Annotated in this window: 183 protein-coding genes and 1 pseudogene (2 of these 184 running past the window's edge); 97 read left to right on the top strand and 87 right to left on the bottom strand. The window is 63.8% G+C overall.

The window, feature by feature from the left end; genetic code table 11:
• Window positions 1-1,941: the 3' portion of a TonB-dependent receptor gene (locus tag HV765_RS07215; protein ID WP_254600486.1), read on the top strand. Its footprint begins 528 nt before the window's first position; 1,941 of the gene's 2,469 nt are visible here — the last part of the coding sequence; the start codon falls outside the window, past its left edge; the stop codon is at window positions 1,939-1,941.
• Window positions 1,942-1,963: 22 nt separating this feature from the next.
• On the opposite strand, the gene HV765_RS07210 is transcribed toward HV765_RS07215, so the two are convergent.
• The 3 genes from HV765_RS07210 to HV765_RS07200 are packed head-to-tail and all read right to left on the bottom strand — an operon-like array spanning window position 1,964 to window position 4,290.
• On the bottom strand, window positions 1,964-2,521 hold the full coding sequence (locus HV765_RS07210) for a low affinity iron permease family protein (RefSeq protein ID WP_175169243.1): 558 nt from the start codon (window positions 2,519-2,521) through the stop codon (window positions 1,964-1,966).
• Between the two features lie 9 nt (window positions 2,522-2,530).
• On the bottom strand, window positions 2,531-3,613 hold the full coding sequence (locus tag HV765_RS07205; RefSeq protein WP_054425253.1) for a flavodoxin family protein: 1,083 nt from the start codon (window positions 3,611-3,613) through the stop codon (window positions 2,531-2,533).
• Between the two features lie 56 nt (window positions 3,614-3,669).
• Window positions 3,670-4,290, bottom strand: coding sequence for a helix-turn-helix domain-containing protein (locus HV765_RS07200; protein WP_054425254.1), 621 nt, complete (start codon window positions 4,288-4,290; stop codon window positions 3,670-3,672).
• A gap of 111 nt (window positions 4,291-4,401) precedes the next feature.
• On the opposite strand from HV765_RS07200, the gene HV765_RS07195 reads away from it, so the two are divergent.
• The 3 genes from HV765_RS07195 to HV765_RS07185 all read left to right on the top strand — a co-directional run bounded on the left by HV765_RS07195 (window position 4,402) and on the right by HV765_RS07185 (window position 8,324).
• On the top strand, window positions 4,402-5,595 hold the full coding sequence (locus tag HV765_RS07195) for an NAD(P)/FAD-dependent oxidoreductase (protein WP_420840111.1): 1,194 nt from the start codon (window positions 4,402-4,404) through the stop codon (window positions 5,593-5,595).
• A 71-nt stretch (window positions 5,596-5,666) separates the two neighbouring features.
• Complete coding sequence (locus tag HV765_RS07190) at window positions 5,667-6,647, top strand: Bug family tripartite tricarboxylate transporter substrate binding protein (RefSeq protein WP_175169241.1); 981 nt, start codon at window positions 5,667-5,669, stop codon at window positions 6,645-6,647.
• A gap of 114 nt (window positions 6,648-6,761) precedes the next feature.
• A complete protein-coding gene (locus HV765_RS07185) occupies window positions 6,762-8,324 on the top strand; it encodes an amidase (protein ID WP_175169240.1) in 1,563 nt (520 codons plus the stop codon).
• A gap of 115 nt (window positions 8,325-8,439) precedes the next feature.
• On the opposite strand, the gene HV765_RS07180 is transcribed toward HV765_RS07185, so the two are convergent.
• Window positions 8,440-9,324, bottom strand: a complete 885-nt coding sequence (locus HV765_RS07180; protein WP_175169239.1) for a LysR family transcriptional regulator — start codon at window positions 9,322-9,324, stop codon at window positions 8,440-8,442.
• 21 nt (window positions 9,325-9,345) lie between these two features.
• Between HV765_RS07180 and HV765_RS07175 the strand changes: the two genes are divergently transcribed.
• Window positions 9,346-9,492, top strand: a complete 147-nt coding sequence (locus tag HV765_RS07175) for a hypothetical protein (protein ID WP_175169238.1) — start codon at window positions 9,346-9,348, stop codon at window positions 9,490-9,492.
• Between the two features lie 33 nt (window positions 9,493-9,525).
• Window positions 9,526-11,145, top strand: coding sequence for a GMC family oxidoreductase (locus HV765_RS07170; protein WP_175169237.1), 1,620 nt, complete (start codon window positions 9,526-9,528; stop codon window positions 11,143-11,145).
• Window positions 11,146-11,150: 5 nt separating this feature from the next.
• Here the strand turns inward: HV765_RS07170 and cfa are convergent, their stop codons facing one another.
• Complete coding sequence (cfa, locus tag HV765_RS07165) at window positions 11,151-12,341, bottom strand: cyclopropane fatty acyl phospholipid synthase (RefSeq protein WP_156336737.1); 1,191 nt, start codon at window positions 12,339-12,341, stop codon at window positions 11,151-11,153.
• Between the two features lie 322 nt (window positions 12,342-12,663).
• On the opposite strand from cfa, the gene HV765_RS07160 reads away from it, so the two are divergent.
• The 3 genes from HV765_RS07160 (at window position 12,664) to greB (ending at window position 15,225) form a co-directional block, all read left to right on the top strand.
• Window positions 12,664-13,599, top strand: a complete 936-nt coding sequence (locus HV765_RS07160) for an alpha/beta fold hydrolase (RefSeq protein ID WP_175169236.1) — start codon at window positions 12,664-12,666, stop codon at window positions 13,597-13,599.
• A gap of 161 nt (window positions 13,600-13,760) precedes the next feature.
• A complete protein-coding gene (locus tag HV765_RS07155; protein ID WP_054425266.1) occupies window positions 13,761-14,606 on the top strand; it encodes a 3',5'-nucleoside bisphosphate phosphatase in 846 nt (281 codons plus the stop codon).
• Window positions 14,607-14,673: 67 nt separating this feature from the next.
• Entirely contained in the window at window positions 14,674-15,225 is a 552-nt protein-coding gene (gene greB / locus HV765_RS07150) for a transcription elongation factor GreB (RefSeq protein WP_054425267.1), read from the top strand.
• A gap of 191 nt (window positions 15,226-15,416) precedes the next feature.
• Here greB and HV765_RS07145 read toward each other — a convergent pair whose 3' ends face one another.
• Genes HV765_RS07145 through HV765_RS07135 form a run of 3 tightly spaced genes read right to left on the bottom strand, consistent with a single transcriptional unit; the run spans window position 15,417 to window position 18,328 of the window.
• Window positions 15,417-16,445 carry a DctP family TRAP transporter solute-binding subunit gene (locus HV765_RS07145; protein ID WP_054425269.1) on the bottom strand — a complete coding sequence of 343 codons (1,029 nt, stop codon included), beginning with the start codon at window positions 16,443-16,445 and terminating at the stop codon, window positions 15,417-15,419.
• A 54-nt stretch (window positions 16,446-16,499) separates the two neighbouring features.
• Complete coding sequence (locus HV765_RS07140; protein ID WP_054425271.1) at window positions 16,500-17,798, bottom strand: TRAP transporter large permease; 1,299 nt, start codon at window positions 17,796-17,798, stop codon at window positions 16,500-16,502.
• On the bottom strand, window positions 17,795-18,328 hold the full coding sequence (locus tag HV765_RS07135) for a TRAP transporter small permease (protein ID WP_054425273.1): 534 nt from the start codon (window positions 18,326-18,328) through the stop codon (window positions 17,795-17,797). Before HV765_RS07135 ends, HV765_RS07140 begins: the two co-directional genes overlap by 4 nt.
• A gap of 373 nt (window positions 18,329-18,701) precedes the next feature.
• On the opposite strand from HV765_RS07135, the gene purL reads away from it, so the two are divergent.
• Both purL and HV765_RS07125 read left to right on the top strand, forming a co-directional pair.
• Window positions 18,702-22,751 (top strand): phosphoribosylformylglycinamidine synthase, encoded by a 4,050-nt coding sequence (purL, locus tag HV765_RS07130; protein WP_175169235.1) that lies wholly within the window; start codon window positions 18,702-18,704, stop codon window positions 22,749-22,751.
• A 255-nt stretch (window positions 22,752-23,006) separates the two neighbouring features.
• Window positions 23,007-23,405 carry a hypothetical protein gene (locus HV765_RS07125; RefSeq protein WP_054425275.1) on the top strand — a complete coding sequence of 133 codons (399 nt, stop codon included), beginning with the start codon at window positions 23,007-23,009 and terminating at the stop codon, window positions 23,403-23,405.
• A gap of 113 nt (window positions 23,406-23,518) precedes the next feature.
• Here HV765_RS07125 and HV765_RS07120 read toward each other — a convergent pair whose 3' ends face one another.
• The gene (locus tag HV765_RS07120; protein ID WP_054425277.1) at window positions 23,519-24,427 is read right to left on the bottom strand and encodes a LysR substrate-binding domain-containing protein; all 909 of its coding nucleotides are present in this window, start codon (window positions 24,425-24,427) and stop codon (window positions 23,519-23,521) included.
• A gap of 107 nt (window positions 24,428-24,534) precedes the next feature.
• On the opposite strand from HV765_RS07120, the gene HV765_RS07115 reads away from it, so the two are divergent.
• Window positions 24,535-25,866 carry a sulfatase family protein gene (locus HV765_RS07115; protein ID WP_175169234.1) on the top strand — a complete coding sequence of 444 codons (1,332 nt, stop codon included), beginning with the start codon at window positions 24,535-24,537 and terminating at the stop codon, window positions 25,864-25,866.
• A 175-nt stretch (window positions 25,867-26,041) separates the two neighbouring features.
• The gene (locus HV765_RS07110; protein WP_175169233.1) at window positions 26,042-27,670 is read left to right on the top strand and encodes a methyl-accepting chemotaxis protein; all 1,629 of its coding nucleotides are present in this window, start codon (window positions 26,042-26,044) and stop codon (window positions 27,668-27,670) included.
• 151 nt (window positions 27,671-27,821) lie between these two features.
• On the opposite strand, the gene HV765_RS07105 is transcribed toward HV765_RS07110, so the two are convergent.
• Window positions 27,822-28,811, bottom strand: coding sequence for a Bug family tripartite tricarboxylate transporter substrate binding protein (locus tag HV765_RS07105; protein ID WP_175169232.1), 990 nt, complete (start codon window positions 28,809-28,811; stop codon window positions 27,822-27,824).
• Window positions 28,812-28,830: 19 nt separating this feature from the next.
• Window positions 28,831-29,787 (bottom strand): alpha/beta hydrolase, encoded by a 957-nt coding sequence (locus HV765_RS07100; protein ID WP_175169231.1) that lies wholly within the window; start codon window positions 29,785-29,787, stop codon window positions 28,831-28,833.
• A gap of 143 nt (window positions 29,788-29,930) precedes the next feature.
• Between HV765_RS07100 and HV765_RS07095 the strand changes: the two genes are divergently transcribed.
• The 12 genes from HV765_RS07095 (at window position 29,931) to HV765_RS07040 (ending at window position 41,882) form a co-directional block, all read left to right on the top strand.
• Window positions 29,931-30,848, top strand: coding sequence for a LysR substrate-binding domain-containing protein (locus HV765_RS07095; RefSeq protein ID WP_054425287.1), 918 nt, complete (start codon window positions 29,931-29,933; stop codon window positions 30,846-30,848).
• A gap of 83 nt (window positions 30,849-30,931) precedes the next feature.
• Window positions 30,932-32,401 carry a M20 family metallopeptidase gene (locus HV765_RS07090; RefSeq protein ID WP_054425289.1) on the top strand — a complete coding sequence of 490 codons (1,470 nt, stop codon included), beginning with the start codon at window positions 30,932-30,934 and terminating at the stop codon, window positions 32,399-32,401.
• The gene (locus HV765_RS07085; protein ID WP_175169230.1) at window positions 32,398-32,955 is read left to right on the top strand and encodes a DUF1415 domain-containing protein; all 558 of its coding nucleotides are present in this window, start codon (window positions 32,398-32,400) and stop codon (window positions 32,953-32,955) included. Before HV765_RS07090 ends, HV765_RS07085 begins: the two co-directional genes overlap by 4 nt.
• A gap of 146 nt (window positions 32,956-33,101) precedes the next feature.
• On the top strand, window positions 33,102-34,073 hold the full coding sequence (locus HV765_RS07080) for an alpha/beta hydrolase (RefSeq protein ID WP_175169229.1): 972 nt from the start codon (window positions 33,102-33,104) through the stop codon (window positions 34,071-34,073).
• Between the two features lie 108 nt (window positions 34,074-34,181).
• Window positions 34,182-34,883: a 4'-phosphopantetheinyl transferase family protein gene (locus HV765_RS07075; RefSeq protein ID WP_175169228.1), complete on the top strand. Its 702-nt coding sequence runs from the start codon at window positions 34,182-34,184 to the stop codon at window positions 34,881-34,883.
• Window positions 34,884-34,967: 84 nt separating this feature from the next.
• Window positions 34,968-36,272, top strand: coding sequence for an SAM-dependent methyltransferase (locus HV765_RS07070; protein WP_175169227.1), 1,305 nt, complete (start codon window positions 34,968-34,970; stop codon window positions 36,270-36,272).
• 14 nt (window positions 36,273-36,286) lie between these two features.
• Window positions 36,287-36,847: a DUF2878 domain-containing protein gene (locus HV765_RS07065; protein ID WP_054425299.1), complete on the top strand. Its 561-nt coding sequence runs from the start codon at window positions 36,287-36,289 to the stop codon at window positions 36,845-36,847.
• Entirely contained in the window at window positions 36,844-37,665 is an 822-nt protein-coding gene (locus tag HV765_RS07060) for a DUF1295 domain-containing protein (RefSeq protein WP_175169226.1), read from the top strand. The genes HV765_RS07065 and HV765_RS07060 overlap by 4 nt, the downstream gene beginning before the upstream one ends.
• On the top strand, window positions 37,662-38,744 hold the full coding sequence (locus HV765_RS07055) for an SAM-dependent methyltransferase (protein ID WP_175169225.1): 1,083 nt from the start codon (window positions 37,662-37,664) through the stop codon (window positions 38,742-38,744). The genes HV765_RS07060 and HV765_RS07055 overlap by 4 nt, the downstream gene beginning before the upstream one ends.
• Window positions 38,745-38,759: 15 nt before the next feature.
• On the top strand, window positions 38,760-39,308 hold the full coding sequence (locus HV765_RS07050; RefSeq protein ID WP_175169224.1) for a lipocalin family protein: 549 nt from the start codon (window positions 38,760-38,762) through the stop codon (window positions 39,306-39,308).
• A gap of 249 nt (window positions 39,309-39,557) precedes the next feature.
• The gene (locus HV765_RS07045) at window positions 39,558-40,553 is read left to right on the top strand and encodes a Bug family tripartite tricarboxylate transporter substrate binding protein (RefSeq protein ID WP_175169223.1); all 996 of its coding nucleotides are present in this window, start codon (window positions 39,558-39,560) and stop codon (window positions 40,551-40,553) included.
• A gap of 33 nt (window positions 40,554-40,586) precedes the next feature.
• Complete coding sequence (locus HV765_RS07040; RefSeq protein WP_054425309.1) at window positions 40,587-41,882, top strand: acyl-CoA thioester hydrolase/BAAT C-terminal domain-containing protein; 1,296 nt, start codon at window positions 40,587-40,589, stop codon at window positions 41,880-41,882.
• Between the two features lie 84 nt (window positions 41,883-41,966).
• Here HV765_RS07040 and HV765_RS07035 read toward each other — a convergent pair whose 3' ends face one another.
• Both HV765_RS07035 and HV765_RS07030 read right to left on the bottom strand, forming a co-directional pair.
• The gene (locus HV765_RS07035) at window positions 41,967-43,268 is read right to left on the bottom strand and encodes a UDP-N-acetylglucosamine 1-carboxyvinyltransferase (RefSeq protein WP_054425311.1); all 1,302 of its coding nucleotides are present in this window, start codon (window positions 43,266-43,268) and stop codon (window positions 41,967-41,969) included.
• 171 nt (window positions 43,269-43,439) lie between these two features.
• Window positions 43,440-44,585: an MFS transporter gene (locus HV765_RS07030; protein ID WP_175169544.1), complete on the bottom strand. Its 1,146-nt coding sequence runs from the start codon at window positions 44,583-44,585 to the stop codon at window positions 43,440-43,442.
• A gap of 328 nt (window positions 44,586-44,913) precedes the next feature.
• Here HV765_RS07030 and HV765_RS07025 point away from each other — a divergent pair, with 328 nt between their 5' ends.
• The gene (locus HV765_RS07025) at window positions 44,914-45,492 is read left to right on the top strand and encodes a TetR/AcrR family transcriptional regulator (RefSeq protein WP_338060068.1); all 579 of its coding nucleotides are present in this window, start codon (window positions 44,914-44,916) and stop codon (window positions 45,490-45,492) included.
• A 44-nt stretch (window positions 45,493-45,536) separates the two neighbouring features.
• Here HV765_RS07025 and HV765_RS07020 read toward each other — a convergent pair whose 3' ends face one another.
• From HV765_RS07020 to HV765_RS07005, 4 genes are all read right to left on the bottom strand, one after another.
• The gene (locus tag HV765_RS07020) at window positions 45,537-47,621 is read right to left on the bottom strand and encodes a DUF4034 domain-containing protein (protein WP_175169222.1); all 2,085 of its coding nucleotides are present in this window, start codon (window positions 47,619-47,621) and stop codon (window positions 45,537-45,539) included.
• Between the two features lie 96 nt (window positions 47,622-47,717).
• Window positions 47,718-48,188 (bottom strand): hypothetical protein, encoded by a 471-nt coding sequence (locus tag HV765_RS07015; RefSeq protein WP_175169221.1) that lies wholly within the window; start codon window positions 48,186-48,188, stop codon window positions 47,718-47,720.
• Between the two features lie 111 nt (window positions 48,189-48,299).
• On the bottom strand, window positions 48,300-48,782 hold the full coding sequence (locus tag HV765_RS07010; protein WP_175169220.1) for a nucleoside deaminase: 483 nt from the start codon (window positions 48,780-48,782) through the stop codon (window positions 48,300-48,302).
• Window positions 48,779-49,756 carry a GlxA family transcriptional regulator gene (locus tag HV765_RS07005; RefSeq protein WP_175169219.1) on the bottom strand — a complete coding sequence of 326 codons (978 nt, stop codon included), beginning with the start codon at window positions 49,754-49,756 and terminating at the stop codon, window positions 48,779-48,781. The genes HV765_RS07010 and HV765_RS07005 overlap by 4 nt, the downstream gene beginning before the upstream one ends.
• A 252-nt stretch (window positions 49,757-50,008) precedes the next feature.
• Here HV765_RS07005 and HV765_RS07000 point away from each other — a divergent pair, with 252 nt between their 5' ends.
• Both HV765_RS07000 and HV765_RS06995 read left to right on the top strand, forming a co-directional pair.
• The gene (locus tag HV765_RS07000; RefSeq protein WP_175169218.1) at window positions 50,009-50,620 is read left to right on the top strand and encodes a cysteine hydrolase family protein; all 612 of its coding nucleotides are present in this window, start codon (window positions 50,009-50,011) and stop codon (window positions 50,618-50,620) included.
• A 31-nt stretch (window positions 50,621-50,651) separates the two neighbouring features.
• Window positions 50,652-51,026 (top strand): hypothetical protein, encoded by a 375-nt coding sequence (locus tag HV765_RS06995; RefSeq protein WP_175169217.1) that lies wholly within the window; start codon window positions 50,652-50,654, stop codon window positions 51,024-51,026.
• A gap of 43 nt (window positions 51,027-51,069) precedes the next feature.
• Here HV765_RS06995 and HV765_RS06990 read toward each other — a convergent pair whose 3' ends face one another.
• Window positions 51,070-51,654 (bottom strand): hypothetical protein, encoded by a 585-nt coding sequence (locus HV765_RS06990; RefSeq protein ID WP_254600485.1) that lies wholly within the window; start codon window positions 51,652-51,654, stop codon window positions 51,070-51,072.
• 134 nt (window positions 51,655-51,788) lie between these two features.
• Here HV765_RS06990 and HV765_RS06985 point away from each other — a divergent pair, with 134 nt between their 5' ends.
• Complete coding sequence (locus HV765_RS06985) at window positions 51,789-52,430, top strand: glutathione S-transferase family protein (protein ID WP_175169216.1); 642 nt, start codon at window positions 51,789-51,791, stop codon at window positions 52,428-52,430.
• 12 nt (window positions 52,431-52,442) lie between these two features.
• Here the strand turns inward: HV765_RS06985 and HV765_RS06980 are convergent, their stop codons facing one another.
• Window positions 52,443-53,036: a BPSL1445 family SYLF domain-containing lipoprotein gene (locus HV765_RS06980; protein ID WP_175169215.1), complete on the bottom strand. Its 594-nt coding sequence runs from the start codon at window positions 53,034-53,036 to the stop codon at window positions 52,443-52,445.
• A gap of 106 nt (window positions 53,037-53,142) precedes the next feature.
• On the opposite strand from HV765_RS06980, the gene HV765_RS06975 reads away from it, so the two are divergent.
• On the top strand, window positions 53,143-53,463 hold the full coding sequence (locus tag HV765_RS06975; protein WP_175169214.1) for a hypothetical protein: 321 nt from the start codon (window positions 53,143-53,145) through the stop codon (window positions 53,461-53,463).
• A 60-nt stretch (window positions 53,464-53,523) separates the two neighbouring features.
• Here the strand turns inward: HV765_RS06975 and HV765_RS06970 are convergent, their stop codons facing one another.
• Window positions 53,524-54,177 (bottom strand): DUF6708 domain-containing protein, encoded by a 654-nt coding sequence (locus tag HV765_RS06970; RefSeq protein WP_175169213.1) that lies wholly within the window; start codon window positions 54,175-54,177, stop codon window positions 53,524-53,526.
• 729 nt (window positions 54,178-54,906) lie between these two features.
• Between HV765_RS06970 and HV765_RS06965 the strand changes: the two genes are divergently transcribed.
• Window positions 54,907-55,677, top strand: coding sequence for a hypothetical protein (locus HV765_RS06965; protein WP_175169212.1), 771 nt, complete (start codon window positions 54,907-54,909; stop codon window positions 55,675-55,677).
• Here HV765_RS06965 and HV765_RS06960 read toward each other — a convergent pair.
• The gene (locus tag HV765_RS06960) at window positions 55,674-56,096 is read right to left on the bottom strand and encodes a hypothetical protein (RefSeq protein WP_175169211.1); all 423 of its coding nucleotides are present in this window, start codon (window positions 56,094-56,096) and stop codon (window positions 55,674-55,676) included. The genes HV765_RS06965 and HV765_RS06960 overlap by 4 nt on opposite strands.
• Window positions 56,097-56,206: 110 nt before the next feature.
• Here HV765_RS06960 and HV765_RS06955 point away from each other — a divergent pair, with 110 nt between their 5' ends.
• From HV765_RS06955 to HV765_RS06945, 3 genes are all read left to right on the top strand, one after another.
• On the top strand, window positions 56,207-57,007 hold the full coding sequence (locus tag HV765_RS06955) for a hypothetical protein (protein WP_175169210.1): 801 nt from the start codon (window positions 56,207-56,209) through the stop codon (window positions 57,005-57,007).
• A gap of 88 nt (window positions 57,008-57,095) precedes the next feature.
• Complete coding sequence (locus tag HV765_RS06950; protein WP_175169209.1) at window positions 57,096-59,009, top strand: B12-binding domain-containing radical SAM protein; 1,914 nt, start codon at window positions 57,096-57,098, stop codon at window positions 59,007-59,009.
• A 203-nt stretch (window positions 59,010-59,212) separates the two neighbouring features.
• On the top strand, window positions 59,213-59,458 hold the full coding sequence (locus HV765_RS06945) for a hypothetical protein (protein ID WP_254600484.1): 246 nt from the start codon (window positions 59,213-59,215) through the stop codon (window positions 59,456-59,458).
• 36 nt (window positions 59,459-59,494) lie between these two features.
• Here the strand turns inward: HV765_RS06945 and HV765_RS06940 are convergent, their stop codons facing one another.
• Window positions 59,495-60,067: a cysteine hydrolase family protein gene (locus HV765_RS06940; RefSeq protein WP_175169207.1), complete on the bottom strand. Its 573-nt coding sequence runs from the start codon at window positions 60,065-60,067 to the stop codon at window positions 59,495-59,497.
• Between the two features lie 263 nt (window positions 60,068-60,330).
• On the opposite strand from HV765_RS06940, the gene HV765_RS06935 reads away from it, so the two are divergent.
• The gene (locus tag HV765_RS06935) at window positions 60,331-61,476 is read left to right on the top strand and encodes an alpha-hydroxy acid oxidase (protein WP_054425382.1); all 1,146 of its coding nucleotides are present in this window, start codon (window positions 60,331-60,333) and stop codon (window positions 61,474-61,476) included.
• A 283-nt stretch (window positions 61,477-61,759) separates the two neighbouring features.
• On the opposite strand, the gene HV765_RS06930 is transcribed toward HV765_RS06935, so the two are convergent.
• Both HV765_RS06930 and HV765_RS06925 read right to left on the bottom strand, forming a co-directional pair.
• Window positions 61,760-62,545 carry a DUF899 domain-containing protein gene (locus HV765_RS06930; protein WP_254600483.1) on the bottom strand — a complete coding sequence of 262 codons (786 nt, stop codon included), beginning with the start codon at window positions 62,543-62,545 and terminating at the stop codon, window positions 61,760-61,762.
• A gap of 144 nt (window positions 62,546-62,689) precedes the next feature.
• Window positions 62,690-63,532 carry a DUF7822 domain-containing protein gene (locus tag HV765_RS06925; RefSeq protein ID WP_175169206.1) on the bottom strand — a complete coding sequence of 281 codons (843 nt, stop codon included), beginning with the start codon at window positions 63,530-63,532 and terminating at the stop codon, window positions 62,690-62,692.
• Between the two features lie 156 nt (window positions 63,533-63,688).
• Between HV765_RS06925 and HV765_RS06920 the strand changes: the two genes are divergently transcribed.
• Window positions 63,689-64,366, top strand: a complete 678-nt coding sequence (locus tag HV765_RS06920; RefSeq protein WP_175169205.1) for a hypothetical protein — start codon at window positions 63,689-63,691, stop codon at window positions 64,364-64,366.
• Between the two features lie 21 nt (window positions 64,367-64,387).
• On the opposite strand, the gene HV765_RS06915 is transcribed toward HV765_RS06920, so the two are convergent.
• The 6 genes from HV765_RS06915 to HV765_RS06890 all read right to left on the bottom strand — a co-directional run bounded on the left by HV765_RS06915 (window position 64,388) and on the right by HV765_RS06890 (window position 69,300).
• Window positions 64,388-65,155: an aldolase/citrate lyase family protein gene (locus tag HV765_RS06915; RefSeq protein WP_175169204.1), complete on the bottom strand. Its 768-nt coding sequence runs from the start codon at window positions 65,153-65,155 to the stop codon at window positions 64,388-64,390.
• Window positions 65,156-65,165: 10 nt separating this feature from the next.
• Window positions 65,166-65,948, bottom strand: a complete 783-nt coding sequence (gene hpaH, locus HV765_RS06910; protein WP_175169203.1) for a 2-oxo-hept-4-ene-1,7-dioate hydratase — start codon at window positions 65,946-65,948, stop codon at window positions 65,166-65,168.
• A 13-nt stretch (window positions 65,949-65,961) separates the two neighbouring features.
• Window positions 65,962-66,843, bottom strand: coding sequence for a fumarylacetoacetate hydrolase family protein (locus HV765_RS06905; protein ID WP_175169202.1), 882 nt, complete (start codon window positions 66,841-66,843; stop codon window positions 65,962-65,964).
• Entirely contained in the window at window positions 66,840-67,787 is a 948-nt protein-coding gene (locus tag HV765_RS06900; protein ID WP_420840110.1) for an amidohydrolase family protein, read from the bottom strand. Before HV765_RS06900 ends, HV765_RS06905 begins: the two co-directional genes overlap by 4 nt.
• A 27-nt stretch (window positions 67,788-67,814) precedes the next feature.
• The gene (locus tag HV765_RS06895; RefSeq protein ID WP_127184872.1) at window positions 67,815-68,195 is read right to left on the bottom strand and encodes a RidA family protein; all 381 of its coding nucleotides are present in this window, start codon (window positions 68,193-68,195) and stop codon (window positions 67,815-67,817) included.
• A gap of 136 nt (window positions 68,196-68,331) precedes the next feature.
• Entirely contained in the window at window positions 68,332-69,300 is a 969-nt protein-coding gene (locus HV765_RS06890) for a Bug family tripartite tricarboxylate transporter substrate binding protein (RefSeq protein WP_175169201.1), read from the bottom strand.
• Window positions 69,301-69,548: 248 nt separating this feature from the next.
• Between HV765_RS06890 and HV765_RS06885 the strand changes: the two genes are divergently transcribed.
• The 7 genes from HV765_RS06885 to HV765_RS06855 all read left to right on the top strand — a co-directional run bounded on the left by HV765_RS06885 (window position 69,549) and on the right by HV765_RS06855 (window position 77,172).
• Entirely contained in the window at window positions 69,549-70,181 is a 633-nt protein-coding gene (locus HV765_RS06885) for a flavin reductase family protein (protein ID WP_175169200.1), read from the top strand.
• Window positions 70,178-70,975, top strand: coding sequence for an IclR family transcriptional regulator (locus HV765_RS06880; protein WP_175169199.1), 798 nt, complete (start codon window positions 70,178-70,180; stop codon window positions 70,973-70,975). Before HV765_RS06885 ends, HV765_RS06880 begins: the two co-directional genes overlap by 4 nt.
• Before the next feature lie 303 nt (window positions 70,976-71,278).
• A complete protein-coding gene (locus HV765_RS06875) occupies window positions 71,279-72,970 on the top strand; it encodes an RNA-directed DNA polymerase (protein WP_175169198.1) in 1,692 nt (563 codons plus the stop codon).
• Window positions 72,960-73,685, top strand: coding sequence for a hypothetical protein (locus tag HV765_RS06870; RefSeq protein WP_254600482.1), 726 nt, complete (start codon window positions 72,960-72,962; stop codon window positions 73,683-73,685). Before HV765_RS06875 ends, HV765_RS06870 begins: the two co-directional genes overlap by 11 nt.
• Window positions 73,686-73,759: 74 nt before the next feature.
• On the top strand, window positions 73,760-74,467 hold the full coding sequence (locus tag HV765_RS06865) for a hypothetical protein (protein ID WP_175169197.1): 708 nt from the start codon (window positions 73,760-73,762) through the stop codon (window positions 74,465-74,467).
• A gap of 462 nt (window positions 74,468-74,929) precedes the next feature.
• Window positions 74,930-76,126 (top strand): GmrSD restriction endonuclease domain-containing protein, encoded by a 1,197-nt coding sequence (locus tag HV765_RS06860; RefSeq protein WP_217483342.1) that lies wholly within the window; start codon window positions 74,930-74,932, stop codon window positions 76,124-76,126.
• 5 nt (window positions 76,127-76,131) lie between these two features.
• Complete coding sequence (locus HV765_RS06855; RefSeq protein ID WP_175169196.1) at window positions 76,132-77,172, top strand: MAE_28990/MAE_18760 family HEPN-like nuclease; 1,041 nt, start codon at window positions 76,132-76,134, stop codon at window positions 77,170-77,172.
• A 207-nt stretch (window positions 77,173-77,379) separates the two neighbouring features.
• On the opposite strand, the gene HV765_RS06850 is transcribed toward HV765_RS06855, so the two are convergent.
• The 11 genes from HV765_RS06850 to HV765_RS06800 form a co-directional block, all read right to left on the bottom strand.
• Entirely contained in the window at window positions 77,380-77,730 is a 351-nt protein-coding gene (locus tag HV765_RS06850) for a hypothetical protein (RefSeq protein ID WP_254600481.1), read from the bottom strand.
• Window positions 77,731-78,002: 272 nt separating this feature from the next.
• The gene (locus HV765_RS06845) at window positions 78,003-78,866 is read right to left on the bottom strand and encodes a class I SAM-dependent methyltransferase (RefSeq protein ID WP_175169195.1); all 864 of its coding nucleotides are present in this window, start codon (window positions 78,864-78,866) and stop codon (window positions 78,003-78,005) included.
• A 105-nt stretch (window positions 78,867-78,971) separates the two neighbouring features.
• The gene (locus HV765_RS06840) at window positions 78,972-80,147 is read right to left on the bottom strand and encodes a CMD domain protein (RefSeq protein ID WP_175169194.1); all 1,176 of its coding nucleotides are present in this window, start codon (window positions 80,145-80,147) and stop codon (window positions 78,972-78,974) included.
• Between the two features lie 24 nt (window positions 80,148-80,171).
• Entirely contained in the window at window positions 80,172-81,581 is a 1,410-nt protein-coding gene (locus tag HV765_RS06835; RefSeq protein WP_254600480.1) for an acyl-CoA thioesterase/bile acid-CoA:amino acid N-acyltransferase family protein, read from the bottom strand.
• Window positions 81,582-81,584: 3 nt separating this feature from the next.
• Window positions 81,585-83,159 carry an ABC transporter substrate-binding protein gene (locus tag HV765_RS06830; protein WP_175169193.1) on the bottom strand — a complete coding sequence of 525 codons (1,575 nt, stop codon included), beginning with the start codon at window positions 83,157-83,159 and terminating at the stop codon, window positions 81,585-81,587.
• 100 nt (window positions 83,160-83,259) lie between these two features.
• The gene (locus tag HV765_RS06825) at window positions 83,260-84,276 is read right to left on the bottom strand and encodes an ABC transporter ATP-binding protein (protein WP_175169192.1); all 1,017 of its coding nucleotides are present in this window, start codon (window positions 84,274-84,276) and stop codon (window positions 83,260-83,262) included.
• The gene (locus HV765_RS06820; RefSeq protein WP_054425426.1) at window positions 84,273-85,283 is read right to left on the bottom strand and encodes an ABC transporter ATP-binding protein; all 1,011 of its coding nucleotides are present in this window, start codon (window positions 85,281-85,283) and stop codon (window positions 84,273-84,275) included. The genes HV765_RS06825 and HV765_RS06820 overlap by 4 nt, the downstream gene beginning before the upstream one ends.
• Window positions 85,280-86,197, bottom strand: coding sequence for an ABC transporter permease (locus HV765_RS06815; protein ID WP_175169191.1), 918 nt, complete (start codon window positions 86,195-86,197; stop codon window positions 85,280-85,282). Before HV765_RS06815 ends, HV765_RS06820 begins: the two co-directional genes overlap by 4 nt.
• On the bottom strand, window positions 86,194-87,168 hold the full coding sequence (locus HV765_RS06810) for an ABC transporter permease (RefSeq protein WP_175169190.1): 975 nt from the start codon (window positions 87,166-87,168) through the stop codon (window positions 86,194-86,196). Before HV765_RS06810 ends, HV765_RS06815 begins: the two co-directional genes overlap by 4 nt.
• Window positions 87,165-88,646: a SidA/IucD/PvdA family monooxygenase gene (locus HV765_RS06805; protein ID WP_175169189.1), complete on the bottom strand. Its 1,482-nt coding sequence runs from the start codon at window positions 88,644-88,646 to the stop codon at window positions 87,165-87,167. The genes HV765_RS06810 and HV765_RS06805 overlap by 4 nt, the downstream gene beginning before the upstream one ends.
• On the bottom strand, window positions 88,643-89,620 hold the full coding sequence (locus HV765_RS06800; RefSeq protein WP_054425435.1) for a LysR family transcriptional regulator: 978 nt from the start codon (window positions 89,618-89,620) through the stop codon (window positions 88,643-88,645). The genes HV765_RS06805 and HV765_RS06800 overlap by 4 nt, the downstream gene beginning before the upstream one ends.
• Before the next feature lie 206 nt (window positions 89,621-89,826).
• Between HV765_RS06800 and HV765_RS06795 the strand changes: the two genes are divergently transcribed.
• Entirely contained in the window at window positions 89,827-90,015 is a 189-nt protein-coding gene (locus tag HV765_RS06795; RefSeq protein WP_175169188.1) for a hypothetical protein, read from the top strand.
• 105 nt (window positions 90,016-90,120) lie between these two features.
• Window positions 90,121-90,732, top strand: coding sequence for a ferritin-like domain-containing protein (locus HV765_RS06790; protein WP_175169187.1), 612 nt, complete (start codon window positions 90,121-90,123; stop codon window positions 90,730-90,732).
• Between the two features lie 440 nt (window positions 90,733-91,172).
• Here HV765_RS06790 and HV765_RS06785 read toward each other — a convergent pair whose 3' ends face one another.
• Complete coding sequence (locus HV765_RS06785) at window positions 91,173-91,343, bottom strand: hypothetical protein (protein WP_156336765.1); 171 nt, start codon at window positions 91,341-91,343, stop codon at window positions 91,173-91,175.
• A gap of 217 nt (window positions 91,344-91,560) precedes the next feature.
• Here HV765_RS06785 and HV765_RS06780 point away from each other — a divergent pair, with 217 nt between their 5' ends.
• Both HV765_RS06780 and HV765_RS06775 read left to right on the top strand, forming a co-directional pair.
• Complete coding sequence (locus HV765_RS06780) at window positions 91,561-91,983, top strand: hypothetical protein (protein ID WP_054425649.1); 423 nt, start codon at window positions 91,561-91,563, stop codon at window positions 91,981-91,983.
• A gap of 28 nt (window positions 91,984-92,011) precedes the next feature.
• Window positions 92,012-93,184: an extracellular catalytic domain type 1 short-chain-length polyhydroxyalkanoate depolymerase gene (locus HV765_RS06775; RefSeq protein ID WP_175169186.1), complete on the top strand. Its 1,173-nt coding sequence runs from the start codon at window positions 92,012-92,014 to the stop codon at window positions 93,182-93,184.
• Window positions 93,185-93,214: 30 nt separating this feature from the next.
• Here the strand turns inward: HV765_RS06775 and HV765_RS06770 are convergent, their stop codons facing one another.
• Complete coding sequence (locus tag HV765_RS06770; RefSeq protein ID WP_175169185.1) at window positions 93,215-93,943, bottom strand: carbonic anhydrase; 729 nt, start codon at window positions 93,941-93,943, stop codon at window positions 93,215-93,217.
• A gap of 198 nt (window positions 93,944-94,141) precedes the next feature.
• Here HV765_RS06770 and fdx point away from each other — a divergent pair, with 198 nt between their 5' ends.
• The 4 genes from fdx (at window position 94,142) to HV765_RS06750 (ending at window position 96,071) form a co-directional block, all read left to right on the top strand.
• A complete protein-coding gene (fdx, locus tag HV765_RS06765; protein WP_175169184.1) occupies window positions 94,142-94,480 on the top strand; it encodes an ISC system 2Fe-2S type ferredoxin in 339 nt (112 codons plus the stop codon).
• Between the two features lie 551 nt (window positions 94,481-95,031).
• A complete protein-coding gene (locus HV765_RS06760) occupies window positions 95,032-95,211 on the top strand; it encodes a hypothetical protein (RefSeq protein ID WP_175169183.1) in 180 nt (59 codons plus the stop codon).
• A complete protein-coding gene (locus HV765_RS06755; protein ID WP_254600479.1) occupies window positions 95,212-95,535 on the top strand; it encodes a Fic family protein in 324 nt (107 codons plus the stop codon).
• Window positions 95,536-95,843: 308 nt separating this feature from the next.
• A complete protein-coding gene (locus HV765_RS06750; protein ID WP_054425445.1) occupies window positions 95,844-96,071 on the top strand; it encodes a hypothetical protein in 228 nt (75 codons plus the stop codon).
• A gap of 203 nt (window positions 96,072-96,274) precedes the next feature.
• Here HV765_RS06750 and HV765_RS06745 read toward each other — a convergent pair whose 3' ends face one another.
• Both HV765_RS06745 and HV765_RS06740 read right to left on the bottom strand, forming a co-directional pair.
• Complete coding sequence (locus HV765_RS06745; RefSeq protein WP_175169182.1) at window positions 96,275-96,811, bottom strand: hypothetical protein; 537 nt, start codon at window positions 96,809-96,811, stop codon at window positions 96,275-96,277.
• 42 nt (window positions 96,812-96,853) lie between these two features.
• Window positions 96,854-97,585: a response regulator gene (locus tag HV765_RS06740; protein ID WP_254600478.1), complete on the bottom strand. Its 732-nt coding sequence runs from the start codon at window positions 97,583-97,585 to the stop codon at window positions 96,854-96,856.
• A gap of 618 nt (window positions 97,586-98,203) precedes the next feature.
• On the opposite strand from HV765_RS06740, the gene HV765_RS06735 reads away from it, so the two are divergent.
• The 8 genes from HV765_RS06735 (at window position 98,204) to HV765_RS06700 (ending at window position 140,713) form a co-directional block, all read left to right on the top strand.
• Window positions 98,204-99,010 carry a SapC family protein gene (locus tag HV765_RS06735; RefSeq protein ID WP_175169181.1) on the top strand — a complete coding sequence of 269 codons (807 nt, stop codon included), beginning with the start codon at window positions 98,204-98,206 and terminating at the stop codon, window positions 99,008-99,010.
• A gap of 16 nt (window positions 99,011-99,026) precedes the next feature.
• Window positions 99,027-99,896, top strand: coding sequence for a hypothetical protein (locus HV765_RS06730; protein WP_175169180.1), 870 nt, complete (start codon window positions 99,027-99,029; stop codon window positions 99,894-99,896).
• The gene (locus HV765_RS06725; protein WP_175169179.1) at window positions 99,889-101,595 is read left to right on the top strand and encodes a TolC family outer membrane protein; all 1,707 of its coding nucleotides are present in this window, start codon (window positions 99,889-99,891) and stop codon (window positions 101,593-101,595) included. Before HV765_RS06730 ends, HV765_RS06725 begins: the two co-directional genes overlap by 8 nt.
• A gap of 106 nt (window positions 101,596-101,701) precedes the next feature.
• Window positions 101,702-133,936, top strand: coding sequence for a DUF4347 domain-containing protein (locus HV765_RS06720; protein ID WP_175169178.1), 32,235 nt, complete (start codon window positions 101,702-101,704; stop codon window positions 133,934-133,936).
• Window positions 133,929-135,752 (top strand): GAF domain-containing protein, encoded by a 1,824-nt coding sequence (locus HV765_RS06715; RefSeq protein WP_175169177.1) that lies wholly within the window; start codon window positions 133,929-133,931, stop codon window positions 135,750-135,752. Before HV765_RS06720 ends, HV765_RS06715 begins: the two co-directional genes overlap by 8 nt.
• Before the next feature lie 7 nt (window positions 135,753-135,759).
• Window positions 135,760-137,913 (top strand): efflux RND transporter periplasmic adaptor subunit, encoded by a 2,154-nt coding sequence (locus tag HV765_RS06710; RefSeq protein WP_175169176.1) that lies wholly within the window; start codon window positions 135,760-135,762, stop codon window positions 137,911-137,913.
• Window positions 137,914-137,928: 15 nt separating this feature from the next.
• On the top strand, window positions 137,929-139,902 hold the full coding sequence (locus HV765_RS06705) for a preprotein translocase subunit SecA (protein WP_054425462.1): 1,974 nt from the start codon (window positions 137,929-137,931) through the stop codon (window positions 139,900-139,902).
• 13 nt (window positions 139,903-139,915) lie between these two features.
• On the top strand, window positions 139,916-140,713 hold the full coding sequence (locus HV765_RS06700) for an efflux RND transporter periplasmic adaptor subunit (protein ID WP_175169175.1): 798 nt from the start codon (window positions 139,916-139,918) through the stop codon (window positions 140,711-140,713).
• Between the two features lie 47 nt (window positions 140,714-140,760).
• On the opposite strand, the gene HV765_RS06695 is transcribed toward HV765_RS06700, so the two are convergent.
• A complete protein-coding gene (locus HV765_RS06695; RefSeq protein ID WP_054425465.1) occupies window positions 140,761-140,961 on the bottom strand; it encodes a hypothetical protein in 201 nt (66 codons plus the stop codon).
• Window positions 140,962-141,190: 229 nt separating this feature from the next.
• Here HV765_RS06695 and HV765_RS06690 point away from each other — a divergent pair, with 229 nt between their 5' ends.
• Window positions 141,191-141,592 carry a hypothetical protein gene (locus HV765_RS06690; RefSeq protein ID WP_054425468.1) on the top strand — a complete coding sequence of 134 codons (402 nt, stop codon included), beginning with the start codon at window positions 141,191-141,193 and terminating at the stop codon, window positions 141,590-141,592.
• Window positions 141,593-141,647: 55 nt separating this feature from the next.
• Here HV765_RS06690 and HV765_RS06685 read toward each other — a convergent pair whose 3' ends face one another.
• Together HV765_RS06685 and HV765_RS06680 are read right to left on the bottom strand one after the other, a co-directional pair.
• Window positions 141,648-142,613, bottom strand: a complete 966-nt coding sequence (locus HV765_RS06685) for a 2-hydroxyacid dehydrogenase (RefSeq protein ID WP_175169174.1) — start codon at window positions 142,611-142,613, stop codon at window positions 141,648-141,650.
• 159 nt (window positions 142,614-142,772) lie between these two features.
• A complete protein-coding gene (locus HV765_RS06680; protein WP_054425489.1) occupies window positions 142,773-143,768 on the bottom strand; it encodes a Bug family tripartite tricarboxylate transporter substrate binding protein in 996 nt (331 codons plus the stop codon).
• A 246-nt stretch (window positions 143,769-144,014) separates the two neighbouring features.
• Here HV765_RS06680 and HV765_RS06675 point away from each other — a divergent pair, with 246 nt between their 5' ends.
• On the top strand, window positions 144,015-144,938 hold the full coding sequence (locus HV765_RS06675; protein ID WP_175169173.1) for a LysR family transcriptional regulator: 924 nt from the start codon (window positions 144,015-144,017) through the stop codon (window positions 144,936-144,938).
• Between the two features lie 36 nt (window positions 144,939-144,974).
• Here HV765_RS06675 and HV765_RS06670 read toward each other — a convergent pair whose 3' ends face one another.
• The 4 genes from HV765_RS06670 to HV765_RS06655 all read right to left on the bottom strand — a co-directional run bounded on the left by HV765_RS06670 (window position 144,975) and on the right by HV765_RS06655 (window position 148,515).
• Window positions 144,975-145,355, bottom strand: a complete 381-nt coding sequence (locus HV765_RS06670; RefSeq protein WP_054425492.1) for a DCC1-like thiol-disulfide oxidoreductase family protein — start codon at window positions 145,353-145,355, stop codon at window positions 144,975-144,977.
• A 60-nt stretch (window positions 145,356-145,415) separates the two neighbouring features.
• The gene (locus tag HV765_RS06665) at window positions 145,416-146,171 is read right to left on the bottom strand and encodes a sulfite exporter TauE/SafE family protein (RefSeq protein ID WP_175169172.1); all 756 of its coding nucleotides are present in this window, start codon (window positions 146,169-146,171) and stop codon (window positions 145,416-145,418) included.
• A 209-nt stretch (window positions 146,172-146,380) separates the two neighbouring features.
• On the bottom strand, window positions 146,381-147,751 hold the full coding sequence (locus HV765_RS06660) for an HdeD family acid-resistance protein (RefSeq protein ID WP_054425499.1): 1,371 nt from the start codon (window positions 147,749-147,751) through the stop codon (window positions 146,381-146,383).
• Between the two features lie 122 nt (window positions 147,752-147,873).
• Window positions 147,874-148,515: a DUF2239 family protein gene (locus HV765_RS06655; protein ID WP_175169171.1), complete on the bottom strand. Its 642-nt coding sequence runs from the start codon at window positions 148,513-148,515 to the stop codon at window positions 147,874-147,876.
• A 262-nt stretch (window positions 148,516-148,777) separates the two neighbouring features.
• Between HV765_RS06655 and guaB the strand changes: the two genes are divergently transcribed.
• Window positions 148,778-150,238, top strand: coding sequence for an IMP dehydrogenase (gene guaB, locus HV765_RS06650; protein ID WP_054425503.1), 1,461 nt, complete (start codon window positions 148,778-148,780; stop codon window positions 150,236-150,238).
• Between the two features lie 99 nt (window positions 150,239-150,337).
• Entirely contained in the window at window positions 150,338-151,930 is a 1,593-nt protein-coding gene (gene guaA, locus HV765_RS06645; protein ID WP_046805861.1) for a glutamine-hydrolyzing GMP synthase, read from the top strand.
• Window positions 151,931-152,013: 83 nt separating this feature from the next.
• Here guaA and HV765_RS06640 read toward each other — a convergent pair whose 3' ends face one another.
• Window positions 152,014-152,895 (bottom strand): LysR family transcriptional regulator, encoded by an 882-nt coding sequence (locus tag HV765_RS06640; RefSeq protein ID WP_175169170.1) that lies wholly within the window; start codon window positions 152,893-152,895, stop codon window positions 152,014-152,016.
• A 103-nt stretch (window positions 152,896-152,998) separates the two neighbouring features.
• On the opposite strand from HV765_RS06640, the gene HV765_RS06635 reads away from it, so the two are divergent.
• Together HV765_RS06635 and HV765_RS31815 are read left to right on the top strand one after the other, a co-directional pair.
• Complete coding sequence (locus tag HV765_RS06635) at window positions 152,999-153,868, top strand: SDR family oxidoreductase (protein WP_175169169.1); 870 nt, start codon at window positions 152,999-153,001, stop codon at window positions 153,866-153,868.
• 52 nt (window positions 153,869-153,920) lie between these two features.
• The gene (locus tag HV765_RS31815) at window positions 153,921-154,748 is read left to right on the top strand and encodes a tripartite tricarboxylate transporter substrate-binding protein (RefSeq protein ID WP_254600477.1); all 828 of its coding nucleotides are present in this window, start codon (window positions 153,921-153,923) and stop codon (window positions 154,746-154,748) included.
• Here HV765_RS31815 and HV765_RS06620 read toward each other — a convergent pair.
• Window positions 154,745-155,713 (bottom strand): LysR family transcriptional regulator, encoded by a 969-nt coding sequence (locus tag HV765_RS06620; RefSeq protein ID WP_054428190.1) that lies wholly within the window; start codon window positions 155,711-155,713, stop codon window positions 154,745-154,747. The genes HV765_RS31815 and HV765_RS06620 overlap by 4 nt on opposite strands.
• Window positions 155,714-155,925: 212 nt before the next feature.
• On the opposite strand from HV765_RS06620, the gene HV765_RS06615 reads away from it, so the two are divergent.
• The 3 genes from HV765_RS06615 (at window position 155,926) to HV765_RS06605 (ending at window position 158,614) form a co-directional block, all read left to right on the top strand.
• Window positions 155,926-156,825 carry an MBL fold metallo-hydrolase gene (locus HV765_RS06615; RefSeq protein ID WP_054428189.1) on the top strand — a complete coding sequence of 300 codons (900 nt, stop codon included), beginning with the start codon at window positions 155,926-155,928 and terminating at the stop codon, window positions 156,823-156,825.
• A 4-nt stretch (window positions 156,826-156,829) separates the two neighbouring features.
• On the top strand, window positions 156,830-157,222 hold the full coding sequence (locus tag HV765_RS06610; protein ID WP_054428188.1) for a nuclear transport factor 2 family protein: 393 nt from the start codon (window positions 156,830-156,832) through the stop codon (window positions 157,220-157,222).
• Between the two features lie 408 nt (window positions 157,223-157,630).
• A complete protein-coding gene (locus HV765_RS06605; RefSeq protein WP_175169168.1) occupies window positions 157,631-158,614 on the top strand; it encodes a Bug family tripartite tricarboxylate transporter substrate binding protein in 984 nt (327 codons plus the stop codon).
• A 152-nt stretch (window positions 158,615-158,766) separates the two neighbouring features.
• On the opposite strand, the gene HV765_RS06600 is transcribed toward HV765_RS06605, so the two are convergent.
• The 3 genes from HV765_RS06600 to msuE all read right to left on the bottom strand — a co-directional run bounded on the left by HV765_RS06600 (window position 158,767) and on the right by msuE (window position 161,496).
• On the bottom strand, window positions 158,767-159,795 hold the full coding sequence (locus tag HV765_RS06600; RefSeq protein WP_054425507.1) for a methionine synthase: 1,029 nt from the start codon (window positions 159,793-159,795) through the stop codon (window positions 158,767-158,769).
• Between the two features lie 32 nt (window positions 159,796-159,827).
• Entirely contained in the window at window positions 159,828-160,811 is a 984-nt protein-coding gene (locus tag HV765_RS06595) for a DUF1852 domain-containing protein (RefSeq protein ID WP_175169167.1), read from the bottom strand.
• Between the two features lie 103 nt (window positions 160,812-160,914).
• Complete coding sequence (msuE, locus tag HV765_RS06590; protein WP_054425514.1) at window positions 160,915-161,496, bottom strand: FMN reductase; 582 nt, start codon at window positions 161,494-161,496, stop codon at window positions 160,915-160,917.
• Between the two features lie 143 nt (window positions 161,497-161,639).
• Between msuE and HV765_RS06585 the strand changes: the two genes are divergently transcribed.
• Window positions 161,640-162,563, top strand: a complete 924-nt coding sequence (locus HV765_RS06585) for a LysR family transcriptional regulator (protein ID WP_175169166.1) — start codon at window positions 161,640-161,642, stop codon at window positions 162,561-162,563.
• 54 nt (window positions 162,564-162,617) lie between these two features.
• Window positions 162,618-163,505, top strand: a complete 888-nt coding sequence (locus HV765_RS06580; protein WP_175169165.1) for a methylenetetrahydrofolate reductase — start codon at window positions 162,618-162,620, stop codon at window positions 163,503-163,505.
• Here the strand turns inward: HV765_RS06580 and HV765_RS06575 are convergent.
• The 4 genes and pseudogenes from HV765_RS06575 to HV765_RS06560 form a co-directional block, all read right to left on the bottom strand.
• Window positions 163,502-164,568 (bottom strand): annotated as a pseudogene (locus HV765_RS06575) (porin). The gene HV765_RS06580 and the pseudogene HV765_RS06575 sit on opposite strands and share 4 nt — an antisense overlap.
• A gap of 59 nt (window positions 164,569-164,627) precedes the next feature.
• Window positions 164,628-165,596: a PDR/VanB family oxidoreductase gene (locus tag HV765_RS06570; protein ID WP_276529716.1), complete on the bottom strand. Its 969-nt coding sequence runs from the start codon at window positions 165,594-165,596 to the stop codon at window positions 164,628-164,630.
• A complete protein-coding gene (locus tag HV765_RS06565; protein ID WP_175169164.1) occupies window positions 165,593-166,774 on the bottom strand; it encodes an aromatic ring-hydroxylating oxygenase subunit alpha in 1,182 nt (393 codons plus the stop codon). The genes HV765_RS06570 and HV765_RS06565 overlap by 4 nt, the downstream gene beginning before the upstream one ends.
• A gap of 85 nt (window positions 166,775-166,859) precedes the next feature.
• The gene (locus HV765_RS06560; RefSeq protein WP_276529715.1) at window positions 166,860-168,473 is read right to left on the bottom strand and encodes a BCCT family transporter; all 1,614 of its coding nucleotides are present in this window, start codon (window positions 168,471-168,473) and stop codon (window positions 166,860-166,862) included.
• A gap of 273 nt (window positions 168,474-168,746) precedes the next feature.
• On the opposite strand from HV765_RS06560, the gene HV765_RS06555 reads away from it, so the two are divergent.
• Window positions 168,747-169,736, top strand: coding sequence for a PAS domain-containing protein (locus HV765_RS06555; RefSeq protein WP_175169162.1), 990 nt, complete (start codon window positions 168,747-168,749; stop codon window positions 169,734-169,736).
• A gap of 218 nt (window positions 169,737-169,954) precedes the next feature.
• On the opposite strand, the gene HV765_RS06550 is transcribed toward HV765_RS06555, so the two are convergent.
• Complete coding sequence (locus tag HV765_RS06550) at window positions 169,955-170,407, bottom strand: MaoC family dehydratase (RefSeq protein WP_054421420.1); 453 nt, start codon at window positions 170,405-170,407, stop codon at window positions 169,955-169,957.
• Between the two features lie 48 nt (window positions 170,408-170,455).
• Entirely contained in the window at window positions 170,456-171,061 is a 606-nt protein-coding gene (locus HV765_RS06545; protein ID WP_175169161.1) for a TetR family transcriptional regulator, read from the bottom strand.
• Between the two features lie 318 nt (window positions 171,062-171,379).
• On the opposite strand from HV765_RS06545, the gene HV765_RS06540 reads away from it, so the two are divergent.
• Together HV765_RS06540 and HV765_RS06535 are read left to right on the top strand one after the other, a co-directional pair.
• Entirely contained in the window at window positions 171,380-172,474 is a 1,095-nt protein-coding gene (locus HV765_RS06540) for an alkene reductase (RefSeq protein ID WP_175169160.1), read from the top strand.
• Between the two features lie 52 nt (window positions 172,475-172,526).
• Window positions 172,527-173,309: an SDR family NAD(P)-dependent oxidoreductase gene (locus HV765_RS06535; protein WP_175169159.1), complete on the top strand. Its 783-nt coding sequence runs from the start codon at window positions 172,527-172,529 to the stop codon at window positions 173,307-173,309.
• Window positions 173,310-173,404: 95 nt separating this feature from the next.
• Here the strand turns inward: HV765_RS06535 and HV765_RS06530 are convergent, their stop codons facing one another.
• The 3 genes from HV765_RS06530 to HV765_RS06520 form a co-directional block, all read right to left on the bottom strand.
• Entirely contained in the window at window positions 173,405-173,809 is a 405-nt protein-coding gene (locus HV765_RS06530) for an Hsp20/alpha crystallin family protein (RefSeq protein ID WP_054421423.1), read from the bottom strand.
• A 29-nt stretch (window positions 173,810-173,838) separates the two neighbouring features.
• Complete coding sequence (locus tag HV765_RS06525; RefSeq protein ID WP_054421424.1) at window positions 173,839-174,279, bottom strand: Hsp20/alpha crystallin family protein; 441 nt, start codon at window positions 174,277-174,279, stop codon at window positions 173,839-173,841.
• A 134-nt stretch (window positions 174,280-174,413) separates the two neighbouring features.
• On the bottom strand, window positions 174,414-175,301 hold the full coding sequence (locus HV765_RS06520) for a LysR family transcriptional regulator (protein WP_054421425.1): 888 nt from the start codon (window positions 175,299-175,301) through the stop codon (window positions 174,414-174,416).
• A gap of 81 nt (window positions 175,302-175,382) precedes the next feature.
• Here HV765_RS06520 and HV765_RS06515 point away from each other — a divergent pair, with 81 nt between their 5' ends.
• Entirely contained in the window at window positions 175,383-176,093 is a 711-nt protein-coding gene (locus tag HV765_RS06515; RefSeq protein WP_175169158.1) for an SDR family NAD(P)-dependent oxidoreductase, read from the top strand.
• A 59-nt stretch (window positions 176,094-176,152) separates the two neighbouring features.
• Window positions 176,153-176,392 (top strand): tautomerase family protein, encoded by a 240-nt coding sequence (locus HV765_RS06510; RefSeq protein ID WP_054421427.1) that lies wholly within the window; start codon window positions 176,153-176,155, stop codon window positions 176,390-176,392.
• Window positions 176,393-176,408: 16 nt separating this feature from the next.
• Here the strand turns inward: HV765_RS06510 and HV765_RS06505 are convergent, their stop codons facing one another.
• Window positions 176,409-178,022, bottom strand: a complete 1,614-nt coding sequence (locus tag HV765_RS06505; protein ID WP_175169157.1) for an NAD(P)/FAD-dependent oxidoreductase — start codon at window positions 178,020-178,022, stop codon at window positions 176,409-176,411.
• A 60-nt stretch (window positions 178,023-178,082) separates the two neighbouring features.
• Complete coding sequence (locus tag HV765_RS06500) at window positions 178,083-179,132, bottom strand: MBL fold metallo-hydrolase (protein ID WP_054421428.1); 1,050 nt, start codon at window positions 179,130-179,132, stop codon at window positions 178,083-178,085.
• Window positions 179,133-179,237: 105 nt separating this feature from the next.
• On the opposite strand from HV765_RS06500, the gene HV765_RS06495 reads away from it, so the two are divergent.
• Window positions 179,238-179,855: a TetR/AcrR family transcriptional regulator gene (locus tag HV765_RS06495; protein ID WP_175169156.1), complete on the top strand. Its 618-nt coding sequence runs from the start codon at window positions 179,238-179,240 to the stop codon at window positions 179,853-179,855.
• A gap of 62 nt (window positions 179,856-179,917) precedes the next feature.
• On the opposite strand, the gene HV765_RS06490 is transcribed toward HV765_RS06495, so the two are convergent.
• The 5 genes from HV765_RS06490 to HV765_RS06470 all read right to left on the bottom strand — a co-directional run bounded on the left by HV765_RS06490 (window position 179,918) and on the right by HV765_RS06470 (window position 185,477).
• On the bottom strand, window positions 179,918-180,784 hold the full coding sequence (locus tag HV765_RS06490) for a class I fructose-bisphosphate aldolase (protein WP_175169155.1): 867 nt from the start codon (window positions 180,782-180,784) through the stop codon (window positions 179,918-179,920).
• A gap of 106 nt (window positions 180,785-180,890) precedes the next feature.
• Complete coding sequence (locus HV765_RS06485; protein WP_175169154.1) at window positions 180,891-181,871, bottom strand: aldo/keto reductase; 981 nt, start codon at window positions 181,869-181,871, stop codon at window positions 180,891-180,893.
• Entirely contained in the window at window positions 181,868-182,866 is a 999-nt protein-coding gene (locus tag HV765_RS06480) for an ABC transporter permease (protein ID WP_175169536.1), read from the bottom strand. The genes HV765_RS06485 and HV765_RS06480 overlap by 4 nt, the downstream gene beginning before the upstream one ends.
• A 41-nt stretch (window positions 182,867-182,907) precedes the next feature.
• Window positions 182,908-184,440, bottom strand: coding sequence for a sugar ABC transporter ATP-binding protein (locus tag HV765_RS06475; protein ID WP_175169153.1), 1,533 nt, complete (start codon window positions 184,438-184,440; stop codon window positions 182,908-182,910).
• Window positions 184,437-185,477 (bottom strand): substrate-binding domain-containing protein, encoded by a 1,041-nt coding sequence (locus tag HV765_RS06470; RefSeq protein ID WP_054421433.1) that lies wholly within the window; start codon window positions 185,475-185,477, stop codon window positions 184,437-184,439. The genes HV765_RS06475 and HV765_RS06470 overlap by 4 nt, the downstream gene beginning before the upstream one ends.
• Window positions 185,478-185,657: 180 nt before the next feature.
• Between HV765_RS06470 and HV765_RS06465 the strand changes: the two genes are divergently transcribed.
• From HV765_RS06465 to HV765_RS06455, 3 genes are read left to right on the top strand one after another with little or no spacing between them, the layout of a single operon-like run.
• Window positions 185,658-187,235, top strand: coding sequence for an FGGY family carbohydrate kinase (locus tag HV765_RS06465; RefSeq protein WP_175169152.1), 1,578 nt, complete (start codon window positions 185,658-185,660; stop codon window positions 187,233-187,235).
• A gap of 20 nt (window positions 187,236-187,255) precedes the next feature.
• Window positions 187,256-189,025, top strand: a complete 1,770-nt coding sequence (locus HV765_RS06460; RefSeq protein ID WP_175169535.1) for a glycerol-3-phosphate dehydrogenase/oxidase — start codon at window positions 187,256-187,258, stop codon at window positions 189,023-189,025.
• Window positions 189,022-189,777 (top strand): GntR family transcriptional regulator, encoded by a 756-nt coding sequence (locus HV765_RS06455; protein WP_054421435.1) that lies wholly within the window; start codon window positions 189,022-189,024, stop codon window positions 189,775-189,777. The genes HV765_RS06460 and HV765_RS06455 overlap by 4 nt, the downstream gene beginning before the upstream one ends.
• Before the next feature lie 87 nt (window positions 189,778-189,864).
• Here HV765_RS06455 and HV765_RS06450 read toward each other — a convergent pair whose 3' ends face one another.
• Window positions 189,865-190,464, bottom strand: a complete 600-nt coding sequence (locus HV765_RS06450) for a hypothetical protein (RefSeq protein ID WP_175169151.1) — start codon at window positions 190,462-190,464, stop codon at window positions 189,865-189,867.
• A gap of 327 nt (window positions 190,465-190,791) precedes the next feature.
• Between HV765_RS06450 and HV765_RS06445 the strand changes: the two genes are divergently transcribed.
• Genes HV765_RS06445 through HV765_RS06435 form a run of 3 tightly spaced genes read left to right on the top strand, consistent with a single transcriptional unit; the run spans window position 190,792 to window position 194,606 of the window.
• Entirely contained in the window at window positions 190,792-191,502 is a 711-nt protein-coding gene (locus tag HV765_RS06445) for a gluconate 2-dehydrogenase subunit 3 family protein (RefSeq protein WP_054421437.1), read from the top strand.
• A 2-nt stretch (window positions 191,503-191,504) separates the two neighbouring features.
• The gene (locus HV765_RS06440) at window positions 191,505-193,280 is read left to right on the top strand and encodes a GMC family oxidoreductase (protein WP_054421438.1); all 1,776 of its coding nucleotides are present in this window, start codon (window positions 191,505-191,507) and stop codon (window positions 193,278-193,280) included.
• A gap of 12 nt (window positions 193,281-193,292) precedes the next feature.
• Entirely contained in the window at window positions 193,293-194,606 is a 1,314-nt protein-coding gene (locus HV765_RS06435; RefSeq protein WP_054421439.1) for a c-type cytochrome, read from the top strand.
• Here the strand turns inward: HV765_RS06435 and HV765_RS31805 are convergent.
• Window positions 194,542-195,126, bottom strand: coding sequence for a hypothetical protein (locus HV765_RS31805; protein ID WP_254600472.1), 585 nt, complete (start codon window positions 195,124-195,126; stop codon window positions 194,542-194,544). The genes HV765_RS06435 and HV765_RS31805 overlap by 65 nt on opposite strands.
• Between HV765_RS31805 and HV765_RS06430 the strand changes: the two genes are divergently transcribed.
• The 3 genes from HV765_RS06430 (at window position 195,107) to HV765_RS06420 (ending at window position 199,595) form a co-directional block, all read left to right on the top strand.
• Entirely contained in the window at window positions 195,107-195,580 is a 474-nt protein-coding gene (locus HV765_RS06430) for a P-loop nucleotide/nucleoside kinase family protein (RefSeq protein WP_254600471.1), read from the top strand. The genes HV765_RS31805 and HV765_RS06430 overlap by 20 nt on opposite strands.
• 104 nt (window positions 195,581-195,684) lie before the next feature.
• The gene (locus HV765_RS06425; RefSeq protein ID WP_175169149.1) at window positions 195,685-197,328 is read left to right on the top strand and encodes a VRR-NUC domain-containing protein; all 1,644 of its coding nucleotides are present in this window, start codon (window positions 195,685-195,687) and stop codon (window positions 197,326-197,328) included.
• Window positions 197,325-199,595, top strand: a complete 2,271-nt coding sequence (locus HV765_RS06420) for an ATP-dependent DNA helicase (RefSeq protein ID WP_175169148.1) — start codon at window positions 197,325-197,327, stop codon at window positions 199,593-199,595. Before HV765_RS06425 ends, HV765_RS06420 begins: the two co-directional genes overlap by 4 nt.
• Here the strand turns inward: HV765_RS06420 and HV765_RS06415 are convergent.
• Window positions 199,592-201,235 (bottom strand): MFS transporter, encoded by a 1,644-nt coding sequence (locus HV765_RS06415; protein ID WP_276529723.1) that lies wholly within the window; start codon window positions 201,233-201,235, stop codon window positions 199,592-199,594. The genes HV765_RS06420 and HV765_RS06415 overlap by 4 nt on opposite strands.
• Window positions 201,236-201,526: 291 nt before the next feature.
• Between HV765_RS06415 and HV765_RS06410 the strand changes: the two genes are divergently transcribed.
• From HV765_RS06410 to HV765_RS06370, 9 genes are all read left to right on the top strand, one after another.
• Complete coding sequence (locus HV765_RS06410) at window positions 201,527-202,411, top strand: LysR family transcriptional regulator (protein WP_054421444.1); 885 nt, start codon at window positions 201,527-201,529, stop codon at window positions 202,409-202,411.
• 134 nt (window positions 202,412-202,545) lie between these two features.
• Entirely contained in the window at window positions 202,546-204,039 is a 1,494-nt protein-coding gene (locus tag HV765_RS06405; protein WP_175169146.1) for an amidase, read from the top strand.
• A 257-nt stretch (window positions 204,040-204,296) separates the two neighbouring features.
• Window positions 204,297-205,916: a methyl-accepting chemotaxis protein gene (locus HV765_RS06400; protein WP_175169145.1), complete on the top strand. Its 1,620-nt coding sequence runs from the start codon at window positions 204,297-204,299 to the stop codon at window positions 205,914-205,916.
• Between the two features lie 8 nt (window positions 205,917-205,924).
• On the top strand, window positions 205,925-206,608 hold the full coding sequence (locus HV765_RS06395) for a chemotaxis protein CheW (protein ID WP_175169144.1): 684 nt from the start codon (window positions 205,925-205,927) through the stop codon (window positions 206,606-206,608).
• The gene (locus HV765_RS06390) at window positions 206,605-207,891 is read left to right on the top strand and encodes a CheR family methyltransferase (protein ID WP_175169143.1); all 1,287 of its coding nucleotides are present in this window, start codon (window positions 206,605-206,607) and stop codon (window positions 207,889-207,891) included. The genes HV765_RS06395 and HV765_RS06390 overlap by 4 nt, the downstream gene beginning before the upstream one ends.
• 13 nt (window positions 207,892-207,904) lie before the next feature.
• The gene (locus HV765_RS06385; RefSeq protein WP_420840109.1) at window positions 207,905-208,546 is read left to right on the top strand and encodes a chemotaxis protein CheW; all 642 of its coding nucleotides are present in this window, start codon (window positions 207,905-207,907) and stop codon (window positions 208,544-208,546) included.
• Complete coding sequence (locus HV765_RS06380; RefSeq protein WP_175169141.1) at window positions 208,543-210,924, top strand: hybrid sensor histidine kinase/response regulator; 2,382 nt, start codon at window positions 208,543-208,545, stop codon at window positions 210,922-210,924. Before HV765_RS06385 ends, HV765_RS06380 begins: the two co-directional genes overlap by 4 nt.
• On the top strand, window positions 210,921-211,931 hold the full coding sequence (gene cheB, locus HV765_RS06375; RefSeq protein ID WP_054421449.1) for a chemotaxis response regulator protein-glutamate methylesterase: 1,011 nt from the start codon (window positions 210,921-210,923) through the stop codon (window positions 211,929-211,931). The genes HV765_RS06380 and cheB overlap by 4 nt, the downstream gene beginning before the upstream one ends.
• 34 nt (window positions 211,932-211,965) lie before the next feature.
• Window positions 211,966-212,994: a response regulator gene (locus HV765_RS06370; protein WP_175169140.1), complete on the top strand. Its 1,029-nt coding sequence runs from the start codon at window positions 211,966-211,968 to the stop codon at window positions 212,992-212,994.
• Window positions 212,995-213,058: 64 nt separating this feature from the next.
• Here the strand turns inward: HV765_RS06370 and HV765_RS06365 are convergent, their stop codons facing one another.
• Window positions 213,059-213,538 carry an Lrp/AsnC family transcriptional regulator gene (locus HV765_RS06365; protein WP_082386936.1) on the bottom strand — a complete coding sequence of 160 codons (480 nt, stop codon included), beginning with the start codon at window positions 213,536-213,538 and terminating at the stop codon, window positions 213,059-213,061.
• A 179-nt stretch (window positions 213,539-213,717) separates the two neighbouring features.
• Here HV765_RS06365 and HV765_RS06360 point away from each other — a divergent pair, with 179 nt between their 5' ends.
• Window positions 213,718-215,001 carry a cystathionine gamma-synthase family protein gene (locus tag HV765_RS06360; RefSeq protein ID WP_054421452.1) on the top strand — a complete coding sequence of 428 codons (1,284 nt, stop codon included), beginning with the start codon at window positions 213,718-213,720 and terminating at the stop codon, window positions 214,999-215,001.
• A gap of 33 nt (window positions 215,002-215,034) precedes the next feature.
• Here the strand turns inward: HV765_RS06360 and HV765_RS06355 are convergent, their stop codons facing one another.
• The gene (locus HV765_RS06355; protein ID WP_276529714.1) at window positions 215,035-216,711 is read right to left on the bottom strand and encodes an MFS transporter; all 1,677 of its coding nucleotides are present in this window, start codon (window positions 216,709-216,711) and stop codon (window positions 215,035-215,037) included.
• Window positions 216,712-216,860: 149 nt separating this feature from the next.
• On the opposite strand from HV765_RS06355, the gene HV765_RS06350 reads away from it, so the two are divergent.
• A complete protein-coding gene (locus HV765_RS06350) occupies window positions 216,861-217,730 on the top strand; it encodes a LysR family transcriptional regulator (RefSeq protein ID WP_175169139.1) in 870 nt (289 codons plus the stop codon).
• A gap of 110 nt (window positions 217,731-217,840) precedes the next feature.
• Here HV765_RS06350 and HV765_RS06345 read toward each other — a convergent pair whose 3' ends face one another.
• The 3 genes from HV765_RS06345 to HV765_RS06335 all read right to left on the bottom strand — a co-directional run bounded on the left by HV765_RS06345 (window position 217,841) and on the right by HV765_RS06335 (window position 221,170).
• Complete coding sequence (locus HV765_RS06345; RefSeq protein WP_054421454.1) at window positions 217,841-218,527, bottom strand: GntR family transcriptional regulator; 687 nt, start codon at window positions 218,525-218,527, stop codon at window positions 217,841-217,843.
• Between the two features lie 129 nt (window positions 218,528-218,656).
• The gene (locus HV765_RS06340; RefSeq protein WP_175169138.1) at window positions 218,657-220,060 is read right to left on the bottom strand and encodes a M20/M25/M40 family metallo-hydrolase; all 1,404 of its coding nucleotides are present in this window, start codon (window positions 220,058-220,060) and stop codon (window positions 218,657-218,659) included.
• A 129-nt stretch (window positions 220,061-220,189) separates the two neighbouring features.
• Window positions 220,190-221,170, bottom strand: a complete 981-nt coding sequence (locus tag HV765_RS06335; RefSeq protein WP_175169137.1) for a Bug family tripartite tricarboxylate transporter substrate binding protein — start codon at window positions 221,168-221,170, stop codon at window positions 220,190-220,192.
• Window positions 221,171-221,355: 185 nt separating this feature from the next.
• Here HV765_RS06335 and HV765_RS06330 point away from each other — a divergent pair, with 185 nt between their 5' ends.
• Entirely contained in the window at window positions 221,356-222,267 is a 912-nt protein-coding gene (locus HV765_RS06330; protein ID WP_175169136.1) for a LysR family transcriptional regulator, read from the top strand.
• Window positions 222,268-222,357: 90 nt separating this feature from the next.
• Here HV765_RS06330 and HV765_RS06325 read toward each other — a convergent pair whose 3' ends face one another.
• The 6 genes in view from HV765_RS06325 to HV765_RS06300 are tightly spaced (at most 42 nt apart) and all read right to left on the bottom strand, a layout consistent with a single transcriptional unit that may run on beyond the window.
• Entirely contained in the window at window positions 222,358-223,344 is a 987-nt protein-coding gene (locus HV765_RS06325) for a tripartite tricarboxylate transporter substrate binding protein (protein WP_054421458.1), read from the bottom strand.
• 42 nt (window positions 223,345-223,386) lie between these two features.
• The gene (locus HV765_RS06320; protein ID WP_175169135.1) at window positions 223,387-225,333 is read right to left on the bottom strand and encodes an acyl-CoA synthetase; all 1,947 of its coding nucleotides are present in this window, start codon (window positions 225,331-225,333) and stop codon (window positions 223,387-223,389) included.
• 16 nt (window positions 225,334-225,349) lie between these two features.
• Window positions 225,350-226,483, bottom strand: a complete 1,134-nt coding sequence (locus tag HV765_RS06315; RefSeq protein ID WP_175169134.1) for an acyl-CoA dehydrogenase family protein — start codon at window positions 226,481-226,483, stop codon at window positions 225,350-225,352.
• A 9-nt stretch (window positions 226,484-226,492) separates the two neighbouring features.
• Window positions 226,493-227,689 (bottom strand): acyl-CoA dehydrogenase family protein, encoded by a 1,197-nt coding sequence (locus HV765_RS06310; protein ID WP_175169133.1) that lies wholly within the window; start codon window positions 227,687-227,689, stop codon window positions 226,493-226,495.
• Window positions 227,690-227,697: 8 nt separating this feature from the next.
• Window positions 227,698-228,879, bottom strand: a complete 1,182-nt coding sequence (locus tag HV765_RS06305; protein WP_175169132.1) for an acetyl-CoA C-acyltransferase — start codon at window positions 228,877-228,879, stop codon at window positions 227,698-227,700.
• A gap of 42 nt (window positions 228,880-228,921) precedes the next feature.
• Window positions 228,922-230,686, bottom strand: partial view of a 3-hydroxyacyl-CoA dehydrogenase NAD-binding domain-containing protein gene (locus HV765_RS06300; RefSeq protein ID WP_175169131.1) — the 3' portion only. The gene runs 383 nt beyond the window's last position; only the last 1,765 of its 2,148 coding nucleotides appear in the window; the start codon falls outside the window, past its right edge; the stop codon is at window positions 228,922-228,924.

The following is a 230,686-nucleotide window of genomic DNA, read 5'->3' as shown; positions in this document are numbered from 1 at the left end:
GGCAATATGGACGACATGAGCACGCCGTTCAGCGTGACGCAGTACACGTCCAAGCTGATCGAAGATCAGCAGGCCCAGAACATTGGCGATGTGCTGGTCAATGATCCGTCGGTGCGCAACACCTATTCGCGCGGGGCGGGCCGCGACGAGTTCAACATTCGCGGCTTCACGCTGTTCAATTACGACGTGTCGTTCAACGGCCTGTACGGCGTGTCGCCGCGCAATTCCAGTTCTTTGATTGGCGTTGAACGCGTGGAAGTGCTGCGCGGCCCGAACGCCTTGCTCAACGGGATGGCGCCCTATGGGTCCGTGGGCGGCTCGATCAACCTGGTGCCCAAACGCGCGGGGGCCGAACCGCTGAACCGCTACACCCTGTCCTACATTGGCGACAGCCAGTTTGGTGTGCATGCCGATCTGGCCCGCCGCTATGGTGATACCCAGGAATGGGGCGTGCGGCTGAACGTGGCGGGCAGCGGTGGCGACCTGCCCATGGATGGCTCGAAAGAAAGCCTGGGCGCGGTTGCGCTCGGCCTGGATTACCAGGCCGAGCGTTTCCGACTGGAAGGCGACATCAACTATCAGAACCGGAATACCGACGCGCGCAGCGGCTTGTTGTTTCCGCCGGAGCCGGGCGTGCCCATTGGCCGGGCGCCCGATGCGCGGGGCAACTTCTTCCCGTCGTGGACGTATTGGAAAACCAAGGAATGGTCGGGCGCGCTGCGCGCTGAATATGACTTGTCGCCGGACTGGACCGTGTACGGCGCGGTGGGTGCGCGCAAGCACGACTTCGAAAGCCTGCAAACCAGCTGGCTGATGCTGGATGGCAATGGCGATATTGGCGCCGTGCCGGCGCGCTTGAACGAGTCGTTGCTGAGCAAGACGGCAGAGGTCGGCGTGCGCGGCCGCTTCCATACCGGCGCGATCAAGCACGAGCCCGCGCTGAGCGCCAGCGCGCTGGACATCGACTATTCGTCCGCCCGCATCCGTTCGCGCACGGTGTTCTCGAATATTTATGATCCGGTTGATCTGCCCAAGCCGAATATTGCCCGCCCCGGCGACCTGCCCCGCACGAGCGAGTCGCGCCTGTACAGCGTGGCCTTGGCGGACACGCTGTCGATGTTTGACGACCGGGTGCAGTTCATTGCCGGCGTGCGGCATCAACAGGTGAAGTCGACCAACTTCGACGCGGCTACGGGGCGGCACACGTCCGAGTACGACAAGTCGGCCGTCACCCCCGCCTTTGCATTGACGGTTCGGCCGATTGAGCCCCTTTCGCTGTACGCCAACTACATCGAAGGCCTGAGCCAGGGCGGCACCGCGCCCGAAGGCGCCGTCAACGCGGGCGAAATGTTTGCGCCTGCCATCTCCAAACAAGTCGAGGTGGGGGCGAAGGTCGACTTCGGCCAGTTCGCCACGTCGCTCAGCGCGTTCCAGATCGAAAACCCCAGCAGTTTCCTGGACCCGGCCACCCGCCGCTACGTGTCCAATGGCCAGCAACGCAACCGTGGCCTGGAATTCCTGGTGCAAGGCGACGCCGCGAAAGGCGTGCGCCTGCTGGGGGGCGTGGCTTATACCGACGGGCGTCTGACTCGCACGGAAGGCGGTGTGAACGACGGCAACCGCGCGCCGGCCGTGCCGCAGTTCCAGTTCAATGCGGCGGCGGAATGGGATACGCCCTTTCTGCCAGGCCTGACCTTGACGGCCCGCATGCTGCGCACGAGTCGCCAATACGTGGACGTAGGCAATACGCAGGAAATTCCCGGCTGGACTCGTTTCGATGTGGGCGCGCGCTACGGGTTCAAGGCCAACGGCACGCCGATGGTGGTGCGGGCCACGGTGGAAAACGTGTTCAACAAGAATTACTGGCAGTCGGCCGCGCGTGAAGGCCTGACCGTCGGCGCACCGTTGACCGTGCTGTTGTCGGTGACGGCGGAATTCTGATTGATGGGGCGGGGGCGGGCGGCTAGGGCGTGGCCGTCTTGCCCACGCGCATCACTCGCCGGCGCACCCGCAGGCTGCCGCGCACGGTTTTCTTTGCGCCTTTTATTGACGTCGACCGGCGCCCTTTACTGCGGTCGACGCGGGCCTGCGCGCGCGCTCGCGCCGTGCAGGCCGCAGCCAGCGCCAGCAGCTTGTCTTCGTCCAGTTGCTCGGCGTCAACCAATCCTTCGTCGGCGCCTTTCAGCGCGATCAACAATTCGTCCAGCTTCAGGTGCAGGGCGCGGGCGTCCTTGTTCTGGTTCTGCTGGATCAGGAACACCATCAGGAACGTCACGATGGTGGTGCCGGTATTGATGACCAGTTGCCAGGTTTCTGAATAAGCAAAGGCGGGGCCGGTGCAGGCCCATATCAACACCGCGATGAGTGCGGCGCCGAACGCGGTTGGCGACCCCGCCCATTTGGTGACGTGCGCGGCAAAGTGGTCGAAGAAGCGCGTGATCGCGTGCGACTTTGCAGGCGGTGGTTGTTCCCGTTTTGCGTGCTGTTCGTTGTCGTCGGTCTTCACGTTCGGCTTCTGCATGGACCTCACCTATTTCGGCCGGGGACTGCGCAGGCCTTCATCCGCCGGGGCCAGCTCGCCCGAGCGCAAACGGGGCAGGCAATTGACCATGGCGCGCGCCACATTGCGCACCTCTTCCTGCACCGCCTGATCGTGGTCCAGGTCGGCGTGGCTGGTGGCGTAGGGTTCGTAATAGCCGATGTAGCGATCCAGCCGTGCCATGGCCCCGGCATCGATCAGCCCCATCCAGTCCAGCCAGTCGCACAGCGCGCGCCGCTGCACTTCGATGCCGGCGACATCCCCGTGCACCACCACGCCATAAGCGCGGCCGGCAAGGTGCTTGGGGTAGGGCCAGCCGGCCAGTTCAAGCTGCTTTGCCTTTTCCACATCTTTGCCGGACGTGGTTGTGGGATCTGGGTTGCCGCCATCCGCGCACACCAGGCGGTCAATCATCAGCTTTAACGGGCTGGGCGATTGGTACCAATACGTGGGCGCCACCAGAATCACGCCGTGCGCCGCGACCCACTGTTCATAGATATCGTTCATGGCATCGTTGTCTTGCCCCAGCGAATGGTTGGGGTAACAGCTGCACGGCCAATGGCACAGCGGCATAGCCGACGACACGCAGCCTTTACAGGCATGGATCTGATACTGGTATTCCGACGTAAGTCGGCTCAGGTCGAGCATGTCGGCTTGCAGGCCCGCGCTTTCCACTTCGGCTTGCATCAACCCCGCCAGCCGCCAGCTTTTTGAGACTTCGCCCGGACAGGTGCCGTCGTTGCGGGCGGACCCGATGACGATCAGCACACGCGAACGGGTGCCGGGGTCGCGCTGGACGTTTGCGGCTTGCTCCAGGCGATCGTGCGCGTCTTTCCATTCCACGGACAGGTCGTAGTCCGGGTCGGCATAACCCGCACCGGCTTTCTCGGTGATGGGCGCTTTGCGGCCGTCTTGGTACGCATCCCACGCGATGGCTTCCAACCGTGCCAGCGCCTCTTTTTCAGCCTTGAACGCGGGGTCGTAAAAGCGGCGCATGAAGCGCAGCGTGAAGGTGTCGCGCGAAAGCGGGCCGGAATATTGCCCCTTGCGGATATCGGGCTTGGATGCGGTCATCGGGGTCTGCCTGCAGGGGATGATCCGCAGGGTCAGCAAACCCCGTGCCTGCCGCGTTAACTGTCGTGTCCGCCCGTCATCACCACCATGATTTCGGCAGGGGCGGCGCTACAGGACAAATAGATATGCCCGACGCCGCTGTCGAAGTAGGCCGTGTCGTGTTTGGCCAGCCGCATCGATTCGCCGTTCTCGAAGCGCAGCTCGATTTCGCCTTCCAGCACCACCAGGAATTCCTGGCCGGCGTGGCGCATGTAGTCCTCGAACTCGGAGGCATCGCGGGCCAGGATGCGGCCGTACATGGGCGTCATGCTGCGGCGCGGGTATTGGCCGGCCAGCAGTTTGTAGTCGTAGGTGCCGGTCAGGTAACCGGGGGCGTCGGCCAGCGTGCAGCGCAAGGCGCTGGGCGCGGCGTCAGCGGGGTCGGCGTGTTCGACGGGGCCGAACAATTCCGCGATATCCACGTCCAGCGCGCGGGCCACGGCGGCGAACTTGGCGTAGCTGATCGATACCTGGCCCAGTTCCATCTTCGACAGGGTGGACAGCGCCACGCCGGTCAGCGCCGACAACGCCTTCAACGTCATCGAGCGCGATTTGCGCAGCGCGCGCAGGCGCACGCCCAGGCTGCTGCGGTCGGCCAGGATGTCGGCGGCGGGCGAGGGCGGGCGAACGGGGGCCATATCGGTGCTTTCCCTTAGCGGCACGGGCTAGCGTGTTTTTCGCCAGCCTTTTTTGGTTGACGAGTATTTTGTCATATCCGAGAATTCTCATATACGAGAATTCCGAAGGGCATCATGAGCACGCAGCAGTTTGATGTTGTCATCGTGGGAGCCGGCATTGCCGGCGCGTCGCTGGCCTACCGGCTGGCTGCGGAAACCGAGCCGCCGCCGCGTGTTCCGCTCCGTGTTCCGCTCCGTGTACTGCTGCTGGAACGTGAGTCGCAGCCGGGCTATCACTCCACGGGCCGCTCCGCCGCGATGTTCATGGAAACCTATGGCACGCCGCAGATCCAGGCGCTGACGCGCGCCAGCCGCGCGTTCTACGAACAGCCGCCGGCGGGCTTTTCCGAGCACCCGATTCTTCAGGATCGCGGTTGCCTGTATATCGCCAGCCAAGCGCAGCGCGACATGCTCATCCACAGTTTCGAGGCCGCGCGGGCGCTGGCCGGCAATGTGGAATTGCTGGATGGCGATGACGCGTTGGCGCGTGTGCCGTGCCTGCGGCCCGAGGCCGTGGCGGGCGGCGCGATGTTCGAACCCGACGCGCGCGACTTGGACGTGCATGCGCTGCACCAGGGTTTTCTGGCGGGCGCGCGCCGCCATGGCGCGGTGCTGCATTGCCACGCCGAAGTCGCGTCGGGCGCGCAGCAGGGCGATGGCCGGTGGGCGTTGACCTTGACGGACGGCACGCATCTTGACGCCGGCATCGTCGTCAACGCCGCGGGCGCCTGGGCCGATGAAGTGGCCAAGCGTTGCGGCGTGGCCCCGGTAGGCTTGCAGCCGTGCCGCCGCAGCGCCTTCACGTTTGCCGCGCCCGAAGGCGTGGACTGCACGGCGTGGCCGGCGGTGGTTGGCATCGACGAGAGTTTCTATTTCAAGCCGGATGCGGGCCAGTTACTGGGCTCGCCCGCCAACGCCGACCCGGTGGACGCGCACGATGTCGTGGCCGAAGAACTGGATGTGGCCACCGGCATCTATCACATCGAGGAAGCCACCACGCTGACGATCCGCCGGCCCGCCCATGTGTGGGCCGGGCTGCGCTCGTTCGTGCCGGACGGCGATCTGGTGGTGGGTTTTGACGCGGCCCAGCCGGGCTTTTTCTGGCTGGCAGCGCAGGGCGGCTATGGCATTCAGTCGGCGGCGGGCGTGTCGGCGATGGCGGCGGCGCTCTTGACCGGGCAGCCGCTGCCGGACGCGCTGATCGACGAGGGCGTGGCCCCGTCGTTGCTGTCGCCCATGCGGCTGCGCAAAGCACCCGGGGGCTAGGCCCAGGCTTTCAACGCATTATTTGCTGTGACTTCTGCTCAGACCAATTGAACAACAAGGGGAAAATAACCATGTTCATGCAACGCAGGAAGTTTGCCGTGGCGTGCGCCGTCATCGCTTTGGCCGCAAGCGCCGGGGCCGTGCAGGCCGCCGGGTATCCGCAACGGCCGATCCAGCTGATCGTGCCCTTTCCGCCGGGCGGCGCGGGCGACGTGCTGGGCCGGATCATCGCCAAGCGCATGGGGCAGGAGCTGGGGCAGTCGATCATCGTCGAGAACAAGGCGGGCGCAGGCACGATTCTGGGCGCGCAGACGGTGGCTAAAGCTGAGCCCGACGGCTACACGCTGCTGCTGAGTTCAGGCACGACGTTCACGGTGAACCCGGCCGTGTACGACAAGCTGCCGTACAGCCCGTCGCAAGACTTCCAGCCGGTGGGCATGGTGGGACGCGCGGCGTTGATCATCGTCGCCAATCCGCAGACGCCGTATTCAGACGTGAAGGGTTTGGTGGACGCCGCGCGCAAGCAGGGCGACAAGTTTTCGTATGGCTCGTTCGGTATTGGCACGGTGTCGCACTTTGCGGGCGAGATGTTCCAGGAAGCCGCCGGCACGCACATGACGCACATTCCGTACAAGGGCAGTTCGCCGGCCATGACGGACTTGATCGGCGGCCAGATTCCGGTCTTGTTCGATACGGTGGTGTCAGCCATGCCGCAGATCAAATCGGGCAAGGTCAAGGCCATTGCCGTGACCACGCCGCAGCGTTCCGGCTTCCTGCCAGACGTGCCGACGGTGGCCGAGGCCGGCTACCCGGACGTCAGCATGGACACCTGGATAGCCGTGTTCGCGCCCAAGCGCGTGCCAGCGGATGTGGTCGCGACGTTGAACGCCGCCATCACCAAGACCTTGCAAGACCCCGACACCCAGAACCAGTTGCGCGCCAGCGGTTTTGAACCCACGCCGATGGACGGCGCGGGGGTCGCGCGCATCATCGCTGAAGAAACGCCGCGCTTCGCGCAGATTGCCAAACGCGCCGGGATCAAGGCACAGTAAGCCTGCTCCCACGCTTCGCAAAACATGCCCGCCGCGCCGGGCATGCCACGCAACACCCGGGGGGCGGTCATGGCCGTCCCCGCGCTGTTTTCAAGACTGACAAGGATTTTTTGCATGAGCCATTCCAACGATCTGCTGTCGCTGTCCGCGGTTGAACTGCGCCGGCGCATCGGCGCCCGCAGCCTGTCGCCAGTGGAGCTGCTGGATGCCTGCATCGCCCGCATCCAGGCGGTGAACCCGGCCATCAATGCCGTGACGGCCACCTGCTTTGACCGCGCCCGCGACGAAGCGCGGCGCGCCGAAGCGGCCGTGATGCGCGGCGATGCGCTGGGTGCGCTGCATGGCTTGCCCCTGGGCGTGAAAGACCTGGAAGACACGGGCGGCCTGCTCAGCACTTACGGGTCGCCCAACTTCCGCGAAAACGTGCCGGTGGCCGACAACATTCTGGTGGCGCGCTTGCGGGCGGCCGGCGCCATTGTGGTGGGCAAGACCAACGTGCCGGAAATGGGCGCGGGCGCCAATTCCCGCAACCCCGTCTGGGGCGCCACCGGCAACCCCTTCAACCCCATGTTGAACGCGGGCGGCTCATCAGGCGGTTCGGCTGCGGCGCTGGCCACCGATATGCTGCCCTTGTGCACCGGGTCGGATACCGGCGGGTCGCTGCGCATCCCCGCCGCCAAGTGCGGCGTGGTGGGCTTTCGGCCATCACCGGGCTTGATTCCCGTTGACCGCCGCCAGTTGGGCTGGACGCCGATTTCTGTCGTCGGCCCCATGGGCCGCAGCGTCGAAGATGCCTGCCTGCAAATGGCGCCCACCGTCGCCATTGATCCCTTGGACCCCTTGTCGTATTCCGATGACGGCGCGTTGTACGCGGTGCCTGGCCGGGTGGACTTGGGGTCATTGCGCGTGGCTTACACCGAAGACTTCGGCGTGTGCCCGGTGGACGATGACATCCGCCGCACCTTCCGCGCCAAGATCGAAGCCATGCGGCATTTGTTCCGCAGCTGCGATCCGGTGTCGGTGGACATGGGCGAGGCCGACCGCTGCTTTGACGTGGTGCGCGCCGAAAGCTTTGTCGCCGCGTTTCGCGACACGTACGAAAAAGATCCCGGTTTGCTCGGCCCCAACGTGCGCGCCAATTACGAGATCGGCGCCAACATGACGCTGGCCGACCGCGCCTGGAGCCATCTGGAGCAGACGCGCCTGTTCCGCCGTTTCCAAGCGCTGTACCGCGATTACGATCTGGTGCTGTCGCCGGTGACGCCGGTGTCGCCGTTTCCGTGGTCGGAGCTGTATGCGCAGACCATCGAAGGCAAGCCCGCGCGCAATTACTACCACTGGCTGGGGCTGACTTACGTGGTGACGCTGGTGGCCAACCCGGCGCTGTCTTTGCCGTGCGGCGTGGACGAACGCGGCATGCCATTCGGCCTGCAAGTCATCGGCCCGCATCGCGGCGATGCGCGCGTGCTGGCGTGCGGCCATGCGATGGAGCAGGCGTTTGCGGCCAGCGACGCCTTGCGCCGTCCGCGTCCGGATTTGACCAAGCTCGCCCAACCCGTCCCGGCGCTGCGTGAGCTGGCGACGCATCCCGCGCCCGAAGCCTTGGCGACGCGCGCGTTCACGGCTGAGGAGGCCGCGTCATTGCGCGCGGGCGGTTCGGCGTCGGCGGCGGTGTAAAAGCGGGGGGGGGGCTGGGGACGTGGGTTCAAGCCGGCATTCTGGGCTGAGAATCGTGCGGCTCGGGGCTGAGAATCGTGCTGCCCGGGGCTGAGAGTCGTGCTGCCCGGGGCGGCTATCCAAACGCCGCCTTGACCGCCGCAAACGCGGCCGCCACCAGCGGGTCGGCACGGCGCGGCGCCTGCGTGATGAATGACAGCTCGGCCTGAATCGACAGCCCCTTGATCAGCAGCAAGCCGTTGGCCTGCGACTCACGCAGCGCGATGGAGTCCCGCACCAGCGACAGCCCCACACCCGAGCGCACCAGGTCCAGCATCGACGCTTCCTGATCCACTTCTGCCACCGCGTTGGGCGCGATGCCCAGTGCGTCGAACTTGTCCGCCAGCAGGCGATGGTGCACGGAATCTGGCGGGGTCCAGATCCACGGCAGCGCGGCAATTTCCGCCCAGCCGCGTCCGGCCACCTGCGCGCCCCAGCCCTTGGGCGCCACCACGTAATAGGCAAACGACGCCAGCGGCAGCGCGTCCAGCCCCGGTCCGCCTTGGGACCCCGCAGGCCCCAGAAAGAAGCCCACATCCAATTCCCCCGCCCGCACCTGCCGGCCCACCGAGCCGGACATGCCGTGGCGCAGCGTGGGGCGGATCTTCGGGTAGTGCTCGACCAGGTATTGCAGGGTTGCGCCCAGCCGTAAAAATTCCGGGTCCAGGATGGTGCCGATGCGCAACTCGCCTTGCACCGTGTCGCGCAAGGCGCCGATGGCGCGCTGGAAATCGTCCAGCGCGTCCAGGATGCGCTGCGCCGACGGCAGCAGCGCGCGGCCATCGGCGTTGGGCGCCAGGCCTTGCGCGGTGCGCGCGAACAGCGTCAGGTCCAGCGATTCCTGAAAGTTCTTCAGTTGCAAGCTGAGCGCCGGCTGGGTCAGGTGCAGGTGCTCGGCCGCGCGCGTCAGATTGCCTTCGCGCGCCACGGCGGCAAAGGTGCGGATGTGCTTCAGGTCCATGGCGATGTCCGGAATCGGGGGATGAGCATTATTAAAGATGCTTATAAACCGGTTTTCAACATTTCATTGGACAGTTGCGAGCCGCTGCGCCAGAGTCTTGCCAGATGCCCGGCGCGCGCGCACGCGACGCAGCCGGGTCGGCTCATCGTGACGGCTGCCTTCGATTAGGGGGCGCCGGATAAAACCAGATAAGAAGAGCTTATGGAGACATACGACATCATCATCGTCGGCGCAGGCTCGGCCGGCTGCGTGCTGGCCAATCGGCTGAGCCAGGACCCGAACACGCGGGTGCTGCTGCTGGAAGCGGGCGGGCGCGACAACTACCACTGGATTCACATTCCGGTGGGCTATCTGTACTGCATTGGCAACCCGCGCACCGACTGGATGTACCGCACGGTGAAGGAACCGGGGCTGGGCGGGCGTTCACTGATCTATCCGCGCGGCCGCGTGCTGGGCGGCTGCTCGTCCATCAACGGCATGATCTACATGCGCGGCCAGCGTGAAGACTATGAAGACTGGGCGGCGCTGTCCGGCGACCCCGCCTGGAGCTGGGACCAGGTGCTGCCGGTGTTCAAGCGCAGCGAGGACTATCACCGTGGCGCCGACGAATTCCATGGGGCGGGCGGCGAATGGCGGGTGGAAGCGCAGCGCTTGCGCTGGGACATCCTGGAAGCCTTTGCCAGCGCGGCCGAACAGGAAGGCATTCCGCGCGTGCAGGACTTCAACCGGGGCGACAACTTCGGCAGCGGTTACTTCGAAGTGAACCAGCGGCGCGGCTGGCGTTGGAACACGTCGAAGGCGTTTCTGCGCCCCGTACAAAAGCGCCCGAACCTGCATGTGATGACGGGCGCGCATGTGGAACAGCTGATGCTGGAAGGCAAGCGCTGCGTGGGCGTGCAGTTGCGGCGCGATGGCAAAAGCCTGACCGTGCGCGCGCGGCGCGAAGTGGTGCTGGCGGCGGGGGCGGTGAACACGCCGCATCTGCTGGAACTGTCGGGCATCGGCGAACCCGCGCGGCTGCGCGAAAGCGGTATCGCGCTGCGCCATGCCTTGCCTGGCGTGGGCGAAAACCTGCAAGACCATCTGCAACTGCGCGTCATCATCAAGGTCAATGGCGTGAAGACGCTGAACCGCATCACAGCGTCGTGGTGGGGCAAGGCGGGCATCGGCCTGGAATACCTGATGAAGCGCAGCGGGCCGATGAGCATGGCGCCGTCGCAGCTGGGGGCGTTTGCGAAGTCGGACCCGGGGCAAGCGCGCGCCAACGTGGAATTCCATGTGCAGCCGCTGTCGCTGGGCGCGTTTGGTGAACCGCTGCATGGCTTCGATGCGTTCACGGCCAGCGTCTGCAACCTGCGGCCGACCTCGCGCGGCAGCGTGCATGCGCAGGGGCCGGTGCAGGCGGGCGAGGCCAGTGCGCCCGTCATCGCGGCGAATTACCTGAGCACGGAAGCCGACATTCAAGTGGCGGCCGATTCCATAAAGCTGGTGCGCCGCATTACCGCTGCGCCTGCGTTGCAGCGCTATCAGCCGCAGGAATGGCTGCCGGGGCCGGACTATCAAACGGATGCGCAGCTGCGCGAAGCCGCTGGCAAGATCGGCACGACCATCTTCCACCCGGTAGGCACGTGCGCGATGGGCAAGAGCGCCGACAGCGGTGCGGTGGTGGATTCGCGCTTGCGGGTGTTCGGGCTGGAAGGCCTGCGTATTGCGGACGCGTCGGTGATGCCACTGATCACGTCCGGCAATACGAATTCACCCACCATCATGATTGCGGAGCGCGCGGCCGACATGATCCGCCAGGATGCAATGCCGGCCTGACGCGTTCAGCGCAACGAGCGGTACGTGTCCTGACGTTGCGGGTGGGTCAGCATCACTTGCCAGAGCTGACCCTCGCGCGACCGGAAGAAGCCCGCGCAACACATCAGATAGTATTTCCACATGCGGTAAAAGCGCACGCCATAACGCGCTTGAAGCGTGGGCCAGGCGCGTTCGAAGTTGTCCCACCAGGCCATCAGCGTGCGGTCGTAGTCAGCGCCGAAGTTGTGCCAGTCTTCGATGATGAAGCGGTGTTCAACGGCGGTGGCGATTTCACGCGCGGACGGCAGCTTGCCGTTCGGGAACACGTAGCGGTCGATCCACGGGTCGGTGCTTTGGCTGGTGGCCGCGATGCCGATGGTGTGCAGCAGGAACACGCCGTCTGTCGACATCAGGCGCTGCACGTTGCTGAAGTAGGTGTCGTAGTTTTTGGGGCCGACGTGTTCGAACATGCCCACGGACACGACCTTGTCGAAGCTGCCTTGCAGGTCGCGGTAGTCTTGCAGCAGCAGCGTCACGGGCAGGCCTTTGACCCGTTCCTGCGCCAGCGCCAATTGCTCTTTCGATACCGTCACGCCCGTGACCGTGGCGCCATAGTTTTCGGCGGCGAACTTGGCTAGCCCGCCCCAGCCGCAGCCGATATCCAGCAGCGTTTCGCCGGGTTTCAATTGCAGCTTGCGGCAGATCATGTCCAGCTTGGCCAGTTGCGCCTCTTCCAGCGTCTTGGCGTTTTCCCAGTAGGCGCAGGAATAGATCATGCGGCTGTCGAGCATGGCTTCGAACACGTCGTTGCCCGCGTCGTAATGCTGTTCGCCCACTTCAAAGGCGCGGCCCTTGGATTGCAAATTGAAGAGCTTGTGGCGCAGGTGTTCGGCAATCAGCTTGATGCGCGCCACGCCCAGCGCGGCGGAACCCATGTCGGCGCGCAGCAGCCGCGTGAACAACTCGTCCAGCCGCTCGCAATCCCATTCCCCATCCATATACGATTCGCCCAGCCCCAGCGACCAGCTGGCGAACACGCGTTCGTACATGTGCTTGTCATGCACCTGGATGTCCCACGGGCGCGAGCCATTGATCTGCACGTCGGCGCGCGACAGCACATCCTGGAGCACTTTGGGAGGTTCGGGGGGAGGGGGGCTGACCGCGGGGGGGGAATGGTCGGGGGTGGTCAGCGGAGAGGCAGGACTGCTTTGCTGCATACGGACTCCATATCAATTTTGGGATGACTGATCTGGCAATGCCTGAAGCTCATAACTCTCGCCCTAAGCGGCGGCCGATTCCAATTTAATGAATGGATCGGCGCGATAGAAAAATGCAATTTCCTGCCGGGGGCGCCGAAGAGAATGGGGAGATCGTAGCGAGGCGCGGGCGCAGTGTCCAGCACGGGGAAGGGGTGCGGCGCGTGGCCGACATCGTCGTGGCTGCCGCGCCCCATTCATGTGCATGTTCGAGTAGCGCGATTACACTAGTCCGCCCTGTTGTGCCGCCGTCCTGGCGCGCGCCGGTTTGTGGAGTGTGTAGATGGTGGACGCTACCCAGCAGCCCCGATTGGACTTCGTCACTTGCGCCAGCCCGGCCGGTTTGCACCGGATGGCCTACTGGGAATGGGGCGACCCCGCCAACGACCGGGTGCTGCTTTGCGTGCATGGCCTGACCCGCAGCGGCCGTGATTTCGATGTGCTGGCCCGCCGGCTGGCCGGCCAGTACCGGGTGGTTTGCCCCGATGTGGTGGGGCGCGGCCGGTCGGATTGGCTCGTCAACCCGGCGTTCTACACGGTGCCGCAGTACGTGTCCGACATGGTCACGTTGATTGCGCGGTTGCAGCCCGGCCGGCTGGCATGGGTGGGCACCTCGATGGGCGGGCTGATCGGGCTGGCGCTGTCGGGCGCGTCCGTCTTCGCAACCGCGATGCAGGCCATGCGCCCGCACGCGGGCATGCTGCCGCCCGGCCAGGGCATTCAATTGGACAAGCTGGTGCTGAACGATGTCGGCCCGCGCCTGGAAACGGGCGCCTTGTCGCGCATTGGCCAGTACGTGGGCGAGCCGGGCGAATTCGCCACGTTTGAGGAAGCGGTGGCCACCATGCGCGCCAATTCCGAGACCTTTGGGCCGCATACCGACGCGCAATGGGCAGACTTGGCGCAGTACCTGTACCCGGAAAACGGCGGTAAGTGGGTCAAGCACTATGATCTGGCGCTGGCCCAGGCGCTGGCCGCGCAAACCCCTGACGAACTGGCGGCAGGCGAACAGATTCTGTGGCGGTCCTATGATGCGACGCCTTGCCCGGTGCTGATCGTGCGCGGCGAAAAGTCTGACTTGCTGACGCGCACCACGGTTGACGAGATGCTGAAACGCAATCCGCGCGCCCAAGCCATGGAAGTGCCGGGCGTGGGCCATGCCCCCACGCTGATCGCTGACGCGCAGGTGGAGCCGGTGGCGGCGTTTTTGCTGGGCTGAATGGGTCGGCTGAATTGCTCGGCTGAATTGCTCGGCTGAGCTGCTGACCTGAGTTTGTTGCCCGGACCTGACCTAACCAGACCAGGCCGAACCGTCCGCCCCGCGATTATGGGGACAGCCCGGCGCTATCCACCGCGCCGGGCCTTCTCTACAATAGCCCGATGACATCGCGCACCTTGAACATCGACCTCCATTGCCATTCCACCGTTTCGGACGGCGCGCTTGCGCCCCGCGACGTGGCGCAGCGCGCGCACGGCAATGGCGTGGACGTCTGGGCGCTGACGGATCACGACGAAGTGGGCGGCCTGGCCGAAGCCGCGCGTGCGGCCGAAGACCTAGGCATGCGCTTTGCCACGGGCGTGGAAATCTCGGTGACGTGGGCAGGGCTGACGGTGCACATCGTGGGCCTGCGCTTTGACCCGAACAACACCGCGCTGGTGGAAGGGCTGCGCCAGACGCGCTCGGGCCGCGCCGAACGCGCCAAGCGCATCGGCGACCGGCTGGCTGAAATGGGCATGCCCGGCGCCTACGAAGGCGCGCTGCCTTTTGCCGGCAACCCCGAACTGATCAGCCGCACGCACTTTGCGCGCTATCTGGTTGAAGCCGGCTACTGCCCCGACGTGCAAACCGTATTCACCAAGCACCTGGGCGACGACCGCCCCGGCCATGTGCCCATGCAATGGGCCACCTTGGCCGAAGCGGTGGGCTGGATTCGTGGCGCGGGCGGCCGCGCCGTCATCGCCCACCCGGGCCGCTACAAATACACCCCTTTGCAATTCGCCGCGCTGTTCGACGAATTCCTGCAACTGGGCGGCGAAGGCATCGAAGTCACGACGGGCAGCCACACCGTCGAAGAAGCCCGCCAATACGCCGACGTTGCACGCCGCTACGGCTTTCTGGCCTCGCGCGGTTCGGACTTTCACAGTCCCAAGGAAAGCCGGATCGACCTGGGCCGTCTGCCCTCGCTGCCGTCCGACTTGAAACCAGTCTGGCACGACTGGTTCTGACGCGGGCGGCGCCGCCGCCCATCCTGCAAGCCATTGACTGGGATCGCGCCATTGCGGCGCAGCCGCTATGAACAAAGCCTTTGTGAAAGAGTCGGACAACGACGACGACGATGATCTGCCGCAAACCCAAGCGCTGCCGGCAGGCACCAAAAACTACATGACGCCCGAAGGCTACGAACGCCTGCGCGCCGAGCTCACGCATCTGATGAACGTCGAGCGCCCGTCGGTGGTGCAAGTGGTGTCCTGGGCCGCCTCCAACGGCGACCGCTCTGAAAACGGCGACTATCTGTACGGTAAAAAGCGCCTGCGCGAAATCGACCGCCGCATGCGCTTTTTGACCAAGCGCCTGGACATCGCCGAAGTCGTGGACCCGGCCATCCAGCCCAACCGCGACCAAGTGTTCTTCGGTGCCACCGTGCTGTATTCGGACAAGGCCGGCGAAGACCACAAAGTCACCATCGTGGGCGTGGACGAAGCCGAACCCTTGGCCGGGAAAATCAGCTGGATTTCCCCCGTGGCGCGCGCGCTGATCAAGGCGAAGGAAGGCGATACGGTGGTGCTGCGCACGCCGGGCGGCATTGAAGAGCTGGATATTCTGGAAGTCAGCTATCCGGCGTAATGGACGCCCATTGAGACCGATGACCCGATCCCGCGATCGCATCCTATCGGCGAATCACCCCTGAAAAGGAAACAGGCGCCAGCTTGTGGCTGGCGCCTGTTTGGTTGGGAGGGATCTGACGTCCCTGCCTCGGTGTGGCGGCTTGCGCCGCCGTTCCCCTGGGGCTTGCTGCTAAGTCGGTACGGTGCGGCTCACTTCTTGCGTGCGGCGATGGACTTCTCGGCCATGTTGACCAGGTCTTCGCCGATCTGCTTCTTCCACTTGTCGTAAACGGGCTGCGTCACCTTGGCGAACGCGTCGTGCTCGGCCGGCGACAAGGACGTGACCGTCACGCCGTGGCCTTCAATTTCCTTCAGCAGCGACGGGTCTTCCGGCGTGACGCCCTTGCGCGCGATCACGATCTGCTGCTTACCGGCGTCAAGCGCGGCCTGGCGCACGATGTCGCGATCTTTTTCCGACCACGAATTCCACACTTCGCGGTTCACCACGAAGATCAGCGGGTCGGCCACGTAGTTCCACAGGGTCAGATACTTCTGGCCCACGGTGTACAGCTTGGAACCGGTGTAGATGGACAGGGGGTTTTCCTGGCCGTCAACCGCGCCGCTGGCCAATGCCGGCTGCGCATCGGCCCAGCTCATCTGCGTGGGGTTGGCGCCCAGCGCGGTGAACGTGTCGATGTACAGCGGCGAACCCACCACGCGCAGCTTCATGCCCTTCATGTCTTCGGGCTTCTTGATTTCGCGCTTGGAATTGCTGACCTGGCGGTAGCCGTTTTCGCCCCATGCCAGCGGCACGACGCCCGCCTTTTCGATCAGCTTGAACATCTCTTTCCCCACATCGCCTTGCACCAGCGCGTCGATGGCGGCGTAGTCGGGCATCAGGAAGGGCAGCGAGAACAGGTTCAACTGCTTGACCTGCGGCGACCAGTTGATGGTTGAGCCCACGGCCATGTCGATCACGCCTTGGCGGATGGCGGTGAATTCGCGCGTCTGGTCACCTTGCACCAGCGACGTGCCCGGATAGACCTTGATGTTGATGCGGCCATCGGTGCGTTCGCGCACCAGCTTGGACCAGATTTCGGCGCCCTGGCCCCACGGGAAGGTGGTGCCCACGACGATCGACAGCTTGTATTCGGGCTTGTAGTTTTGCGCGTGCACCGGCGTCATGCCGACGGCAGCCGCCGCGCACAACGCGGCGCCGATCAGGTTGCGGAAGTTCATGCGATGTCTCCTCTCTTTGCGAGTGTGTCTGTTGTTGTGTTGAGAACCTGCACTTCAATAGCCCAGCTTTTTCGGCAACCACAGCGCCAGCTGCGGGAACACCAGCACCGCCACCAGCACCAGGAACATCGCGCCCAGCAGCCACACCACCCAGCGCACCGTGGACTCCATCGGCACGCGCGCAATGCGGCACGACACCATCAGGTTCACGGCCAGCGGCGGGGTGAATTGGCCAAGCGCCACCTTCAAGGTCAGGATCACGCCGAACCACACCGGGTCCCAGCCGTAGGCGTTGGCAATCGGCATCAGCAGCGGCACGAAAATCAGGAAGATCGAAATGCCGTCCAGGAACATGCCGACCGTCATCAGCAGCAGAATCAGCAGCGACAGCACGCCCCATTCGCCCAGGCCGGAATTGACGATGGCGTTCGTGATCGGGTCAATCACGCTCAGCGTGGACAGCGCCCACGCGAAGATGCCGGCCAGCGTCACCACCAGCATGATCACGGCGGACAGCTCGGCGGCTTCGCGCAAAATCTTGTACAAGTCTCGGAACTTGATGGTGCGGTGAATGAAACCGCCCACGAACAAGCCGTAGAACACGGCGACGACGGCAGCTTCGGTGGGCGTGAACCAGCCCATGCGCATGCCGCCCAGAATCAGCACAGGCGCCGCCAGCCCCCACGACGCTTCGCGCAGGCTGGCCCAGAAGGGCGGGCGGGGCAGGTGGGCTTCCAGCGCGCCCATCTTGTATTTGCGCGACAGCCATACCGCCGGAATGATCAGCGCGAAACCGGCCAGAATGCCGGGGATCATGCCCGCAGCGAACAATGCCGGCACGGACGCGCCCGGCACCAGCACCGAGTAAATGATGAAGGCCACCGACGGCGGGATCAGGATGTCGGTGGCGGCGCCTGCGGCCACCACCGCCGCCGAGAACGAACCCGGATAGCCCGCGCGCGACATCGCCGTGATCATCACCGCGCCCACCGCCGCCGCGCAGGCCGGGCCGGAACCCGAGATGCCGCCCAGGAACATGGCCACCGCAATCGACACCAGCGGCAGCATGCCCGGGCCGCGGCCGACGATGGCAATCGCAAAGTCCACCAGCCGTTTGGCCACGCCCGAGCGGTCGAAGATGGACCCCACCAGCACGAACATCGGAATCGCCAGCAGCGGGTACTTGGCCAGCCCCGCGTAGAAATTCTGCGGCACGGTCAACAGGCCATACCAGGGCGTGTCCAGGTTGGACAGCACGATGGCAACCGTGCCGCCAATACCCAGCGCCACGCCAACCGGCACGCCGATCAGCATCAGCACGATGAAGACAACGAACAAGAGGGTGGCGATCATTTCGTGTCGGCGCCCCGGGCGATGCGGCGGATCGTGCCGATGGTGCGCAGCGAAATCGCCGCGGCCATCACGGGCAGCCAGATCGAATACCACCAGGTCGGCACGCCAATCGCGGGCGAGGTTTCTTCGTAGATATATTCGTCGGACACCAGCTTCACCGACAGCACGGTCAGCAGCAGGAAGAACGCCAGCACGCAGCCGTTGGAAATCAGCGCCATGATGCGCTGGCGGCGGGGTGAACCGTTGTCGGCCAGGATTTCGATGCGGATGTGGTGGTTGCGCACGAACGCCACGCTGCCGCCCGCCATGGTCAGCACGATCAGCAGGAACACCGAAATTTCTTCGGTCCACGCAAACGACTGGTCGGTGAAGTAGCGCACCAGCACGTTGGCGAACGTGATCAGCGCCAGCGTCGCCAGCAGGATCACGGCCAGCCAGTCTTCGATGGCCAGCGGCACGCGGACGGGGGGATCTGCTTCAACGGGGATGATCGGTTCGACAGGCTCGGCGGGGGCTTCGGAACGGGACATGGGTGAGGCGACGGCAGGGCGCTAGGCGCGCTTTCTATTGAGAGTCGCTGCATCCTACCGTTGCCCCGAGGGCGCGATAGCTCGTGTTTTCCCGTGGTGCGGGGCGACAACAACATGTTGCATTGCGTCAGACGGGGCCTGGCCAGAGCCGCGGGGCGGCGAATAAACCGCGATGCCCTCAGGGCTTTACCGAAATATTGCTACGCACCATGCGGGTGCAAGGTCGGCGGAATTCTTTTGTAACAATAGGGAAAACCGGGGGTTGGCAAGATTCTTGAACGGTTCTTGAACGCTTCTTGAATATCGGCTCCGGGAAAACCCCCTAAACAGGTAAAATCACTTTTTGCACCCATCCTTATACGGCGCCCGCATCGTGTCCCTAGTTCAGCATCTGCCTGGTTCCTCCGTCCTGTCCTCCTTTCGTCGCGATCGCCTACTGGCGCAATTGAAGGAAGCCGGCCTGCCGGTGGCCGACATCTCCGCTCGTTACGAGCACTTCGTCAGCACCGACGCCGCGTTGACGGCCGAACAGCAGCAACACCTGACCCAACTGCTGGACTACGGCACGCCCAGCACGGCCGACGCCCCGGCCAAGAGCCTGTCCCTGCTGGTCATTCCCCGCCTGGGCACCATTTCCCCGTGGGCCAGCAAGGCCACCGACATCGCCCACAACTGTGGCCTGTCGTCGGTGCACCGCATCGAGCGCGGCGTGCGTTACGTGATCACCCCCGAACGCGGCCTGCTCGGCACCAAATCGTTTGACGACGCCATGCTGGCGCGCGCGGCCGATTGCCTGCACGACCGCATGACCGAAACCGTGGTTGACGCCAGCTTCGACGGCCAGGCGCTTTTCCAGACGCTGGCCGGCAAGCCCATGCGCACGGTGGGCGTGCAGGCCAGCGGCGTCCAAGCACTGGCCGAAGCCAATATTTCGCTGGGCCTGGCCCTGTCGGAAGACGAAATCGAATACCTGGCCAAGTCGTTCACCGACTTGGGCCGCGACCCCACCGATGTGGAATTGATGATGTTCGCGCAAGCCAATAGCGAACATTGCCGCCACAAGATCTTCAACGCCGAATGGGTGATCGACGGCCAGTCGCAGCCCAACACGCTGTTTGGCATGATCCGCGCCACGCACAAGGCGCAGCCGGAAGGCACCGTCGTGGCGTACTCGGACAACGCCGCCATCATGGAAGGCGGCCCCGCGCAGCGCTTCCAGGCCGGCGTGCCCGGCGTCACGGGCGAGGGCGCTGACGGCGCCAAGTACATCCGCCGCGACACCACCGTGCACACCTTGATGAAGGTGGAAACGCACAACCACCCGACCGCCATCGCCCCGTTCCCGGGCGCGTCCACGGGCGCGGGCGGCGAAATCCGCGACGAAGGCGCAACCGGCCGCGGCTCCAAGCCCAAGGCAGGCCTGACCGGCTTCACCGTGTCGCACCTGCGTTTCGACGACGCGCTGCAACCCTGGGAAGCCGACCACCACGGCCTGCCCGAGCGCATCGCCTCGCCGCTGTCCATCATGATCGACGGCCCCATCGGCGGCGCGGCGTTCAACAACGAATTCGGCCGGCCCAACCTCTTGGGCTACTTCCGCTCGTTCGAGCAGACCGCTGGCGGCACGCGCTGGGGCTATCACAAGCCCATCATGATCGCGGGCGGCCTGGGCAGCATCGACGCGGGCCTGACCCACAAAGACGTGATCCCCCCTGGCGCGCTGCTGATTCAGCTGGGCGGCCCGGGCTTCCGTATCGGCATGGGCGGCGGCGCCGCCTCCAGCATCAGCATGGGCAGCAACTCGGCCGAACTGGACTTTGATTCCGTCCAGCGCGGCAATCCGGAAATCGAACGCCGTGCCCAGGAAGTTATCGACCGCTGCTGGCAGCAGGCCGAGAACAACCCCATCATCGCCATCCACGACGTGGGTGCGGGCGGTTTGTCCAATGCCTTCCCGGAATTGGTCAACGACGCCGGCCGTGGCGCCATCTTTGATCTGAAGCGTGTGCCGCTGGAAGAGTCGGGCCTGTCGCCCGCCGAAATCTGGAGCAACGAATCGCAGGAACGCTATGTTCTGTCGATTCTGCCGAAAGACTTGGAACGCTTTGACGCCATCGCCCGCCGCGAACGCTGCCCGTACGCGGTGGTGGGCGTGGCCACTGAAGAACGCCAGCTGCGCGTGGTGGACGGCGAGGGCTTGCCCGGCCTGGACACCATTCGCCCGCAAGGCGACGCCGAAGTGCGCCCCGTGGACGTGCCGATCGACGTCATCCTGGGCAAGCCGCCGCGCATGACGCGCGACGTGCGCCGCCTGCCTGGCGTGTCCGCGCCGCTGGACCTTGCCGGCATCGACCTGACCGAAGCCGCTTACCGCGTGCTGCGTCACCCGACGGTCGCCAACAAGTCGTTCCTGATCACCATCGGTGACCGCACCGTGGGCGGGCTGTCCAGCCGTGACCAGATGGTGGGCCCGTGGCAAGTGCCGGTGGCTGACTGCGCGGTTACCTTGGCCGACTACGAAGGCTTCCGCGGCGAAGCGATGTCGATGGGTGAACGCACCCCCATCGCCATGCTCGACGCTCCGGCGTCCGGCCGCATGGCCGTGGCCGAAGCGCTGACCAACCTGGCCGCCGCCGACGTGGCGCGCCTGGAAGACATCAAGCTGTCCGCCAACTGGATGGCCGCTTGCGGCGTCGACGGCCAGGACGCCGCGCTGTATGACACCGTGTCCGCCGTCAGCGAACTGTGCCAGGCCACCGGCCTGTCCATTCCCGTGGGCAAGGATTCGCTGTCCATGAAGACGTCCTGGGAACAGGACGGCGAACAGCGCCAGGTGGTGGCGCCGGTGTCGCTGGTGGTCACGGCGTTTGCACCCGTTGCCGACGTGCGCGCCAGCCTCACGCCGCAGTTGCGCACCGACGCCGGTGACAGCGTGCTGATCCTGATCGATCTGGGCCGTGGCCGTCACCGCATGGGTGGCTCGATTCTGGCGCAGACCTACAACCAGGTCGGCGAAACCGTGCCCGACATCGACGCGCCGCAAGAGCTGCGCGCGTTCTTCATCACGATCCGCACGCTGGCCGAAGCCGGCACCATCCTGGCCTACCACGACCGTTCCGACGGCGGCCTGTTCGCCACGCTGACCGAAATGGCCTTCGCCGGCCGCACCGGTATCTCGGTGAATCTGGACATGCTGACGTTCGATCCGCAATCGGCGGATTGGGGCGACTACAAGATCCGCCCGGATCAAGTGAAGGTGCAGCGCGAAGAACTGACGCTCAAGGCGCTGTTCTCGGAAGAAGCGGGCGCCGTCATTCAAGTGCCGGCATCGCAACGCGACGCCGTCATGCAAGTGCTGCGTGGCGCTGGCCTGTCGGCTCACTCGCACGTGATCGGCGGCCTGAATGGCGCCGATGAAGTCGAGTTCTATCGCGATGGCAAGAAGGTCTGGGGCCAGCCGCGCGCTGAACTCGGCCGCGCCTGGAGCGAAGTGTCTTACCGCATCATGTCGCGCCGCGACAACCCGGCGTGCGCGCAAGCGGAACTTGACGTCTGGAACGATACGACCGACCCGGGCATGAGCCCGAACGTGTCCTTCGACCCGCAAGAGAACATCGCCGCGCCCTTCATCAACACCGGCAAGCGTCCGCGCGTGGCCATCCTGCGCGAGCAGGGTTGCAACAGCCAGGTCGAAATGGCCTGGGCGTTTGATACCTCGGGCTTTGAAGCCATCGACGTCCACATGACCGACCTCTTGGCCGGCCGCGTGGACCTGGCGCAGATGCAAGGCCTGGTGGCCGTGGGCGGCTTCAGCTACGGCGACGTGCTGGGCGCAGGCGAAGGCTGGGCGCGCACCATCCGCTTCAACAGCAAGCTGTCGGATCAGTTCGCCGCGTACTTCGCGCGTCCCGATACGTTCGCGCTGGGCGTGTGCAACGGCTGCCAGATGATGGCTGCGTTGGCCCCGATGATTCCGGGCGCCGAGCACTGGCCGCGCTTCACGCGCAACCAGTCGGAAAAGTACGAAGCCCGTCTGTCGATGGTGGAATTGGCGAAGTCGCCGTCCATCTTCTTCGCCGGCATGGAAGGCGCTCGTATTCCCGTCGCCGTGGCGCACGGTGAAGGCTTTGCCGACTTCTCGCAGCAGGGCGACGCCAGCCGCGTGCTCACCGCCGCGCGCTACATCGACAACCGTGGCCAAGCCACCGAGGCCTACCCGTTCAACCCGAACGGCAGCCCGGGCGGCCTGACGTCCGTCACCACCGCCGATGGCCGCTTCACGGTCATGATGCCGCACCCGGAACGCGTGACCCGCAACGTCATGATGTCGTGGGCGCCCGAGACGTGGGGCAATGCCGACACGGGTGGCGCGTACAGCCCGTGGATGCGCATCTTCCGCAACGCGCGCGCCTGGTTGAAGTAAAGCTACAGCGATAACACGCTTGCGTTCTGGTTGCCGCTTGCGCGGTGAGCGGGGAGCATAAAGAACGGGCCTTGCGCCCGTTCTTTTTTTTGCGCGCCCGGATGGGCCGGGCCACGAGAGGCCGCGCCACGATTGGCCATGCTCCGATTGATCATGCTCCTATTGAGCGGGCCTCGATTGGCCACGCGCCGGTTCCGCAAGTAGGATGAGGGCAGCCCGCATTGGCGGAATCCTGCATTCATAGGGGGAATCGTCATGAAGCTGAATAAGCTGCACGATGTCATCGGAACCGTTTTGCTTATCCTGGTTCCACTGATCTACGCGTTTTATGTGGCCGTGATGGCACTCTCTTTCGGAAAAATCCAAGGCGGGTTTATTGCTGCTGGCGATAGCCACGGCGTGGCGCTTGCCCGAGGCATGTTGCACATGGCGTTGTCGCCCGGCGCATTTGCTGCCGCGGCTGCGTGGATGTTGCTGCGGCGCTCGCCCGCGCACCGTATCCGCTGGGCATGGGGCGTGTTCGCCTGGCTGTGGTTCAGCATTGCGATGTCGGTGGTGCTGGCGCCGGTGTTTTATGCGTGGGCAGCGTTGCAGGCGGTGTGGGCAGCGGCGTTGGCCTGGACCTGCCGGGCGGCTCGCCATTCTGCGGCCTGAGGCAACTTGCCTGAAGCAACAAGCCAGAAGCAACAAGCCAGAAGCAACAATGCCTGCCGAAGCGGCAGGCATTGTCACGCGAGAGCAAGCGAAAAACGCGCTAGGCCTTGCGGTTATGAGGCGCCGTTGCGAAAGTACGTGGCTTCGCGCTCGAACTGCGTCGCCAGTTCTTCGGCGGCCGGCGTCAGCGGATGTGCGCTGCGTTGGAACAAGCCGATGGCATAGCTGGGCAAGGGTTCGGACACGGGCACAATTTCAAGCTGTTCGCGCAGCATGCCGGTTGTGATCAGCGCGGTGGGCAACAGCGCCATGCGATCACTGTTGGCCACCAACGCTGCCGCGTCGATCAGGCCATCCGTGTACATGTCCACGCGCGGCGCGCCGAGCCCGGCGTCGTCAAATACCTTGTAGACCGCTGCACCTGGCTGGCCGGGCGGCCCTGCAACGGTGAACACCACGTCTTGCAATTCATACATCGTGCGCGCTTGCCGCAAAGGGTGATCGCGGCGCGCCGCCACCACCAGCGGACTGTCGATCAGCGAGCGCACCTTCAACTGTGAGTCCGCATTCTCTGCATTCACGGGGCAGATGGCGAAGTCGAGTTGGCCGTCGCGCAGCAACGGCGTCAGCGTGTGGTAAAGCCCGCTGCGGCAACTGAGCTCCACTTCGGGGTAGACCTGCCGAAAGCGCTGAATGGCGGACGGCGCCAGCAACACCGATGCCGCCGCCGAGATGCCATATTGCACCGTGCCCATGCGCTCGCCGCGCATTTGCGACATGGTGTCGCGCGCGCGTTTGGTCTCGTGAACCAAATGCTGCGCATGAGGAAGAAAACGTTTGCCGTAGTCGTTGGGCCGCATGCCTTTGGCGTGCCTGTCGAACAACGGTAATCCCAGTGTGCGTTCCAGCCGTCGCAGGGATTTGGTCATTGCCGGTTGAGTTTGCCCGGTCGCGCGGGCTGCCGCGTGCACGCTGCCATGTTGCGTGACCGCCAGAAAGTCGAACACTTGCTGCAACTTCATGTTGATGCCTCCCCGTTATTACTCGGTCGATCTTGCTATTAGCGTCCCCGCTTGCTCGCATCTAGAGTGCTCAGTGACCGTAGTTCATTCACACGAAGGAGGCAAGCATGCGCACTGAGAACGTGGCGGAACGGCCAAACGTAGTCTTCATCGTGGCGGACGATTTAGGCTCCGCAGACCTGGGTTGCTATGGCGGCCGGCCCGCGGATTTTGGCGATGTGTCGCCTGAACTGGATGCCTTGGCTGCAAGCGGCATTCGCTTCACGCAGGGCTATGCCAATGCGCCCGTGGGATCGCCCACGCGCTTTGCATTGATGACGGGGCGCTACCAATACCGGCTGCGTGGCGCGGCCGAAGAACCCTTGAACGGCAGCGCACGCGGCAGTGACATGTTGGGCCTGCCGCCGGCGCATCCTACGCTGGCGTCGTTGTTGCGCGCGGCGGGCTACGCGACGTCGCTGGTCGGAAAATGGCACTTGGGTTACCCGCCACATTTCGGCCCGTTGCGATCGGGGTATCAAGACTTCTACGGATCGCTGTCTGGCAACGTGGACTACTTCAGCCATCGCGACCAGCATGGCCAGTACGACTTGTGGCAGAACCTGCGTGCGGCCAATGCCACCGGCTACCTGACCGATCTGCTGACCGAGCGCGCGGTGCAAACCATCGACCACGCGGCCCAAGCGCGCACGCCGCTCTTTCTTAGCCTGCACTACACGGCGCCGCAATCGCCGTGGGAAGCGCGCGGCGATGAAGCGCGCGCCTATCAGGTGGCGCCCAATCTGCTCGACTTGAATGGCGGCAGCGTGCATACCTATCGCAGCATGATTCATCACATGGATGAAGGCGTGGGACGCGTGCGCCAGGCGCTGGCGCGCAACGGGCTGCTGGATAACACTCTGATTATCTTCACTAGCGGCAACGGCGGCGACCGCTTTGCCGATAGCTGGCCCTTGATGGGCGGCAAGATGGACCTGACCGAAGGCGGCATCCGCGTGCCGTGGATTGCGCACTGGCCCGCCGTGATCGCGCCCGGCCGCATCAGCCGTCAACAGTGCATGACCATGGATTGGACCGCCACCGTGCTGGACGCGGCGGGCGTGGCGCCGCACGAGGACTTTCCGCTGGACGGCGTGTCGATGTTGGGCGTGTTGCATGGCAAGCCGGAGTTCGAACGCAAGCTGTATTGGCGCACCAAGCACCGCGGCCAGCGCGCCAGCCGGCAGGGCGACTGGAAGTATTTGCAGGTGGATGGCTACTCGTACTTGTTCGACTTGTCGCGCGATGAGCGCGAACGCGCCAATCAGGCCACGCATGATCCCGGCAGGCTGGCGGACATGCGGCGCGACTGGCTGCAATGGAATGCGGCGATGCCCGTGATTCCGCACGACGCCGCCACCGGGCTGGGGTATACGCAGCGCCACATGCCGCTGCGCTGACTGGGCAAAGGGCGGTCAGGGGCTGTCAGGGGCGGACAGAGGCGGTCAGAGGTGGTCAGAGGCTGTCAGGGGCTGCCAGCGGCTGTCAGCGCGCTGTAACCCAATGAGATATTTAACTTTTCATTGCAGCCTGTCGTTAACCCGGGGAGCGTTATGCAAACCGGAGTGACCCTATATGTTCAAGAATTTAAGTATCCGCGCCATTTTGACGACCGCCCTGGCTGTCTTTTTTGGGCTTTTCCTGGTCACCGGCGTGGCCGTCTATCAGCAACTCACGTCCAACCGCACGTCCATTGAAGTCTTGCTGGACACGAACCTGGTGCGCGCCAATGCCGTGGACGGCGCGGCTGCCGAACTGCTGCGCGCACGTCTCGTCTTGCTGGCCGCCCAGAGCGCGCTGATCGAAGGCAAGAGCATCGACAGCCTGCCGAGCATGCAGCGCCTGGACGGCTACACGAAAAAAGCGTCTGACTTGATTGACATGGCGCGCAAGCAACCCGAAGTGTCGGAAGTAGGTAAGCCCTTGTTCGACGCCGCGTTGGCCGCCTATGACGTCTACCAGCGCGACGCCATCGCGCCGATGGTGGCGGCCATTCGCGCCGGCAAGCCCCAAGACGCCAGCCGCCTGAACCTGGAGAAGGTCACGCCGCTGGGCATCGCCTTCACGCAAGCCATCCAGAAGTATGTGGACTACGCGGACGAAATCGGCCAACGCGTGGCGCGCGAGGCATCCACGCGCATCAACGGCGCGATTGTGCTGCTGGTCTGTTTGCTGGTGGTGGTGGCGGTGCTGGTGGTGAGCCTGTACGCGATCTTCGCCCGCTCCGTTTTCCGCCCCTTGCATGACGCGGGCCGTTTGTTTGACCGCATCGCGGGTGGCGACTTGAGTAACCGCATCGAACAACGCGGCGACAACGAAATCGGCGTGCTGTACGCCGCCGTCAAGCGCATGCAGGACAGCCTGGCGCGCACCGTGTCGGCCGTTCGCCTGGGCGTGGAAGAAATCCACACCGGTTCGCGCGAGATCGCGGCTGGCAACATCGACTTGTCTTCGCGTACCGAGCAGCAAGCGGCGTCGCTTGAGGAAACGGCCGCCAGCATGGACGAGCTGTCGTCCACCGTGAAGAACAATGCCGACAGTTCGCGCAGCGCCTCGCAATTGGCGACGGTGGCGTCCGAAGTGGCCACGCGCGGCGGCAAGGCCGTGGGCGACGTGGTGGGCACGATGCGCGGCATTGCCGACAGCTCCAAGCGCATCGCCGATATCGTGGGCGTGATCGACGGCATCGCGTTCCAGACCAACATCCTGGCATTGAACGCCGCAGTAGAAGCCGCGCGTGCAGGCGAGCAGGGCAAGGGCTTTGCGGTGGTGGCCAGCGAAGTTCGCGCCCTGGCGCAGCGCAGCGGCCAGGCGGCCAAGGAAATCAAGGGCTTGATCGACGATTCCGTGCAGAAGGTGTCGATCGGGTCAGATCAGGTGGAAGCCGCGGGCGCGACGATGGAAGAGATCGTGACGTCGGTGCGCCGCGTGACGGACATCATCAACGAGATTTCGAGCGCGTCCGAAGAGCAGTCGCAAGGGATTCAGCAGGTGAATCAGGCGGTGTCGCAGATGGACAGCGTGACGCAGCAAAACGCCGCGCTGGTTGAACAGGCCGCGGCAAGCGCCGCGTCGCTGGAATCCCAAGCGCAACGTTTGCGCGAAGCGGTGGCCGTGTTCAAGTTGCAGGCGGGCGGGCAGGTGATTGACGCCGATGCGCCGGCGCTGGGACGGGGCGCGCAGGCGGCGCTGATCGGCGCTTGATGCTTAAGTCGATGGCCGTATCGGCCTGAAGCAATAGCCGAATTCAGCATCGGCTGACGCAAGCATCGGCTGACGCAAGCCACAGCCGTATCTGGCAACAGCCATCGTCATCGCCCCGGGGAAGCCGTGCTTGCCCGGGGCGTTTTGCTGCTTACTGATCCAGCTGGATCTTGGCGTCGGCCGCCACGTTCTTCCACTTCTTCACGTCGCTTGCGATCACTTGCTGGAATTCATCCGACGTGCCGGCGACCACGGTGCCGCCCAGGCTGGCCATCTTGGCCTTCACTTCGGGCGTGTTCAGCGCCTTCACGGAAGCGTCGTGCAGCTTCTTCTTCACGTCTTCCGGCAGGCCCTTGGGCGCCAGCAGGCCGTTCCAGGCGTTGGCTTCGTAGCGCGGCAGGCCGGCTTCCTTGAAGGTCGGCGTGTCGGGCAGTTCCGGCGAACGCGTGTCGGCGGCGATGGCGATGGGACGAATCTGGCCGCCCTTGATGTAGGGCAGCGAGGCCGGCACCGGTTCCCAGATCATCGACACCTGGCCGCTGATCACGTCGGTGAAGGCCGGGCCCGCGCCACGGTAGGCGATGTGCATGAGCTTGGAACCCGTCATCGACTTCATCAGTTCCATGGCCAGGTTGCCCAGGCCGCCCGCGCCCGACGAGGCGTAGGTGTACTTGTCCGGGTTGACCTTGGACGCCGCGATCAGCGCGTTCAGGTCGCTGGCCGGGAAGTCTTTGGTGACGCTCAGCACGCCCGGCACGGTGACCAGTTGCGTGATGGCGGTGAAGTCTTGCACGGCGTCATACGTCAACGTCTTGTACACGGCCGGGTTGGTGCCGTGGGTGCTGGAGGACGCCAGCAGCAGGATGTAGCCGTCGGGTGCGGCATCGGCCACGTAGCGCGTGCCGATCGAGCCGCCTGCGCCCGCCTTGTTTTCCACGACGACGGTGGCGCCCAGCTCGGTACCCAGTTGGGCGGCGAACACGCGGCCGATGATGTCGGCCGTGCCACCCGGGGCGAACGGCACGATCAGGCGCAGGGGCTTGGCGGGGTAGCCGGCGGCTTGCTGCGCCGAGGCGGCGCCGGCGGCCAGCGTAGCGCCGGTCAGCAGCGCCAGGGCAATGGTGGATTTCTTGAAATTCATCTGTGTCTCCAGGCGAAGGTTAGTCGAGGCTGCGGTTCAGCCAATCGACGATCAATCCGGCTATCTGGTCGCTGTTGCGGTCCAGCATGCAGAAATGGGAATTGCCGGCGATGCCGGCGGCGGGCAGGTCCAGCACATCGGCGCGTTGGCCGGCCGTGCGCAGGGCGTTCCAGTAGGCGTCCGTCTGGGCGCGGTAGCGCTGCCAGGTGTCGTCCGCGCCAAAGTGATCGCCCCAGACCAGCAGTTGCGGGGGCAACTGACAGCAAGCCGTGGCGGGCGTGCCCGTCGGTTCGACGGCGACCACCGCGCGCACGGTGGCCGCGTATTCCTGGGCGAGCAGGGTGGCGAAGCCGCCGCCCTGGCTGTGTCCGATGACAATGCAGGGGCCAGCCAAGTCCAGCAATTGACGGTAGGCGTCCAGCGCCATGTCGCCGTGAGTCAGCCAGCGCGGCACGAACTGCTTGGAGAACGTATCGAAGGCGTCGGTGGGAAATTGCTGCGCGGGGTAGGCGTGGCGGGGCTGGCCCGCGGGCGCATAGCCGTCGGCCGGGCCGATGCGAAACAGCCGCCACGCTTCTTCCTTGGACCGGAAGATGGGCGCGCTGTCATAGACCTGCGGATACATCGCCCACGACGCGCGGCCCCGTTCGGGCGCGTCGGACACAAACACGTCATAGCCCGCTTGCAGCAAGCGCCACAGCCAGCCCTCGCGGCCATCGGGCGTGCTTTCCCATTGCGCGCCCGTCATGCCGCCGCCGTGCCAAAGCAGGATGGGGTAGGGGTGGCGCGGCTGGGCCAGCCGGTATTCCTGCACGTACAACTGGCCGACGCTGTAGCCGCCGTTCATGTCGACCAGGCGGGCCGACGCGTTGTCCACCACTTGCTGTTGCTGCATCGGCACACCGCCAGCGACAGCCTCGGCGCCGCCCAGAAAGTGGCTGCGGATGGATTTGAGCAAAACAGGGGCGTCGGGCATCAGGGTTTTCCAGAAGTCGATGCCGGGATGTTAGTTGCCAATTGTTTCTAGGTTGTGCAAAATGAGCACCCGCTGTGCCGAATCGGCACAGCCCATGAATACCGATCCCGCCCCGGACAAGCGGGCAGGGGTGAGAGAGACAGATGGACACCAAATGGCTGGAAGACTTCGTCGCGCTATCGAAGTCGCGCAACATGTTCCAGGCGGCCGAGGCGCGCAGCGTGACGCACCCGGCGTTCGGCCGCCGCATCAAGGCGCTTGAGGAATGGGCGGGCGTGGCGCTGGTGGAACGCGGCCATCAGGCCACCACGCTGAACGCGGCCGGGCGCAGCATGCTGGCCGCCGCCATCGACGTGCTGGACATCCTGCGCGACACCCGGCTGGCGCTGCAAAAGCCCGAGCAGGAACGCAACCGCAAGATCATCATCGCGTCGGGCAAGACGCTGGCGCATTCGGTGCTGCCGGGGTTGATGGCCAGCGTGCAGCAGGGCATGCCGGCGTTCCAGCTGAAGGTCATCACCACCACGCTGAACTACGGCGTGGACATGCTGGCGGATGGCGAGGTCGACTTCCTGCTGTGCCATGCGCACGAGCCGCTGTACGCCAAGATTGATAACCCCGGCTACCGCTGCCGGCGCGTGGGCGCCGACAAACTGGTTGCGGTCAGTGCGCCCGTGTCGGAGGGCGGCCGCCACCCCCGCTATGCCGTGCCCAAGCTGGCGTCGGACCCGGCCGTGCCGTTCCTGGCCTATGCCGACAGCATGTCGCTAGGCCGCATCCTGCACGACCGCCTGCGCGGGCTTTGCGTGGTGCCGCAATTGCAGACGTTGTATGAATCAGACCTGGCCGACGCGCTGCACGCCATGGCGCGCCAGGGCTTTGGCCTGGCCTGGCTGCCGCACACATTGATCGAGGCCGACTTGCGCGCAGGCAAGCTGGTGCGGGCCGACAGCGCGCGTAACGACATCCATATGGAGATTCGGCTGTATCAGTCGGTGGACAACGCCAAATTGCTGGCCCGCCAGGTCTGGACCCGGATCGAAGCCTACGCGGCCCGATAGCGGCGCCGTTCAGCCATAACCATTCAGGCATAAAATAGCGAATTACCCCATACCCGCACACCCGCACACAGGATTCCAGCGCCATGAACGCACGTATCCCCGAAGACGCACTGCCGCCCACCCTGGACCCGAAAGCGCTCCAGGAATTTGTCGACGACAAATGGGACAACGAGATCATCCCCGCACTGACCGACTACATCGCCATTCCCGCCAAGAGCCCGGCCTTTGACGCCGACTGGGAAAAGAACGCGTTCATTGAACGCGTGGTGCGTGATGCGGCGCAGTGGGTGGAAGCGCAGAAAGTATCGGGCCTGAAACTGGAAGTGGTGCGCCTGCCGGGCCGCACGCCCGTCATCTTCTTTGACGCGCCCGCCACCCGCAGCGACAACGGCGACACCGTGCTGCTGTACGGTCACCTGGACAAGCAGCCGGAATTCTCGGGCTGGCGCGCGGGCCTGGGCCCGTGGACCCCGAAGTACGAAGACGGCAAGCTCTATGGCCGCGGCGGCGCAGACGACGGCTACGCCGTGTATGCGTCCTTGACCGCCATCATGGCGCTGGACAAGCAAGGCATTCCGCGCCCGCGTTGCGTGGGCATCGTCGAAACCTGTGAAGAGTCCGGCAGCTACGACTTGCTGCCTTACGTAGACGCGCTGCGCGACCGCCTGGGCAACGTCGCCCTGGTCGTGTGCCTGGATTCGGGCGCCGGCAACTACGACCAGCTCTGGATGACCACGTCGCTGCGCGGCATGGTGTCCGGCACGCTGGAAGTGCAGGTGCTGGACGAAGGCGTGCACTCGGGCGACTCCAGCGGCGTCGTGCCGTCGTCGTTCCGCATCTTGCGCCATCTGCTGGACCGCCTGGAAGACAGCGGCACCGGCCGCCTGCTGCCGCAAAGCCTGCATTGCGAAATTCCCGCTGACCGCGTGGAACAGGTGTCCGCCACCGCCCGCATCCTGGGCGACGAAGTGTGGCGCCGTTTCCCCTGGAGCTGCGGCGCCGAAGGCGGCTTTGTGCTGCCAATGACGACCGAGCCCGAACAAGCCCTGTTGAACCGCACCTGGCGCCCGACCTTGTCGGTGACCGGCGCCGAAGGCCTGCCGCCGCTGTCCAGCGCCGGCAACGTGCTGCGCCCGCGGACCGCGTTCAAGCTGTCGCTGCGCCTGCCGCCGCTGGTGGACGCCGTGGCCGCGTCGCAAGAGATCAAGGCGCTGCTGGAAGCCGATGCGCCCTACAACGCCAAGGTGATCTTCAAGGCCAACGAAGGCGCCGCCACCGGCTGGAACGCACCGGCCGCCGTGCCGTGGCTGACCCAGGCGCTGGACGCCGCCTCGCAGCAGTACTACGGCCAGCCTTGCGGCTATATCGGGCAGGGCGGCACGATTCCGCTGATGAGCATTCTGCAAAAGGGCTTCCCCAAGGCGCAGTTCATGGTGTGCGGCGTGTTGGGCCCCAAGTCCAACGCCCACGGCCCCAATGAATTCCTGCACGTGCCGTATGGCAAGAAGCTGACGGCTGCCGTCGCCCAGACCATGGCGGCCATGCCGGCATGATTTCGACTTCTGACGCTTACGCCAATGTGGTGGCTGAAACCCGCCACTGGCTGACTCAGGCCGTCATCGGCCTGAACCTTTGCCCGTTCGCCAAAGCGGTTCAGGTCAAGGACCAGATCCGCTTTGCGGTCAGCGACGCCACCGACGCCGAGGGCGTCCTGACCGACTTGCAGGACGAGCTTGCCTTGCTGGCCGAAGCCGACCCGGAACAGATCGACACCACCTTGTTGATCCTGCCCGACGCGCTGGAAGACTTCCTGGATTTCAACGATTTCGAAGAGCTGTCCGACCGCCTGCTCAAGCGCATGCGGCTGGTGGGCGAGCTGCAAGTGGCCACCTTCCACCCGCAGTTCCAGTTTGCGGACACGCAGCCGGACGACATCGAGAACTACACGAACCGTTCGCCGTACCCGATTCTGCATCTGCTGCGCGAAGACAGCATCGACCGGGCAGTGGAATCGTTCCCGGACGCGGCGGACATCTATGAAAAGAACATCGACACGATGAAGAAACTGGGTCTGGAAGGCTGGAAGAGGCTGATGACCAAGGCGTAGCCGGTGTAGCCGGCCGCCTGCCCGCATCCAAATCCTTGCCGTCTTCGTATATGGGGCATGGGGCCACAGACCACTGGCCCCATGCCCCATGTTCTTCACAAGGAGACGACCTTGCCGCCACGTGATTCCTTCGTTCAGGCACGCCGATGCGTAGCGCGCTGATGCTTGCCGTGCTGGCCTCGGTTCTGGTGCTGGGGCTGGCGGCGTGTTCGCCGCTGGCCGTGCTGAATGGCGCGGTGCCTGATGACGCCAGCCGCGTCGTGTCAGGCGTGGCCTACGGTGATAGCCCCCGCCAGCAGTTGGACATCTACGCGCCGCCGGGCGCTGATCGCCCGCCCGTGGTGGTGTTCTTTTACGGCGGCAGCTGGCGCAGCGGTTCGCGTGCCGACTACAAGTTCGTGGGCGACGCGCTGGCCTCGCGCGGCATCATGGCCGTTATCGCCGACTACCGGCTTTACCCCGACGTGTCATACCCGGACTTTGTGGACGATTCCGCGCGCGCCGTCGCCTGGACCTTGCATCACATCGCACGCTACGGTGGCGACCCGGCCGAAGTCTTCGTAGCCGGGCATAGCGCGGGCGGCTACAACGCGGCCATGGTGGCGCTGGATGCGCGCTGGCTGGCGCGCTTTGACGCGTCACCCGCCATGCTGCGCGGCTGGATCGGCATGGCCGGCCCCTACAACTTTCTGCCCATCGTGGCGCGCAGCCTGAAACCCGTCTTCCATTTCCCCGGCACGCCAGCGGATTCCCAACCGATTGCGCACGTCAGCGCCGCCGCGCCGCCCGCCTTGCTGATGGTGGGCATGGCCGACACCACGGTCGACCCCGCGCTCAACACGGAAAGCCTGGCGGCGGCGCTGCAGGCGGCGCACGCGCCGGTCAGTGTTGTGCGTTATGACCGGCTGGGCCATGCGCTGCTGGCGGGCGCCTTGGCGCGCCCGCTGCGCTGGCGCGCGCCGGTGCTGGACGACCTGGCGGCCTTTGTCTGGCAGACGGCCCGGGCGGGCCAGCCCCCCGCGCAGGCCGCGGCCGGTCATTCCCAGCCTCCCGCGCAGGCCGCGGCCGGTCATTCCCAGCCCCCCGCGCAGGCCGCGGCCGCCCAATCCCAGCCCTGATCTTGGGCGTTCCATTCCGCCCACTTCCCCGGGGCTGATGCAAGGCTCGCCGCAATCGGGCATTATTTGCGGCCACGGGTCGTGTTGACCAGCATAGAGGGGTAAGTCGTGCCGCAAGACATGCGCTTGGCGTTGGATGCGCCGGACTGGATCTCGATGGCGCTGATGCCGATTGCACAAGCACAGGCAAGCGATATTGCGCGTACCGATGCCGACGCCCGGCGTCTGGAAGCCGACATGCAGCCCATGGGCGCCAAACGGCGCGGCGAATTCCTGGCGGGCAGAGTGTGCGCGGCGCGCGCCCTGGAAGCCGCTGGCGCCGGGCGCATCGGCTACGTGCCGCGCGGCGAAGACAAGCTGCCCGTGTGGCCGGCAGGCTGGCACGGCAGCATCAGCCACAGCACGGCATGGGCGGCTGCGGCGGTGGCGGCGTCCCGCCATTGCGTGGCGCTGGGATTCGATATCCAGGAACGGGTCAGCCCGCGCGTCATGACCGAGGTCATGCCCTTGATCGCGAACACCGCCGAATTGGCCCGCGCCAGCCCTTACTTCGAACGCCGCAGCGCGCTAACGCTGTTGTTCTCCGCCAAGGAATCGCTCTACAAGGCGCTGCATCCGCTGGTGCGCACATTTCAGGATTTTGATGGCGCGGAACTGACGTCGATCACGCCCACCCGTTTGCAGCTGACCCTGACGCGCAGCTGGGGGCCGGGCGGCTGGGAGGCAGGAACGGCGGTGTGGATGCATTACACGTGGCAAGACGACCTGGTCGCCACCTTGTGTTGGCTGACTGGCAATCGCACGGTTTGATCTAGGGTTTTCCCTAGGCATCTGACGGGCATCGGGGTTCGTATATGGCAGTGTCCCTGCCAGATTCGCCGAGAGAAGCCCACTATGACGCCGCACTCTGCCTCTACGTCTTCCGAGCCCTATGCGCCCGAGCCCGCCGCGCCGCCGATGTCGTTTGCCGACCGTCTGCTGCGTCAGCACTTGCTGAGCCGCTTAGGCGGTTTGCGAGGCGGATCGCTGACCATCGAAGACGCCATGGGCCAGATGCAGGCAGGCGTCAGCGGCTCAGCGCAGACCCACACCCACACCCGCCCCGTGCACTTGCGCGTGCGCGACCCGGCCTTTTACCGGGCGCTGGCGAGCAACGGCAGCGTGGGCGGCGGCGAGGCGTATGGCGACGGCCATTGGGAATGCGATGATCTGGTCGGCCTGATCCGCCTGCTGGTGCGCAACCGCGATTGGCTGGACAGCATGGAAACCGGCAGTGCGCGCCTGGGCGGCCTGGCCATGCGCGCGCTGCATGCGCTGCGCCGCAACACCCGCGCCGGCAGCCGCCGCAACATCGCCGCGCACTACGACCTGGGCAATGCGTTCTTCCAGCTGTTCCTGTCAGACGACATGATGTATTCGTCGGCCATGTGGGAAGGGGAGGACGACACGCTGGAGCAAGCGTCCACGCGCAAGCTGGATGTGATTTGCCGCAAGCTGGACTTGCAACCGGGTGATCACGTGGTCGAAATCGGTACCGGCTGGGGCGGCTTTGCGCTGCATGCCGCGCGCCATTACGGGTGCCGCGTCACCACCACCACGATTTCGCGCGAGCAGCATGCGCTGGCTTCTGAGCGCATCCGCCGCGCCGGGTTGCAGTTCCGGGTGGACGTGTTGCTACAGGACTATCGCGACCTGCATGGCCAGTTCGACAAGCTCGTCTCGATTGAGATGATCGAGGCCATCGGCGCGGCTTATCTGCCCACGTACTTCGCCAAAGTGGGTGAACTGCTCAAGCCGGCGGGCGTGGCGCTTATCCAGGCCATCACCATTGAAGACCACCGCTACGCGCAGGCGTTGAAAGCCGTGGACTTCATCAAGCGCCATATCTTCCCGGGCAGCTTCATGCCGTCGATCCAGGCGATGCTTAACGCCAAAACGCGCGCCAGCGACCTGAGTCTGGTGCATCTGGAAGATTTCGGCCTGTCTTACGCACGCACGCTGCAAGCGTGGCGCCAGCGCTTCATGGCGCGGCTTGACGCGGTGCGGGCGCGGGGGTTTGATGAACGCTTCATCCGCCTGTGGGAGTTCTACCTGGCCTACTGCGAAGGCGGATTCCGCGAACGCGCCATTGGCGTATCGCATCTGCTGCTGGCGCGCCCCGCAGCCATGCCCGGCGCGGCGCGCTGGACCGCCGGGTAGGCGAGGGAGTCCACATGACATTCTGGGCCAACCTCATCGGCTACCAGATCGTCTGGTTTGGCGCGGTGATCGGCGCCAGCCGGGGCAACCCGTGGTGGGGCGTCGCGCTGTCGGCGGGCTTCGTGCTGATCCAGGCCTGGGTGTCCGACAGCCGCCGCGCCGACTTGCGGCTGGTTGCCGTGGCGCTGTACTTGGGCATGGTGCTGGACGGTGTGCTGGCCGCCAGCGGCTGGGCGCTGTACGTCACGCCACGGCCCGCCTTGCCGATGGGGGGCGCACCCATCTGGATCTTGGCGCTTTGGGCTGCCTTCGCCATGACCTTCAACCATTCGCTGGCATATCTGCGAGACCGTCCCGCGCTGGGCGCAGCGTTGGGGCTTGTTGGCGGGCCGCTGGCGTATTGGGGCGCCGCGCGTGGGTGGGGCGCGATGGTGTTTGTGCCGCCCGTCTGGCGCAGCCTGACGTGGCTGGCCATCGGCTGGGCGCTGGCGATGTGGGGGCTCTGCCGGCTGGCCCGGCGTTGGGAACGCAATTTGCGGAGGCCATCCGCTTCGATCACAGGGGGCGCAACATGAGCCCGGGTATGCAGATTCTGATGGTGGCGGTGATGGGGGTGGTGCTGATGGCTGCCGGGTGGCAGTGGCAGCGCCGCCATCGCAATGCCGGCATTGTCGATGTGATGTGGACGGCGGGTGTCGGGCTGGGCGCGGTGCTGACTGCGCTGACGGGGCCGGGCGCCGTCATGCCAAGGCTGCTGCTGGCGGTGTTGGGCGGCGTGTGGGCGGGCCGGCTGGCGCTGCATATCTGGCGCCGAGTGCGGGACGGCGAAGAAGACGGCCGCTACCGCGCGCTGCGCGCCCACTGGAACGGCAGCCAAACCAAATTCGCGCTGTTTTTTCTGGCGCAGGCCGGCTTGATCGTGCTGTTCACCTTGCCCTTCATCGCGGTTGCCGCCAACCCGGTCCCCGGCATGACGCCGTGGTTGTGGCTGGGGCTGCTGATCTGGATCGTGGCGGTTGCTGGCGAATCGCTGGCTGACCGGCAACTGGCCGCCTTTCGCGCGGACGCGGCCAACGCCGGGCGCGTGTGCCAAGGGGGCTTGTGGCGCGTGTCCCGCCATCCCAACTACTTCTTCGAATGGCTCCACTGGTTCACCTACGTGGCGCTGGCCGTGGGCGCCAGCTTCGCGTGGCTGGCGTGGGTGGGGCCCGTCGTGATGTTCATCTTTCTGCGCTGGATCAGCGGCATCCCCTACACCGAGGCGCAATCGCTGCGCACGCGCGGCGACGCTTACCGCGAGTATCAGCGCACGACGCCGATGCTGTTTCCCTGGTTTCCGAAACCGGCCTCCGCCGCCGGCTCCCCGCCACGCCATGCAAAGGGCAAATCATGAACACCGCCATTCTTAGCGACGTCCAACTTCCCTCGGATCGTCCTGCCCCGGGCTTGCTGGGCTGGGCCGAACGCGGATGGGTGCCCGATGCGCTGGTGCGCCAGGGCATCCGGCGCCTGTGCGCTGACCGGCTGCGCGACGAAAGGGCGGGCGGCCCGGCGGCGCAGGCAAGGCGCTATCAGCATTTGATGAACGAGCTGCAGGATAGCCCGCTGGCCATCCACACCGACGACGCCAACGCGCAGCACTACGAATTGCCTGCCGACTTTTTCAAGCTGTGCCTGGGCGGGCGCTTGAAGTATTCAGGCTGCTACTACGCCACCGGCCGCGAAACCCTGGACCAGGCCGAAGCCGCCATGCTGGAGCTGACCGGCATGCGCGCCGAACTGGCCGACGGCCAGCGCATTCTGGAGCTGGGCTGCGGCTGGGGGTCGCTCACGCTGTGGATGGCCGAACGCTATCCGAATGCGCGCATCACCGCCGTGTCCAATTCCGCGTCTCAGCGCCAGCACATCCAGCAGCAATGCCAGCTGCGCGGCCTGGGCAATGTTGACGTCATTACCTGCGACGTCAACACGCTGCAACTGCCGCCCGCGGAATTCGACCGCTGCGTGTCCGTCGAAATGTTCGAGCACATGCGCAACTATCAGGACCTGCTGGCGCGTATCGGCACGTGGCTGCGGCCCGCGGGCAAACTGTTCGTACACATCTTTGCGCACCGCAGTCTGATGTACCCGTTCGAAACCGAGGGCGCCGACAACTGGCTGGGCCGCCACTTCTTCACGGGCGGCATCATGCCCGCGGCCGACACCTTGCTGTGGTTCCAGCGCGATCTGCACATCGAAGGGCGCTGGCTGATTGATGGCAGCCATTACGAACGCACGGCGAATCATTGGCTGGCGAATCAGGATGCCAACCGCGCCGCCGCCATGCAGGTGCTGGAGCACGCCTATGGCCCGGCGCTTGCGGCGTTGTGGTTCCAGCGCTGGCGTATGTTCTGGATGGCCTGCGCCGAATTGTTCGGCTATGAACACGGGCGGCAATGGATGGTCGCCCATTACCGCTTTACGCGGCCTTGATAAGAGAGGAATGCCATGCGCCACATCTTCCGAAGTTCTGCGTTGGCGTTGGCGGCCGTGCTGGCCGGTTGCAGCAGCCCGCCGCCGATGCCGCCCGTGGCGCAGGTCGACATCCCGCGCTTCATGGGCGACTGGTATGTGATTGCCGGCATTCCCAGCTGGCCCGAACGCAAGTCGTTCAATGCGGTGGAGTCATACGCGTTGATGCCCGACGGCCGCATCCAGACCACCTTCCGCTACCGCCACGGCAGCTTTGACGCTGATGTGGAAACCATGCACCCGGTAGGCACCGTGCAGCCGGGCACGGGCAACGCCATCTGGGGCATGCAGTTCATCTGGCCGATTCAGGCGGAATACGTCATCGCTTATGTGGACGACGCCTATCAGCAAACCATCATCGGCCGCTCCAAGCGTGACTACGTGTGGATCATGGCGCGCACGCCCACGCTGCCTGAAGCCGATTACGCGCGTCTGGTCGCCAAGGTTGGCGAGCTGGGTTATGACACCAGCCAGCTGCGCGTGGTGCCGCAACAATGGCCGGAACCTGCGGCCCGCCCGCGCTAGTGATCGCATACCAAATACCACCCGGCGGAATTAACCCCGCCCCACGCGCATCACACGCCTCGGGCTCCCCCGGCGCACCGGGATATCCCTAGATAGCCCATCGGCGGTATTGCATACAACATACGGCCATTGTGACCGCTGCTGTTCGGCTGGCGGCCTGTGCGTCCTTCCCCGTTTCCTCGTCTTGCCACGCGGCGCTTGCCTGGGCGCGCGCGGGGCTGGTGCCTTTGCCCTTGCTCGGAGAGCCGTATGCGATTGTCCCGCCGTCACGCCCTGGGTGCGCTTGCCGCGCTGCCCCTGATGTCCCTGAGCTCGCGCCCGGTCTGGGCGCAGAACACCTTTCCGACGCGCCCCGTGCGCTTGCTGGTGGGCTTTGCCCCCGGCGGCCTGACCGACATCGCCGCGCGCGCCTTGGCCGAACGCATGGGCAAGACGCTCAAGCAGAACGTGGTTGTGGAAAACCGCCCGGGCGGGCAGGCCATCATCGCCACCGTGGCGGTGGCGCGTGCAGAGCCCGATGGCTATACGCTGGGTTTTGCCGGCACCAACGGCATGATCCTGAACCCCTTGCTCTACAACAATCTGCCGTACCAGCAGTCTGACTTCAAACAGCTGGGGTCGATGGGCAAGTCGCCCATGCTGCTGATCGTGCACCCGGACCTGGGCGTGAAGAACGTGCAGGAATTCATTGCGCTGGCCAAGAAGAAGCCGGGCGACATCACCTGCGCCCACGCGGGGCGCGGCGTCATCAATCACCTGGCGCTGCTGCACTTTCAATCCAAGACGGGCACGCAATTTCAGGACGTGCCCTACAAAGGCAGCGGCCCCGCGCTGCTGGACCTGATGGCCGGCACGGTGCAAAGCACGTTCGACTTTCCGACTTCCGCGCTGCCCAACATCAAGTCGGGCAAGTTGCAGGTGCTGGCCGTGACGGCCGACAAACGCCTGTCCAGCCTGCCCGACGTGCCCACCATGAAGGAAGCGGGCGTCGACGGCTTCGAGCTGTACACGCGCATGATGATCTCTGGCCCCGCCGCCATGCCCGCGAACGTGGTGGCCGTGCTGGAAAACGCCGTGCGCGAAGGCACGAGCGACCCCGGCCTGATCCAGCAATTCGCAGAGCAGGGCGTGGCCGTGGAATTCACGTCGTCGGCCGATCTGGACAAAGTCATCGCCGATGAGTCCGCCATGTGGGCGCAGGTCATCAAGGCCAATGGCGTGCCCAAGACCGATCTGAAAGCCTAACGCCACCGTCAAGGACACCTTCAAGGACACCCCGTGACTGAACAAGCCCGCATCACCGTCACCCCCGAATTCGCCCTGATCGACGTCGCACGCGAGATCCGCATCGACGGCTTTCCGGCCTATGCCTTCATCACCGTTACCGCCAGCATGCAGATGTGCGGCGCGCCGTGGCGCTCGCAGGCCGTGTTCGTGGCCGGCTTCGATGGCAGCCTGGACTTGGGGCGCGACAGCCCCGTGTCGGGCAGCTACGCCGAGCCCTCGGCCATGGGCATCGTGTGGTCCATGGTCTGCGAAGACATGAGCCGCGTGGTGTTCCCGCCCGACCGCACCGAGCCGCTGGTGATCCAGATCGAAGCCACCGATGGCGTGCGCCACGCGTCGGCGCGGCTGGTGCAAGACTTTCTGGAAGACGGCGTCACGCACCGCGCAGTCCGCGAAACGGTGGGGGGCATGACGGTGTCGGGCGAGCTCTATACGCCCGCCGGCCCCGGCCCGCATCCGCTCGTGATCTACATGAACGGCTCGTCGGGCGGCGTCAACGCGCCGCGCGCCGCGCTCTTTGCCGCGCGCGGCTTCCAGTGCCTGGCGCTGGCCATCTTCAATTACGAAGGCCGGCCCAAGTACTTGAACGACATGCCGCTGGAATATTTCGAGCACGCGCTGCGCTGGGCGCACGACACGCTGGCGCCGCGCGATGGCTTTGTGGCGCTGTCGGGCATCAGCCGTGGCGGCGAGACCTCGCTGCTGGTGGCCTCGCACTATCCCGATCTGGTCAGCGCGGTGGTGGCTTATGTGCCGTCACCCGTGACGCACGGCGTTGTCAGCGCCGGTTCACCCGGCACCGGCCGCAACGCCCAGGTTTGGACCAAGGGCGGCGAACCCTTGCCGCATCTGTGGGAAAACAACGCCAGCGCTGATTGGGAAGCCGCCTATGCCTCCGAGCCGCCGTATCGGCAGACGCACGCGTTCTTAAGCGCCACGCGCGATAGCGCTGCGTTCGAGCGCGCGCGGATTCCGGTGGAAAACTATCCGGGCCCGGTCATGCTGGTCAGTGCGTCAGACGATGGCTTCTGGCCCAGCACCGCGTACTCGGAAATCGTGATGCGCCAACGCCAGGCGCACGGTCTGCCCACGTTTCATCACGTCTGCATGGGGGCGGGGCACCACGTGCATTACCCCTACCTGCCGGCCACGCTGATCAGCAAACCGCATGCAATGTCGGGCTTGCTGCTGGATGCGGGCGGCACGCCGGCCGCGAATGCGGCGGGCAATGAAGGCTCGTATGTGGCTGTGCTGGAATTTTTGGGGCGGGCGGCAGGCAAGGCGTAAGCCGTTGGGTTCCCGCCGCAGCCGCGGCCAAGCGCGCCTATCCGGTGGCAGGCCCGCCACCGGTTGCCGCGCGCTATCGCACGCTTATTCTTCGCTGGTCCATTCCACCTGCACGCCCAGGCTGCGCAGGTTTTCCACAAACTGGGGATGGGCGCGGCGAATCGGCGTGGCGTTGCGGATTTCCGAGCGGCCCTTGATGCTGCTGGCCACCATGAACAGCGCGATCGCCACGCGGATGATGTAGGGGCTTTCGACCACGGCGGGCGTGAGCGGCATGCCGCCAAACGTCACCACGCGGTGCGGGTCGGACGAGAACACGTGCGCGCCGAACTTCGACAGTTCGCCCGTCCAGCCCAGCGCGCCGTCATAGACCTTGTTCCAGAACATCGCGTTGCCCTCGGCGCACACGCCCAGCGCAATGAAAATCGGCAGCAGGTCCACGGGGAAGTACGGCCACGGCGCGGCTTCGACCTTGGTCAGCACATTGCTGGTGAAGGGCGTTTGCACCTTCAGCGGGCCGGAACGCAGCGCGCGCGACCAGCCGTCCTTGTGCTCGATCTGCACGCCGAACTTGGCGAACGTGCGGTCGATCAGCGGGAAGTTGCCCGGCGTGCGGTTGCGCACCACGACGTCGCCGCCCGTGATGGCGCCCAACGCCAGAAAGGTCGTGATCTCGTGGAAGTCTTCTTCAAAAGTGAAATCGCCGCCGGTCAACGTGGCGCCGCCGCGCACCGTCAGGCGCGACGTGCCGATGCCGTCGATATCTGCGCCCATCATCACCATGAAGCGGCAGAACTCCTGCACGTGCGGCTCGGACGCAGCGTTGGTCAACGAAGATTCGCCAACGGCTGCCGCCGCGCACAGCACGAAGTTCTCGGTGGTGGTGACCGACGCGTAGTCCAGCCAGTGGTGCGTCGCTTTCAGCGGGCCGCTGCTGCGCACCAGCAGGGAACCGCTGGCGCGTTCCACTTCGCCGCCGAACGAGCGGAAGATGTCCACGTGCGGATCAATCTCGCGCACGCCCAGCGTGCAACCCTTCACGTTGTCTTCCAGCCGCGCCACGCCAAAGCGCGCCAGCAGCGGCGGCACCAGCATGATCGACGAACGCATCTCTTCCGGCAGCCGGTGCGAGGTGGCGTCGAACGTGGTGTGGCGGTGATGCAGGTTCAGCGTGCGCGTGGTTTCGTCCAGCTTCACGTCGCTGCCCAGCGTGCGGAAGATGTCGAGAATCTTGCGGACATCGGTAATGTCCGGCACGCCGTGCAGCGTCAGGGGCTGGTCGGTCAGCAGCGTGGCGCACAAGATCGGCAGCACGGCGTTCTTGTTGGCCGAAGGAATGACGCGGCCACGCAAAGGCGTGCCACCGTGGACGATGAGGTTGGACATGGGTGAGGCGGCGGGGAAGGGAGTTTTGTAGCGAGGAGTGGGGGAATTGTACTGTTGCCGGCATAGGGCGGCCGGCCGGCCCGGTGATGAAACGTTTCAAACTGCAAATTGGCGTGGCCGCCCCGGGTGCAATAGCCCTCGGGCGTACCCCCTACGCCCTGTAGCGCGGCGTCAATGCCCCACCACGGCCAACCCCGAGCTCCGTAATCCGGGCCGGAACGCATGCGCGTGCGCCGACCACGCCATGACGAACGCCAGGGCGACCAGCACGACCAGCGCCCACGGAAAGGCCCCAACGCCCCAGGCCTCAAGCAGCATGCCGCCCGCCACCCCGGCGCCGGCGATTGCGCCATTCCACGCCACCACGTTCATGGACAGCGCCACATCTGCGCCGCTGCCGGCCGCATCGGCCAACGCGGTTTGCAGCAAGGTGGCGGCCCCGCCGAAGCTCACGCCCCAGACCGCCACGCCCAGATAGATCACGGTGGGGTTGGCAGGCGCCAGGGCGAAGACCAGCGCCGTGACGGCGAAGGCGGCCAGGCTCGCCAGCACCGTCACGCGCAAATGGCGGTCGACCAATCTGCCGGTGATCCAGATGCCAGCAAGCGCCGCCGTGCCAAACACCAGCAACACCAGGTCCACCCGTTCAGACAAGCCGGCAGGGGCGACAAAGGGCGCGATATACGTGTACAGAATGTTGTGCGCCAGCATCCATGCCACCACCACCGCCAGCACGGGCCGCACGCCCGGCGTCGTGAACACCCGGCGCAGCGGCATGCGTTCATGGGCGGACTGCCCCGGGTAATCAGGCACCTTGGCCAGCACCCAGACGATCAGCGCGAGCGTCAGCGCCGACATGATCCAGAACGCGACGCGCCATCCCACCGTAGCGCCCAGCAAGGTGCCTAGCGGCACACCCAGAGACAGCGCGATCGGCGTGCCGACCATCGCCAACGCCATCGCCCGCCCTTGTTGCCAGGGGGCGACCATGCGCCGCGCGTAGCCCGCCAGCAGGCTCCAGGCCAGCCCCGCCGCCATGCCCGCGAAGAAGCGCGCTACCAGGGTCAGCCCATAGTTCGTCGACAGCGCCGTGGCGGAATTGAAGAGTAGAAAGCCGATGATCGTCATCAGCAACACGTTGCGGCGGCGCCAGCCGCGGGTGGCGATCGTGAGCGGAATGGCCGCCAGTAAAGAGCCCAGCGCATAAGCGGTGACGGTCTGCCCGGCCAGCGCCTGGCTGACGTCCAGCCCGGCGCTGATCTGGGGCAACAGCCCCGCGGGCAGGGTTTCGGTGACGATGCAAAGAAAGCCGGTCATGGCCAGCGCCAGCAGCCCGGAGACAGGCAGGCGGTCAGACGCGGGCTGCCCGGTTGAAGTCGTTGAGTGATTCACGCAAAAGTCCTTTTGTAGAGAGTGCCGGATCGATATCCGCGGCGGGCCGGGCGCGAGGGAAGGGCGCCATGGGGGCCACGATTGAGGGCCGCTAGTTATATACCGATCGGTATAAATGTAGGCGCGCAGCTTTCGCGTTGTCAACGACTTTTGTATCGATTAGTATTGATGTCGCGTTCGAAAAAGGAAGACTGCTATGGCGCAAATGGGCAGGCCGCGCGCGTTTGACCGCGATCAAGCGGTCGAACAGGCGATGCATTTATTTTGGGAACAGGGCTATGAATCAACGTCGCTCAGCCAGTTGAAGGCCGGCATTGGCGGCGGCATTTCAGCGCCCAGTTTTTATGCGGCGTTCGGGTCGAAAGAGGCGCTGTATGCCGAAGCCGTTCAACGCTATCTGGACACCTACGCCCGCGTGAACGACAGCCTGTGGGACGACAACACCCCGCCCAAAGCCGGCATAGAACTGGCGCTGCGCCGGTCGGCGAAGATGCAGTGCGAACGCACGCATCCTAAAGGCTGCATGGTGGCGCTGGGCGTCATGAGCGCGCCCACCCCAGAACATGCCGACGTCGCCAAGCCCTTGGCGGCATCGCGCCAGCGCACGCATTCGGGCTTCATCCGCTGCGTGGAGCGCGGCATCGCCAGCGGCGAGCTTGCCGCAACCACAGACGCCAAAGTGCTGGGCACCTTGTTCAACAGCTTTCTGTTGGGCGTGTCGCTCGCGGCGCGGGACGGCGTGCGTTACCCGGTGTTCGACGCCGCGATCACGCAGCTGATGCTGCAATGGGACGCGGCGAGCGTGGGCAATCAAACTAAGACCGCCAGCTAAGACAGCAAGCTAAGACAGCCAGCTAAGACAACCCCGGCAGTGTCTCAGACGTCCGTTTCGCCGCGGCCAAACGTCAGCTCGCGTCCGCGCCCATCCACTCGCAGGCGGGCCTGTTCCATGCGCCGCCGCAAGCGCCAGCCGCCGAACCAGCCGCTGTCGTTATTGATTTCGCCGCTTAGGCGCTGCAAGTAGTCGTCTTCGGGCGATAGCGCGCAGGCGCGCGCAATCCACACCTTGGCCAGATACGCATTGGGCTCGCAACCGCGCCCTTCCATGAACGCGATGGCGTAGCTGCGTGCGGCGGTTTCGCGGTCGCCGTCATCGCTTTGGTCCCACATCCAGGGCAGCACGCGGTCGAGCGCCGCGCGCTGGTCTTCGTCCGACCCGCTGTGCATCAGCATCAGCCAGCTCAGGTTGCGGGCGGCCATGGCTTCCATGCGGGAACCGCGATCGGCCACGCGCCAGTTGTTTTCCAGCCAGAGCCGGTAGGTCTGGTATTCGCCTTGGGCAAGGTCGCGGCCTTCGTCGATGGCGGCACAGGCCAAATTGTTGCGGGCCACCAGATGGCCGGCTTCGGCGGCACGTGTGAGCCAATCGCGCGCGGCGGTCTTGTCGATACCCGCGTAGTCGGCGTCGATCTTGCCCGCATACAGCTCGCTTAGCGACATCAGCGCATCCGACCGTTCGCGCGCGGCGCCTTCCTGCCACAGGAACATCGCGGCATCTGGCGACACGTCGCCCCACAGGTTGCGGCCCAGCTGGGGCAGGTTGAACGAGCGGTCCTTGCCGTCCAGCGCGAAGCCGCGTTCCAGCAGCGCTTGCGTATCAAGCTCGCCGGCCTGCAAACCGAACAGGCCGAACTGGCTGCCCACCGCCGCCAGCAGCACGGCTTCCACATCGTCGCCCCAGCGCGCGCCGCGCAGCAGAATCTGCCGGAACAGGCCGTGCGTGTCGGGCATGCCCTTGAACCACAGGCACGCTTGCAAGGTGAACACCGTGCCGGGGTAGGCCTCGTCCGTCAGGTCGATATCCGCAGGCGCCACGGCGCAGGCCTGCGCCAGCAGGTCGTAAGCGTGTTGCAGCAGCGCGGCGTCCCAATGCACGTCACCGTCATCATCGACATGGCGGGCGCGCATGGTTTCGAAGTTGGCGTAATGGCACAGGGCAACGGCGCGCTGCTCGGCGGAAAGCTGCAAAGTCAGCCATTGCTCGAACGCGTCGCGAAACGCGGCGTTCTGCGCGTCGTCGTCCACGTCCGGATAGAAGGCGGAGCAGCCCAGGTAATCGAATTCTTTGTGGAACCGCAGTTCATCGCGCTCGGCGTCGGTCAAGCCGGCGCATACGGGGCCGTTGATGAACGCGTCCATCTCGTCGTGGCTGCCGCCCCAGCGCGGATACAGGAAGTACAGGTACGTGGTGAGCACGCCCACATCATTGGGGCGCAAGGCTAACGAGGTCCGCAGCCAATAGGTTTTGGGATCGTCGCTGTCGCCCGTCTGGCGCGCGGGCAGGCCGGCGGGCAAGGACGCGGGCAGCTCGGCCAGGCCCATGCCGCTGTGTTCGGCGAGCAGGCTCAAGCCTTGTTCCCAGACCTCGGCGGGCCAGCGTGCCTGCAACGCATCGTGCGAAGCCGGCGCGCCGGCGGCCAGCGCCGCCAGCCATTCCGGTTCGCCCAGGTAGGCGCAGACGCGCATGGTTCTCTGCACGGCCACCACGGGCCGCTCATGCAGTGCCATCGCTTGCAGGAAGGCACCGACGGCATGGTCGCGCGCCATCATTGCGCCGGCCCATTGCTCATCGTCCACGTAGTCCGCAGTGTTGCTGCTGCGGATGTTGCCGGCAATGGTCTCCCACTGGTTGCCGTAGGCAAGATGCGCGTGGTATGACGCAGGCCGCGCCTCGCGCCACGCGCGCAGGCGGGCAAGATTTTCCGCCGCTGACAGTTGCGGGTCGCTGATCTGGTCCAACAACCACCGATATCCGAACGACTCGCCTTTGCTATCCAGCCACCGCAGCGCGGCGGGTTCCAGGATGGCGTCCAGTTCATCAAACTGGCCGCTTTGCAGCCGCTGCCGAAGTTCCGCGCGGCGCGCAAGATGGGTATCGATCGTGTCGGGGGATGAAGTCATTCGCTACGCAGGTGGGTTCAGGAAAAGGCGAACCCACGCCGGCAGCGCATGGCGCATGCGGGGGCCGCATTCTTATTACAACGGCAGATTGGCGGATTAGTTAAGGACGGGGTCTTTTGCGGCCGGGTGCTTACGCACCAGCACCGTGCCCAAAATCGCCAGCACCAGCCCGCCGCCGACATAGGGCAGGCCAAAAATCAGCGCCCAGAAGAAGAGGGCGGTGTTGGCGTCGCGGGTGTCTGCGGCGCTGGTGGCGTGTGCGCCAACGTCCATCGTCAGCAGCGTGGCGGGAATCGTCAGCACCATGGCGGCGCCCAGCGCCACACAACCCCAGCCGATCAGGCGGCGCAGGTTGGCAATGCGCGCCAGCAGGACGCTGGCGATGACGGTGACGACGAGCCAGATGACGAGTCCGGCAACGATCATCGTGTCCGGGTCGCCTGACGTGGCGGCTTGCTCGCGGGGGCTCAAGGCCAGGATCACCGGCAGCAGCACGCCGTAGCTGACTCTGCCGATGAGCAATCCCAAGACGATGCTGACAATCCATTTGACGGTGTTTGAGGGCATGCCGAAGGTCCTGGCCGTTAGGCGGTTTGTCCATCAGGCGATTGAGCCGTTTGGACGCTTAGCCATTAATCAAGTAGTGATCTTGCACCGGGAAAAATAACACGGCATTGCCTACGCCCGGCGGCGCACGTTCTCCTGGTGCAGCAGCTTGATCTGTTCCGCAAACTCCGGCACCGGGCCGTCTACGGTTGCGCCATCAATCACGTCCTGAATCGCCAACGGTTTTACGCGCGATGGCGCGACGCCCCATTCGCGCATCCACTGCGCATACTGCTTTGACGACGCCGCATACACGATGCGGCCCAAGCCCACCCAGCCATGCGCCGCCGAACACATCGCGCAGTGCTCGCCCGAGGTGTACACGGTGCACGATGCGCGCTCGGCTGGCGGCACATTGTTGGCCGCCCAACGGGCGATTTCGAATTCCGGATGCTGCGTGTGGTCTCCACCCGAGACGTGGTTGTGGTCTTCGAACAGGACCTCGCCAGTCGCGGACACCAGCACGGAACCGAAGGGCTGGTCGCCCAGCTCCAACGCGCGCTTGGCCAGGTCCACGCAACGGGCCAGGTGTTTCTTGTCCAGGTCATTGATCATGCGGTGTCTCCTTGTAGGGTTGTGGCGCTTGCGCAGAATTGCTTGCGGTAGGCCGACGGTGAAATCGCAAAGGCATGGGTGAAGTGTTGGCGAAACGATACCGAAGATCCGAACCCCACGTCTTCGGCGATGCGGTCGACGGCAAGCCGACCGGTTTCCAGCAGGCGTTGCGCGGCGGCCAGCCGGTGGTTCAACAGCCATTCGGACACGGTGGCGCCTGTCTTCGCCTTGAAGTGGCGGGTGAATGTGCGCCGGCTCATGCCGGTTTTCTCCGCCAACAGGTCCAGCGACAGCGGCTGCCGCAGGTTTTCGATGGCCCAGTCCAGCGTGGCGCTGAGCTTGTCCGAGCCGCTGCGTTCGGGCAGCGGTTGCTCGATGTATTGCGCCTGTCCGCCGTGCCGGTGCGGCGCAACCACCATGCGGCGGGCGATGCGGTTGGCCACTTCCGCGCCATGATCGCGGCGCAGCAGATGCAGGCAGCAATCGATGGCGGCGGCGGTGCCGGCTGAGGTCAGGATGTCGCCGTCGTCGATGTACAACGATTTGCGGTCCAGCTTGACCTTGGGATAGCGGCGTTCGAAGTCGTCGCCCCAGACCCAATGCGTGGCGGCCGTGCGCCCGTCCAGCAAGCCGGCTTCAGCCAACACAAAGGTGCCCAGGCACAGCCCCGCGATGCGCGCGCCCCGGGCATGCGCGGCGCGCAAGGCCCGCAACAGGGCAGGGGAGGCGGCGGCTTCGGGGGCGCTCCAGGCGGGCATGATGACGGTGTCGGCCTGAGCTAGCACCGACAGATCATGTTCGACTTCGATCTTGAAGCCTGACAGGGTGGCAATCAGCCCGGCCTTTTCTGCGCAGATCAGCAAGCGATAGCGCGGCACGCCCAGCCGCGCCAAGTCGTCGCCAAACACCATGCAAGGCACGGACAGGTGAAACGGGCTGATGTCTTCGAAGGCGATGACGGCGACGGTGTGCATGGCGGGCGTGCGGATTGGGCTATGGATGGCCAGGGCGTATGGACCAGAGCGAATGGCCCGGAGCGAAAGGTCCAGAACAAACGGGCCAAAAAAAGGGCCAAAAAAAGGGCCAACAAACGGGCCAACAAACGGGCCAACAAACGGGTCATAGGTTGGCCCGATTCTAGCAATAGTTGTCCATCGGGCCACTATCAAGAAACCCGCATCGGCGTGACACTGGGTGTTCTTTCACCTACCGACAAGAGACAAGCCATGAGCCATCCCACCATCCGCACCCTGGCCGGCGCCACCGCCCCGGCATCGCTCAATGCGTCCAGCACCGCCTTGCTGGTTATCGATTTCCAGAACGAATACTTCAGCGGCAAGCTGCCCATCCCCGCCGGCAAGACGGCATTGGGCAACGCGCAACGCCTGATCGCGCACGCCGACGCGGCCAAGATCCCGGTTTTCCACGTGCAGCACGTCACGCCCGCCGGCGCGCCGGTGTTCGCCGATCAAAGCCAGACCGGCGAGTTTCATCCCGAATTGCAACCGGCCGCGCACCACAACGTGGTTCGCAAAACATCAGTCAGCGTGTTCCCCACGACCGACCTGGACCAGCAATTGAAAGCCGCCGGCGTCAAAACGCTGGTCATCACCGGCCTGATGACGCACGCCTGCGTCGCCGGCGCCGCCCGCGACGCCGTGCCGCTGGGCTATGACGTGATCGTGGCCGAAGACGCCTGCGCCACCCGCGACCTGGACCGCGCCGACGGCAGCGTCGTCAGCCACGACAACCTGCACCGCGCAGCACTCGTCAGCATCGAAGACACGTTCGGCGATGTGATGACGACCGAGCAGGTGTTGAAGCTGCGGGTGGTGTAAATGGGCAAGGCAAGAGTTGTCCGGCGAAGTCATGCGCGGTTCGCCGGACGCTCGTTGCCTGGTCGGAACTTCGTCTGATTTCGAGCCTGGAAGCGATTTTGATATAGCACTGGGTGCTATGTTTGCAGCGCATGGCACAAGCGGCGTTTTACGCCAGATCTGCCAATCGAATGTCCTGGAGAGTCTTGAATTGACCAACGATGCCGCCGTCCGTCCGTTTCATTCCTCGTCGTTTGCGGCATCTGAGACGGCGAAACGGAATGTCAATAAGCCACGGGGTGAAGCGACGGCTAACGATTTGCCTGCCCTGGCGGCCATCCACCGCATTGCCCGGGCTTTGTGCGAGGTTGGCGGGATCGGTCAGAAAACGATGCGTGAATACGACGATCTGTGTACACGTGCTTAAGGCCCCGCCATGCGGGGCCTTAACGTATGCAACCCATCACGGATCAATAAAAAATATCCACGTAATCCGTCAGACGATCGCAGCTTTCCATCTGCTGCAAGCGCCAGTATTTTCGTTTGCCGGTGGCGCGGAATTCGTAGTCGCCGGTGCGTTCGCAGCGGCGGCCTTTGTCCGGGGCGTCCAGAATCAGGATGGTGCCGCGGAAGATGAAGCGGTCGCCGTCGATCGACACGATTTCACCGTTGATCTTCAGCGTGCCTTCGAAGTTGGCCTGCTCGCCATCGATGCGAACGACGTCATTCACGTCCTTGGCGTTCAGCTTGCCGCGCTGGGCGGACCACAGCCATTGCACGGTGACGCCGCTGTTGTTCAGCAGGCGTTCGTAGGCGGCCTGGTTCTTGATTTCGGTTTTTTGCACCGGGACCAGCGCCGTGGCGCTGTTTTGCTGGACGGGGGAATGCGCCCGCAGCGAGCCGTCCGTCTGCGCGGCGATGATCGGCGAGGCCGAGGCAAGGGCAAGGCCGAACATCAGCGGAACCAGCCGGGAAATGCGCGGTGTTCTCTTGGGCGTAGTCGTATCGCGATCAGGCGTCATGTGCAGGGTCATGAATGAAGTGGCTAAGGACATCGCCGCCGTCGTACGAGGGCAGCTACGGGCGCATAAAATAGCACGCAGCTTGCATCCAATTAATGCCGGTTTTCGGTGTTATGTATCCATCGGTTAACCGATGGCGTCGCCGGGCCGCTAAACCAGGAGTCCGAATGTTGATCGTCCATCATCTGGGAAAATCACAATCCGAGCGCATCGTCTGGCTGTGCGAAGAACTCGCCATTCCCTACGAGCTGAAGGTCTATGACCGGGACCCGGTCACGCGCTTGGCGCCGGTTGAATACAAGGCGCTGCATCCGCTAGGCACCGCGCCGATCATCACCGATGGCGATATCGTGCTGGCGGAGTCCACCGCTATCGTTGAGTACATTCTGGCGAAGTACGGCAACGGCAGTCTGACGGTGCCCGCCACCGACCCGGCGTTTGCCGACTATCTTTACTGGTTCCATTTCGCCAACGGCTCGCTGCAACCGAGCCTGATGCGCTGCATGGTGCTGTCGCGCGCCGAGGTGGCTGACGACAAGCCGACCATGCAGTTCGCCCAGGCGCGGCGCAAGCAGGCGTTGAGCCTGATCGACACGCAGTTGGGTAAAACGGATTATCTGGCCGGCAACGCGCTGACCGCCGCCGACATCATCGCGGTGTTCTCGCTGACGACGATGCGGATGTTCTATTCGTTCGATCTGTCGCCTTACCCGAATATCCTGGCGTATCTTCAGCGCATCGGCGCCCGTGATGCGTATCGCCGGGCCATGAAGAAAGGCGACCCGGACATGACGCCGATGCTGACCTGAAGCGAGGGGGGGCTACAGCACCAGCGGCGAGATCTTGTTGCCGTCGATCGACACACCCGCCATCAACCCACTGTTGTTCATGACGAAGCTCACGATGGGTTGTTGAACGGAGTTGGAATCGATGGCGCCGTTGGCGCCGATCGTTGCAACGGCCACGGTGGCGTCGGCGCCGATCGTCCAGCCGCTGCTGGCGCGGAACTTGGCCAATGCTTCATCCGTCATGAACAACAACACCATGGCCTTGGACTGGGCGCCCGCCTGAAAGCCGATGGAGCCCCCCGAGATGCTGTAGTAGCTGGTGTCTTGGCCATTCACCCGCAGTACGCCAGACCCGGATTGGCCACCCACGATGAAGCTGGCGCTGAGCACTGACGGAAACACCAGCACGCCGCGCGCGCGTTGAACCAACTGCTTGGACTGGGGAGAGGCTTCGTAAAGCCGGGTCAAGGTGGCGTTGGTGGCGGCGTTAATTTCCTGGCGCTTTTCAGCTTGAGTGGCCGTCGATTTGGACCCACTCGTCGTGCAACCGGCGAACAGCACGCTCGACACGCCCAACGCTACTGCCGCCAGAGTGGTCCTACGCCATGTTGAAGGGATCTTGTTCATAAGCGTTTCCTTTTGGATGCAGACGGATCTTTTGGATGGGTCATGCCCGGGCGGCACGCCCTGCAAAGCAGATTACTCTCGTTGGCGCGCATTGGCGCAACCTTCTTTGCGCATCTGGGTAAAAATCTGGTGGCGTGAGGCGGTTTACTATCGCGCCATGTTCTTGTTCATCTTGTTCTGGATCGTGCTGGCCCTGGTGGTGGGCGTATTGGCAGTCGGCCGGGGGCGCAAGGGATTTGGCTGGACGATACTGGCCTGCCTGATCAGCCCGCCGCTTGCCGCTGCGTTTTTGTTCGCCATTGCCGACCGGTCGCCCCACGCCCGTGAGCCGGTTCCCCCGACGCATCTGGTCTGCCTGCACTGCGACGGGCGCATCTTGCGCGATGCTCGCGTGTGCCGGCATTGCGGAGCCGATGTCGCCGCCTGAAGCGCAGGCGGCTGAACCGCCGAATCACAGGCGGCTGTGCATGGCTTGTGCGTGTGGACGCTAGCTTGCACTGCGTGATTCAGCGTCTATTTCCGCTGGCCATTGCACCTCGGGTGCTAAACGACGTGCCAAATCCCAGCGCGACGCTTCGTTGGGATCACTGAATTGCGAGACGGGCGGCAGCGCTTGTGGGCCCTGTTGCATGAACGTGCAGACGTAAGCCCACGATTCCCCTTTGTCTTCGCAGAAGCTTAAGGGAAATCGCGTAGCGACCTTGTTCGTGCCGGGTTGGATTACGGCGATTGATACGCCCTCGGAAGTGTATTTACCTTGGAGTTGCCACACCTCGGCCCGCAGGTCGTTCCAGTCGTATTGCTCGGTGGTCAGGTGCCACTTGAAAAATGGATTCCACCAGCTTGTGTGAAATTCATAAACGTAAACTTGGCGCCGCACGCGATTGAAGCGAATGGGCTCGTCCCGGGGCGGGGCGATTTCGTGCCCGATCATGGCTACGGTTGCCCAAATGATGAGGTAAGTACTGCCGACGGCAAGAAGAAAGAACTCGCCTGTCAGGGCGATTCCTTCATCAAATAACATCGTCACGAACGTAAAAATCTGGGATAACGACACCGCAATTAACAGGGGTAACAGGAAAACCCCGAAGCCTCGCCTTCTTGTGGATCTTCGGGAAACCTCCAGCACGACGTCGGTCATCAGGTTTGGCGGGCGATCCAGCCGCGGAGTTAGCGACGGTTGTTCATAGGGAGCCGGCAGATCCGCTTGCCAGCCGGGATGTGGCCTGTGGAACTTCGGCCTCTTAATCCGAGACATCGGTTCCCTCCCTGGGCGTTGTTTGCAAGGTCTCAGCCTTTACTTCGGGGCCGCTACGCGACTCCAGATCCATTTGCGCCGGCCATGAGTCGGTGCCGGGATGGCTTAAATCGTGAGCCCATCCTCGATATGGGGGAAAAAGACCAGGTCTGGGTGCGAGGGTGATTTTGTTGTTGGACGACAATTTTTGCCTTTAGGAAATAGATTGAATGCGTTCTGGAATGATCGGCGCGCGTTTAACGGGATGCGACGGGGGTGATATCCGCATACCCCGCTATGTCGTGAATCTTCGGCCAGGACTTGATGCGTGATGCCGCAGACTCGATAGAGGCGCTAGCACGGCCCACGCAATATCCGTGCCATGTGTGGGGGAAGAAAAATTATCGTCGTGCTATCAATGGCTTAGCGCACTTTGCATGCGCCACCACGACAGCCCCCAGTCGCGAAACACCTGAAAGCAGCGAGTTTCAGCGAAAAATCGAGCCAGATTTGACCCGATAAAAAATAAGTGCCGCGATATCAACGGCTTAGAGCGAGTCAATTTTGGCCCACTCGGGTCAAATCTGGCCCGCCCTCGCTATACTGCCCGCCGACTTCACTTCATACAGGCTCATGCCGACATCGCCGCATTCCCCCGCATCCCCCATGGAAGGCTATTGGTTCCACCTTCCCGACGCGTCCGACACGCTGATCAGAAACGGCAATCACGTCAGGTTGGCGACCGCCGCGCCGCCGTGGATGGTGGTCGATCAAGCGCTTGCCTCTATCACCATCGGCAGCCGCTGGCCCGGGCAACTGTGGCGGGTGCGCGTGCAGGAATTGGGTGACATGTCGGGGCTGGTGGCGCGGCCCGGCTACTGGCGCGCCGCAGCGATCGAGCTGCTTGAAGCCTTGCCGCTGTCGACGTTGTTCGGCGCGCATGGGGATGCCGTGCTCAATATCCTGACGCGCATCAACGGTCTGACCCGCGCGCAAGCCGAAGCGCTGGCTCAAAACGTTGACCCGAATGCAGCCGCTGCCTACGGTCAGGCGTGGATACGATGGGCGCAAGCGGGCGGAGACACCCGGTCTACCGACCCCGACGAATGGCACGGCACGCTAGCCGCGTCCCGTGGGCGCGACAAGGAGCGGTCGCCGCTTCATTCCGGTTTTGTGCTGATTCACACCCAGCTGCGGCAACGCGCCCAAGCCATTGATGGCGACGACGCGTTCGTGCTGATAGAAGAAGACGGCGAAACAGAACAAGTGTTGTCGCCGCTATGGCAGCAAGCCTGCGACGCGCTGTTGTTCGCCGCCATGGCGCAGGGCGCGCCGCAGTATGTCTTGGCCGATGAGGCGCGGGTGTTGAATCGGGCTTGGGATGCAATAACTGAATCGGATTAATCTGCTGATCGCCAAGACGTCCGGCGCGATGCCTTCGGCTTGGGCGCCACGCCCATCCGCGGATCGCGCGCCAGCGCCAGCGTCACCAGCTTTTCCGCCGACGCTTCAAACGCCTCATCGGTTTGCGGCAAGTACAACCACTTAGGCAATTCGGGATGCGGCTGCAAGCTGGGCATGTCATCCATCAACGCCGCTTGCCGCTCGTGCGAAGTGCACACCATCACGCCATCCCATGGCGCTTCACGATCCGCCACGACCAGATACAGCAGGCCGTCCAGATAGGCGGCGTCGCACCCGAACATCTTGCGGCGGGTATAACCGGCGTCACGTTCCAAGGGTTCAAGAATCCATAGCAGCGAGTTCAGGCGGGCAGGGCGCTGCTTGTTGGGCGGGGCGAAAGGATCTGACGGATTGCGCATGAAGGGCATTTTAGGCGGATGGCGACGCGTCGTTCATGCCAAGATTTTCATTTAGACTCTTCGAGCCGTTTCCGATTGTCTCTTGGCCGTCCTGACCACACCCACCCCCCATGTCCGAACACCACCAATTCATCTGCCCACGCGATTTTCATCTGGCGCCGCCCGATTGGCCCGCACTAGAAGCTCGCCTGTTGGACGGCGGCTTTGTGCTGCCCCCGCGCGGCAATCAAATTCCGTATCGCGCGTTGCGGAATCTGAGTTTTGGCTTGGCCGCGCTGAACGAAGGCTCATATCAATATGCAGATTCGATCGCCACGGCGGGCGACGTCATTGCGCAATATGTGCAGGCGGGTTATCTGCCCGCCGATTTGCCGATCCAGCATGACGCGTCCATCGACGAGACGCTGGCCCTGTTGGCCAGCCACGGGATCACCCCCGACGCGCTGTACAACGATGATGAATCCAGTGATTGGCGCAGCCCCCAATACTGCCTGGGTCCGGCAGCCAGGTCTTGCCTTAGCGCCGCGTCGCGCGCGGATTATGATGCGGACCCCAGGCACTTCGCGCTGATGCTGCTGGCCTATCACGGGCCAAATCCGCACGTCGCGGTGGGCGAGAATCTGTCGGAACCCTGTTTGCCGGGTACGGACGAGCCCTTGGAATCCATGCCTCCCTTTGACTCGCACGTGGATTTTATTGTCGAAGCCTATGAGAACCCCGCCGCCCAATGGCATTGCGCGCAGAATGGACGCAGCTATCGGATTCTGGAATTGGATTGGGGTTTCAGTCTGGCGATGGGGTTTCGCACCCTCCGCGCCGAGGGGCTGGACCGGGAAAGCGCCGAAGGGCTGGCGACGCTGATTGGCGACCTGACCGGGCAGCCAATGGTGTGCAGCCACCGCCATACTTGAGGGCGCGGCAGGGGCCTGCCGCCACACTGCCTATAATTCCCCCGTATTTCCCCCAATCTTCGCTTTGACGGCAACCCTGCCGTGCCTCATGTCTACCTCGCCCCTACGCGTGCTGTCGGTCATCCCGCCGATGACGCAGCTGAATACTCCTTACCCGTCCACCGCTTATCTGACGGGCTTCTTGCGCTCGCGCGAGGTGACGTCCTTTCAGGAGGATCTGGCGCTGGCGCTGGTGCTGCGTCTGCTGTCTGCCGATGGCCTGCGCGCCGTGGCGGACAAAATCGCCACGCTGCCGCTTGAAAAGCACACCCCCGCCATCCAGGCCTTCGTGGCGATGGGGCCGCGGTATTTGTCCACCATCGGACCCGCCATCGCCTTCCTGCAAGGCCGCGATTCGACGCTGGCGCACCGCATCGTCGGCCGCCACTTCCTGCCCGAAGGTCCGCGTTTCAGCTCGCTGGACGTCTATATGGACGAAGACGGCGGCGATCCCTTGGGGTGGGCGTTCGGCGCGTTGGGCTTGCACGACCGCGCCAAGCATCTGGCCACGCTGTACCTGAATGACCTGGCCGACGTGCTGCGCGACGCCATCGACTCGCGCTTTGAATTCGTTCGCTACGCGGAATCGTTGGCGGGCAGCCAGCCCACGTTCGATCCCTTGGCCGCGTCTCTTGCCGCGCCGCTGAACCTGATCGACGAGACGCTGCGCGAGCTGACGATGGACGCGCTGGCGCGTCACACGCCCACCATGGTGCTGCTGTCGGTGCCATTTCCCGGCGCCGTCTACGCCGCCTTCCGCATCGCTCAGGCCATCAAGGCACACGACCCCAGCATCATCACCGTGCTGGGTGGCGGCTTCGTCAACACCGAACTGCGCGAACTGAAAGACCCGCGGGTCTTCGACTACTTTGACTTCGTCACGCTAGACGCTGGCGAGCGCCCCTTGCTGGCCCTGCTGGATCACGTGCAAGGCAAGCGCTCGCGCCAACGCCTGGTGCGCACTTTCCTGCGCGACAAGGACACGGGCGCCGTCCAGTACGTCAACCTGGTCGAACCCGACGTCGCCTTCGCGGAAGTGGGCACGCCCACGTGGGACGGCCTGCCGCTGGACCGCTATCTGTCGCTGCTGGACATGCTGAACCCCATGCACCGCCTTTGGAGCGACGGCCGCTGGAACAAGCTCACCGTGGCCCACGGCTGCTATTGGAAGAAGTGCAGCTTCTGCGACGTCAGCCTGGACTACATCGGCCGCTACGAAGGCGCATCGGCGACCGTGCTGGCCGACCGCATCGAAGCCATCGTGCGCGAGACCGGGCAAACCGGTTTCCACTTTGTCGACGAAGCCGCGCCGCCTAAATCGTTGAAGGCGCTGGCCACAGAGCTCATCGACCGCAACGCAGGCATTTCCTGGTGGGGCAACATCCGCTTTGAAAAAACCTTCACGCCGGAGTTGTGCGAACTGCTGGCCGATAGCGGCTGCATCGCCGTATCGGGCGGCCTGGAAGTGGCGTCGGACCGCTTGCTGAGCTTGATGAAAAAAGGCGTGTCGGTGGATCAAGTGGCCCGCGTCACGCGCGCCTTCACCGACGCCGGCATTCTGGTGCACGCGTATCTGATGTACGGCTTTCCCACGCAGACCGTGCAAGACACCGTCGACGCGCTGGAGTACGTGCGGCAACTGTTCGAGAACGGCTGTATTCAAAGCGGGTTCTTTCACCGCTTTGCTTGTACGGTGCATTCGCCGGTGGGAAAGAACCCGGAAGAATACGGCGTGACCTTGCAGCCGCTGCCGGAAGTGACGTTTGCCAAGAACGACATCGGCTTTCATGACCCGACGGGCGTGGACCACGACGCGCTGGGCCGCGCCTTGAAAAAGGCCATCTACAACTACATGCACGGCATCGGGCTGGAAGAAGACGTGCGGACGTGGTTCCCGTTCAAGGTGCCAAAGACGACGGTATCCAGAAACCGCATCAGCCGGGCGTTGAGTCAACAGGGTTAATTGCAGTCTGAGTCCTTGGATAAGTGTTCACAGTCCGACTGCCGGGGCAGTCACAAGGTGGCTTGATGATAAGAAATACTGCACTTCTGGCACTGACGACCGCACTCTTGACGGGATGCGGCCCAAACAAAATCATTGTGGATCTGCCTTCGCCCCAAGGCCAATACCACGTCGAAGTCCGCAAATGCCCTCAGCCGGGCTCCATGTCATCGACCGCGCAAACCCAGGTCTCAGTCCTGAAGTCCGGCATGTCAGAAAACTGCCAGTCTGCGGTGAATGCGTTGGCGCAGTTCCAGTCGTATTCGCCCGACGACCAGCTGCAACTGGAATGGCTCTCGGAGGCGGAGCTGCGGGCTTGGCACCCCGGATTTGATCCGAAGTCCGGGCCTCGTTCGGCTTCGTACAAGGCGGATAACCCAGTCAAGGTGATATTTGCGCCAGCGAAGTGATCGGCGCGTCGTGGGTTCGGCGAGTGCGGCTGCGCGCTACGCCAGCAATGCCAACGCATCGGCAAGCGACAGCACGGTGGTGCGGGACGCAAACGCCGTCGCAAAAAGGTGCTCGTGCACAATCGCATCCGGGTCGTAGCAGCAGTCTTTGACGGTAAACAATCGGTAGTCCGCATCGCTTGCATGCGCAATTGACGACAGCATGACGCCGGTGGACGCAATGCCCACCATCAGCAGCGTATCGATGCCTTGCGCGGACAGCCGCAGTTCAAGGTCCGTACCAAAAAACACGCTGGCGCGATGGGCGGTGATGATCGGCTCATCAGACTGCCGGCCCAATTCCGGCGAGATCTGATCGTCGATGAATAATCCCAGTTGTTTGATGCCTTGCCCGTTTTTATTGAACGGGCTGACTTCGGGATAGCCCGGGCTGAACCGAATCTGCGCGAAATAAATCTTGATCCCTTGACGCCGTGCCGCGTCGCAGAGCGTGCGCGTATTCGCCAGCAAAGTGGGCGCGGCCGAGGGGAATAGGTTGATGATGTCGGTCTGATAATGCATGACCAACAACGCGCAGCGGGCCGGCTCAAGGGTGGGGGCCGAGCTCATGTTCTCCGGCTCCTCACGTGAGTCAGCCTAACCGCACCACACCGTTTCGATATTGTTGTCATCGGCATCCTAGTTTGGAATCAGACTGCATTTTTTTAGCACGAGCCGATGGAAATATTGCAGTCAGACTGCATAAAAAGTGTCAGACTGCGTCTTTTCTCGGGTAAGGGCAGGCGGTCGCCCTTTGGCCATTGCGTTGGGTCATTCAACGACTCAGCTATCGGTATCCAGTGTGTACGTATGACGTTGATAGAGGTCTTCCGATGCGTCTGAACCAGTGCCAGAATTTCCACGACTTTCGCCGCATGGCGCAACAGCGCCTGCCTGGCCCCATCTTCAATTACATCGACGGCGCCGCCGACGATGAAACTACCTACCGCCGCAATACCGACGCCTTCGAGTCCTGCGACCTGGTGCCCGACGTGCTGCGCGGCGTCGAAAACGTGGACATGTCCGTCACCGTCATGGGCCAAAAATTGGCGCTGCCCGTGTACTGCTCGCCCACCGCCTTGCAGCGCCTGTTCCACCACGACGGCGAACGAGCCGTGGCGGCTGCCGCCGGCAAGTTCGGCACGATGTTTGGCGTGTCGTCGCTAGGCACCGTCAGCCTGGAAGAAGCCCGCCAGATCAGCGGCGGCCCCCAGGTTTACCAGTTCTATTTCCACAAAGACCGCGGCCTGAACCGCGAGATGATGGCCCGCGCCAAGACGGCCGGTGTCCAGGTCATGATGCTGACAGTCGACAGCATTACCGGCGGCAACCGCGAGCGCGACAAACGCACCGGCTTCGCCATCCCGTTCAGGCTGAACCTGGCCGGCATCGCCCAATTCGCCGCGAAACCCGCCTGGGCCATCAACTACCTGACGCACGAACGCTTCCGGCTGCCGCAGCTGGACACCCACGTCGACATGGGCGGCGGCGCAATGTCTATCAGCCGCTACTTCACCGACATGCTCGACCCAGCCATGACCTGGGACGACGTCGCCGCCATGGTGCAGGAATGGGGCGGCCAGTTCTGCCTGAAAGGCATCATGTCAGTCGACGACGCCAAGCGAGCGGTGGATATCGGCTGCACCGGCATCGTGCTGTCGAACCACGGCGGGCGCCAACTGGATGGCTCGCGCAGCGCGTTTGATCAGCTGGCGGAGATCGTTGATGCAGTCGGGGACCGCATCGACGTGATGATGGACGGCGGCGTACAGCGCGGCACGCATGTGCTGAAGGCGTTGGCGCTGGGGGCGAAAGCGGTGGGGTTAGGGCGGTATTACTTGTTTCCGTTGGCTGCGGCGGGGCGGCCGGGGGTGGAAAGGGCGCTTGAACAGATGCGCGTGGAAATTGAGCGGGCGATGAAGTTGATGGGGTGTAGGACGGTGGGGGAGTTGGGGAGACGGCAGTTAAGGTTTCGGTGAGGCGGCAGCGGGGATATTTCCAGCTCAATGAAATTGCAGTCTGACAGCCCCCCTAGGTACGAAATTGCAGTCTGATACCGGGCAATCCCGAACTCGCGAACGTTTGAGTTTCAGACCGTAGATGGGCTGATCAAAGGCCGGATAGGGTCTTCGATTGAAGATCCTGACGTGATTCTCAGAGACGGGCTCAAGCGGAACGTACTCATTACGCTAGCCGTCGTTCAAGTGGGACAAGGGCGCCCTCGGTTTACGCTGAACGCCCTTCCCGAGTGACTGTGTACGGCTACGCCGACGGTTTCGCCCCGTCGCAATGCTCCCTGAATGCCTTCTCCCCGGCGTCAGACACTTCAACCCATTTCTGATCCGGCGGCGCGTCTGCGACATAGCTGTCGTGCCAGTTCCACCACTTATACGTCGGCGTTTGCGGATACCCCTCGGGGGAATCCTCCCAGGCTTCCTGCCTGCCCAGCGGCGTGATGTCCAGGTAGTTCCACGTGCCACCCATCTGCTCGTCGCCACGATTATTCAGAAAGTACGTGCGGAAGATACGGTCGCCATCGCGACAGAACACGTTTGTTCCGTGCCATTCATCCACGCCAAAGTCCGCATCGAAGCTGTCGGTGAGCGTGAACCACGGCATCGTCCAACCCATGCTGGTTTTCAAGCGGGCGATGTCGGCTTGCGGCGCGCGCGAGACAAACACCAGCGTGGTGTCTCGGGCGTTCAAGTGCGCCAGATGCGCGACCTGATCGGCCACCATCGAACAGCCCCGGCACGCGTGCTCGGGCCAGCCGTATACGCCGGGTTCGAAGAAGGCGCGATAGACGATGAGCTGGCGGCGGTTGTCGAAAAGGTCGCGGAGCGTTCGCTTGCCGTTCGGGCCGTCGAGCGTGTAGTCCTTATCGACGGGCGTCCAAGGCATGCGGCGGCGCTCGGCGGCCAGGGCGTCTCGGGCGCGGGTTTGCGCTTTTTCTTTCAGCAAGAGCTGCTGGCGGGCAGCTTCCCATTCGTCGGCGGTGACGACGGGCGGCGTGTGCATGCGGCCGGTGGGTGGGGTGGGGGTGGTCATGGTGTGATGCCTCCGGTGGTGATTCCTTCTCGGCTGGGATGAACGGCGGGTTGCGTGGCAGCCCGCTGTAAATGTGCTGAGGGATAGTGTTGCACCGGGGGCCGGGAACCGGGAGTAACAAATGTGGCGCTATTTCAGCTGCGCCTAGTTCTGCTGCGCGTCAAACTCGCTTCTATTCATCACGTCAAAGTACAGCGTGTCGTACCACACCAGGCCCAATGGATACTCCGTGTCCCCGGTTCGCGTGCTGTCGCAATCGTTGTCCAGCCGCAGCCCGAAAAACGCGTCCATGGGCGCAGCGCTGGATCGCTGCGTCGCCAATCGAAGCGCTTTGCCTGCCTGTTCCAAGTCAGCCGATAACGCATCAACCGCAGCGCCCGCCTGCACGCATCGCGCAATTTCTTGTTCTACGCACGCCTTCAATTCGGCCTCTTCGGATTCGGACATCGTGTCTAGCTCAATCGTTTCCAGCAACAGATACGTATCGCGATGCGCTTCAAGAAACTCGATGGTTTCGTCCAGATTGGCGAGCAGTTCGTCGGCGGATGCGCGAGCGGATAGCGATGGGGCTTGCGCGTCGGCGCCTGAAGACACGGCGCTTGAAGATGCATCTTGCCGAGGCGCGAATAGGTGCTTCAGCCGATTGATGAGGGAAGCAGATTGCGGCGCAGCGGCAGCAGCAGGTTCAACGGCGGAAGGCAAATCCGCCGTCGCCGCCCGGATGATTTCCGTGAATCGTTTGACGCGCGCAAAACCCGTATCGAAGTGACTGCTGATCGCGTATAGCGCTGTCTTGCTCTCGGGTTCGTCGCTGTCAAAACCGTCGGCGATTAACGACGCGCACAGCTGCGGATCACCTGACATCAACAGCCGGTACATGAACGGCACGTCGTACGGCCATTCAGAAAGTCCGGAGACGGTGTCCGGACGGTCTGCGTAGGAGCTGGGGCGGTTGCTTAAGCTGTAGAGATACGAACGGTTGGCCATGGGGGTAGTTGCTGCACAATGAGGAGCAATGAGAATACAGGGATAGCAAGGACTCATAAACACGGAAGATCCAAAATCACGGCACCTGTCTTATCGGTTCTGAGCCTGCGAACAGTCGTGTAGTATTCAACCCCATTCAGCGGATAGCTATGCCCTTTGTGGTTAAGCCGTTGTCTGCTGCCAGATCACTTCCCTTATTTCGATACCCACTCCAAGGACGAAGAATTGCATTGCCAACAATGTGGGGCTGAGCACAATGGCAATCAGCGGCTGTGTCTTGAATGCCAGCGCGTGTTGCGGGGTGCGTCGACCCCCAGCCTATTCAACGCCGGTGAAAGTGGATTTGGTATTGCCAAAGGCGGCGTGGCACCGCTGGATCAGCCGCTTGGAGCCAAGGGCGGGCTGTATGCGGGTGGGATCGAGAGGACACACGTTTACGCCGCCACATTCCGCGGAAGGCCAGCCAGGATTTCAGAGTTTCGCGAGTATGGTGTCGCGATAACGGTTTTCTCGGTAGTTGGTTTCGTGTTCGCCCCTTCGGCTTGGTGGCTCGTTCTGCTTTTACCCAGCCTTTTTTCGATCAACGTGGGCACGGGGTTGAGAGACAAACGAGTCCATCGCGTTGCGTCAGTGTTGACTGTGGAAGCGAATAAGTCTGGTCATGTGTTTCTTACCCAAATTGGCGGCGAATGTCCGATTTGCTGTGGTTCGCTAGGACTCAGAGAGATCAAAGACGGCAAACAGACGAAAGCCATTATCCAATGCAAGGAGAATTCTCTTCATCGTTGGGATTACGACCCGAAGGTGCTGGAGGAGTTATCGGGATCTGTGTGAGTTTGGACTGTCAATGCAGCGTCAAACCCCCGCGAACCGCGCCGCCAACTGATCGCAATATCGCACCAGAATCGCCGCATCCACGCCCACTGCCGTAAACAAACTCCCCGCCTCGATATACCGGCGCGCCAGCGTCTCATCCGTCGTCAACACCCCCGGCGCCTTGCCCGCCGCGCGTATGCGCTGGATGGCGCGTTCGACCTCGGCAACCACCTTCGGATGCTGCGGCTCGCCCGGATAACCCAGGCTGGCGGCAAGATCCGCGGGACCAATGAACACACCATCGACGCCATCCACCGCAATCATGGCGTCCAGATTCTCCAGCGCTTCGCCAGTCTCGGCCTGCACCAGCAAACACAGTTCCTCTTCGCAGCGCCGCATGTAATCCGGCACGCGTCCATACCGCGTCGCGCGCATCGTTCCGCTGACGCCCCTTATCCCACGCGGCGCATAACGCATGCCTGCCAGTGCGCTTTGCGCTTCATCCGCGTTCTGCACATAAGGTAGCAGCAACGTCTGCGCGCCAATATCCAAATACTGCTTGATCTGTACCTTGTCATTCCACGATGGCCGCACCACCGGATGGCTCTTATACGCGCTTGCCGCCTGCAACTGCGCCATCACGGTTGGCAGCACCACGGGCGTGTGCTCGGTATCCAGCAGCAGCCAATCAAAGCCGCTGGCCGCCACCAGTTCGGTGCTGTTCGCAGCCCCAAGCGTGACCCACAGCCCAGTCTGATGGCGCTGTTCACGCAGCGCGCGTTTAAACGTATTGATGGGGAGTTCCATGCGCGCCGCCTTATGAAAAATGCACCGAGATGCTGCCCAGCTTGCCGTAATCGGCATGCAGGGTATCGCCGCGCTTCACCGCAACAGTGCGCGTGAAAGATCCCGCCAGCACGATGTGCCCGGCTTCCAGCCCGGCGTCGTGCTGGGCAAGCTTGTTCGCCAGCCAGGAGATGCCCAGCGCGGGATGCCCTAGCACCGCGGCCGACACGCCAGACTCTTCAATCACGCCATTCTTCAGAAGCAGGGCGGCAACCCAGCGCAGATCAATATCCATCGGCCGAACCGGACGACCGCCCAGCACGATGCCCGCGCACGCAGCGTTATCGGCAATGTTGTCGACGATGCGGCGCGGGTACTTGCTGCGGCCGTCAATCAGCTCCAGCGCTGGCACCACGTAATCCGTGGCATCCAGCACGTCGAACAGGCTCACATCCGGGCCGCGCAAGGGCTTGCCCAGCACAAAGGCCAGCTCGACTTCCACGCGCGGCACGATCAGCTTGTCGGTGGGGATGGTCTGCCCGTCTTGATAGAACATCGTGTCCAGCAAATGGCCGTAGTCGGGTTCGTCGATACCGACGGTGCTTTGCATGGCCTTGGATGTCAGGCCGATCTTGTGGCCGCGCAGCTTCGCGCCGTCGGCAATCTTCTGGTCGATATTGCGTTGCTGGATGGCATACGCATCGGCAATCTCAATGCCGGGAAACGCCTGGTCCAACTGCGTGGTGGGCACGCCGCTGCGCTCGGCTTCAAGCAGCAGGCTGGCCGCGCGGGCGCGGTCTTCATCGTTAAGCATGGAAGGCTCCTGATCAGTGCGCGGCGACTTCGTCGGCCACGGGGTTGGACAACACGCCGATGCCGGCCACTTCCACCTCGACCACGTCGCCCGGCTTCAAGAAGCGCGGCGGCGTGAAGCGCACACCTGCGCCAATCGGCGTGCCGGTCGAAATCACGTCGCCGGGCTTCAGCGTGGTCCAGATGGAGATGTAGCGGATCAGTTCCGCGAACGGGAACATCAGGTTGTCGGTGGCGTCTTGCTGCCGCAGTTCGCCGTTCACGCGCGTGGTCACCGTTAGTGGCGCGGCGGGATCGAATTCGTCCGCCGTCACCATCCACGGCCCCATCGAACCGCTGGCGTCAAAGTTCTTGCCCTGTGTCACGTTGAACTTGCCGTGCTTGATCCAGTCGCGCACCGTGCCTTCGTTCAGGCAGGTCAGGCCCGCGATATGGCTCCAGGCGTCTTCGGCCGCAATGCGGCGGCCGGCCTTGCCGATGATGATGGCGATCTCGCCTTCGTAATCCAGCTGCTCGGATTCCGGCGGGCGCAGCAAGGGTTCGCCATGTCCCACGAACGAACCGGGAAAGCGCGGGAACACGCTGGGGTAGGCGGGCGGCGCGCTGCCGTCCTGGTATTCCTCGTTGCGCTTGCCGTAGTTCACGCCGACGCAGATGATTTTTTCAGGCGAGGGTATGGGCGGCAACAGCCGCACCTCGTTCAGCTTGTGCGTGGGGGCAAGCGTGTCGGCCAATTTGGCCAGCGCGGGCAAGGCGTGGGCTTCCAGCGCGTCGCGCAGGCTGGCAAAGCCCTGGCCGTGGCCAAGGCTCTGGCCATCCAGCGCCACGATTTGGTCCTGGCCGCGCAGTGCGCCAAAGTGCGTGCGGCCTTGATGCGTATAGCTAAGAAGTTTCATTCGTCGAATCCAAACAAGCGAGCGGGGTTGTCCACCAGGATTTTCTTAAGCGTTGCGGCGTCGCCCGCATAGCGCGCCAATTGGTCCACCAACTGGCCCTCGTCGGGCGTGGGTTTGGTGGAGACGGGGTGTGGCCAGTCGCTGCCCCACACCACGCGGTCGGGGTTGGCGGCGATCAGCGCTTGCGCAAGCGGCGTCACGTCGTCCCAAGGCGGGCCGGTGCGAGAGATCTTTTCCGTCAGCGACAACATCACCCAGAAGTTGCCGCGACTTAGCAACGACTCCACCAGTTGGCGAGTCGGATCTGCCGCGCCCGCAGTGGGATCGGCACGCCCCATGTGATCCAGCAGCACCGGAATATCCAGCCGTTCAAACTGCGCCGCCTGCGCCATCATGCCGTCGGGCTCTGGCTGAAACTTGGCGTACCAGCCCAGTTCACGAATGCGCGCAATGGCGCGGTCAAACACAGCCGGCGCCATGCTGATGCCCAAGCCCTGACGCGTGAACCGCGCCCCGCGCACGCCCGCATCGTGCAGCTTCTGAATGTAGGCGTCGTCGCGCTCGGCCAGCACCACCGCGTTCGCGCAACCGCGATACGACGGGCCGGCGGCGGCCAGACCGTCCAGCACTACTTGATGATCCGCGCCATAGGTGGTGGCCTGCACGATCACGCCACGCTCGATGCCCAGCAGGCGATGCAGGCCCAGCGCGGTCTCGATGGTGGCGCTGGGCATCTCATACGCCGCGCCGGGGCGCACGGGGTAGCGGTCTGCGGAGCCGAACACGTGAAACTGGCTATCGCAGGCCTTAGCCGGCAGTCGGGTAGCGGGCGCAGTGGGGCGGGGATTGAAGGGTTGGTACTGCGAGGGTGGGTATTGCGGCGCTTGGTTCTGCGACGCTGGATTCTGCGCGGGTTGATTCTGCGAGCTTTGGCTCCGAGTCATTTGGCTTTGAGTCATCGTCTGTCTCCCTTAACCGATCACGGCCACAAAATCGCATTCGATCAGCTTGTCGCCATCCAGATCGGCCTGCATCGTGTGGCGCGCCGGACGGTTCTCCGCATCCGGAAACGCTTGCAGCCACACCGCATTCAACGCCGCGCGCTGGCTGCGGTCGCGCATCCACACCGTCATCTTGGCGATGTGATCCAGCGTGCCGCCGCCCGCTTCCACAATGCGACGCACGTGGTCGAACATCAGTTCGCACTGGCGTTCCAGCGACGCGCCGTACGCGCCCGTGGCGGGGTCGGTGCCCTGGATGCTGCCCGAATACAGCATGGGTCCAATCCGGCACGCGGCCGGAATGGGGTTCTTGTGGCTGAAGCCTTCGGCGTAAATGCTGCGTCTGCTCATGGCGGGTTCCGTTTGCAAAGAAGAGGGTGGGGCGGCATCGCGGCCATCACCAGGCAAGGCCGCGATGCGTTAGGTATTCAGAGCGTGGCTGCTGGCGGGTCAGACCAGGCTGTGGTCCGGCGGCGGTGGTCTGGCCTTAGTTCGCCGTGATGCCCGCCCGCTTGATGATCGGCGTCCAGCGTGCGTCTTCCGCAGCCAGATAGCGCGTGAATTCCTCGGGCGAGCTGCCGCGCGCCTCGGCGCCCAGCTCATCAAAACGCTGAATGATCGTCGGCTGCGCCAGGATCTTGGTCAGCGCCTCGCTCAAGCGTTTCTGCACATCCGGCGGCGTGCCCTTGGGCGCAAGCAGGCCCGTAAACGTGGCCGCCTCCATGCCCTGCACGCCCGCTTCCGCAAACGTCGGCACGTCCGGCATCGACGGCACGCGCTTGGCCGTCGTCACCGCCAACGCGCGCAACCGGCCTTCCTTCACATACGGCAGCGCCACCGAAATCTGATCAAAGTTGAAATCCACCTGGCCGCCCAACAGATCGGTTGTGGCCGGCGCGTTGCCCTTGTATTGCGCCGTCGTCCAACGCGCGCCCGTCAACGACTGCAACAGCTCGCTGACCAGATGATTCGTGGTCCCCGCACCCGGAGACGCCATGTTCAGCTTGCCCGGCTCCTTCTTCGCCAACGCCAGCAATTCAGCCAGCGTCTGCGCCGGCAAGCTCGGCTTCACCTGCAACACCAGCGGCGTGTACGACACCGAACTGATCGGCGCAAAGTCCCGATCCCACTTGTACGCATCCCGCTTGAAAATCAGCGGCGAGAACAGCAGCGGCCCGTTCGCCGCCATGAACAAGGTGTAGCCATCGGGCTCGGACCGCGCCACCTGCTCACCGGCAATCATGCCGCCCGCACCCGGCTTGTTCTCGACAATAAACGGCTGCCCAAACGCCGCCTGCAAACCCGGCGCAATCAGCCGCGCCGCCACATCCACATTGCCGCCCGGCGGATAGGGCACCACGATCTTCACGGGCTTCTCGGGCCACGCGGCGTGCGCCATGGAAGTCAGAACGGTCAGCGCCACCGTGGCGCAGGCGCGAAGCGCATTGCGATGCATGGTTTGTCTCCTGGTCGTGTCATCACGTTTTGTTTGTTGTGTTTGACGACACTCTAGAAATTCCCGCGCCGCTGAACAATCCGAATTTCAAGCAAAGTTCCGGATGTTGGACTCTTTTGGCAGGTTGCTTTGCGGGCGGCTTCTGGCATGACCGGATTTCGCCGCAGAATTACCCTGGGCGCCTATTGCGCACGCGGTTTTATTCATTGTTGAATGTTCAATATCCGGACTACGGAGCCAGACCCACCATGCACTTTCCCGCCAGCGACCTGAACCCCGAACAAACCTACCGCCTGATGAGCGGCATCGTCGTGCCACGGCCCATCGCCTGGATCAGCAGCGTCAACGCCCACGGCGGCGTCAACCTGGCGCCGTTCAGCTGCTACACCTTCGTCTCAAACAAACCCCCCATGATCGGCGTCAACATCGGCCGCAAAGCCGGCAAACGCAAAGACACCGCCGAGAACATCCTGGCCAACCGCCACTTCGTCGTCAACGTCGGCGACGAAACCTTGCTTGATCCCCTGCACGACAGCGCCCAAGAACACCCGCCCGAAATCAGCGAAGTCGACGTGCTGGGTTTAAGCGTGCTTCCCGGCGCCGTTATCGACACTCCCCGACTTGCCGCCGCACCCATCACCCTGGAATGCCGCTTTCACAGCGTTACCCCGTTTGGCGACACCGGCGCGGAGTTCTTCGTGGGCGAAGTGGTGATGTTCCATATACGCGATGGCCTGCTGCAAGACGGCAAGATCGATACGGCATTACTACGCCCCATCTGCCGCATTGGCGGGCCGAACTATGCGTCGCTAGGCCCCATCGTCACCAAGCGCGGTATTCAGCAAACGCCCAAATCCATTATCAAACCGGAGGCCACGTGAGCGAATCAGAAGATAAAAGCGCATCCGGCGCGCAGACGGTACGCAGGGCCTTGGCGCTGCTGCGGCTGATTGCCTGCGGACAAGAGCGCGGCGTGCGGCTGGTGGATCTGGAACGCATGTCCGGCTTGAATCGGCCCACCGTGCATCGCTTGCTGAAGACGCTGGTGCAAGAGGGCGCGGTTGAACAGGATTCAGAAACGAGACGGTATTTGATCGGGCAAGAGATCAGTTTGCTGGGGCTTGCAAGGACAAGGCGCTTTCCGCTGCTAACGCTGGCGGACCCGTATATGAGCGAGCTGGCCGATCAGGTGGGGGATACGGTGTTTTTGAGTATTCGACATGGGCACGATTCGATATGTATTGGGCGGCGGACGGGCAGGCATCCGATACAGGTGCTGTCGATTGAAGTGGGGGTTAGACGGCCGTTGGGAGTCGGCGTGTCGGGGGTGGCGTTGTTGGCGAGTTTGGGAAGGGAGGAAAGTGTGGAGTTGGTGCGGGGGAATGCGGCCAGGCTGGAGGTGATGGGGGAGCGGGTGGAGGATGTGATTGCGCGGGTTGAGGTGGCGCGAAGGGAGGGGATTGCGCATGCGCCGGCCGGGCTGATGCCGGGGACTAGTGCGGTGGCGGTGCCGGTGTTGACGGAGGGTGGGGTGGCCTTGGGGGCGATTACGGTGACGGCGATGGCGGAGAGGTTGGGGGTGGAGAGGGTGGGGATGGTGGTGGAGAGGATGAAGGCGGCGGCGGGGGGGATTGCGGGGAGGTGGGGAAGGGTGGAGGGGCGGGCCGGACAGTAAAGGGCTGTCCTGTTACTTGTACGAGCCCGTGAGTTCGAAGAGCCCCCTCCGACACCGGCGCGTCATGGCATGCAGAAATGCCGCGGTGCTCCTTCTATAGCTGCTTCGATAGTGGAGTTGCAAAAATGCCATTCGCGTGCAGTGTGCTGTAGCTACTTTCAGCACCTCGCTTAACTCAGGGCTGCGGCGGAGTGCGTGACTTAACCTCAACCCTTGGTGTAAAAGCTTCGTTACAAGCTGAATTCAATGCTCACTCTCTTGGCGCATCAGAGATCTCGCCACGATCCAATTGGAGAAACCTAGTTGCTTAACCCTTCACTGCAACACTTTAAACGCGCCGCCCTTGAAATTGCCAAGCATGGTGACAATGACACTCTTCCGTTCGACCTGGATGTGCGATTCTGTGGGGATAAGGCGGACTCATTTGCTGCAATTGCTAGTGGTTTTTTTTGCGAACTGAGTGCAGGGCCTATAAAGAAAAATCATGAACGCATAGCGGAGTTGACGATCTGGAACGAGCGTCTCATCGCACCCTCTGGCCCTGCGGGGTTTAGAGTGGTCACAAAAATGCACCCATTCTGGAACGTGTATCTAAACGGGATCGCCATCTCGATAGCCGAAGCGTTGGAACCATTGCGTGAATCGACGGCATATTCGTATCGTTTTTTACCAGATGGAGGCGAGCGAATCTTCGACGAGTCTCGTTCTTGGCGAGCCTTCAAAGAGGCTACCGTCGCCGCTGCAGTTGCGGCAGGACCGGATGCAGTTGTAATACAAACCGACATTTCTAGCTTCTACGAGCACGTATCCCATCACTATATAGAGAACTGCATTTCCGATCTTGATAGTGGTCGACCGCAAATAGCCAGCCAAGTAAACGCAATTTTGAATCGATTGTTTGCTGGTCGTTCGTTTGGGCTGCCAGTGGGAGGCCAAGGAGCCCGAATTCTGGCAGAGCTTTTTTTGCACCAAATCGATATGGCGCTTTCAGATAAGCGAGTGAGTTGGCATCGCTACGTTGATGACTATATTCTGGTGGCTGCTAATACGGAAGAGGCATATCGCATCCTTGGAATTTTAGCGCACTCGCTGATGGACTACGGGCTTACGCTAAACAAATCCAAGACCGTTTTTCTAACATCGAAACACTATCAAGATTACGTGAAGGCGCAGTTGGGAGCGGGTGACGGCGAGGCTACCAAGCTGCGTGACATTGACCTAAAATTTGACCCATATTCTGATTCTCCTCGTGATGATTACGAATCTCTGAAAGCAACGGTAGAAACGCTGGAGGTCCGTCGTCTATTGGCCAGGGAATTAGAAAAGTCGTTACCTGATAATTTTCTGGTTGCTCAGATAAGCCGAACGATGCCATTGCATGAGCCCAGTGCTGCACTGGAAATTGCGATAACATTGCTCAGTAAGGAAAATCTCCATGCTTTCCGCTCATCATTTTCAACGATAATGCGCGGTTTTGCCAATTTAAGATCCAATCCAGATTTCAGCCAGATTTATAAGACGTTGGATATGTTGTTGGATGAGGTTCCCGCGCATTCGGCGCATCTGCTAAAAGTAGATGCCAATCTTCTCCACTATCTTCGGTGTCTAAGGTTTACCAGTTCAATAAAGCGTAGTCAATTTGTACGGTTAACTTTCGACGAGACGCAGTTGGATACCGTGCGAAGAGCTTGTATAGATTGCTGGCGAGGGTGGAAGGATAGAAGAGTTTTTAACTACCTGAGAAATCGATGGGCGCAAATGACAGTCGAGTGCCAAAGATTATTTTGGTTGTTCTCTCATTGTTTCGGCGACGAGGGCGACAAGGCAAGGCAACAATTTAAAAGAGCTGCTGCAGCAAATTGGGAACTTGGCGTCGAGCTACCGTTTGATGAGGTCGCTGATAGAGCAAAAATAAGCAAACATCCACGAGGAACCGAACCTCGTTTCCCTGCGGTTTTTACGGAGTGGGCGAAGGAGCTATCAGATGCAACTTGACCCGAGGACCGTAGCTAGAGACATTCCGGGGATCGTGGACGAGACCTTTCCACAATTAACGGCAGGTACGGTTGCACATTTGAATACACAGATAGATTCAATGGAAATTTCGCCCGTGCCCGCCAATTTGCTGTCGCGTTCGAAACTTCAGAAAGCAATGCTATTTGAACTCGCTTACACCGTAGGAGAGCATTTACTACAAGGCGAGAAGAATCTAGATTGGGATAAATGCTTCAAGGAGACCATAAAGCGTCAACGTGTCTACTTTGATGCCAAACTTCCGGATGTACTTGAGGCTCATGATGCGGAAATTGCAGTAATAGTGGGCAGTAATTTAGCCAAAGGTCTTAATGAAATTAGTCATATGCGAGGCGAGAAAATTATTTCCCGTCCAGTCGTTCCGGGGCTGGAGTGGGTTTCAAGCGGAGTAGGTGATTTTTCGGTGGGGCACACTTTAATTGAAGTGAAGTGCACGATTAAGCGCTTTTCCTCCGCCGACTATCGTCAAGTTGCGATATATTGGTTGTTGAGTTACGCGGCCTCTGTCGAAGGACGCGGTGAGGAATGGCGTGATTTTATTTTGCTTAATCCCAGAAATGGCGAAAAATTGACTATGAAATTTGACGATCTTCTGTCCATGGTAGGCGGGGGGCGTACGAAAATTGACGCATTGCAATTGTTCCAATCGTTAATTGGTTCGCGTCTCAGATCGTAAATGAGGACCCAAGCTCGCAACACCTGGATCTACACTTTTGAATTGGATGGCAAACTGCAATTTCGCAGTGGGAAGTGCGTAAATTTCGCTATGACGTGTCTGCCTGCTATTCCAAAATCACGGAGCTTCGATTTATGGCTATTGAGTGGGATGTTGCGCTAAAGGCTGGCGCCGTTCTGGCGGGACTGATTGGCGCGACAAAGGTTATCTATGAGCTGATCGTAGGGTCTCATGGCCGCCGAAGAGACGAATATAAGTTTGCAAGGGATTTTTTTCGCGACCTTAAAGATGAGGCCGGAATGCATCCTTTTCTCAAGGAAAAGGGTTGTCAGGCCGTGGCAGGCGATGCTCACGTTTCCGCAGCTGAGATTGAGTACGTACTCTCTTTGGAGCGGCCGGATCGGGCTTTGAGAGATTTTGTGCTTGGACGACCTTATCTGCAATTTTCAAAAGTAGACGGCTTTGGGCGGCTGGGCTTTCGTCCAGAGTACGAAAAATCTTGGTCGCGCCTGTGGAGAAAAATCTATTTCACCATTTGCTATGGGTGCTTATTTTTTCTCGCAATTTCGCCATTCGTGCTATCTAGTTGGCTCGGAAGAGGAGTCCTGGAGACCGTTTGGGATTTGGGAGTGCTGTTCGTACTGTGCGGCCCGCTTACCTGGATGGCACTGGTGTCGCTAACCCGCGTTTGTCGAGCGGAGAAACTGGTCAGAGATCAGAGCGCACACACCCAGACTCTGTTAGTTTGTAAAAAAGGGGCCGCTCCCGTAGGTCGCTGTTAGAGAGGCAATCGCGATAGTCGCTTCTTCATAAGTTTTCCTAAAATGAAAGGTAAAACATGACGTGGCAGACGGCAATCTTGCATGAGGTGACTAAGAATGCGCCGTCTGACACCTATATATTTGCGGTTTGATGCATCCGGTCGGCGAGCGGTCGCTTGCTCGCTGGGAGCAGTCAGAAGAGATGGCGAGAAACGGTCCCGCAACGTTTGAAACGGCGGATTTCCCCGAACGGTGATGCAGTACAGCGAATATGGAAGCGCAGCTTGTCAGTGACGTTACAGTCGATCAATCAGCAGCTCAAAGTACATAACGCAGCTATCGTCAAACAAACTGCGGGGGCGTCGGATTTCGCTTGTTGGCGAATGGCACACACAGATTTATGAAAGCGTGCCAGCCACTCGTCAGTTGGGCATCGATATGCTACCGTCTCGGCTGCCTTTTCTTCTTGGATACTACATAATCATGCAACAGTTATCACCTACAGAGCGCAAGATGTGGCGCGAAGTGCCGACGGAGTCCCGGCAAGAGTCATCCGCAGAAGAAATCAATCAAAAGTATGCCAAGCGCGAGCTTCGAATTGTCACAGAAACCAATCGTGAGCAACTGCCGAATTTTGTTCAGGCAATGCAAAGAGAAGGATGGCTCAAGCTGCAACCGTTTTATCAACGTCGGCAACGATGGGACGACAAACGAAAGTCGAAGCTGATCGAGTCTTTTATAATGAACGTTCCAGTGCCGCCGTGTTTTCTTTACGAATCAGATTTGGCTCGATTTGAAGTTATGGATGGCCAGCAAAGGATTTCATCCATCGCGGATTTCTATGAAAATAGGTTCAAATTAAAAGGCTTGGAGCAATGGCCAGAGCTGAATGGATTAATCTATGATCGCCTGCCATCTGAAATCCGACGCGGGCTTGATCGGCGGTCCATTTCATACATTGTCCTACTGAAAGAATCAGCTAACACTCGCGACGAGGAGCTACTGCTTCGCCAACAGGTATTTGAACGCCTCAACACCGGTGGTGTTGAGCTTGAGAATCAAGAAGTAAGGCATTGCATTTATCATAACGAATTCGATGGCTTGCTGATCGAGTTGTCCCGCCATCCTGCGATGCGCGATGCTTGGGGTCTTCCTAGATATGAGACAGAGGAAGATGAAAACCCCCCTATAAAACTACTTACGAACCCTCATTTCAGCAAAATGCGCGATGTCGAGTTCGTACTGCGCTGCCTTGCACTGCGGCATGCAGAGCATTATCGTGGGGGCATGCAGCGCTTTCTTGACCAATACATGGTCCGGAGTCGACATTTTTCATCAGATGATATTCAGTTTTTGCGTGACCTGTTTACCAATACAATTGAACTAGCGCGCGTCATTTTCGGCGATAACTTGTTCAGACCATGGAGTGTCAAAGCCGGGAACTGGACTCCAAAACCACAGATAGCCTATGCGGACGCATTAATGGTCGCGTTAAGCGAACGCATTGACGAAAAGGCGATGCTGATCAATGCGCGCGATCGCATTATTGCGGGCGCGAAGGGGCTTATTGAGGAAGAGCCAACTGGTACGTTCACGGGACAGGGCAACACTCGCGAAGCGGTCGAGGCCCGCATTGCGGCCTTCCGCAGACTGCTTACCTCAATCCTAGAAGGAAATTGACTGCAATGTTCGAGTCGGTTCTTTCGCGTCTACACAATACGTTAGACGACTTGTCTGCTGTTGTTAAGTGGCACGATCGCCTGCGGCAATCTATATTTGCAGCCGCTGTCGGCGTACAACCCATTGTGATCGATGAAGCTGCGTTGAATATATTGAGAACGGAGGCGCCGGACAATATAACGTGGAGACTTTTCGATCATTGCGCGGCGATAACCCGCATTTATGCAGTATTTGAACAATGCATCATTGAACTTGTGGAGGAGTATGCGGGCTTTTTGCCCAAAGTTTTTCCGAACTACGCAAAGCTCGATGAGGATGTAAGAAATAGCCATAGAGTTGGAGTCGGGCACGTACTCATGAAATGGAGTGCGACGAAACCAATTTACGGAAAAATTGCTGAGACTTCAATTGCTGGCGGCTTGGTGGATGGCTTGCGTGGCACGTCCTACACTCTGCTTGCGGATGCCTTCTTGACGGATTCAGATAATTATCGGCCGGACACACTGAATCGAGTTTTCAAGAAGATTGGCTTTGATGACGCTTATTCATTCGTCAGAAATTCACCGGAGGTGATTGACTTTTGCTCAAGTAAATTATTGGGTGAGCACACGGCCGACTCCTACCTAAATAAGTTTGTTCGGGATCGAAACGATGCAGCTCATGGTGAAGTTTCGGAAATAGCCAATGTTGATTCTCTTAAGAATTATGTGCTATTCGCAATATTGGTTGCGGAAGCACTGGCTAGTTTGTTGCGCAGCACCCTAATAAAAAATGGAGTCTCCTCTGGCGCCACATTGGAAATCGGCGACGTGGCTCAACGCTTCTCGAACAATGTAGTCGGCGTTCGCGCAACGAGCACCACGAAGATCTTTATTGGGCAACAGCTATACGTGGGGAGAAAAACCATTGAGCTGGTGACCGTCGAGAGCTTGCGCGTGGGACAAACTGACTCGACTGAGATCCAACTGGCGCCTGGAACGGAGTTCGGTGCTCGTTTAAGCAAAAAGGTAAGTGAAGCAGCGAAGCTCTATGTTACGACCCTATGACTCGAGACGACACCTGATTCAGTCCCAAACTGCAAGCCTCAACCTATCTCACTGTTATCGCAAACTTATAGCGGCGGCAAAGTTCACATTAATATCAATTAGCCTTGCAGCACGCGACTAGCTCGAGGGGGCAGCGGCCGTGGCACCGCTTGGAAGCGGTCTGTGCGGTGATGCGGCCCGAACGGCGGTTCAGCGTCGGAAGCGGGCTCACGTACCGTGGTCCCTGCGCTTGTGCACATGGCTGCGCTTATGCGTCGGAGCCGCTGCTTTCGCGAACACGGAATTCAACGGCACCTTATCCATTGTGCCCGCCGATCTATCAGCAATCTGATCGCATAGACTCTCCACACCCCCCATCAGATTCGACACCACCCAACCATCCAACGGCCCCGCCCCCGTCGCCCCCGGCTCATTCGCACCATTCCCCACAATCCTCGCAATAGCCCAAATCCCCAAGCAAGCCCGCTCGATCTTCCTCAAATCATCAACTCGAACAACACCAAACTCCGGATCATCCGGCGTGGCCCAGCGGTCATAGGTAAAAGGGTGGTCGCTCATCTCGACGCTCCGGTGTAATTGACGCGATGAAAGAAAGGAGGCCGCCATTGCGGCGGCCACTTGTTCTGTCTTTCCGGCTGTCAACCCGGGCGATCCTTTGGACCACGGGGCGAGTATGCCCCGATAGGCGACGGACGCGATGCGGTTCCGTGCCAAATTGATCACGCTTTCTCTAAGGAAAGCGCAATCGCGGACTACTGATTAGAGAAGGATCAGTAGCCCACCACCAGCTAAAGCTATCTCTGGTTCATGCCAACCAGCCAAGCAAATACCTACTCAGCTACAGCCGCCGAAGCCACAGGCACAAAAAACCGCTCCTTCAACTCCTGCAACCCAATCCGCTCCAACATCTCAGTCAGCCTCTCCGCAGGCTTCCTGGTCGGCAGATTCTTATACTGCGCCACGATCAGCTCATTCTTCATCGAATGCTCCCACCCCACCAGCTCCGTCACGCTAACCTGATACCCATGCGCTTCCAGCTGCAAGCACCGCAGCACATTCGTAATCTGGCTTCCAAACTCCCGCGTATGCAATGGATGCCGCCAAATTTCCGCCAACGGATCAGCCAGCGCCTTGCCCTTATTCTTCCTTAGCACCGAAGCCACTTCAGCCTGGCAGCAAGGCACAACCACGATGTACTTGGCCTTCTTTTCCAACGCAAAGTGAATCGCGTCATCGGTGGCGGTATTGCAAGCGTGCAACGCAGTCACCACATCAATCGTCGCCGGCAACTTATCCGACGTAATCGACTCCGCCACAGAGAGATTCAAGAACGACATCCCGCCAAACCCCAGCCGCTTCGCCAGTTCTTCTGACGACTTCACCAGTTCTTCGCGAGTCTCGATCCCATAAATATGGGACCCATTCCCGACGGCATCCTTCTGTTCCTTGAAAAACAAGTCATACAGAATGAACCCCAGATACGACTTACCAGCCCCGTGATCCGCGAGCGTGACCGCGCCGCGTTCTTGTTGGACGTCTTTCAGCAGCGGCTCGATGAACTGAAACAGGTGATAGACCTGTTTCAGCTTACGGCGGCTGTCCTGGTTCATCTTGCCGTCGCGGGTCAGGATGTGCAGGGCTTTTAGCAGTTCGACGGACTGGCCGGGGCGGATGTCGTGGGTTTTTTCTGACATGGGGGAAGGCAAAGCGCCCCGCTAGTGGCGGGGCGCGTAGTGGCGCGGAAAGCGTCAGTTTAACGAAAACGCTGACGTGGCCGCAGGGCGGCGGAAAAGCGGGTCTTAGCCTACGGTGGCAAAAACCGGTTCGCCCAGGTTCAGCATCAAACGATTTGCCCAGGCGAAGATGGCGTCCGAGTGCAGCAGGTCCAGCACTTCGCCTTCGCTTAAGCCCGCATCCTTCAATGCCTGGATGCTGTTGGCGTTGACGTCGGCCTGGGCTTCGGTGATCTGGATCGAGAACTGGGCAATCGCCAGTTCACGCGCCGTGGTGCCGGCGGTGTAGGGGTCTTCGAACACTTGCGCGATCACTTCATTGCGCTTGGCCAGTTGTTCGAAGCGCTGCGCGTGGACGGATGCGCAGTACACGCAGCCGTTTACGCGGGACACCACCGTCGAACCCAGCTCGCGTTCTGCGCGCGACAGGCCGCCTGGGGCGTACATGATGGCGTTGAAGGCGGTGGAGCGCTGGCGCAGGATTTCCGGTTGGTGGACCAGGAACAGGTAGTAGTCCGAGACCTTGGCCTTGGGGTGGCTTTCTTCCAGGACGGCGACTTGTTCCGGGGTGGCGGTATCGACGTTGACGACGTCGAGCCATGCCTTCCACTCCAGCACTTCGTTGGTGAAGCCGTGGGCCTTGATGACGGCGCCGGGTTCGGTGGCGGCGGTGTTGGGTTCGAAGGGCGCGGGCGGGACGGCGGCGGCGCGGGGGTCTTGGCCTTCCAGGTCTTTCATCGCGGCCAGGCCGGCGACCAGACGGGTCTGGTACGACAGGAAGGCGATCAGTTGCGACAGGGTGACCACCGCAGGCGTGGAGACGCCGGCTGCGGGCAGGGTCTTCAGTGCGGCTTCGTCGCCTTCGACGGGGTTTTCGATCAGCTTGCGCGTGAATTCCAACACGGCAGCCAGGCGCGGGGTGGAGGCGTCTGACGGCTTGCCGGATTCTGCGACGGCGATGTCGGCGGGGGCTGCATCGGTTTCTGCCAAGCGTGCGCGGTAGTGCGAGGCCAGCAGCGGCGACGGGCTGATGCGGGTGGCGTACAGCGCGACCAGCAGGCGTTCGGCCAGCGACAAGCCGGGCAGTGCCGGGTCGAACAGGGCGTCGTAGCTGCCTTGCGTGGCGGTGGCGACTTTTTCGCGTTGGTGGCGGACTTCGAAAGTTTTACTGCCGGGCGTCAGGCCGACGAGCTTGTCGACCTGATCATTGACGGCGTCATAGACGATGGGTTGTTGTGCCATGGGGATGTTCTCCTTGGTGTCTGATCAGCCGGCGTCGCCGGAAGTGCTTGCTGAATGGGCAGGAGCCGACTGCGAGCTTGCGGAATCCGCGCCAGTCGAACTAGCCGCTGGCCCAGCCGAAGCCGAAGCCGCAGCCGATGCCGCCCGCGCTTTCACCGCCGCGTCCAAAAACTTCTTCACGCCTTCCCACGATTCCTGGTCGGCGCGTGCGTTGTCTTTTGGATTCCCGCCGCTGGTGCTGATCTTGCCCGACACGGGGTGGGCGTAGACGAGCTGGGTGGTGGGCACGTACGGGAATAGGATCGAGTGGCCGCCGTTTTCGTAGTCGAGCCATTCGACGGGGTAGGGGTGTTTCACGTCGACCAGCTTGTCCTGCACCATCTTCGAGTACAGGCTCGACGGCCACGAACCATCGTCGGTGGCCGACAGCAGCATGACCGGGCCTTCGATGTCTTCCACGCGAATGCGGGCGCGCGCGACGGCGTCGGGGTCTTGCAGCGCGGTCAGGATGGCTTTTTCGTGGCGATGCGGCGATGGGCCTTCATCAAACGGCGCCCAGGTGGCGGTGCGGTTGTTTTCCCAGACGTGGGGGATGGGCTTGCCGCCCAGCAGCCAGGTCGGGCCTTCGCGGCCGATCTTGGGGTCGCAGGCGTTCTGGCCGCTGTGGACGACGGCGCCGGGTACGTAGGCGACGACGGCAGACACTTCCTTGGGGAAGGTTGCGCCCAGCAGCAGCACCAGTTCACCGCCGCGCGATTGGCCGCTGATGGCGACGAAGTCGTGCTTGGGTTGAACCTTTTTGCGCAGCCAGCGCAGGCCGGTCTGGAAGTATTCCAGCGGGGTGTTCGAGATGTAGTCGGACAGGCCCGGCGCTTTGAAGTACGCCAGCGCAAAGGCGGCGTAGCCGCGCGATGCGTAAAGCGCCGCGCGCGGTTCGTTGATGCCGCCGCCCGAGCCGTTCAGGATCATGACGGCGGGGTGCGAGCCCGGCTTGCTGCCTGCCGGCAGGTACAGCGTGCCGACCAGACCTTCTTCGCGGACGTCGTGGCGCGTGACGCCGTCCAGCGCCAAGCGTTGCGTGAACGTGGCTTGCGCCTGCGCACCGGCCACGCGGGCAACCACGTCGGTGACCAAGGCATCGGTGACCGGATGGTTGAAGTGTTCGCGGCTGGGTGAATCCACGGGCGCTTGCGACCAGACGAGGCCCATCGGGGCCACGCCGGTGTAGTCGCCCGAGATAGGCGCGTCGCGGGTCAGGTCGACCACGCCGTCTTCGCCTGCCGTGTACGCAGCTTGAGCCTGCCAGAGCACGCCGTTGCGGCGGGTCAGCGCGGTGATTTCCACCGTCTGGCCCGGCTCGACGTGCTCGACCCGGATCTGGCGCGGCACGTCGATCAGGGCGTCCGCGGGGGTGATGGTTAGGGTCGGCACCATGGCTTATTTACCGGCCGGTTCTTTGGTGACCATCATGGCGGCCGTACGGTCGCTGGTCATCGGGGTGACCTTCAGGCCCTTCTTGGTGGCCCAGATGTTCTTGTAGTGGAACAGCGGGAAGATGGCGACGTCGTCAGCCACCAGCTTGACCGAGTCGCGCAAGATGGCTTCACGCTTGGCCACATCGAATTCCGACGTGGACTGTTCCAGCGCGGCGTCTACCTTGGGGTTGGAGTAGTGGCCCCAGTTGGACGCGCCCAGGCCCTTCTTGGCGTCGACGGTGGCCAGGATGTTGACCAGCGCGTAGCTGGCTTCACCCGTGCCGTTGCCCCACGCCAGCATGCTGACGGCGAATTCGTTCTTGTTGGCGCGGCCCGAGTACACGGCCCATGGCACCACTTCCACTTGGGTCTTCACGCCCACGCGGGTCCAGAACTGCGCCACGGCTTGGGCCGTTTCCGGGCCTTGCGGGTAGCGGTCGTTCGGCACGTGCATGGTCAGCTTGAAGCCGTCGGGAAAGCCCGCTTCGGCCAGCAGCTTCTTGGCTTGCGCGACATCGTTGGGGATGTCTTTCACGTCGGGGTTGTAGCCGAAGGTGCCCTTGGGCATCCACTGGTTGGCTTCGGTGGCCGCGCCTTGCAGGATGCGGTCGGAAATGGCCTTGCGGTTGATGGCCAGGTTCAGCGCCTGACGCACGCGCAGGTCCAGCAGCGGGTTCTTGTCCAGCGGCTTGCCGTTGTTGTCGGTGATGTACTGGTTGGGCGCGGGGTTGAAGCTGGGTTGCAGGATCATGACGCGCAGGCCGTCGTACGGGTACACCGCGATGTTCGGGGCCTTTTGCAGCTTGGCCAGGTCCGACACCGAGACCTTGTCGATCACGTCCACGTCGCCAGCCAACAGGGCAGCGGTGCGCGAGGCGGCGTTGTTGATGTAGCGGTAGTTGACCTTGTCCCAGGTCGCTTTGTCGCCCCAGTAGCCGTCGTTGCGTTCCATGATGACGCGGTCGCCCGGCGTGTAGGACACGAACTTGTACGGGCCGGTGCCAACCATGGCCTTGCCCGAGTTGTAGTCTTCGGTGGTCGACTTTTCACCAACGTGCTTGCTGACGACGTGTACGGATGCCAGGTTCAGCGGCAGGTCGGGGTTGGGCGCCTTGGTCTTGACGATAAGGGTCAACGGGTCCTTCGCGGTCATCGTGTCGATGGTGCGCAGGTAGCCGGCGTACGTTGCCACGCTGCCCGGCACGCCGCGCGCGCGGGTGTAGGAATAGATCAGGTCGTCGGCGGTGAACGGCGTGCCGTCTTGCCACTTGACGCCTTCACGCAGCTTGAATTCCCAGGTGGTGGAGTCCAGCGGCTTCCAGCTGACGGCCAGGCCCGGCTGGAGCTTGTTCCACTTGTTTTCGATCAGCAAGTCCCAGAAGTGCAGGGCCACCGAGCGGTCGCCGGCGTGGTTGTTCAGCTGCGGGTCCAGGGACGACAGCGGGTCGGCAAAACCGATCGACAGGTTGTCGGCAGAGGCCGCGGCAGAGGCGCCGAGAATGGCGGCGGTCAGGGTCGAAAGAATCAAGCGTTTCATGTTCGGGGTCCTTGGTAGGGGGGGAACGAGTTAAGTGTTCCGAAGGCTGCGTTGTCATTCAGGCCACTACAGGCATTCAGGACAACGCGGCCAATTAGGTTCAGGCCATGTCGTTCAAATGACAGGCGCTTAAATGGTTGATGGCGATTCCCTTCAACGTGGGAACTTCGGTCTTGCAGCGCGGCATCGCATGCGGACATCGCGGATGAAAATGGCAGCCGCCGGGCGGGTTCAGCGGGCTGGGAATCTCGCCTTTGATCGCGGTAAAGATCTTGTGGCGCGACTTCAGGCTGGGAATTTCCGCCAGCAGCGCTTGCGTGTACGGGTGGTTGGGGCGCTGGAATACTTCGTCCACGGTGGCCGTTTCCACGACGCGGCCCAGGTACATGATGACGACGCGGTCAGACAGGTGTTCCACCACGCCCAGGTCATGGCTGATGAACAGGTACGTCAGGTTCAGTTCTTCACGCAGGTCCATGAACAGGTTCAGGATTTGCGCTTGAATGGACACGTCCAGCGCGGCCACGGCTTCGTCACACACCAGCATGGACGGCTGCACGGCTAGCGCGCGGGCAATGCCGATGCGCTGGCGCTGGCCGCCGCTGAATTGGTGCGGGTAGCGTTGGCGCAGGGCAGGGTCGAGCCCCGCGCGTTCCAGCTGGGCGCTGACGTAGTCGTCAAAGTCGCCATTGCCGACCAGGCCATGGATGCGGGCCGCTTCGCCCACGATCTCGTCCACGCGCAGGCGCGGGTTAAGGCTGGCGTAGGGGTCCTGGAAAATCATCTGCACGGTCAGGCGCGCGGCGTGGGCTTCGGCCGACGTCATGTCCGACGGGCGCACGCCGTTGATGCGGACTTCACCGCCCGATGGCGTCAACAAGCCCGCGGCGATGCGGCCCAGCGTGGATTTGCCGCAGCCGGATTCGCCCACCAGGCCGACCACTTCGCCGGGGTTCACGATCAGGTCCACGTGGTCGACCGCGCGCGTGATGGCGGGCGGCTTGGACAGGCCCAGCTTTTGCATGGCGCGGCCGGCTGCGCCGACCTTTCTTTCGCCAAAGCGCTTGCTGACTTGCGCAAGGTCAATCAGCGGAGTGGGGGCGGCGGATACAGTCATGCCGTCACCTCGTTGTGGATCTGGATAGTCGGATGGAAGCAGCGCACGTCGTGTTCGGGCAGGGCTTGAGTGATGCCGGGTTGCTGGCCACAGGCGGCGGTGGCGCGCGAGCAGCGCGCGGAAAACGCACAGCCCGCGGGCAGGTGCAGCAGGTTGGGCGTCATGCCGGGAATCTGGCGCAGGCGCTGGCCTCGTTGGTTGTTGCTGGGCAGGCTGTCGATCAGGCCGACGGTGTAGGGGTGCTGCGGGCGGTCAAGCACGTCGTCGACCTTGCCGTGTTCAACGATGCGGCCGGCGTACATCACGGCCACGTCATCAGCAAGACCCGCCACGACCGACAGATCATGCGTAATCCAGATCAGGCTGGTGCCGTGTTGCTGCGCCAGCTTTTGCACTTCAGACAGAATCTGCGCCTGGATGGTGACGTCCAGCGCGGTGGTGGGTTCGTCGGCAATGATCAGGTCAGGGCGATGCAGCATGGCGATGGCAATGGCCACGCGCTGGCGCATGCCGCCAGACAGCTGATGCGGGTAGGCCAGCAAACGTTCTTCCGGGCTGGGAATGCCCATCATGCCCAGCGTGTCGCGCGCCAGCGTGCGCGCTTCGCGCTTGCTCATCTTGTTATGCGCGCGCACCGTTTCGATCATCTGCACATCCACCCGCAAGACGGGGTTCAGCGTCATCATCGGATCTTGAAAGATCATGGCGATGCGGTTGCCTTGCAGGCGGCGCAGTTCGCGCGGGGCCAGCTTGGTCAGGTCGCGGCCTTGAAACAGCACTTCGCCGCCCACGATGCGGCCCGGCGCGTCGACCAGACCCATGATGGAAAAGCCCGTCACGGATTTGCCCGAGCCGGATTCACCGACCAGGCCCAGGATTTTGCCGCGCTCCAGCGTGAACGACACGTCGTCCACGGCGGGCAGCACGCCCGCGCGGGTGTGGAAGTGCGTGCGCAGGTTGCGCACTTCAAGCGTGGCCGGCGCGCCGGTAGCGGTGCGGTCGGTCATTTGTGAGTCCTTGGGTTCAGCACGTCGCGCAGGCGGTCGCCCACCAAGTTGATGGCGACGATGGTGATCAGCAGCGCGATGCCGGGGTAGAAGCTGATCCAGTATTCACCGGACAGCATGTATTGAAAGCCGTTGGAAATCAGCAGGCCCAGCGACGGTTCGGTCACCGGCACGCCCAGGCCCAGAAAGCTCAACGTGGCCTCCAGTGTGATGGCGCGCGCAATCTGCAAGGTGCCAATGACGATCAGCGGCGGCAGGCAGTTGGGCAGGATGTGCTTCAACATGATCCGCCAGTTGGGAATGTCCAGGCAGCGGGCGGCTTCCACGTATTCACGGCGGCGTTCCACCAGGGCTTGGCCGCGCGCGGTGCGGGCGTAATAGGCCCATTCCAGAATCACCAGCGTCAGCACCACGTTGCCCACGCCCTTGCCCAGATAGGCCAGGATCATCATGGCAACCAGGATCGACGGGAACGACAGGATCAGGTCGACCAAACGCATGATGAAGGCATCAACCTTGCCGCCCGCGTAGGCAGCAAGCAAGCCCAGCAGCGTGCCGACGATGCCGGCGATAACCGCCGAGCCCACGCCCACCATCAAGCTGATGCGCAGGCCATACAGAATGCCGGACAGCAGATCGCGCCCTTGGCCGTCGGTGCCCAGCCAGTAGTGGAAGGTGTCCAGGCCGTTCATGGAACCCGGCGGCATGCGGGAATCCAGCACGTCGATTTGCAGCAGGTCGTACGGGTTCTGCGGCGAGATCCACGGCGCGAAGATGGCGGCCAGGATCAGCAGGGTGGCCACGGCCAGGCCGAACACCGCCGTCTTGGACGACATGAATTCAGTCAGGTTGCGGCGCCAGGGTGATTCGCGGCGCAGGGCGGGAACCTTGTCAGGGGTTGCAGTGGTGCTCATGCCGAGCCCTCCAGCCGTACCCGGGGGTCCAGCACTTTATAAAGAATGTCGACGATCAGGTTCAGCGTCACGAACAGGCACACGACCACAATCAGGTAGGCCACGATGACGGGGCGGTCCAGCGCGTTCAGGCTGTCCAGAATCAGCTTGCCGGCGCCCGGCCAAGAGAAAATGCTTTCCGTGATGACGGCGAACGCAATGGTCGAACCCAGCTCCAGGCCCAGCACGGTCACCAGCGGGATCATCGTGTTGCGCAGCACGTGCACACAGACCACGCGAAACGGCGACAAGCCTTTGGCGCGGGCGAACTTCACGAAGTCCAGCGGCATCACGTCGCGCACGCCGGCGCGGGTCAGGCGGATGACGAGCGAAATCTTGAACAGCGACAGGTTCAGCGCGGGCAAGATCAAGTGGCGCCAGCCGTCGGCAGTCAACCACGACCACTGAAAGCCCAGGAATTCCACCGTTTGCCCCCGGCCGCTGGCGGGCAGCCAGCCGAGTGACACGCTGAACGTCATGATCAGCATCAGCGCCACCCAGAACGTGGGCAGCGAGAAGCCGACGATGCTGCCGGCCATGATCATTTTGGAAAAGCGGCTGTCGGGGTACAGCCCGGCAATCAAGCCCAGCGGCAAGCCGATGATGACGGCCAGGCCCAGGGCGCTGATCGCCAGTTCAAGCGTGGCGGGCAGGCGCTGGATGACGAGTTCAATGGCGGGAATGTTGTAGACGAAGCTGTTGCCCAGGTTGCCGTGCAGCGCTCCATTCAGGAAGCCCAGGTACTGCTGCCACAGCGGTTTGTCCAGGCCAAGCTCCGCGATGATGCGGGCGCGGTCGACCTGGTCTACGTCCTGGCCGATCAGGATGTCAACGGGGTTGCCGATGGCGTGCAGGCCCACGAAGACAATCAGGGTCATCAGCAACACGACTACCGCCGCTTGCGCGACACGGCGTATCAACCAACCAGTCATTGCGCGGTCTCCGCTTGGGAGGCCGCAGCCTGGGCGGGCGGCGGGGCGGGCGTCCATTCATCGCCGAACACTTCCGGTTCCGAAAACGCTTCCATATTCGCGTAGTACGTTTCCACGTCTTCGCGGTAGAACAGGCCGGCGATGCCTTGCGCCAGGCGCTTGGCGCCGTCGCTGATGGCCGGGATGTCGCCCGAGATCGTGCCTTGCGTCAGCGCAGCGGGGTAAGAAAAGCAGTGCACGCGGTCCAGGCCGGGGCAGGCGCCGGGGACTTTTTCTTGCAGCTCGAAGACGGCGCCCAGGTCGGGCGAGTCATGCAGTTCCTGGTCCTCTTCGCCGGGGGGCGGGGTAAAACGGTCGCCCCAGTTGCGCACGTGAGGCGCCAGCAGCGCGAATTCCGGGCGCACGGTCCAGTCGATACGGAAGCCCGTGGAGAAGATCAGGAAGTCCAGTACGAATACGCCCTTGGGCGTGGTGACGTGGATGTCGTCGCCCACCATTGCCAGGTCTTGCACGCCACAGCCCAGGTTGAAGTGGGCGTTCGGGAAGCGCGACACGCGCAAGGTGCTGCCGCGCGGGGGCGGCACTTGCGCGGCGTTGATGTAGTGGCGGATCTTCCACTTCCATTCGTCGGGCAGGGTCAGGTGGCCGTGAGTCAGGCCGGGGTTGCCCGCGCCTTTGCCTTTGTTCACGCGTGGAATGTCGTTGCGGCGGATCAGCAGGTCGACGCTGGCGGCGCCGGCTTCCAGCGCCGTGCCTGCGCTGTCCATGGCGGACGCGCCCGCGCCCACGACGCCGACGCGCTTGCCGGCCAGCGTGGCGTAGTCCATTACGTCGGACGAATGCGCCCAGCGGTCACGCGGCAATTTCTTAGCGAAGTCAGGCACATACGCGCCGCCCAGGCCGTCGCGGCCGGTGGCCAGCACGACACGGCGGGCCAGCACGGTGCTGCGGCCGGCGGGGGACTCGATGTCCAACTGCACCAGGCGGTCGGAACGCGGTTGCACCGCCAACACGCGGTGTTCATTGCGCACGTCCAGGTTCAGCACGCGGCGATACCAGCGCAGGTAGTCCATCCATTGCAGGCGCGGAATCTTGTCCAGCGCGTCCCATTCCGCCGAGCCGAACTGCGCTTCGAACCAGGCGCGGAACGTCAGCGCCGGCAAGCCCAGGGCAGGGCCGGTCAATTGTTTAGGCGAACGCAGCGTTTCCATGCGCGCCGTCGTGGCCCACGGGCCTTCATAGCCTTCGGGCGCTTGATCGAAAATCGGCGCGGTAATGCCCAGATGCGTCAACGACGCCGCCGCAGCCAAGCCGGCCATGCCGCCGCCAATGATGACGACGTCCAGCACTTGCTGGCCGTCCACGAGCCGGGGCGCAACCCAGTTCTTGGCGGGAATTTCCAGCCAGGACAGGTCTTGCCGCAGGCGCGCTTCCAGCGCGGCTAAGCCTTGCGGCGGGGTGGCGATGGGCTGATTCATAGTGCGGGGGTTTCCAAAACAGGGGCGTCATCACCGTAGATCGACTGCAACAGCGCCGAATGCTCGCAGGCGTCGTGCAGCACAAAGCCGGGCAGCAGGGCGGCGGCGGCATCGGCCAGCGCGTCGGCCATGGCCTGGCAGGCCGGCGTCAGGGGTTGCGACTGCGGGGTGATGACCCCAAAGAAAAAAGGGATGTCCAAGTCGATGGGCCGGATCGCTACGCCCGGCATCGGGACGCCGTAAGCGGTGATCGGTTCCAGCACCGACACGCCCAGGCCAGCGCGCACGGCGGCCAGAGCGTTGACGGACGAATTGGTTTCGATGGTGCCAGGCGCGTTGCCATCGGGGGCGAGCGCTGCGTCCAAGCGGCGGCGCAAGCGGTAGGGGTTGGCCATGGTGATCAAACGGCGCCCGGCCAGGGCCGACACCGGCACCACGTCCAGGGCGGCCAGCGCATCGTCTTCGGGCAATGCGGCCACACAGGCGGCCTGCCCAATCCAATGCACGGTCAAACCACGGTGTTCCAACGGCAGGCTCGTCGCGCCCAATTGCGCAGCGCCGGTCAATACCGCGTGCACCACGCGTTCAGGTGACGCGCTGCGCACTTGAATGCGGACCGCGCCGGCTTGGGTTTCGATGCGCTTCAATGCGTCGGGCAGCAAGCCCGCCGCCAAGGCAGACGTTGCAGCCAGCAGCAGCGGCTTGGCCTGGCCGCGCGCAATCTCTTCGGCGCGCCCGCGTATCTGCTGCAAGCTGGCCAACGCGCGTTCCACATCGTCATACAGCAGGAAGCCCTGTTCGGTGGGCGTGACCCGCGGGCCACTGCGCGCGAACAAGGCGTAGCCAATCTCGGCTTCCAGTTCCTGAAGCAAGCGGCTGATGGCCGGTTGCGAGCGGCCAAGCACACGCCCGGCAGCGGTGACGCTGCCGGTGGACATAACGGCCGCGAAGGCCTCGAGTTGGCGAAGTTCCATCTGTCTTGCTTTATGCTCAGAGCGAATTCTTGCCCAGCAAGTATGCGCGCTGCAAATAGTTAAAAGGCATAAGCAAATACCCTAATTGGGGATTTCCTCATGCCTTTTCATAACTGCGCGTTATTTCAATGACTTAGGGCGATGGCGTTTGGGAGCGCTTCTTGCGATGCCCTTGTGCGGCTATGTGGCCGAACAAGGTGAAGCCCATGAATACCCCCCTTCCCAACGCGCCAACCGAGCCGACAAGCACCGAGGAGTCCAAGAAGTTGGATATCGCCGAGGACGCGGCTGAAGAACCCTTTCCTCCGGACGGAGACGAAGAGCCCGGCGAGTCAGATGAGTTGGACCCGGAGGAGCCGGTAGGGACTCCCGCGTCCAATCAGCCTGCGCCGTAGTTGACCCTTCTGCAGTTGCTCCCCCGCAGTTGACCTTCCCAACATTGACCTTCAAATGCGGCCCCGCTGTGGGGCCGCATGACTTCACGATCTCAAGAGGACCTTATGGCTACCAACAAAAGCGGTGACATGGCACGCATCCATGATTTGCTTTATCAGGCGCTGGAAACGGAGCTGGGCGGCATCAACGTCTACACCGCAGCGCTTTCCTGTGCCACGAACGAAGACTTGACGAAAGAGTGGCAGAGCTATCTCGACGAAACCAAGACGCATCGGCAGGTACTCCTTACCGTGTTTGAAGAACTCGGCCTTGACCCTGATAAGCGGGTGCCCAGCCGCGAAGTGGTTAAGCACCATGGTGATTCACTGGTGAAGGCCATCGCGCTGGCGAAGTCGAAGGGCGACGCGGTGGCGGCGCAGGTGGCCGCTGCGGAATGCGTCGTCTTGGCCGAAACGAAAGACCATCAGAATTGGGAGTTGATTGGCCTGGTCGCTGACAAGCTGAAGGGCAAAGAGGCCAAAGTCTTGAAGAAGGCCCACGAAGCGGTCGAGCAAGACGAGGACCATCACCTGTATCACACGATGGGCTGGACCCGCGAATTGTGGATCGAAGCGCTGGGCTTTCCTGCCCTTTTGCCGCCGCCAGAGGAAGTGAAGAAAGTCGAGACGGCGATTGGCGCAGCACGCGCCGAACAGGCGCGGGACACCATGCTGTGACGTGCTAGCGCACGCGTTATGTGTTCAGGCTGGCCCCGGTGCGGGGCCATTTTTTCGTTGTTGGCCGGGTGGCCGATCGGGCACGACCCCGCCTGAAGCGTGGATTACGGCTCATCCCAATCGGCGTGCAGGCGCGGCCCATGGCCATGGCCGTTGATGACGGAATCCCGGTCGTCGTCTCGCCCGGCCGACCGCGGCGTTGCGGCGGCGCCTGTGGGCGACTCGCTCCAGCGCGGTGGTGTGGGTTTTGGGGTGGCCGCGGGTTCAACGCGATGGGCTTCAGGCCGATGCATCTCTTTAAGAACCGTGTGCCGGGGCCCTGAATTGCTGGAGTGCTTCATGATGATCTCCTCTGCCGAGTAGGCGGGTGATCTGACCTGCGGGTGCCGTAACGGGGAACAAGGGCTAGCTTCAGTCCCGTCCCGGGCGACGGGCCGGACTTAGGTCTTGTCGCCTTGCAAGGCGCTTGCTTTGCTGGCGTCGACCTGAGCCTGTTTTTGCGCAGCATCATCCTTGGTCGCGACCTTCGCTTCCTGTGGCTTGCCGGGAGGCTGGGTTTTGTCCGGATGAGCGCCCGTAGCGTTAGCCCCAAAGCGTGTTGGGAATGTCATAGTGCGCACCTTTGATGTTGTGGTGATGTCGACCTTTTAGGTCGCGGTGACGGTTTGCCACCTACACACAGTACGTCTTAAAAATCTGATCCCCTACGGATCAATTGAAACAGGCAATCTTGATTTCGGCCCTGGGTCCCCGGGGCAGTGGCCGAATAGATCTATCAAGTTGAAACATCCATATGCCATCCACTTGGATGGTTTTATGATCCGTTTCATGCCTCCACGTCCCCCACGCCTCGCTTCCGCTCCCAAGCCTTCCGACGAAAAGATCACGATCAACCTGGGTTATGTCGACCTGGGTCAAATTGATCTGCTGGTCCAGGAAGGCTTCTACGCCAATCGGACCGATCTGATCCGCACCGCGATCCGCAACCAGCTTGCCACCCATGGTGAAGCGGTGCGGCAGGCGGTCAGCCGGAAAACGTTGGTGCTGGGTATTCAGCACTACACCGCCCAGGATCTGCTGGCGGTTCAGGCCGCCGGTGAAATGCTTCAGATTCGGATTTTGGGTCTGGCGACCATTGCGCCGGACGTGACGCCCGAGCTGGCGCTGGCCACGATTGAATCCGTGACGGTGTTGGGGGCGCTGCACGCAAGCGCCGCCGTCAAGGCCGCCCTGCGTCAGCGCATTCGCTGACAGTCCTAGCCGCTTTAAAGGTCACACCATGCACCCTGAATTTCAGCAGCTCATGAGCCAAGCCACCCGGCTTACCCGTTCCGGCAATCTGGCTGCGGCAACGGCCGCCATTCAAGCCGCGTTGCTTGGCGTGCAGCCAACGGCCACCGCCGCGCAGCCGCGATTCGATGATGCCGACGTCATCGACGTCGAGGCTTGGGAAGTTCCGGAATCCAAGCCCGTTGTCGAACCCGTTTCTGAAGCGCCTTCGCAGCCCGCTTCAAAGCACACCTCGCAGCCGGCCTCACAGCCCGCTTCGCCGTCCACCCCCGAGCCCAACTTCAAGTCCCCCTCGCAGCCCGCTTCGCAACCTGATGCCTTCCTCTCCGGCGCCTTTCGCAACGCCGCCGGCCAGCGCAGCTACAAGCTGTACGTGCCGCCTGGCGCGGGCGATCAGCCCCGGCCGCTGGTGGTGATGCTGCACGGCTGCACTCAAGACGCCGATGATTTCGCCGCCGGCACCGCCATGAACGACGCCGCGCGAGAGCAGGGCTTCTATGTGCTGTATCCGGTGCAGCCGGGCGAGGTGAATCCGCAGAAATGCTGGAACTGGTTCAAGCACAACCACCAGCAGGCGGGCAAAGGCGAACCGTCGATTCTGGCGGACATGACGCGCCACATCATTGCCGAGCACAACATCGATACGCGCCGCGTCTACGTGGCTGGCCTGTCGGCGGGCGGGGCGATGGCCGCGATTCTGGCTAGCACTTATCCGAAGCTGTATGCGGCGGCGGGCGTGCATTCCGGGCTGGCGGCGGGAGCCGCCAAGGATCTGCCGGGCGCATTGGCCGCTATGAAAGGAATGGGCGCCGGGCCGGGGGCGGCGTCGCCTAATGCGGTGCCGACCATCGTCTTTCACGGCGATCGCGATACCACCGTCCACCCCAGCAACGCGGACGCGGTTGTCGCCGCAAGCGCAGGGGCCAGCGCCCGCGCCGAAAGCCAACGCGTCGCCAGCGCGAACCACGGGCGCGACAGCACCAAGCGCGTGTACCGGAATGCGGCGGGCGACGTGGTTGCGGAATATTGGGTGGTGCATGGAGCCGGCCACGCCTGGGCCGGCGGTTCCGCGCGCGGTTCCTATACAGACGGCAGCGGCCCGAATGCGACCCAAGAGATGTTGCGATTCTTCTTCGAACACCCCTTGGCCGCTAAGCACTAAGGCGCGTTGCAGCTTTCCCGCGCCGCGCGATCAGACCAACGTGACTTTACCCGTGGCCAGGTCGTAGACGCCGCCCGCCACCATCAGCTTTTTCTGCTGAACCATGCTTTGCAGCACCGGCTGCGCCGTCTGCAATCGCTGGACGGCCTGGCGGACGTTTTCAGCGATGGCGGCGGTCAGAAGGTTCTTGGGGTCGCCCTTGCTGGCGCGTTCCACGGCGGGCTTGATGGCGTTGACCAGTTCGGGCAGGTGGCCAGGCAGTTCGGCATTCTCTTTCAGCACCTTTATCGTGGCGTCGACCGCGCCACAGTTGTTGTGGCCCAGAACCAGGATCAATGGCACGTTCAGAACTTTGGTGGCGTATTCAAAACTGGCCAGGCCGTCGTCATTGACGAAGTTGCCCGCCACGCGAACGATGAATACGTCGCCCGGATTCTGGTCGAACGCCAACTCCGGCGCCACCCGGGAATCGGAACAGCTCAAAATTGCGGCAATCGGCTTTTGCGTCTTGACGCGAGCGGCACGGCCCGCTGAAAAGTCTCGAACGTTGGGCTTGTTGGCGGCGTACCGCGCGTTGCCGGCCATCAAGCGCTTCAAGGCGGCGTCACCGCCAATATCGTTGGACGGGACTTCGGCGTGGGCGGCTTCAAGCCAGCCCGTGGCTCCGATGGTGGCAATCCCAGCAGCAGCGCCCAGTAGCAGGCGGCGGCGGGGATTTTCAGGGGTGGAGAGGGAAAGACAGTTGGCGCAATCGCACATAGGGTTCTCCCAAAGGACGAGATGTCCAGAGAATTCGTGCGCGACTATTGTGCGGCGATAACAGTGTTTCGGCGCAGTAACCCGTGTGGACTTCACAATTGTTTTTCGCGGCGGCCGCTTGACCTTGCCAACGTTGGCATTTTTAGGCTCGGGGTCTTGGTTTGGATCTTCCAAGACAGACACACAAGGCCGCCCGATATGCCAAAAATCACCGTTCTTCCTCATCCCGATCTTGCGCCCGCCGGCGCAGTGCTCGACGTGTCCGCAGGCACGTCCCTTTGCGATGCGTTGTTGGATCACGGCATCGACATTGAACACGCGTGCGAAAAAAGCCGCGCCTGCACCACGTGCCACTGCATTGTGCGCAGCGGCTTCGATGCCCTCAATCACGTGGAAGAGGGCGAAGAAGACCTGCTGGACCGTGCATGGGGCGTCGAACCGCAGTCGCGCCTAAGTTGCCAGGCCATCGTCGGCCAACAAGACCTGACGGTCGACATCCCCAAGTACACGGTCAATCATGCAAAGGAAAACCACTGAAGCGAATGCGGCGATGGCGGTCAGCGCAATGGCAAAACCGCCCATGATGCGTACTGGTCGAAGTTCGCAAACTATGGACGTTTGTGTGCAACCGCCACGGCGACGGCGCCATCTGGCAACCGGTACTTTCCATCGCCCAGCCAAATCACTTGTTCGCCCGATTCCAACGTGCAGACATAGCGATGTTCTGGCGACGCGTCTGCGCTTCGAATAATGACCAGGCGACGTTCAACGCGTACGGTCGATCGGTCCGGCAGTTTGACAATTACGTCAGACAGTCGTGAGCCTGAGGCCATGACAATGTCCTCCCTAAAATCGCCATTCCGCATCGGGCCGGATGTTGTTATGCCAGCGGATGGCGGTTTCTCCCTTGGCGCTTTTATTGATAGCACTGAAGGCGGGGAGGGGAGTATCGCCCGTGTGGTTGAATGCCGGGTGTGTGTTTCGCGGGAAAGGCTGGGCCGGCCAGCCAAGGTCCCTGTGGGGCTTGTATAGATGCAAGATGCACGTCCGGGGTCCGGGCAACGGCAATATTGGCAAATGAGGCAGCGATGGAAATTTCGTACGGTGAAAAGTTGTATGGCTACAAGCTAGTGCAGCGGGAGAAGATCCAACCCGCACGCGAACTGCCGCCCGTGATGACCGAGAAGGATAAAGAAAAGGTGGCATCGGCGGCGAAGAGCGTCATTGCTGTCCATCGGGATGTGCTCATTGCTCTGAAGGATCGGTAGGTGCTCGATTCTCAGTTTTTCATTGCCATTCACGATGAAATCCTGGCCGAAACCGGTGGCCTACCCGGTCTGGCGGGCGGTGGCGTCGGCGCGGTAGAGGCAGCGCTTTTTCGGATAGAAATGCACGCCCACTACGCAGGGTTGGATGATGTTTTTGGCATTGCGGGCCTCTACGCGGAAGCGGTAGCTCGCGGCCATGTCTTCAATGATGCGAACAAGCGAACTGCGCTGACTTGTGCGTTGACCTTACCTGTATCGGCAAGGCATTCAAATACCACGGGTCGCCGAGCTCGAAGAGGTCGTCGTCTTGCTCGCGGCGGGTGAAATTTCTGGTGCGGCATTCGCCGATTTTCTCAGCGCAGTGTGGCTCGCGCATGACAAGCCAACGGTAAATGCGGAGACTTGAAAAATCGCTGAACCTGTTGTGGTGACTGCCGTCGGCGCGGGCATTTCCACTGTTGAAGGGCTTGTTTTCGAACCCTTACATCGCTGTTACGACTGCGCAGATAGGATTCCTATATTCGAAAATTGGAGTCCATCATGAATAACGAAAAGCCGACCCCTGAACCGAACAAGCGCCGCTGGCCTTTCGGCTACGGCGACCAAGAATCGTCACGCTAACGGAGTCAGCCATGGATTGCTCAGTGGAAGGAAAGGTCGCTTTTGCCGACGGGCATTCGTACCACTTCGCGACGGTGGATGCCGCGCTGGCGTTTGCGGAATGCGTGAAAAGCTCGCAGCAACCTGGCCAGTGCGCGGCGGCCAACGGCTGTACGCAGACGGTCAAGCTGCAAGAGGTGAAGACCGAGGCGGAAGAGAAAGAGGAAGCGGAAAAGGCCGGGGAAAGGTCTAGGGGATAAGGGCTTCTGACCAAGAATCCGCTGTCCCGATCGCCCTATATATAGAGCTCCGTAGCCCAGTAGCCCCCTCAGCCCGAAAGCCGCGCAGCCCGATAGCCTCGCAGCCCGATAGCCTAGCAGCCCGAAGCCTAGCAGCCCAAAGCCTCGCAGCCCGATAGTCCGACACGGCAGCCCGCTACATCGTTGCCCGACACGACAGCCCGCTACACCGTCGCCCGCGCCGCATCGCCATCGGCTGGGCGCGTATTGCCGGGCTTGCCGTAGAACCAGATCGAGCAGAGAAAGGCGCTGAACACGCCGGCCGGGCCGCCGATGGCCAACGAGCCGTTGAGTTCTTCCCATGAAAACTCGCGGCTCGTGAAGCCTTGCACAAAGCCCACGCCGAAAACGCCGCCTACGAGCGCAATCTTGGCGTATGACCACCACGTGGTTCGAGCGGGCCGCAAGGCGCCTGCCACGACGCCGCATAACAATGCAGGCACGGCGCCAAATATATAAAACCAGGGCAAGCCGAAGATCAGCATCATCAGATTCTTCGGCGCCATCGCGATGGCGCTGATGGTGATGGTGACTGCGGCGCCGCCGATGGCTGGCGCGAACAAGGCAAACATGATGGCGCCGGCCAGGACGTCGCTGCCAATGCGGCGCGGCGTATCGCCCGGCGCACGTTGGGCATAGCGGTAAGCCACGAAAGCCAGGGCGGCCAGAGTCAGGATGCAAACAGTGATAAGTAAACGCATGGCGCCATTCTGTCATAAACCCCTGGCGCGCTAGACCCGCCGCTAAACCGGTTTGCCCAACAGGCCGCCGCGCCGCGCCACCAGCGTCGCTTGCGTTCGATTGGGCACGCCAAGCGTGGCCAGAATCACGGAGATATGCGCCTTGACGGTCTTCTCCGTCACGCCCAGCTGCTCGGAGATGTCGCGGTTGCGTATGCCGTCGCACATCAGGCGCAACACCTCAATCTGACGCGGCGTTAATTCGCTGAGCAGGGCGGCTTCATCGGGCCGTTCAACCGGGGGCGATGGAGGCGACATACCGCGCGACACACCGGGCGACACACCAGGCGACACACCGGGCGTCACACCGCGCAGCACACCGGGCGACCCCAGCACGCGTTGCGCGTCAGGCTGGCCGTCAGGCAGGTAGGGCAGGTCGATTTGTTCAAGGGCCGAGAGCAGCATCTGGCTGCTCGCCGATTTGTGCAGGAAGGCACGGGCGCCGGCGGTCATCGCGCAGCGTCGGTCGTGCGCATCTTCAGACGCCGACAACACCAGGATGCGCACGCCTGGCCGTACTTGCCGCAGCCGCTTCAAAAGGGCGGTGCCGCCTATGTCAGGCAGGTAGTAATCCATGATGACGCGGCTGATGTCAGCGCGCGATTCAAGAACGGCCAGCGCTTCAGCGCCGCTTGCGGCGGGGCAGATATCAAGCGAGGGCGCCATGTGTCCGATCGTCATCATGAGTCCCTCACGGAACATGGTGTGGTCTTCGATCATCAGCACTGCGGTCACGGGAAGTCTCCGGAAAGCGGACCCGCGTCAGCCAATTGGCCGAGTCGGAATAGGGATGGAAGGGGAATCCGGCACCGATGCAAGAGCCCGCGTAGCGCGGATCGGCCGTGACACAGTCGGAAATAACTTAACAAAGCCTGACGTGCCGGTCAACGAAATATCCAGCGGCCGTGGCCTCGGATTGTGTTGCGTCCTAGGACTAAGGTCCAATGCGGCCCCTATTCGTTCCGGTTAATTTTCGGCGTCAACGCAAGGATTCCGTTACCAGGGAAGTGGTAACTGAATATTTTTTGCGGTGGGGATAGCGTCGGGTGAGGACGGCCCGGTTATTCAATTTCTGTCCATTTATCCCGAAAAATTCCGGGCCGTTTTTGACGTGATGTGAAATATATCGGTTTATGTCTGGACTTGCCTGCATTAGCCGGCGGGTTCGTGTTCTGCATAGGGAAAATGCCCAATTTCAGGTATGGACGAAATTTGACAAAACCCGTCTAATTCTTGCGGTTGTTCACCCTTATGACGTATGGATTTTTCGGGAAAACTTCGTGCTGAAGTTGCGCATAATCCTTGCCGAAAACGTGGACAAAGTGACAAACACCGGGTAAGGAGAATTTAATAATGTCAGCAACTGTGTTTTACGAGCGGGCTGTTGCGCTGGACCGTGCGGCGCACCAAAACACCAAAATCCAAATCCAGCCGGACCACTACGCGTTTGCGCACGACACGAATGCGCTGCCCATTGCGGCCAGCGAATTCGCCGATGCCGGCCGTCATTACCCCATCGTTTTCGTCGGTGACGAAGCCGGTAACTTCCACGTTGCCGTGCTGCTGGGCCTGGAAGACAAGTCCAACCTGTTCGTGACCGAGCAGGGCACCTGGAGGCCCGACACCTACGTGCCGGCCTTTGCCCGCCGTTACCCCTTCGTGCTGGGCACGACGTCCGAAGCCGACCGCCTGGCCGTCTGCATTGACGAGTCCTACCCCGGCATCAATACCGCTGACGGCGTGGCCTTGTTTGAAGACGGCAAGGAAACGGGCTACCTGACGCAGATGATGGAATTCCTGCGCGTGTTCCAGGGCGAAATGGAACTGACCAAGAACATGGCCAAGCGCTTGAACGAGCTGGGCTTGTTGTCGGCCAAGACGATCACGATTTCGCAAGCCGATGGCGACCGCTACTTGAGCGGCTTCTGGGTGGTGGACGAGCAGAAGTTTGCCGGCATCGACGACGCGCGCGTGGTCGAGCTTCAGCGTTCGGGCATCCTGCGCTTGATCGAACTGCACCGCGCATCGCTGGGCAACATCCAGCGCCTGGCCATGCAGCTGGACGAGCAGCGCCGCCTAAAGGCGCAGCAGCAAAAGGACGTGGCGTCCAGCACCGACGCCGCGCCCGCTGACACGGCGTCCGCCGAGTCCGCGGCCTGACAGCGCCACCCGGGCCATGCTGACCGCTACCTTGACTCCCGCGATCGGCCCGGCCGCAAGCCAACCCGGCGCCGAGCCGGAGATCCACATCCCCCTGCACACGCTGCGGGGGGAACGGCGGATCTGGGCGGATCGCCTGCTGTCTGTCTTCAAGGGCAGGCAGATCGACGGGGTCGAGTGGTCGATGAAGTTTTCGGCCGCGGGTCTTGTTGGCAACCGGTTCATGCTGGGCATCCAGCGTGAACACTGGCATCAGCTGGACATGGCCACGCTGTCGCAGGCGCTGGCCATTCCGCAATCTCTGTGGATGCGCGTGCAGCAAGACATGGAGCACGCACGCGCCATGTTCTTCGCCTACGAGCCGGACGGCGCGGCAGGCACTTACCGCATCTACCTGGAATTCATGCCCACGCCCGAAGCACTGCGCCAGCACGGCGTATTGCCCTTGGGCTGCGGCTACAAATGGCATCCGGCCACGCAGCAGGAAGCGGCCATTACCGCCTACCGCATGCGCTATCTGGCTGAGCGCGCCGCGTTTGACGCGCATCTGGCGCCGCGTTTGGCCAAGCTGGCCAACCCCGTGTTGCGCCAGGTGGCCGAACGCATCGCGCAAGAGGCCTGCGAGCAAGCCGACCCTAGCGGCTTCATGTTTCTGGAAGTGGACGAAGCCGACACCCGTCGCGATTCGTTCACCGTCACCTTCCGCGGGGCAGATCTGCCTTTGCGAGCCTTCATCCCCGACCTGTTGCGTGTTGCCGCCAGCTTGGCGCTAGCCGAAAGCGAGGTCCTGGGTTTTCTTTTGCCCGACGAACCGCGCAGCCTGTACAGCCTGGCTGCCGGCGCCGCGCGGGACGGACACGAGTTTCTGACTGTCTACTATGACTGACAACGACAAGCTTCTCTGCCGCCCCGCGCCCACGCGCACGGGCATGATCGCGCTGGCCGTGTTGACGGCAATGGGTATGGCGGGCTGCGCCGCGCAAAAAAGCGCACCGGCAGCGAAGGCTGACACCGCGCCGATGTCGGCCTCGGGCGTCGCCACGCCGGGCGTCGCTACGCCGGGCGTTGCCACCCCGGCCACCGCCACCGCAGCGCCGGCAAGCGGCGTGCAGACCGAAAGCGGCACGTTGAAGATGGGGCAGCGCACGCCGGAGCAGGATTCCGGCTTCGGCAAGACGACGCCCAGCGCGCAGATGGATGACGTTGCGCCGTCGCCCGCGCCGCGTTTTGACGAAACCACCGTGCTGCCCGCGCCGGTGTCGTACCTGCCGCAAGACAACCCGGCGTACAACGGTGCGCAGCTGCCGGATCAAACCGATCCGATGACGCTTGACCAGGTTTACATGATGGCGCTACAGAACGACCCGCAATTGCAGGGCGCCTATCAAGAGTTGCAAGCAGTGGGTTACGGCGTGACGTCCGCGCGCGCGGGCCTGTTGCCCAGCGTCACCGGCGAAGTGAACCGCAGCCGCGTCAAGCAGAACGTGGTCGATAGCGAAAACGCCGTCTACCAGACGGGCCGCGCCAACTGGGCCGAGAACGGCTGGGCGCTGACCCTGAACCAGCCCATCTTTGAACTGGGCGCGTATCACAAGTGGCGCCAGGCGCAGGACGCCGAACGCAAGGAAGTGGCCAGCTACGCCTACGCGCAGCAAGACTTGATGCTGCGCACGGCCACCGCGTATCTCAGCGTGCTGGCCGCGCAAGATCAGGTGGAACTGACCGAGGCCGAGCGCCGCACCACCCAAAAGCAGATGGAATTGGTGCAGGCCCGCTATCACAGCGGCCAGGAAACCCGCGTGGGCTTAAGCGAAGTGCAGGCGCGTCTGGACATCCAGGACGCCAACACGCTGCTGGCGCGCAACGATTACCTGGACAAGCAGCAAGCCATTCAAGAAATCATCGGCTACGGCAACCTGAAGCTGCGTCCGGTGCGCAAAGACCTGCCCATGACCTTGCCTGCGCCCAACGACGCGCAAGCCTGGCTGCGCACGGCGCTGGACCAGAACTGGTCGATCCGTGCAGCGTCCGCCGGCGTGGCCGTGGCCGAAAAAGAAGTGGCGGTGCAAAAGGCGGGCTACTACCCCAGTGTGAACCTGCGCGCGTCCACCGGCCGCAACGAAACCGGCGGCAGCTTGTTTGGTGGCGGCAGCACCGTGGCCGATACCCGCTTCACCGTGAACCTGTCGGTGCCGATTTTTCAGGGCGGCTACACGTACGGCATGAGCCACGCGGCCGCCAGCCGCCTGAGCGCCGCGTCGTCCGACCTGAGCCTGACGCGCCGCAAGGTGCAGCGCCAGGTGTTCTCGTCATTCCAGAACATCGTCATCGGCGTGGACCGCATTCGGGCGCTGAACAGTTCGGTGGAATCGTTTGAGCTGGCGCTGAAGCTGAAGGAAGAGGGCTTCACGGCGGGCTTGAACGACATCGTGAGCGTGCTGGACGCCTCGCGCAATCTGTACAACGCCAAGCGCCAGCAGGCCGAGGCTGGCTACAACTTTGTGTTGGACGGCCTGAAGCTCAAGCAAGCAGCAGGCACGCTGAACGCCGCGGATATCGCGGCGATCAGCCAGCAGATTCTGTAAAGCAAAGCAGAAAAGGCAGGACGTGCGCGGCACCACCCGCGCACGTGGGGAAGTTCAAAATCCTGGGCGCGTCCGGCGCCTGCAATAACAAATGTCGAGCGACGATATGAGCATGAAGAAACTGGCGCGCAAACTGTGGACCGGCCGTTCCTCTCGCGAGGTGCAGCAATCCTTGTTCCGCAGGCGGCCACTCTTCGAGGCGCTGGAGCGCCGTTATCTCATGTCGGCCGACCTGCTTGTGCCGCCGCCGCCTCCTACCAGCGACCAGGCGCCCGTTGTGGCGCCGGCCGATCCCGCAGCGGGCGCGCATCAGGGCAAAAAGCCCGCCGCGCCCGGCACCCATCCTTATCTGGTGGAACGCGCGGCCTTCAAGGCGGTGGCGCAGCACAGCGAGATGCTGACGCTGGACCAGTACGCCAAGGCCAACGCCACGCGCCAGGGCGACGCCAAGGCGTGGCTGCCCGGGCAGGAAGCGAACGCGGCCAAGCCGTCGGCGCTGGCGGCGAACATTGCCGGCTACACCACGCAGTCTGAACAAACGCCGGTGCGCCAGATCATCTTCGTGGACCCGGCCGTTGATAACGCCGAGCAGATCGTGCAAGGCCTGTACGGCTTGATCAGCGGCAAGACCGAAGGCCTGGACGGCCTGATCAAGCCCACGGGCGATGGCCCGCAAGTGCAGGTGCTGCGCGCGCACGACACCGAGATCATCGTGCTGGACGGCCGGTACGACGGCGTGGACCAGATCACGCAGATTCTGGGCCAGCACAAGGATCTGGCTGCGGTGCAGATCATGAGCCACGGCAGCGCCGGGTCGCTGACCTTGGGCACCGCCACGCTGGGCGAAGGCCAGCTCGACACCTACAAGGAACAGCTGCGCGCCTGGGGCGACGCGCTGTCTGACGACGGCGACCTGCTGCTGTACGGCTGCAACGTGGCCGCCGGCAAGGGCGGCATCGCCTTCGTGGACAGCCTGTCCGCCATCACGCGCGCAGACGTGGCCGCCGCGACGCACACGGTCGGCAGCGCCGCGCTGGGTGGCGACTGGGTGCTGGACTACCGCAACGGCGTCATCGACACCAACTCGGTTACGGTCGCGAGCTGGAACGGCGTGATGGCCAGCGCCACCGGCCTGCAATCGGGCGGCTCGACCTTGCAGGGCGTGGCCACCAACGACCACCTGATCGGCTACGGCAGCAACAACACCTTCGTCTTCAACAACAGCTCCACCGCTGCTGTCACGACGATCGAAGTGCGTCAGGGCATGAAGCAGGAAAACGGCGTCTGGGTGCGCAACGACGACGACGAGAACAGCAACAACACGCTGGACTTCTCGGCCATCAAGGGCAACGTCACCGCCATCATCAGCAACGACGACGCCTACCAGATTCAGTATTCGACGGTGGACGCTGCTAACGTCTGGACGCAGCACACCGTGAACGTGGTGTTCAAGTCGGCCGACGGCACGCAAAGCCTGAAGATCGGCGGCAAGACCTTCAACCTGATCGGCACCGCGCTGGACGGCAAGACCTTGCTGGACTACAGCGGGTACGCCACCGGCATCACGGTGGACCTGTCCGGCCCCACGGCGGACGCCAATGGCGAAGAAGTTCCGCCGCCGCCGCCGACCGGATTCGGCTATGTGCGCGCGATCAGCGGAGTCAAAGGTTCGACGCAGGGCGGCAACAAGATCACGGTGGTGGGCGACACCACCGTCACCATCAACAATTCGCAAGACATCATCAGCGGCAGCGGCGGCGGCAATACCTACATCGTTGCAGGCGGCGCCATCGGTTTCACCCTGACCCAGCAGGCTGGCCAAAGCGGCAACACGCTGGACCTCTCCCAATATGGCGTTGACGTCACCGCCCGCGTGCAAACGAGTGGCGGCATTTCCGTGTACCTGGGCGCAGGCGTGGCCGCCGACGGCACCATCAACAACCTGAACGGCGCCACCGCGCTGGTCAGCAATCTTGATGTGCAGATGTTCTTCGGCGTGGCCGGCAAGACCACGCTGGACTACTCGGCCTATGAAGACAACGTCACCGTCAACCTGAACTTTCAAGACGGCAACACCGGCCTGTACGACGCCAGCGGCATGGCCGGCGTGCTGAACATCAGCAACGTCATTGGCGCGGGCGGCACCTACGGCAACGACATCGTCGGCAGCCTGGGCGACAACATCATTACCGTGGCCAACAGCCGCGGCCAGAACCGCATCAGCGGGGGCGGCGGCAACGATCTGGTGATTGGCAACCTGGCCACGGGCGGCGCCACCGAATACATCGGGGGCGTGGACAGCAACGCCACCCTCAGCGGCGACAAGACCTCGGCCACGCTGACGAACACGCCCGTGGGCGCGGGAGCCGCCACGACGGTGACCCTGCGCGGCGTGAATGCCGTGACCTTGCAGGACTATCGCACTATTGACCCCACCGCAGCGGCCGGCACGGCCGCGCACGCGGGCACCATCGTCACGCTGGACGGCACGAATTATCGCGGCGATCTCACTCTGATCGGCAGCGCAGGCGCCAACGTCCTGAAGGGCGGTTTGGGCCACAACACGTTTACCGGCTACCAGGGCGCCAACGAGCTCTGGGCGCAGGCGGGCTCGCTCAGCAACACGCTGGACGAAAACGGCGAGTGGAATTTCACGCTGACGAACACGGGTTTGTCGGCCACGTATCAAACGGACGGCACGGCGCTGGCGGCGGGCCAGGCGGCGCCAGTGCTGGCGAACACGCTGCATGGTGTCTTCAGCGACGCGCGCCTGAACGGCGGCCTGGGTTCGACGCTGATTGACGCGTCGGCCTTCAGCGGCAACACGGTGCTGGTCAGCGGCCTGATGGCCGGTGGCGTCATCAAGTCCGGCTCCGGCGCGAATACCAAGCATCAGATCATGCTGCTGGGCGGCCGCTACGCGATCACGGGCGGCACCGGCGCTAACGCCACGACCGAGCTGGTTGTGGCGGCCGATGGCCTGACGGGTACTGACGGCGCGGGCTATGTTGCGCAGATGGCCGCGACGGGCGGCGTGGGCTACGTGTCGTTCGAGCAAACGGGCGGCACGACGTGGATCAAGCGTTCCGCCAGCGAAACGCAGGCCACCGCCTCCACCTACACCGGCATCACCAGCGCCCGCATCGTCAGCGGCGAATACGGCAACTGGATCGACACCTCGCGCTTTGCCGGCACGGCGGTGCTGGACGGCGTGGCCGGCCTGTCGAACTATTTCGTCATCAGCAACGCTTACGCCACGCAGGTGATCGGCTCGGCCGGTTCGAACACCATCGAGCTGTCCACCGGCGGCAAGAACGTCACGCTGAACAATAGCCAGGTCGCGATCAGCACGGGCGGCGTTACCGTCAACAGCGCATTCACCAACGTGAATGACTTCCGCTTTGTGGTGCAGGGCGGGGCAACGGCCAACACCGTGGACACCACCGCCTTCACCGGCGTCACCACGCAGACCTATCTGGCGGATTTGACGTCTGGCTACACGCCGGCTGAAGGCCCGGCGCTGGCGTTCGTGTTCCCCAACCACGCTAATGCGCGGGTCGATGTCGGCCTGGAAGGCGTGCGTACGGTTCAAGACCTGCTGGACGCCATCGGCGCGGGCGTCATGGTGAACGCGGCGGGCGAGCCCTTGCGCATCGCCGTCAGCGGCCCGAACGCGGGCAAGCTGATTCCGGATACCGACACCACCACGCCTTGGGACTATTTGTACGCGCTGACGGCCAGCCTGGATGCCCAAGGGCGTTTGCAGGTGGCTTACAGCCAGGACGCGATTGCGGCCGGTTTCTCGGGCGTGTTCTCGCTGGCGCCGGGCATGCAGGCGGCGCTGAACGCCGACGGCACGGTGTCGAACTCCACCGTCAGCCTGTCGGACGCGGCCTACAAGCTGGGCCTGATTGCGGCGGGGCAGCTGCAAAGCAGCTCCACCAGCGGCGGTGTTCTGACCGGCGCGGCGCTGGCGATTGGTCATCAGACGGAGTTCGTGCTGGCGGGCACGAACTCTACCATCCGTTCGGGCGGCGGCGACAACACCTTTGTCGTCAACTATGGCCAAGCCGCGCTGAACACCGGCGCGGGCAACAACATCCAGACGCAAACCGCGGCAAGCAATCACCTGGTGGTCAACACCAGCGTGGGCGCGGTGCTGAGCAATGGGAACGTGCATTACGACAATGGCGGCGCCAGCACGTCGATTGTGAACTTTGGCGGAAATTCGTTCTCTGACGCCACCCTCATCGCCACCAACACCACGGGCGCGACCACGCTGGATGCGTCCACCTGGAGCAAACCCGTCACGCTGGCGACCAGCGGCGGTTACGACACGTTGATGGGCAACACCAGCAACGTCTCGTTCGTGGTGACGCAGCCTGCCGACACCACGGCAGGCACGGTCACGGTGTCGCTGGCGGCAAACACGGGGTCGGGCAACAGCCTGCAAGTGATGGCGCTGGGCGCGGGCACGGCCTTGTCGAACCTGATCTCGAACACCGGCGGAATTGTCGGCGTGACGATGGGCGCCAACACCGACAAGCTGGACTATGTGCTGGACATCGGCAACGGCACGGTCGACACGGCGCTCACCGTGACGGGCCGCAACGTCACCATCCGTGGGCAATCGTTCTCGGTACTCACTGACATCACGCTGGACAATGCCTACACCCTGCGGCTGGAAGGCGAGAAGATCACGGTGGGTGCGACGTCGGGCGCGAACATCGTGCTGGCGGCGGGCGCCGTCGAATTGGCGGCGCAGCGCTACCGCCCGTGGCGCAGTGGCTTCGCCCAGATCTACACGCTGGAAACCCGCATCACCATCAACAACGCCACGTTGTGGGCCAAGGACGCGGGCGGCTCGGGCGTCAGCCTGACCACCAAGATCGATAGCAAAGACTACGACCTGGACCCGCTGATCAAGAACGCCGCCAACCAGAGCGGCATCCTGGGCACTTTGGCCGGCGGGGTGAACTCCGCGTTCGACGCGCTGATGAAGTTCCTGGACGGCGCCAGCGCCATGGCGTCGTGGGCGGGCATCACTTATAAGTCGTCCATCAATGTCGGCACGCAGGCGCGGCTTGTGTCCAACAGCGATGTGACGATCACGTCCACCTCGTCGGCCACGGTTACGCTGAGCCCGCTGGTGGCCAAGATTGCCGGCATTGCGGTCGGCGTGCTGCAAAACTATTCAAACATCGACGTGCAAGGCACGGTGATTGCCTCCAAGGCCATCACCATCAAGTCTGAAGTCACCAACGAGATGTCCATTGCCCTGTTGCCGGGGCATATGGGCGCCGTGCCGGCCGTGATCGGCGTGGGCGTGGCGGTTGTGCTGAGCGAATCCACGGTGCATATCGGTGCGTCCGCGCGCCTGGAAACCGGCTTGCAGCACACCGCGAACCCAACGACCAGCACCGTCAGCGGCGTGGGCGGCGACGTCACCATTCAGGCCATCACGAACCACAAGAGCACGATTTCGATTTCCGCCAATGGCGCGATGGCCGAAAGCGACGACACCCAGCCGGTGAAGGGCGCGGACGGCAAGATCGACCCGTCGAAAGAAGCCGGCAAGTACAAGGCCAGCGTGGCCAAGGTGGGCGTGGCCGTGGGCTTTGCCTACAACCAGCTCACCACCGAAGCCTTCATGGACGGCACGATCGTGACGCGCAACGCGGGCAAGGTCACCGTTGAAGCCAAAGCCGTGGACACGGGCAGCGCCATTGCGGTCAAGACCATTCTGGGCGGGCGTGCCGCAACGGGCAGCGACTACCTGTCGTCGGCGCAGCTTGAAGCCAAGAACGCCGCCATCGCCAAGACCGTTACCCCGGTGGTGGGCGGTGCGCTAAGCGGCCTGGGCACCGGCACGCAGTACGTGAAGAGCTTCTTCAGCGCGCTGGTATCCGATAGCCGCGGCGGCAAGTTCGGCGACAAGATCACGCAGATCAAGCAGGAAAAAGATTTCGAGGACCGCGCCAAGTACGACTCCGACATCCAGAAGGAAATCGACGAACCGTCCACCGAGTTCCAGGTGGGCGCGGCGCTGGGCATGTCGATGAGCAATATCACGACGACCGCCCGCATCGGTAACGGCATCAACGCCGCCACGGTCACCACGGCGGGCGGCGACGTCATCGTCAATGCGGTGACGCAGTACAACACCAAGCTCACGGTCATGAGCGGGGTGGATGACCAGGCCATCGCTGACAAGCAGGCCTTCCTGAACAAGAAAAACAACCTGACCACCAATCAGCCGGAACGCGCGGCGGGGCCGGACGGTTCCGACTTTGGCGCGGCGGCGGCGGTGATCATCGGGATTGACGACGTCAAGACGCAGGCCAGCATCAACAACCTGGCCACCATCACCACGAATGGCGGCGATGTGGCCGCCACGGCCAGCACGCTGAACCAGATCGACCCGAACAAGCTGTGGTTGGTGAACTTGTACGCGCCGTTCGACGGCATCGACACCAAGTGGAACGCGGCCGATGGTACAAGCGCCAAGATGTCGGTGGCCAGCGCCGCCGCCACCAGCTTCCTGAACAACCTGCAAGCCACGCTGACCAGTACGGGCGGCATTTCGTCCAGCTTCAGCAGCTGGGCCAGCGCCACCGCCAAGAGCAAGAAGCTGGCCCTGTCGGGCGCCTTCACCGTGCTGGTGCAAGACACCAAGACGCTCGCCAACGTGGCGGGCAAGATCGACACGCGCCTGGCGGGCGGCGCGGCGGGGGATGTCACGGTTGACGCCGAGAATTCCTCGCAACGCTTGAATCTGGTGGGCAACATCATCCTGCCGTCGATATCCATCGGCGGGGCGAAGTCGTTGCAAAAGGCCGATCCCAAGGCGGACGGCCAAAGCCGCATGAGCTACGGCAAGGACCTGGCCAAGGGCTTCCTGACGCCCAAGTACCAAGGCTTTGACTACGGCAGCAGCTCGAAGGAAGGCTCGGCGATTGGCGTGTCGGTGTACGTGAACGCCGCAAAGCACGACACGCGCGCGGTCGTCAGCGATACGGCCGTGATCAACACCGGCAAGCTGACCGTTAACGCCGACAACGAATTGATCTCGGTGACCTTGGGCGCCTCGGGCGGCCAGGCGAAGACCTTGGCTGTCAACGGCGTGGTGCTGGTCAATTCGACCAGCGCGACAACGTTGGCGCAGGTGGGGCGCGGCGCCACGGTGGACGCCAGCGGCGCGGCCGTCATCCAGGCGACGGACGCCACGTGGGTCGGCACCATTGCGGGTGCCGCCGCCAGTTCGCAGGCGGCGGGCGTGGGCATGAGCGTGTCCATCAATGATGTGAACCGCTGGACGCAGGCGCTGATCGGCGACACGCTGCGCGTGTCTGACGGCGCGCCCACCGGCTTGCCGGCGGGATCGTTCTCGGCCGCGTCGCTGTCGGTGCGGGCAGAAAACAAGGGCTTTGTGGGCAACTTCGCCGTGGCCGGCTCGCGGGTGTCCAGCCCCGTGGCGGGCGCGGGAACGGGCACCGGTGGCAGTGGCGGCAGTGGCGGCAGCACCGGTGGCAGTGGCACCGACACGTCGGCCATCAAGCTGCCCGGCAGCCAGGGCGACGGGTCGTCGTCCACGGATGTGTCGACCAAGCTGGAGGAACTGAGCAGCAAGGTCGGGGAACTGACCCAGGATGCGGGCGCGGCGACCGGCGGTGGTGCAGGTGGCGCGGCCGGCAGCCAGCCGTCCAAGGCAGGCGTGGCGATCTCGGGCGCGGTGGCCGTCAACATGGTCAGCGACTTTGCGCAGGCCTACGTGAACGCGGCGGGCATGGTCATCAAGATTGGCGGCGACGCGTCGATCACCGCATTGAACAACACGCACACGCTGGCCCTGTCGGGCTCGGCGGCGTTGGCGCAGTCGGACTCCGCCAAGTCGAACGTGGGCATCGCGGGCGCCTACAGCATGAACATGCTGGGCGGCGAAGCCCGCGCCGAAGTGATGGCGGTGGGTGAACTGGCGGTGACGGCCAATCTGGCACTGGCCGCGCGGCGTACGGGCGTGGCGGTCACCATCGCGGCCGGCATGGCCGGGGCGAAGGGGCAGAAGGGCGTGGCGGTGGCCGGCTCGGCCGCCGTGGGCGTGGCCGACTACGCCAACATCGCCGTGCTGAGCAACGCGGCCAAGGTATCGGCGCGCGACATCACGGTGCAAGCGCGCGACCTGAGCGTGCTGGCCACCGTGGCGGGCGCCGTGGCGACGACGGACGGCAAGGCGGGCGTGGGCGCGGCCATTGCAGTCAATGTCAGCACCAGCAATGTCGAGGCGGGCATCCGCCAGGTAACGGACCTGCTGTACACGGGCCGCATCGACGTGTCGGCGGAATCCACCCAGGTCGTCGTCGGCTTTGCCGGCGCGTTGGGCATGGCGCGCGATGGCGCGGGCGTGGGCGGCTCGGTTTCCGTCAACGTGGTGTCCAACCGTATTGAAAGCTATCTGATCAACAGCAAGGTCACGCATGACGGCGCGGCCACCGGCAATCACGACATCAACGTTACGGCGCAGGACAAGACCACGCTGGTGGCCATTACCGGTGCGGCGGGGGTGGGCAAGAAGGCGGGCGTAGGCATCGCCATCAGCTACAACGAGATCGGCAACGCGGTCACGGCGGGCATCCAGGGGTCGACCGTGGATACCAAGGGCCACGGCGCGGTGAAGATCAGCGCCGAAGACACGTCGTCTTTGGGCGGCGGCGCGGTGGGCGTCGGCGTGGGCATGGGCACGGCCAAGTTCGCGGGCGCGGGCTCCATACAGGTCAACCGCGTGAGCTCGGCCGTGGCGGCCTACGTGCTGCCGCGCTACGACGCCAATGGCTCAGTGGTGGCGCGCAGCAGCATCAACGCCACGGCGTTGACGGTGACGGCAACCGAGAACAACACGCTGGTCGCGGTGACGGGTGGCGTGGCGGTGGCGGCGGGCGGTTCGGTCGCGGCGGGCGCATCCGTCAGTGTCAACGAAGTCAGCTCGCGCGCCAGCGCGTTGATTGAAAACGCGGACGTGGATGTGGTCGGCAAGGTGGATGTGTCGGCGCATTCGTCGCCGTTGCTGGTGTCGGTGGGCGCGGCAGGCGCCTTGTCCAAGAATCTGGCGTTGGCCGGCGCGGTCAACGTCAACATGATGCGCGGCGCAACCGAAGCGCGCATCAGCGGCAGCACCATCAAGGCGGGCAGCCAGACGGGCTTCACGGGCGACGCGGTGCGCGTCAACGCCTCGGATGCGTCGGCGCTGTACGCCATCACCGTCGCGGGTTCCATCGCCACGCAAGGCGCGGCGGTGGGCCTGGCCGTGGCCGTCAACATCATGGGCGGCAACACCGCCTTTGACCGCAACCTGCTGGGCTTCAACAACACCACGCTGGCCGATTCCGGCGCGGCGGTCACAACCGTGGACGTGGCGGACAACGCGGGCGCAACGCCCAACCCGAAGGTCTCGGCCGCCATCCTGCGCAGCGATGTGCATGCGGCGGCCGGCAACATCAACGTGTTCGCCGGCCTGGTGGACCCGATGGCCGCGGGCGGCAACGCGCAACTCAACGGCGGCGACCAGCTGTCGGTGGGCGGCAACGACATCAAGGTGGACCAGGGCGGCAGCACGCTGACCTTTACGGGCAACGCCGCCGCTGTCATCAACGGCACGCAAGACACGAGCGGCAACGCGGGCATGCCCGGCCAGACGGGCAGCACGGGCGGCGAGTTTTCAGGGTGGCAAACCGGCGACGGCATTTACCTGAGCGCGGGCGCGGCCAACATCAAGCTGGCCGATGGCTCCAGCCTGCGCAACGATCGCGTGTACTACGTGATCCGCCGCGAGGCCGCCAATGGCGAAGCCGTTATTCAGCTGGCGGACACGCAGGAAGACGCCTTGCGCGGCAAGGCGCTGCAATTCTCCAGCGTAAGCAATCTTGGCGCCGTGGGCTTTGCCCATGTGCGCATGCAGAATTCCACCAGCGTCAACCTGCAACCGTTCCACGGCGTGGATGCAGGCGTGACGCTGAACCCCGCCACCAATACGCTGACGCTGAACGCGCCGTTCGCGGGCGTGCAGGAAGGCTCGGCCATCGTGTATAGCGGGTCGGTGGGCAGCAACGGCCAGATCGACGACGTGCTGGCCAACCGAATCCTGGCTCAAGGCAAGGACGTGCTGAAGGTGGGTGTGACCTATTACGTGGTCAACCTGAGCGCCGATCAGACCTCGTTCCAGCTGCGCGACGGCCAGGGCAACCTGATCGATTTGTCCGGCGCCACGGTGGGCAGCGCCTTGCAGCGCTTCAGCGTGAACAACCCCGCGGGCGCGGTGCTGAACGCCGATGGCAGCCTGACCTTGCCCAAGGCGCACGGCCTGGCCACGGGAGACAAGGTGGTGGTCAGCGTGGGCGCCAATGGCGTGCTGACCGGCCTGGCGAACGACGGCGTGTACGTGGTCGAGGTGGTGGACAGCACCACGCTGCGCTTCAAGGACGTGAACGGCGCGGCCGTGACGCTGGCCGCGCTGGGCTACGTGGCCGAGTTCAACACCGGCACCAAGCGCTATGAGTATCTCCTGACGGATGCGGCTGGCAACAAGGTGCTGGACGCGCAGAGCAAGCCGGTCTCGGTCAACCCCGACGCGATGATCGCATTCACGCAAGTGGAGTTGCAGCGCCAGACCTCGCAAACGACGACCAGCACGGGCAGCGACGGCACCGAGAACACCAGCATCACGCAAGGCACGCCGACGGATGCGACCCTGTCCGCCAGCAGCGGCAAGACGCAGGTGGCGGGCGAAAACAGTTTCACGTTCGCCGCCGACGCGGGCCTGGCCACGGGCGACACCGTGATCTACCGCAGCCAAGGCACGAACATCGCTGGCCTGGTCGACGGCCAGCGCTATTACGTGATCAACGCCTCGCAGGGCGGCGCGTTCCGCTACCAACTGGCCAGCTCGCTGGAAAATGCCCAAGACGGCATCGCCATGCAGCTGGGCGCCACGACTGGCACGGGCGGCATCAGCTTGCAGAAGGCGGTGGATCGCGTCACCTCCGGCGGCTTGATTTCGCTGGACATCGGTTCGCTGACGCAGGGCCATGCCCTGACCAACAGCATGCTGAGCATTACCGTGGCCGGCGCGGGCGGCAAGTCCCTGGGCGGCGCGGGCGCCATCGGCGTGAACCTGTCGCGCGCGGACGTTACCGCCATCATCGACAACACGGGTGCGGCGGCCGGCACGAAGGTGCTGGCGGATAGCGGCGCGGTGTCGGTATCGGCGCAAGACGCCAGCCGCATCGTCACTGCCACGGGCGCGTTGGGCATTTCGCTGACGCAAGGCGCATCGGCGGCCATTGGCGCGTCGGTGGGGGTGGCGGACATGCGCAACAACGTGCGCGCCGCCATTGCCTCGGCGACGGTCACGGCAGAATCCGTTCAGGTGCGCGCCGAAGAACGCGCCAGCATCTACAACGTGTCGGTGGGCTTGGCGGGTGGCGCGGGCGTGGCAGTCAGCGGCTCGGTGGCCGTCAACACGATCCAGAACACGGTACACGCGCAGATTCGCGACGCCGCGGTCACCGCAACCACGGGCGATATCCGTATCGCCGCGCGCGACATGGCCAGCATTTCGGCGCTGGCCGGCAACGTGTCGGTGTCGGTGGGAGGCCGCGTTGCGGCCGGCATGGCGTTTGCCGTGAACCAGATTTTCGACACGGTGTATGCGGGCGCGGTGCGCTCGTCGCTGTCGGCGGCGGGCGACATCGTGGTGCAGGCCACCTTCGCCAAGCCCGATGATTTGTCGCCGGGCCTGAACGCGCAGATTTCCGCCATGGCGGTCAGCGGCGCGGTCGCGGCGGGTGGCTCTGGCGCCAACGTGGGCTTTGGCGGGTCGGCGGTATTGAACTGGATCGCCAACACCATCACGGCAGAAATTGGCGACACCGTTAGCGGCCAGGATGTGGTGGCGGATGGCGACATCGTGGTGCAAGCCAATGATGCGTCCACCATCAACAGCTTGGCGGGCGCCGTGGCGCTGGGCCTGGGCTCGCAAGGCGCGGGCGTGGCGGTGGGCGCCAGCCTGTCCTACAACTACGTGGGCGGCGCGCCCGCGGGCACGGCCCGCGAGCATTCGGTATTGGCCTTGATCCGCGACACGCAGGGCGCCGTGCGCGGTGCGCATGTGCAGGTGGCGTCGCTGTTTACCGGCCAGATCCACAACGTGACGGTGGCCGGCAGCGTGGCCGTCGGCACGGCGGCGGTGTCGGTGGGCGGCGCGGTGTCGATCAACCGCGTCAACAGCAAAACGGAAGCAGGTATCCGCAACGCGCGCCTGGTCGAGGCCTTGTCCTCGGGCGGCGCGCCGGGCGTGGCCGTGCAAGCGCGTGACGACGGTTATGTGCTGGCGGTAGCGGGCGGCTTGGGCGTGGCGGTGTCGCCGGGCAGTGGCGCGGGCATCGCAGCCGGCGTGTCGGCCACCGACAACACGGTGCGCAACAACACGCGTGCCTATATTGATGGCACGTCGGACACTGACACCAGCCTGCGCACGCAGATCGGTTCGGCCAACGGCATCGCCGTGGACGCAATCAATGACTCGCGCATCGTGTCGGCATCGATCGGCGTGGCGGCGGCCGTGGCCGTGGGCCAGGGCTTTGCCGGGGCCGGCGCGGGCGCGGGCAGCGGCAACACCATCGGCGGCTCGGTCGAGGCGACGCTGCGCAATGTCGACCCGAAGGCGGGCGGCGTCATGGACGGTGACGTGCGCGTCAACGCCGAGAATACCGGCAGCATCGTCACCGTGGCCGGTGCGTTGGCCGTGGCGGTGTCGGCAGGCGGCATGGGCGCGGGCGCGTCCGTGGGCGTGTCGGTCGCCATCAGCGACATCAGTACCATCGTCAAGGCGCTGGTGGACAACTCCGTCATCCGCACGCGCGGCGGCAGCCAGGGCGTGACCGTGTCCGCCAGCGACAGCGCGTCCATCACCGCCATCGCCATTGGCGGGGCGGTCAGCGTGCAGGCCGGCAGTGCGGGCGTGGCCATTGCGGTGGGCACGAGCGTGGCGGTCAACAAGGTTTTCAACACCGTGCATGCCCACATTCAGGGCGGCACGGTGGAAACGGGCGGCGCGGCGCTGACCATCAGCGCCACGCAACAGGCCGACATCACCTCGGTTGTGCTGGGCGCATCCGTCGCGGTGTCGGTGGGCGATAGCGCCAATGCCGCCATCGGCGGCGGCGGCGCGCTGGCGCGCAACGTGATTTCGGCCAGCGTGCAGGCGGGCATTGCGGACGCCATCATCAACACGTCTGGCGCGGGCAACACGCTGGGCGCGCTGGATGTGCTGGCGCTGGGCCTGTCGCAGATCAACGCGGTAGTGCTGGGCATGTCGGCCTCGGTGTCGGTCAGCCACTACGCGGCGGCTTCGGCCTCCATCGGCGTGGCCATGGCCGAAAACGTCATCGGTTACGACGTCAACAGCGCGGGCCAGGTGGTGGCGCTGGGCGCGGGCCGTCCGGTCAATGAGATCGTGGCGTCCATCGACGGCAGCACGGTGACGGCGGGCGCGGTGCGCGTCAACGCCAGCAACGCCACGTTCAAGGCCGACGGCAGCGTCGACCAGCAGCAAAGCATCGACGCCGTGGTGGTGGCGGGCGCGGTGGCGGTGTCGGTGGCCTACGCGCCGCCCATCGTGGACGGCGCGAGCCTGGCGGTGTCGGGGGCCGGCGCAGGCGCGCGGGCCGTCAACAATATCAAGACGGGCATCACCGCCCGCATCACGGATGTGAACCAGGCGCATGCCTGGAACGCGGCCAGCGTGTCGGTCGTGGCGATGGACGTGGCGCGCATCGACAGCACGATTGCCGCCGTGGCGATTACGGTGGCGGTGTCGCTGGGCGCAACCGCGTCCTTGTCGGTGGCCGCATCGCTGGCGCAGAACGACGTAGGCAACGCAGCGTTGGCCAAGGTTGACGGGGTGAACTTCGTCAACGCGCCGGCCATTACCGTGAAGGCGGACAGCAAGGCCAGCATCCATACCGTGTCGGTTGCGGCATCGATTGCCGTGGGCGTGGGCCTGGGCGGCATTTCGCTGGCAGGCGGCGGCGCGGATGCGCGCAACGTGATCAGTTCGTCTGCAACCGCGGTAATGAACGGCTCGCGCATCAACGGCAACGGCGCCAACGCGCTGACCATTGATGCCGACATGAGCGGCACGATCAAGGCCACGGTGGTGGTGGCCAGCGTGGCCTTCACGGCGGCGGGCGGCTCGCTTGCCATCGGCGCATCGGTCGCCGAGAACACCATCACGCAGGATGCGGGCGCACGCGCCACGCTGTCCAACACGCAGGTGTCGAACCTGGGCGCCATCAACGTCACCGCCGACACGATCCAGACGCTGGAAACCGTGGTGGTGGCGGGCGCGGTGGGCATTGCGTACAACGGCGTCGCGCTGGCGGCGGCGGGTTCCAATGCATCGAACACCACGCGCGCCGTGACGCGCGCACAGGTGGACGGCCTGACCCAGATTGACGCCAACGTGCGCGGGGCGGAGAGCCTGTCCGTCAAGGCGACGAACACGTCCACGCTGAAAGCCACCGCGGCAGGCGCCAGCCTGTCCGGCACGTCGCAGGGTCTGGCCCTGTCGGTGGGCGTGGCGCTGGCCAGCAACAAGGCGCTGGGCGCGGTGGAAGCGTCGGTGGCGAATTCCGTCTTGAATGTCGGCACAGGCGCGCAGATGACGCGCGTGTCCGTCGCAGCCGAAGACACAACGACGCTGGAAGCCAAGGCCATTGGCGCATCGCTGGCGTTTGCCATGACGGGCGGGTCGCTCGCCGTGGGCGCCTCGGTGGCCAGCAACGTGGCGGCCATGAGCGTGCAGTCGTACGTGTCGGCGTCCACCTTGAACGTGTCGGACGCAGTGGCCGTGTCGGCCAAGGAGACCGCCAAGCTGGATGGCGTGTCGGTGGCGGCGTCGGTTGCGGCTGGGTTCTCGGGCGTGTCCGTGTCCGGTTCGGGCGCGGAAGGCACGCACATCATTGCCAACGATGTGGGCGGCTATATCACCGGTTCCACCATCACGGCAGGCACGGGGGTGTCGGTCAAGGCGGACAACACGTCCACCATTTCGGCGGTGACGGGCGCGGTGTCGGTCAGCGCAACGGGTGCAGGCCTGGCGGCCAGCATCGGCGTGTCGATCGCCAACAATACGTTTGGCGCGTACGCGGGCGACGGCGTCACCCGCAGCAACCGCGCGCTGGCATATATCGACAACAGCACCATCACGGTCACCAAGGGCAATGTGGATGTGTTGGCGACGTCCACCGAGACGCTGACCAGCGTCAACTTCGCCGGCAGCGTCGCGGTGGCGGGTTTTGGCGGCTCGGCGGCCGGCTCGGGTGTGCAGGTGACGAACCGCTTTGCCACTACGACGTCCGCCTATATTCAGGGGTCTGACGTGACGGCCGGCCTGACAGGCGGTGCAGGTTCCGTGACGGTGCGGGCGCAAGACACCAGCACCATCCTGAAGTCCGGCGCGTATGGCGTGGCCGTGGCGGCCTCGCTGCCGGTGCCGGGCAGCTTCGGCCTGAATCTGGCCCTGGCCGTGACGCTGGTGGACAGCGTGGCCGAAAACCAGGTCAGCGCCTACATCAATACCGCCAGCGGCAAGAACGTGGGCGCGTATGACGCCGTGTCCGTGCTGGCGCTGGAAAAGACCGACTTCAAGGGCCTGGACGCCGTGACCGCATCGGTCGCGGTGGGCGGCGGCATCGCGGCATCGGGCGCAGGCGTTCGGGTCACGAACAACACCCGCAACAACGTCAGCGCCAAGATCACGGGCGGCGGCAACGTCGGGGCATTGGGCAAAGTCGAGATCACGGCCAATACCCAGGTGGCCGCGCAGATCGACCTGACGCAAGTCAGCGTGGCGGTCGGCATGGTGGGCGTGGCGGTCGGCGTGGGCATCGCCGAGAACATCGCACGCGACACCACCACGGCGTCGGTGGACGGCGCCAACGTGGCCGCCCCGGTGGTGGACATGAACGCGCTGGTCAGCGTGGACTTCAGCCAGACTCAGACGGCCGGCGTGGCCGCCACCACGGGGCTGGCCGTCAACGTCAACAAGGCGCTGGTGGATATTGCCACGACGACGCTTGCCGAAGCCAAGAACGGTGCGGTGCTGACCGGCGTGTCGGTGACGTCGCCCGGCCTGGGCACGGCGCCCGGGATGGTCAACATCAATGCGCAAGGCACCTATTACGGCCGCGCCTATTCCAAGGCGATCAAGGGCGGCGTGATCGGCGTGGGCGTGATGAGCGCCGAAACGCGCCTGGGCGGGTCGCTGAAGGCCTCGGTGGACAACGCCAAGGTGCAGGGCGATATCGTCGGCATCACGGTGGGCGCCACCACCGAACGCAACGGCGAAGCCGGCCTGCTGGCCGAAGCGCGTTCGCTGGAAGTGGGCGGGGTGACGGTGTCGATTGACTCCGCGTCGCTCACGACGAATCTGGACGCGCGCGTGTCCATCGGCAACAACGCCCGCGTGGACGGCACCTTGCTCAGCATCACGGCGGGGCAGGTGCAGTCGGTGGACGTGAAGATGGACGCCGGCACGATCGCGCTGGTGGCGGGCCGCCAGGGCAAGATCGACGTGGACGTCGGCGGCAAGTCGGCCATCGACATCAGCGGCGGCGCGCAAGTCACGGGCAACAAGCTGGACATCCGCAGCAACAACACCGTGCGCGGCACGTCCACGCTGAGCGGCTATTCCGTCAAGGTGGCGGGCGCCGACGTCAGCAAGCACACGGTGACGATCAAGCCGGAATCCACCATCACCATCACCGGCTCGCGCCAGGCGGGCGACACCATCACGTCGGCAGGCATGACGGTGGTGAGCGCGCGCGGCGACTACGGCACGCCGGGCATGCTGGACCTGGTCACGACCAACGACATCATCTACACGCAGCGCAACAAGATCACCGGCGTATCCGGCGTATCGGTCACGCTGTCGACCAACCACCTGAGCACCGAAGGCGCCTTGTCCAAGGTCAAGGTGGACGGCGCCTTCCTGCGCAATGCCTTTGGCGACGTGGTCATGGCGGCCAATACGCGCGGCGTCACGACGACCATCAGCGACCTGCTGGTGGTGGCGGTATCCAGCTTCAGCAAGTCCGACAGCAATAACAACCTGACGGTGCGCAACGCCATCGAGATCGACAATTCGTCGATCGAGGCCGACAGCATCCTGGCGCTGGCGGGCAGCGGCAAGGCGTCCGACCCCTTGTCCACCGGCTATCTGCTGGCCAACGACAACGTGTCATTCACGCTGGTGGGCATTGCCCAGATTCCCGACGTGGACAGCGGCGCGAAGGCGCGCCAGATCAACACGGTGCTGATCGACGGCGTGTCGTCCAACGGTTCGCTGTTGAAGGCGCAGCGCAACGTGCGCCTGGAAACCAACCCGTCCACGCTGGACCAGGCCAAGGTGAATGGCACGGTGCAGGTCATCGGCCTGAACCTGAACCCCACGGCCAATCTGGCCGATGGCGTGGTGGACACCACGTCCAGCAAGGTCGCCACCGGCTCCGCCACGCAGATCATCGCGGGCGTGAACAATGCGGCCAACCTGTTTGTGATTCCGGCCGAATTGTTGAAGGAACTGGGCCTGTCCGGCCTGGGCGTGCAGGCGGCCGGCGGCGCGGTGAAGTTCGATTCGAACTCGGCCGTCGTGAAGGCGATTCTGGAAAAGCTGCTGGGTGCGGGCAAGACCAGCCTCGATGGCGCGGCCGGGACGGTCAATATCGACGTGAACTATGAGCTGACGGCGTTCACCGCCGCCGACATCAAGGTCAACGTCACGACCGGCATGATCATTACGGACGGCAATAACAACTACTACCGCTACAACAGCCTGGACAGCCGTGACCTGAATCTGGCCACCGAGAACTACAACAACAGCTACTGGCTGCGCCTGAATAACCCGACGCAAGCCCAGAAGGACGACGCGCTGCGCACGGACTTCGGCAGCACGGCGGCCGCCCAGGTGGGCAGCCTGTACTTCGTGCTGAAGACCCTGGACGTGGGCATGCCCACGCTGCGCTACGCCAGCCAGCAGAACGTCATCAGCGAGCAGATTCGCACGCTGACGAAGATGCAGACCGAGCACGCGTCCGACCCGCAGGCGGTGGCGCGTTACCAGGCCAACATCGCCGCCTTGCAGCGCCAACTGCAAAGCATCCAGATGGCGACGGTGGTGGATGGGCAGCTTCGCTACCTGGATTCGTTCTCCACGTTCTATGTCGAAGTCCCCGACATGTACGCGTCGGGCGGTTCGGTCTATGTCAGCGCCACGGACACCAGCGGCGTGAATCAGGCGGGCATCGACGCGCGCGCCAACACGCAGATCAACATCGTCAACGATTCGCCGATGCTGATGAACGTGTATGACGCCGTGGTGCTGGACGGCACCATCATCCGGCCGGGTTCCGATGGGCAGCTGAAGGTCTTCAAGACCGGCCATCTGTACATCAACGACGTGTCCGTCAAGGGCGCGTCAGGGGCCGACACGGCCGAAGTCAACATCAGCCAGGTCAAGAACACCTGGGCCGCGGACCCGTTCGGCGGCATGCTGGACGAGATCCGGCCCGATGGCAGCAGAGACAAATCGCTGGCCAATATGATTGCGAACGCGCCTGTGGACCTGGGCCTGCTGGGCGCGGTGGTCAACCCGCTGGGCAAGGTGTCGGTGATCAACACGCTGGGCAGCATCAATGTGTCGGGCACGATCCAGGCGGTGAGCCTGGATATTGTGGCCAAGGGCAATTTCAGCCTGCAAAGCGACGGGTGGTTCAACACCGGCGCTGACCCCACGCTGCTCAATGACAGCTGGGCCAGCGTCGTCAACGCCTTGAAGAGCGGCAGCACCAGCACCGGTATCAGCGACACGATGCAGAACGTGTTGCTGAAATGGGGCTACATGAAGCTGGACACCTTCGCCCAGTACATGAACAACAACTCGGCGGCGCGTGATTCGCGTATCTTCGCGCTGGGCGCGGTCAGCATTTCGGCGCTGACGCTGAACATCGACGGCAAGATCCAAAGCGGCCTGACCGACGCCTACATCAAGATCGACAGCTCGTTCCGCGGCGACCAGGACAAGGCGCTGCAAGACGGCAACGGCTACGCCATCAGCGGCGTGTCGTTCAGCGCCGACGGGTCGTTGAACCGTTACGGCGCCATCACCGGCCGTTTCGACTACGCCACGCAGACCATCATCCTGGACCCGATCCGCCTGGCGGGCGGCAGCATTTCGCTGACCGGCCAGATTGTGTCGGTGGGCAATGGCAACCTGGTTGTGGCCAACGGCTACGCGTCGGTGCACATCGACAACCAGACGACCTACGCCTTGGTGACGGGCGACATCGACGTCAGCACCTACCGCCGCGGCCGGATCGAAATCATCGACACCGCGCGCGGCCAGAAAGACCTGTACGAGCTGCAAGGCACGAACAACGTCGTGCACACGGTGTGGAACAAGTTTGTGTCGGTGCAGCCGACGCCGGGTGAAGTGAACCCCTTGACCTGGATCTGGGTGTACGACAACGGCAACGGCCAGCAAAGCTCGGCGGGCTTGAGCAACACCGCCGGCTCGTTGCAGGACGGCCAGACGCTGACCTTGAGCTACAAGCCCCAGGCCGGCCAGATGATGGTGTGGGTCATGGGCTGGAGCTCGGGCGAAACCACCACCACCATCTACACCACCAAGCAATTCAACCTGTTCGGCGACTTCGACCCCTTGGGCTGGCTGACGGACAAGAACACCAGCAAGTCCGGCCCGGTCACGGTGTTTGAGACGCCGCGCCCCGTGCTGGTGTCGACGGTGGTCGCCTATGACGGCGTCAATTCCGTGCCGGATGCGCTGAAACAGCAACTGATCGCCAGCGGCAAACTGAACGACGCGCTGCTGCCCACCACCATCGAAGGCAGCGGCACGCAAACGCTGGTGGAAGACGCGGCTGGCAGTATCGAAGGCCCCGACGGCAAGCATTACCGTCTGGAAACCTCGGGTGGCACGGCGCTGGATACCTCTGTCTTCAGCGTGGCCTACCGTAAGTTCAACACCGGCGTCATCGTGCGCAACGACGGCCCGCACACCAGCGGCGGCGGCTGGCTGCGCACCAAGACGACGACCTTGACGCAGGTGGTCGAGAAGAAGCAGCAAGAGCTGTTCACCTTCTACATGCCGGCTTCCCAGGAAATCACGCTGAGCTTCATGGGCTCCAGCAACGCCGACAACGCCATCTACATTCGCAGCAATGGCGACATCACGCTCGCGGGCAACCTGATCGTCGGCAACGGCAAGACGGTGCATATCGAAGCGGTGTCGGCCTCGAAGCCGACATCGATCACGATGCAGGGCGAAGTCGGCATCATGGCGCGCGATGTGAACGGGCAGATGCCCACGGGCGCCAGCGCGCAGGTCAACGTGGACGCCATCGCGCTGGGCGGCGCGATCACGCTCAACGTGATGGGGTCCAACGGCTACACCCGCGCGGAAGCCCGCAACGACATCCGTCTGAATTACTTCTCGGACGGCGGTAATAGCTCGTGGGCGACGCTGAAGAAAGTGAACTCGTCGGCGGGCACGGTGTATATCGAGGCGCGTAACGGCATCTTCGCCCACGCGTCCACGAGCAGCACCGACACCGTCGTGTCGGGCAACCGCATCGAATTGAACGCGGGCTATGGCGCGATAGGCACGGCGTCCAAGGCGCTGACGATCAATGCGCGCCAGGGCTTCGCCGCCCAGGCGGGCCTGGCGGGCGGCCCGGCCGGCGCTGACAAGAGCATTTACTTGTCGCAGAACGTGTTGAATGCCGACCTGACCCTGGTCAAGCCGGTGAACTGGACAAACCCGCAGGCGTCCGTTTACGCGGAGCTGGGCAGCGTCAACATCACGCTGAACGGTGGTTCGCTGCTGGATGGCGAGCTTGCCGATACCCGCACCGCCACCGAGAAGGCGTACCCGACCGTCACGGCCAAGATTCTGGCCGACCTGAACGCGCAATTGGCGCAGTACGACAGCTACTGGTCGGGCGTGCGGTCGTTGCAGACCGCCACGATTACGCTGGGCGGCGTCGGCACGTACCTGAGCACGCAGGCCGAAGGCGGCCAGTACCTGGCGCTGAACCTCACGGCGGACCAGTACAACGCCGCGCTGAAGGCGGCGGTGGATGGCCATCATCTGGTGCGCCTGGCCTACAACGACAGCCTGAACGGGAACGTCCGCAAGGAAATCCTGGGCTATCTGGGTCTGGTGGCAGGCAGCGGCGCGAACAACATCTACCAGTTCACGTTCACGGTGTACGACCCGCTCAACCCGACGTCGAACGCGGGCCCGGTGTCGCTGGCGTCACTGGGTTACACGGCGGGCAGCCAAGGCGTGCTGTACGGCCCGTCGTATGCGCTGGCAGGCGCCACGGATCAGTCCAACGCCAACCTGCCGATTTCGTTCACCTTGCCGTCTGGCGCATTGACGGTGCAGCAGGGCTCCAGCACCTTGCGCCTGCAACTAAGCAATGACCAGTTGAATGCCTTTGCCAGCCTGTCGGGCCAGACGCAGGGCGACCTGTATCAGCGCGCGCTTGCCGGCTTGCGCACCTACACCTACATCCTGGTGGACGGCCAACAGCTGACGATTGACCAGATTGTGCCGACGGGCGGCCAGTGGTGGGGGTCGAACAGTTTCGACTCGATCCTGGTCACGCTGAAGTCGCCGTATGTGGGCGACCTGACCAGCCTGGACAGCACCGGCCATCACAACCTGAACATCGTGTTTGGCAACGCGGCCGGCACGCTGGGCGGGGGCGAGGTCACCGGCACGCAGAACGCCACGCGTCCCGTCGTGCCAGGGGCGGGCACGCCGGCGCCCGCGCTGGGCGCCAACGATCAGAACATTTCGGCCGACATCATCGCGGCAATTGATCAATACAACCTGGACCACCCGCAAGGCCAGATCAACACCGGCGCCGGGTCGCTGTACGCAAACCTGACGTCGACAACGCCGGGCAGCACCTGGACGGTCGTTGAGCGCACCATCACCAGCAATCAGCTTCAGCTGGCCGGGAATACGCTGGGCTGGTCGATACCGTCCGGCAATTCCGTGCAGGACTATAACCAGTGGATGAACAGCGCCGCCAATGGGCTGATTGGCAGCGAGATCACGTTCATGATTGACGGCGTCAGCTATACGCGCCGCATCGAGTCCCTGAGCCTCGTCCAGGCCGACGGCTCGCCGGCAACCAGCGTCTACAACGCGCAGAACCAGATTTCGATCACGTTCTCGGGCGCGGCTGTCTCGCTGAAGAGTTTCTTCGTGCGCAACGGCGCGAACATGGTCACGTCAACGCCGCTGCCGTCGCAACTGGTCTACGGCTTGACGGGCTTGGGCAAGGGCACCGGCTCCATGGCCGTGGCCTACACGATCCAACGCGGCTTTGGCGCTGCCGCGCTGAAGCAGGGCGTGCTGACGTCAGACACGCCGAACAACAACTGGGGCTGGTTCGGCACAAACCTGCTGCCGTTCTACACCTATACGGAAACGGCGGGCGCCGGGTATGCCGAGTTCGTCGACATGGGCAACGGCTTCAGCTGGGATCTGACCAACGCCAACCTGAGCGATGTTGCGCGCACGCAGCTGGCCAACAGCATCAAGGCGCTGCTGCAAAGCGGGCAGTCGATCTCGCTGGCCGGGCTTGAGCTGTACATGACCAACCAGAATGGCAAGCTGCAAGGCCATGACCTGGGCGTCTACGACAACGGCACGCTGCACATCCTGACCATCGTGGACGCCGACGGCAATCCGTTGACGGCGTCCAGCCCCGACAGCGCGTGGCTGACCGGCCGCATCACGTTCACGGGCAAGGTGTATGCGGAGAAGTCGCAGCTGGAAGACCTGAACGTCTACCAGAACACCAACGTTCACGACACCGCGACGTCGGGCAGCTACACGCCCGATTTGCACGGCATGACGGTGAACGCCGGCATCCGCCTGGTGGACAACGGCTTTACGCAGCAGTCGCTGACGCAGTTTGGCGCCGCCACGCTGACCTTGCCGGGCACCGACCGCCTGGTGCAAGGCCAGCGCGTGGAGCTGAGTTTTGCGAACTCCACGCAGACCGCCATCTATTACATCCAGAGCGTGAACGGCCGTGTGGTCACGCTGTCGAGCAGCGTGGATGGCGCTTTCAACGGCGGCACGCCGGTATCGATTGCGCAGATCTTCGGCGTGGCAGGCAGCACGCCGGGCGCGGTGACGGTGAAGCTGCTGGACGCGGCCGCCAGCGGCGCTACCGTGTCTGCCGACAACGTCATCACGCTGACCGACATGAATATCGTGCCGGTCACGGATGCCAACGGCCAGGTGACGGGCTACCGCGCCTTGCAGAACTACGACCGTGTTTACCTGAACGACGTGCGCGTGCAGATCGGCAAGACGGCCAGCCTGCAAACCAACGTGGCGTACTACGTGCTGGTGGGCGCCAACAACACGGTTCAGCTCTTTGCGTCCAAGGAACAGGCGGTGCTGCACCAGCAGATTGAACTGCTGAACCAGACGCCCGAGGGCCGCGAACTGGTCAAGGCGCTGTTTACCGACGCCGGCATCACGGGCGAGCTGTTGCGCGGCTTTGCTGCGGCAGACGTGAACGGCATGTTCACGGTGTCCACGCACCTGTTCCAGACACAGGCCGCCGGTTCGACGGCAGGCTTGACCGCGCAAATGCAGGCGCTGCACGAACAGCTGAAGAACCAGGGCTTTGACCCCAACTACCTGCCTGCCGCGCTGGACATCACGGCGGCGCAGAACCTGGTCAAGTCCACGCGCAACCAGATCGTCTACGACTACGTGGTGGACAAGGAACTGGCGCAGACCGCCGAATACCACAACTACTGGCGCGACCGCCTGGAGTCCGCCGCGGGAGCGGTGAGCTCGGGCCTGACGGCAGTGGGGGCGGGCAGCTTCAAGCTGGCCAACATGAACATCGTGGACGACGGCACGGGGCAACTGCGTGCGCTGCGCACGGGCGACGAGATCTATTTCCGCCAATCGGTAGGCAATGTGCGGGCCGACACGGCGTACTACGCCATCGTGGGCGCGGACGGCACGATCCGCCTGGCGGCGTCGCTGGCCGACGCCATGCTGTATCAGACGGGGGCAGGGCAGAACGACGGCTTGCTGGCGCTGTATCCCAACATGGGCGAGGCCATCACGCTGGCGTTTGACGCATCCAGCCTGAACGGGGCGGGCGTAGAAGCCTACACACGCACCTATACCGTGCGTGCGGATGCGCCGGCGCAAACGGCGGCTGATATCGCGCTGTACGGCCAGACCTACAACGCGGGCTACTTCTTCTATTTCTCGACGGCCACGTTGCGCAACATCGAGAACAACCTGCTGTATCCGGTGTCGGCGGCCATCAACGAACAGGTGTTCGACGTGGACGGTGATACGGACGGCGCGCCGCCCGCAGACCGCTTCCTGAACGTGAAGGCGGGCGGCGGCATCGTGTTGCGCACGTCGGGCCAGGGTTCCATTGGCGCCGAGCTGGGCGACTACACCCTGCAACTGCCCAGCCTGGGCGGCTTGTCGGATGACGAACGCGCCAACGTGTTTGACTCGCTGCCCGAGGCCGACAAGGCCATCTTGTCGCGCGCCAACGCGGTCAACCTGGCGGGCGTGTATCACACGCTGTATCGCTACATCGGCCCGGCTGGCACCACGCCGCTGGACCGTGCCAGCGTCGACTTCAGCGACACGAGCCTGTGGCAGCGCTTTGAGCCGGTGTTCTCCAACGACGCATCGCTGAAGCTGGGCACGACCTTGTCGGCCAATAGCGCGGTGCAGTTCCTGTTCGCCGACCGCTTCGGCCTGTACGAGAACAGCCGCGACGTCTTCATCTACAACAGCAAGCTGCTGGAAGGCGCGTCGGCGGCCGATATCAGCCAATGGCAGGCCAATGTGGCCGCCGCGCGCGCCAATGGCGTGCAGGTGGTGGATATTGGCAGCGGCTTCCTGGACCCGGTCTGGAAACCCGTCAACGTGCCGTACATGGCGCAAGACGGCGCCAGCCCGCAGGCGCTTGCCAGCGGCATGCTGGTGGGCGACATGCGCGACCCGCGCTACCTGACGCTGAAGCTCACGCGTTCGCTGGCGGTGCAGGCCGTGAACGGCGTGGTGTCCGCCTACAGCGACACCACCGTCGGCCTGGATTCGCCCAAGGGCAGCATCCGCCTGGGCGATATCCACGCCAAGGACGGCATCACCATCACGGTCAGCGCCCAGGGCGGTTCCATCATCGGCACCGATGCGGGCACGCTGGAAAGCGCCGGCCAGGTCAGCCTGGTGGCGGATCAGGACATCGTGGGCAGCACGCGGGACGCCAACGGCATCTATCAGTACGACGCCTCGAAGCATCTGCAACTGAGCCTGTCCGCCGGCCACGCGCTGTACGTGGAAGCGGGTGGCGTGGCGCGCGTGTCGCAGTTGGGCGCGCAGGACTTGAACCTGGTTCTGGCCAATACCAAGGGCACGGCGGCAGGCGGCTCGTCTTACCAGACGGACGCGAACCTGCGCGTGGGCCAAGTGGTGTCGGCCGGCAGCGTAACGTTGAAGGCGGGCTTGTCCATCCTGAACGCCACGTCCGAAGGCCAGCGCCAGTACGCCAACGTGGTGCTGTCTGACCTGAGCGCCGCCGAGCTGGCGGGCCTGGGCTATGTGCGCGAAGTGGCGCTGATCGCCGGGCAGTCGGTGGGCCAGATGGGGGCCGACGTCTCGCAGGAAGGCACGCCGCTCTTGGTCAGCGTGTCGGCAACCGATACGCAGGCCACGGTGCGGGCGTCGGCCACGCAGGGCGTCAACCTGTATGGCATGCATGGCTTGCGCCTGGGCGGTATCGATGTGGTCGATGCCGGCGGGGTGCGCGGCGATGTGCGCATCTATGCGTTGGACGCGATCTTGAACGGCACGGCTTCGGGCCAGGCCGCGATCACCGCGCGCAACGTGTGGCTGGAAACGCTGTCCGGCACCATCGGGGAGCTGGGCTCGCCGTTGTTGACGGATATGTCCGGCTATCTGGTGGCGTCGGCCTTGGGGTCGGTGTCGATCAGCCAGCTGGGCGCGAATGATCTGGTGCTGGCGCGGGTGGAGTCGCGGTCACGCGATGAGGTCCACCTGAGCAGCGCCACCAACATCGTCAGCGACAAGACCGCGCATCCGGGCTTGTCGAACACGCGCAGCGTTGCGGTCGTGACCGGCGGCAGCCTGTTCTTTGTGGCGGGTGGTTCGGTGGGCGGCTACGTGCAGTCCGACACGGCGGGCGCGGCGGTCAACGACGCGCTGATCGTGGCGTCGGTGGGCGCGCAGTCGACCATCAATGTCAAGGCGGTTGGCGACGTGGCGCTGGTGCAAGTGGGCGCCGCCACCGATGCGCAAGGCGTGTCGCAGGCGCTGTCGTTCAACGTTGGCCAGATCAACGCCGCCAACGCGTGGTTGGTGGCGCGCTACGAAGGCGCGCAAGCCGGCACGTCGGGCGATATCGCCCTGGCGCCGGACGCGGTGATCAGCACCGTGGGCGTGGTGAGCCTGCTGGCGGGCAACAACCTGTCGGTTGCGGGCCGTAGCGGCTTGCAGGCAGGCGGTTTGATCCAGGCTGGCCAGCGCATGAACCTGCGCGTGGACCGCGATGACCGCGGCACGGCCGGCTACGGCAAGGCCTCGGCGGTGGACATCAACGGCCGCCTGGTGGCGCCCGAGATCTATGTGTACGGCAGCGACAGTGGCAACAACACCATCACCTTCAGCAGCACCGCCGACGTTGGCGGCGCGCTGGATGGTCATGACGCGTTGACGCAAGGCGTCTTGCTGGATATCACGGGCGGTTCGGGTCAAGACCAGATTCTGGTCAACGCGCTGCTGATCAATCAGCAGCAAACCACCGTGCGCACCTTGGACGGCGACGACACGGTCACGTTCGACGCCACGGATGTGCGCGGCGATATCACCGTGCTGGCCGGGGAGGGCGATGATGCCGTCACGTTCCAGCAGAGCGTTATCACTGGCACGTTGACGGTGGACGGCGGCGAAGGCGCCAACGTCGTCCTGCTGGATACGGTGACGGTGGGTGTCGACACGTCGATCACGACAGGCGCAGGCGCGGATCAGATCACGGTGGTGGGCAGTGGCCTGACCGGCGCGCTGACGATCACGGCGGGCGACGGCGACAACACCTTGTTGCTGGACACCGTCACGGTGGGTGGCGATACCGCCATCACCACCGGCTTGGGCCTGGATGCGATTGTGCTGCTGGATAGCGATTTGACGGGCACGTTGACGGTGGACGCGGGCGAAGGCGACAACGTGGTGCTGCTGGATACCGTCACCGTAGGCGGCGGTGCGACGCTGCTGTCAGGCACGGGCGCTGACCTGATCACGTTGACGCACAGCGATTTCGGCGACGCGGTATCGGTGAATGCAGGCAGTGGCGACAACGTCGTGCTGCTGGACGTCGTAACTATCGCGGGCGCGACGGCTATTACGGCGGGCGCGGGCGTGGACCAGATCACCGTGCAGCAAAGCGCGCTGACCGGAGTATTGACGGTAAACGCCGGCAACGGCGACAACATCGTGGCGTTGGACACTGTGACGGTGGGTGGCGACACGTCTATCACCGCCGGGTCAGGCGATGATTTGATCGCGCTGGTGGACAGCGATCTGACGGGCGCACTGACGATTGCGGCCGGCAACGGCGACAACGGTGTCGTGCTGCAAACCGTGACGGTGGGCGGCGATACGTCCATCACGACCGGCTCGGGCGATGACCTGATCGCGCTGGTGGACAGCGGTCTGGCAGGCTCACTGACGGTAAGCGCTGGCGAAGGCGACAACGTCGTCGTGCTGCAAACCGCGACAGTGGGCGGCGATACCGCCATCACGGCCGGCTCGGGCTTGGACGAGATCGCCTTGGCGGACTCGGATCTGGCCGGTTCCTTGACGGTAGACGCGGGCGGCGGCGACAACGTCGTGCTGCTGGATACGGTGACGGTCGGCGGCAACACCGGCATCACCACCGGCGCAGGCGCTGACTTGATCACCTTGTCTGACTCCGATTTCCTGGGTCACCTGGCAGTGGGCGCGGGCGCCGGCGACGACAAGATCTGGATGGCGCGCATTCTGTTGGGCGGCGGCGCAACCGTGCTGGCGGGCGAGGGCGACGACACGATCTACCTGTCGGCGCGGGCGCTGGCGGGCGGCGTGTCGCTGCATGGCAATGATGGCAACGACCTGATCGTGCTGGATCAACTGCCGTCGCTGACCAGCCAGCAAGGCGTGGCCGGCGTGACCGACCGCGTGGATGTGGACGGCGGACGGGGCTCGGATCACATCATCGTGAACCTGGCCGCGGCGCTGACGTCCATCTGGATCAACGTGCATGATTCCGACGACAACGGCCTTGAAAACCTGTCGGACGTGAACCATCTGACGATCAACGGCACCACGCAGGACGAAACTTTCCTGGTGCGCGAGCACTTCGTCGCGAAGATCACGCCGCAAGGCGCGGGCTACGCGAATGAAGTGCAGCGCGTGAACTACGACCGCAGCATGACGGGCGGGCTGCGCCTGAATGCGGTTGACGGCGGCAACCGCTTCTATATTGATGACACCAGCACGTATGTGGTCATCGACGGCGGCCTGGGTAGCGATGCGTCCAAGCACAACGAATACCAGGTCGGCCAGCTGTACGCGCTGGACCGCCAGTTCCCGAACGTGGGCGCGGGCGACCAGATCGACACGGTGCAAACCACGCAGGGCTATCTGTCACGCGGCAACAGTTTCGGCCTGACCCTGTACGGCGCGGAAAACAGCAGCAACGTCTTCCGCATCTACAGCAACGCCGCGCCGCTGGCGCTCTTTGGCGGAAAGCGCGATGACGAGTTCATGGTCTACGCGTTCAAGGAAGCGCAGCAACAGCCCAACGGCGAGCGCAACTACGTCATCAACGGCGCGGTGTCGATGGATGGCGGCGACGGGATCAATACCTACACCGTGCTGGGCTCGGAAGATGCCGACGCTTTTGTGCTGACGCAAGAAGGCATCCGCGGCGCGGGGCTGAACACCAGCTACCAGAACATCCAGCGCGTCAATCTGGATGCCCGCGAAGGCAATGACCACATCTATGTGCTGTCCACGCGCAGCAATGTCATCACGACCCTGATCGGCGGACGCGATAGCGATACCTTCGATCTGTCGGGTGACGTGGCGGGCAACACCATCGTGACCGGCCGCGGCGGTTCGCGCGACGTGTTCGATGGCGCGCAGCCGGTCAGCATCACGGCGCAGCCGGGCCAGCTGGACGCCAGCGGCGGCAATACGCTGTCGCTGGCGATCAATCTGGATGCCAGCGTGCTGCCGCGTCCGGCTTCGGGCCAGGCGTATGTGTCGCTGAGCAGTGCGATGGTGGCGTCCGCCTTGTATGGCTCGCTGACGCAAGGCGTGGGCCTGAACGCGGCGGATTCGATGGCGGCTGCCCTGCAAAGCCTGCAAGGGCGGGGGCTGCTGCTGTCCACCGACGGCGGGCTGACCTGGCACCAAAGCGTAGTGCTGACGTTTGACGCCAACGGTGTCGGCGCGCAAGCGTGGGGCGCCATGCAGCAGGTGCTGGTCAAGGTGGAAGACGGCGCGGGCGCAGGCCTGCCGCCGCTGAGCCTGGCTGGCCTTGACTTGCACCTGTCGGCGTCGCTCTTTACGACGCTGCCCGGCTTGCAAGACGTCGCCTTGCCGCCGATTCTGGTGCGCGTGGCGGACCCGGCCTATGCCGGCCCCGCCAACGAACCGGGCAAGGTGCGCAACCCGCGCGCAAGCGACCAGCCCATCATCACGGTGGACCCGGTAACGGGCATCAGCTACGCCAATTACGGCGACCAGCCGCATGACGTGTCGGGCATCCAAGGCACGCTGCTGATCGAAGGCGACACGCTGGACCGCCCGGATTACGACGGCACGCTGCATGCGGGCGTGGGCCTGCCAAGCGAAACCGATGGCGTGCTGGGTGCGCGCAATGACGGCGTGGCGTCTGCCGCGCCCGTCAATGACCGCATCCGCATTTTCAATGACGGCACCACGGCCGGGCAGACCGGCATGCAGGATCAGGTCGACAACATGGGTGGCCTGGACCGCGTGTATAGCAACGCGCAAGCTGGCGACTTCGGCCGCATCACCGGGCTGGGCATGACGCCGGGCTTGGGCGGCGCGGGCGGCACGGTGTTGCAGACGAGCCAGGCGGGCACGCATGTGTTCGACCGCGGCATCGTCTTCCACGGCGTGCAGTCGGTGAACACGATGCTGGGCCAGGGCGATGACACCTACACGGTGCGCCACGCCACGGTCGGCACGGTCACGCTGGTGCAGGGCGGCGGCGGCAATAACCTGCTGGTGGCCGAAGGCAATACGGTGGGCGGCACGGACCGGCCGGTGCTGCTGTTTGGTTCGACCAGCCAGGACGACGCCTACTACACCGCATCGCCCGGCCAACGCGCAGCAGGCCAGGCGCTGCACTTTGGCAACGGCGGCAACAACGTGCTGGACGCACGCACCACCACGCAGGGCGTCATCCTATACGGCGGCGCGGGCAACGACGTGATCTATGGCGGGTTGGGCAATGACCTGATCGCGGGCGGCGGCGGCAACAACGTCATCCATGCAGGCCAGGGCAACAACATCGTGTTCGGCAATGCCGGCATGAACATCAACCTGGATACGCCGATGAACATGGGCGTGGCGGCGGTGGCCGACCAGCAGTCGCTGGCCGCGCTGACGCTGGTGCTGACGCCGCAGCAGGCGGCAGGGCTGGCGGTGGGGGCGTCGGCGGATGGCTTGTCGGCGGGCGCCAACACGATCACGGCGGGCGACGGCAACAACATCGTGTTCGCCAACTTCGGCCGCATCGTGAACGTGGAGCCGGTCAACTACCTGCGCAACCGCGGCGACTTCATTGACGCCGCCGCGCCGGGTGCGGACGCGCGCTATCTGTCGGGCGCCGGCCTGCAACTGCTGGAGACCATCAACCTGCCATCGGGCGGCGTGAACACCATCACGGTGGGCGCGGGCCGCAATGCGCTGTTTGGCGGCATGGGCGACGACATCATCCGGGCGGTGGGCGCAGGCGGTTTCAACCTGATCGCGGGCGACGGCGCGCGGGCGGTGTTCACCGCCGCCGGCCGGATCGCCTTGTTCGAATCCACCTACCCGTCGGTGGGCGGCTCGGACAGCCTGTACAACAACGGCGAAGGCGTGATGATCGGCGGCATGGGCGCCGACCAGCTGGAAAGCGGCGCGGGCAACAACGTGATGTTTGGCGACAGCGGCCGCGTGGTGTTCGTCAACGACCGCTGGAGCCTGATCGAAACCGTCGATATCGCGTTTGGCGGCAACGACATTCTGTTGGCAGGCACGGGCGGCAACTACATGTTGGGCGGCATCGGGGCCGACAGCTTCCGCGGCAGCTTCTCGAAGGACGTGATGGTGGGCGACTTTGCCGCCATCTATATCGAACCGGAGAGCGGCCGCGTGGTGAACCTGACCCGCTTCGGCATGGGCGGTAATACGCCTGACCTGATCACCCGCGCGCTGGAGGATCTGTATTCCTGGAGCGGCAACTTCGGCCAATGGCAGCGCCCGGTGTTCGAGCCGCTGCTGACCCGCCCCAACGCGGGCGCGTGGTACCTGTCGGGCATGCGGGATGCGGTCAACAGCATCCGTCTGGGACCGACTTCGCCAGACATCGTGATTGCACGCCACGACGGCGGGCTTTCCGATTATGCTTCGTCGGGCGCGCCGGACGAGGTGTCCATGCGCACCGATCAAACGGTGCAGGACGGGGGTGGCCAGGGTTACGCCAGCGGCGCGAAAACGGCGTCGAAGCCAGAGCCTAAGCCCGCTCCGAAGCCCGCACAGGACGCGTCCAACCCGGCTGCTGATTTGGCAGGGCAGGAAGGGGCAGGACAAGACGGGGCAGGACAGGACGCGGCAACCCAGGACGCAGCGCCGCAAGGCGCGGCAGTGTCGGAATCGGATCAGCCGGCTGACAACGTGGCTGCCGCCGAGAACACCCACGCATCCACCACGGCCGAGCGCGTCGCCATGGCGGCGGGCGTGGGCATCCTGGGCTTGAGCGGTGCGTTGGGCAAGTCGGGCAACGCCACGGTCGTGTTCAATTCAAAAACCAATACCTGGGAGCCGAAGGCCAGCCGCAAGCGCGGACTGAGCGTGCGGCAGCCGGCGCTCACGGAGAGTGGAAGCAAGGATGAATGATGCTGTCGTGCCCGCGCAGGTGAAGCGCGCGGACCTGGCCTGGTGGTCGGCGCTGTCGGCCGCGAGCGACCGCCAGTCTTTCCTGGACGCCTGGCTCGCCTTGCAGGCGGGTCAGCTGCCGGGCGTGCGTCACGCGGCGCTGATCCTGGGCGAGCCGGACACCGGGCCATTTGAAGCGGTGTCGCAAACCCCGGCGGGCAGCCGCGCAGGCGCGGTGTTCTACAGCGCGGTGGACGAAGCCTTGCAGGGCCGCGAAGTGGCTGTGTCGGCGGATGCCAGCGGGCTGGTGGTGGCTTACCCCATCGTGCTGGGCGGCCGCATCCATGGCGTGGCGGCGTTCGAAACCCCCATGCAGGCGCCCGAACCGCTGGTGCAGGCGCTGCGCTGGGGCACGGGCGTGTTGGAAGCGTGGCTGGTGCAGCATCAGGAAACCGATAGCGCGCAGACGGTCGAACGCTTGATGGTGGTGATCAATTGCGTGGCGCGTTCGCTGAAGGAAGGGCAGTTCAAGGATGTGGCGCTGACGCTGGTTACTGACTTGGCGACGCGGCTGGAATGCGACCGGGTCAGCATCGGCTTCCGGCAGGATGGCCGCAGCAAGGTCTACGCCTTGTCGCACAGCAGCCGGCTGGTGCAGAACATGAACCTGGTGCGCAGCGTGGCCGAGGCCATGGACGAAGCCATCGACCAGAACTCGACCTTGTGCGTGCCGCAGGACGAAGGCCGCACCATCCAACTGCGCGCGCACCAGAAGCTTGCGCGCGAATTTGGCAACCGCAACGTGCTGACGGTGCCGTTCGCGCCCGATGGCGACGCGCGCGGGGCGCTGGTGTTTGAGCGCCCGGACGACCTGCCGTTCGACAAAGCCAGCATCGAACTTTGCCAAAGCGTAGTGCTACTGGCCGGCCGCGTGCTGTATCAGCGCTTGCAGCAGGAACGCCCGTTCTGGCGCAAGTGGCGCGATGCGGTGTTGCGCGAATCCGGCCGTTTGCTTGGGCCCCGCTACATTGGCCGCAAGCTGGCGGCCGTCGCGCTGGTCGCCTTGGTGGCGTTTGCCGTCTTCGCGCACGGCCCGTATCGCATCAGTGCGACGGCCACGGTGCAAGGCGTGGTGCAGCGCGTGTTGGCCGCGCCGTTCGATGGCTATATCAGCGATGCGTCGCGCCGCGCGGGCGATACCGTGAAGCAGGGCGATGCCCTGGCCGCGCTGGATACGCGAGAGACCGAACTGGAATTGCTGCGCGCGGGCAACCTGGAAGTGCAGTACCGCCGGCAAGCCGAAGAGGCATCGGCGCGGGGTGACAGCGCGGCCTCCGCCATCGCCCAAGCCCAGGCGCGCCAAGCCATGGCGCAGATTCAGTTCTATCGTGAACAGATCCAGCGCTCAACGATGCGCGCGCCGTTTGACGGCATCATCGTCAGCGGCGACCTGAGCCAGCAACTGGGTGAAGCCGTCAAGCGCGGCCAGGAACTGTTCAAGCTGTCGCCGCCCGATGGCTACCGGCTGTGGCTGGATGTGGAAGACCGCCTGATTGACGACGTGGCGGTGGGCCAGACCGGCCGCGTGGCGTTGGCCGCGATGCCAGACCGGCAGATTTCCTTTACCGTGACGCGCATCGTGCCGCTGGCGCAGGTGCAGGAAGGCAAGACCGTGTTCCGCCTGGAGGCCAGCCTGGAACCCCAGGCGGCGCAGGCGTTGCGCCCGGGCATGGAAGGCGTGGGCCGGATCGATATCGACGAGCGCCGCTACGTCTGGATCTGGACGCACGGGTTTTTTGATTGGCTCCGCCTGAAGTGGTGGGGCTGGTTCGGCTGATAAGAAGATGTCTGGTACCGCGCTCTATAGCAATTCCTGGCACCGGGTCAGCACGCTGCGCCCTCGGCTGCGTTCGCACATCCATATCCATCGCCACGTGTATCGCGGCGAAGTCTGGTACGTGATGCAGGACCAGAGCAATGGCGAATTCCATCGTTACACGCCCGAGGCCAATCTGCTGATCAGCCTGATGGATGGGCGCCGCACGGTGCAGGAGATCTGGGAGATTGCCTGCGGCCAGCTGGACGATGACGCCATGCCGCAAGATGAAGTCATCCGGCTGATGGCGCAGTTGCACCGCGCTGACGTGCTGACGACCGACCGCGCGCCCGATGTGCGCGACCTGGTTGAACGCCGCAAGCGCCAGCGCATGCAGAAGATCAAGCAATACATCGGCAACCCCAGCGCGCTGAAGATGCCGCTGGTGGACCCCGACCGCTGGCTGACGCGCACGCTGCCTTGGTATCGCTGGTTGTTCACGTGGGTGGGCGCGCTGCTGTGGCTGGCGGTGGTGGCGGCTGGCACGGCGCTGGGCGCCATGCATTGGCAGACGCTGACCCACAACATCTGGGATCAGGTGTTTTCCACGGGCAATGTGCTGGCCATGGCGCTGGTGTATCCGGTGGTGAAGGCCATTCACGAGCTTGGCCACGCCTGCGCGGTGAAGGCGCGCGGGGGCGAGGTGCATGAGATCGGCCTGATGTTCCTGCTGCTGGTGCCCATTCCGTATGTGGATGCGTCGGCGGCATCCGCCTTTGCCGATAAGCGCTGGCGGATGCTGGTGGGCGGCGCGGGCATTCTGGTGGAGCTGTTCCTGGCGGCGGTTGCGATGATTGCGTGGACGCAGCTGGAGCCGGGGCTGGGACGCTCGCTGGCCTATACCGTCATCATCCTGTGCGGGGTGTCGACGCTGTTCATGAACGGCAACCCGCTGCTGCGCTATGACGGCTATTACGTGCTGTCAGACGGCATCGAAATTCCCAACCTGGGCCAGCGGGCCAATGGCTATCTGGGCTATCTGTTCAAGCGCTACGCGCTGGGGCTGCGCGGCGTGGAAGCCCCGCGCGCGACGCCGGGCGAACGCGCCTGGTTCGTGGGTTATGCGCTGCTGTCGTTCTGCTACCGCATGTTCATCATGTTCCTGGCCATCTTCATCATGGCCGGGCAGTTCTTTTTCTTTGGCGTCCTGCTGGCCATGTGGGCGCTGTTCAACACGATCGTGATGCCGCTGTGGCGGCTGGGCCGGCAGTTCTATGCCGACCCGCAGATCCAGGCGCACCGTTTGCGTTCCTATGCCATATGCGCCCTGTGCATCGCGGGCATCGTCGGGCTGGTGGGCGCGGTGCCGATGCCGTCGTCCACCGATACCGAAGGCGTGGTGTGGGTGCCGCCCACGGCGCAGGTGCGGGCGCCGGTGGCCGGCTTCGTGCGCGCGCGGCAGGCGGTTGACGATGCGCCCGTGGGGCTGGGCGCGCCATTGATGGCGCTGGAAAACGATGAGCTGATTCGCCGCGACGCCATGCTGGCCGCGCAGGTGGATGAATACCAGGCGCGCTATGTGCAGGCCTACGCGCAGAACCAGGTGCAGGCGGCCATCATGCGCCATCAATGGACCAGCTTGCAGACCGAGCGCCGCGCCATCCAGGAACAGGTGCAGGCGCAGCAGGTGCGCAGCCCGCACGCGGGCCGCTATGTGTCGGCGCAGCCCGAGGACATGACTGGCCGCTATGTGCAGCGTGGTGAGCTGCTGGGTTATGTGCTGACCGATGCCGAAACGGTGCGCGTGGTGGTGCCGCAGTCGAGCCTGGAGCGCATTCACCGGTCGCTGAAGGATGTGCGCGTGCGGCTGGTGCAGGACAGCGGGCAGGAATTCACCGCGCAGATTGCGCGTGAAGTGCCGGCCGCGACCGACGAACTGCCCAGCCTGGCGCTGAGCTTGCAGGGTGGCGGCAGCATTGGCGTGGACCCGCGCAAGTCCCAGGAAGGGCGGGCGAAGTCGTCCGAGAACCTGTTCGTGATGGACTTGCGTTTGCCCGAGGATGCGCCGCGTGCGTATTTGGGCGCGCGCGTGTACGTGAAGTTCTCGCACGAGCCCCGGCCGATTGCGCTGCAAGCGTATGACGCCGTCCGGCAGATGGTCTTGCGCCAGTTCCGCTTTTGATGCGCGCGCCCTGACATGCATGCCTTCGCCACCCTGAACCCGGACCCGCTCTATCCTGAAAAAGAGAGCGAGCGGCATCCGAACAAGCTCGAAGCCTGGGGCACGGCCGCCTTGCGCTGGCTGGGCAGAAAGCGCCGCCAGCCGCTATCGCGCACCCGCCGCATCGTGGCTCGCGTGCACCGCGAAACCCAGGCGCTGGGCGACATTGACCTGGCTGGCGTGCGCCAGCGTGCGGACGAGATTGCTTACGACTTGCGCTGCAACGGCATCACCCCCGCCAGCGCCGCACGCGCGTTTGCGCTGATCCGGCAGGCGGGCCGGTTGACGGTGGGCAAGGCGCATTTTGATGTGCAGCTGATGGGCGGCTGGGCCATGCTGCAAGGCATGGTCGCCGAAATGAACACGGGCGAAGGCAAGACGCTGACCGCCACGCTGCCCGCCGCCACGGTCGCCATGGCGGGGCTGCCCGTGCATGTGATCACCACCAACGACTACCTGGTCGAGCGCGATGCGCAGATCATGAGCCCCATCTACGAAGCGCTGGGCCTGTCGGTGGCCTGGGTCAGCATGGAGATGGACATCCCCACGCGCCGCCAGGCGTATCAGGCGGACGTGGTGTATTGCTCGAACAAGACGCTGGTGTTCGACTACCTGCGTGACCTGATCGTGCTGGACGGCGGCAAGGACGAAGACGCCTTGAGGCTGGAACGGCTGCGGGGCGAACAGGGGCGGCTGAGTCAGCTGTACCTGCGCGGCCTGTGCTTTGCCATTGTGGACGAGGCTGACAGCGTGCTGGTGGATGAGGCGCGCACGCCGCTGATTATTTCGGGCGTGCAGGAAGACGACACTACTGACGTGACGCGCCAGGCCATGGCGCTGGCCGGCGCGATGGACCCCGCGCATTACCGGCTGCTGCGCGGCGAACGCCGGGTGACGCTGACGGAGCTGGGCCGCGAACATCTGCGCGCCGAATGCGCCGCCTTGCCCGCGCCCTGGAGCATTCCGTTTCGCCGCGAAGAGCTGGTGCTAAGCGCGCTGACGGTGCTGCACATGTACCGGCTGGACGAGCAATACATCATCCGCGACGAGAAAATCATGGTCGTGGACGAGTTCACCGGGCGCGTGATGCCGGACCGCTCGTGGGGCCAGGGCTTGCATCAGATGCTGGAGCACAAGGAAGGGCTGGCGCTGAGCGAACCGCGTTCCACGTTAAAGAGCATCAGCTACCAGCGTTTCTTCAAACACTATCTGCTCTTGTCTGGCATGACGGGTACGGCGGCCGAAATCCGCGCCGAGCTGGGCCGTGTGTATGACCTGCCCGTGGTGCGCATTCCCACGCATCGCCGCTCGCGCCGCCGCCATGCGCCCGATGCGGTGTACGCCACCTTGAACGACAAGTGGGCCGCCGTGCGCGACCGCACCCGGGTGCTGCATGCGCAAGGCGTGCCGGTGCTGATCGGCACGCGTTCGGTGGCGGCGTCGGAACAGGTGGCGCAAGTGTTGCGCGAAGCCGGTCTGCCTGCGGTGGTGCTGAATGCCAAGCAGGACGCGGACGAGGCCGACATGATTGCGCAGGCCGGCCAGATGGGCAGCATCATGATCGCCACCAATATGGCCGGGCGCGGCACCGACATTCCGCTGTCCGACGCCGCGCGCGAGGCGGGCGGGCTGCATGTGATTCTGACCGAACGGCACGAGTCGGCGCGCATTGACCGTCAATTGGAAGGCCGCTGCGGCCGCCAGGGCGACCCCGGCCACGTCGAAGCCATTCTGTCTTGGGAAGACGCGGTGCTGGATAGCGTGGCGGGCAAGGCGTGGGCGAAGCCTGCGCAACTGCTGCGTTCGATGGGCGGGCATGGCGTGGCCGCCCGCTGGCTGCGCTACGCCCAGGCCCGCACGGAAAAGAAACTGGCCCGCGAGCGCCGCCATATGGTGGCCGCGGATGAAGAACTTGAAAACTCCTTGTCCTTTTCCGGGCAGGGGGATTGATCTCCACAACCCTATGACACATCGCCTACGCTTCTTTTGCTTTGGTCTATTCAGCGGCCTGATCGCCAGCGCCGCCGCCACCGCGCAGGGCTTGCCGCCCGATGCGCGGCTGCCGGTGCTGGCGGAACCCGCCTTGTCCTCGCAGGGCGACACCCTGCAAACGCCGATGGCCTGCCTGATCGAACCCTTTCAGGTGTCAGAGCTGGGCAGTGCGTCGGCCGGTGTGCTGAGCAATGTGCTGGTGCAGCGTGGCGACGTGGTGAAGAAAGGCCAAGTCGTGGCCGAACTGAACACCAGCGTGGATGAAGCCACGTTGGGCCTGCGCCGCGCCGAAGCTGCCTACCTGGGCCGCGTCGTGGACCGCAACGCCGACCTGTTTAAACGCCAACTACTGCCCGCAGGCGACTACGACGAGATGACCTCGCGCAGCCGTCAGGCGCAGCTGCAAGTGGCGCTGCAACAGGCGATTTTGGCCGAGCGCAGCATCAAGAGCCCGTTTGATGGGGTGGTTGCCGAGCGCTATGCCGGGCCGGGCGACCGCGTCAACGACAACAAGATCGTCAAGCTGGCGCAGATCAATCCCTTGCTGGTCAAGGTGGTGGTGCCGGAAGGCTTGTATGGCCAAATCAAGGCGGATGCGGCCGCGCAGGTCACGGTGAATGCCGCCATCAGCGACAAGCCGCTGCAAGGCAAGGTGTGGCGCATCGACCGCGTGATGGATGCGGCCAGCGGCACGTTCACCGTGCTGTTGCGCGTGCCGAACGAGGGCAACACGATCCCGTCGGGCATCCGGTGCTCGGTCAAGTTCTGATGGCGCGCCTGGCGCGACGGCGCTAGGCGCGGGGTGCTGCCGGACGGCTAACCGCCCCGGTGGCCGCCGTGGTAACGGGGCGCGGACAAGTTGCGCGGGCTTTCTTTATGTTGCGCGGTAGCCATTGCCTTGCGGCGCGCCTCTTCTTGCAGATGCTCGGCGCGCGCGCGATCTTTATCGGCGTGCGGGGGCGTGTCGGCGGCGGGCGCCGTTTGCGGATGCGTCGTGCGGGAAGTCGGGGACGTCATGGTGCGACCCTCTCAAGGTGACGCGGCATATGCCGTGCAATCACGTTACGCCTGGCGTGGCGGGGCTTCCAGCGGTCAATTGCAACAGGCCGCAAAGGGTCGGACCCCGCGTGCGGCGGATAGCCGGTAGACTGGCGAACGCCGCCGTGCTGATTTTCAGGACGCGGCGCCAATCAGACGCCGGCCCAAGCGGGAGACCCGGCGCGCATCACCAGGGGCATTTACGATCATGAAAATAAAAAAACTCATTGAAGAACGGCGCCAGGGCGACCGGGCCGCCGTCCGGGAAAGCGCCGATCCGTCGGACGCGGAAGCGCTTGCCGCGCTGGATCAATTGGACGGCGCAGAGTTCAGTTCCATCGCGTTTGTGACCGAAGACGAAACCGTCTTGGCGGTGGGAGGCGGCGCGGGCACATTCGTGGTGTCGATCACGCTGGACGACGACGCGCGCATCTATACGCTGATTGATCCGTCGCGCTCGGAAGATCATGACGAGAATGTGGTGGTGGGTGGCCAGTCAGGCAGCTATCAGCAATATCAGTGCGTGAGCCGCGAGCTGGCCGCGGCGGCCATCTTGTACTTTCAACAAGAAGGCGCGCCGTCGCCGGATTTGAAATGGGTCAGCGAATAGCCCAGCCGGCGCGCTCTGCCTGTTCGACAGGCGCCGCCGGCTTGACGCGCAGGGTCTAAACGACGCGCGTCAGCACTTTCTCTTCCCGGAACCAGCCGTCCAGGTTGGCCACCATCAGGTCGGCCATGGCGCGGCGGGTTTCGTGCGTGCCGCTGGCGATGTGCGGCAGCAGCACCACGTTGTCCATCGCGTTGAACGCATCCGGGGTGGCGGGTTCGTGTTCGAACACGTCCAGGCCCGCACCGGCGATACGCTTGCCCTGCAAGGCGCTGACCAGCGCGGCTTCGTCGACGACGGTGCCGCGCGCAATATTGATCAGCCAGCCCTTCGGGCCCAGCGCGTCCAGCACGCGCGCGTTCACCATGTGGCGCGTGGCGGCGCCGCCCGGCACGGCCAGCACCAGAAAGTCGCACTCCGCGGCCAGCGTTTCGATGTCCGGCACGTAGCGATATTCCGCGGGGGCGTCAGCGCGCGGCTTGCGGTTTGTGTACAGGATTTCCATATCGAACGCGGCGGCGCGGCGCGCGATCTGCAAGCCAATATTGCCCAGGCCGACAATGCCGCAGCGCTTGCCGCTCATGCGCGTGCCCAGCGGAAAACCATCGTTGGGCCAGCGGCCGGCGCGCACGAATCGGTCGGCTTCAGCGATGCGGCGCGGCGCGGCCAGCATCAATGCCAGCGCCGTGTCGGCCACGCAGGCGTCCAGCACGCCCGGGGTGTTCGTGACGACCACGCCGCGTTCGCGGGCGGCGGCCAGGTCGATGGTGTCGTAGCCCACGCCAAAACTGAAAATGCCTTCCAGCGCCGGCAGGGCGGCGATCAATTCGCGCGTGGCGCCAAAGCGGCCGCTGGTGGCGATGCCGCGTATGGACGCGCCGTGTTCGCGCAGCAGCACGCTGGCGTCGGCGGCTTCCCATAGGCGATGCACGTGGTAGCGCGACTCAAGGTCCGCCACCAGATCAGGCAACAAGGGGCCGACCATCAGCAGGTGGGCGGCGGAGGAGGGCAGGGAATCTGTCATGGATACGGCTTATTTGGAAGGGGCGGTGAGATGGCCTGGAAATCGGGCCAATAAGGATGAGTTCGACGGCCCGAAACCGGGCCAATGAGGTTCAGTTCGAAGGTCCGAAATCGGGCCAAAGAGGTTTAGTTCAACGGCCCAAAACCGGGCCGCCGGGGATCAATTGGTTTGGATATTGCGAGTCTTGATGATCTGCCCGTAGCGCGCGCGTTCGCTCGCAGCCAGCTCTTGCAACTGCTGCGGAGTCGAGCCGTGCGCCACGGCGCCTTGTGATTCCAGCTTGGTTTTCATGGCGGGGTCGGCGGTGATGTCGCGGATGGCTTGCGACAGCTTTTCAATGACGGCAGGCGGCGTGCCAGCGGGCGCCAGCACGGCCGTCCACGAACCCGATTGCGCGTTCTTCACGCCGGCTTCGTCGATGGTCGGCACGTCCGGCATGGCGGGCGAACGGGTGGCACCCGTGACGGCCAGCGCACGCAGCTTGCCGCCGGTGACGTAAGGCATCGTTTCCAGCACCGAGGCAAACAGCATGTCGACGCGTCCGGCCATCAGGTCGGTCATGGCCGGGCCGCCGCCCTTGTAGGGCACGTGCATCAAATCCACGCCGGTCGCCTGCTGGAAAATTTCACCCGACAAGTGCGGCGCGCCGCCCGTGCCGGAACTGGCGAACGTGTGCTTGCCCGGTTCGGCTTTGGCCAGCTTGACCAAGTCCGCCACGTTCTTGGCGGGCAGGTTGGTGGGCACGACCAGCACGAACGGCAAGTCCGAGAACAGCGACACCGGCGCGAACGCGGTGGCCGGGTCGGAATGCAGCTTGTAGATCCACGGGTTGATCGCCAGCATGCCCGAATTGGCGAACAGCAGCGTGTAGCCATCGGCCTGCGAACGCGCGACCAGATCGGCGGCGATCTGCCCGCCTGCGCCCGGGCGGTTGTCTACCACCACCGACGACGCCAGCTTGTCGCCCAGCGCGGCCGCCAACAAGCGCGCCGAAATGTCGGTGCCGCCGCCTGGCGAAAACGGCACGATCAGATTGATCGGCCGCTCGGGGTAGCCGGCGGCGTTGGCGCTCCAGGGCAACGCGGCGGTGGCGGCCAGGGCCAGCGCCGCGGCGATGAGCCGGACGCGAGGGCGGGCGATGGGGGTTGTCTCCATGTCTCTTCTCTTTTTTTGGGGTGAATTTGCGTTGGCAAGCGGCTTGTGCCGTGAAAAAACTGCGTGCTGCGGTGATGCTCCTTTGGGTTCTGCGGGCCGGCAGCCGCTTGCCAGGTGTCCGCTTGCGCGAAGGCTTGGCGATTGCTGGGCGACGGGGTCCGGCCGTTTTTTCGGAGTATAGAAACGGCTTTCGATGGATAGCCGTTCGAGCTATAAATAGCATTGATCAATTCAAGGATTGAATCGATGGAGTTCCGTCAGCTTGAGTGTTTTATTGCGGTTGCCGAAGAACTGCACTTTGGCCGTGCGGCTGAGCGGCTCTGCATGACGCAGCCGCCGCTATCGCGCCAGATCCAGTTACTGGAACAGGATCTGGGCGTGACGCTGTTCGAACGCAATAGCCGCCAAGTGCTGCTAAGCGCCGCAGGCCGGCGCTTTCTGCGCGATGCGCGCCACTTGCTGGAATTTTCCGCGCGCGCGGCGGCCACGGCGCGGCGCACCTCAGGCGGCGAGGCCGGCCACATCACGCTGGGCTTTACCGCCGTGGCGTCGTACCGCTTGATGCCGTCGATGATCATGCAGGCGCGCAAGCTCTTGGCGGGCGTTGAAATTCAGCTGCGCGAAACGGTCAGCACCGATCTTGACCGCTTGCTGGTTGCCCGCGAGCTGGACGCCATTCTTGCGCGCAGCGTGCCGCAGCAGGCCGGTATCGAATCCCGCTTGATTGAACGCGAGCCCCTGGTGCTGGCGCTGCCCGCCGGATCGCCCCTGTGCGAACACGAGACCGTGCCGCTGCGCCTGTTGCAGGGCCAACCCTTCGTCCTGTATTCACCGCGTGAAGGGAAGTATTTTTATGACCGCATCGTGGGGGCGTTCGGCCTGGCGGATGTGCAGCCCGACTACGTACAGCGGGCGGGGCAAACCCATACACTGCTGGCGCTGGTGCGCGCGGGGCTGGGCGTGGGCATTGTGCCGGATTCGGCGCGTGAACTGCGCTTTGAAGGCGTGGAGTTCCGGCCGATTGGTCAGCGCAATCTGTACGCCGACATGTATCTGGCGTGGCACGCGCAGCACGACAATCCGGCGTTGGACGCCTTCCTGACACGCGTGGTGGGGGTGGGCGTGGGTGTGGCGGGTGACCAAGAGACCCGGAGCGATACGCCGGCCTGATTGCGCCAGCGCCACGCCCGGTGCTCTGCGTCTTGCCTACATCTGCATTTTCTTCTTGCCCAGCAAGGTCAGCGCCAGGCTACGGCCGGTGCGCATGAAGGGGTACAGCGCGGTCGACAGGCAGCGGTTGCGGAAGACGGCGGCGTTCACGCTATTGAAGAAGTCGTTGCCGGTGCTGAGCAGCGCCAGCCGGTTGATGCAGTCGGCGCCCCAATAATCCTGGCCGTCCAGATGCAGCAGCATGCCTTGGTTCAGGTCATACCCTTGCGCCTTGTAGGCCACGGCCAGATCGGGGTGGTCGCGCATATTGAGCAGCTCGATCGGGCCTACCGCTTTTTGCAATTGCAGCATCCGCACGTAGTTCGAGCAGAAGGGGCAGTCACCGTCGTAGAGCAGGAAGTTCTTGGGCGTGGACATGATGCTCCTTGGTTGAAATGCACGGGTCCATTAAAGCGCAACGGGCGGCGATGGGGGAATTCAGGCCAGCCGTTCGATCAGCCGCGGCAAGGACGCCGCCAGCAGCGCTACCCCGGAAAGCGTCAACAAGCCCAGCACAATCTGCCGAAAGCGGGCCTCGCTGATACCGATATAGAGCTTGGCGCCAAGCAGCGTGGGCACGAGCATTGCGGGCGCCACGATGGCGAACAGCGGAAGCATGTCGCGGGTGACGATGCCTGTAGCAAGGTACGTGCCCATCGTCACGGCCAGCATCGACAGGTTGAAATTCTGGATGATGGCGCGCTGCTTGTCTTTTTCATAGCCTCGCAGCGTGCACCACAGCGTGGGCAACGTCCCCGAAAACCCGCCGATGCCCGCCAGCACGCCGCCCGAGAAACCCACCGCGCCGTCGGCCGCGCGTCCGCCCGCCGTGATCTTGGGGATGTTGCGAGCCAACAGCATGGCGGGGCACCACAGAATCAAAAAGCCGCCCAGCATTGCCTTGAACCAGTCCATATCCAGGTGGGGCAGCACGGCCACACCCAGCGGAATGCCCGCCAGCCCGCCCAGCACGAAGGGCGCCAATTGCTTGAGATTGAAGCCGCGCCGTACCGTGACTGCGGCGAGCACCTGGCCGACCAGCGCGCCGAACACCGCTAGGGTCGCCGCCAGCCGCGGCTCCAGCGCCCAGGCCCAGAACGACATGGCGACCAGCCCGAATCCAAAGCCCGACAAGCCTTGCACAAATCCAGCGGCCACCGCCCCAACCACCACGACCAGATACACCGAATCCATCGTCATCCTCGAATTGTTATGGGTGCCTCGCGCGTTTCAGTGATCGCGGGCTGAAGGCATTCTGATTCAGACCCATAAGGAAAAAATTCGATTTCTTGATAGATAGATAAGGTGAGGCTAATGCTTGCGGGCGAGGCAGGCAGGGCAGGCAGGGCAGGCAGGGGGGCGGGAAGCAGGCAAGGCAGAAGAGACAAGGGAGGCAAAAATGATCAGGCCGGCGGACGGCGCAGCGGCGCGTCGCGGTCCTGCTGGCGCCAATTGGCGCGCAGTTCCGCGATGCGGCGCAGCGCCACTTGCGACATCTTCCACCAGCCAAACGGGCGCGGATCGGCCAGCATGCTCATCGCGCGGGCGTAGTCCAGCGTCAGCCCGGGCGTCCACGCCATCGTCACCGCGCGCTTGCGGATCTGCGACGCCACCCACAATTCCGGCGTCAACAACAAGCGAATCAGCACGCGCCAACCTGCCTGGCTGCCGTGCAGCCGCCCGACCACGCCGTCCAACGCCGCGTCCAGGGCGCGGGCGACCGAGCTTGAGCAATTGCGGTGCGTCAGGTTGTAGATGCAGGTCTGCCGATAGACGTTCCAGAACGCGGCAAGCTTTTCGGCGTCGTAATTGCGAATGCGCACGCGCGTGGTGGACGGGCACCAGGCTTGGGATTCCGTGGCGTAATCCGGCTGGTACACGCCGGGGATATCGTTTTCAGCCGTGGCGCGCAGCAGGTTGCCGAACTCGTCAGGCGAGCGGTCGATTTCGTCCTTCGGGTACAGGCTGATGTAGATGCCTTCGGGTGACTCCAGCGCCGCGTGGCCGGTAGAGATAACGCCGTTCACGTCCACCGCGGCAATGTAGCGGTCCACCACCGGATAGTTGCGCGTTTGCGCCTTGGCCGAACCGGACGGCGTCCACACATGCACGGTCAACGCGCGTTCGGAATCACTGGGCGGCCCATCCCACACCGGGGCCGGGGCCGCAGGCGATGCGGGCATGAAGTCGGACGAATCGTTTTCCGCAAAAGCCGGATTGGATGCCAGATGCCGTACGCGCCGCGCCAGCCACAGCAGCTTGATCGCCGCAATGCACAGGAACAGCCCCAGGCAGTAGGGCACCGTGCCGACATAGTTCGTGGGGTAGGGCTGAAAGAAAAAGATGGCCAGCAGAATTTCGCCCATGCCGCCGGCAAACGCATAGCGCCAGCGGCTGTAGCGCACGACATACGCGGCCAGGCATTGCAGCACGCCGTCGATCAGGAACAGCAAGCCAAAGATCATCGACAGCACGAAGTGCCCATGATGGTGGCCAGCCAGAATCAAACCGCCTGCCAGCAACACGAACATCCCCTTGGCGTAGCGCAGCACGCGCTGCCCGCCCACGCCGCTGGACGCAATCAACAAGGTGGCCAGCCCTTCGATAATGAAGAGCACGGCGAACGCGTTCAGCGGAAAGTACAGGGCGTTGTCCAGCGCATCGACCAAGAGAAAGATGCCCGCCAAGAGAAAGATGACGCCGGCGCCCGCCAAAGCACGCCAACGCTTGCGCAGATACGGAACTCCCAACAACAGCAATACGAGTTGTGGCATGCCAGCAATCCGGTTGAGGTGGGTACGGCTGAAGGTTTAGGTGGGTACGGCTGAAGTGGGTACGGCCGAAGTCAGCATCGTACCGAAACCTTGCCGTGTTGCCGATCCGGATTTCGCTGCGATCAAGCCGCTGCTTGCGCCGGCCAGGCCAGGCTCATCGCATAGCCGCGCACATCTTGCGGCCACGCTTCCACGCACTGAACAAAGCGGCTTTCGTCGCCCGCATACAGCGCCCGCGTGGCCTCTTCGAAGCCGGGCAGGTCGCCCGCTATGCTCGACATGAAGCGATACGCGGCCTCTTGCCGTTGCCGCTGCTGGTCTTGCGCTTCGTTGTCGCGGCGTGCCTGCTCCACCAGCTTGCGCAGCGCAACGGATGCGCCACCGGGTTGCGCGCCCAGCCAGTCCCAGTGACGCGGCAGCAGCGTCACTTCGCGCGGCACCACGCCCAGCTTGGGACGGCCGCGTCCGCGCGGCTGCGCGTTGGACGTCTGGGCGACGTCTGCTTCCATCGGGGGCGCGCTGCCGGCCGCAGAGGGCGTGTGGCGCGCAATGATGTCGGCATCGTCACCGCGCAAATCCAGGTCGGTCTGCTGGCCGGTGCTGTCGTTGAACACCAGGGGGTTGCTGCTGCTGCTGCTGCTGCTGCTGCTGCTGCTCGTGTGCATTGCACGCTTCACCGCCAGCGCCACGTCGGCGAGGGGGCCGGCGGCCAGAATGCGGTGGCCGTCAAAAGCGGTGTAGCGCGGGGTAGGGTGGGTCGTCATGATGTCCGGTTCCGATTCGTTTGATCTCAAATCAATCACGCTGCCGATTATGATCCGGGTAAAAATTATCGTCAATATAATCCGGGTAAAAATATCGCCTTGTTGAATGTCGACAACAAGGCTATAAACGGGGTCGGATTACCGGCGTTCTGGTGCCGGTTCAGCGGCGCCGCCGTCGCAAAAATTCCGTACAAACCTAGGGTCAACACCTAGGCAAAACATGCGGGCGGCGTATAATCTTGCTTTGCGCCCGGAGTTACCCATGCGTCTCGTTCAAAAAGCGCTCACCTTCGACGATGTGTTGTTGGTGCCTGCGTATTCCGAGGTGTTGCCGCGCGACACCTCCCTGGCCACCCGCCTGACCCGCAATATCAGCCTGAATATCCCGCTTGTGTCCGCCGCGATGGACACCGTCACCGAATCGCGTCTGGCCATCGCCATGGCGCAAGAGGGCGGCATCGGGATCATCCACAAGAATTTGACTGCTGATCAGCAAGCCCGTGAAGTGGCTCGCGTGAAGCGCCACGAATTCGGCATCGTGATCGATCCGGTCACCGTCACCCCCCAAATGAAAGTGCGCGACGCCATTGCGTTGCAGCGCCAGCATGGCATTTCGGGCCTGCCGGTCGTTGAAGGCCGCAAGCTGGTCGGCATCGTGACCAACCGCGATCTGCGTTTCGAAGAAAACCTGGATCAGCCCCTGCGCAACATCATGACGCCGCAGGAACGCCTGGTCACCATGAAGGAAGGCGCCACGCTGGACGAAGCGCAGGCCCTGATGCACAAGCACCGTCTGGAACGCGTGCTGATCGTGAACGACGGCTTTGAGCTGCGTGGCCTGGCCACCGTCAAAGACATCGTCAAGAACACCGAACACCCGATGGCCAGCAAAGACGGCCAAGGCCAGTTGCGCGTTGGCGCAGCGGTTGGCGTGGGTGCAGGCACTGAAGAGCGCGTGGAAAAGCTGGTTGCCGCTGGCGTTGACGTTCTGATCGTCGACACCGCGCACGGCCACTCCAAGGGCGTGCTGGAAGGCGTGCGCTGGGTCAAGCAGAACTACCCCAAAGTTGAAGTCATTGGCGGCAACATCGCCACCGCCGCCGCCGCGCGCGCGCTGGTCGAGTACGGTGCTGACGGCGTCAAGGTCGGTATCGGCCCCGGCTCCATCTGCACCACGCGTATCGTCGCCGGTGTGGGCGTGCCGCAAATCCATGCCATTTCCGAAGTGGCCAAGGCGCTGGAAGGCACGGGCGTTCCGCTCATCGCCGACGGCGGCATCCGCTACTCGGGCGACGTCGCCAAGGCGCTGGCCGCCGGCGCGTTCTCGTGCATGATGGGCGGCATGTTCGCCGGCACGGAAGAAGCCCCGGGCGAAGTCGTGTTGTTCCAAGGCCGTTCGTACAAGTCGTACCGCGGCATGGGCAGCCTGGGCGCCATGACGGACGGCTCGGCCGACCGCTACTTCCAGGACCCGTCCAACAACGCCGACAAGCTGGTCCCCGAAGGCATCGAAGGCCGTGTCCCCTACAAGGGCAGCGTGCTGGCCATCATTTACCAACTGGTCGGCGGCATCCGCGCCTCGATGGGCTACTGCGGCGCCGCCACCATTGACGACATGCGCACCAAAGCCGAATTCGTGGAGATCACCTCCGCCGGCGTGCGCGAGTCCCACGTACACGACGTGCAGATCACCAAGGAAGCGCCTAACTACCGCGCCGACTGATCCGTACAGTCAACTACAATGTCATGCATCACGCACCGGCAGAATCGCAATAACAATAGCGGTTCTGCCGGTGCGGTTTTATTTAATCGGTAGAGCTCAATGCACCAGCGCATCCTCATTCTTGATTACGGTTCGCAAGTCACCCAACTGATTGCGCGCCGCGTCCGCGAAGCCGGCGTCTATTCCGAAGTGCACCCCGGCGACGTCGACGACGCCTTCGTGCGCGACCAGATGGCGCAAGGCTTGAAGGGCATCATCCTGTCCGGCAGCCACGCCTCGGCCTACGAAGAAGGCTCGATGCGCGTGCCGCACGCCGTCTTCGAACTCGGCGTGCCGGTGCTGGGCATCTGCTACGGCATGCAGTCCATGGCGCAACAACTGGGCGGCGTGGTCAGCTTTTCCGACCACCGCGAATTCGGCTACGCCGAAGTCCGCGCCCACGGCCACACCAAGCTGCTGGAAGGCCTGGACGACTTCACCACGCCTGAAGGCCACGGCATGCTGAAGGTCTGGATGAGCCACGGCGACAAGGTCACCGAGCTGCCCCCGGGCTTCAAGCTGATGGCGTCCACGCCGTCGTGCCCCATCGCCGGCATGGCCGACGAAGACCGCCGTTTCTACGCCGTTCAGTTCCACCCCGAAGTCACGCACACCGTCCAAGGTAAGGCCATGCTGGCCCGCTTTGTGAACGAGATCTGTGAATGCCAAGGCGACTGGAACATGCCCGACTACGTCGCCGAAGCCGTTGCCCGCATCCGCGAGCAAGTCGGCACCGACGAAGTCATCCTGGGCCTGTCCGGCGGCGTGGATTCCTCGGTAGCCGCCGCCCTGATCCACAAGGCCATCGGCGACCAGCTCACCTGCGTGTTCGTCGACCACGGCCTGTTGCGCCTGGACGAAGGCAAGCAGGTCATGCAGACCTTCGCCGAAAACATGGGCGTGAAGATCATTCACGTTGACGCCACTGCCCAATTCATGGGCAAGCTGTCTGGCGTGGCCGACCCGGAAGCCAAGCGCAAGATCATCGGCCGCGAATTCGTCGAAGTGTTCCAGGAACAAGCCGGCAAGCAGCAAAGCGCCAAGTGGCTGGCCCAGGGCACGATCTACCCCGACGTCATCGAATCCGCTGGCGCCAAGACGGGCAAGGCCACGTCGATCAAGTCGCACCACAACGTGGGCGGCCTGCCGGACACGCTGAACCTGCAACTGCTGGAACCGCTGCGCGAACTGTTCAAGGACGAAGTCCGCGAACTGGGCGTGGCCTTGGGCCTGCCGCCGCAAATGGTGTACCGCCATCCGTTCCCGGGTCCGGGTCTGGGCGTGCGCATTCTGGGCGAAGTGAAGCATGAATATGCCGAACTGCTGCGCCGTGCGGATGCGATCTTCATTGAAGAGCTGCGGAATACCAAGGATGAAGCTAGTGGTCTGACTTGGTATGAGCTGACGTCGCAAGCGTTTGCCGTGTTCCTGCCGGTGAAGTCGGTGGGCGTGATGGGCGATGGCCGGACGTATGAGTACGTTGTGGCGCTGCGTGCGGTCCAGACGTTTGACTTCATGACGGCCGACTGGGCGCCGCTGCCGCACCCGCTGCTGGCTCGCGTTTCTTCGCGGATTATTAATGAAGTGCGCGGGATTAACCGCGTGGTTTATGACGTGTCGAGCAAGCCGCCGGCCACGATTGAGTGGGAGTGATCCCGCTAGCAGTTCGCAGTAAATAGAAAAGGCGCTTCGGCGCCTTTTTTATTTTGGAAGTCTCCGCCCCAGTTCACCCGCAGCTACCCCTGAACCACAAACGACCCACCCGGAAAATAATCGCAGATGAATTCCACAAAGGCGCGCACTTTGGGGCTCTGCAAGCGGCGGGACGTGTGCAAGACCCATAGCTCCACGTCGTCTCCCGTTATGCCCCACGACACCAGTTCGCCGCGTTCCAGTTGGGCGCCGATGATGGATTGCGGCAGCATGGCCGCGCCTGCGCCGGCGATGACGGCGTCGCGTGCGGTCAGCAGCGACGACACGCGTAGCACCGGCAGTGGCGCGACGGTTAGCGCGCTATCGCTGACAGACCATAGGTCACCGTCGCGGTAGCTCGGCATCACCACGGCAGGAACTTGAAACGTTTTTCCTTTGCGGCCCTTTGGCATGCGAAGGACAGGCGAAGCGGCGAGCATCAAGCGGTCGCGTGCGAAACATCTGCCGACCAACACGCTGTCCTTGTCGGGATTGATGCGGATCGCGACGTCGAAATGTTCGTCGACGAGGTCAGCGAGACGGTCTTCGGCCACGACGTCGAGCTGGATGTCGGGATGCACCGCATGGAACGCAGCGGCGAGCCGTCCCAGCGCCACTTGCGAGAACAACAGCGGCGCGGCAATGCGCAGGCGGCCTCGTGGTGCCACCAGGCCGTCGCTGGCTGCCGCGATGGCTTCGGCGACTTCGCGCAAGGGGCCCTCGATTCTTGTCAGCAGTATTTGGCCGGACTCGGTCAGCTTCAGGCTGCGTTCGCCTCGCTCAATCAGACGAACGCCCATCGCTTCTTCAAGATCGGCAACGCGGCGCGACAGCGTCGCCTTGGAACGGCCGCTGGCGCGGCTGGCTTTTCCGAAGCCGCCGTGAACGGCGACAAGCTGGAAATCCTCTAGGGCGTTCAGATCCATGGTGTCTCGAATTTGGGTCAGGATGTCTCAATTTTATAGTCTTCGTTTTGAATGTGAAACGTCCTATCGTTTGGTCTTACACACCCCAAACAAGGAAATCATCATGACCATTCTCGTAACCGGTGCAACGGGCACTGTTGGCCGCCAGGTTGTCGAACAACTCGCCAAGCGTGGTGCGGATGTTCGCGCGCTTGTCCGCGATCCCGCTAAGGCCAATTTCGCGAAAGGTGTCGGCGTCGTGCAGGGAGATCTGCTGGATGTCGACTCCGTGCGTACTGCCTTCTCGGGTATCTCGACGCTCTTTCTGCTCAACGCCGTGGTGGCGGACGAGTACACGCAGGCGCTGATCGAGCTTAATGTTGCCCGCGAGGCCGGCATCAAGCGCATTGTCTACCTGTCGGTGATCCACAGTGATCTGTACGTGAACGTGCCGCACTTTGCGGCTAAGTATGGGGTGGAGCGCATGATCGAGCAGATGGATATGAACGCCACGATTCTGCGGCCTGCATACTTCATGGGCAACGACCTGACCATCAAGGACGTGGTGACGGGATACGGCGTCTATCCGATGCCGATCGGCGGCAAGGGGCTGGCCATGGTGGACACGCGTGACATCGCAGAGGTGGCCGCCATTGAGTTGCTGCATCGCGAGCAGTCGGCTGTGCCGCTGCCGTTGGACAGGATCAATGTTGTCGGCCCCGACACGTTGACGGGCGAAGATGTCGCATCGATCTGGACCGATGCGCTGGGCCGCAAGATCGTCTATCCAGGCGACGACACCGCCGCATTCGAACAGAACCTGCGTCAGTTCATGCCAAGCTGGATGGCCTATGACATGCGCTTGATGAGCGAGCGTTTCATCACCGATGGGATGATCCCCGACGCCGGTGACGTCCAACGATTGACTGCGCTGTTGGGGCGGCCGTTGCATTCGTATCGCGAGTTTGCCGCACAAGTCTCGAATCCGGTTTAAAGCCGGACGCTGGCCGGACGTATGAGTACGTTGTGGTCTTGCTAAGAGCCAGTTGTTCCTGTTCGTCCGGTCCTCGCTGGGTGTCGATACGCTCGAAGCACTCGTCGAATACGCCCGCAAACAGCCCAATCCGCTTAACTACGGGTCGGCGGGCAACGGCACGACGCCGCATCTGGCTAGCGAGCTGCTCAAGCAGGCTACCGGCATGCAGGCCACCCATGCGCCATATCGCGGCGTGGCGCCGGCGATACAAGACTTGGCCGCGGGCCAGATCGACTTTGCGTTTGGACCGGCCACGGTCTTTCCCATGGTGCAAGCGGGCAAACTGAAGGTGCTGGCGGTGGCGAGCCGGCAACGGGCAGCTGTCGCGCCCGACATACGAACCTTTTCTGAGGCCGGCATTGACGGCGTTTTCGCGGACAGCCTGTTCGGCGTGTATGCCGCCGCCGGAGATCAAGGCGCGGTTCCTGGACGCCGGCGCCGAGGCGCTACCGCTGAGCGTGGCCGACTACGCCGCGCGTGTGCAGGACGAGAAGAAATTGTTCGCCCCATTGATGAAGTCGTTGGGGCTGAAGGAACAGTAGAGAAATCAGGTGTCAGACTGCAATGCCGCCGATGCCAGCGCGAATTGCAGTCTGACACCATGGTGCGCAAGATTTATAAGGCTTCAGACCGCGATGGTATGTACGTGACGGTATCGAGTACCGGTACCGTCACGTTCCGCTACGACTACCGTCTCAACGGACGCCGCGAGAAGCGCCGTCTGACCGCCGCCAAGACCTTTGGCGAGATGACTGGGAAGATGTTGGCGGGTGAGGTTCGTTTAGCAAGCGGCGTACCTGATCTTCGGTTGATATCTGACGCAGGCGGAGGGATCTAGGTGCCACTGCCCTTGAGAGCGAGATTCACGCCCTGTCGCTGTTCCTCTCTTTCCCTCAGCAAGTCCACAAAAGCACGCACTTTGGCAGGACGAAAGCGTGTGGACGGGAAGACAGCATGGATGCCACCGCCGGGCAGCGACCACTGCGGCAGGACTTCGATCAATCGCCCAGAGGCAAGATCGTCAGCGACGAGATAGTCTGGCAGTACCGACAAGCCTGCGCCTGCGTGTACCGCTTCGCGTACGGCTAGCGTGGCGTCCAGGAAAATGGACGCCTGCATGGTCACAGGTCGGTACTGGTTTTGTTCGCGCGAAAAATTCCAGCGCAGATGGTCCCTCAACGCGGTGTTGGCGATGAAGGGAAGCTTGTCGAGGTCCTCCGGGCGGGTAATCCGCGCCACTCTCGACGCCAAGCTGGACGAAGCAACGAGCAACTGTCGGAATGAGCCGATTTTTCGTGCTTGCAATCCCGTCTCGGTTAGCCACCCAACACGAATCGCCAACTCGATATTGCTGGACATCATATCCAGCGTCTTGTCGCTGAGGATAGCGTCTACCTTGCAGGCCGGATAACGCAGGGTGAAAGCAGCAATGGCCGGCACCACCACGCCGACGCCGTAGTCGAAGGGAGCAGTAAGCCGTAACTTGCCGGCGGGTTCGGTTGATGCTTCTGCCAATTCGGTGAAGGCGTCATCGGCCTCGTGCAGGATTGAGGCACAACGCTCATAGAACGCACGCCCGGCGTCGGTGGCCTGCACTTTGCGCGTGGTGCGAACCAGAAGCGAGGTGCGGAACTCCTGCTCCAGCCTTGCAACCTGTTGGCTGACCACGGCCTTGGTAATGCCCAGGCGCTCGGCGGCGGCGGTGAAAGAACCCGTTTCCACCACTGCAACGAAATAGGCCAGCCGCCTGAGGTTGCCGAGGCCGCCTGGGCCGGTTTCACTTGGATTGTATGCTTTTGACATACAGATCATATATCCGGTATGTGTTTAATAGTCAATGTTAGAGAGCTAACATCTGCCGCTTAGTCACAGGAAAAGACCATGCACAAGGCCCTGCATTGCGAGGTCAAGCGCATCCTGTTGAGCCTGAGCGCTGCCTATTCCAACCCAAGTGCGCTGCTGGATCAGATTCAAGCGGCTTGAACCTTCCATCTATATTTTTAGCCGGTGCAATCATGGCAACACGAAGAGATGTATTAAGAACCGTAGCGGCCGCGACTGTCGCGACCGCCATCCTGGGAGTAAAGAACGTTATGGCCGCTACTACCGAATTGACTTGGAAACACTTTCCCGCCGGCGAGAACGGTTTCTTCCGTGCTCCCGTATTGATTGCCGGTGCGCGCGAGGCAGTGCTGATCGATGCTGGCTTCACGCTTCCTAACGGCAAGGCGCTTGCCGAAGCGATCAAGGCCAGCGGCAAGCAGCTGACCACGATCTATATCAGCCAGAGCGATCCCGACTACTACTTCAGCCTTGCACCCATCACTGCAGCTTTTCCCCGGGCGCGGGTCATCGCCGCATCGTCCACGATTGCAGCCATCAAGGGCAACGTGGAAAAGAAACTGGCGACCTGGGGCCCGCAGCTCAAGGAGAACGGTCCGCAGACGTTGGACGATATCGTGATGCCGGAAGCCTTCGATGGTCCTGCGCTTAGCCTGGAAGGTCATGACATCGAATTCGTCGATGCCGATGGCCTGGCCAACCGCCGCTACATCTGGGTGCCTTCGTTGAAAGCCGTGTTCGGCGGCGTTCTGGTGTTCTCTGGCGTGCACGTCTGGACTGCGGACACGCAGGGTGCCGAGGCCCGCGCCACGTGGGTGAAGAATCTCGAAGCCATTGCCGCGCGCAAACCCACCGTGGTGGTTCCCGGTCACATGGCGGTCAACGCAGCCACCGACCTTTCGGCAATTCTCTACACGCGTGACTATCTGTTGGCGTTCGAACAAGAACTGGCCAAGGCCGCCAACAGCGCCGACCTCATCGCGGCAATGACCCAACGCTATCCAGACGCCGGCATGGGCATTGCCTTGCAGATCGGTGCCAAGGTAGCGACCGGCGAGATGAAGTGGGGTTGAGACAATGACGACCAACCTGGACATCATCCGCGCGACCTATGAAGGCCCATCCGAAGAGAACGGCAAGCACCTGCTTGCCGCCTTGGCCGCTGATGCCACCTGGACCGAGGCGGCGGGGTTTCCCTATGCCGGAACTTACACTGGGCCTGAAGAAATCTTCGCCAAGGTGTTCCACCGGCTGGCGACCGAATGGGAAGGCTATCAGGCCAAGGTCCACACTTATCTGGCCGACGGCGACCAAGTCGCTGCCTTCGGTGTTTATTCCGGAACGTATCTGAGGACTGGAAGATCCATGCGAGCTACCTTTGCCCATCTCTATCGTCTAGAGAATGGCAAGATTGCCAGCATGGAGCAGTATGTGGACAGTGAAATGGTTCGCCGGGCCATGGTCGATTGAGATACCTGCCTTGACGCGCCTGCTGGCCTACGCATCGTTGATCGAAGACAATCTGCCGGCGTTCAAACAGTCTAGTCGCCGAGTCTGCTCCAATGACATGCGAGCCTTGTGCAACAAGGTCTCGCCTAGGCTTTGACGAAAGCAGGGCTTTGAGAAGCTACAGCTACGAACCCGGTTTAAAGGCGGACATTGGCCGGTCGCATGAGTACGTTGTGGCCTTGTTAAGCCCCGCTTGTTCCTCCCCAGCAAACTAGGGTTATCCGGGATTCTTTATGCTTAAACTTTTGTGAAGAATAAGCGCCTGATGCAGGGCTCCACCGCGATGAGGCATCAAGGTGGTTCACCGGGGTGCGGCACCTGACGCACCGTACGCAGGATCGCGCGGTGGCGCCCCATAAGGAGAATCGCATGCTGCTGCGTAGACATTGCCTGGCCTTGATGATGCTGGCGCTGGCTGGCTGGGCGACGGGCAGCCAAGCGCAAACGCCGCCTCAAGCCTGGCCCTCCAAGCCGGTGCGTCTGGTCGTGGGGCTGGCCCCTGGCGGGCTGGTTGATGTGCTGGCGCGCACGGTACAGCCGCATTTGGCCGAGGGATTGAAACAGACCGTCATCGTGGAGAATCGGGGCGGCGCGGGCGGCAACCTGGCGGGCGCCGAGGTCGTGCGCAACGGGGGAGACAACCACACCTTCTTGCTCAATCCATCGACGACCGAATCGGTCAACCCGCTGATGTTCGCCAGCATGCCGTTTGATCCGCAACGGGACCTGCGGCCGGTCGCCTTGTTGGCCAACAGCCAGTTGTTCCTGTTCGTCCGGTCCTCGCTGGGTGTCGATACGCTCGAAGCATTCGTCGAATACGCGCGCAAACAGCCCAATCCGCTTAACTACGGGTCGGCGGGCAACGGCACGACGCCGCATCTGGCTGGCGAGCTGCTCAAGCAGGCTACCGGCATGCAGGCCACCCATGCGCCATATCGCGGCGTGGCGCCGGCGATACAAGACTTGGCCGCGGGCCAGATCGACTTTGCGTTTGGACCGGCCACGGTCTTTCCCATGGTGCAAGCGGGCAAACTGAAGGTGCTGGCGGTGGCGAGCCGGCAACGGGCAGCTGTCGCGCCCGACATACGAACCTTTTCTGAGGCCGGCATTGACGGCGTTTTCGCGGACAGCCTGTTCGGCGTTTATGCCGCCGCCGGCACCCGCGATGATGTGGTCGATCGCATGAACGGCGAAATCAATAAGGTGCTGGCGCGGCCGGAGATCAAGGCGCGGTTCCTGGACGCCGGCGCCGAGGCGCTACCGCTGAGCGTGGCCGACTACACCGCTCGCGTGCAGGACGAGAAGAAATTGTTCGCCCCATTGATGAAGTCGTTGGGGCTGAAGGAACAGTAGAGAAATCAGGTGTCAGACTGACTCCATCGCGAAAAAAGGCGCCTCGGCGCCTTTTTTCATGGGTGTGAGGGGGGAAGGCTGCGTTGGGTGAAACCGTAGATGGCTTCTTATCGCTTTAAGCCTTTCGCACCCCTTACCGCTTCAGCTCAGCATCAGCCCAACAGTTCCTTGCGAACGATTTCCGCGCCTTCGCTCAAAGCGAGCAGCTTGCCCTTCGCAATAGCCCGCGACAACGGTGCCATGCCGCAGTTCGTGCACGGATACAGCTTGTCGGCATCCACAAACTTCAGCGCCTTTCTCAGCGTATTGGCCACTTCTTCCGGCGTTTCAACCTTGTCGCTCGCCACGTCGATGGCGCCGACCATCACCTTCTTGCCGCGAACCAGTTCGAGCAGATCGATCGGCACGTGCGAGTTGTGGCATTCCAGCGAGATGATGTCGATACTGGACTGTTGCAGCTTGGGGAACGATTCCTCGTACTGACGCCACTCGGACCCCAGCGTCTTCTTCCAGTCGGTGTTGGCCTTGATGCCGTAGCCGTAGCAGATGTGCACGGCGGTTTCGCACTTCAGGCCTTCGATGGCGCGTTCCAGGGTGGCGATGCCCCAGTCGTTCACTTCGTCGAAGAACACGTTGAATGCCGGCTCATCGAATTGGATGATGTCCACGCCTGCGGCTTCCAATTCGCGGGCTTCCTGGTTCAGGATCTTGGCGAATTCCCATGCCAGCTTTTCGCGGCTCTTGTAGTGGGCGTCGTACAGCGTATCGATCATCGTCATGGGGCCTGGCAGCGCCCACTTGATGGGTTGCTTGGTTTGCTGACGCAGGAACTTGGCGTCTTCAACGAACACCGGCTTTTGACGGCTGACGGCGCCCACGACGGTCGGCACGCTCGCGTCATAGCGATCACGAATCCGGACGGTCTCGCGCTTTTCGAAATCGACGCCGTCGAGATGCTCGATGAACGTCGTGACAAAGTGCTGACGGGTTTGCTCGCCGTCGCTGACGATATCAATGCCCGCGTGCTGTTGTTCTTGCAGCGCCAGGCGCAAGGCGTCTTGTTTGCCTTCGATCAGCTCGTCGTCTTGCAGTTTCCAAGGCGACCAGAGTTTTTCAGGCTGGGCAAGCCACGAAGGCTTGGGCAGGCTGCCGGCGGTGGAGGTGGGCAGTAGTTTTTTCATGATCAGCGTGGTCTCGTGTGTTTTTTGAGTGATTAGTGCGCGTAGTTGGCGGCCCAGCTTTCCAGCACTTGCTTGTAGGGCTTGATGAAGTGCTCTTCCGTGAACTTTCCCTGCTTCACGGCAAGCTGGCTGCGCTCTTCGCGGTCATAGACAATCTGCGTCAGCGAGTAATCCTGATTCTTCAGGCTCGGTTGATAGAAGTTCCCCGCGGCGGAATTGGCGTTGTAGATCTCGGGACGGTAGATCTTCTGGAACGTTTCCATCGTGCTGATGATGCTGATCAGCTCAAGGTTCGTGTAGTGGCCAAGCAGGTCGCCCTGAAAGTAAAAGGCCAACGGTGCGGCGCTGCCCGGGGGCATGAAGTAACGGACCTGCAAGCCCATTTTTTCGAAGTACTGGTCCGTCGGCGAGAACTCGTTTTGCTGATATTCAACGCCCAGGATGGGGTGCTGGTTTTCAGTGCGCAGGTACGTCTTGCTGCTCGAGGCGCTGATGCAGATGACCGGCGGCTTGCTGAACCGTTCTTGGTAAGCGCTGGAACTGACAAAGTGCTTGAACAGCTTGCCGTGCAGCTCGCCGAAACCGTCAGGCGAGCTGAAGGTGGATTTGTTCTTGTTGTGCTCTTGCAAAAGCACGCTGAAGTCGTAGTCGCGCACGTACGAAGAGAAGTTATTCCCGACGATCCCTTCGATGCGTTCGTTGTTCTGGCGGTCAACGATATTGGTCTTCAGGATTTCAATCAGCGGAAACGCATCACTGCCGCCGTTGGCGGCGATGTTCATTTCAACGGAGATGATTTCGAGTTCGACGGTGTAGCGATCCGCTTTGGGGTTGTCCCAATGCGCCAGATTATTGAAGCGCCTGTCGATCATCTTCAGCGTGTTGCGCAGATTCTCCTGGCGACTCGCGCCCCGTGCCAGATTGGCGAAGTTGGTCGTGATGCGCGTGCTGTCGGAGGGCTGATAATTTTCATCAAAAGGAATGCTCTTGATGTTGAATGTGAACGCGTTGCTCATGGTGTTGGGGTGTGCTGATTTTGGCGAAAGAAATACGGAGTCCGGCTGCCGCTTGGCGGCGGACGCTATCGCCGCTGCGGGCGGCGGCTGAATTGGCTTTGCGTCAGACTGCGACCGCTTCTTCTGCGGCGGCGGTGCGTGGGTGGCGCATCAATTCGATTAAGGGCAATGCGCGCTGCACGGCCAGTCTGGCCCGTTCGATCAGGGCCATATCCTGCACGCGGTAGTCGGCAAAATCCTTGTCGGTGGCGTAGACGCCCAGCGGCAAGGTACGTGCCTGGAAGAAGCTGAACAGCGGCCGCAATTGGTGGTCGATCATCAAGGCATGGCGTTCGCTGCCGCCGGTGGCCGCCAACAAGACGGGCTTGTCGATCAGGGCGTCCTGATGAATGAAATCGAAGAAGTGCTTGAACAGGCCCGTGTACGAGCCGCGGTAGACCGGGGTTGTCACCACCAGGATGTCCGCTTGTTCGACCGCGCCAAGCTCGCGTTCCACCGTGTCGGGCAATTGCGAGCGCCAGACGGCGCCAGCAAGTTGCGGGGCGAGCTGACCCAGTTCAACCAGGTGCTGTTCGCACGGGACTTCATCGGCGATCAGATCCAGCAGGTGCTCTGCCAGGGCCGCTGACTTGGAGGGGCGTTGCAGTCCGCCGGAAACTGCGACTAGACGGAGTGGACGTGTCATCTTTGCTTCACATGAATGGATCTACCCGGCGCCGCATCTGTTTTTGTGCAGTTGCAGCATCAAGCTGGAACCGCATGCTAGAGGAGGGTACCGATGAAGTAAAATGGTTTTAATTCAACAATCCATGAGCAGGAATCATCTGAATGCTTGAACGCATCCACCTCAGCATCGTCCAGCAGGTAGAAAAGCAAGGGTCGTTGACCGCCGCCGCGGGCGTGTTGAACCTGACCCAGTCGGCCCTGAGCCACAGCATGAAGAAGCTGGAGCAGCAGTTGGGCACCGACGTCTGGCTGCGCGAAGGTCGAAGCCTGCGCTTGACGCAGGCCGGCCAATACCTGCTGGCGGTGGCGAACCGCGTGTTGCCGCAACTGGACCTGGCCGAAGAGCGGCTTGGCCAGTTCGCGCAGGGCGAACGCGGCGCGCTGCGCATAGGCATGGAATGCCATCCTTGCTATCAGTGGTTGCTAAAGGTGGTTTCACCGTATTTGGCGGCGTGGCCCGACGTGGATGTGGACGTCAAGCAGAAGTTCCAGTTCGGCGGGATCGGCGCGCTTTTTGGCTACGAGATCGACCTGCTGGTTACGCCCGACCCGCTGTTCAAGCCGGGCCTGAAATTCGAGCCCGTGTTCGACTACGAGCAGGTGCTGGTCGTGCCCAAGGGCCACCCCCTGGCAACGGCTGCGTACGTGAAGCCGCGGCAGCTGACGCAGGAAGTGCTGATCAGCTACCCCGTGGACATCGAGCGCCTGGACATCTACAACCAGTTCCTGCTGCCGGCCGGTGTCACGCCCAAGCGCCATAAAGCCATCGAAACCACCGACATCATGGTGCAGATGGTGGCCAGCGGACGCGGTGTGGCCGCTCTGCCGCGCTGGCTGGTCGAGGAATACGCGGCCCGGATGGATGTGGTGCCGGTGCGGCTGGGCGTGCGCGGCATCGCCAAGCAGATTTTTCTGGGGGCGCGCGAGGCGGACAGCGCCATTGACTACGTGCGGGCCTTCATCGAACTGGCCCGCCATCCGGGCACTGTCGCCCCGGCCGCCATGGCGCAAGACGCCCATGAATGAACTTCACCGTGGTACGCAAACCGCTTGCCAAGCGGTTTGGCGCGCCCTGTAGCGATGTCCTTGATTTCCTCTCATACCACCCTGCCAGCTCGCAACATCACTGACGCCTATTCGTTGGAAGTCAGCGCAAGAGACATTGCAGCGCTGACCGCCGCGGGTTCGCGGATAGTGCCGGGCTCGACGATTTCCATTCCCTATTTGCCCGGCCAGGACGACGACGCGCGACTGGCTGCGGCGCGGGCCGTTCGCGGACTGGGCTTTGAGCCCATGCCGCACCTTTCGGCACGCCGCATCGTCTCGCTGGCCGGGCTGGACTCCTTCGTCAAACGCGCGGCTGCCGAAGCCGGCGTTGAACGCTGCTTTGTGATTGCGGGCGATCCATCGAGCCCGATGGGGCCGTTTGCAGACAGTGCTTCGCTGATCGAAACCGGCGTTTTCGAGCGCGCCGGCATCCGGGTGCTTGGCGTGGGCGGGCATCCAGAGGGCCACCCGGTCATGAGCGCGGCCGATCGGTGGAATGTGCTTGAACGAAAGTGTCGCAGTATCAGCGAGCGCGGCATGGCGCCCTTGATCATTACGCAGTTCGGTTTTGATGCGGACGCCGTGTTGATGTGGCTGACGGCGCTGCGCGAGCGGGGCATTGAACATCCCGTGTGCGTGGGCGTGCCCGGCCCCGCCGGTATCGCGGTGCTTGCGCGCTATGCCGCCTTGTGCGGCGTCAGCGCATGCGCGTCGATGTGGTCCAAGTACGGAATCTCGCTTGGCAAGCTGTTTGGCACGGCGGGGCCGGATGTGTTTGTGGACCGCCTGGCCGCCGGACTGACCGCAGCGCATGGAAAGGTGAGCCTGCATTTCTTTCCATTTGGAGGCGTTGCACAGTCCGTCAGATGGATAGAGCAGTACCGCTCCCGCGCCCAGCCACTGCGTCACGCAAGCGCTTAGAACATATGCCGCATCCCCGTCATCACACCGATGCGCGTGGAGCTGCCAACGCCGGTTGCTGCCTGGCCGCTCCAGTACTCGGTTTCCCGGCCGACCGCGCCGCCCCGTGCGCGGGTGGCGTCAAGCTCCAGAAAAACGCTGGTGCGCGGGGATAGGGCGTAGTCCGCCACGGCCGCAACGATGTCGCCATTGCCGCTGCCAAGCAGCACCGGCACGGGCTGGTACTGCGTCGTGACCTTGCCGCGCTGCTGGTAGCGATAGTAGGCGCCGGAAAGGTGCAGTGCGCGCGTGACCTGATAGCCCAGGCCGATAAAGCTGATGGCGTAGCGCGGCTGTTGCGCGGTTTCGCGTCGGCCCATGTGGCCCAGGTAGGCCGTGGCGTTGCCGACCGCGTACGATCCGCCAATGGAATAGTTATGCAGCGTGTTGTCGCCGGTGCGCGCGCGATGCTGGTCATAGGCCACGCCGACTGACAGCGGGCCTTGCTGGTACATCAGGCCGCCGCCAAACGTCGAGCCGCGCGACATGCTGCCAGCCTGTTGCCCAAAGCCGTAGTCCACCTGCAAGGTGAGCGGCCCCGTGCTGCGGCTATAGACCACGCTGTTGTTGATGCGGTAATCCTGAAAGAAGACGTCGCCGCCGGTGTAGAGCGGGTCGGACCAGAAGTTGCCCCAGCTTTGGTCCAGCGGGTTGTATGCCCAGCCGATGTTGTTCAAGGCGTTGTATTGCCGGCCGAGGGTCAGGCTGCCCCAGGCGCCGGACACCCCCACATAGGCCTGGCGGCCGAACAGCGCGTCGTAGGCCGTCTTGCCATCGTTGGTGCCGAAGCCATTTTCCAGCACGAAAATGCGTTGCCAAGGTCTTCGGAACCCTTCAAGCCCCAGCGGCTGCCGCCGATGCCGCTGGAGACGAGCTGGCTCAAGCTGCCATGTTCACCGTCGATGTTGGAGGTGTAGCGCACGGCGGTGCTGATGACGCCGTACAGGGTGACGCTGGTCTGCGCATGCGTGGCGAAAGGCAGCACGACGCCCGCCAGCAGCCAAAGGCCGGCTATCTGTTTCATTGGTGGTTTCCTCCCCCCTTGATGCCCGGCATTCGGTGGCGCCGGCGCGATGTTGTGGTTTACAGGTCGAGCACGAGCTTTTCGCCCTTGGCGCGCGACACGCAGATCAGCAGCGTCTTTTGCGCCGCGCGGTCTTGGTCAGTCAGGTACTGATCGAAGTGGACGGCTTCGCCTTCCAGGATGCGGGTTTCGCAGGTGCCGCACACGCCTTCGCGGCACAGACATTCGACCGGGGCCGTGCCGTCACGCTCAATCGCGTCGAGGATGGATTCGCCGCTGGCCACTTCGACGGTGGCGCCGGACTTTGCCAGCACCAGCGTGAACGCGGCGCCAGACGGCTTGGCGGCGGCGAATTTCTCTACGTGTACGCGCCACGGCGCAACGCCGGCGTCTTGCGCCGCGCGGCGCACGGCGTCGATCAGCGTGCCGGGGCCGCACACATAGACGTGCGCGTCGGGTTTCATGTCACGCAGCAGGCTGGCCACGTTCATGGTTTGGCCATTGCCGCTGTCATAGAACCTGACGCAGTCCTGGCAAGACTGGGCCAGCTCATCCTGGAAGGCGCCATGCCCATCCGCGCGGAAGGCGTAGTGCAGTTCGTGTGAATCGCCACGTTTGTGCAATTCATGCAATTGCGACATGAACGGCGTGATGCCGATGCCGCCCGCGATCAGCACGTGGTGGCCGGCCGAGCCGTCCAACGCGAACAGATTGTTCGGCGTGGTGATGGTCAGCAGGTCGCCTTCGCCGACCTTGTCGTGCAGGTAGGCCGAACCGCCCTTGGATGGCGCCTGCCGCCGAACGGCTATCTGGTAGCTATCAAGCGCGTGCGGCGAGCTCATCAGCGAGTAAGCGTTGTTGTAGTGGCTTTCACCGTTACGCATTTGCACGATGATGTGGCTGCCGCCCGTGAAGGGCGGCAGGGCGCTGCCGTCGCGGGATTCCAGCGTGAAGCGTTTGATCAGCGGGGTCACCTGTTCGATGCGTGCGACGCGCACGAGCAGGGTCTGGTGGGCTGCCATGATCATGCGGGGGCGCGTTGCGACGCCGGCGCAGGGGTAAGGGATGACGTCGCACCTTCGCACTGCGCATCCTTGTACTCCGTCGCCAACCGCCGATGAAAATGCACGATGCCGTGTTCGCTGATCCCACTGCGCTGCCGGTCGACCATGATGCGGCCCTGGCCACGATAGCCGCGCGACTTCAAACCCTTCTGCACGCTCTCCACCAGGCGCAAGTCTTCAGGGCGGAAAACATCGCGGTACCACTCGACCAGTTTCTGCTGTTCGTCGGTCAAGTCCTTGTTAAGAAAGTAGATCTCGTAGTGCTGCAACGTGACGCCCGCACTGGCGGGGAATTCATAGATGACGGTCATGAAGTCGGCGCCGGGCGGCACGTTGAACATCGTGCAGGGCCACGTCCAGAAGCCGGCGAAGCTGGGGTCCTTCACCGACGGGTCAACTTTGAAGGACTTTTCCGATGACTTGGCCAGGCCAAACTGCAACGTCCAGTTGCCGTGCATGGTGTGGTTGTATTTGTCGACTTGGACGGAGTCCGCGAAGCTGGGGTGTACGGGGCCGCAGTGGTAGCACTCCAGGTAGTTGTCAACGATGGACTTCCAGTTGGCGGGCGTGTCGGTAACGAAGCGGGCGGCCAGGTGCAGGTCGTCCACCACCGGGCAGGCGGCGCGCAGGCGGGCTTCGAAACCGGGGAGCTGGTCCTCTACCGAGCCGGCGTCCGGGTTCATGTTGATGAAGATGAAGCCCGCGGCTTCTTCGACCTTGATGGGGACCAGGCTCGCCTTGTCGCGGTCGAAGTTGGGTACGTTGTCGCAGTTGCGTGCAAGGGCCAGCTCGCCGTCGAGCTTAAAGGTCCAGGCGTGGTACGGACAGGTGATGACGTTCTTGGCGCGGCCGCTGCCTTGCATCAGTTGGTGGCCGCGGTGCGGGCAAACGTTGTAGAAGGCGCGCAGGATGCCCTCGCGGTCACGCAGCACGATGATGCTTTCGCCGATGATGTCGCGCGTGACGTAGTCGTTAGGCGCAGCCAGTTCGCTGCGGTGGGCGACGCAGATCCAGGTGTTGGCGAACACCTGCTCTTTCTCGTAATCGAAGACCGCGTCCTGGGTGTAGTACGAGGCGGGCAGGGTCCAGGCGTTTTCTTCGTCGGCGCAGAAATTGGCGGGCAACTGGGGGATGGGGGTCATGATGGTCTCCATGGAAGTGTTGGCGTGGGGGCCAGCGATAGATTGGGAAGCGGGCAGCGCTTACCGCGTGCCCGTTCGTGCAGGGCTATCCGTTTGCGACAGCGCGTGGCTTCTGGACGGCCTGACGCAGGTCCGTCACGACGGCTTCTTCTGATCCCGGCTGTGCGGCCGATTCGATCAAGTGCGCCGGAACATCCCCGTAGTCCTGCATCAGCCAACGGAACAGGCCGAACAGCTTGATGGCAAGGATGAACAGGAAGGGGATGGCGGTGAGCACCACCGCGGTCTTCATGGTTTCCAGCGATGCTTTGGTGAACAGCATCGCCAGCGGCACGAGCGTCAGCGCTATGCACCAGAAGACGCGGCTGGTGGGCGTGGGGTCTGCGCCTTCGGACAGGTTGCGCGTGGTGGTGGCGGCCACGGCATAGGCGACGGCATCAACGTGCGCGGCCAGGAAGACGATCATGATCGCCAGGTACAGGGCCAGGAAAAGTTTGCCTGCGGGCAGCGCGCTTAGCAGCATTTCGACGGCCGTCTCGCCGCCGTGCTCCTTCAAGATGTGCGGGACATCGATCGCGCCCGACATGAACTGGTGCATCGAGTAGCTTTCCAGCGCGCCGAAGAAGAACCAGCAGCCGGCGCTGCCGCCCAGCAAGAGGGCGCCGATGACGTCCTTGATTTTGCGACCCTTGGAGACGCGCGCCACGAACATCGCCACGCCCGGCGAGTACGACACCCACCACAGCCAATAGAACACCGTCCAGCCGCGGTTGAAGGCGCCGTCGCCGGCGGGGTCGGTAAAGAGGCTCATGCGGATGTAGTTCTGCAGCATCAGGCCCAGGCCGTTGACGATGTTGTTGCCGGAGAACTGGGTGGGGCCGACGACGAAGACGACGGCGGCCAGCAGCAGCGCGCCCCAACAGACCATATGGCTCAGGCGTTTCATGCCGCTGGCGATGCCGATGTAGGCGCTTGCCGAGAACAGCGCGGACACGCCGACGATCACGATCAACTGCATGGTGAAGGTGTCAGGGGTGCCGGCCAGGCTTGCGAGGCCGCGCGTGAAGGTGGTTGCGGTCAGGGCGATGGAAACCGTCAGCGCGCCGAACATCGTCAGCAGGAAAATCAGGTCTGCTAAGCGTCCGACCGGACCCGTGGCGCGAAACCCCGTAATGGCCTGGATGATGGACGCGAGGTTCAAGCCCGACTTCTTGCGCACATGGAAGTGGTAGGCCATTGCGAGCGAGGGCAGGGCGTATACCGCCCAGGCGCTCAGGCCCCAGTGAAAGAAGGAATAGCTGATGCTGTATTCCAGTGCGTCGCGCGTGCCGGCGGCAACGTTCAGGCCGGGCGACTGGTAGTAATAGGCCCATTCCATTACGCCCCAATACAAGGTCGACGACCCCATGCCGGCGCAGATGAACATGAAGATCCATGACAGGGTCGAGTACTCGGGCTTGCCATCGCCCAAGCGCACGTTGCCATACTTGCTGAACGCCAGCGCGATGCAGGCGATGACACAGCCGAAGACAAATATTTGAATGACCGACCCGAACGAGCGCGTCGACCAATCGAACAAGACGTTAGCGGTTGCAGCGGCTTCGGCGGGCCAGCGAACCATGGCGATGACGGTCACCAGCACGGCGGTAAGCGTGCATAGGGTCAGGAACCCGTCGCGGCGTGGCGCGGATGTTTTCACGTTGTCTCCTCTCATGCGTCGTTGCGCACAGATTTTTTTGTGGTCGTTGTGGTCGTTGTGTTTGTTGTGTTTGTTAGGTTTGTTTTTCTTGTTGTCAGTAAACCACTGGTTTACATTAACCAGTAATTAACTCAATGTAGGCAAGACTTCTTCCATGCACAAGCATCTATCGGAAAACCGCGCGTTTGTAACGATCGGTGTTTTTCATCGTCGTGCTTGCGCGGAGCTTTTCAAACGGTGGCGGGGAATTGCCGCGGCTGAAGGGGCGTGAACATGACCGAAGACAGCTTTGCATTTCGCTTGAAAGAGCTGCTTGAACACAAGCAACTGACACTCCAAGCCGTCGCCACGGCGCTCAACGTGTCGCGCCCCGCCGTCCATAAATGGACCAAGGGCGGCGAGATCGATTACGAAAAGCTGCGCAAGCTGGCGGCGTTTGTGGGCGTGAACTGGATCTGGCTGCGCTACGGCGAGCAGGCGCGGGAGGAGGCAGGCGCATCAAGCGCGGTGGCGATGCCCATGACCGATACGCGCCGCCGCTACATGGCCGAGATCATGGAAAGCGAAACGCGCATGAAGCTGGCGCAAGAGGGCGCGCGCATCGTCACGTGGGAATGGAACCTGATCACGGACGACGTCAGCTACTCGTCCAACGTTGAAGCCGTGTACGGCTGGCGGATTGTCAGCAACGAGAGCTTCTGGAAGCACGTGCACGCCGATGACGTGCCGATGATGAACGCTGCGTACGAGGAATCGCTACGCACGGGCAATGCGCACGAATTCGACTTTCGCCTGATCCAGCCGGACGGCAGCCTGCGCTGGATCTCGTCGCGCGCGACGCCCGTGCGCGACTTTGATGGGCGCATCGTCAAGATCGTGGGCATCAGCATGGACAACACCGCGCGCAAGCTGACGGAACAGTCGCTACGGGATCAGCAGGCGCGATTCGAAGCGGTGTTTGAGTTGACGGTGCAGGGGATGGCGCTGCTGGATGCCGACCTGCGCTGCGAGTCCGCCAACACGGCGCTGGCGCAGATGCTGGGCTACGGCAAGGCAGAGCTGATGGGCGACGGGCTGATGAGCGTGTTTGCCGATGGCGGGGCGCGTTTGAAGAAGATGCGGCACGGCAAGCCTACCGCTGCCTTTGGCGCAAAAATGCGCGCGAAGGATGGCGGCGCGCAGAGCGTGCGGGTGCGCGCTGTGCTGACGCGTGACAACGACGGGGCGGCCGCGTACTTTGCGTTGGCGGTCGAAGAAGGATGAGCGCGGAGCAGGCCAGCTAGCGGTGAAGGCTAGCTCGCGGTGAAGACTAGCTAGCGGTGAAGGCTAGCTAGCGGTGAAGGCTAGCTAGCGGTGAAGGCCTGCTCGCGGTGAAGACCAGCTGGCGGTGACGGCCAGATTAAGGCCCCAGACACGCCCGCCCTTTATCCTTCGCCCCTTTATCCCTCATCCTTTATCCCTCGCCCTTTATCCTTCGCTCCTTACTCCCCGCGACGCTGTACGACCAAATTGCTGACGAAGATCTGCACCACCTCATCCTTCTGATTCAGCGTTGTCGTGCGCGCCTTCACCAAGCCTTGCTGGGGGCGCGTCTTCGACGGCCGCACCTCCAGCACTTCGCTTTCAATCCTCAATTCATCATCCGGGCGTACCGGCATCGGCCAGCGAATTTCGTCCACGCCCGCGCCGATGATGCCGCCTGCCGGTTTGAATTCGCTGGCGACCAGCAGTTGCATGGTCAGCGCGGCGGTGTGCCAGCCGCTGGCGGCCAGGCCTTTGAATAGCGTGGCGCTGGCGGCGTCTTCGTCCAGGTGAAACGGCTGCGGGTCGAATTCTGCGGCGAAGGCTTTGATGCGTTCCCGGGTGACGCGCACGCGGGCGGCGCCGATGAAGCGTTGTCCAGGGGTCAGGTCTTCAAGGTAGTGCTCGGCCATGTCGGTTTGCTCCGTCAAATAGGCGGGGAATGCGGGAATAACGAAGAATCAGCCGGCGGCTTTCGGCGCCAAAGACGCCAGCAGTTCGCTGCGGCAGGCTTCGAGGATTTCGTCGGCCAGGGGGGAATCATCGGGGCAGGCGCGCGACAGCGCGACGGCGCCAATCACGTGCGCCAGCAAATCAATGCGCTTGGCGCGGGCGCGCTTGGCGGTTGAATTCGGGTCCGCAGCCAGCTCTGAATCTTGCGACGCAACGTCGTCCTTGCCCAGCACCGCCAGCATGTCTTCGATGCCCGCCGCGAAGGTGGCCTTGACGTCGTCTGTCTGGCGCGCGGCGTCGCCGCATAGGGCGGCCATGGTGCAGCCAGCGCCGCGTCCGTCGCGGTGCGCGCGTGACACGTAGACGTTGATGAACTTGGCCAGGTCCATCTGGCCCGTCATTGCCTGGGACTGCGACAGCCCCGATGCCGCGGTTTCGGCCATCAGGTCGGCCTTGGACCGGAAATGTTTGTAGAAGCCGCCGTGGGTGAACCCGGCGGCGGCCATCAATTCGGCCACGCCGACGCCGTCGTAGCCGCGCTCGCGGAAGAGCGCCGATGCGGTCTCAACGATGTGCGCCCGGTTGGCCTGCGCCTGCGCCTTGGTTACCTTCATTTCATGACCTTCATATGGTGACCCTTATTTCGCGAGTCTTAGTTCTCGAGTCTTAGTTCGCCAGTCTTAGTTCGCGAGTCTCATTTCCTGAGTCTTAGTTCGCCCGCTTCATTTCGCCAGCCCGATGCCCTGGGCCTACACGTCAATGCTGCGTCCAGGCAGTGAATATACATTGATGTCGATCATCATCAAAGTGCTTGACGATTTAGATGTTGATCATCATCATTAACGCCGTTGACCGACCCAGCAAGCGCCGCGACCCGCCCAAGGCACCGCCTTCGGCCCCGGCGATCAACCCTTTTCGACGGACCCCTGACCATGACCGACAACGCTTTGTTCCAGCCCTACACCCTGGGACCCCTGACGCTTTCCAACCGCATCGTGATGGCCCCGCTGACGCGCAACCGCGCCGAGGCGGGCTTTGTTCCCAGCCGGTTTGCCGCAACCTATTACAGCCAGCGCGCCTCGGCGGGTTTGTTGATTGCCGAGGCGACGCAGATCTCGCAGCAGGGGCAGGGGTATCAGGACACGCCGGGGATCTACACGGCTGCGCAGGTCGAAGGTTGGCGGCAGGTGACGCAGGCCGTGCATGCCAAGGGCGGCAAGATATTCCTTCAGCTGTGGCATGTGGGCCGCGTGTCGCACGTGGACTTGCAAGAGAACGGGGCCGCGCCCGTGGCGCCGTCCGCCATTCGCGCCGAGACCAAGACGTTTGTGAACAATGGCTTTGAGCCGGTGTCGGCGCCGCGCGCGTTGGCGCTGGACGAGCTGCCCGGCATCGTCGAAGACTTTCGTCAGGCGGCCGCGAACGCCATTGCGGCGCGCTTCGATGGCGTGGAAATTCACGGCGCCAACGGCTATCTGCTTGAGCAGTTCGCCAAGGACGGCGCCAACCAGCGCAACGACGCGTACGGCGGTTCGGTGCAGAACCGCGCCCGGCTGTTGCTTGAGGTGACTCAGGCGGTGGCGGATGAGGTCGGGGCTGACCGCACGGGCGTGCGGCTTTCGCCGGTGTCGCCCGCGAATGGCATTTCGTGCAGCGATCCGCAGGCGCAGTTTGACTACATCGCCGACCAGCTCAATGCGCTGGGCGTGGTCTATCTGCATGTGGTGGAGGGCGCCACGGGCGGCCCGCGCGACGTTGCGCCGTTTGACTACGGTTCGCTGCGCCAACGCTTCAAGAACACCTATATCGCGAACAACGGCTATGGCTTGGAGCTGGCCGAAACCCAGCTCGCCCAAGGCCATGCCGACCTGTTCGCCTTTGGGCGTCCGTTCATCTCCAACCCGGATCTGGTCCAGCGCCTGAAGACCGGCGCGCCGCTGGCGCAGTTGGACCCGGCCACGCTTTATGGCGGCGGCGCGGCAGGCTACATCGACTACCCGGCGCTGGCCGACGCCGACGCGCGTTGATCCGCTGCCTATCGCGGCGTGTTCCGTTCCACTTTACAAAGAGAATCGCAAGATGACTTCCCCTACCGTTTTGATTACCGGCGCGTCCTCGGGCATTGGCGCCACCTACGCCGAACGCTTTGCACAGCGCGGCCACGACCTGGTGCTGGTGGCGCGTGACGTCGCCCGGCTTGAGGCCGCTGCCGCGCGTTTGCGGCAAGAGCACGGCGTGGCGGTCGACGTGCTTGCCGCAGACCTGACGCGCGAAGAAGACCTTGAGCAAGTCGAGGCGCGGTTGCGCGACGATGCCCGCATCCAGATTTTGATCAACAACGCCGGCGCCGCCCAGACGGGCAATTTTGTCGCGCAAACCCCCAAGGCGGTCGCGCAATTGGTGGGGTTGAACAGCACCGCGCCCACGCGCTTGGCCAGCGCGATTGCACCGCGTTTGGCGCAAGCCGGCACGGGCGCCATCGTGAATGTCGGTTCGGTGGTGGGTTTCATGCCGCAGTTCGGCATGGCGGTTTATGGCGCCACCAAGGCCTATATGTTGTTTCTGTCGCAGGCGTTGCACGAAGAGTTGTCGCCCGCCGGCGTCTATGTGCAGGCCGTGCTGCCCGCCGCCACGCGCACCGAAATCTGGCAACGCGCGGGCATCGACATCAACGCGCTGCCGGAAGTGATGGACGTGGGCGAGCTGGTGGATGCGGCGCTGGTGGGCTTTGACCGGCGCGAGACCGTGACGATTCCGCCGCTGCATGAGGCATCGCGCTGGGAGGCGTTGGACGGGGCGCGGCAGGCGCTGCTGGGCGATATCAAGATGGCCAGCGCCGCCGCCCGCTACAAGATGGCCTGATGAGCCGATGGGCGGGCCGCGTCGTTCCCGACATGCCCGCCCATCGTTGCCGCGTTGACGATTGAAGCATTGGCGACCGAAGCCGCGTCACAAGATCACGTCACCGTGACCGAGATTTTGCGGGGCTGTGCTTCGCGCAGCCGCGGAATCTGCAACGTCAGCACGCCGTGCTTCAAGTTGGCCGAGATATTGTCCTTGTCCAGGTCATGGCCCAGCGTGAAGCTGCGGCGGAACAACGGTTCGCGCAGTTCGTTGTGCACCAGGCGCACCTCGGCCGGCACCTGCACTGCGGCTTCGCCTTCGATCAACAGTTCGTTCGCCTGCACCTTGATCGACAGCCTGTCCTTGGACACGCCGGGCAGGTCGGCCAGCAGCGTAATGCCGGTGGCGTTCTCGTAGATGTCCACGGCGGGCAGGGTGGCTGCGCGGTTGCTCTCGTTCGAGACCTTGGTCAAGGATTCCGAGCCGCGCGTGGCGGCCACTTGGTTGCGTTCTTCCATGATGATCCTCCTGTGTCGTCGGCCAGTGTTCATTGGATGGAAATCAGGCGCGGCTTGGCGGATTCGCGCTTGCCGATGGAAATGCAAAGGCAGCCGTCGGTGTAGCGCGCCTGGATGTTTTCCGGATCGGCGTCGCTGGGCAATTCCACCACGCGGCTGAAACGGCCATGTGCGCGTTCGCGTGCGTACAGGGTGGCTTGCCCGGCAGGTTCTTCTTCGCGCCGTTCGCCGGAAATCGTCAGCAGGCCTTTTTCCATGGTGACCTCAAGCGCGTCCGGGTCTATGCCCGGCACAAACGCCACGACTTCAATCGAGTCGGCGCTTGCGCCCACGTTCACGGGCGGAAAGCCTGCGCGCGCCGTGGACCGCAGGTTGGAAGGCGCGGTCGAAGATCGCAGGATGTTGTCCAGCTGTTGCAGGGTGTCCAGGGCGGAACGGATGCCGCTATCGAAAAATGGATACGTTGCCATGTTCGTCTCCCGATAAAGGTCTGGTTCAGACGGGCGTAGGACGCTGCTGCATGGAGTTCTTTCAAGCTGCGCTACCCCGCCATAGCGCAAATGTGGGATCGGGTTTGCAAGTTTCAAGAGGCCGTGCGGCAGCGTCAGGCTTCAAACAGCGCCTTTTCGTCCGCGAACACCTGGATCAGATAGTCCGCCACCGTCTGGATCGGCGCGTCCTTGCGGTCTTGCCGGCGCGTCAGCAGCACGATTTCGCGCGGGGCAGGCGGGGCTTCCAGGGGGCATGCTTGCAGCCCTGGCGTGGTGCGTCCGATGTAGTGCGGCAGCAGCGCAATGCCCACGCCGGACTGCGCCGCCAAGGCCTGCGCCACTTGATTGTTGGCGCGAAAAATCATGCGCGCGCGCGGAAAGCGGCGGGCCAGCCACGCCGCTTCGGGCAGATAGGCATTGGCTTCGTCAAAGCCCACAAACACCGGTTCGGCGCCGCTTTCCATACGTTTGCAAAGCGCCGGTTCGGCATAGAAGCCAAACCCCATGTGCCCCAGTGTTTTCGCAATGAAGTCGCCGTCTTGAGGGCGGCCCAGCCGTACCGCGATGTCGGTGACATGCCGCTCAAGGCTTACCGAGCGCAAATCGGTGGCCAGGTCGATATCGATGCCGGGATGCCGCAGCGGCAGCTGGGCAAGCCTGCCGACTAGAAAACCCTGCGACAAGGCGGGCGGGGCGTTGATCCGCACCAAGCCCCGTAACGCGCTGTCCGCGCCGCCTCTGCCCAAGGTGTGGACGGCGGCTTCCATGTCGCTGGCGGCGGCCAGCGCATGCGAGCCGGCGGCGGTCAGCACGTAGCCGTCGGGCCGGCGTTCGACCAGCGTTTCGCCCAGGGTGGCCTCAAGCGAGTGCAGCCGCCGGGAAATCGTCGAATGGTTGGTCGACAACGCCCGCGCGGCGGCCGACAGGCTGCCGTAGCGCGCAAGCGCCAGGAAAACACGGATGTCCTGCCAGTCGGGGTCTGTGCGTTTTTTATCAGCCATTGCGCAAGATTAGCGGATTTTCGAACAGCGCCGATACGCCTAATGTTCCTCTCACACCAACCACGTTAAGAAGGAAACATCATGAGCAACGAACAGAAGGTCGCCATCGTTACGGGCGCGTCGCAAGGGCTGGGCGAGGGCATCGCCCGGGCATTTTTGGATCGCGGTTACCGGGTGGTGGGAACGTCGCGGTCGATCCAGCCGTCGGACGACCCCAACTACCTGACCATCGCCGGGGATATCGGCGACCCGGCCACGGGCAAGGCTGTGGTGGAGCAGGCGCTGGCCCGCTTTGGGCGGGTGGACACGCTGGTGAACAACGCCGGCATTTTCATCGCCAACGCGTTTACCGCCTATACGGAACAGCAGTACCGCGACATGCTGTCGACGAACCTGGCCGGCTTTTTCTACACGACGCAGCATGCCGTGGACGCCATGTTGAAGCAGGGCGGGGGCCACATCGTGCAAATCACCACGACGCTGGTGGACCACGCCAATTCCAACGTGCCGTCCGTGCTGGCGTCGTTGACCAAGGGCGGGCTGGCCGCCGCCACGCGCAGCCTGGCTATCGAATACGCGACCCGGAATATTCGCGTCAATGCGGTGTCGCCCGGCATCATCAAGACGCCCATGCATGCGCCCGATTCGCATCAGGCATTGGCGGCTTTGCATCCCATGAAGCGCCTGGGCGAAATTGCCGACGTGGCGCAGGCGGTGATGTATCTTGAGGACGCCGGTTTTGTGACCGGTGAAATCCTGCATGTTGATGGCGGGCAGGTGGCGGGCGCCTGACCTTCAACATTCACGACCCTCATCCCCCCGCGGCAACGCTTGATTCAAAGGAGAACAACATGCCCTACGTCAATATCAAGGTCACGCGCGAAGGCACCGCGCCCGGCGCAACGGCGACGACGCCCGAACAGAAGCGCGCGCTGATCAAAGGCGTCAGTGATTTGCTGTTTGAGGTGCTGGGCAAGCCGCACGCCTCCACGTTCGTCGTGATTGACGAAGTCGAAATGGAAAACTGGGGCGTCGGCGGCGTCACGGTGCCGGAATACCGGGCGCAACAGGCCAAAGCCGACAAGCCCTAGTGGCAAGCGGCCGCCGTTAGCCCTGGCGGGCCATGATGCTCAAGGCCACCGCTTCGGCGATCTTGATGCCGTCTACGCCCGCCGACAGAATCCCGCCGGCATAACCCGCGCCTTCACCCGCCGGGAACAAGCCCTTGGTGTTCAGGCTTTGCAGCGTGTCGTTGTCACGCTTGATGCGAACGGGCGACGACGTGCGCGTTTCCACGCCGGTCAGCACGGCGTCGTGCATGCCGAAACCCTTGATGGTCTTGTCGAACGCCGGCAGCGCTTCACGAATGGCCGTGATGGCGAAGTCGGGCAGTGCGGTGGCCAGGTCGGTCAGATGCACGCCCGGCGTGTACGACGGCAGCACGGAACCGAATTCCGTCGACGCCTTGCCATCCAGAAAATCCCCCACCAGCTGACCCGGCGCGCTGTACGTTTCGCCGCCCAGCACATACGCCTGCGATTCCCACTTGCGCTGAAAGTCCACGCCGGCCAACACGTGTTCGGGGTAATCCACCTCGGGTGAAATGCCCACCACGATGCCGGCGTTGGCGTTGCGTTCGTTGCGCGAGTACTGGCTCATGCCGTTGGTGACGACGCGGTTCGGTTCCGACGTGGCCGCCACGACGGTGCCACCCGGGCACATACAGAAGCTGTACACCGAGCGCCCGTTGCTGGCGTGGTGCACCAGTTTGTAGTCGGCCGCACCCAGAATCGGGTGGCCGGCGCTGGGGCCGAAGCGGGCGCGGTCGATCAGCGATTGCGGGTGTTCGATCCGGAAGCCGATCGAGAACGGCTTGGCCTCCATGAACACGCCCTGCTCGTGCAGCATCTGGAACGTATCGCGTGCGCTGTGGCCGATGGCCAGCACGACGTGGTCGGCTTCGATGTGTTCGCTGCTGGCAAGCGTCACGCCCGTCACCTGGCCGTTTTCGCGGTGCAGCGTTTCAACCTTGCTGGAAAAGCGCACTTCGCCGCCCAGCTTGGTGATGGTGTCGCGCATGACTTCCACCATGCCCACCAGGCGGAACGTGCCGATGTGCGGCTTGCTGACGAACAGGATTTCTTCCGGTGCGCCGGCCAGCACGAATTCTTTCAGGACCTTTTCCCCGTAGTGCTTGGGGTCTTTGATCTGGCTGTAGAGCTTGCCATCCGAGAACGTGCCTGCGCCGCCTTCGCCGAACTGCACGTTCGACTCCGGGTTCAGGATACGTTTGCGCCACAGGCCCCAGGTGTCTTTGGTGCGTTCACGCACCGCCTTGCCGCGTTCCAGGATGAGGGGCTTGAAGCCCATCTGCGCCAGGACGAGTCCGGCGAACAGGCCACAGGGGCCGGTGCCGATGACGATGGGGCGCTTGCTCAGCGTGGCGGGCGCTTGGGCGACGAATTTGTATTCGGTGTCGGGCGTCGGCTTGACGTGGCGATCATCGTGAAAGCGCTGAAGCAGCGCGGCTTCATTTTCGATGTCGATATCCAGCGTGTAGGTCAGCAGGATATTGTGTTTCTTGCGCGCGTCGTAGCTGCGCAAAAAGATGGTGAAGCCGCGCAGATCGCTGGCCGGTACGCCTAGTTTCTTAAGAATCGCGGCAGGCAATTCTTCGGGCGTGTGGTTCAACGGCAGCTTGATTTCAGACAGTCGCAACATGCTTTGGTCCAGAGGGTGGGCGATCACAACGTCGCCAAACCCCGGATTGTACTGGAGCGATTATGGCGTGACGCCGCCCTTTCTCCACCACGGCGTACCCACCCCCGGCGCCGTCATGTTCACCCGCACGCCCATCATGGGTGTGGTCAGCGAGACGTCATTTTCCTTTGCCAGCGCCATGATCCGTTCGAACGGTTCTTCCCACGGATGCAGCGCCAGATCAAAGGTGCCGTTGTGAATCGGCAGCAGCCAGCGGCCACGCAGATCCTGATGCGCTTGCAGCGTTTCTTCGGGCTGCATGTGGACGAAAGCCCAGCGCTTGTCATAGGCGCCGGTTTCCATCAGCGTCAGGTCGAAGGGGCCGTAGGCGTCGCCGATGGCTTTGAAGCCGTCGAAGTAGCCGCTGTCGCCGCTGAAGAACACGCGGAAGTCGGCGTCCTGGATGACCCATGACGCCCAGAGGCTGCGGTCGGTGTCGGCGAGGCCGCGGCCCGAGAAATGTTGGGCCGGGGTGGCGGTCAGGCGCAGGCCGTCGGCGTCGGTGGATTGCCACCAGTCCAGCTGTTCGACGCGGGCGGGGTCCACGCCCCAGGCGATGAGCTGGTCCCCCACACCCAGCGGCGTGATGAAGCGGGCGGTTTTGCCGGCCAGCTTGGCGATGGCGGCGCGGTCCAGGTGGTCGTAATGGTTGTGCGACAGGATCACGCCGGCAATGGGCGGCAGGTCTTCAATGGAGATCGGGGGCGCATGGAAGCGCGCGGGGCCTGCCCATTGCACGGGGGACGCGCGTTCGGAAAACACCGGGTCGGTCAGCCAATAGCGGCCGCGCAGCTTCATCAGAATGGTCGAATGCCCCAGGCGGTACAGGCTGCGGTCGGGCGCGGCTTCCAGCGCTGCGATGTCGATTGCGCGCACGGGGATGGCGCGGTCCGGCACGGTGTGCTTGGGCTTGGCGAAGAAGAACGTCCAGGTCAGTTTCAAGCCTTGCCAGAAGCCCAGCGACGGGCGCGGCAACGGGTTGCGAAAGCGGCCGTCCCGGTGTTGGGGCGATTCGGCGTAGCGGGGCGGCGAGGATTGCGGGCAGGAGGTCAGGGCGGTCACGGTAAGCATTCCAGGCAGAAAAATTACACTGCGCAGTGTAGTTTCGTTTTTCTGAAAAGTACACTGACCAGTGTAAAATCCGCAGCACGTTAACCCGTCGAGCCTGAAGCCGCCATGCCCCGTCCCCCCCAACGCCTGACCGATCGCAAACGCGAGGCCATCGTGCGGGCGGCGGTGGAAGAGTTTCGAACGGCTGGCTTTGAGGCCACCAGCATGGACCGCATCGCCGCCGCGGCGGGCGTGTCCAAGCGCACGGTCTACAACCATTTCCCCAGCAAGGAAGAACTGTTCTCTCACATCCTTGAAGAGCTATGGGCCAGCAGTATCGCCAGCGTTGATCTCCCGTATCGGGCCGACGTTGCCCTGGACGAGCAGTTGCGGCAGTTGCTGATGCAAAAGCTCGCGCTGCTGGCCGACCCGAATTTCATTGATCTAGCGCGCGTGGCGATGGCCGAAATCATCCATTCCCCCGAACGCGCGCAGGGCATCGTGTGCCGCATGGGTGAAAAAGAGGGCGGCGTGACGGCGTGGATACGCGCGGCGATTGCAGACGGGAAGCTGACCGATGTGGACCCGGACTTTGCCGGGCACCAGTTGCAAGGGCTGGTGAAGAGCTTCGCCTTCTGGCCCCAGGTCACGCTGGGGCAAGCGCCGCTGGGCGACGCCGAGAGCAAGCGCGTGGCGGATGCGGCGGTGGAAATGTTTTTGGGGTGTTATGGGCGGCGGGGGTAACCGCCGCGGCCGCAGACATCGTCACTAGCGCCCGTCGCCACCTTGATTGAAGCGGGGCCTGTCTATGCTGGCTGAACGGCCCCAATGCCCCCTTGTTCATACACGCCCCACGCATCTTGCGCGCTGGCGTTTTGATGAATCATCGCCATCAGCGCCTGCACCACCGCTTGCGGGTTGGCATGTTGGTAGACGTTGCGCCCGTATACCAAGCCCACCGCGCCTTGGTCGAGCAGTTCGCGCGATCTTCCGAATACGCGTCGCAGATCTTCCCGGCCTCCGCCGCGCACCAGTACCGGGCAGCGTGCGGCTTGCACGACGTGGTGGAAGTCTTGGGTGTGGGTGGTGGGGTCGGCCTTGATGATGTCGGCGCCCATTTCGCGGGCAAGGCGCACCAGGGTCACGATTTTTTCGGCGTCGCCATCGACCATGTACCCGCCTTTGGCGGAGTGCGGCGCCATGACCAGCGGCTCGATCATCAGCGGCATGCCATAGCGGTCGCAGTCGGCCCGCACTCGGGCGATGTTCGCGACGCATTGGCGGAACAGGTCGGGCTCGTCGGGCAGCATGAACAGATTGACGACGACGCAGGCTGCGTCCATCTGGATGGCGGGCAGCACGGGGTCCTGCGTGTTTTGCAATACCGCCCACATCACGCGGTGCGTGGTGGCGTTGTAGGGGTTGCCCATGTCCAGGCGCATCACCAGCGCCGGCTTGTCGCGGCCGGGGCGGTGTTGCAGCAGGTCGGCCTGGCCGAAGTTGAGCTGGATCGCGTCGGGCCGCGCGGCAGCCAGTTGCTCGATGACGGCGGGCATGTCTTCCAGGCCATCCAGGAAGCTGGGTTCGTTGCAGACCCCGTGGTCCACGGCGATGTCCAGGCAACGTCCGCGGTTCAGCAGTCGGTTCAGGCGGGCGGTTTTATCTTGCGGCATCTTGGCGTCCTTGATGTGGGAGGGGGCGGCGCATGCGGAGAATCGGATGCAGCGAATCGGATTTAGGGAAACGGATGCAGCGAATCGGATGTGACGAATCTGATGTTCAGTCCAGCGCAGAGAGATGGCATTCCGCCGCCGTGTTGATAGCAGCGATGGCGTCGGCGTCCAGGCTGATGGATGCCGCGCCCGCGTTCTGGCGCGCCTGCTCTGGCGTGCGCGCGCCGCACAAGGCCAGCGTGACGCCGCCCGGGCGCGTGGTCCAGGCGATCATCAGTTGCGCCAGCGAACATCCGATGCGTTGCCGCACGGGTTCCAGGTCCTGGAAGAAGGTCTGTAGCCGCAAGCGGTTGGCGGCGGAAAAACGCGGGTTGCCTGCGCGCTGGTCGTCGCCGGTGAATTGGCGCGCCGGGTCGATCGGGCCGGCCAGCAGGCCTAGCGCCAGCGACGAATAGCCTAGTGATGCCACGCCATGGTCCCGGCACAAGGGCAGCAGGCTGGACTCAAGGTCGCGATCAATCAGGCTGTACCGTTCCTGGATGGCGTCGACCTGGCCATGTTGCAGGTATTCCGCCAGGGTGTCGGCAGACACGTTGCTGACGCCGATGGCGCGGATCTTTCCCTGCCGCTTAAGCGTCAGCAAGGCGTCCATGGTCTCAGCGACCGGCGTGGTGCTGTCTTGCCAGTGCGTGATGTACAGGTCGATGTAGTCAGCCTGCAAACGCGCAAGGCTTTGTTCGACTTCATGGAAGATCGACTCGCGGCCAAGAAAGCGGTGCACGGGCTTGCCGTCTTCGTCAAAGAAATGCGCGCCTTGCCGGGTGTGCCACACCAGCCCGCATTTGGTCGCGATGATGGCGTCGTGGCGGCGGCCTTTCAGGGCCGTGCCCACCAGGGACTCGGCATGGCCCAGGCCATAGGCGGGCGCGGTGTCGATCAGGCGCACGCCTGCGTCAACCGATGCGCGGATGGCGTCGATGGCGGCGGCGTCATCGCCGCCTCCCCACATCCAGCCGCCCATTGCCCAGGTGCCCAGCCCGACGGATTCGCAGGTGATGCCGGATGCGCCCAATGTGGTGATGTTCATCGGTGTCCCTTCTTGACGTTCATAAGATGATCGACGGTGACGGCGGCAAGCAGAATCAATCCTTTGACCACGTCTTGCCAGTACGGTGATACGTCCAGCAGGATCAGCGAGCTGGTCACCACCGACAGCAGCGCCAGCCCCAGCACGGCGCCCAGCACGGTGCCCGAGCCGCCTTTCAGGCTGGCGCCGCCAATCACGACGGCGGCGATGACGTTCAGCTCCATGCCCAGGCCGAAGGTGGGCGTGGCGGCGCCGAAGCGCGCGGTGTAGACCACGCCCGCCACCCCCGCCAGCGCCGAGCACAGCACGGTGACCCAGAATTTCACGTGGCCCGTGCGGATGCCGGAATAGAGCGCGGCTTTCTCGTTGCTGCCGGTGTAGAAGACCTTGCGCAGCAGGGCGGCGCGGCGCAGCGCGAAGTCGCTGATAAGAACAATCGTGGCGAAGATCAGGATCACCGCCGGGATGCCGCCGATGACGCCCTGGCCAATGAATTTGAACTGCGCTGGTAGCGAAAACAACGACTGCGGCGTGCCTTGTGTGATGGCCAGCGACAGGCCCCGCACGATCACCATGAAGGCCAGTGACGCGATGAAATGGCTGAGCCCGATCCGGGTAACGCACAAGCCGATCAGCGCGCCCACGACGGCGCTTGCGCCAATGGCGGCCAGGCTGGCGGTCCAGGGGTCCACCCCCATCAGAAACAGCTTGCCGGTTATCACCATGGCCATGCACACGACGGAACCCACTGACAGGTCGATGCCGCCCACGATCACCAGCAAGGTCATGCCGACCACCACGATGCCTTCTATGGAGAAGGACAACAGCATCGCCCGGATGTTCTCCCACGTCAGGAAGTGCGGCGACGCGAAGCTCATGCCGATGGCCAGCAAGGCGATGATCAGCAGCAAGCCCGCTTCACGCATGCTTGCCAGCTTGTGCCGCAGCTTGCTTTCGGGCGCGGGCCGGCGGGCCGTGAGACCGGCCTCGGGCATCAGCGCCGCGTCGGCCGAGGGGGAAGGTTTAAGTTCGGACATCAGATTGTCTCCTCGGCGGTGAGCCCCGACGCCAGTCTTAGCAGGCGCTCTTCGCTCATTTCGCTTGCTGCCAATTCACCGGCCAGCCGGCCGTCGCGGATCACCAGCGCGCGGTCGCACAGGCCGATGATTTCGGGAAGCTCGGACGAAATCACCACCACGCCCACGCCCTGATTGGCCAGGTCGCGCAGGATGTGGTGAATCTCGGACTTCGCGCCCACGTCCACCCCGCGCGTGGGTTCGTCCATCAGCAAGATGGCGGGCCGGGTCGCCAGCAGTTTTGCGATGGCTACCTTTTGCTGGTTGCCGCCTGACAGGCTGGCGGTGTCGATGGCCACGCCGTCAGACTTGAGCTTCAAGCGCGCGCCCAATTCCAGCGCCAGCCGCCGTTCGGCTTGCCGGCGCAGCAGCCCGAAGCGTGAGCTGATGCGCTTGAGCGCCATGGACGATACGTTCTGTTCGATGGGCAGCTCCAGGAACAGGCCGGCGGCCTTGCGGTCTTCGCTCAGGTAGGCGATGCCGTGGCGCAGGGCGTCGCCATAGCGGCGCAGCCGCAGCAGCTTGCCGCGCAGGCGGACTTCGCCGCGGCGTGCGCGCCGCAAGCCGCACAGCGTTTCCGCGAGCTCGGTGCGGCCGGCGCCCATCAGGCCGGACACGCCCAGGATTTCTCCGCGTTTGAGCGTGAACGAAATGCCGTGCACGGCAACGTCATCGGCGATGTTGTCGACTTGCAGCAGCGGGGCGTCTGCGTTGTCATCGCCCGCGTTATCGCCTTGCTTGGGCGGGTAGTAGCTGCCCAGGTCCCGCCCGACCATGGCGCGCACCAGCGCATCGGGGGTCAAGTCGGCAAGCGGGGCGCACAGCACGTCGCGCCCGTCGCGCAGCACGGTGACGCGATCGCAATGCTGAAAGATCTCGGCCATGCGATGGCTGATATAGATGATGCCGATCCCCTGCGCCTTCAGGTCGTGCAAGACGCGAAAGAGGGCGGCGGACTCCACTTCGGTCAGCGCCGCGGTGGGTTCGTCCAGGATCAGCACCTTGCAGTTCAGCGTCAGCGCCTTGGCAATTTCCACCAGTTGCTGACTGGAAATGCCCAGTTCGTCCACGCGTAGCGCGGGGTCGATGTCTTGCCCCAGCCGGGCCAGCACTTGGGCTGCGCGGGCATTCAGGCTGGCGAAGTCCATCCAGGCGCGCGGGCGCGTGGAAATTTCCGGCATGAAGATGTTTTCCGCCACCGTGGCGTCGCCGCACAGCGCGATCTCTTGGTGGACCAGCCCGATGCCCAGTTGCATGGCGTGCGCGGGGCCGTTGATGACCACGCGTTCGCCATCCAGATGGATGTCGCCTTCGTCGGGCGTGTAGATGCCGTCGATGATCTTCATCAACGTTGACTTGCCGGCGCCGTTCTCGCCGCACAGGGCATGGATTTCGCCCCGTTGCAGCGAGAAGTGCACGTCGGCCAGCGCCCGCGATGCGCCGAAGCGCTTGGCGATGCCGTGTAGCGCCAGCAGTGGCGGAGGCGCGCTCATTCGTTAATGCCCTTGGTGCCGCGGCGGGCCAGGTATTTATCCCAGTAAAAGTCGTCGGCGTTGGCCTTGCTGACAATCGACAGGCCATTGTCCAGGAACGGCACCGCCATCGGATTGGTGCCGTTGCGCTTGGCGTCGTTCATGGGGTCGATCAGTTGCTGGTTGCGCGCCAGGAACAGCAGCATCATGCCCATGTAGCCCTGCACGCCCTGGTTCGGGTTCACGGAGCCATAGACTTCGCCCGACTTGATCATGTCCAGAATCTTCGCGTTGACGTCGCAACACAGCACCTTGATGTTCTTCTTGGTCTCGATGCTGGCCTGCGCGGCGCCCAGCGCGGAATTCGCCTCGGGCATGAAAAGCGCGGCCAGGTTGGGATTGGCTTGCGCCAGGCTCAAGGTGGCTTGATACGCCTTGTTGGGGTCTTGATTGCTGGCCGCGCGGCCCACGAGCTTCATGCCCGGGTATTTGGTCTTCATGCGGTTGATGAAGGCGGCGATGCGGCGGTCGTGATTGTCCTGCCCCGGGTTCTCCAGCACGGCGTAATCGCCCTTGCCGTTCAAGGCGGCTGCAATGGCGTCGGCAGCCTGCACGCCTTCGCGTTCGTTGTCGGACGTGACGAACGACACGCGCTTGGAATTGGGGGAGTCGGCCGCGAAGGTGACAACCGGGATGCCCATGGCGGCCGCGCGGTTGATGGGTTCGATGAAGGGGTCGGGGTTCATCGGATGCAAAAGGATGCCGGCGGGCTTGCGCGCCAGCTCTTGTTCAAACGACGCCAGTTGTTTGTTGACGTCGTACTCCGGCGTGCCGGAATAGCGCGTCTTCACGCCAAGGGTCTGACCCAGCTGCTTCATCATTTCGTACACCGGGAACCAGTACTCCACCCCGGACACCATGACGTTCATCACATATACGTCGTTGTTGGCGCCTTTCAGCCCGGTTCCTTGCGCTGCGGGCGCGTTTTGGGCAAAGGCATTGGCTCCTGCCAGGCTGGCGCCCGCAGCAGCTACGGTCTTCAAGAAATCTCTTCTCATGTTGCGCTCCTTTTCCTCGCATTGATCCAATGCCTGGTGGCTCGGATACCCGGTGGCGTGGACCTGATTGGTCCAACTCGTTGTTATGACATCGACTGAACTATATGGCAGCGTAATTATTTCTTTTACTAGGGGAAACACTGCTATCCTGCGAAAAATATCTGTAGACAATGTCATAACATGAACGCCGACATATTCCTGGGTATCGACATGGGGTCCACGGGCCTGAAGGCAGTTGCCTTCGAGGCCGGGACGGGAGCCACGCTGGCCGCTTCGGGGGGCGCGTTGCCGTATACGCACCTGCCTGGTGGGGGATGCGAACTGAGCGCGGACGCCATCGAATCCGCGCTGATGCGCGCCCTGCGCAGCGTGGCCGAACAGTTGGGGCCACGCGTGGTCAACATACGTGCCTTGAGCTGCACCGGCCATGGCGCCGGGCTCTATGCGCTGGACGAACAAGGGCGGCTGTTGGCGGGGCGCGCCGTGGCTTCCACTGACCAGCGCGCCGCCGCTCGCGCCCGCACCGTGGCGCAGCGCTGGGGCGACGCCTTGTATCAGGAGGTGGGTTGCCGGCCTTGGGCGGGCCAATCCAGCTTGATTGCTGCTGAGCTGTTCGATGTGCATGGCGGCGAGCACCGGAAGATCCGGCAGCTGCTGTTCGCCAAGGACTACCTGACGTTCCTGTTAAGCGGCGAAGCGGCCACCGACGCCAGTGATGTCAGCACGGCGGGCTTGCTGTCTTTGGATTCCGGCGCGTGGTCGGCGATGGCGTTTGAGGCCGCGGGCTTGTCCGACCTGATGGCGCGAGCGTTGCCGCCCATCGTGCCTGCCGGCACGGTTATCGGGCGCCTGTTGCCGGCACGCGCCGCCGCCTGCGGCTTGCCGGCGGGGCTGCCCATTGCGGTGGGCGCGATTGATTTGTTGGCATCGTTGGCCGCGGTGGGGGCGGTAAAAACCGGCCACGCGGTGGCGGTGTTTGGCACGTGGTGCGTGAACGCGGTGGTGGCGCCCGCGCGCGAGCCCAAGCCAGACGTGGGCGCCATCGTGCGGTTCGGCCCCGCCAGCCAATGGCTCTATCTAGAGAACAGCCCGTCGTCGATGGCCAACGTGGCGTGGCTGGCGCGCACGATGCCGTTCACCGATGCGGCGGCCGTCGGTGCAGCTGCCGTGGTGGACTGCGCGATGTCGGCGCGGCTGGGCGCCGAGGGCCTGCGTTTTCTGCCTTTCATCAATGGGGGCGGGGTAGCGGCAGGCGCCACGGCGGGGTTCGTCGGCTTGAAGGGGCACCATGGCCGAGCGCACATGGCGCGCGCCGTGATCGATGCGGTGGTGGCCTTGCATGCCTGGCATTTGAAGCGCCTGGCGGCGCGCGGCCTGGGCGTGCCGGCGGCGGTGGGTGCGGGTGATGGTGCGGAGGTGGGCACGGCGGTAGGCGCGGCGGTGGGTGCGGCGGCGGGTGCGCGCATTGCGGCCTTGGGCGGCGGTGCGCGCGACCCTCGGCTGGTGCAATTGCTGGCGAATTTTCTGGGGCATCCCGTGCAGCGCTGCGGCGACGACGAGACCGGCGCGCGCGGTGCGGCGGGCTATGCGGCGCTGTCGCAAGGGGCGTGTGCGGACGATGTGTTGCCGGTGCGCTGCGTCACGGTCGAACCCGAAACGGCCGCCCTGCAAGCGCATGCGGAATATTTCGCCGGGTTTGAAGCGCTGATCGGCAGCATGGCGCCCGCCTTTGAACAACTGGCAAGGCCCGCGCCATGACGGCCGCCAACTTGCCGGAAATGTCGCCGGCCACCTTGCCCTATGTGCGCCCCGCCTCCTTGGCGGGCCGCCACTTTTCAACGGTCATCGTAGGGGCGGGCATCAATGGCGTCGGCGTATTCCGCGACCTATCACTGCAAGGCGTGGACTGCCTGATCGTGGACAAGGGCGACTTTGCCGCCGGCGCCAGCAGTGCGCCGTCGCGGATGATTCACGGCGGGCTGCGCTATCTGGAAAGCGGCGCGTTCGGTCTGGTGGCGGAAGCCACGCGCGAACGCAATCTGCTGTTGCGCAATGCGCCGCATCTGGTGCGCCCGCTGGAAACCGTGGTGCCGCTGTCCAGCCGTTTTGGCGGATTGCTGGGCAGCGTGCTGCGCTTTGCGGGATTCGCCGCGTCGCCTGGCGCCCGAGGCCTGTTTGTTGTGGCGTTGGGCTTGCGGCTTTACGACCGCCTGGGGCGGCGCCAGCGCGTGATGCCCGGCCATCGCATTGCCCGAACGCCGCTTGCGGACGCGTCCCTGTTCGGGGATTCGGTTCGCTGGACGGCCACCTACTTTGATGCCTGGATCAGCCATCCCGAATGGCTGATTCAGGAATTGATGGCGGATGCCCACGCCGACCAACCCGCGTCGCTGGCCGCCAACTATTGCTGTGTGACGGCCTGCCGGGGCAAGACGCTCACCTTGCACGACGAGATCTCGGGCGAGACGGTGGACGTCACCGCCGATACCGTCGTCAACGCCACCGGCGCCTGGCTTGACCGGTCAGCCGGCGCGTTGGAAGGGGCGGGCTCGCGCGTCATGGGCACGAAGGGATCGCATCTGATTCTGGATCATCCGGCCTTGCGCGCGGCGTTAGCTGGGCGCATGGCGTACTTCGAGGCATCGGACGGGCGCGTCTGCATCGTCTATCCGTTCATGGACCGCGTGCTGGTGGGCTCAACCGATATCCCTGTCGATGATCCTGACCTGGCGGCAACCGAACCGGCCGAAATCGATTACCTGCTGGACGTGCTGGGCGAGGTCTTTCCGCGCCTGCAATTTGCGCGCAAAGACGTGGTCTACACTTACGTCGGCGTGCGCCCGCTGGCGCAGTCAGATGCCGACAAGCCCGGGCAGATTTCTCGCAGCCATGCAGTGGCGGTCGATCCGCCAAACGCAGTGCGCACGGTACCGCTGATATGCCTGGTTGGCGGCAAGTGGACCACCTTCCGCTCGCTGGCCGAGCTGGCCGCCAATCACGTGTTGGCGCAACTGGGCCTGCCCCGGCTGCGCACGACCGAGACGCTGCCCATTGGCGGCGGCGCGGACTGGGCCTTGGATGCCGCCAAGCGGGGCCACTGGATAGACAACGTGCAGGCGCAGTCGGGCCTGCCGCGCGCGCGCATCGCAGAGCTGGCGGACCGCTACGGTTCCCGCGCGGCCGTCTTGGCGCAGGCCTTTGCGGCAGCGGGCGATACGCCCTTGCAGCATGCGCCGGCCTACTCGGCCGCCGAGATCCGCATGCTGTGCCGGGACACCGGGGTGAGGCATCTGGCTGATCTGGTGATCCGCCGCACCTTGTTGGCGATAGGCGGGCGCGTCAGCGCCGCGCTGTTGGAAGAACTGGCGGATGTGGCCGCCGCGGCGCTGGGCTGGAGCGCCACGCGCCGGCGCGAAGAGTGGCTGGCCTGCGCCGCCACGCTGCGCGACCGGCATTTTGTAGACCTTGCCGCAAGCAAGGAGGCATCGGGGTCAAGCCTGAACGCCGCCGTGCCTGCGGATTCGATTTCAAGCCCCATCACGACATGAGCAGCTCCATTTCCACCCAAGACACCCTGGACCGCAACGCCGGCGCACCGCTCTGGACGCAGTTCCGGGATGTGGTGCGCAGCAAGATACTTCAGGGCGAACTGGCGGTAGGCGCCAAGCTGCCCACCGAGGCCGAGTTCGGCGAACAGTACGGCATTTCCCGGATCGTGGTGCGCGAGGCCTTGGCGGATCTGGTGCGCAATGGGCTGATCTACAAGATCCGAGGGCAGGGCGCCTTCGTGTCGGCGCGCGAACGCGATGAGGATTTCGTGTCGACCGTGCTGGGCTTTTCAGATGAAATGGCGCGCAAGGGGCGCACCGTGCGTACGCAGGTGCTGATGCAGGAATTGCGCGCGCCGACTGCGCAAGAAGCGTCGTCCTTGGCGTTGACCGATGCGGACATGGTGGTGGCGCTGAAACGCCTGCGCAGTGTCGATGGGGAATTGCAGTTACTGGTGGAAACGGCGGTGCCGGCCGATCTGGCGCCGGGCCTGCATCGTGCCCGTTTGGAAAACCGGTCTTTGTATGACGTGCTGCGCCGTCAATATGGCCTGCGCATCGTGCGCGCCGAACGGTGGATAGATGCAGTGGCCCCCGATGCGCAAACCTGCGAACTCCTGGGCATGGCCAGCGCTGAACCGCTGCTGCGCATCGAGTCGATTGCGTATGGGTCCAATGGGCGGCCCTTGGAATACTACCGGGCGCTGCACCGCTGCAAGTCCAGCCGTCTGCATGTGCAGACCACGACTTGATGCGCTGGGCGCGCTGGATGTGCTGCACGCGCTGAGCGTGTTGTACACACAGAACGCGCCGAACACGCCGGCCGTACCCCGCGTGACTTAAAACAGATTCAGCGCCCGCGCCACCCACAGCCCCAGGCCGATGGCGATGCCAATCAACAATGTGCGGCGAAATCCGCCACGCGCCGGCACTGCGCCGGGCGACAGGGCTGTGCCGGCGTTGATGGCCGGGGGCGCAAGCGGCACCGCCCGTGATATTGGCCGCGTCGTTGTGGCGGCAGGCGAATCGGCGCCATCGCCTTCGGTTTCAATCGTGAATGCGGGCTTGCCGCTACGCGCCGCAGCGCCGCCGCCCAGCTCGCTCACGTCCACGCCTGCGCTTTTCAACATGCCCCACAAGCCTTCCATGCCCTGGCTGCTGCGCAACGCTTCGATGCGTTCGCGTTCCGCGCGCGGGACGTCGTCCAGGCTGTCGTAGCGGCGGCCGTTCACGGTGACCGCACCGTTGTCGATATCGACCTTGAACGTTTCGCCATTTTCAGTGCCGGCGTAGCTCCATTTTTCCGACACGCTGACGCCGTCCATCTTGCCGTCCAGCAATTCTTCAATGCTGGCTTGTTGTTCCGGCGTCAGGTCAGTGGCGGAACTCCAGCTGCGGGTGGTCGTCGAACTTTTCCAGACTTTCGTGTTGTCGCTCATGCTCGCTATCCGTGAAGGTTCCTGTCGCGGAATATACAGAATCCATTCACCTTGCTGTCAGAAAAGCCCGCTTTTGCGGGCTTCTTACTTTGTCCTTAAAGCAAAACACTTTTCCATGTCAAGAAATTGAAACTGATCTGGTCATTCGAGCGGATCAGATGCGTTTCTAGGCGCATAATGCGTGCACCTTCTCTTACGTCCCTTTTCAAGAGCAGGGTTTGATTTCAGTCAGTACAGAGCGTGTTGTCACTAGCTCGGCAGTTCGTGTTTCCAGGGTTCATGTTCGGTAGCGCGCTAGGACAACTTGGAATATTCACGGAGAAGTCTATGACAGATGATGCAAAGCCGCGCCGGCGGTTTCTGCAAGCGTTGGCCATTGTGCCGGCGTCGACGTTGGCGGTAGGTGCACTCACCACCGGCTGTACCAACGCGGCAGATGGCAAGGTCGCCCAGGCCAAGCCTTACGAGCCCACCTATTTCACCAAGCCCGAATGGGCCTTCATCGTTGCCGCGGTGGATCACCTGATCCCCGCCGACCAGTATGGTCCGGGCGCGATCGAAGCCGGTGTGCCGGAATTCATTGATCGTCAGATGGAAACGCCGTTCGGCCACGGCAAGCTCTGGTACATGCAAGGCCCGTTCCACCCCGATCAGGTGCCGGAACTGGGTTATCAGCTGAATCAGAATCCGCGCGAGGTCTATCGCCACGGCATCGAAGCCTGTGACGCCTGGTGCGTGAAGACGCATGGCAAGGTGTACGCCGAACTGGATAAAGGCCTGCAGGAGCAGATTCTGAAGGATCTGCAAGGCGGCAAGATCGAGTTCGAAAGCGTGCCTTCCAAGACGTTCTTCAGCTTCCTTCTGTCCAACACCAAAGAAGGTTTCTTTGCCGACCCGATCTACGGCGGCAACAAGAACATGGTGGGTTGGAAGATGGTGGGCTTTCCCGGCGCGCGTGCCGACTATATGGACTGGGTTGACCAGCCCAACGTGAAGTACCCCTATGGCCCCGTGTCGATTTCTGGGGAGAAGGGTTAATCATGGCGATCAAGAAAGACAAAGTAGATGCGGTACTGGTTGGCTTCGGCTGGACCGGCGCGATCCTCGGGCAGGAACTGACCGAAGCGGGCTTGCAGGTGCTGGCGCTGGAACGCGGCGGCATGCAAGACACCCCGAAAGACGCCGAATACCCCAAGGTGATCGACGAGCTGGCGTACTCCGTGCGCGGCAAGTTGTTCCAGGACCTGTCCAAAGAAACCGTGACGATCCGCCATGGCGTGGATGACGTTGCCGTGCCTTACCGCCAGAACGGTTCGTTCCTGCTGGGTACGGGCGTGGGCGGCGCGGGCTTTCACTGGAACGGCATGCACTATCGCGTGTTGCCGGAAGAGCTGGAACTGCGCACACGCTACGAAACCCGCTACGGCAAGAAGTTCATTCCGGAAGGCATGACCATCCAGGACTTCGGCGTCACCTACGACGAATTGGAACCGTACTTCTCCAAGTTCGAATATGTGTGCGGCACGTCGGGCAAGGCCGGTAACCTGAACGGCAAGATCGTTGAAGGCGGCAACCCGCTGGAAGGCAAGCGCAGCAAGGAATTCCCGCTGCCCGCGCTGCCCAACACCTATGGCGCGCAGCTGTTCGAGAAGGCCGCGCGCGAGGTCGGGTTCAACCCGTATCCGGCGCCTGCCGCCAATGCCTCGGGTCCGTACACGAACCCGTATGGCGTGCGCCTTGGCCCCTGCAACTTCTGCGGCTTCTGCGAAAACTACGGCTGCTACATGTATTCGAAGGCATCGCCGCAGACGACGATTCTGCCGGTGCTCTTGAAGAAGCCCAACTTCGAACTGCGCACGCATTCGCAAGTCATCAAGGTCAACCTGGATTCGACCGGCAAGAAGGCCATCGGTGTCACGTACATCGACGCCCAAGGCCGCGAAATCGACCAGCCGGCCGACCTGGTGATCTTGTCGGCGTACCAGATGCACAACGTGCGTCTGTTGCTGCTGTCGGGCATCGGCAAGCCGTATGACCCGAAGACCAACGAAGGCGTGGTCGGCAAGAACTATGCGTATCAGATGAACGGCGCGGTTAACGTGCTGTTGCCCAAGGGCACCCAGCTGAACCCGTTTGTGGGTACCGGCGCGGGCGGCGTGGGCATGGACGATTTGAACGGCGACCAATTCGACCACGGCCCGCTGGGCTTTGTGGGCGGCGCCAGCATCCGCCACGTGCGCTACGGCGGCCGTCCGATCAAGCAGACGCCGACGACGCCGGGCACGCCGTCGTGGGGCACCGCCTGGAAGGCCGGCGTGCAAGACGCTTACCAGCGCTTCATGACGATCGGCATTTCGGGTTCGGTGATGTCGTACCGCGACGCTTATCTGTCGCTGGACCCGACCTACAAGGACGCCTACGGCCAGCCGCTGCTGCGCATGACGTTCGACTGGCACGACAACGAGTTCGACATGCTGGGCTACATGGGCAAGCGCATGGAGACCGTGGCCAAGGCCATGAATCCCGAGAAGCACTTCGTGGCGGTGCGCAAGAAGGGCGCGCGGTATGACACGCGCGTCTATCAAAGCACGCACAACACGGGTGGCGCGATCATGGGCTCGAACCCCAAGGAAAGCGTGGTCAACAAGTACCTGCAAAGCTGGGATGTGCCGAACGTGTTCGTGATGGGCGCCTGCGTGTTCCCGCAGAACATGGGCTACAACCCGACCGGTCTGGTGGGCGCCCTGGCTTACTGGGCCGCGCAGGCAATTCGCGACCAGTATTTGAAGAACCCCGGCCCGCTGGTCCAGGCTTAAGGAGACGGAACAATGTTGAAGCAAACCATTGTTGCGGCCTTCTCGGCCCTGGTCGCAAGCGCGGCGTTCGCCGCCGACGGCACGCCCGCCGCGCCCGATGCGCAGATGATCAAGCAGGGCGAATACCTGTCGCGCGCCGGTGACTGTATTGCCTGCCACACGGCCAGGGGCGGCAAGCCCTTTGCGGGCGGCTTGGGCATCGAGTCGCCGTTGGGCACGATCTATTCGACCAACATCACGCCCGATAAAGACACCGGTATCGGCAACTACACGTACGAAGACTTCGACCTGGCCGTGCGCCACGGCAAGGCGAAGGACGGGCATTCGTTGTATCCGGCCATGCCGTACACCGCGTACGCCAAGGTCACGCCGGATGACGTGAAGGCGCTGTACGCGTACTTCATGCATGGGGTGGAGCCGGTCAAGCAGGAAAACAAGGACACGGATATTTCGTGGCCGATGTCGATGCGCTGGCCCTTGACCGTGTGGCGCTGGATGTTTGCGCCGGACGTCGTCAGCGGCCCGGCCTCAAGCGACCTGAAGGGCGCTGACCGCGAAGCCTTGCTGCGCGGCCAGTACCTGGTGGAAGGCCTGGGCCATTGCAGCACCTGCCATACGCCGCGCGGCGTCGCCTTGCAAGAAAAGGCGCTGAGCGACAAGGACGGTTCTGCCTTCCTGTCGGGCGGCGTGGTGGAAGGCTGGCTGGCCAAGAACCTGCGCGGCGACGTCACCGATGGCCTGGGCAGCTGGACGAAGGAAGACATTGCCGTCTTCCTGAAGTCGGGCCGCAACGGCCATTCGGCAGCCTTTGGCGGCATGGCGCAGGTGGTGGAAGACAGCACGCAGCATCTGACCGATGCGGACCTGAACGCCATCGCGGTGTATCTGAAGAGTTTGCCGCCGGTCAACAAGGACGCCACCAAGCCTTTGGCTTATGACGAGTCCGTGGCCCAGGCGCTGCGTACGGGCAAGGACAAGGGCGATGGCGCCATGGCCTTCCTGAACAACTGCGCGGCCTGCCACCGCAGCACCGGCAAGGGCTACACGGAAACGTTCCCGCAGCTGGCGCTGAGCTCGACGGTGAATTCGGCGGACGCGACGTCGCTGATCCACATCGTGTTGAAGGGCGCCCAGATGCCGGGCACGACGGCGGCTCCCACGGCCTATGCGATGCCGGGCTTTGACTGGCGCATGACCGACAAGGAAGTGGCCGACGTAGTGACCTTCGTGCGCGCAAGCTGGGGCAACAAGGGGGCGGCAGTCAGCGCGTCCGACGTGGCCAAGGTGCGCAAGGACGTAGGCGCGGCGGCTCAGCCGGCGCGATAGGCGACGGCAGGATCTTGCTTGGATCGCATCGCGATGGTGCGAACCGATGCGATCCAAGGCGAACCCGCGGCGCCGGAAAGCTCAGGCTTTCCGGCGCCGTTTTCTTTTTCTGGGGGAATTGACAGGCGGCGGCGTCAGGCGCAAGCTCTGTTTCATGCGCCGACCCCTGACCCCGTTCGCCCTGATTATTACCACCATTACGATCATGGTGGGTTAGCGCGCGTCGGAACATCGCTACACAAACCCGCCAAGAGGCGGGTTTTTTGTTGGCTCGCCTGTTGCCTGTTTCTTTAAACGGAGAGCCCTTCATGACATCTTCAACCCCTTCCACTCCTGCCGCTTCTTCCACTGCTGCTTCTTCCACAGCCGCTTCTTCCTCTGCTGCTTCTTCCACTGCCCCTTCTTCCAAAGCCCCTTCTTCCGCAGCCGCTTCTTCCACTGCCGCTCCTTCCACTGCCACTTCCACTTCTTCAACGCCTTCGACCCCTTCCACACCCTCGTTGCATTTTCTTTGCGGCAAGATCGCCGCAGGGAAATCGACGCTGGCTGCGGCGCTGGCCGCGCAGCCGGGCACGCTGTTGATCAGCGAAGACAGCTGGCTGGCGGCGCTGTATCCGGGGGAAATCGTGGACATCACCGACTACGCGCGGTGCGCCAGCCGGCTGCGTAATGCGATGGGCAGCCATGTGGCGGCGCTGGTCGGGGCAGGCTTGTCGGTGGTGCTGGACTTTCCGGCCAACACCCGCCGCAGCCGTGAATGGTTGCGGCAAGTCGCCGAGCAGGCCGGATGCCCGCATCAGCTGCATTATCTGGACGCTTCTGACGCGGTGTGCAAGGCCAGGCTGCAAGCGCGCAACGCGACGGGCGCGCATCCGTTCACGACCACGGACGAGCAATATGACGCCATCACCGCGTACTTCGTGGAGCCGGACGCCGAAGAAGGCTTCAACATTGTGCGGCACCCGCAGCGCTGAATGCAGCGCTGAATGCAGTGACAAATCCAGCACGTTTTCCGCAACCGGCGGCGGATGCGCCTGCTATGATTACTGGATAAATACCCAGCTATCTGGCCAGGCCCATGTTTCCCCCGCATCGCTACTACTACCTGCACAATTTCCAGCGCGCCTTGGCGTGGGTCTCTGACCGCTACGCCGACTTGCTGGATGCCGCTGAACGCCGCTTCCTGGCCGATTTTTCGGCCTTGCCGCAGGCGTCGCAGGCGTTGATGGTGCGCATGTTGATGCGGCGCGGGCCGTGGTTTCGCGCCAGCCGGCTGGTGTACGAAGAAATCGAAAGCACCGAAGCCGCCGCCGTGCCGCTGGTGGCGCTGGGGTGGCTGGATGCGCACGCGCCCATGTCGCTGGACGAACTCTTTGCCCTGCACACCAAGCCGGAACTGTGCAAGATGTTTGCCGATGGCCCGGTGAAAGCCACGGCGCGCAAGGGGGATCTGCTGGACGCCATACGCGTTTTGCAGCCGGAACCCAAGGCGTATCCGGCGTGGAACCCCGCGGCGGACGAGCCCGTCTGGCGCGTGATGGTGGGCGATCTTTGCGAACGCTTTCGCCTGATGTTCTTTGGCAACCTCTATCAAGACTGGTCGGAATTCGTGCTGGCCGACTTGGGGGTGTTCCAGTACGAGGCCGTGCCGTTCGAAGCGTCGTCCCGGGCGTTTCAAACGCGTGCGGATGTCGACGGCTATCTGGCTTTGCAGGCGTGCCGGGCGGCGCTGGATGAGGGTGCCGAGATGGATGCGCTGCTACAGGCGGTGGATGCGTGCGCCAGCCAGAACCCCTGGCTGGAAAAGCGCCGCGCCAAGGTTTTGTTTCGCATCGGCCAAGCCTGTGAACGCGCCCAGGCGTGGCCGGACGCGCAATCGGCGTACGAACGCTGCGTGTATCCGGGCGCGCGGCATCGGCGTATTCGGGTCCATGAACGCATGGGGCAGTTTGACGATGCCCTGGCCTTGGCCTTGCTGGCGCAAGACGCTCCCGAAAGTGAAGAAGAAAGCCAGCGCGTGGCGCGCATGCTGCCGCGCTTGTATCGCAGCGTGGGCAAGGGTAAACCGGCCCGGCCGGCGGCGCCCGCATTGCTGCGTACCGACTTGGTGTTGCCGCGTCCCGCTGCGCCTGCGGCAGTGGAGTTCGTCACGCGCGACCATCTGCATCAAGACGACGCGCCCGTGCATTACGTGGAAAACGCGCTGATCAATTCGCTGTTCGGGCTGCTGTGCTGGCCCGCCGTGTTCGCGCCGTTGCCGGGCGCGTTCTTTCATCCGTTCCAGCGCGGCCCCGCCGATCTGGACGCACCCGATTTCCATCAACGCCGCGTGGCCCAGTTCGCGGATTGCTTGGCGCAGCTGGACACGCCCGCGTATCGCGACGTGATCTTGCGGCGTTATGCGGACAAGGCGGGCGTGCAGTCGCCGTTCGTGTTCTGGGGCGCCTTGTCGGAAGGGCTGCTGTTGCAAGCGCTGGATTGCCTGCCCGCCACGCACCTGAAGCTGTATTTCACGCGGCTGCTGCGCGACGTCAAAACCAACCGTTCGGGCCTGCCGGACCTGATTCGTTTCTGGCCGGCCGAGCGCCGCTATGAACTCATCGAGGTCAAAGGGCCGGGCGACAAATTGCAAGACAACCAGATCCGCTGGCTACAGTACTGCGTCTCGCACGGCATGCCCGTGCGGGTCTGCCATGTCAGTTGGCAGGAGGGCGCGGCATGAGCTACGCCGTAGCGGTGCGCGCGCTGTGCGAATTCACGGCGCGGGCGGGTGACCTGGACTTGCGCTTCACGCCCGCGCCGACGGGGCTGGAAGGCATGGCGGGCCATGCCGTCGTCACGGGCCGCCGTGGCCCGGACTACGAAACCGAAGTGTCGCTGTCCGGCCAGCATGAAACCTTACTGGTGCGGGGCCGCGCGGATGGCTACGACCCCGTGGCCAATCAGCTTGAAGAGGTCAAGACGTATCGCGGCTCGCTGGACAGCGTGCGTGAGAATCACCGCGTGGTGCACTGGGCGCAGGCGCGCGTGTACGGCCATCTGCTGTGCCAGTCGCGCGGGTTGGCGCAGGTGCGCGTGGCGCTGGTGTATTTCAACGTGGTCACCGAAGAAGAGACGGTGCTGGTGGAAACGCACCAGGCCGCTGAACTTGCCACGTTCTTCCAGGAACAATGCAATCGGTTCCTGGCGTGGGCCAAGACCGAGCTTGCGCATCGTCAGACGCGTGACGCGGCGTTGGAAAAGCTGGCGTTTCCGCACGGCGAATTTCGCGCTGGTCAGCGCGACCTGGCAGTTGCTGTGTACCGCACGGCGCGCGATGGCCGTTGCCTGATGGCGCAGGCGCCCACCGGCATCGGCAAGACCTTGGGCACGATCTTCCCGCTGCTCAAAGCCAGCCCCGGCACGGGCCTGGACAAGGTGTTCTTCCTGGCGGCCAAGGGTTCGGGCCGGGGTTTGGCCATTGAAGCCCTGGACACCCTGAACGCCCAGCCCGCGGCGCCCGGCTTGCGCGTGCTGGATCTTCAAGCGCGCGACAAAACCTGCGAACACCCTGACCTGGCTTGCCACGGGGACTCCTGCCCGCTGGCCCAGGGCTTTTATGACCGCCTGCCAGAAGCGCGCGTAGCGGCGCTGCAACTCGTGCGGCTGGATGCGCCCACCGTGCGCGCCACGGCGCGCGAGCATCAGGTTTGCCCGTACTACTTGTCGCAAGAGCTGATCCGCTGGAGCGATGTGGTCGTGGGTGACTACAACTATTACTACGACTCCTCGGCCATGCTGTACGCCATGACGCAGGCCTACCAGTGGAAGGTCGCGGTGCTGGTCGACGAGGCGCACAACCTGGTTGACCGCGCGCGCCGCATGTACACGGGCGAGCTGGATCAGGCGTCGTTGTCGGCGGCGCGCTATGCCGCGTCCAAAGTGTTGAAGAAGCCGCTGGATAGCTTGCAGCGTTCTTGGAATGCACTGAACAAGAAGCAGACGGAACGCTATCAGGCCTATGAGATGGTGGCGCCCGGTGTGTTGTCGGCCGTGCAAAAGGCGGTGGGCGCCATCATGGAATCCATGGCGGAAACCCCGTTGCCGCAAGACGACCCGGTGCTGGTTTTCTATTTCCAGGCGCTGCAATTCATGCGGCTGGCCGAACAGTTCGGCTCGCACGCCTTGTTCGATGTGACCTTGTCGGACGTGGGGGTGGCCAGCGCCAAGACGCGGCCCTCGACCTTGTGCGTGCGCAACGTGATTCCGGCGCCGTATCTGGCGGCGCGTTACGCAGCGGCGCATGCCACCGTGCTGTTTTCCGGCACGCTCAGCCCGCAGCAGTTCTACCGCGACACGCTGGGCTTGCCGAAAGACACCCCGTGGATCGACGTGGCCGCGCCATTTCAAGCGGCGCAGCTGGCGGTGCGCGTGGTGGGCAACGTATCCACACGCTATCGCGACCGCGAACGGTCGCTTGCGCCTATCGTCGACCTGATCGCCAGCCAGTACGCCGACCGGCCTGGCAACTACCTGGGCTTCTTAAGCAGCTTTGATTACCTGCGGCAGGTGTCGGACCTGATGCGCGAGCGTCATCCGGGCGTGCCGATCTGGTTACAGACGCCGGGCATGGGCGAAGCCGACCGCGCGGCGTTTCTGGCGCGCTTTACCGACACGGGCCAAGGCGTGGGCTTCGCGGTGTTGGGCGGCGCGTTTTCCGAAGGGGTGGACTTGCCGGGCAAGCGCCTGATAGGCGCCTTCATCGCCACGCTGGGGCTGCCGCAGGTGAACCCGGTGAACGAAAACATGAAGCGGGCCATGGACTTGCGCTATGGCGAAGAGAACGGCTACGACTACACCTACCTGTATCCCGGCATGCAAAAGGTGGTGCAGGCAGCAGGCCGCGTGATCCGCACCGAACAGGATGTGGGCACGGTGCATCTTATCGACGACCGCTATCGGCGCGCCAAAGTGCGTGGTCTGCTGCCGAGCTGGTGGCGGGTGGATTAGCCCCGGTTGCGCTGCTGTGGCGTTATGGCCGGGGCAGCGGTTCGGTCAATGGCCGACGCCCCGTGCCGCGAGGCGATGCGCTCACGCCTGCATAGCAAGGCGTAGATCGCCAGCGCGGTCAACAGCGCGATGCCGGCCAACACATGCAGCACCACGCGGAAGGCGTCGTCATAGATGTGTTGCAACAGCGCAATGGCGGGCGGCTCCGCGCGCGGTGGCGTATTCGGTGTCGCCGCCGGCACCTGCGCAGTTGCCGTCACCCGTGCATTCGGTGGCTCGGCCGGCACCTGCGCAGTTGCCGTCACCCGTGCATTTAGCGGCTCGGCCGGCAGCAGCGCCGCAGCTTCCTCCAGCTGACCCAGCGCTGCGCGATTCGCCGCCATCAACAGGGAAGGGGCATCGGTGGCGCCGGGTAGCGCTGCCGACAACTGCGTCTGAATCAACCCGGCCAGCAGGGCGCTAACCACTGCAATCGCCACACCGTCCGCCGACACGCGTACGGTGTTGAAGATGCCGGTCGCCATGCCGACATTGCGCGCGTCGACGACGCTGACCGCCATCGCATCCATCAAGCCCCATGGCAGGCCGATGCCGATGCCGATCAGACACATGGGCAGCCACAAGCCGGCCGCGCCGGTCGTCATGACGCTGGCCAGCCACAAGAGGCCGATGGCCACCGCAATCAAGCCGACGGCCGACAGTACGCCGGGCTGGAACCAGCGCGTCAGCAGCGCCGCCACGAACGGCACGATGAGCAACGGCGCGGCCAGGCCGATCATCAACTGCCCGGCTTCCCATGCGCTGTAGCCGTCGATGCCGATGAAGCGGCCGGGCAAGAGCGCGATCAGCACAATGAACAAGAACGCGGGCGAGGCCGCCAGCACCTGCACGCCCACAAAGCGCGAGCTGCGAAACAGGCTCAGGTCCAGCATGGGGCGGGCGACGCGGCGTTCGATGCGCACGAACGCCACGGCCAACAACACGGATGCGAGTAGCGCGCCGATGACGTACACATCCCCCCAGCCTGCCTCGGGCGCCAGCAGCATGCCGTAGGTGAACAGCCCGAGCGCCCCGGTAAAGGTGAGCGCGCCGGGCCAGTCCAGCCGGCCTTGCGCCGCAACGGTGGTCGGGCGCACGCTGATGGCGACCATGACGGCGCCCAGCACGCCCACGCCGCCCGTGGCCAGGAACACCCATTCCCAGCCCGCCGCCTCCACCATCCAGCCCGATGCGAGCGGTCCGAACGACAAGCCGATGCCGAAGGTAGTGCCCAGCAAACTGAACGCGCGGGTGCGCGCCACGCCGTGAAAGAGCGGCGCCAATGACGACATGGCGGCGGCGAACGCGGCCGCGCCGCCCATGCCTTGCAGGAGCCGCAGTACGTCGATCCAAGCGGCCGTCGGCACAAACGGAATCACGAAGGTGGCCGCGCAGAACCCCACCAGACCCAACAGCCAGACCCGGCGCGGCCCGTACAGGTCGGTCAGGCTGCCCGACACCATGATGACGCTGCCATACGCCAGGATGTAGCCGTTCAATATCCAGTTGAGTTCAACCGGCGTGCCGCCCAGCGCGTGGCTGATGGATGGCAACACGACGGCGGGGCCGGTGAAGCACAACGGAATGAGCAGGGCTGTCAGGCAGGCGGACAGCAGTTGCAGCCAACGGTAGGGAGAAGCCGGTGGAAGAGACGCGGAGGGAAGGAAAGCGGGAGGAAGGGAAGCGGAGGGAAGGCAAGCGTTGGGAAGGCAAGCGTTGGGAAGGCAAGCGTTGGGAAGGGGCGCGGAGACGACAGGGGTGGGCATAACGCAAGGGCATCTGTAGACAGGGAGGCCAAGCTTAGGGGCCCAGAGATAAAAGAAAAATAGGCTAGGATTCCAAAGATTCCGGACAAATATGTCCGCATTGAGATTCGCATTGGGGTGCGTGGGATGGATAGCCTGAGCGGCATAGGCGTGTTCGTGCTGGTGGCGGAGACGCGCAGCTTTTCCGAAGCCGGCCGTGTGCTGGGCGTGTCGCCATCGGCGGTGGGCAAGAGCGTGGCGCGCATGGAAGCGCGCTTGAAGGTGCGCTTGTTTCATCGCAGCACCCGGCACATTGCGCTGACGCCCGAGGGCGAAAAATTCCTGGACCGTTGCCGCCGCATTCTGTCTGAGGTCGAGGCGGCCGAACTGGAATTGTCCGCCGCGTCCGACGCGCCGCAGGGCAAGCTGCGGGTCAGCCTGCCGCGCTACAGCGGACTGTTCGACACCACCATCGCCAGCTTCATGCGCCACTACCCCGAGGTGGAGCTGGACCTGGATTTCACCGACCGGATGGTCGACGTGATCGGCGAAGGCTACGACGCCGTGGTGCGCACCGGCGAGATGGACGACTCCGGCCTGAAGCGCCGCCGCCTGGGGCCGTTTCGCCGTGTGCTGGCGGCATCCCCCGATTACTTGCGTGAGCACGGCACGCCCAAACGCGCGGCCGATCTGCTGCGCCATGCCTGCCTGCATTACCGCTACCCGGCCACGGGCCGGCTGGAGAAATGGCCGTTGAAGCTGGGGCCTGACGCGCCGCCGCTCGAGCTGCCGCTGACCTTGGTGTGCAACAGCGTCGAGATGCGGATTGCGTTGGCGGTGGGCGGGCAGGGCATCGTCTGCCTGCCCGACTTTACGATTCGCCGGGAATTGGCCGCAGGCCAATTGCAGATCGTGATGGAGGACCGCACGCGCGGCAGCGGCACGATGTGGGCGCTGTGGCCCGCCAGCCGCCAGGCATCGCCCAAGTTACGCGTGTTCGTCGACCACTTGGCGCAGCATTTATTTCCGTGACATTGGCAGCACGGCAGGGGTGAAATTAGCCACTTGTGTCCAAGGGGACGCGCCATTAGCATGACGAGCATCATATTCAGCGGCGCCGCAAGCGACCGCTGTGCCGACAACAATAGTCACCCCAGGAGACCTGCATGCCCCCCGCCACGCCGGCTGATTCCACCCGCTTGAATCCCATCGTCGCCATGCCGGCCCACGCCTTGTCGGACGCCATCCGGCGGCGCGAGCTGTCCTGTGTCGAGGTCATGGGCGCCTATCTGGCCCATATCGACCATGTCAATCCCAAGCTCAACGCCATCGTCGCCCGGCGCGACGCGGATGCGCTGTTGCGCGAAGCCGCCGAGCGCGACGCTCAGCTGGATGCGGGCCAGTGGCTGGGCTGGATGCACGGTATGCCCCAGGCGCCCAAGGATTTGACGGCCGTGCGCGGCATGGTCACGTCGATGGGTTCGCCGGTCTATCAGGATCAGGTGACGCCGCACGATTCCATCATGATCGAGCGGGTGCGGGCGTCGGGCGCTATTTTCATCGGACGCACCAACGTGCCGGAATTCGGTTTGGGCTCGCATACCTATAACGCGGTGTACGGGGCCACGGGCAACCCCTATGACCTCTCCAAGACCGCAGGGGGCAGCAGTGGTGGCGCCGCCGCCGCGCTGGCCGCCCGCATGTTGCCGGTGGCGGACGGCAGCGATTTTGGCGGTTCGCTGCGTAACCCAGCTGCGTTCTGCAACGTGTATGGCATGCGCCCGTCTGCCGGCCGGGTGCCATTTGGGCCGTCGACGGATGTGTTCTTGAAGCAGCTGTCGTACGAAGGCCCCATGGGCCGCACCCCGCGCGACGTGGCGTTGCTGCTGTCGGTGATGGCGGGCCACGACAAGCGTTCGCCCTTGTCCCTGCGCGATGACCCTGCGCAGTTCGCCGCGCCGCTGGACGCGGACATGCACGGCAAACGTATCGGCTGGTTGGGCGACTGGGACGGCTATCTGCCCATGGAGCCGGGCATTCTGGACCTGTGCACGCAGGCGTTGGGCGTGCTGGGTTCCGCGGGCTGCAAGGTTGCCGACTACCGGGTGCCGTTTGCGGGCGAGCGCTTGTGGCGCATGTGGCTGGCGCACCGCCACCTGATGGTGGGCGGCCAATTGCACGCGCTGGTCGAAAACCCCGAGACGCGCAAGCTCGTGAAGCCAGCGGTGATCTGGGAAGTCGAAGGGCTGGACGGCATGACCGCGCGCCAGGTCTACCAGGCGACTGAAGAGCGCAGCGCCTGGTATCAGACCGTGCTGCGGATGTTTGAAGACGTTGATTATCTGGCCGTGCCATCGGCGCAGGTCTTTCCCTTTGACGTCACATTGGACTGGCCCAAGCACATTGCCGGGCGCCCCATGGACACCTATCACCGTTGGATGGAGACGGTAACGCCGTGGACGCTGGCGGGTTGCCCCGTCATCAGCGTGCCGGTGGGCTTCAACGCGCAAGGCCTGCCGATGGGGATGCAGTTGATCGGCCCGCCGCAGGCGGACGTGGACGTGCTGCGTCTGGCCCATGCCTACGAACAGGCCAGCGCACCGGCTGCCGACTGGGTCAACACCCGGTTGCCAGATGCGCTGTGGCGGGCGCCCGCCTGACCCCGGGATTGCGTGCGGTCTGTCACCGTAAAACACAAGCACTGGTAACCAGGCTTTGCATTTTTCCGACGAACCGGGCCATGATGCAGGGGTTTCCCTTGTTTTTCATGGCTCAGCCTGCCAGCCTTTGCAATAATTAGTGAATCTCTCCACATCCCGTCATGAACAGGCGTAGGCGCGCGGCAACGCGCGCCGGGTCGTTCAGCGGCGTTCCTTCGGGGCGCTGTAGCGTTGGTCCAGCACAAAGGTCTCCCGGCATGAAGAATCTGACACTCCGCCAGCGCATCCTGGCCAGCTTCCTGGTTGTTCTGGCCATCATGGCGTTGATGGTGGTGGTGGATTACCGGCGCTTGCTGCATATCGAAGCGGAAGTCGCCACGATCAATACCGACGCCGTGCCGGGCATTTACTACAGCACGTCGATCCGCGCCTCGTGGTTTGCCGGATTTGTGGTGCTGCAGGACGCCTACAACTCGGACACCGATCAGGAACGCCGCGCCGCGCTGGAAGCGCTGCCGAAGAATGATCAGCTACTGGACGACAGCGTTGAGCAGTACCGCCGCACCATTGCGCGCGGTGATGACCGCAAGATGTTCGACGAATTCGAAAAGGAATTGCAGGAATACAAGCGTATCCGCGCTGACATCCTGGCGCCCGCCGCTATCGGCGATGTCGCACGCACGCAGGCACGTATCAAGACTGAACTGCGTCCCGCGTTCTATAAGGGCCGCGACACCCTGGCCAAGATGGTGGCCGAGAATAAAAAGCAGGCCGATGATTCGGCCCTCAGCATCCAGAAGGCGGTCGATACCGCTGAAGCGGGCATGCTGATTTCGCTGGCCCTGGCCATTGCCGCCGCCATTATCTGCGGCGTGATGTTGATGCGCGCCATTGCCAACCCGATGCGCGACATCGTCAAGACCTTGGAATCCACTGGCGGCGGCGATTTGACCCGCCGCTTGTCGCTGGCGCGCAAAGACGAATTCAACGCCATCGAAACCGGCTTTAACGGCATGGTCGACGAGCTGACCGGGCTGGTCGGCAAGACGCAGCGTTCCGCCGTGCAGGTGGCGACCTCCGTCACGGAAATTGCCGCCACGTCCAAGCAGCAGCAGGCCACCGCGTCAGAAGTAGCGGCCACGACGACCGAAATCGGCGCGACCTCGCGCGAGATCTCAGCCACGTCCCGCGAATTGGTCCGCACCATGACCGAAGTGTCCAGCGCGGCCGAGCAGACTGCGTCGTTGGCGGGCAGCGGCCAGGTGGGCTTGGCGCGCATGGAAGACACGATGCGCAATGTGGTGGGCGCAGCCGGTTCCGTCAACGCCAAACTGGCCATCCTGAACGAGAAAGCCGGCAACATTACTCAGGTGGTCACAACGATTACGAAGGTAGCGGACCAGACCAACCTGCTGTCGCTGAACGCGGCGATTGAAGCCGAGAAGGCCGGCGAGTACGGCCGCGGCTTCGTCGTGGTGGCCACCGAGATCCGCCGCCTGGCTGACCAGACTGCCGTCGCCACCTATGACATCGAGCAGATGGTGCGCGAGATTCAGTCGTCGGTGTCCGCGGGCGTGATGGGCATGGACAAGTTCTCGGAAGAAGTGCGGCGCGGCATGGCCGACATGCAACAGGTGGGCGACCAGTTGTCGCAGATCATCCAGCAAGTGCAGACGCTGGCGCCGCGCGTGCAGATGGTTAACGAAGGCATGCAGGCGCAGGCGACCGGCGCCGAACAGATCAATCAGGCCTTGCAGCAACTAAGCGATGCCGCCCAGCAAACCGTGGAGTCCCTGCGTCAATCCAGTCTGGCCATTGAAGAGCTGACGCTGGTGGCCAACGACCTGCGCAGCGGCGTGTCGCGCTTCAAGGTGTGAGCCGGGCCATGGCGCAATGGGCTCCGGCATCTGACGCAAGCGCGGCCCGGGCGGCCGCGCGGCGGCTATACCTGCTGTTTCGCATCGGCGGCGACCGCTATGCGCTGGACGCAGGCGATGTGGTCGAGGTGTTGGGGATGCGGGTGTTGAAGCAGGTGCCTGGCGCGCCGGCTTGGGTGGCGGGCATGCTGGACCGGCGCGGCGTGCCGGTGCCGGTAATCGACATGAGCCAATTGGCCGGCAAGAGCGCAGCGGCTGCCGTGACCAGCACGCGTCTGGCGCTGGTGCGTTATGGCGTGGACGCCGCGGATGGCGGAAATGGCGGGAATAGCGGAAATGGCGGAAATGGCGGAAATGGCGGCCGTTTGCTGGGACTGATTCTGGAGCAGGCGACCGAAACCGTGCACTACGACCCGGCTGCGTTCAAGCCTTACGGGCTGGATAACCCCGGCGCGCGTTACCTGGGGCCGGTGCTAAGCGACGCGCATGGCATGGTGCAGGCGGTCAAGGTGGCAGACCTGTTGCCGGCGTCTGTACGGGCTTTGTTGTATCCGCCGGACGACCGCAGGGATGCAAACGCCGACGCGAATTCCGACGCGAATGCCGGCGCAAACGCCGACGCGAATGCCGGCGAGAATTCCAGCGCGAATGCCGCGGCGAATGCCGGTGCAAACCCCGGGACCCCGTCATGAATCTGGTCGACGATTTCAGCGCCTTGCTCAAACGCAAGATGGGGCTGGACAGCGGTTCCATCGGCAAGGCCGCCGTCGAACGCGCCGTGCGCCACCGCATGGGCGCGGCAGAGTCGGCGGATGAACGCGATTATCTGATGCGGGTGCAGACCGACCCCGCCGAAATGCAGCAGTTGATCGAAGCGGTCATCGTGCCGGAAACGTGGTTTTTCCGGTATCCGGAATCGCAGGCCGCCATGGCCAGGCTCGCGCGCGAGCGCTTGTTTGCTGTTGGCGTGCCCGACAACCGCGTGTTGCGCGTGCTGAGCGTGCCGTGTTCCAGCGGCGAAGAACCGTATTCCATCGCCATGGCCTTGTTGGACGCGGGCGTGCCGGCCTCGCGTTTTGAGGTGGACGCGGTGGACATCAGCGAGCGCATGGTTGAATTCGCCCGGCGCGCGGTCTACGGCCGCAATTCTTTCCGGGGCGACGATCTGGCCTACCGCGGCCGCCATTTCACTGAAACGGCCGACGGCCACCAGCTAGCCGACATGGTTCGCGCGCGGGTGCGCTTCCAGCAGGGCAACCTGTTCGATACCCATCTGTTGGCGGGCGCCGCGCCGTACGACTTTGTGTTCTGCCGCAACCTGTTGATCTATTTCGACGGCCCTACCCAGGAACGCGCCGTGCAGGTGCTGCGCCGTTTCACGCGTGGCGACGGCGTGATGTTCGTCGGGCCGGCTGAAACCAGTTTGATGACCGCGCGCCGTCTGCCCGCCGTGCCTGTCTCGCGATCGTTCGCGTTTCTGGCTCAGACCTTGCCGCCGCCCGCCGAGACGTTCGCGCCGCCCAAGCCGATGGTGCATGCCTGGACCCCGCCGCGCCGGCCCGTCGCCCAGATGCCGGCCGCGCGCTTGCCGTTAGCGCACGCGGCGATTGCGCCGGCGCCGATGGATCGCGGAGCGCCCGCCGCTCGCCCTGACACCCCCAGCGCCGACGCCTCGCTGCGCCAGATCGCGGCCATGGCCGACCAGGGCAGGGTGCAGGATGCCATGGCGAAGTGCCAGGCGCATCTGGATATCCACGGCGCCAGCGCCGATGCGCTGCACCTGCTGGGCTTGCTGCAAGATGCCGCAGGCGACGCGCGTCAGGCGCAAACGTCGTATCGCAAGGCCCTGTATCTGGACCCGACTCACCGCGAAGCGCTGCTGCATCTGGCCGCGCTGATTGCGTCGGCGGGCGACACCGAAGGCGCGCGCCGCCTGCAAGCCCGCGCGGCGCGACAGGAGGCTCGACGTGACTGAATCGCTTGCCTTCATGTCCGACGTGGACGACTGCTGGAACCGCATCGGCATTCGCGGCGACAAAAGCTGCGAGCAGTTGGCCGGCCATGTGCACTGCCGCAATTGCCCGGTTTACGCGACCGCCGCCAAGCGCATCTTGGACCGCCTGCCGCCGCAGATGGAATCGTTGGAAGACGAGTCCGACGGGCAAGACAGCACCCGGCTGTCGTCGCTGCTGGTGTTTCGCCTGAACCGCGAATGGCTGGGCCTGCCCACGCGCTCGCTGGACGAAGTGGCCGCCACGCGCGCCATTCTGACGTTGCCGCATCGGCGCGACCCCGCCGTGCTGGGCGTGACGAACGTGCGCGGCACGCTGACCGTCTGTGTGTCGCTGGCGCGTCTGCTCAGCCTGGAAGCGGGCGCGGCAGAATTCCGTGACCGGCCGGCCGCGGCCCGCATGCTGATCTTCGGCGGCGCAGGGCGCGCGGTGGTGTTGCCGGTGGACGAAGTGGAAGGTATCCACGCCGTTGACCTGGACCAGTTGGAGCCATTGCCTGCCACGGTTGAAGGCGCCAGCTTGAAATACTCTCGCGGCGTGGCCCGCTGCGGCACGCGTAGCGTGGGCGTACTGGACGAGAATTTGTTGATGCAAGCTTTGGAACGGAGCCTGGCGTGAATCCGGACGAAATGCGCGACGCATCGTTGCTGGAGCTGTTCCAGCTGGAAACCCGCACTCAGGTGCAGGTGCTGAACAACGGCTTGCTGGCGCTGGAACACAACCCGACGTCGGCGCCGCAGCTCGAAGCCTGCATGCGCGCGGCCCATTCGTTGAAAGGCGCGGCCCGCATCGTGGACTTGCATCCGGCGGTGCGCATCGCGCATGCCATGGAAGACTGCCTGGTCGCGGCGCAGGAAGGGCGCCTGCGCTTGCAGGCCACCGACATTGATGCCTTGTTGTTGGGCGCGGACTTGTTGCAGCGCGTGGCCACGCCCGGCGTGGAGCTGGGCGCCGAGATCGACGACCTGGTCATGCGCCTGAGCAACGCGCCCAATGCGCCGCCCGCCGCGCCGCCCACGCCGCCACGCGAACCCCGGCCGTCGGATTTCTTCCCGCCTATCCAGCGGCTGGATGATCCGCCGCCCACGCTGTCGGCAGCCACGTCATCAGGTTTCCTGACATCGGCATCCCCGTCATCGGCTTTCCCGTCATCAGGTTTCCCGACATCGGCATCCCCGTCTTCGGCGTCTCAGGCGCCGGCCGCGCAGGCGTTAACGCGCCGCACGTCGGACCAAGGGCTGTCGGACGGCGAACGCGTGCTGCGCGTGACGGCGGATACCTTGAACAAGTTGCTGGGGCTGTCCAGCGAAACACTGGTGGAATCGCACTGGATCGGGCCATTCGGCGCGTCCATGCTGCGCTTGCGCCGTTTGCAGTCGGGCGCGGGCCAGGCGCTGGACGGCGTGCGCGCGGCGCTGGCGGGCCAGCAGGTGGATGCGCGCGTGCAGGCAGCGTTGGACGACGCGCAGCGCATCGTCGAACAATGCCAGCAAGAGCTCACGCAGCGCACCAGCGAAGTCGATGAATTCGGCTGGCGCATGAGCCATCTGGCGCAACGCCTGTACGACACCGCGCTGGCGTGCCGCATGCGGCCGTTTGGCGACGGGCTGGGCGGCATGGCGCGCATGGTACGGGACCTGGGCCGCTCGTTGGGCAAGCAAGTGCGGCTGGAGATCGAAGGCGACGCCACGCAGGTTGACCGCGACATCCTGGAAAAGCTGGACGCGCCGTTGATGCATTTGCTGCGCAACGCGGTGGATCACGGCATCGAAATGCCGATGGACCGCATGGATGCCGGCAAGTCGCCCGAAGGGCTGATCAAGCTGTCGGCGCGCCACGCAGCGGGCATGCTGCTGATTGAATTGAGCGACGACGGCGCAGGCATTTCGCTGGACCGGCTGCGCGTGGAAGTGGTGCAGCGCAAACTGACGAACTCCGAAACGGCTGCGCGATTGAGCGAGGCCGAGCTGCTGGAATTCCTGTTCCTGTCGGGCTTCAGCACGCGGGGCGAAGTCACCGAGATCTCGGGGCGCGGCGTGGGGCTGGACGTGGTGCAGACCATGGTGCGGCAACTGCGCGGCGCCGTGCGCATCCATCAGACAACGGGCCAAGGCACGCGCTTCGTGCTGGAAATGCCCTTGTCGCTGTCGGTCGTGCGCAGCTTGCTGGTCGAGGTGCAGGGCGAGATTTATGCGTTCCCGCTGGCCTACGTCAACCACGCCTTGCAGGTGCGCGCGGAAGACATCGAACAATTGGAAGGCCATCAGCATTTCCGCTTCATGGACCGGCAGATTGGCCTGGTCTCGGCGCGTCAGATTTTGCACGCGGGCGAACCCGCGCCGGGGGCGGAGTCGGTGGCGGTGGTGGTCGTGGGCAGCCACGACAAGCAGTACGGCATCGCCGTGGATCGTTATGTGGGTGAGCGCACGCTGGTGGTCCAGCCGCTGGACCCGCGTCTGGGCAAGGTGCAGGACGTGATGGCGGGGGCGTTGATGGATGACGGCACGCCGCTGTTGATCCTGGATGTGGAAGATATGCTGTTGTCGGTGCAAAAGCTGATCGAAGGCGGCCGGCTGACGCGCGTGGATGGCGGTGGCGCCATCGTCCAGACGCGCCGGCGCAAGCGTGTGCTGGTGGTTGACGATTCGTTGACCGTGCGCGAACTGGAACGCAAGCTGCTTGTGAATCGCGGCTTTGATGTGGCGGTGGCGGTAGACGGCATGGACGGCTGGAACATGCTGCGCGGCGAAGATTTCGACCTGGTTGTCACCGATGTGGACATGCCGCGCATGGACGGCATCGAGCTCGTGTCGCGCATCAAGGCCGATCCCAAGTTGCAAAGCCTGCCGGTAATGGTAGTGTCCTACAAAGATCGTGAAGAGGATCGGCGGCGCGGGCTGGATGCCGGCGCTGATTACTATCTGGCCAAGGGCAGCTTCCACGATGATGCGCTGCTTGACGCTGTTGAAGATTTGATCGGAAAGGCACTCACGTGAGAATCGGGATCGTCAACGATCTGCAAATGGCGGTTGAGACCCTGCGCCGCGCCATCGCGCTTGAACCGGGCCTGCAAGTGGCCTGGGTGGCGTCCAACGGCGAAGAGGCCGTCGCGCAATGCGCACGCGATCGGCCCGATGTGGTGCTGATGGACTTGATCATGCCCGTCATGGACGGCGTCGAGGCCACGCGCCGCATCATGGCGGAATCGCCCTGCGCCATCGTCGTGGTGACGGCCGACGTGGCCCGTCACACGTCGCGCGTGTTCGACGCCATGGGCCACGGCGCGCTGGACGCGGTGGATACGCCCGTCGTCGGCGGCGCGGATATGCGCACCGCCGCCGCGCCCTTGTTGCGCAAGATCCGCAACATTGGCTGGCTGATCGGCCGTTACGGCAACCGCCCGGCGCTGACACCCGTCGAGAAACCTGCCCCCAAGCATGATGCCCAGCGCTTGCTGGTCATTGGCGCTTCCGCAGGCGGCCCGGCGACGCTGGCGCAATTGCTGCGCGATTTGCCGCTGAATTTTCCGGCGGGCATCGTGCTGGTGCAGCACGTGGATGCGTCGTTTGCCGCCGGCATGGCCGATTGGCTGAACGATCAGGTGCTGTTGCCGGTGCGGCTGGTGCGCGAAGGCGAACGGCCGCTGCCGGGCCAGGTACTCTTGGCCGGCACGGACGACCACCTGCATCTGCTGGCCGATGGCACCTTGCGCTACACCGAAAACCCCAAGGAAAGCCTGTACCGGCCTTCCATCGATGTGTTCTTCCATAGCGTGGCGCAGCATTGGCGCGGGCTGGCGGTGGGCGTGCTGCTGACCGGCATGGGGCAGGACGGCGCGCGCGGCTTGAAGGCGCTGCGTGAACGCGGCTGCCTGACCATCGCCCAGGACCAGGCCACCAGCGCCGTGTACGGCATGCCCAAGGCGGCGGCCGCGCTAGAGGCCGCCGTGGAAATCAGACCATTGGATCAAATTGCTCCCCGCTTGATTCAGGCATTTGCCTGAGCGGATTGCTATTGCCAGACATCAAGGAATGACTATGCACCCTCCCATAGACAGCTCGGCCTCCGCGGACCTGAACTCGCACGCGGCCATGGTGCTGCTTGTTGACGATCAGGTCATGGTGGGCGAGGCAATCCGGCGGGCGCTGGCCACGGAAGGGAACATTGATTTTCACTATTGCTCGGACCCCTACAAGGCGCTGACGGTAGCGATTCAAACGCGGCCCACCGTCATTCTGCAAGACCTGGTGCTGCCGGGCGTGGACGGCTTGAGCCTCGTGCAGGAATACCGCAACCATCCGGTCACGCGCGATATCCCCATCATCGTGCTGTCCACCAAGGAAGACCCCGCCATCAAGAGCGCCGCCTTTGCGGCGGGCGCCAACGATTACCTGGTGAAGCTGCCCGATTCCATTGAGCTGGTGGCGCGCATTCGCTACCACTCGCGTTCGTATCTGGCGCTGGTGCAACGCGACGAGGCCTATCAAGCACTGCGTCAAAGCCAGCAGCAGCTGCTGGAAAGCAATATGGAATTGCGCCGGCTGACCAATTCCGACGGGCTTACTGGCTTGGGCAACCGCCGTTATTTCGACGAATACCTCAACGCGGAATGGATGCGCGCGCGCCGCGATGGCCGCGAGATCAGCATGCTGATGATCGATGTCGACCACTTCAAGGCCTACAACGACACCTATGGCCACATCGCAGGCGACGAAGCGTTGAAGCGCGTCGCCAACACGATCTTCGCCAGCTGCGACCGTTCAACAGATTTGGCGGCACGCTTTGGCGGCGAAGAGTTTGCGCTGGTGTTGCCCGGCACGCCGGCCGGCAGCGCGCGTTTGGCGGCCGAGAAGCTGCGCCGCGCGGTGGAAGCCATGCAGATTCCGCAGAAAGACACGGGCTCTGGCCCGTGGCTGACCGTCAGCATCGGCACGGCGACGGCCATTCCGGCTGAGGCGCAACCTTGCACCGATCTGATCCAAGTGGCTGACCGCGGCCTTTATCAGGCCAAGCGCCTGGGCCGCAACCGTGTCGTGCCAGGGCAGATACCGGCGGCGACGGAATAAGCCGCAGTGCAGCGCCAGCTGCGGCGCTGGCATGGCCGGCACTACCGCTGTGGCATGGCCGACGTTACAGATGCAGCTTGGTCGATGACTTCACTTCGTGCATCGACAGCGTGCTGAGCAGTTCCTTCACGCCAGGCAAGGTGCGCAAGCGGTTGCGCACAAATTCCGAATACGCATCGAAGTCGCGCGCCACGATGTGCAGCAGGTAATCGTGCTGCCCGGTTGTGTTGTGGCAGGCCAGCACTTCGGGCATGGCGGCTATTGCCGCTTCGAAGGCGTGGCACAACTTTTCGGTGTGGTTTTCCAGCGAGATGCTGACGAACGCCACCACCCCCATGCCTAGCGCGCGGCGGTCCAGAATGGCCTGATAGCCGCGGATGACGCCCGAGGTCTCCAGCCGTTTCAACCTTTTCCAGCAAGGCGAGGCCGACAGCGATACGCGCTCGGCCAGTTCCGCATTGCTCAACCGCCCATCTTCTTGAAGGATTTTCATGATTTTCCAATCGATCGCGTCAAGTTGATGTAACAAGGCAGTGTCTTTCATAAATTCGTTCTGGTGGGAAATAACGTTTCACATTATCGCGGTCTTGTGGACGATTTGGAAAGAAAATTGGCCTGGCCTGCGCCCATACTGCAATACATTCCGAGGCGGCCGGCGCTATTGTCAAACCCTGTGAGACGCGCCTGCCCGATCGGCTGGACCCCCAGAGAAAGAGGCACACCATGACGTATTCGACTTATCACAAGAAAGATATTTTCGGCCGGCCCCTGCATGCGGAAACGCAGATGATGTCTTACGGCTACGACCCGTTCCTGTCGGAAGGCGCGGTCAAGCCGCCGGTATTCCTGACGTCGACGTTTGCGTTCCGGTCGGCCGAAGATGGCGCGGAATTCTTTGATCTGGTGTCGGGCCGCAAGCCCTTGCCGCAGGGCGAAACGGCGGGTCTGGTGTATAGCCGTTTCAACCATCCCAACCTGGAAATCGTTGAAGACCGGCTGGCGTTGCTGGATGGTTCGGAAGCGGCCGCCGTGACGGCAAGCGGCATGGCGGCGATCAGCGCGGTATTGATGGCGTTCCTGCGCCCTGGCGATCAACTGGTGCAGTCGTTGCCCTTGTATGGCGGCACTGAAACGCTGATTGCCAAGATCTTTCCGGAATGGGGGATTGGCTCGCATCCCATCCAGGATGGCTTGTCGCCCAAACACATGCGCGCCGCGCTGGAAGCGGCCGCCGCCAAAGGCCCGGTGCGCGTTTTCTATGTGGAAACGCCCGCCAACCCCACCAACGCGCTGATCGATTTCGAAGCCATGAAGAACGAGCTGGACGCCTTCGAGACGCGTCACGGCTATCGCCCGGTCTCGGTGTGCGACAACACGCTGCTGGGCCCGATCTTCCAGAAGCCTGCCGAGCACGGCGTGGACTTGTCGGTCTATTCGCTGACGAAGTATGTGGGCGGCCACAGTGACCTGGTGGCGGGCGCAGTCACGGGTTCGAAGGAGCTGATCAAGAAGGTGCGCGGTATCCGCAGCGCGTTTGGCTCGCAGCTGGACCCGCATTCGTGCTGGATGATCACGCGGTCAATGGAAACCGTGGTGCTGCGGATGAAGCAGGCGGCGCGCACGGCGACCAAGGTGGCGCAGTGGCTGGCCGGCAATCCGTATGAAAAGGTGCAGATCTTTCACCCCGAGATGATCACCGACCGCACGTATCAAGAGGTCTACAAGCGGCAATGCACGGGGCCGGGTTCCACGTTCGCCTTCGTGGTGGAAGGCGGCCGCGAGCGCGCGTTCCGCCTGATCAATGCGTTGCATCTGTTCAAGTCGGCGGTCAGCCTGGGCGGCACGGAATCGCTGGTGTGCCACCCGGCGTCCACCACGCACTCGGGCGTGCCAGCGGCCGAGCGCGATGCGGCGGGCGTGTCAGAAGGGCTGATTCGCATCTCGATCGGGCTGGAGCACGAGGAAGACCTGATCGCCGACATGGACCACGCCTTCCGCGGGCGCTGACGGGCGCGGCGCTTATGTGGCCGGGGTGGAAGCCTAGGCTGACGTGACAGCCGAAGCCGGAGCCGGAGCCGACGCTGAAGCCGACGCTGAAGCCGAAGCCGAAGCCGAAGCCGAAGCCGAAGCCGAAGCTGACGCCGAAGCCGACGCCGCCGCCGCCGACGCCGCCGCCGAAGCCGGATTTTGTGCCGACCCCGACCCCGACCCCGGCGCCGGCTGCCGTGAGCGGTTCAGCAGCACGAACCCCGCGGTGGCCAGCAGCATCACCGTCGCCGTGGCGATGACGGCGGCGTAGCCGGTGTCGAATGCCGTCTTGGCCACATGCGTCAGCGCGGCGGCCAGATCGGCTGGCAGGCTTTCCGCCACGATCAGCGCGTCGTCCAGGCTGTCGCGCACGATGCCGTCCACGCCTTCTGGCACGGCAAGCGTTTGCGCGTAGACGCCGGTCAGGATCGAGCCCATCAGCGTGACGCCCAACGCGCCGCCCAGCTCGTAAGACACCTCTTCAATTGACGCCGCCATGCCCGCGCGTTCCGGCGTGGCGCTTTGCATGATGGAGCTGGAGGCCGCCGTCATGGTGGCGCCAATGCCCACGCCCAGCACGCTCAGGCTGATCATCTGCGGCATGACGCTGCCGTCATAGCTCAGCAGATAGCCGCCCATGCCGGCGCCCGCTACGGCCAGCGCCACGAACATCAGGCGCGGTCCACGTATGTATCCCAGCAGCCAGCCCGCCAGCGGGCCCGCCACGAAGGCGGCCAGCGGCAAGGGCAGGATGAACAGCGCGGCTTCAATCGGCGACATGCCCATCACCAGTTGCAGGCGCTGGCTGAATACGAGCTCCATGCCGAACAAGGCGGCGCCCGCAAACAGCGCGGCGGCCACGCCCGAACTGAAGGTGGCGTTGCGGAAGATGGAAAAGTCGATCAGCGGATACGGGCGGCTGCGCTGGCGGCGCACGAACCAGGTCAGCATCGCCACGCCCGCCACGCAGCCCACACCAGCATGCAGCCAAGAGGTTGTCGCTTTGCCCAGCTCTTTCAGCGCGTAGGCGCACAAGATCAGGCCCACCATGACTTGCAGCGAACCCACCAAGTCCCAGGGGCGTTCGGCGTTCGGACGGCTGGCGGGAATGAAGCGCCAGGCCAGCGGCAGCGCCAGCAGCACGATGGGCACGTTGATGAGGAACACCGAACCCCACCAGAAATGCTCCAGCAGCACGCCGCCAATGACCGGCCCCAGCGCCGCGCCGCCCGAGGCGACCGAGGCCCAGATGCCGATGGCCACCGAGCGTTCGCGCTCGTTGGCGAAGGTAAGGCGGATGATGGACAGCGTGGCCGGCATCATCATGGCCGCGCCCAACGCCAGCAGCACGCGCGCGGCGATCAAGGCGGCGGCGCCGGGTGAATAGGCGGCAGCCAGCGAGGCCACGCCGAACACGGCCAGCCCCATCATGAACAGGCGCTTGTGGCCCAGGCGGTCGCCCAGGGTGCCCATGCCCAGCAACAGGCCGGACACCACCAAGGCGTACACGTTCACGATCCACAGCTTGGCCGACGCCGAGACCCCCAAATCATGCGTGAGACGGGGCAGGGCGGTGTACAGCACCGTCATGTCCACCACGATCAACAACAAGGCGATGGACACAATGCCCAGCACCAGCCAACGGCGCGGATCGGCCGTGGCGACAGCGTTCGAATGAGTCCGCTGCATAGTTCTACTCCTTGAATTCCACAACCGGCGGGCGCTGGAAGATGTGCTCTCCAGCAGGCCCACCGGTTGCAAGGCCGCATTATCTATCTGGTTTGTTGCCGTAAAAAGTTTGATTCCATCTATAAAATAGATGGATAAAAGGAGGCTTTATGCAATGGACCCTGGATCAAATCCGGCATTTCGTCGCGGCGGCGGACGCCGGTTCGTTCTCGGCGGCTGCCCGCAGCCTGGGCCGAGCGCAGTCGGCCGTCAGCACCTCGGTGGGCTTGCTGGAAGCGGATTTGGGCGTGGAATTGTTCGACCGCTCGCGCCGAAACGCCACGCTGACCCCTGCGGGCGAAGTGCTGCTGCAAGAGGCGCGCGAGCTGCTGCGCCAGGCAGGCGGGCTGGACCAGCGGGCGTTGTCGTTTGCGGCGGGGCAAGATGCGCGGCTGTCGATTGCGCTGGATGAAGCCTTGCCGTATCAGGTGCTGGGCGCGCTGGTGCGGGAGCTGGCCGAGCGCTTTCCCGCCCTGGAATTGACGCAGCTGAACGGTACCGCGACCGAAGTGGCCGACTACGTGCAGCAAGGCCGCGCCAGCATCGCTTTTCATTTTGACCGGGGCGACCCGGGCAGCGCGTTCGCGCACCGGTACTTGGGCAATGTGGCGCAAGCGGTGTTCGTGGCGGCGCGGCACCCGTTGGCGGCGCTGGCCGAGGTCACGCGTACCGACCTTGCGCATTACCGGCAACTGGTGATGCAGATGGATGGGGTGGACGACGTGGTGCTGAGCCCCACGGTATGGCGCACCGACAGCTTCTACAGCATCGCCGGCATGGTGGCCGACGGTCTGGGCTGGGCGATTCTGCCGTTGAACATTGCCGAGTACGAGAGCTTTCGCACAACGCTTGCGCGGGTGCCGTGCGCGGGCCTGGCGCTGCCGATGCTGTCTGTGCGAACGCTATGGCTGCAAGGCGCAACGCCCAGCGCCACTGAGCTTTGGTTGCAGCAGCGCATGGGGCAGTTGCTGCGGGCGTGAGGGATCAGGAAGACTGAAACGGGACAACGAAAGCGGGACAACGAAAGCGGGACAACGAAAGCAGGACAACGAAAGCAGGACAACGAAAGCAGGACAACGAAAGCGGGCGATCAGCTCAGCAACGCGGTGACCAGATCGCCGCCCGCCTGGCTGTCGTCGGTGAAGTTCAGCGCCGTCTGCACGTGTTCCAGGTGTTCGTCCATCAACGCGCAGGCGCGTTCCGTATCGCCCGCGCGGGCGGCTTCGATGAAGGCGTGGTGCTCTTGCGACGAGCAACTGGCGTCGTGCGAGCTTTGGTACAGCACGGTGATGACGGCGCTGCGCGCGGACAGCTCGCGCAGCATGCCCGTCAGCACGGAATTGCCCACGGCTTCCGCCAGCAGAATATGGAAATGGCCCAGCAGGTGGTTGCGTTTCTGCACGTCGCCACTTTCCAGCGCCGCGCGTTCTTCGGCCAGATGGGCGTCAATGCGGCGGTAGTCTGCGGCAGTGGCGCGGGCCACGAATTCCTTGGCCAGCGCCGCTTCCAGAATGCGGCGCACGGCGTAGACCTCGCGTGCTTCGTTTGCGTCCGGCTTGCTGACGAAGGCGCCCTTGTCGGGCACGATGTTGATCAGCTTGTCTTTGGACAGCATCAGCAACGCCGCGCGGATCTTCGTGCGGCTGACCTTATAGACGCGCGCCAGCGCTTCTTCGCGTAGCCGGGTGCCGGGGGGCAGCTTGTGGGCCACGATGGCGGCGGCCACTTCGCGGGCGATATCGTCGGCGCTGGGGTCTGGTTGAACTTCCTGGGTCATGGGGCGCGGCAGCGGCTGCCGGGAGGGAAAAACCAATCGGGCAGCCAGTCTATCAAAAAGCCGAACAGGAAAGACAAACATTTTTTGAATACAAATCTTGGATTCAAGCCGGCCTGCCTGCCCCGCGCCCTAGCTGCGGTGAAACGCCGCCGGCTCAAAACGCCCCAGCGCATCCAGCAACTTTGTCCACGCCTGCACCCCATCCCGGATGGACGACAGCCGGAAGAACTCGTTGGGCGCATGCACGTCTTCGTCGGGAAGATTGAAGCCAAACATCAGGGTGTCGATGCCCAGCATCTCTTTGAACACAGACGTGATAGGCACGCTGGCGCCTAGCCGCACATGAATCGGCTTGGGGCCGCCGGGCGATTGCAGCACGGCTTCGGCGGCCGTCACCAAGGGGTGGCAGGCGGCAAGCGTGGCGGCAGGCGAGCCGGCATTCATCGCCACCACCTCCAGGCCGACGCCGGCCGGGCAATGGCGTTGCAGATGCGTCAGCACCGACTGAATCACGTGTGCCGGGTCCTGGCCTTCGACGATCCGCACGGTCAGTTTGGCCTGGGCTTCACACGGGATGATGGTCTTGGTGCCTGCGCCGGTGTAGCCGCCCCACATGCCGTTCACGTCCAGCGCGGGGCGCAAGGTGATGCGTTCGCGCGGGCGGTGGCCGGGCTCGCCATGGGACGCGCCGCCCACATCGGTAAAGAAGGCGGCTTCGTCATAGGGAAAGGCGGCGGTGTCCTGGCGCTGGCGGGGCGTGGGCGGTTCGGCGCCGTCGTGAAAACCCGCCACGGCGACGCTGCCGTCGTCTGCGTGCAGCGAGGCCAGCAGGGTCGCCATCTCATGCAGTGCGTTCCGGACGCCGCCGCCATAACGGCCGGAATGCAGGTCTTTGGCGGCGGTCCGCAGCTTGATTTCCAGCGCCGCATGTCCGCGCGCGCCAGTGTTGATGGTGGGCGTCTGGGCGCTGGCGCGGCCGCCGTCGGCGGACAGCACGGCGTCTGCCGTCAGCAGGCTGCGGTAGCGGTCAATCAACGGGCGCAGAGTGGGGCTGCCTGTTTCCTCTTCGCCTTCGATGAAGACCTTGATGTTGACCGGGCAAGCGCGCAGCGTCGCCAGGTAGGCGAACACCACTTCCAGCGCCACCGTGGTGGACCCTTTGACATCAGACGTGCCGCGCCCGTAGAGGCGGTCGCCGTCTTGCGTGGGTTCAAAGGGGGGCGTGCGCCAGAGTTCGACGGGGTCGGCGGGCTGGACGTCGTAGTGGCCATAAATCAGCAACGTGGGCCGGCCGGGCGCGCCCATCCATTCGCCATACACCGCGGCTTCGCCGCCGCCATCCAGCAACTGCACCTGTTGCAGGCCTTCCGCGCGCAGCCTCTCGCACAGAAAGCGGCGGGCGTCTTCCATGGAGCCGGCGTAGGCCGGGTCGGCGCTGACGCTGGGAATGCGCAGAAAGGTTTTCAGCCACGCTTCGATCTGCGGCTGGCGGGCGGCCAGGTGGGTCAACACCGGGTCAAGGGGATCGGTCATTGAAGTTTCCTGTGGGGGAAAAGGGCGGGGAGGGGCGCGAGGAGATGCGCGCGGAGAAGCGCGAGGAGAAGCGCGAGGAGATGCGCGTGGAGAAGCGCTTGGCGCAGCGCGGGGAGGACGATTGCGAACTCACTCGCCGCGAAAGCCGCTGCGCTGCACCAGCTCGGCCAGCTCGGCGGTCTGCTGGGCGTAGAACGCCTGGCCTTCGGCCAGCGTCTGGGGCGCGAACAGAATCTTGCCCTGCGCTTCCAACGTCTTGCGCGCGGCGGGGTCGCGCAGCGAGGCCTGCACGGCGGCATGCAGTTTCTGCACCACGTCGGCGGGCGTGCCTTGCTTGACCAGATACGCCGTCCAGATGGTGTAGTTGAAGTCTTTGAGCGTCGTGCTTTCCTGCACGCTGGGCACATCGGGCAACGCCGCCAGCCGTTCGCGGTTCAGCGTGCCGATGATCTTCAGCCGGCCTTCCCGGCGCAGGTCTTCGTAGTTGGCTTGGTACGGCATGATGGCGAAGTCGATCTGGCCGCCAGCCATGTCCGTGATCAGCGGCGCGCCGCCGCGATACGGGATGTGCGTCAGCGTGATGCCGGTGCGAGCAGCCAGCGCCGCCGTGATCAGGTGAATCATCGAGCCCGCGCCGCCCGAGCCATAGGTCAGCGGCACGTGGCGCTGGCGGGCCATGGCGATCAGCTCGTCGACATTGGCCGCGCCCAGATCGGCGCGCGTCACCACCACGTAGGGCGAGGTGGCCACGGGCGCCACAAACTGAAAGTCTTCGGGCTTGTACGTTACGGCCTTGTTCGTCAGCCCCGCCAGAATCAACTCGTTGGGCGAACCCTGAAAGAGCAGATAGCCGTCGGGCTTGGCGTTCAACACGCGGTTGGCGCCCAGCGCGCCATTGGCGCCGCCCAGGTTTTCAACCACCACCTGCGCGCCTAGCGCCTGTGAAATCGGCCCTTGCACGGCGCGCGCCGTGATGTCGCTGGCCGCGCCCGCCGGGTAAGGCACCAGCAGCGAGACGGGGCGGGCGGGATAAGCCTGCGCGTAGGTGGGGGCGGGCAGGCTCAAGGCCGTCAACAACGCAACGGCGGCGGTCATCAGATTCTTTTTCATGGCATTCCCCTTTGATAGATCCGAGTGCTGGAAGGGATGCTAGAAGCCGCCGTTTCATCTGTCCAATCGATTGATTGGCTGATTACAATGCGTTTTTTGCATGATTGGGTTATTCAAGCGGTCTTCGCAAGCGCGTTTTGCACGCGATTTGCAGACGCGTTTTGACTACAAGGACGCCAAGCACCATGAACTTGTCGCAACTTGCGCACCTGTTGGCGCTGCTGGAAACCGGGTCGTTCACCCGGGCCGCCGAATCGCTGCACTTGTCGCAACCGGCGTTCAGCCGCAGCATCCAGTTGCTGGAAGGCGAGCTGGGCGCGTCGCTGGTGGACCGCATCGGCAAGCGCAACGAGCCCACGCCGCTGGGCCGTTTGGTGGGGCAGCGGGCGCGTCGCGTGCTGGCGGAAGTGGAAGAAATTCGCCGCGAAGCCGAGATGCTGGCCCAGGGCGAAACAGGCGCGATCCGGCTGGGGCTGGGGGCGGCGCCCAGCGCATTGCTGAGCGTGCCTGTGATGCAGCATCTGCTGGATCAGTATCCGAAGCTGCGTGTGAAGCTGTCACGCGGGCCAACGGAATCGTTGTTGGTGAGCCTGCGTGAGCGCGTGCTGGACGCCTTGATCGTGCACATCCGCACGCTGGACAACGAAGAAGACCTGGAGGTGGCCCCGATGCCCGCGCTGGCCTCGGGCTTCGTGTGCCGGCCGGGCCATCCCTTGCTGGCGTCACGCCAGGCTGCGCTGACCGACGTCTTGCGTTACCCCGTCGTGTCCACCGGCCTCAGCCCAGAAATCCGCCGCCGGCTGGCCGCCGCCGCCGCACCCGCCGGCTTTGAATTGCACATGGAGTGCGAAGACATTTCCTACCTGTTCGATATCGTCGAACGCTCGGACGCCGTCTTCCTGGGCGTGCTGGCCTCGGCGCGCACGCAGGCTGATGCCGGCAGGCTGGTGCGCCTGCCGCCACCACCTGGCTTCGATATCCAGGCGCACTTTGCTTTCGTGACCTTGCGTGGCCGCAGCATCAGCCCGGCCACGCGCATCACGCGGGAAGTCTGCTTCCAGACCATTCAGCAAGCGGCGGGCGAGTCCCCGCTTTAGCTTCCGCCTTAGCCTCTGCTTTAGCCTCCGCTTTAGCTTCCGCCTCAGCCTCCGCTTTAGCCTCCGCCTCAGCCCCGGCTCATCCCCGCCTTAGTCCTTCGCCATCAGCCCCAGATACTCAATCAGCCCCTTTTCCTTCACGTACGTCGCCTGCGCCCATTCCTTGTAGTCCTGGCTGTTGCGGTACGCCGGCTGCTGGTTCAGCTGGTTCATGACGTCGATGCTGGCCGGGTCGAACAGCGCTTTCTTGAACGCATCGTGCAGCGTCTTCACGACGGCCGGGTCCATGCCCTTGGGGCCGGCCAAGCCATAAGGCGACGTAGACACAACCTTGTAGCCAAGCTCTTGCGCGGTGGGCACGTCGGGCCAGCGCGTGGTGCGCTTGTCGCCGAAGGTGACCAGCAGGCGCATCTTGCCGGAGTCTACAAACTGATCCCAACCCGTTGCGTCGCTTTGCGCCATGACGTGGCCGCCCAGCAGCGCTTGCTGCATGTCGGCGTTGCCCTTGAACGGCACGTGGTTCAGCTTGACCTTGGCGTTGATGGCGATTTCTTCGATCAGCAAGTGCGGCGACGAGCCGATGCCGGTAGAGCCGTAGTCGATCGTGCCCGGCGCCTTGCGTGCCGCTTCGATGTATTCATTGAAGGTCTTGTACGGCGAGTCCGAGCGCACGGTGAAGCCGAAGGTGTAGCCGGACAAGCCGATGATGAAGCTGAAATCGTTGATCGGGTCCCAGCTGCTTTTCTGCATGTAGGGCATGCGTAGCATGGCCAGCGTGTAGAGCGCGATGGTGTAGCCGTCGGGCTTGGCGGTGCGCGCCATGGTGGCCGTGCCTAGCGTGCCGCCCGCACCGGGACGGTTTTCCACGATGACCGGCTGGCCCAGGTATTTGGACGCGTCCTGCGCCACGATGCGCAGGTGGCGGTCGGTGGAACCGCCTGCGGGGAAGGGCACGATCAGCGTGATGGGTTTGGTGGGAAACGCGGCTTGCGCGCTGGCGGACAGCGGTAGGGCGGCGCCTGCGGCGGCCAGCAGCAGGGCGCCCAGGCAGGCGCGGCGCATAGGCATCTTGGGCATGATGGTTGTCTCCAGGGTGTTGTTATGGTTGGTGTTGAAACGTCATTCGGCTGCCGGCGCGTCGCGTAACGCGACCTTCACCGGCAAGCGCGACAAAGCCTCGCGCAGCTGCTCCTTCAGCGGCGCGGATGCACCCGGCGCCGCTTCGACGGCGACATCCGGTTGCGCATCGGCCAGCACTCGGAAGACATCGCTGTCTTCGAGAAGCCCGGCCGCGTGCAGGGTGCGCGCCACCACGGCCTGTACCGATACAGCGGTGGCCAGGCGGCGCAAATCAGGTTTGTAGATCTTGCCCACGTTGGTCATGGGCATCGCGTCCAGCACGATGACGCGCTTGGGCCGCGCCGGCCCTTCGTCCACGTGCGCGGCGGCATAGGCGACGAGTTCGGCTTCGGTTGCCTGCGCGCCTTCTGCCAGCGTCACGAACGCCACGGGCAGCTCGCCCGCATACGCGTCCGGCGCGCCGACGGCGGCGCACAGTTGCACGGCGGGGTGCGACGCCAACGCGTCTTCGATGGTCTTGGGATCGATGTTGTGGCCGCCGCGAATGATCAGGTCCTTGGCGCGGCCCTGCAAATGCAGCCGGCCTTCGGCGTCCAGGAAACCGACGTCGCCGCTGATCAGCCAGCCGTCTTCGGTGAAGGCGCGCGCGGTGTCGTCGGGGTCGAGAAAGCCCGGGATCACGTTCGGCGCCTTGAACAGCACCATGCCCGCCGTGCCAGCGGGCAAGTCACGCGCGGCTTCGCCCGCCGGGATGTCCAGGCCGACGATGCGCACCTGCACATAGGGCAAGGGGTAGCCCACGCAGTTCACGGGGAATTCCGAGCCGGGCGGGGTGATCGACGAAATGCCCGCCATTTCGGTCATGCCCAGGCTTTCGTTCACATGCAGCCCGAACAGGCGCTTGAAGCGCGCGGCCAATTCGGCGGGCAAGGGCGCGGCGCCCGTGCGGCAGTAGCGCAGCGTCGAGATATCGGCGCCCGCCAGCGGGATGTCGGCCAGCGCCGCCAGAATGGTCGGCACGCCTTGCAAGGACGTCGCGCGGTGCTTCTCAACCAGCCGCCAGTAGTTGCGCAGCACGTCGCGGTTGCGCAGCAGCAAGGTGGTGGGGATGACGGTTTCCACGCCCGCTGACAACGCGGCTAGCGAGGCGGGCAGTACGCCCGCCACATGGAACAAGGGGTAGCCGTTGATGACCACGTCGTCAGGCCCGGCGTTTTGCAATTGCACCGCAGCCCAGGCCGTGAACACCTGGTTGGCGTGGGTGTGTATGGCAAGCTTGGGGGCGCCCGTCGTGCCGCCCGTGTGAAAGTACGCGGCGATGTCGCTTGCGCGGATCACGCGTTCGCTGACCAGGCGGTCGGCCGGTTGCGCCGAACGGTTGGCGTTGAAGTCCAGCGCGTAGTCGGGCAGCGCAGGGCGTTCCGACAGCGGTTCGTCCAGCGGGGCCACGCGCAGCAAGGTCTGCAAGGTGGGCACGCGCTCGCGCAGCCGCAAGGCTTTGGACCACGTGCCGCATTCGGCGTCCGAGCCATAGGCGATCAGCACCTTGGCGCGCGCGGTCGTCATCAGCGACGCGAGCTTGTCTTCCGACAGCAGCGGGTTCAGCGGCTGGACGATGCCAGCGGCTTCACCGCCCCACAACGCCAGGTGATATTCCAGACAGCCGGGCAGCATCACGCCGATGGCGTCGCCCGCGCGCACGCCCAGGTCGTGCAACAGATTGGCGGTCTGGTGGATGCCCGCCAGCAGTTCGCGGTAGCTCCAGTGCAGCGCGTCGTCAGCGGGGTCGGCCGTGCGCAGAAAGGTCAGCGCGGTCTTGTCGCCAAAGGCGGCGGCGGAATTGCGGAAGATCTCGTAAGTGCTTTGCACCGTCAGCGTTTCCGCCAAGGGGCGCGCAGCCAGCCGCTGCACGTCGGCGGCGCTGCGCACCGGGAACGGCGCCGAGAACGGGCGCGACAAGGGCGGGGCGGCGTAGACCAGCGTCATGTCCGTAGCCCTCCGCTTACGCCTGCCCCAGCGCGATGTAGCGGCGCAGGTGGTGGTCTTCGTCGCCCAGTTGGTGGTCGATCATGACAAGGCGCTTGGCGTAATGCGCCAGCGGCAGCTCCCACGTCATGCCGATGCCGCCGTGCAGCTGGATGCTTTCTTCGGCCACCAGCGTGCCGATGCGGCCGATGGTGGTCTTGGCGGCGGACAGCGCGCGTTCGCGGGTGGCGCGGTCAGGGTGGTCAAGGGCGGCGGCGGCGTTGATGACGGCGGATCGCGCTTGTTCGATTTCCAGCAGCACGTCTGCCATGCGGTGTTGCAAGGCCTGGAAGCTGCCGATGGGCGTGCCGAACTGGCGGCGCGTGCGCAGGTATTCCAGCGTGGCGTCGCGCGCGCAATCCATTGCGCCCACGGCTTCCGAGCACAGCGCCAGGATGCCCCGGCCCACGGCGCGTTCCAGCACGGAGTAGCCCGCGCCGGCCTCGCCCAAAAGCGTGTCAGGGCCAAGCTTGACGTTATCGAACGTGAGTTCAGCGGCGCGTCCGCCGTCGATCAGGCCGTAGCCGCGCACCGACAGGCCCGGCGTGCCGGCGCTGACCAGGAACAGGCTGACGCCGGCTTCGTCGTCTTCCGCGCCAGCGCTGCGGGCAGACACCAGGAACAAGTCGGCATGTTCGCCCGCCGTGACGACGGCCTTGGCGCCGTTGATCACCCAACCGTCGCCTGCGCGTTCGGCGCGCGTGCGCACCTGGTTCAGGTCGTAGCCGGAATCGGGTTCGCCCTGCGCCAGCGCGGCGGTAATGCCGCCTGCGATCAAGCCGTCCAGCGCTTCGCGTTGCGCGGGTGTGCCGGCGGCGGCAATGGCGCTGCCGACCATCAGCGCGTCCAGGAAGGGTTCGACCACCAGCCCCCGGCCCAGCGCCTCAAAGACGACCGAGATATCAAAGCCCGCGCCGCCCAGCCCGCCATCGGCTTCGGTAAACAAGGCGCCGATGGCGCCGAGTTCGGCATAGCGGCGCCAGAATTCCACGCTGTAGCCTTGCGGCGATTGCGCGTGGCGTTCGCGGGTGGCGAAGTCGTATTGCTCGCTGACAAAGCGGCGCAGCATGTCTGACAGCATGCGCCGGTCTTCGGTGTGTTCAAAGTTCATGGCCGGCCCTTACAGTCCCAGGATCATCTTCGAGATGATGTTCTTCTGGATTTCATTGGAGCCGCCGAAGATCGACAGCTTGCGGCTGTTGAAGTACTGCGCGGCGGCGCTCTCGGCGCCTTCCGGCCCGATGGGCGGGGCGTCGTAGCCATCGTGCAGCGCTTCCGGCACGAAGGGGCGCGCGTACGGCCCCATGGCGCGGCGTTGCAGCGCCGTGATTTCCTGGCGGATCTGCGTGCCGCGTATCTTCAGCATCGAGCTTTCCGCGCCGGGCGCGCCGCCGCCCGCCACAGCCGCCACCACGCGCAGATTGGTGGTGCGCATGTTGGCCAGTTCGATTTCGACGCGCGCCATGCGGGCCGCAAAATCCGGATCTTCGGCCAGCGGGCGGCCATGCTTTTTCTGCTTGGCGGCCACGGCCTTCAGGCGTTCCAAGGCGGCGGTGGACTGGCCCACGCCCGCGATGTTGGTGCGTTCATAGGTCAGCAGGTACTTGGCGCAAGTCCAGCCGCGGTTCTCTTCGCCCACCAGGTTTTCAACCGGTACGCGCACGTCCGAGAAGAACACTTCGTTGACTTCGTGTTCGCCGTCCAGCGTGATGATCGGGCGCACTTCCACGCCCGGGCTGTTCATGTCGACCAGCAGGAAGCTGATGCCTTCCTGGCGCCGGCCTTCTTGCGAGGTCCGCACCAGGCAGAAAATCATGTTGGCGTACTGGCCCAGCGTGGTCCAGGTTTTCTGGCCGTTGACGATGTAGCTATCGCCATCGCGCACGGCGGTGGTCTTGACGGAGGCCAGGTCGGAACCCGCGCCGGGTTCGGAATAGCCCTGGCACCACCAGTCGCTGCCGTCCAGAATGCGCGGCAGCCAGTGGCTGCGCTGCGCTTCGTTGCCGTACTTGATCAGCACCGGGCCCAGCATGCTCAGCCCGAAGGGCACGACGCGGGGCGCGGCGGCCATCGCGCATTCGTTGTCGAAGATGTATTTCTGCGTGGTGGTCCAGCCGGTGCCGCCGTATTCCACGGGCCAGTGGCTGGCCAGCCAGCCGTGCTGGTTCAGGATGGCGTGCCATTCGACCATGTCGTCACGCGTCAGCAGCTTGCCTTGCGCGACCTTGTCAGACAGGCGCGACGGCAGCTTGGCCGCCAGGAAGGCGCGCACTTCGTCGCGGAAGGCGTTTTCTTCAGGGGTGAATTCCAAGTCCATGTCGGTCCTTAGTAGATTTCAAACAGGCCGGCTGCGCCCATGCCGCCGCCGATGCACATCGTGACGACGGCATAGCGGGCGCCACGGCGGCGGCCTTCGATCAGCACATGGCCTGCCAGGCGCGCGCCGGTCACGCCAAACGGATGGCCCAGCGCAATGGAGCCGCCGTCCACGTTCAGGCGGTCCAGGGGGATGCCCAGCTTTTCCTGGCAATACAGGGCTTGCGACGCAAACGCTTCGTTCAATTCCCAGAGGTCGATGTCTTCGACCTTCAAGCCGTGGCGCGCCAGCAGCTTGGGCACGGCGTAGACGGGGCCGATGCCCATTTCGTCGGGTTCGCATCCGGCGATGGCCAGGCCACGGAACGCGCCCAGCGGGCGGATGCCGGCGCGTTGGGCTTCGGCGGCTTCCATCAGCACGCAGGCCGCCGCGCCGTCTGACAGCTGCGAGGCATTGCCCGCCGTGACGAACTGGCCCTCGCCGCGTACCGGGGCAAGGCCCGCCAGGGCCTCGTAGGTGGTGCCGGGGCGGTTGCAGGTGTCTTTGTCGACCGTGACTTCGCGCTCGCTGACGGCACCGGTGGCGCGGTCAGTGACGGACATGGTGGTGGTGACGGCGATGATCTCTTCGCGGTAGCGGCCGGCGGCTTGGGCGGCTTCGGTGCGGGCCTGGCTAAGCGCTGCGAAGCGGTCTTGCGCTTCGCGGCTGATGCCGTAGCGGGCGGCCACGATGTCCGCCGTTTCGATCATCGGCAGATAGAGCTCGGGTTTGTTGGCGAGTATCCACGGGTCCATGCCGCTGACGCCATCGTCGCGGGTGCGGATTTGCGAGACCAGCTCAACGCCGCCCGCGATGACGGCGGGCGCGCCGTCCATCACGATGCGGCTGGCGGCGGACGCAATGGCTTGCAGGCCCGACGCGCAATAACGGTTGATGGTGGCGCCGCCGACGCTCACCGGCAGGCCGGCGCGGATGACGGCCTGGCGGCCGATGTTGCGGCCCGTGGCGCCTTCGGGGTAGCCGCAGCCGATGAAGGCGTCTTCGATCAGGGCGGGGTCTATGCCGGCGCGGTCAACGGCGGCGCGCACGGCGTGGCCGGCCAGCGTGGGGCCGGCGATCAGGTTGAATTCGCCGCGCCCCGCCTTGGTGATGGGGGTGCGGGCGGTAGAGACGATAACGGCTTCGCGCATGAGGATGTCCGGTAATGAAAAGGTGGGATCAGGCAGCCTGGTTCAAGCTGGCGAAGTTGCAGCCTGATTCAGGCTGGCGAAGTTGCGGCCGGATTCGGCCAGCTGCACGAGCAGCGGCGACGGTTTCCAGAACGCCGGGTCTTCCTTCGCGTAGCTGCGGATGTCGGCCAGCACGCGGTCCAGGCCCACGCTGTCGGCGTAGTGCATCGGGCCGCCGCGATAGCGCGGAAAGCCGTAGCCGGACAGAAACACCACGTCCACGTCCGACGGGCGCAGCGCAATGCCCTGGTGCAGCACGTTGGCGGCTTCGTTGATCATGGCGGCCAGATAGCGGCGCTGGATGTCTTCCTGCGTGAACGGGCGCGGCGTGACGCCCGCGCGGCGGCGTTCTTCGTCGATGATGGCCAGCACTTCCGGGTCGGGCGTGCCAACGCGTGCGCCATCGGCATACAGATAAAAGCCCCGGCCGGTCTTTTGGCCGAACCAGCCGCGTTCGCACAGGCGGTCGGGAATTTGCACGTAGCGCAATGCCGGGTCGCGCGTGGCGGCGCGGCGCTTGCGCGTGGCCCAGCCGATGTCGCCGCCCGCCAAGTCCGCCATTTGATACGGACCCATGGGGTAGCCGAATTCGCGCACCGCTGCGTCGATGTCGTAGGGCGATGCGCCGTCTTCCATCATCATGTCTGCCGCCTGGCGATGCACGGCAAGGATGCGGTTGCCGATAAAGCCGTCGCATACGCCCGCCCGCACGGGCGTCTTGCGCAGCTTACGCGCCAGCTCGAAACCGGTGGCCACCGTTTCGGGCGACGTGTGTTCGCCCACCACGATCTCCAGCAACTTCATGATGTTGGCGGGCGAGAAGAAGTGCAGGCCCAGCACATCGGCCGGCCCGCGCGTGGCCGAGGCGATGCGGTTCACGTCCAGGTAAGACGTGTTGGTGGCGAGCACCGCGCCGGGTTTGGCCACCCGGTCCAGTTGCGCGAAGACGGCCAGCTTCACGTCCATGTCTTCGAACACGGCTTCGATGATCAGGTCGGCGTTGTCCAGGGCGTCGTAGGAAGTGGCGCCCGTCAGCCGCGACAGCCGGGCGTCGCGCTCTTCCTGCGTGATGCGGCCTTTCTTGACGAGCAGGTCGTACACCTGAGCCACGCGCCCGCGGCCACGTTCCAACGCCGCGTCGTCCTGTTCAACCATCACCACCGGCAGCCCCGCGTCCAGCACCGACACGGCGATGCCCGCGCCCATCGTGCCGCCGCCCACCACGCCGATCGTGTCCAGCCGGCGCGGCCGCGCTGCTTTCAGTTCGGGGATCTTGGTGGTTTCGCGTTCCGCAAAAAAGGCATGCACGAGGCCTGCGCGTTGCGGGCTGTCCAGGCATTGCAGGAACAGCGCGCGTTCGGTGCGCAAGCCTTCGTCAAACGGTTGTTCGATGGCGGCGCGCACGGCTTCGACGATCTTCGCGGGCGAATACAGGCCGCGCAGCGTTTTGGCGACGTGTTCGCCGGCCGCCGCGGCTTGCGCCAGCGCGGTGGCCTTGTCGGCCAACGCGGCCGTGGCGTCGCGGCTGCGGCGCGGGCCTGCGCCTTGCGCGAGCAACTGCCGGGTGTAGGCCAGGCCAGCGGCCAGTGCGCTGTCGCCATCACCTTCGCCATCGGCCAGCGTGTCGACCAAGCCGGCCTTCACTGCCGCGTTGGCCGACAGGTGCTTGCCCGACAGCATCAGGTCCAGCGCGGCGGCAGCGCCAATCAGCCGGGGCGTGCGCTGCGTGCCGCCCGCGCCGGGCAGCAAGCCCAGGTTCACTTCAGGC

It is taken from the genome of Achromobacter kerstersii, assembly GCF_902859595.1.
Classification (GTDB): domain Bacteria; phylum Pseudomonadota; class Gammaproteobacteria; order Burkholderiales; family Burkholderiaceae_B; genus Achromobacter; species Achromobacter kerstersii.
Note: the sequence above shows the minus strand (reverse complement) of the source record. Positions and strands in the feature narration are given on the sequence as shown.

Excerpts from the sequence above, each read along its gene's own strand:
- HV765_RS07210 (WP_175169243.1), bottom strand. The coding sequence starts at position 2,521 with ATGCAGAAGCCGAACGTGAAGACCGACGACAACGAACAGCACGCAAAA.
- HV765_RS07205 (WP_054425253.1), bottom strand. The coding sequence starts at position 3,613 with ATGACCGCATCCAAGCCCGATATCCGCAAGGGGCAATATTCCGGCCCG.
- HV765_RS07200 (WP_054425254.1), bottom strand. The coding sequence starts at position 4,290 with ATGGCCCCCGTTCGCCCGCCCTCGCCCGCCGCCGACATCCTGGCCGAC.
- HV765_RS07190 (WP_175169241.1), top strand. The coding sequence starts at position 5,667 with ATGTTCATGCAACGCAGGAAGTTTGCCGTGGCGTGCGCCGTCATCGCT.
- HV765_RS07185 (WP_175169240.1), top strand. The coding sequence starts at position 6,762 with ATGAGCCATTCCAACGATCTGCTGTCGCTGTCCGCGGTTGAACTGCGC.
- HV765_RS07180 (WP_175169239.1), bottom strand. The coding sequence starts at position 9,324 with ATGGACCTGAAGCACATCCGCACCTTTGCCGCCGTGGCGCGCGAAGGC.
- HV765_RS07175 (WP_175169238.1), top strand. The coding sequence starts at position 9,346 with ATGAGCATTATTAAAGATGCTTATAAACCGGTTTTCAACATTTCATTG.
- HV765_RS07170 (WP_175169237.1), top strand. The coding sequence starts at position 9,526 with ATGGAGACATACGACATCATCATCGTCGGCGCAGGCTCGGCCGGCTGC.
- cfa (WP_156336737.1), bottom strand. The coding sequence starts at position 12,341 with ATGCAGCAAAGCAGTCCTGCCTCTCCGCTGACCACCCCCGACCATTCC.
- HV765_RS07160 (WP_175169236.1), top strand. The coding sequence starts at position 12,664 with ATGGTGGACGCTACCCAGCAGCCCCGATTGGACTTCGTCACTTGCGCC.
- HV765_RS07155 (WP_054425266.1), top strand. The coding sequence starts at position 13,761 with ATGACATCGCGCACCTTGAACATCGACCTCCATTGCCATTCCACCGTT.
- greB (WP_054425267.1), top strand. The coding sequence starts at position 14,674 with ATGAACAAAGCCTTTGTGAAAGAGTCGGACAACGACGACGACGATGAT.
- HV765_RS07145 (WP_054425269.1), bottom strand. The coding sequence starts at position 16,445 with ATGAACTTCCGCAACCTGATCGGCGCCGCGTTGTGCGCGGCGGCTGCC.
- HV765_RS07140 (WP_054425271.1), bottom strand. The coding sequence starts at position 17,798 with ATGATCGCCACCCTCTTGTTCGTTGTCTTCATCGTGCTGATGCTGATC.
- HV765_RS07135 (WP_054425273.1), bottom strand. The coding sequence starts at position 18,328 with ATGTCCCGTTCCGAAGCCCCCGCCGAGCCTGTCGAACCGATCATCCCC.
- HV765_RS07125 (WP_054425275.1), top strand. The coding sequence starts at position 23,007 with ATGAAGCTGAATAAGCTGCACGATGTCATCGGAACCGTTTTGCTTATC.
- HV765_RS07120 (WP_054425277.1), bottom strand. The coding sequence starts at position 24,427 with ATGAAGTTGCAGCAAGTGTTCGACTTTCTGGCGGTCACGCAACATGGC.
- HV765_RS07115 (WP_175169234.1), top strand. The coding sequence starts at position 24,535 with ATGCGCACTGAGAACGTGGCGGAACGGCCAAACGTAGTCTTCATCGTG.
- HV765_RS07110 (WP_175169233.1), top strand. The coding sequence starts at position 26,042 with ATGTTCAAGAATTTAAGTATCCGCGCCATTTTGACGACCGCCCTGGCT.
- HV765_RS07105 (WP_175169232.1), bottom strand. The coding sequence starts at position 28,811 with ATGAATTTCAAGAAATCCACCATTGCCCTGGCGCTGCTGACCGGCGCT.
- HV765_RS07100 (WP_175169231.1), bottom strand. The coding sequence starts at position 29,787 with ATGCCCGACGCCCCTGTTTTGCTCAAATCCATCCGCAGCCACTTTCTG.
- HV765_RS07095 (WP_054425287.1), top strand. The coding sequence starts at position 29,931 with ATGGACACCAAATGGCTGGAAGACTTCGTCGCGCTATCGAAGTCGCGC.
- HV765_RS07090 (WP_054425289.1), top strand. The coding sequence starts at position 30,932 with ATGAACGCACGTATCCCCGAAGACGCACTGCCGCCCACCCTGGACCCG.
- HV765_RS07085 (WP_175169230.1), top strand. The coding sequence starts at position 32,398 with ATGATTTCGACTTCTGACGCTTACGCCAATGTGGTGGCTGAAACCCGC.
- HV765_RS07080 (WP_175169229.1), top strand. The coding sequence starts at position 33,102 with ATGCGTAGCGCGCTGATGCTTGCCGTGCTGGCCTCGGTTCTGGTGCTG.
- HV765_RS07070 (WP_175169227.1), top strand. The coding sequence starts at position 34,968 with ATGACGCCGCACTCTGCCTCTACGTCTTCCGAGCCCTATGCGCCCGAG.
- HV765_RS07065 (WP_054425299.1), top strand. The coding sequence starts at position 36,287 with ATGACATTCTGGGCCAACCTCATCGGCTACCAGATCGTCTGGTTTGGC.
- HV765_RS07060 (WP_175169226.1), top strand. The coding sequence starts at position 36,844 with ATGAGCCCGGGTATGCAGATTCTGATGGTGGCGGTGATGGGGGTGGTG.
- HV765_RS07055 (WP_175169225.1), top strand. The coding sequence starts at position 37,662 with ATGAACACCGCCATTCTTAGCGACGTCCAACTTCCCTCGGATCGTCCT.
- HV765_RS07050 (WP_175169224.1), top strand. The coding sequence starts at position 38,760 with ATGCGCCACATCTTCCGAAGTTCTGCGTTGGCGTTGGCGGCCGTGCTG.
- HV765_RS07045 (WP_175169223.1), top strand. The coding sequence starts at position 39,558 with ATGCGATTGTCCCGCCGTCACGCCCTGGGTGCGCTTGCCGCGCTGCCC.
- HV765_RS07035 (WP_054425311.1), bottom strand. The coding sequence starts at position 43,268 with ATGTCCAACCTCATCGTCCACGGTGGCACGCCTTTGCGTGGCCGCGTC.
- HV765_RS07030 (WP_175169544.1), bottom strand. The coding sequence starts at position 44,585 with ATGACCGGCTTTCTTTGCATCGTCACCGAAACCCTGCCCGCGGGGCTG.
- HV765_RS07025 (WP_338060068.1), top strand. The coding sequence starts at position 44,914 with ATGCATTTATTTTGGGAACAGGGCTATGAATCAACGTCGCTCAGCCAG.
- HV765_RS07020 (WP_175169222.1), bottom strand. The coding sequence starts at position 47,621 with ATGACTTCATCCCCCGACACGATCGATACCCATCTTGCGCGCCGCGCG.
- HV765_RS07015 (WP_175169221.1), bottom strand. The coding sequence starts at position 48,188 with ATGCCCTCAAACACCGTCAAATGGATTGTCAGCATCGTCTTGGGATTG.
- HV765_RS07010 (WP_175169220.1), bottom strand. The coding sequence starts at position 48,782 with ATGATCAATGACCTGGACAAGAAACACCTGGCCCGTTGCGTGGACCTG.
- HV765_RS07005 (WP_175169219.1), bottom strand. The coding sequence starts at position 49,756 with ATGCACACCGTCGCCGTCATCGCCTTCGAAGACATCAGCCCGTTTCAC.
- HV765_RS07000 (WP_175169218.1), top strand. The coding sequence starts at position 50,009 with ATGAGCCATCCCACCATCCGCACCCTGGCCGGCGCCACCGCCCCGGCA.
- HV765_RS06995 (WP_175169217.1), top strand. The coding sequence starts at position 50,652 with ATGCGCGGTTCGCCGGACGCTCGTTGCCTGGTCGGAACTTCGTCTGAT.
- HV765_RS06990 (WP_254600485.1), bottom strand. The coding sequence starts at position 51,654 with ATGTCCTTAGCCACTTCATTCATGACCCTGCACATGACGCCTGATCGC.
- HV765_RS06985 (WP_175169216.1), top strand. The coding sequence starts at position 51,789 with ATGTTGATCGTCCATCATCTGGGAAAATCACAATCCGAGCGCATCGTC.
- HV765_RS06980 (WP_175169215.1), bottom strand. The coding sequence starts at position 53,036 with ATGAACAAGATCCCTTCAACATGGCGTAGGACCACTCTGGCGGCAGTA.
- HV765_RS06970 (WP_175169213.1), bottom strand. The coding sequence starts at position 54,177 with ATGACCGACGTCGTGCTGGAGGTTTCCCGAAGATCCACAAGAAGGCGA.
- HV765_RS06965 (WP_175169212.1), top strand. The coding sequence starts at position 54,907 with ATGCCGACATCGCCGCATTCCCCCGCATCCCCCATGGAAGGCTATTGG.
- HV765_RS06960 (WP_175169211.1), bottom strand. The coding sequence starts at position 56,096 with ATGCGCAATCCGTCAGATCCTTTCGCCCCGCCCAACAAGCAGCGCCCT.
- HV765_RS06955 (WP_175169210.1), top strand. The coding sequence starts at position 56,207 with ATGTCCGAACACCACCAATTCATCTGCCCACGCGATTTTCATCTGGCG.
- HV765_RS06950 (WP_175169209.1), top strand. The coding sequence starts at position 57,096 with ATGTCTACCTCGCCCCTACGCGTGCTGTCGGTCATCCCGCCGATGACG.
- HV765_RS06945 (WP_254600484.1), top strand. The coding sequence starts at position 59,213 with ATGTCATCGACCGCGCAAACCCAGGTCTCAGTCCTGAAGTCCGGCATG.
- HV765_RS06940 (WP_175169207.1), bottom strand. The coding sequence starts at position 60,067 with ATGAGCTCGGCCCCCACCCTTGAGCCGGCCCGCTGCGCGTTGTTGGTC.
- HV765_RS06935 (WP_054425382.1), top strand. The coding sequence starts at position 60,331 with ATGCGTCTGAACCAGTGCCAGAATTTCCACGACTTTCGCCGCATGGCG.
- HV765_RS06930 (WP_254600483.1), bottom strand. The coding sequence starts at position 62,545 with ATGACCACCCCCACCCCACCCACCGGCCGCATGCACACGCCGCCCGTC.
- HV765_RS06925 (WP_175169206.1), bottom strand. The coding sequence starts at position 63,532 with ATGGCCAACCGTTCGTATCTCTACAGCTTAAGCAACCGCCCCAGCTCC.
- HV765_RS06915 (WP_175169204.1), bottom strand. The coding sequence starts at position 65,155 with ATGGAACTCCCCATCAATACGTTTAAACGCGCGCTGCGTGAACAGCGC.
- hpaH (WP_175169203.1), bottom strand. The coding sequence starts at position 65,948 with ATGCTTAACGATGAAGACCGCGCCCGCGCGGCCAGCCTGCTGCTTGAA.
- HV765_RS06905 (WP_175169202.1), bottom strand. The coding sequence starts at position 66,843 with ATGAAACTTCTTAGCTATACGCATCAAGGCCGCACGCACTTTGGCGCA.
- HV765_RS06900 (WP_420840110.1), bottom strand. The coding sequence starts at position 67,787 with ATGACTCGGAGCCAAAGCTCGCAGAATCAACCCGCGCAGAATCCAGCG.
- HV765_RS06895 (WP_127184872.1), bottom strand. The coding sequence starts at position 68,195 with ATGAGCAGACGCAGCATTTACGCCGAAGGCTTCAGCCACAAGAACCCC.
- HV765_RS06890 (WP_175169201.1), bottom strand. The coding sequence starts at position 69,300 with ATGCATCGCAATGCGCTTCGCGCCTGCGCCACGGTGGCGCTGACCGTT.
- HV765_RS06885 (WP_175169200.1), top strand. The coding sequence starts at position 69,549 with ATGCACTTTCCCGCCAGCGACCTGAACCCCGAACAAACCTACCGCCTG.
- HV765_RS06870 (WP_254600482.1), top strand. The coding sequence starts at position 72,960 with ATGCAACTTGACCCGAGGACCGTAGCTAGAGACATTCCGGGGATCGTG.
- HV765_RS06860 (WP_217483342.1), top strand. The coding sequence starts at position 74,930 with ATGCAACAGTTATCACCTACAGAGCGCAAGATGTGGCGCGAAGTGCCG.
- HV765_RS06855 (WP_175169196.1), top strand. The coding sequence starts at position 76,132 with ATGTTCGAGTCGGTTCTTTCGCGTCTACACAATACGTTAGACGACTTG.
- HV765_RS06850 (WP_254600481.1), bottom strand. The coding sequence starts at position 77,730 with ATGAGCGACCACCCTTTTACCTATGACCGCTGGGCCACGCCGGATGAT.
- HV765_RS06845 (WP_175169195.1), bottom strand. The coding sequence starts at position 78,866 with ATGTCAGAAAAAACCCACGACATCCGCCCCGGCCAGTCCGTCGAACTG.
- HV765_RS06840 (WP_175169194.1), bottom strand. The coding sequence starts at position 80,147 with ATGGCACAACAACCCATCGTCTATGACGCCGTCAATGATCAGGTCGAC.
- HV765_RS06835 (WP_254600480.1), bottom strand. The coding sequence starts at position 81,581 with ATGGTGCCGACCCTAACCATCACCCCCGCGGACGCCCTGATCGACGTG.
- HV765_RS06830 (WP_175169193.1), bottom strand. The coding sequence starts at position 83,159 with ATGAAACGCTTGATTCTTTCGACCCTGACCGCCGCCATTCTCGGCGCC.
- HV765_RS06825 (WP_175169192.1), bottom strand. The coding sequence starts at position 84,276 with ATGACTGTATCCGCCGCCCCCACTCCGCTGATTGACCTTGCGCAAGTC.
- HV765_RS06820 (WP_054425426.1), bottom strand. The coding sequence starts at position 85,283 with ATGACCGACCGCACCGCTACCGGCGCGCCGGCCACGCTTGAAGTGCGC.
- HV765_RS06815 (WP_175169191.1), bottom strand. The coding sequence starts at position 86,197 with ATGAGCACCACTGCAACCCCTGACAAGGTTCCCGCCCTGCGCCGCGAA.
- HV765_RS06810 (WP_175169190.1), bottom strand. The coding sequence starts at position 87,168 with ATGACTGGTTGGTTGATACGCCGTGTCGCGCAAGCGGCGGTAGTCGTG.
- HV765_RS06805 (WP_175169189.1), bottom strand. The coding sequence starts at position 88,646 with ATGAATCAGCCCATCGCCACCCCGCCGCAAGGCTTAGCCGCGCTGGAA.
- HV765_RS06800 (WP_054425435.1), bottom strand. The coding sequence starts at position 89,620 with ATGGAACTTCGCCAACTCGAGGCCTTCGCGGCCGTTATGTCCACCGGC.
- HV765_RS06795 (WP_175169188.1), top strand. The coding sequence starts at position 89,827 with ATGAATACCCCCCTTCCCAACGCGCCAACCGAGCCGACAAGCACCGAG.
- HV765_RS06790 (WP_175169187.1), top strand. The coding sequence starts at position 90,121 with ATGGCTACCAACAAAAGCGGTGACATGGCACGCATCCATGATTTGCTT.
- HV765_RS06785 (WP_156336765.1), bottom strand. The coding sequence starts at position 91,343 with ATGACATTCCCAACACGCTTTGGGGCTAACGCTACGGGCGCTCATCCG.
- HV765_RS06780 (WP_054425649.1), top strand. The coding sequence starts at position 91,561 with ATGCCTCCACGTCCCCCACGCCTCGCTTCCGCTCCCAAGCCTTCCGAC.
- HV765_RS06775 (WP_175169186.1), top strand. The coding sequence starts at position 92,012 with ATGCACCCTGAATTTCAGCAGCTCATGAGCCAAGCCACCCGGCTTACC.
- HV765_RS06770 (WP_175169185.1), bottom strand. The coding sequence starts at position 93,943 with ATGTGCGATTGCGCCAACTGTCTTTCCCTCTCCACCCCTGAAAATCCC.
- fdx (WP_175169184.1), top strand. The coding sequence starts at position 94,142 with ATGCCAAAAATCACCGTTCTTCCTCATCCCGATCTTGCGCCCGCCGGC.
- HV765_RS06760 (WP_175169183.1), top strand. The coding sequence starts at position 95,032 with ATGGAAATTTCGTACGGTGAAAAGTTGTATGGCTACAAGCTAGTGCAG.
- HV765_RS06750 (WP_054425445.1), top strand. The coding sequence starts at position 95,844 with ATGGATTGCTCAGTGGAAGGAAAGGTCGCTTTTGCCGACGGGCATTCG.
- HV765_RS06745 (WP_175169182.1), bottom strand. The coding sequence starts at position 96,811 with ATGCGTTTACTTATCACTGTTTGCATCCTGACTCTGGCCGCCCTGGCT.
- HV765_RS06735 (WP_175169181.1), top strand. The coding sequence starts at position 98,204 with ATGTCAGCAACTGTGTTTTACGAGCGGGCTGTTGCGCTGGACCGTGCG.
- HV765_RS06730 (WP_175169180.1), top strand. The coding sequence starts at position 99,027 with ATGCTGACCGCTACCTTGACTCCCGCGATCGGCCCGGCCGCAAGCCAA.
- HV765_RS06725 (WP_175169179.1), top strand. The coding sequence starts at position 99,889 with ATGACTGACAACGACAAGCTTCTCTGCCGCCCCGCGCCCACGCGCACG.
- HV765_RS06720 (WP_175169178.1), top strand. The coding sequence starts at position 101,702 with ATGAGCATGAAGAAACTGGCGCGCAAACTGTGGACCGGCCGTTCCTCT.
- HV765_RS06715 (WP_175169177.1), top strand. The coding sequence starts at position 133,929 with ATGAATGATGCTGTCGTGCCCGCGCAGGTGAAGCGCGCGGACCTGGCC.
- HV765_RS06710 (WP_175169176.1), top strand. The coding sequence starts at position 135,760 with ATGTCTGGTACCGCGCTCTATAGCAATTCCTGGCACCGGGTCAGCACG.
- HV765_RS06705 (WP_054425462.1), top strand. The coding sequence starts at position 137,929 with ATGCATGCCTTCGCCACCCTGAACCCGGACCCGCTCTATCCTGAAAAA.
- HV765_RS06700 (WP_175169175.1), top strand. The coding sequence starts at position 139,916 with ATGACACATCGCCTACGCTTCTTTTGCTTTGGTCTATTCAGCGGCCTG.
- HV765_RS06695 (WP_054425465.1), bottom strand. The coding sequence starts at position 140,961 with ATGACGTCCCCGACTTCCCGCACGACGCATCCGCAAACGGCGCCCGCC.
- HV765_RS06690 (WP_054425468.1), top strand. The coding sequence starts at position 141,191 with ATGAAAATAAAAAAACTCATTGAAGAACGGCGCCAGGGCGACCGGGCC.
- HV765_RS06685 (WP_175169174.1), bottom strand. The coding sequence starts at position 142,613 with ATGACAGATTCCCTGCCCTCCTCCGCCGCCCACCTGCTGATGGTCGGC.
- HV765_RS06680 (WP_054425489.1), bottom strand. The coding sequence starts at position 143,768 with ATGGAGACAACCCCCATCGCCCGCCCTCGCGTCCGGCTCATCGCCGCG.
- HV765_RS06675 (WP_175169173.1), top strand. The coding sequence starts at position 144,015 with ATGGAGTTCCGTCAGCTTGAGTGTTTTATTGCGGTTGCCGAAGAACTG.
- HV765_RS06670 (WP_054425492.1), bottom strand. The coding sequence starts at position 145,355 with ATGTCCACGCCCAAGAACTTCCTGCTCTACGACGGTGACTGCCCCTTC.
- HV765_RS06665 (WP_175169172.1), bottom strand. The coding sequence starts at position 146,171 with ATGGATTCGGTGTATCTGGTCGTGGTGGTTGGGGCGGTGGCCGCTGGA.
- HV765_RS06660 (WP_054425499.1), bottom strand. The coding sequence starts at position 147,751 with ATGCCACAACTCGTATTGCTGTTGTTGGGAGTTCCGTATCTGCGCAAG.
- HV765_RS06655 (WP_175169171.1), bottom strand. The coding sequence starts at position 148,515 with ATGACGACCCACCCTACCCCGCGCTACACCGCTTTTGACGGCCACCGC.
- guaB (WP_054425503.1), top strand. The coding sequence starts at position 148,778 with ATGCGTCTCGTTCAAAAAGCGCTCACCTTCGACGATGTGTTGTTGGTG.
- guaA (WP_046805861.1), top strand. The coding sequence starts at position 150,338 with ATGCACCAGCGCATCCTCATTCTTGATTACGGTTCGCAAGTCACCCAA.
- HV765_RS06640 (WP_175169170.1), bottom strand. The coding sequence starts at position 152,895 with ATGGATCTGAACGCCCTAGAGGATTTCCAGCTTGTCGCCGTTCACGGC.
- HV765_RS06635 (WP_175169169.1), top strand. The coding sequence starts at position 152,999 with ATGACCATTCTCGTAACCGGTGCAACGGGCACTGTTGGCCGCCAGGTT.
- HV765_RS06620 (WP_054428190.1), bottom strand. The coding sequence starts at position 155,713 with ATGTCAAAAGCATACAATCCAAGTGAAACCGGCCCAGGCGGCCTCGGC.
- HV765_RS06615 (WP_054428189.1), top strand. The coding sequence starts at position 155,926 with ATGGCAACACGAAGAGATGTATTAAGAACCGTAGCGGCCGCGACTGTC.
- HV765_RS06610 (WP_054428188.1), top strand. The coding sequence starts at position 156,830 with ATGACGACCAACCTGGACATCATCCGCGCGACCTATGAAGGCCCATCC.
- HV765_RS06605 (WP_175169168.1), top strand. The coding sequence starts at position 157,631 with ATGCTGCTGCGTAGACATTGCCTGGCCTTGATGATGCTGGCGCTGGCT.
- HV765_RS06600 (WP_054425507.1), bottom strand. The coding sequence starts at position 159,795 with ATGAAAAAACTACTGCCCACCTCCACCGCCGGCAGCCTGCCCAAGCCT.
- HV765_RS06595 (WP_175169167.1), bottom strand. The coding sequence starts at position 160,811 with ATGAGCAACGCGTTCACATTCAACATCAAGAGCATTCCTTTTGATGAA.
- msuE (WP_054425514.1), bottom strand. The coding sequence starts at position 161,496 with ATGACACGTCCACTCCGTCTAGTCGCAGTTTCCGGCGGACTGCAACGC.
- HV765_RS06585 (WP_175169166.1), top strand. The coding sequence starts at position 161,640 with ATGCTTGAACGCATCCACCTCAGCATCGTCCAGCAGGTAGAAAAGCAA.
- HV765_RS06580 (WP_175169165.1), top strand. The coding sequence starts at position 162,618 with ATGTCCTTGATTTCCTCTCATACCACCCTGCCAGCTCGCAACATCACT.
- HV765_RS06570 (WP_276529716.1), bottom strand. The coding sequence starts at position 165,596 with ATGATCATGGCAGCCCACCAGACCCTGCTCGTGCGCGTCGCACGCATC.
- HV765_RS06565 (WP_175169164.1), bottom strand. The coding sequence starts at position 166,774 with ATGACCCCCATCCCCCAGTTGCCCGCCAATTTCTGCGCCGACGAAGAA.
- HV765_RS06555 (WP_175169162.1), top strand. The coding sequence starts at position 168,747 with ATGACCGAAGACAGCTTTGCATTTCGCTTGAAAGAGCTGCTTGAACAC.
- HV765_RS06550 (WP_054421420.1), bottom strand. The coding sequence starts at position 170,407 with ATGGCCGAGCACTACCTTGAAGACCTGACCCCTGGACAACGCTTCATC.
- HV765_RS06545 (WP_175169161.1), bottom strand. The coding sequence starts at position 171,061 with ATGAAGGTAACCAAGGCGCAGGCGCAGGCCAACCGGGCGCACATCGTT.
- HV765_RS06540 (WP_175169160.1), top strand. The coding sequence starts at position 171,380 with ATGACCGACAACGCTTTGTTCCAGCCCTACACCCTGGGACCCCTGACG.
- HV765_RS06535 (WP_175169159.1), top strand. The coding sequence starts at position 172,527 with ATGACTTCCCCTACCGTTTTGATTACCGGCGCGTCCTCGGGCATTGGC.
- HV765_RS06530 (WP_054421423.1), bottom strand. The coding sequence starts at position 173,809 with ATGGAAGAACGCAACCAAGTGGCCGCCACGCGCGGCTCGGAATCCTTG.
- HV765_RS06525 (WP_054421424.1), bottom strand. The coding sequence starts at position 174,279 with ATGGCAACGTATCCATTTTTCGATAGCGGCATCCGTTCCGCCCTGGAC.
- HV765_RS06520 (WP_054421425.1), bottom strand. The coding sequence starts at position 175,301 with ATGGCTGATAAAAAACGCACAGACCCCGACTGGCAGGACATCCGTGTT.
- HV765_RS06515 (WP_175169158.1), top strand. The coding sequence starts at position 175,383 with ATGAGCAACGAACAGAAGGTCGCCATCGTTACGGGCGCGTCGCAAGGG.
- HV765_RS06510 (WP_054421427.1), top strand. The coding sequence starts at position 176,153 with ATGCCCTACGTCAATATCAAGGTCACGCGCGAAGGCACCGCGCCCGGC.
- HV765_RS06505 (WP_175169157.1), bottom strand. The coding sequence starts at position 178,022 with ATGTTGCGACTGTCTGAAATCAAGCTGCCGTTGAACCACACGCCCGAA.
- HV765_RS06500 (WP_054421428.1), bottom strand. The coding sequence starts at position 179,132 with ATGCTTACCGTGACCGCCCTGACCTCCTGCCCGCAATCCTCGCCGCCC.
- HV765_RS06495 (WP_175169156.1), top strand. The coding sequence starts at position 179,238 with ATGCCCCGTCCCCCCCAACGCCTGACCGATCGCAAACGCGAGGCCATC.
- HV765_RS06490 (WP_175169155.1), bottom strand. The coding sequence starts at position 180,784 with ATGCCGCAAGATAAAACCGCCCGCCTGAACCGACTGCTGAACCGCGGA.
- HV765_RS06485 (WP_175169154.1), bottom strand. The coding sequence starts at position 181,871 with ATGAACATCACCACATTGGGCGCATCCGGCATCACCTGCGAATCCGTC.
- HV765_RS06480 (WP_175169536.1), bottom strand. The coding sequence starts at position 182,866 with ATGCCCGAGGCCGGTCTCACGGCCCGCCGGCCCGCGCCCGAAAGCAAG.
- HV765_RS06475 (WP_175169153.1), bottom strand. The coding sequence starts at position 184,440 with ATGAGCGCGCCTCCGCCACTGCTGGCGCTACACGGCATCGCCAAGCGC.
- HV765_RS06470 (WP_054421433.1), bottom strand. The coding sequence starts at position 185,477 with ATGAGAAGAGATTTCTTGAAGACCGTAGCTGCTGCGGGCGCCAGCCTG.
- HV765_RS06465 (WP_175169152.1), top strand. The coding sequence starts at position 185,658 with ATGAACGCCGACATATTCCTGGGTATCGACATGGGGTCCACGGGCCTG.
- HV765_RS06460 (WP_175169535.1), top strand. The coding sequence starts at position 187,256 with ATGTCGCCGGCCACCTTGCCCTATGTGCGCCCCGCCTCCTTGGCGGGC.
- HV765_RS06455 (WP_054421435.1), top strand. The coding sequence starts at position 189,022 with ATGAGCAGCTCCATTTCCACCCAAGACACCCTGGACCGCAACGCCGGC.
- HV765_RS06450 (WP_175169151.1), bottom strand. The coding sequence starts at position 190,464 with ATGAGCGACAACACGAAAGTCTGGAAAAGTTCGACGACCACCCGCAGC.
- HV765_RS06445 (WP_054421437.1), top strand. The coding sequence starts at position 190,792 with ATGACAGATGATGCAAAGCCGCGCCGGCGGTTTCTGCAAGCGTTGGCC.
- HV765_RS06440 (WP_054421438.1), top strand. The coding sequence starts at position 191,505 with ATGGCGATCAAGAAAGACAAAGTAGATGCGGTACTGGTTGGCTTCGGC.
- HV765_RS06435 (WP_054421439.1), top strand. The coding sequence starts at position 193,293 with ATGTTGAAGCAAACCATTGTTGCGGCCTTCTCGGCCCTGGTCGCAAGC.
- HV765_RS06425 (WP_175169149.1), top strand. The coding sequence starts at position 195,685 with ATGTTTCCCCCGCATCGCTACTACTACCTGCACAATTTCCAGCGCGCC.
- HV765_RS06420 (WP_175169148.1), top strand. The coding sequence starts at position 197,325 with ATGAGCTACGCCGTAGCGGTGCGCGCGCTGTGCGAATTCACGGCGCGG.
- HV765_RS06410 (WP_054421444.1), top strand. The coding sequence starts at position 201,527 with ATGGATAGCCTGAGCGGCATAGGCGTGTTCGTGCTGGTGGCGGAGACG.
- HV765_RS06405 (WP_175169146.1), top strand. The coding sequence starts at position 202,546 with ATGCCCCCCGCCACGCCGGCTGATTCCACCCGCTTGAATCCCATCGTC.
- HV765_RS06400 (WP_175169145.1), top strand. The coding sequence starts at position 204,297 with ATGAAGAATCTGACACTCCGCCAGCGCATCCTGGCCAGCTTCCTGGTT.
- HV765_RS06395 (WP_175169144.1), top strand. The coding sequence starts at position 205,925 with ATGGCGCAATGGGCTCCGGCATCTGACGCAAGCGCGGCCCGGGCGGCC.
- HV765_RS06390 (WP_175169143.1), top strand. The coding sequence starts at position 206,605 with ATGAATCTGGTCGACGATTTCAGCGCCTTGCTCAAACGCAAGATGGGG.
- HV765_RS06385 (WP_420840109.1), top strand. The coding sequence starts at position 207,905 with ATGTCCGACGTGGACGACTGCTGGAACCGCATCGGCATTCGCGGCGAC.
- HV765_RS06370 (WP_175169140.1), top strand. The coding sequence starts at position 211,966 with ATGCACCCTCCCATAGACAGCTCGGCCTCCGCGGACCTGAACTCGCAC.
- HV765_RS06365 (WP_082386936.1), bottom strand. The coding sequence starts at position 213,538 with ATGAAAGACACTGCCTTGTTACATCAACTTGACGCGATCGATTGGAAA.
- HV765_RS06360 (WP_054421452.1), top strand. The coding sequence starts at position 213,718 with ATGACGTATTCGACTTATCACAAGAAAGATATTTTCGGCCGGCCCCTG.
- HV765_RS06355 (WP_276529714.1), bottom strand. The coding sequence starts at position 216,711 with ATGCAGCGGACTCATTCGAACGCTGTCGCCACGGCCGATCCGCGCCGT.
- HV765_RS06350 (WP_175169139.1), top strand. The coding sequence starts at position 216,861 with ATGCAATGGACCCTGGATCAAATCCGGCATTTCGTCGCGGCGGCGGAC.
- HV765_RS06345 (WP_054421454.1), bottom strand. The coding sequence starts at position 218,527 with ATGACCCAGGAAGTTCAACCAGACCCCAGCGCCGACGATATCGCCCGC.
- HV765_RS06340 (WP_175169138.1), bottom strand. The coding sequence starts at position 220,060 with ATGACCGATCCCCTTGACCCGGTGTTGACCCACCTGGCCGCCCGCCAG.
- HV765_RS06335 (WP_175169137.1), bottom strand. The coding sequence starts at position 221,170 with ATGAAAAAGAATCTGATGACCGCCGCCGTTGCGTTGTTGACGGCCTTG.
- HV765_RS06330 (WP_175169136.1), top strand. The coding sequence starts at position 221,356 with ATGAACTTGTCGCAACTTGCGCACCTGTTGGCGCTGCTGGAAACCGGG.
- HV765_RS06325 (WP_054421458.1), bottom strand. The coding sequence starts at position 223,344 with ATGCCCAAGATGCCTATGCGCCGCGCCTGCCTGGGCGCCCTGCTGCTG.
- HV765_RS06320 (WP_175169135.1), bottom strand. The coding sequence starts at position 225,333 with ATGACGCTGGTCTACGCCGCCCCGCCCTTGTCGCGCCCGTTCTCGGCG.
- HV765_RS06315 (WP_175169134.1), bottom strand. The coding sequence starts at position 226,483 with ATGAACTTTGAACACACCGAAGACCGGCGCATGCTGTCAGACATGCTG.
- HV765_RS06310 (WP_175169133.1), bottom strand. The coding sequence starts at position 227,689 with ATGGACTTGGAATTCACCCCTGAAGAAAACGCCTTCCGCGACGAAGTG.
- HV765_RS06305 (WP_175169132.1), bottom strand. The coding sequence starts at position 228,879 with ATGCGCGAAGCCGTTATCGTCTCTACCGCCCGCACCCCCATCACCAAG.